The sequence below is a fragment of the Sphingomonas tabacisoli genome, from assembly GCF_042678385.1.
Taxonomy (GTDB): Bacteria; Pseudomonadota; Alphaproteobacteria; order Sphingomonadales; family Sphingomonadaceae; genus Sphingomonas_B; species Sphingomonas_B tabacisoli.
Map to the genome: position 1 here is coordinate 1,429,663 of NZ_JBHUDY010000001.1, position 223,315 is coordinate 1,652,977.

Genomic DNA, 223,315 nt, shown 5'->3' on the forward strand with positions numbered 1-223,315 from the left:
CGCGCCGCGATTGAGAGCGACACCGTCGCGATCGCGCTCACCGACCGCCAGGGCAAGCTCACCTGCGCCAATGCTCTGTACGGCGAGTGGTTTCAGGGCTTCCGCGCGCCGGCCGAGCTGTGGCTCACCAACCCCGCCGCCGGTCAGCTTCGCGAGCTTGAACAGACCGCCTGGCGGAACGGCGGCGCGGCGATCGATCGGCTGCAGCGTGAGGCCGGTCAGTTGCGGGTCGAGGTCGCGCGCTCGGGCGCAGGCGATGATCATCTCGTCTGGCGCTTCAAACCGGTCACCAGCCTCGACGTGCTAAACGAAGCGCGCCGGCTGATCGGTTCTGGCGCAGGCGAGCGGCTGGGCGAAGCCGGCATCATGGGCGTGCTGATCGGCGCCGATGCCCGCATCCGTGCGGGCAACCGCGCCTTCGCGCTGCGCGCTACGGGCTCGGCCGAGGCTGCGATCGAGGGCCGCGATCTCGCGACCATGCTCACGATCGACAAGCGCGGCCTGATCCGATTCGAACGCGAAGGCCCCACTGGCGGTCCGGTGCGTCTCCTTCAGGTGCCGCTCGATCCAGACGATCGCGGCGGTGCGACGCTCATTTTCCTGATCGACGACGACGGCGCGCCGCGGCTGGGCGAGGGCAGCGCCTCCAGCCATATACAGACCCTGCTGGCGATGCTGCCGTTGGGCTTCGCATTGGCCGACCGAGACGGCCGCTTCCTGTTCCTGAACGAAGCCTTCGCGCGCGCCGCGGACCTTCCGCCCGGCGCGCAGCCCGTCTATCCCAGCGACCTCGTCGTGCGCGAGGACAAGGCGACGGTCGCCGACACGGTGCGCCGCTTTGCATCCGGCCCCCCGATGTCGGGCGACATCGCCGTCCGCCTCCAGACCCGGCCGGACGAGCCCGTCGCGCTCTCCATCGCGGGCGCGCGGGGGCTTGGCGAAGCGGCGGTGCTGCTGTCGCTCAAGGACAATGCCGAGGAATCGCGGCTGAAGCGCCAGGTCGCGCAGGCGACCAAGATGCAGGCGGTCGGCCAGCTCGCCGGCGGCGTTGCGCACGACTTCAACAACATCCTGACCGCGATCATCGGCCACTGCGACCTGATGCTGATGCGTCACACGCCGGGCGACACCGACTATGACGACATCCAGCAGATCCGCGCCAATTCGAACCGGGCGGCGAGCCTGACTCGCCAGCTCCTCGCTTTCTCGCGCCAGCAGACGCTGCGTCCGCAGATTCTGCAACTTCCCGATGTCGTCTCCGAAGTCTTCAACCTGCTGAAGCGCCTGCTCGGCGAAACCGTGACGTTGAACGTGAAGCACGGCCGCAACCTGGGCCCCGTGCGCGCCGATCCCGGCCAGCTCGAGCAGGTGATCGTCAACCTGGCGGTCAACGCCCGCGATGCGATGCCCGAGGGCGGCACGCTGACGCTCCAGACCTATGCGGTCACCGCCGCCGAAGTCCGGCGGATGAAAAGCGACATCATGCCGGCAGTCGACTATACGGCGATCACGATCACCGACACCGGCACCGGCATCCCGCCAGACGTGCTGCCGAAGATCTTCGAGCCGTTCTTCACGACCAAGGAAGTCGGCAAGGGCACCGGCCTCGGCCTCTCGACCGTTTACGGCATCGTCAAACAGTCGAACGGCTTCATCTTCGCCGACTCCGTGCAGGGGGAGGGGACGAGCTTCGTCATCTACCTGCCCGTCCACAAAGTGGAGGCGAAGCCGGAGGCCGCGCCGGTCCAGCCCAAGGAGCGGCCTACCGAGCTTTGGGGCACCGGCACGATCCTGCTGGTCGAGGACGAAGCGATGGTCCGCGCCGTCGCCGAGCGGGCGCTCACCCGTCAGGGCTATAAGGTCGTCACCGCCGCGAATGGCGAGGAAGCGCTGGAATGCCTGGAAGCGGGCGAGACGTTCGACCTGCTGATCTCCGACGTGGTGATGCCGACGATGGACGGCCCCACGCTGGTCCGCCACGCGCGCGAGAAATACCCGACGCTGCCGATCCTGTTCATGTCGGGCTACGCCGAGGAACAGCTCCGCAAATCGATCGACATCGAACGCGTTGCGTTCCTGCCCAAACCCTTTTCGGTACAGCAGCTTGCGGAAGCCGCGCGAGCCGTGTTGGCGGCGAAATGATTTAGGCTTTGCATTGAAGTGGTTGGTTCCGTTATCGCACGGCCGCAATGACCGGGGCGCCTTCCATTCTCGTCGTCGAGGACGAGCCGTTGATTTCGATGATGCTCGAGGATTTCCTCGACGCGCTGGGCTATCGTCTGGCGGGCTGCGCCGACGCTGTCTCGGACGCGATGCGCCACGTCGAGGAAGGCGGGTTCGACGCCGCGCTGCTCGACGTGAATTTGCGCGACGGGGAGACGTCCTGGCCGGTGGCCGATGCGCTCAGCGCGCGGGGCCATCCTTTCATTCTCGCGACCGGCGGCGGCAATGAGATCGTGCCCGAGCGCCATGCCGGCGTGCCCGTCCTCACCAAGCCCTATACGCTCGACGGCATTCGTAACGCTTTCGAAACGCTGCTGAAGGGCTAGCGAGCGGCCGGTGAGCGGCCTCGCAGACATTCTCCGCAAACAGCTTGCTGCCGTCGCCGATCCATCGCGGGCGCCCGCGATGCAGGCCTATATGAAATCGGCGATGCCCTATCTCGGCGTCTCCGCCGTGCCGCTGCGCGCGGTGTGCAAGCAGGTACTCGCCGATCTCGATTATCCCAGCCCCGAGGCATGGCGCGACGATGTACTGACGTTGTGGCGAGGCGCCGAATACCGCGAGGAACGCTACGCCGCGACGGAGCTGACCGGCATCCGCGCCGCGCGCCCTTTTCAGCGCATCGAGGCCTTGCCGATGTACGAGGAAATGATCGTCACCGGCGCATGGTGGGATCATGTCGATGCGATCGCGACGCTGAGGCTGTGGACGCTGCTCCAGAACGATCCGGTGCCGATGAAGCGCGCGATGATGGAATGGGCGCAAGGCGACGATATGTGGAAGCGGCGCAGTGCGATTCTCTGCCAGATCAAGGGGAAGGCCGCGACCGATCTCGACTTCCTTTACGCCTGCATCGAACCGTCGGTCGATTCGAAGGAGTTCTTCCTGCGCAAGGCGATCGGATGGGCGTTGCGCCAATATGCCTGGACCGATCCGGCCGAGGTGCGCCGTTACGTTGCCGCGCACGAGGACCGGCTGAGCGGCCTTAGCAAGCGCGAGGCGCTGAAGAACATCAAATAGTTCCCCTCTTGTTCCATTAGAACAAATGGGATACGAAGCTTCCGTTGAACGCGGTTGGCGTTTTCGCTTAGGGAGGCTTTGCATGGCGGCGCAGCTCAAGATCGTCGATTCCGACAAGACGGGGAATATGGACAGGCAAAAGGCTCTCGAAGCGGCTTTGGCGCAGATCGATCGCGCCTTCGGCAAAGGCTCGGCAATGAAGCTGGGCAGCCGCGAGACGATGCAGGTGGAGGCGATCTCGACCGGATCGCTCGGGCTCGACATTGCGCTCGGGGTCGGCGGCCTGCCGCGCGGCCGAGTGATCGAGGTGTACGGGCCGGAATCGTCGGGCAAGACGACGCTGGCGCTGCATGTGATCGCCGAAGCGCAGCGCAATGGCGGCACGGCGGCGTTCGTCGATGCCGAGCACGCGCTCGATCCGGTTTACGCCAAGAAACTGGGCGTCGACATCGACGAACTGATCGTCTCGCAGCCCGATACCGGCGAGCAGGCGCTGGAAATCACCGACACGCTGGTGCGCTCGAACGCGATCGACGTGCTGGTGGTAGACTCGGTCGCAGCTCTTGTGCCGCGCGCCGAGATCGAGGGCGAGATGGGCGACAGCCATGTCGGCCTGCAGGCGCGGCTGATGTCGCAGTCGCTGCGCAAGCTGACCGGCTCGATCAGCCGCTCGCGCTGCATGGTGATCTTTATCAACCAGCTCCGCATGAAAATCGGCGTGATGTACGGCAATCCGGAGACCACGACCGGCGGCAACGCGCTCAAATTCTACGCCTCGGTTCGGCTCGACATCCGCCGCACCGGCCAGATCAAGGACCGCGACGATATCGTCGGCAACACGACGAGGGTTAAGGTCGTGAAGAACAAGGTCGCGCCGCCGTTCAAGCAGGTCGAGTTCGACATCATGTATGGCGAAGGCATCTCGAAGATCGGCGAGATCCTCGATCTCGGCGTCAAGGCGGGCCTGGTCGAGAAATCGGGCGCCTGGTTCAGCTACGACTCGATCCGCATCGGCCAGGGCCGCGAGAACGCCAAACAATATCTCCGCGACAATCCCGAGCTCGCCGCTCGTCTCGAAAAGGCGATCCGCGGCAAGACCGACGACGTTGCCGAAGCTCTGATGGTCGGCCCCGGCGCCGAGGACGACGACGAAATGTGAGTATCCCCCCTCCCGCAAGCGGGAGGGGAGAAGCTTCCGCAGCCCTTTCTGCCGTCCCGCGGCTCCGCTAGCGTCCGGCTATGGACAGTTCCGAATGGACCGGCCGCGTCGGCGACGTGTGGGCCGAGGAATGGCGCCGCACCGATCGCAGTTTCGTGCCGGTCGACGCGGCGCTGATCGCCGCTGCTGTTTCTTGCCTTCAGGGCATAAGCGAACCGCGCATCCTCGACATTGGCTGCGGCGCGGGCACGACCAGCCTGTCGCTTGCGCAGCGTGTGCCGTCAGCCTCGATCACGGGCATCGATCTGTCCGCTGCGTTGCTCGACGTCGCGCGAGCCCGCGCCGCGAACACGCCGCGTTGCAGGTTCGAACAGGGCGACGCTTCCCGATGGAACGGCGAACGGGACTTCGACCTGCTCGTCTCGCGTCACGGCGTGATGTTCTTCGCCGATCCGGTCGCCGCCTTCGCGCATCTTCGCAGTCTCGCACGGCCTGGCGGAGGACTGGTCTTCTCCTGCTTCCAGTCGCCCGCGCTGAACGTCTGGGCGTCGGGCCTGGGCGATCTGATGCCGCAGCCAACGGGCGGCCCTTTCGCACCGGGACCTTTCGCGTTCGCCCACGAACGACATGTGACCGACATCCTCACCCGAGCGGGCTGGCGCAACCCGACCGCCCAGCCGCTTGCCTTCGACTATATCGCGGGGGCAGGCGACGATCCGGTCGCGGACGCGATCGACTATTTCCGCCGCATCGGACCCGTCGCCCGCGCGCTCCGCGATCTCGACGAACCGCGCCGCACCCGCTTGGCGGAAGGTCTCGACGCATTCGTCCGCGCGCATCATGATGGCGACCGCGTCAGCTTTCCCGCCGCCGCCTGGATCTGGAGCGCCACCGCATGATCACGGTCCACCATCTCGAAAACAGCCGCTCGCAGCGCATCCTCTGGATGCTGGAGGAACTCGGGCTGCCGTACGAAGTGAAGCGCTACGAGCGGAACCCGAAGACGATGCTCGCCCCGCCCGAGCTGCGCCAGGTTCATCCGCTCGGCAAGTCGCCGGTGATCCAGGACGGCGACACCGTCGTCGCCGAAACCGGCGCGATTATCGAATATCTGGTGGAGAAGGCGGAGGGCCGGCTGGGCCCGCCGCCGCACCGCGACGCGACCCTGCGCTATCGTTTCTTCCTGCACTATGCCGAAGGCTCGCTGATGCCGCCCTTGCTGGTGAAGCTGGTCCTCAGCCGCGTGCCGCTCTTCGGCAAGGCCGCGCAAAAGCGCATCCAGCCGATGATCGACGTGCACCTCGATTATCTGGAACGCGAGCTTGCCGGCAGCGACTGGTTCGTCGGCGACGATCTCACCGCTGCCGACATCATGCTGAGCTTCCCGCTGGAAGCCGCGCGCAGCCGCGCCGGCCTCGACACCTCACGCCCGAACCTCGTCGCCTGGCTTGCCCGCATTCACGCCCGCCCGGCCTACCAGCGCGCGCTCGAACGCGGTGGCCCTTACGCCTATGCCTGAGGCGGGGGCCGATCCGGCTCTTGTCGCGGCCTGGCTGTCGGCTCGCTCCACCGCTCGCGGTCTGCCGCAGCCGGTGCCCGATCATGGCGGCCTCAGGGTCGACACGAAGGCCCCGACCGAGAAGCGGCGCTACGTGTTCGCGCGGCCCTGCGATGGGCTCGCGGTGCTGGGCGGGACCATCGACGAGGCCCATGTGCCGCTCAAGCTTTGTGCCTCGGCGAACGTCCTGGCCGGGCTGGTCGGCCCGCGTTGGGTTGTCGACGACTCGGCCGCAATGATGATGTGCGAGGCCGCGATGCCGGTGCGCGATACGCCGGGGGGCTATGGCCTGACCATCGATGAGGATGGTGGAGTATTCCGTTGCAATATACGGGCTGTTTCGGGGGAGCATGCCGCATCAGGCTATGCTGTTGAAAATGCAGGCGCTTTTGTGTTCGACCGCATTGTTACCGAACCCGCGCACCAGCGCCGCGGGCTCGGCTCGGCGATGATGGCGGCGCTTGCCGCGCGCCGGCGGAGCAGCGAGAGCCGTTTCGTCCTGGTGGCCACCGTTGCCGGCCGCGCGCTCTATGAAAGCCTGGGCTGGTTGGTCGTCGCCCCCTACGCGACGGCAACGCTGCGCCCTTAGGAAGAGGGCGCTTCCAGCTCGCCGCGGCCGCTCGGCGCCAGCCCGCCTTCCCATTTCGCCACGACCGCGCTCGCAACCGCGTTGCCGACCACGTTCGTTGCGGAACGGCCCATGTCGAGGAAGTGATCGACCGCCAGCACCAGCAGCAACCCGGCTTCCGGAATGTTGAACTGCGACAGGGTGGCGGCGATCACCACCAGGCTGGCGCGAGGCACCCCGGCGATGCCCTTCGACGTGATCATCAGCGTCAGCAGCATCGCGATCTGTGTGCCGAGATCGAGGTGGATGCCATAGGCTTGGGCGATGAACAGCGACGCCGCCGTCATGTACATCATCGACCCGTCGAGATTGAACGAATAGCCGAGCGGCAGCACGAAGCTCGCGATGCGGTTGGGAACGCCGAACCGCTCAAGCCCCTCCAGCGTGCGCGGAAAAGCGGCTTCGGACGAAGCGGTCGAAAAGGCGAGGAGGATCGGTTCGCGGATTTCGCGGGCAAGCTCCACGACGCGCGGCCCGATGATGAAAAAGGCGAACAGCCCCAGCAGCGCCCAGAGCAGGCCGAGCCCGAGATAGACGCTGCCCATGAAATAGGCGAGCTTGCCGATCACGCCCGGGCCTTGTTCGGCCAGCGTCGCGGTCACGGCCGCGAACACCGCGAGCGGGGCGAAGCGCATCACATAATCGGTGATCTTCAGCATCACGGCGGTCAGCGCTTCGGCGGCCGTCACCAGCGGCTTGGCCTTTTCGCCCACCGCCGTGATCGCGACGCCGAAGAAGATCGAAAAGATCACGATCTGCAGGATCTCGTTGGTCGCCATCGCGTCGACGATCGAGGTCGGGAAAATATGAAGGATGATCTTGCCCGCATCGAAGGCGCTGCGGTCGACGCCGCTTGCCGCTGTCGCGGCAGGCAGCGGCAGGTTCAGTGCGGCGCCGGGCTGGAGCAGGTGAGAGATGATGAGGCCCAGGGTCAGCGACGTGAGGCTCGCGAAGATGAACCAGCCGATCGACTTGATGCCGACGCGCCCAAGCGCCGCCGTGTCGCCCATATGCGCGATGCCGACCACCAGCGTGCCGAACACCAGCGGCGCGATGATCATCTTGATCAGGTGAAGGAAAACCTGGGTGACGATCGAGATGTAGCCGGCGATCGCCTTCAATCGCTCGGGGTCGCCGATGCTGGCGTTCAGCGCCCAGCCGACGACGATGCCGAGCACCAGGCCGGCGAGAATGAGATAGGTGAGGCGTTTGGCCACGTGGAAAATCCCCTTTGGGCCGACGTGAAGGCGATTGCCGCGCCGCGGTCAAGCCGTTGCGCCGCCGTGCCGGGCGTGGCAGCGTGGCGGACGGCGAGGGGACAGACAACAACGTGAAACCAGCCGGACTCATTGCCGCTCTGCTGCTCGCGCCAGCCTGCCAGGCGCGCTCGATTGGCCCCGACGATGTCGACCGTATGCCCGCGAGCAACCCGACGGCCGTCATCGCCTATGGCGTCGATCCGTTGCAGAAAGGGGAGCTTCGCCTGCCGCACGGCAAGGGGCCGTTTCCGGTCGCGATCGTCATTCACGGCGGCTGCTGGACTGCGCGTCTCGCGACGCTTCGCAACACCGCGCCAATGGCCTCGGCGCTTGCCGCCAGGGGCATCGCGACCTGGAATATCGAATATCGGGCCTGGGGCAATCCGGGCGCAGGCTGGCCGGGCACTTTCCAGGACTGGGCCGCGGCGGCCGATCATCTGCGCGAGCTGGCGAAGCAATATCCGCTCGACCTGAAGCGCGTCGCCGCGGTCGGCCACTCGGCCGGCGGTCATGCCGCACTCTGGCTTGCCGCGCGCCGCCGATTGCCCGCGGACAGTGAGGTGCGCGGACGCGATCCCTTGCCCTTGAAGGCCGCCGTCGCGATCGACGGTCCGGGCGATCTGAAAGCTGTGGCCGAGGCGACCGAAGAGTTCTGCAGTCGTCGCACCGTCACGCGTCTGATGGGCGGCACGCCTGCCGAGACGCCGCAGACTTACGCGCAAGGCTCGCCAATCGAGCTGCTGCCGCTAGGCGTCCCACAATATTTCGTCGTTTCGCAGTTCGTGCGCGCGGAGGATGCCGCGGCCTATGCAAAGCGCGCAGGCGGCGACCGGGTCGAAACCCTCGCGCCCAAGGATGCCGACCATTTCAACATCATCGCGCCCGGCGAGCCGCAATATCGCCAAGTCGAGGCGCTCATCCTGAAGGCCCTTCAATGAATCTCACCCGCCGCACTCTCCTTGGTTCCGCCGTCGCGCTCGGCGCCCTGTCGGCGCTGCCCGCGCTTGCCGCCGAAATCGATACGTCGGGCCTCAGGCCGATGACCGGCGACGTCGTGCCGATCGGCCGTGAGGAGCGGATGCACCGGCTCGCCCAGGCGCAGGAACTGATGCGCCGTAATGGTCTCTCCGCCATTCTGGTCGAGCCGGGCTCGTCGCTGATCTACTTCACCGGCGTGCGCTGGTGGCGCAGCGAACGGCTGACCGCGGCCGTGATCCCCGTCTCGGGCGAGCCGCTCGTCGTCACGCCTTTCTTCGAACGGCCATCGGTCGAGGAGTCGCTCGGCGTTCCTGCCGAAATCCGCGTCTGGCAGGAAGATGAAAGCCCGACTGCGGTGATCGCCGCCTGGCTCAAGGAACGGAAACTCGATCGCGGCACGATCGGCATCGAGGAAACGGTGCGCTTCTTTGCCAGCGACGGCCTTGCGCACCTGCTGCCCGGCGCGCGGCTCGTCTCCGCCAATCCGGTCGTGCGCGGTTGTCGCATGCACAAGACGCCAGCCGAAATCGCGCTGATGCAGAAGGCGAACGACGTCACCATCGCAGCGATCCGCTGGACGGTGCCGCGCATCAAGGAAGGCATGGGCCGTGAGCCGATCGTGGCGATGATCGTCGCCGCGACCCAGGCGCTGGGCGGGGAGGCGGACGGCGGGCTGGTGCTGCTGGGCGAAGCGGCGGCCTATCCGCACGGCTCGGGCAAGCCGCAGATCGTGCGCGAGGGCGAAGTGGTGCTGATCGACGTCGGCTGCTCCGTGCAGGGCTATCAGTCTGACATCAGCCGCACCTTCGTGCCGGGCCGCGCACCAGACGACGTGCGCCGCGTGTTCGACACGGTCGCGGAGGGCCAGCGCGTCGCGATGCGCACTGCGCAGCTCGGTACGCCGGCGGGGCAAGTCGACGACGCGGTTCGCGCTTTCTACGAACGGCAAGGCTATGGCCCGCGCTACCGATTGCCCGGACTATCGCACCGCACCGGCCACGGCATTGGCATGGACGGGCACGAGCCGGTCAACTTGGTCCATGGCGAGACCACGCCGCTGGAAGTCGGCATGTGCTTCTCGAACGAGCCCGGCCTTTACTTGCCCGGCAAATTCGGCGTCCGCCTCGAGGATTGCTTCCACATGACGCCGACGGGCCCGGTGTTCTTCTCCGAGCCGCCGGCCAGCCTCGACCGTCCCGTCTAAACGCTACGGGCGCAATTTACCTCATCGTCCATCCCGAGCGAAGTCGAGGGACCCAGTGGCCTTCGGCTTATCAAAGAGGAGTGCGTGCCTCGACTTCGCTCGGCATGGACGGAATTGAGCGGGCCGTTCTCTCCTAGCCCTGCTGGCGCGCCAACCATTCTTCCAGCCACTTGATCGTATAGTCGCCGTTCTGGAAATCGGGATCGTCGAGCAGCGCCTGGTGGAGCGGGATCGTCGTCTTCACGCCCTCGATCACGAACTCCTCGAGCGCCCGGCGGAGGCGGCGGAGCGCGCCTTCGCGGGTGTGGCCCCAGACGATCAGCTTGGCGATCATCGAGTCGTAGTAGGGCGGGATACGATAGCCCGAATAAAGCCCGCTATCGACGCGGACGTGCATGCCGCCCGGCGCGTGATAGGTGCGCACCAGCCCCGGCGAAGGCGCAAAAGTCAGCGGGTCCTCGGCGTTGATCCGGCACTCGATCGCATGGCCGCGGAACTCCACGTCCTCCTGACGCAGCGTCAGCGGCAGGCCGCCGGCGATGCGGATCTGTTCGCGCACCAGATCGAGTCCCGTGATCGCTTCGGTCACCGGGTGCTCGACCTGAAGACGGGTGTTCATTTCGATAAAGTAGAATTTCCCATCTTCCCACAGAAACTCGATCGTCCCTGCGCCGCGATAGCCCATGTCGGACATGGCCTTGCTGACGATGCCGCCCATCCGCTCGCGCTCTTCCGGCGTGATGACCGGGGAGGGTGCTTCCTCCAGCACTTTCTGATGCCGGCGCTGCAGCGAGCAGTCGCGCTCGCCGAGATGAATCGCGTTCCCTTGGCCATCGCCGAAAATCTGGAACTCGATGTGGCGCGGATTGCCGAGATATTTCTCGATATAGACGGTGTCGTCGCCGAACGCGGCCTTCGCTTCGCTCCGCGCCTGGCCCATCAGGCTTTCGAGCTTGTCTTCGCTGGGCACGACCTTCATGCCGCGCCCGCCGCCGCCCGAAGCCGCCTTGACGATCACGGGATAGCCGATCTCGGCCGCAATCTTCCGTGCCTCGTCGAACTCGCTGACGCCGCCCGCCGAGCCCGGGACCAAAGGCAGGCCGAGCGCTCCGGCGGTCCGCTTCGCCTCGACCTTGTCGCCCATCGTCCGGATATGCTCCGGCTTAGGGCCGATCCAGATCAGGTTGTGGCTCTCGACGATCTCGGCGAAGCGCGCGTTCTCGGAGAGAAAACCATAGCCCGGATGGATCGCGTCGGCGCCGCTGATCTCGGCCGCCGAGATGATGTTCGGGATGTTCAGGTACGATTCGCTCGCCGGCGGCGGGCCGATGCACACCGCTTCGTCGGCAAGGCGGACGTGCATCGCGTCCGAGTCGGCGGTGGAATGCACCGCGACTGTCTTGATCCCCATCTCATGCGCGGCGCGATGGATGCGCAACGCGATCTCGCCGCGATTGGCGATCAGGATTTTCGAGCTCGCCACCGGGCTTACTCGACGACGATCAGCGGCTGGTCGAACTCGACGGGCGCGCCATTGGCGATCAGGATCGACTTCACGGTGCCGGCGGCGGGCGCGGTGATCGGGTTCATCACCTTCATCGCCTCGATGATCAGCAGCGTGTCGCCCGCATTCACCTTGCCGCCGACCGAGACGAAGTTCGCCGCGCCCGGTTCCGGCGCCAGATAGGCCGTGCCGACCATCGGCGAGCGAATCGCGTTGGCGTTGTCGGCCGCAGGAGCAGCAGGCGCCGCGGCAGCCGCGGGTTGCGCGGCGGGCGCTGCGGCAACGGGCGCGGGAGCGTGCGCGACGGCGACGCCCTGGACCTTGCGCGCGACCTTGATGCGGCGCTCGCCGTCCTGAACTTCGATTTCGGTGAGCTGGGTTGCGTCGAGCAGTTCTGCGAGTTGGCGAACCAGGTTCGTATCGACCTGCATCGACCCCTGTGTCGTATCAGTCATGGGGGTGGCCCTTTTTCAGAGTTTCGCCGCGGCGTCCAGCGCAAGCAGATAGCCGAGCGCGCCGAAGCCCGCGATGGTCCCCTTGGCGGCCCGGCCGACATAGCTCAGATGACGGAAAGACTCGCGGGCGTGCGGGTTCGAAAGATGAACTTCGATCACCGGCACCGCGATCGACTTGATCGCATCGTGCAGCGCGACAGACGTATGCGTATAGCCCCCCGGATTGATGATTACCGCCTTGGCGCCGTCCGCATTCGCCTCGTGAAGCCAGTCGATCAGATGCCCTTCATGATTGGACTGGCGGAACTCGATGTCAAAACCGAGCTCGCGCGCCCGGTCCTCGCAGCGCCCGGCAATGTCGTCGAGCGTGTCGTGCCCGTAGATTTCCGGCTCGCGAAGGCCGAGAAGGTTCAGATTGGGGCCGTTCAGAACGAAGATGGTCGGCATTGATCCCCCGGGGCCGAGACAATATCTGCGCGGGCCTTACACGATTGGATTTGCGATGCACACCGACGGCACCATCACCATCAGCGTCAATGGCGAGCACAAGCGGGTTTCGGCCGGGCTGACGATCGCGCAACTGGCGAGCGAATTGGGGCTGGTGCCGGAGAAAGTGGCGGTGGAGCGCAATCTGGAAGTGGTGCCGCGCTCGACGCTGGCCCAGGTGATGGTCGAGGACGGCGACGAGCTGGAGATCGTGCATTTCGTCGGCGGCGGCGATCATTCCGCGCGAATTGACGAGGATAGCTGGTCGGTCGCCGGCCGCACTTTCCGCTCGCGCCTGATCATCGGCACCGGCAAGTATAAGAACTTCGCGGAGAACGCCGCGGCCGCCGAGGCGTCGGGCGCAGAGATCGTCACCGTGGCGGTCCGGCGCGTGAACATCGCCGATCCCAATCAGCCGATGCTGACCGACTTCATCGATCCGAAGCGCTTCACCTATCTGCCCAACACCGCCGGCTGCTTCGATGCCGAATCGGCGATCCGCACCCTCCGGCTGGCACGCGAGGCGGGCGGCTGGGATCTGGTGAAGCTTGAAGTGCTGGGCGAGGCGAAGACGCTCTATCCGGACATGGTCGAGACGCTGCGCGCAACGGAGATCCTCGCGAAGGAAGGCTTCCTGCCGATGGTCTATTGCGTGGACGACCCGATCGCGGCGAAACGGCTGGAGGACGCCGGCGCTGTCGCGATCATGCCGCTTGGCGCGCCGATCGGCTCGGGCCTCGGCATCCAGAACCAAGTGACGATCCGCCTGATCGTCGAAGGCGCCAAGGTGCCTGTGCTGGTCGACGCGGGCGTCGGCACCGCGTCGGACGCGGCGCTGGCGATGGAGCTCGGCTGCGACGGCGTGCTTATGAACACCGCCATCGCCGAGGCCAAGGACCCGATCATGATGGCCCAGGCGATGAAGCTCGCGGTCGAAAGCGGCCGCCTGGCCTATCGCGCCGGCCGCATGGGCAAGCGCCGCTACGCCGACCCGTCGAGCCCGCTGGCCGGACTGATCTGAGCCAATTGCGTTTCGCGCCGAAAGCGCGGATGGAGCCGGTAAATCGTATTCAGCACATGTGCTGGCCTCCGCCGAACGGCGGTTTCTCACCTGGATGTGTGCGCGCCTGCCCGCCTGGATCAAGCCCGACCACCTGACTGCGCTCGGCCTTGTCGGCGCGCTGATCATCTTCGCCGGCTATTGGGCGAGCGCTATTCACGCGGGGTGGCTGTGGCTCGTGATCGCGGGCCTTATCGTGCATTGGCTCGGCGATTCGCTGGACGGCAGCCTGGCGCGCTTCCGCCACATAGAGCGGCCGAATTTCGGCTATTTCATCGATCATAGCTCGGACGGGCTCGCCAATCTGATGATCATGGGCGGCCTGGGGGCGAGCCCGTTCGTCCGCCTCGACATCGCGCTGTTCACGCTTGCCGGCTATCTGCTGCTGTCGGTCCACGCCTTTCTTGCGGCTCGCGTCGTCGGCGATCTCCGCCTGTCCTATCTCGCGGCGGGGCCGACCGAGCTTCGCCTGCTGCTGGTCGCGATGACGCTCGCGATGCTGATCTTGGGCGGCGAGCCCGTGCTTGGGACGACGCTGTCGGGGTTCGACCTGTTCGTGCTGTGCGTGGGCGTCGTTCTGATAGTGCTGTTCGTGGTCCAGACCCTGTCCACGGCGCGGCAGATCGCCCGCCGCGGCGGCTGAGCCCAAGGAACGGGCGGCAATGCCCGCTCGTTTATCGCCCGCAAGCTTCTTTGAAGGAGAAGAACGATGGGCGAGCTGGTCGACAAGGTGAAAGGCAATCTGAACGAAGCCGCGGGCAAGATGAAGCAGGGCTCGGACAACCCGGCCGTGCGCGACGAAGGCAAGGATCAGGAGCTGGAAGGCAAGGGCCAGCAGCTTAAGGGCAAGATCAAGGGCATCCTTGGCGACGACATCTGACGTCAGAATTGCGTCGAGCTCGGCGGAATCGGCTGGGCGGCGGCGTCCGATTGGGCGGGGAGCGACGCGATCAGCTTGGTTCCCCGCCACAGTTCGCACGCATGCTGGCGGTGCTGGCGGTCGCGCGCCAGCGAGAGGGCAGCGTCATCACCCTCGGCGTGAAAGACGTGCGGGTGCAAAATCTTGCCCTGATCATCGAGGCAAAAAAGCCGATATTGAAACATAGGCGGCGCTCCCAAGTGAGAGTGTCCATCGACCCGCCGCATGGAATCTGTGATTCCTTAGCTCGGCCAGCATAGCACCGAACTGGCTTAATTCCCCCCTTATGGATCAAGATTCGCGCGTCTTTACCATTGCGCGACCTAGCCGGAGTTCGCCTTCACCCAATCGGCGTACGGCTCGTGCGCGTCCTCGATCGGCCAGGCGACCGCCGCCGGCACGTCATAGCTGTGCAGTTCGGCGATGCGGGCGATAAGCGCTTCGGCTCGTGCGGTTTTGAACAACGCCGGCACTTCGCCGGCGCGCTCCACCTTGCCTTGCCAGCGATAGATGGAGCGGCAGGGCGACAGGATATTCGCGCAGGCGGCGAGCCTTTCCTCGATCACGGTCTCGGCGATCCGTTCCGCCTCCGCTTGATCGGCGAACACGGCATAGACCGTCGCGATCATGCCCGGCGGCCGGCTGCGTGCGCGCACCACGTCGCGGTCGCCACGACCAAGGCGCCGACCGCCTGGTGCAGCGCCGCGAGCGTCAGGTTCACGCCCGTCATCACGGTCGCGATGCCGAGGATGATCTGCAGCCCGAACCCCGCGTGCAGCGCAATGCTGGCCGGCCGATCGACGTTCCGCGCCATTCGCGCGAGCATAACGAGAGCCGCGACCGCGACCCAGGCCCACCAGCGGTGCTCCCACTGCACCAGGAACGGGTCGTTCGCCATGTTGTGCGGCCAATCGGGCGAGATTTCCGGAAAGAAGCGCCCGTTCATCAGCGGCCAGTCACTCGCGGCGAGCCCGGCGCGCAGGCCCGCGGTCCAGGCGCCCAGCAGCACCTGGATGGCAAGCACCAGCAGCAGGACGGCCGGCATCAGGCGGAGCCGGGCAGGGGGATGATCGGCGCGACGCAGGTCGAGCGCGGTCCAGATCAGGCCGGCCATGATGAACAAGGCCGTCATCAAGTGAACGGCGAGACGATAGTGGCTCACCTCGGTGCGTCCGATGAGGCCGGACTTCACCATCCACCAGCCGATCGCGCCCTGCAGGCCGCCGAGCGCCAGCAGCGCGACCAGCCGCCAGCCATAGCCTTCGGGGATCTGCCGTTTCACCGCGAACCAGATCAGCGGCAGCGCGAAGGCCATGCCGATCAGCCGCCCGAGCAGCCGGTGGATATATTCCCAGAAGAAAATAAACTGGAACTGCCCGAGCGTCATGCCCTGGTTCAGCGTCTGATACTGGGTCGTGCCCTTGTAGAGCGCGAACGTGCGTTCCCATTGGGCATGGGTGATCGGCGGCAGCGTCCCTGCGACCGGCTTCCATTCGGTGATCGAGAGGCCGGACTCGGTCAGGCGCGTAATCCCGCCGACCACGACCATCAGGAAGACGAGCGCCGCGACAGTCAGCAGCCAGTTGGCAATAGCGAGCGGGCGGGGGGATCGAGCGGTCACGGCGCGCCCTTGCGCCGGGCAAAGCGATGAAACAAGTCCCTCTTGCGATGGATGATATGTTGTAACAGGCCGCACCCGATGCCATAAACGGCGCGAACGGAGTCGTATTTGATCGAGAGGTTGCCAGGAACGGGAACGCTCGACCGGCTGGCCATTGGCCTGTCGGGGCTTTGTCTCGTCCATTGTGTCGCGAGCGTCGTGCTGATCTCGTTGCTCGCCTCGGCGGGCGGCCTGTTGCTGCATCCGGCGGTGCACGAAGTCGGTCTGGCGATGGCGATGGCGATCGGCACGTTCGCGCTAGCGAAGGGATCGATCGAGCACGGCTATGTCCTGCCCGCGGCGGTCGGCGGGCTTGGCCTTGGCGTGATGGCGGGCGCGCTGTCGGTGCCGCATGGCCCCGCCGAGACCGTCTATACGATGCTGGGCGTCGGCATCCTCGCTCTCGGCCACGACCTCAACCGCCGCGCCGGCATCTGAATGGAGGCGGCCCGAAAGCGGCCCCCTCACACATCAAGCGAAAGCGGTGACGTGCCTCGGGATCGAGGCGGGGCGCCGTTAACCATTCGGTGCGGAGCGCAAACGCTTCCGTCGACGAGCCTGCAGCTTGGTGCGACCAAGCGGTCCTTGCCCCTTGGCCCCCATGCGCCTAACTTTCAGCAATGGCCGGCCACCATCATCACGCGCATCATGCAGGCGACGATCTCGTCGTCGCGGCCCAGCACGCGCTCGAGCGGTCGGGCGAGCAGTGGACCGGCATGCGGCAGAGCGTGTTCGAGGCGCTGACCGGGTTCGAGCGCCCGGCCTCCGCCTACGACATTGCCGAGGAAGTCTCGAAGCGCCAGGGGCGCCGCGTCGCCGCCAACAGCGTCTATCGCATCCTCGACCTGTTCGTCGGCGCCAATCTCGTGCGGCGAGTCGAGAGCGCGAACGCCTATGTGGCGAACGAGCATCCCGACTGCCTGCACGACTGCATCTTCCTGGTCTGCGATACCTGCGGGCAGACCACGCACATCGACGACGACTCGATCGCGACGAACGTGCGCAGTGCCGCCAGCAAGACCGGTTTCGCGCCAGAGCGGCCGGTCATCGAAGTGCACGGCCGCTGCCAGGATTGCGCGCACGACGCCTAGGCTGGCGCTCCCAGGAAGCTGGCCGAGGCAGCTTCCGTCCCATTCACCGCCAGGATCGTCCGCGCCTCGCTGATCGAGCCGGTGCCGCCCGCCGCGCGGATGACGCGATCGAGCAATTCCTGGCCTTCTTCCCACCAGCCGAGCCCGCTCGCCGCGTTGATGTGGCCGACGGGGCCTGCGTTGACGAAATGGCTGCCCCAGGACGCCGCGAGGCTCGCCGCGCGGTCGGGATGGATCCAGGGGTCGTCCTCGCTCGCGACCACGATCGAGGGGAAGGGCAGCGCGCGCGCCGGTGCCGGCGCGAAATCGGCAAGCTCAGCCGCGAGGGGGCGAGCGCTGACGTCCGCAGGCGCGACCAGCAGCGCGCCGGCGACCGGCCATCCCCAGGGCTGCCCTGACAGCTCCGCCCACCACGCCACCGCCAGGCAGCCAAGGCTGTGCGCGGCGAGCACGATCGGCGCCTGCGCCCCGCGAATCGCCTGGTCGATCTTCGTCACCCAGGCATTGCGGCGCGGGTTCGACCACAGGCCCAGCTCGATCCGCGACGTGTCCGGCCGCGATTGCTCCCACAGCGTCTGCCAGTGGGACGGCCCCGATCCGTTCAGCCCCGGCACGGTCAGCACGATGGGTTGCTTCCGGTCGCTTTCGTGAATGCCTCGCATCACCAACCTTCTCCTAGCTAGCAGCCCCGCTCTGCCTCCGGGAGAAGTAAGGCCGTGCAGGCGGGAGGACTTTGGGGAGACACCGGGCCCGCACGGCCGCCCTTCTCACGAGGCAGGAGAAAAGTATCTCAACCGATGAGGTAGTAAACAGGTCTGCGCCGCTCCGCCTGCGAATTGCGGCGAGAAGAAGGCGGATGAATCGGGGTAAAGCTAAACTTGATTGCGCTTGCCAGCGGCCGCGTCTGTTAGAGCTTCCGACTCAGCTCCCGCATCGCGTCGTCGAGGCCGTCGAGCGTCAGCGGGTACATGCGGTCGTTCATCAGCTCGCGCATGATCTTGACCGATTGCGAATAGCCCCAATGCTTTTCCGGCACCGGGTTCAGCCAGGCGGCGGCGGGGTAGGTGGTGGCGATGCGGTGCATCCAGACCGCGCCGGCTTCCTCGTTGAAATGCTCGACCGAGCCGCCGGGATGGGTGATCTCATAGGGGCTCATCGACGCGTCGCCGACGAAGATGACCTTATAATCGTGGCCGAATTTGTGGAGCACGTCCCAGGTCGGCGTGCGCTCCGAAAAGCGGCGGCGATTGTCTTTCCACACGCCTTCGTACAGGCAGTTGTGGAAGTAGAAGAACTCCAGGTTCTTGAACTCGGCGGTTGCGGCCGAGAACAGCTCCTCGCAAAGCTTGATGTGGGGATCCATCGATCCGCCGACATCGAGGAACAGCAGCAGCTTGACCGCATTGTGCCGCTCCGGGCGCATATGGATGTCGAGCCAGCCCTGGCGCGCGGTGCCGTCGATCGTCGCGTCGATGTCGAGCTCGTCGGCTGCTCCCTCGCGGGCGAAGCGGCGTAGCCTGCGCAGCGCAATCTTGATGTTGCGGGTGCCGAGCTCCTTGGTCGAATCGAGGTTCTTGAACTCGCGCTTGTCCCAGACCTTTATCGCGCGGCCGTGCCGGCCTTCTTCCTGGCCGATGCGCACACCTTCGGGGTTATAGCCATAGGCGCCGAACGGGGAGGTGCCGCCGGTGCCGATCCACTTGTTGCCGCCCTGGTGGCGTTCCTTCTGCTCCTCGAGCCGCTTCTTCAGCGTCTCCATGATCTCTTCCCAGGAGCCGAGCTTCTCGATCTCTTTCATCTGCTCTTCGGTCAGGTAGAGTTCGGCGACTTTGCGCAGCCAGTCCTCGGGGATCGGCACCGCTTCGGTCCCGTAGCTCGTCTCTATGCCCTTGAAGACCTTGGCGAAGACCTGGTCGAACCGGTCGAGCAGTCCTTCGTCGTGAACAAAGGTGGCGCGGGCGAGATAGTAGAATTCCTCGGGGCTACGCTCGATCACCTCGCGGTCGAGCGCTTCCAGCAGCACCAGATGCTCTTTCAGCGAAGCCGGAATGCCGGCGTGCCGCAGCTCGTCCATGAAGTTGAAGAACATCGGGGGAGCCTAGCCCACGCGTTCGTACAGCGTCCAGTTCTGTCCCGAGGGGCCGCGCGAGCGGGCCGAGGTAATCGCGCGCAGACCCGCGCCGCACAGCCGCGTCGCGAACCGGTCCGGCGCTTCGCCTTCGAACCATTCGGTGAAGACGAATCGCGCGCTTCTACACGCGTTGTCGACGCGGATCGGGTAGCGGCCCTCCGCCGCAGCGACTTCCATCAGCGCCAGCCCGCTTTCGCGTACGACGCCGACATGCGCGCCTTGCGGTGCGCGAACGGCCAGCGCATCCACGGCTGGCGCGACGTCGCCGCGCCCATCGCGGATCAGCGCCAGGTCGCTCGCCAGGCAGGCCGTGCCAAGGACCAGTATCGCGCCTATCGCAGCGGGACGGCTGCGCCGCAGCAGCGCCGGCAGCGCCTCGCCGACCAGCAGCAACAAGGCCATGCCGATCAGCAGGTAATAGCGCGCATGCCCGGCATTGACCGGCCGCAGAACCACGATCGCGAGCGGGAAGGCGATGAGTGCGAGCGCGTAAAAGGCCAGTCGCGGGGTTCGCATCGCCAGGGCCAGCGCGCCAACCAGCGCGAGCAGCAGCGCAGGCAGGCCGAGTGTATAGCCCAGCATGGTGCGCAGGCCGATACCCAGGTCCGAGAAACTGAACGGCGCGATCGAGCCCAGCCGGAACTCTGCGCCTCCCATCAGAACCGGCGCGAAGACAATGCCGACCGCAAGCAACAGCGCGCCGCATGCAGGCCCGAGCAGCCGAGCTGTCCGCCCAATAGCGATTCGCCAACCGTCCCTTCGCCACAGGGCCAGCAGAACCCAGCCGACCAGCGCGCAGGCCATGAAGGCCATGGTGAGCTGGAACAGCGCACCGACGAAGAAACAGATCGCAAGCGTCGCTGGCCGGTCGGCTTCCGGCTCGCCGTCGAGGAAGCGGTCGACATACCAGATAGCGATCAGCACCATCAGCATCATCGGTGCATAGCCCCGCGCCTCGGAGCCAAGGTTCACCATAACCGGCGACACCGCGAAGAGCAGGGCCGTCGCGATTCCGGCCGCCGGACCCCGCCGCGCGCCGATCAGCCCGGCGACGAACACCGCCAGCGTTCCCGCCGCAATCGACAATGCACGCGCGACCAGCGGCGGCGCGCCGAGCCCCACGAACTGCAGCCATAACGAGTTCAGATGGTGATTATTGTCGTGATTGATCTGCACGAACACGCCGAGCGGCGTCTGCACCTGATGCGCGAGCACCGCCGACCACGCCTCGTCCAGCCACAGGCTGCCGCGCGCGGCCGCGATCCGCAGGATCAGTCCGCAAAGGGCGATGATCGCGATCCAGGCGCGCAGGCGCGGGGGCGGCAGGGTTTCTATGCCGGGCACCGCCTCTCCCTGCCAGCTCGCGCTTAAAGCCGCGCTAACGAGGGCAACGCGGTTAAGCGATCCTCAACCCATTCCCCCTACGCCGCTGGCGAACATGCCGAAAGCAAGAGCAGAAGAAGAATGATCGAGGGCGCAATCAAGGCGGCGGATCCGGGTGCGATCGACGCTGTCGCAAAATCCTGTGGGGATCTGGCGGTCGGCTGCACCGAAGCGGCCACCTATGTCACGCAGGTGTCGGCCAGCCTTGGCCGGCAGATGCAGGTGCTTGCCGATCTCGAGCAAGTGACGGCCGCGCTCGAGGCTGACCAAAGGCGCGCGGCGGATTCGACCGACGAAGCGCGGCTGCTTGCCGAAAAGGCGCGCTCCAAGCTCGACGAAGGCACGCGTATCATCTCGCAATCGATGGGCGACTTCACGGCGCTCACCGAACTGGTCGTGCGCCTGGGCGAACAGGTCACCAATTTCGCGGCGGCCATGACGCAGGTCCAGCGCGTGACCTCCGGCATCGACTCGATCGCGCGCACCACCAACATGCTGGCGCTCAATGCCGCGATCGAGGCTGAGCGCGCCGGCGCGGCGGGACGCACATTCGCGGTCGTCGCGGCCGAGGTGAAGAAGCTGGCGCAGGACACGCGCGGCGCGACCGAAGAAATCAGCGCTACCGTCGCCTCGCTCGCCCGGGAAGCCGAGATGTTCGTCGCCGAGATCGGCGAAGGCGTCGCCAAGAGCCGGGCGGCGCAATCGAGCTTCGGCAAGGTCAATGACACGGTGGGCGAAGTCGCCCAGATCGTCGAAATGGTCGAGCAGCAGTCGGACGGCATTGCCCGTTCGACCAGCCTAATCCACGACAATGCGATCCGGGTGAAGGACGAGCTTGCCGGTTTCGTCCGGGAGGCTGGCACCAACGCCAAGCAACTCGTCGACGCGCAGCAGACCATGACCAAGATGGAATTGCTGTCTAACCACATGTTCGATCAACTCGTCCATAGCGGCTTCGCGCATGACGATCAGCGGTTCGTCGAGATGGCGATCGGCGCCTGCGACGAAATCCAGAATCTGATCGAAGGCGCGATCGCGCGCGGAGAGATCGGCATGGCCGATGTCTTCGACACCGACTACCGGCTGATCACCGGCTCCAATCCCGAACGCTTCGACACCCGATTCAACGCCTTTGCCGATCGCTATCTGCAGCCGATCATCGACCGGGTGACCGACAGCGACAGCGCAATCGAGGGCGCGGTCTGCTCTGACGTGAACGGCTATCTGCCGACGCACCAGAGCCGCCGCTCAAAGACGCCTCGCCCCGACGATCCCGAATGGAACGACCGCAACTGCCGCAATCGCCGCATCCTCGACGACGACACGACGATGCGGGCAGTGAAGAGCGACGCGCCCTTTATGATGGCCGTCTATCAGCTCGACCGCGGCAACGAAGTGCTGATGGTCAAGAATGTCTATGTGCCGCTGTGGATCAACGGCAAGCGCTGGGGTAATTTCGAAATCGCCTATGTAAACCGCTGAGGCGGTTGACATTCGGCCGCTTGCCGGGCCCCTTGGAGCATCTTTCCGGGGGGAAACATGCTGAAGCTTGTTGCACTGCTTGCGCTCGCGGCGCCCGCCTTCGCCGCGACCGTGCCCAATGCCGTGGTCGTCGATCCCGCGCCTGATGCCGTGGCGCCCGCCGGCATGGCTGCCTTCGTGCTGCCGGTCGAAGGCGGCGCGGTGAACGCCGTGATGTACACGGCCTCGGGGGCGCGGCCGCATCCGACCTTGCTGTTGCTGCACGGCTTTCCCGGCAACGAGCAGAATCTCGATCTCGCCCAGGCCGCGCGCCGCGCCGGGTGGAACGTGCTGACCTTTCACTATCATGGCTCCTGGGGCAGCCCGGGCGCCTTTTCGTTGGGCGGCGCGACAAGCGATGCGCGAGCGGTAGTCCGCTTTCTGCTCGATCCGAAGACGGTCGCGAAATACCGGATCGATCCCGCGCGGATCGTCGTCGCCGGGCACAGCATGGGCGGCTTCATGGCGGCAGATGCGGCGGCCACCGAACCGCGCGTCGCCGGCCTGGTGCTGATCGATGCCTGGAACATCGCGGAAACCGCGCGCTCGCTCGCCACCGAGCAGGGCCGCCGGGAGTGGCATGAGGAAGCGGTCGGCGACTTGCCGCCGCTTGCCGGCACCAGCGAACAGGCATTGGCCGACGAGATGATCGCTGGCGGCGCACGGTTCGATCTCCCCAAGCGTATCGCAGCTTATGGCAAGCGCCCGCTGCTGGTGCTCGGCGCTGAGCGGGGCGGTGGCCGCGCTGCGGAGCAGACGCTGGAAGCCGCCGCCCGCAGCGCTGGCAATGATCGAGTCGCCGGGCAAGTCATGCCGACCGACCATCCTTTTTCCGATCACCGCATTACGCTCGCCGCCGCGATGATCGACTGGCTGGGCACGATCGGCGCGCGCTGAGCCGGCTTGCCCTCGGCCAATCGATCGCCCATATGCGCGCCGGGAGTCGGGCGGACGGTGCATTCGCCAACCCGGTCAGGTCCGGAAGGAAGCAGCCGCAACGAACTCGCCCCGGGTCGTTCCGGCTCCCACCGCGCAGCCCTCGTCCTGAGCTTGTCGAAGGAGCGGCCGGCCTCGCCTGAGGCGAGGACCGACGACGCGGCTTCGCCGCGGCGCCTCCAAGCAAGAAGAACAGGGCTTCGACAGGCTCAGCCCGAACGGTTAGGGTTGACCCAACATGTCCGAATCCTCCGCTTACCGCGTTCTCGCGCGCAAATACCGGCCGCAGCGTTTTTCCGAGCTGATCGGTCAGGATGCGATGGTCACCACGCTCGGCAACGCGATCCGGCGGGGCCGGCTGGCGCATGCCTTCCTGCTGACCGGCGTGCGCGGGGTCGGCAAGACCTCGACCGCGCGGCTTATTGCCAAGGCGCTGAACTGCATCGGCCCGGACGGGCAGGGCGGACCGACCATCGATCCGTGCGGCGTCTGCGAGCCGTGCCGCGCGATTGCCGAAGGGCGGCATATCGACGTGGTCGAAATGGACGCCGCTTCCCACACCGGCGTCGACGATGTGCGCGAGATCATCGAGGCGGTGCGCTACGCCGCGGTCTCGGCGCGCTACAAAGTTTACATCATCGACGAAGTGCACATGCTGTCGAAGAACGCGTTCAACGCGCTTCTAAAGACATTGGAAGAACCCCCTGCGCACGTGAAGTTTTTGTTCGCGACGACCGAGGTCAACAAGGTGCCGGTGACGGTGCTGTCGCGCTGCCAGCGCTTCGATTTGCGCCGCATTCCGGCCGACAAGCTCGCCGCGCATTTCACGCATGTGATCGAAGCCGAAGGAGCGCGCGCCGAGCCCGAGGCGCTGGCGCTGATCGCCCGCGCGGCCGAAGGCTCCGCGCGCGATGGCCTCTCGATCCTCGACCAGGCGATCGCTCACGCCGATATGGAAGGCGGCGAAGTGACCGCCGCTCAGGTTCGCGACATGCTCGGCCTCTCCGACCGTGGCGCGATCCGGCGGTTGTTCGGGCATCTGCTTGGGGGCGAGGCGAACGAGGCCCTGTCCTCCCTGCATGATCAATATGACCTCGGCGTCGATCCGGTGGGTGTGCTGCGCGGACTGCTCGAGGCCGTGCACGGCGTCACCATGGCCAAGATCGGCGGCGGCGCTGACCCGTCGCAATCGGCCGAGGAACGCGAAGCGCTTGGGGAATGGGCGGCACGGCTGTCCTTCGCCCAGCTTCACCGGCTGTGGCAGCTCCTGCTGAAAGGCCATGACGAGGCGGTGCGCTCGGCGATGCCGCTGGAGGCCGCCGAAATGGCGCTGCTCCGCGTCGTCCACGCGTCCGAGTTGCCGGACCCCGCCGAGCTGCTGAAGCGCATCGGCAATGGCGAAGCGGTCGCGACCGCACCTGCGCCGACGCGCGTTGCGCCGCCCGCTCCGCCGCCTGCGCCCACCGCGCAATATCCCGCGAGCTTTCCGGCGCTTGTCGAATTGCTCGGCAAGAGCGGAAAGCCCCTGCTCGCCCAGCAGCTCCACGATTTCGTCGGGCTGCAGCGCTACGCCCCGCCCGAGCTGGCGGTGAAGCCGCTGAAGCCGATGGGCAGCGATTTCTTCCGCGATCTTACCAGCGCGCTGAAGACGATGACTGCCGCCGTCTGGACGGTCAGCACCGACGAGGGTGACGCCCAGCCGTCGCTGCTCGAACAGGAGCGGGCGGTCGAGGAAGCTGCCAAACAGGCGATTCTCGACACGCCATTGGTCAAGGCGGCGTTCGAAGCGTTTCCGGATGCGGAGCTGATCGACTACAGCGCCGCCGAACAACGGAGTGCCCCATGAAGAACCTCGACGACATCCTCAACATGGCGAAAAACGTCCAGGATGAGCTCACCAAGGCGCAGGCCAATCTCGACAAGATCGAAGTGGAAGGCGCGTCGGGCGGCGGGCTGGTCAAGGTGAAGGCGACCGCCAAGGGCCGCATCATCTCGGTCGATATCGACGAATCGCTGCTTCAGCCGTCCGAGAAGCAGATGCTGGAGGATCTGGTCGCCGCGGCGTTCAACGATGCGCGCGCCAAGGCGGATGCGGCGTCCAGTCAGGAAATGGGCAAGATGACCAGCGGCCTGCCGCTCCCCCCGGGCTTCAAACTGCCCTTCTGAGGGAGGCGGCAGGCGCCGTCAGAATCAGGCCGACTGGGCCTGGACGGTAGCTGGGATGTCGTGCGTGGGCGGCAGCTTCATGCGCAGCCCCTCGGGCAGCCGCTCGACGATCATCGCCCGCGCGGCTTGCCAGAAGGCGGAGAGCAGCAGCAGCGCCGATCCGATCACCAGCGCGGTGAGCGCCACGTTCAGGCCGACCGCGCCCAGCTCCCGGAACAGGGCGCTCAGCGCATACAGCACATAGGCGAGCGACGAGACCATCAGCGCGCGGCGGTCGATCGCCAGCGCGACCAGCGCCAGCAACACGTACAGCAGGACGACGATGACTGCGCTGCCCATCGACACCGCATTGTCGAACACGCCCAACGCCTGGAACACCGGATGCACGATCAGCGGCGCGGCGAGCAGGTGCAGCCAGAAGGCGACGTCGGCGCGGCGCGTCTTGCGCTCGCGGTCCGACGCATCCCACCACATCGCAAAGCCGAACACGCCGATGCCCAGCACGAACGCGCCCGTCAGCATCGCATTGCGGAGAGCAGGGGCGTCGCCGATCGCGGAGGCAATCAGCGCCAGGATCAGGCCCGCGCTTGCCGCCGCTCCCGCCGCGACGGTGATCGGCACGCGGAAGCGCCGCCAATGCAGCCAGGTCGCGCCTGCCGCGACGGCTGCCGCGGCGCCGAGAATCAGCGCGAGCGTGCGTGGATCGGCCTCATGGTTCAGCGTTTCCTTGTCGAGCGTCAGCCCGATGCCGATCCCGACCGTCGCGAACACGCCACCGGTGAAAGCGAGCAGCAGCAGGATGCTGGGCAGCGCCATGCGCCGCTTGCGCGTGAAGAATTCGGCCAGCCCCCAGCTCGCCGCCGCGACCAGCACGCCGGACGTGAAGGACGGGCCTTCGCCGCCCAGACGCGGACCGATGTCCTGCCCGATCCAGGCCAGCGCCACGAGCAGAAGCACGCTCGCGATCGCGACGAAAATATCGTTGAAGCCAGTCAACAGCCGGAATTGCTCTTCGTCGACCACGGATGTCGTGGTCTGTTCCGCCAGAAACCGGCGCAACGCGCCCGCCGCTTCGGGCGTGATCGCCCCCGCGGCGACGGCGCGCTCTAGATCGGTATCGCTATACATCGGCAATCCTCCCAGCGGGAGGAATAGCACAAGTGTGTTAGTGTAGCAATACGGTACGGTCTATCCGCCCTGCAGCAGCGTCAGGATCGCCATCGATTGCTCGGCGCCCGATTGGGGCACGGTCTCGCCGGTGCGGTCGGTGATGCGGTCCCAGGCGGCCGCGACGCCTTCGGGGGTGCGCTCGGCTTCGGGCAGCAACACGCCTTGCGTCATGGTCACATAGGCGGCGTGGAACATGCCAGCGCCTGCGCCGATGATCATGTTCGTGGGCGCATCCTCGCTGACCAGATAGAGCGCAGCCGGCACGACATTCTCCGGCGCGAAGGCCTTGAAGGCCTCGGGCGGGAACAGGTCTTCGGTCATGCGAGTGCCGGCGACCGGCGCGATCGTGTTCACCCGCACATTGTATTTCGCGCCTTCCAGATGAAGCGTCTTGGTGAGGCCAGCCAAGCCCAGCTTCGCCGCGCCGTAATTCGCCTGGCCGAAATTGCCGTACAGCCCGGTCGAGCTCGCCGTCATCAGGATACGGCCATAGGCCTGCTCGCGCATCGTTTCCCACACCGCCTTGGTGCAGTTCGCCGAGCCGTTCAGGTGCACGTCGACGACGAAACGGAAATCCTCCGGCTCCATCTTGGCGAAGCTCTTGTCGCGCAGCACGCCCGCGTTGTTGATGAGGATATGGACGCCGCCCCAGCGCTCTTTCGCGCGGGCGACCATCTCGACCATCTGCGCATATTCGGTGACGCTGCCGCCGTTCGACATTGCCTCGCCGCCGGCCGCCTCGATCTCCTCGACCACTTTCAGCGCCGCGTCGGAATGGCCGGTGCCGTCGCGCGTGCCGCCCAGATCGTTGACGACGACTTTGGCGCCCCGCCGCGCGAGCTCCAGCGCATAGGCGCGGCCCAGGCCGCCGCCCGCGCCGGTGACGATGGCGATGCGGTCCTTGAAGCTGATGGTCATGAAAAAAGAGCCTCCCGAAACTGGTTCGGGAGGCTCTTCGCGAACTCTCAATAAGCCCGCAAGCGCTTTAGCGGCGCGTGCGGCGACGATGCGCCGGCGGTCCGCCCTTCGTGTCCGATTCGCGTGCCGAGCTCTGCTGGCAGTGATCGGTGATGGTGCGGCTGCAGCGCGGATAGGGGCCACCCGCGGTCGCCGGCGGGGCGGTCATGTTGCCGGCTTCCTGAACCGCAACGACGCCCGAGCCGGTGGTGCCGGTCGTGGTCGTCGCCATGCCGGTGTCAGTCGACATCGTGCCGGTCGTCGTGGTGGTCGTGGTCGTCGACGCCGGCGGAACCGCCGCCGTGCCGGGGTTCTTCCCCATCGTATCGCGGTCGCCCATCGTGCTGCCGGGTTGCAGCGTCGCGTTCGACCCGATCGGCTGGCCCGCATCACGCGGGTCGGCCTGCGCATAGGCCACGCCACCGATCAGCAATGCAGACGCCAATAGAATGCTTTTCATAACCATCTCCTCCGTTGCGGGCAGCCTCCCGAACTGCACGCATCAAAGCCCCGTGCCCAAAGCGCGTGTCGCGCGCAGGGGTGTAACGATCCACTTTCGGAGCGGTTTCCGGTCTTTTCGAAGAATCTAGGCGGCCAAGCCTTCGAACTGCAGGCGCGCGAGGCGAGCATAGAGACCGCCCGCGGCGCTGAGGCTGTCGTGATTGCCGGCCTCGACGATCCGGCCTTCGTCCATGACGATGATGCGGTCGGCCGCACGGACGGTGGCGAGCCGGTGCGCGATCACGATTGTCGTTCGATTCTCCATCAGATGCTCCAGCGCGTCCTGCACCAGTCGCTCCGATTCCGCGTCGAGCGCGCTGGTCGCTTCGTCGAGCAGCAAGACAGGCGCGTCGCGCAAGATTGCGCGGGCGATCGCCAGGCGCTGGCGCTGACCGCCTGAGAGGCGCGCGCCGCCTTCGCCCATGAAGGTGTCGAGGCCGTCCGGCAGGCCTTTCAGGAAATTGGCGGCGTTGGCCGCTTCGGCGGCGGCCCAGAGCTCGGCGTCCGACGCTTCCCACCGGCCATAGCGCAAATTGTCGCGTGCGGAGGCGGCGAAGATCACCGTTTCCTGCGGCACCATGGCGAGCCGGGCGCGGACGTCGGCGGGATCGGCCTCGCGCAGATCGACGCCGTCCAGCCGCACCGCGCCGAGCTGCGGGTCGTAGAAGCGCTGGGCGAGCTGCAGCAGCGTCGACTTGCCCGCCCCGGACGGGCCGACCACTGCCACCGTCTCGCCCGGCGCCACGTCCAGCGAGAAATCGTGAAGCGCGCTGGTGTCGGGCCGGGTCGGATAGCGGAACGTCACGTGCTCGAAGCTGAGCCGCCCCTGCGGCGGCTCGGGCAGGCGGACCGGATGCGCGGGCGCCTTGATCTCGGGCCGTTCAGCGAGCAGTTCGGCCAGCCGGCCGGCCGCACCCGCGCCGCGCAGCAAGTCGCCATAGACTTCGGTCAGCGTACCGAACGCGCCGGCGACGAGTCCGCCGGTCAGCACGAAGGCGGCGATCGACCCGCCGCTGATCCGGCCGGCAGCCACGTCGCTGACGCCTTCCTTCAGCACCAGCGTGATCGAGCCGAAGATCAGGGCGATGACCACCGCTGTCATGATCGCGCGAATGAAGATGCGGCGTTTGGCGACGCCGAACGTCGCCTCCACAGCGCTGCCGAAACGGCTCTTTTCCCGCTCTTCCTGGTTGAACGCCTGGACGATCTTCATCGCGCCCAGCGTCTCCGCGACGATGGCGCCGACATCGGCGATGCGATCCTGGCTGGCGCGCGAGAAATTGCGCACGCGCCGGCCGAGCAGCACGATCGGCGCCACGATCAGCGGGATGCCGAGCAACAGCGATCCAGCGAGCTTGGGCGAGAGTACGAACAGATAGACGACGCCGCCGAAGCCGGTGAACAGATTGCGGAGGGCGACCGAGACGGTGGTGCCGACGATCTGCTCGATCACGGCCGTATCCGAAGTCATGCGAGAGGCGATTTCCGAAGGGCGATTCTCCTCGAAAAAGCGCGGCGCGAGGGTCACCAGATTGGCGTGCACGGCCTTGCGGATGTCGCCTACCGTGCGCTCGCCGAGCCACGACACGAAATAGAAGCGAAACGCCGTCGCCAGTGCGAGCACGCCGACGATCATCAGCAGGTAATAAAAGGAAGCGGAGACGGCATGCTGATCGCCGCCGCTCGAAAACCCTCGGTCGATCGCGCGCTTGAACCCATAGGGAATGGCGACCGTGGCGGCCGACGCGACAATGAGGGCGACTGCGGCGCAGGCGATATGGCCCGGGTAGCGGGACGCGTAGCGCCAGACCATCGCCAGATTGCCGAGCTTGCGGGTTTTCGGCTCCGCGTCCGTGTCCTTCGCCATCGCGCGGGGGAGTAGCAGGACGGCGCGACGGCCTCAACCTATCCACAAGCGCGTGAGCGTAACGATTGCGTCACACAGCGATTTGATCCAAATCAGGGACGAAGCGTTCAGGGGTGGGCGCTATATAGGAACGCTTGATGCTGTACGACGCTTATGAATGGCAGCGGTCGCTGCTGGCGGGGGCGAGCGCATTTGCCAATGCCAGCGCCGAACTTCTCCAGAACCCCGCCAACCCATTTGCCTATTTCGGCGGCGGCCCGGTGCTGGCGTCTGCGCTCGAAGTGTTCGCGCATGCGGCCGCGCCGCGCGGCAAGCCCGAATTCGGGCTGCACTCGACAACCGTCGATGGACGCAAAGTCGTGGTCGAAGAGGACATCGTTGTCAGAAAGCCTTTCGGCCAGTTGAAGCGTTTCCGGCGCGAGGGCGTCGAGGGCGGGCAGAAGCTGCTGATCGTGGCGCCGATGTCGGGCCATTATGCGACGCTGCTGCGTGGCACCGTGCAGCGCATGCTGCCGAAGCATGACGTGTACATCACCGATTGGCGCGACGCGAAGCTGGTGCCGCTTGAAGAGGGCAGCTTCGATCTTGAGGATTACGTCGATTATCTGATCGAGTTCCTGGAGGCGATCGGGCCGGGCGCGCACATGCTCGCCGTCTGCCAGCCGTCGGTGCCCAGCTACGCCGCGGCAGCGCTGATGGCCGCCGGCAAGCACCCGTGCCGGCCCAAGACGCTGACCATGATGGGCGGCCCGATCGATACGCGCGAAGAACCGACCGGCGTCAATACGCTCGCGACGCAACGTCCGCACGCCTGGTTCCAGCAAAATGTGATCGCGACCGTGCCCTTCACTTATCCGGGCGCGGGGCGGAAAGTATATCCAGGCTTTCTCCAGCTCGCCGGCTTCATGTCGATGAACCTGGGCGATCACCTGATGAGCCACTGGGAAATGTTCAAGCATCTGGTCCAGGGCGACGGGGAGAGCGCGGACCGCACCAAGGAATTCTACGACGAATATCGCGCCGTCTGCGACATGACGGCGGAATTCTATCTCGAGACCGTCGATCTGGTCTTCCAGCGTCATGCCTTGCCGAAAGGCGAGTGGGTGCACCGGGGCGTCAAGGTCGATCCGGGCGCGATTGCCGACATCGGGCTGTTGGCGATCGAAGGCGAACGCGACGATATTTCGGGCGTCGGCCAGACCAAGGCCGCCCTGAAGCTCGCCACCAACCTGCCGACGGCCGAGAAGAAATACCTGCTGGCCGAAGGCGTAGGCCATTACGGCATCTTCAACGGCAGCAAGTGGCGCGACATGATCGCTCCGGTGGTCGAAGACTGGATCGCCGCCCACGCGGCCTAACGCACCGCGAGACTTTCGGCACTGGCGGCGGCCAGCGCATCGGCGATCCGTTCCGCGGCGCGCCCGTCGCCATAGGGACTGTGCGCGCGGGACATGCGGGCATGCGCCTTGGCGTCGTCCAGCAGGCGGCACACTTCCGTTACGATTCGCCGGCTGTCGGTTCCGACCAACCGCGCTGTGCCCGCGGCGATGCCTTCAGGCCGCTCGGTGGCGTCGCGCATGACAAGCGCGGGCACGCCCATCACCGGCGCTTCCTCCTGCACGCCGCCACTGTCCGTCAGCACAAGATAGGCGGCGGATAGCAGGGCGACGAACGGCGCGAAATCGAGCGGCTCGAGCAGGGCGACGTTCTCCAGGTTCCGCAAGGCCTGCTCCAGCGGACGACGGATGGCCGGGTTCGGGTGCAGCGGCAACGCAATGAGCACGTCTCTGCGCATCGCCAGTGCGCGGATGGCGTCGGCGATGTCGTCGGCCGCCGCAAAGCTCTCGCGGCGGTGGCAGGTGACGAGGACCAACTTGCGCCCGTGGCAGCGGTTCAGCACGTTCAATGCAGCGCCGGCAAGTTCGGGCTGCACCCGCAGGCGAGCGCGGACCTGATGAAGCGCGTCGACGACGGTGTTGCCGGTGACGAGGATTTTCTCGTGTGCGACGCCTTCGTTTCTTAGCGCACGCGCCGCGGCCGTCGTCGGCGCGAAATGCCAATCGGCGATCGTGGAAATCATCCGCCGATTGCCTTCCTCCGGGTGCGGCGTGGACAGGTCGGCGGTCCTGAGACCCGCCTCGACGTGCGCGACCGGAATCCGTCGATAGAATGCCGCCTGGGCAGCGGCGCACGCAGTGGCGGTGTCGCCCTGCACGATGACGCGCTCGGATCGTTCATCGGCGAACACCTTGTCGAGCAACACCATCATCCGCCCGGTCGCGGCGCCGATGGACTGGCCAGGACGCATGAGGTTCAGATCAATGTCCGGCCGTATTCCGTCGAGAGCCAAGGCTTGATCGAGCAATTCGCGGTGCTGCGCCGTCGCGCAGACGCGGACCGGCATTTTCCTGCGCCGCAAGGCCTGAATGACGGGCGCAAGTTTGATAGCCTCGGGACGCGTGCCGAGTACGACCAGAATGCCGCCCAAGAAGCTTTTCCCCTGAATGCCCGGATCGACTAGGCCACAGCTTCAAGGGTTTCGCAAGCGTTTCAACTTCTTAGAGGCCGCTATAGCCGCGGAACCAGCGGACGAATCGCGGAATGCCCTCATCAAGCGTTACCTTGGGCACGAAACCGAGATCGGCTGTCGTGTCGCCGATATCGGCATAGGTGTCCTTGACGTCGCCGGGCTGCATCGGGTGCATTTCGCGGATCGCCGCGCGTCCGCAGGCGGTCTCGATCACCTCGATGAAGCGAGTAAGCTGCTCGGACCGATTGTTGCCGAGATTGTAAATGCGATGCGGCGTGCCGTTGGCCGGGGGGCGGTCGAGAGCGGCGATCACGCCATCGACGATGTCGTCGATGTAAGTGAAGTCGCGGCGCATATCGCCATTGTTGAACACCTTGATCGGCTTGCCGGTGAGGATCGCTTCGGTGAACAGCCACGGCGCCATGTCCGGGCGGCCCCAGGGGCCGTAGACGGTGAAGAAGCGCAGGCCGGTCAGCGGGATGCGATAGAGATGGGCGTACGTCTCGCTCATCAGCTCGTCCGCCTTCTTGGTCGCGGCGTAGAGCGAGACGGGATGGTCGACCCGGTCGTCGACGCTGAACGGCAGGTTCGTGTTGCCGCCATAGACCGAGGATGACGAGGCATAGACCATCGGCAATTGGCGATGTCTCGCCAGTTCCAGCATGTTCAAATGCCCGACTAGATTGGAATGCGCATAGGCGCGGGGGTTCTCGATCGAATAGCGCACGCCGGGCTGGGCGCCGAGATGGGCGATCTGGTCGAATGGGAGGTTTTCGAGCGCGCGCTCCAATGCCTCATGGTCGGCGAAGTCGACGCGGAGCAGCGTGAAAGCATCGCCGTGCCGCCGCTGCAGCTCAGCGATGCGATCTTCCTTGAGCTGCGGCAAATAATAGGGCGTGAAATTGTCGATGCCGATCACGCGTTCGCCGGCCGCGAGCAACCGGTCGGCAACGTGAAAGCCGATGAAGCCGGCTGCGCCTGTGACAAGCGTCGTCATGCAGTCTCCCGATGTGCGGCGCGCCGCAAACGGTCGCGAATGGCGAGGCCCAGACCTTCGGCCGGGATCGGCGCGACGGCAATGGCTTGCGCATCGGACGCGTCGGCCTGGTGCAACAGGTCGAACAACCGCGCCGCCGCCTCGACCAGATCGCCGGTCGTGCTCAGCGATGCATCGCCGCGCACCGGGCCGAAGCCGATCAGATACTCCTGCGACAGCGCTTCGGTCGCGTCGAGCCGTAGCGGCTTGGCCGGCGCATAATGGCGTTCGAGCATGCCCGGCGCCTGCACCTTCTCTCCCGTCGCGAGCGACAGGCCCAGATCGATCGGGCCGGGCCGGAGCAGGCGCAGCTGATCGCCGTCTGCCGCAACGATCGTGGATTCGAGCCCGACCTCGGTCGGGCCCGCATCGATGACGAACGGGATGCGTCCGCCGAGGCTCTTCAGCACATGTTCCGCGCGCGTCGCGCTGATCGTGCCGCTGGCGTTCGCGGACGGCGCGGCGAGCGGGCGGCCGCTCGCGCGAAGCAGGCCCTGCATGGTGGGATGACCCGGCACCCGGATCGCGACGGTCGGGAGGCCGGCCGTCACGATCGAGGGCAGCGGCGCATCATCGCGTTTCGGCAGCACCAATGTCAGCGGACCGGGCCAATACCGCTCCGCCAGCCCCCGAGCATCGGCGTTCAGCTCCGCCAGCCCTTCGGCGGCGGCGATGTCCGAGACATGCACGATCAACGGGTTGAAGCTCGGCCGGCCCTTCGCGGCATAGATACGCGCGACGGCTTCGGCATTGGTCGCATCGGCGGCGAGGCCGTAGACTGTCTCGGTTGGCACCGCGACCGGCTCGCCAGCAAGGATCAGCCGCGCTGCTTCGGCGATGCTCTCGTCGGAAAAGGGCAGGACGCGGGTGTTTGAGGCAGTCACCGGCCCGCGCTATAGCCGCGCGACACGTTTCTCAAGGAGCGCCATGACCTACACCCCGCCCGCCGCCGAGCAGCGCTTCGTGTTGGACCACGTCGTCCGCATCGGCGAACTCGTTGATGATAGCGAGTTGGTCGATGCGATCATCGAGGGGGCGGGGGCTTTTGCCGCCGGGGAATATGCGCCGCTGAACCGGCTGGGCGACCAGGTCGGGGCCAGGTGGGTGGATGGCCAGGTGGTGATGCCGGAGGGGTTCCGCGCGGCCTATCAGGCTTTCGTAGGGGGCGGCTGGGGCAGCATCAATGCGCCCGAGGCATTCGGCGGACAGGGGCTGCCTTACGCTCTGGCCACCGTTGTCATGGAGGATCTCGGCACGGCGAACATGGGCTTTTCGCTGATCAACATGCTGACGCCGGGCGCGATCGAAGCGCTGGTGCATCATGGCAGCCCAGACCAGCAGGCGGCCTATCTGCCGAAGCTGGTGACTGGCGAGTGGAACGGCACGATGAACCTGACCGAGCCGCAGGCGGGCTCCGACGTCGGCGCGCTCCGCACCACCGCCACGCCCGCTGCCGACGGAAGCTGGCGGATCAAGGGCACGAAGATCTTCATCACCTTCGGCGAGCACGACCTGACCGACAACATCGTCCACCTCGTCCTCGCGCGCACGCCTGACGCGCCGGCGGGCACCAAGGGCATTTCGCTGTTCCTCGTTCCCAAATACCGGCTGAACCCGGACGGCACGCCGGGCGAGTTCAACGACGTCCGCTGCGTTTCCATAGAGCACAAGCTGGGCATCAACGCGTCGCCCACATGCACTCTGAGCTTCGGCGACCATGACGATTGCCGCGGCTGGCTGATCGGCGGCGAAATGGGCGGGATGCGCGCGATGTTCACGATGATGAACAATGCGCGGCTGAACGTCGGCCTGCAGGGCGTGCAGATCGCCGAGCGCGCGACCCAGCAGGCGCTCGCCTTCGCGCAGGAGCGCGTGCAGCTTGGCAAGCCGATCGTCGAGCATCCCGACGTGCGGCGGATGCTGCTGCGGATGCGCGCGCTGACTCAAGGGGCGCGGGCGCTGATCTATTACGCAGCGGGGCAGGCCGATCGCGCGCATGGCGGCGATGATGCCGCAAGGGCGCGGCTCGATTTACTGACACCGCTCGCCAAGGCGTGGGGCACGGACGTCGGCTGCGAAGTCGCGTCGCTGGGCGTGCAAGTGCATGGCGGCATGGGCTTTGTCGAGGAGACAGGCGCCGCGCAGCACTATCGCGACATCCGCATCGCGCCGATCTATGAAGGCACCAACGGCATCCAGGCGGCCGATCTCGTCAACCGCAAGCTGCCGATACAGGGCGGCGAGACCGTCGCCGCGCTGATTGCCGACATCCGCACCGAAGCGGGGGACGAGCCCGCGCTGATGGACCTGGTCGGGCGCATCGAAGGCGTGGTGCGCTGGATGCTCGGCAACGAAGTCAGCCCCGAGGACCGGCTCGCCGGCAGCTATCCGCTGACGACGATGCTGTCCGTGGCGGTAGCCGGCTGGCTGCTGGCGCGGCAGGCCAAGGCCGCATCGGGCGGCACGCCGTTCGAGCAGATGAAGCGGACGGTCGCGCGCTTCTTCCTCGACCGGATCGTGCCGGAAGCGGCGGGGTTGGAGGCTTCGGCCAAGGCAGGGGCGGAAGCACTTTATGCGCTGAATGCGGAGACGCTCGCCGCCTGACGCGCTTTGTCTGAAGGCTTGACAGACGCTCCACCACTGTTATTTAAGTAGTTACTTAAATAACAGTGGTTCGGAAACGTGCAGGCTTTTCAATCTCTTCCGCAGACCTTTGCCGCGCTCGGCGATCCGACTCGGCTGGCCATCCTCAGCCAATTGGCGACCGAAGGCGATCTGACGGTGCAGGAGATTGCCGCGCCCTTCGCAATGAGCCTGCCGGCCGTGTCGCAGCATCTGAAGGTGCTCGAGCGGGCTGGACTTATTGCGCGCGGACGCGACGGACGGAAGCGCCCGTGCCGGCTGAACGTCGAGCGCCTTAGCGAGACCGCCCGCTGGTTCGACCACACCCGCGCCGCCTGGGAAGCGCGCTTCGGTAGGCTGGAACGATTCCTCGCAGCGACAGAGACGAAAGGTGACGACCATGACCGCTGACCCCCGCCGAAGCTGGGCGCTCGATCGCGAGATCGTGCTGTGCCGTGTGATCGACGCTCCGCGCGAGCGCGTCTTCGAGGCGTGGACGGACCCGAAGCAGATCGCGCAATGGTTCGGACCTGACGGGTTCACCGTCGAATCGCTGGAGTGCGACATCCGCCCCGGCGGCCGCTGGCGCTTCATCTACACCGGGCCAGACGGCAAGATTTGGGATAACCGGATCGTGTTCCTGACGGTGGAGGCGCCGCGGCTGATCGAAATGGAGCATGGCCACGACAAGGACGACGACCCCACGCGCTTCCACGTCACGGTCATGTTCGATGAGCAGAGCGACGGGAAGACCGTGCTGACCATGCGCCAGCTTCACCCGACCAGGGAGCAGCGCGAGGGGGCAATCGGCTTCGGCGCGGTGGAGTTCGGCTATCAGACCTTGGGCAAGCTGGCGCGCCACGTCGGCACGTCCTGACGGTCACTAGGTGGACAGATACCAGCGCTCGCCGGCTTCTAAGCCCAGCGCGGTCAGGCGGCCGCTGGCGAAGGCGCCGGTGTCGATGCCGATGCGGTTCGGGCGTTCCTCGACGTCGTCGGTGATGGTGTGGCCGTGCACGATCACTGCGCCATGGTCGCCGCGGAAATCGAGGAAATCGGAGCGGATCCAGCGCAGGTCGCCGCCGACCTGCTGGTCGAACGGCACGCGCGGGCGAATGCCGGCATGGACGAACAGGTAATCGCCGATGGCGATCTGGTTCTCCAGACTTTCGAGGAACGCGACATGCTCGGCAGGCACGCGGTCGATCAGTGCGGGCAGCAATTCCTCATAATCGAGCCGCTCATATTCGGACTCGTCGAAGCCGTAGCTGAGGATGGTCGCGCGGCCGCCGATCTTCACGAAGAATTTGAGCGCTTCGAGGCTGCCCTTCAGCGCTTTGAGAAACACTTCCTCGTGATTGCCCATTAGCAGGCGGACCGGGCGGCCGCTCCGCTTCAGCTCAAGCGCGCGCTGGACGACGCCGGCCGAGTTCGGGCCGCGGTCGACCAGGTCGCCCAGAAAAATGATTTCCGACCGGGCCGGCCCGCGCGCACGCTCATCGGCATCGATCCGGAACAGCAATTGGTCGAGCAGGTCGAGCCGCCCGTGGATGTCGCCGATCGCATAGACGCGCACGCCGTCCGGCACCCGTGCAGTGGCCTGGGCGGGTTCGATGGCGCGGCGGAGGAGCTTCAGAACCATGGGAAGCGCGCCATATAGGCGCTTGGCGCCTGAACGCTAGATTGATCGACGGCCCTCAGGCGTTCGGGAAGGCGAAAAGCGCGGTCGAGCGATCGTCGAGCGTTACGGTTGCGGTGCCGCTCACCGCCCAGCATTGGCCGGCCGCGAAGCGTTCACCGTCGATCGTCCCGCCACCGGTCACCGGCACCAGCCAGCCCTTGTCAGCCGAAACGTCATGCTCACCGCTTTGGAGATGCTCGACCGTGAACTTGCGCTCCTGCGCCTCTTCGAACGGCTCGAGCGTCGAAACGGCCATGCCGTCGTCGAGATGCAGCTCGCGCGGGCGGCCATAATCGTAGAGCCGGTAGGTGAGGTCGAGATTCTGCTGGATTTCGATGACGGTCAGGCCCGCGCCGATTGCGTGGACCGTGCCGGCGGGGGAATAGATGAAGTCGCCCGCCTTCACCGGCCGCCAGTCGAGCAGGCCGACGATGCTGCCGTCGAGCGCGGCGGCGCGGAGCTGCTCGGCGGAGAGCGGCTGCTTCGGCCCGAGCGCGATCGTCGAATCGGGCTCCGCCGCCAGCACCAGCCAGGCCTCGTCCTTGCCGCGCGGATAGCCGCGGTCGCGGGCGCCTTCATCGTCGGGATGGACCTGCACCGACAGCTTTTCGCTGGTGAACAGATATTTGATCAGCAGCTCAGGGTCGTCGCCGGCGGGCGAGGGGAACCAGATTTCGCCGATCGGTTCCTCATCCGGCGCCGGATTCTCGAAGCCGGGCCAGAGCTGATGCCGTCCCCAGGGCTTGGCGACGCGTTTGGTGGGGAGAAGGGTGGCAGGCATGTGCGCCCCCTAACGGGTTCAGGCGCGGGCGAACAGTTCGGAGACGTCGATCTGCAGCCGGTCGATCACCTGGCGGATGCGCGGCCATTCCTCGTTGAGGAAAGCGTTGCGTTCCCGCTCCAGCAGGCGGCGGGTGGCGCCATCGGCCACGAACATGCCGACGCCGCGCCGGACCACCACCAGTCCTTCCTCCTGGAAGAGCTGATAAGCCTTGGCGACCGTCAGCGGATTGGCGCCCTGCTCGGCCGCGAACGCCCGCACCGAGGGCAGCATGTCGCCTTCGCGATAGCGTCCTTCTAGGATTGCTTCGGCGATGCGGTCGCGAAGCTGGAGATAGACGGGGCGTTCGGCTGCGGCCATGCTGGATTAGTGCACTAACACAGCCGGTCAGGTCAAGGCCAATGACGCACAATATCGTCGTAAACGGGGCGGGGACGTTCTTCGAGGTCGCGGCCGGGCGAGCCGATGAAGACGAAGCCGGCGATCCGGTCGGATGGGCCGCCGCCCAATGCCTTGATCACATGCGGGTCGTACGCCGCCCAGCCGGTCAGCCAGCCGGCGACGAAACCGTGCGCGGTCGCGGCGGTGACCAGGTTCATGCAGGCGGCGCCCGACGACAATTGCTGTTCCCAGAGCGGGATCTTGCTGGGCTCGACAGGGGCGGAGAGGACGACGACCAGTGTCGGCGCCTGATGCGCGAACTGATTGATCGCGTTGACGTCCTCTGCGTCCGGCTTGCCGCGATCGGCGCGGAAGGCGTTCTGGAGCAGCACCGCGAAGGCTTCGCGATCCTCGATCACCACGAAGCGCCAGGGCGACAGCTTGCCGTGGTCGGGCACGCGCATCGCGGCGGACAGGATCGCGCGGAGCTGTTCGGCGTCGGGGCCGGGGGCGACCATGTCGCGCGGCTTGCCCGAACGGCGGGTGGCGAGAAGCGCGGCGGGCGAGGAAAGATCGTTGAACATCGGCGGCTATCTGGGCGGGTGGCGGCACGCGATCAAGCGGCTATGGAAGGGCGATGCTGTTTGCGTTGCTGCTGGCTGCCGCTGCCCCCGACACCGCCTCGTTCCAGGCCCTTGCTGATGCCGATGCGCGGCTGGTCGCGATCGGGCGGCGGCTGGCGAAGGGCGGCGCGGGGCTTTGTGGCGGCCAGGTGAGCAATCCCGGCTGGACGATCGAGGATGTCGAGCAGTTCGGGCCGGCGCTGCGCGGGCCGGTGCGGGCGTCGCTGGGGCTCGGAGACTTGCCGACGATCGTGTCGGTGGAGCCGGGAAGCGCGGCGGCGCGCGCGGGGGTGCGCAAGGGCGACCAGATCGTGAGCATGAACGACGTTGCGGTCGGCGCGGCATCGGCGAAGGCCAGCCGGAGCCGGCAGGACAGGCTGGAAGCGGCGCGCGCTCCGCTGCGGGTCGAGGTGCGCCGGGGTGGGCAGCCGATCGCCGTGCAGGTCGCGCCGGAGCCGGGCTGTGCAAGCGATTTCCTGATCGGGCGCGGCCAGGGCTTGCGGGCGGCGTCGAGCAACGGAGCGCGGGTCACGGTCTCGGCCCAAATCATCGACTTTTCCGCGGGCGACGACGAGCTCGCGCTGGTGCTGGCGCATGAGCTCGCGCACAACATCCTCGGCCACAACAAGGGCTATGGGCCGCAGCGGATCGCCGGCGCGGACCGCAGCGGGGCGCGCGGGGCGGATCGGGAGCGGGAGGCGGATCGCTGGGCGCTCTATCTGATGGCGCGTGCCGGCTATGATATTTCAAAGGCGCCGAATTTCTGGCGGCGCTGGGGCCCTAAGACCGGCTTCGGCATCCTGAACGACGGCACGCACCCGGACTGGCGCGACCGCGCCGCGCGGGCCGAGGCCGAAGTCGCCGTGATCCGCGCGCAACAGGCGGCGGGACAAGTCCCCATTCCGTAACAACTGGTACTTCACAGCGCGGATTTCGGCGCTAGGGTCTCGCCCCAATCGCGCCTCGGGCGCCGGAATGCCTTGGGAAGAGGAACCCGCATGGTCAATGTGAACGCGGACGAGACGTTCGAGCCGCAATCGCCGCACGTCAGCCGCACCGATCAGGACACCTGGTTCGGCCATCCGCGCCAGCTTGCCCGACTGTTCACCACCGAGATGTGGGAGCGGTTCGGCTATTACGGCATGCGGGCGCTGCTGACGCTGTACCTGACCAAGCATTTCCTGTTTTCGGACCAGACCACCAACGGGCTTTACGGCGGCTTCACCGCACTGGTGTACCTGACGCCCCTCATCGGCGGCCTGCTCGCCGACCGTTATCTGGGTTCCAAGAAGTCGGTGAAATTCGGGGCGATCCTGATGTCGCTCGGATATTTCACGCTCTGCTTCGGCGGCGAGACGGCGAAGCCGATCGCGACCGTGAACGGTCAGGTCTATCAGGTGCAGGTCGAGAATGCCGTCGACCGGCCGACCAGCACCGGGGACGAAAAGCGCTACGTCATTTCGGGCGAGGACCGGCTGCTCATCAAGGGCAATGAGGACGGCAGCGTCGCGCTGCTGAAGCCCGACGGCAGCACCGCGCAGACCTTGCCAAAGGGCGCGTTCGAGGCGAGCGGCGAGCGGTCGCTTTTCTACACAATGCTGATGCTGGTCGGCCTGTCGCTGGTCACCGTCGGCAATGGCTTCTTCAAGCCGAATATCTCCACGATCGTCGGCACGCTCTACGAACAGGGCGACCGGCGACGGGACGCGGGCTTCACGATCTTCTACATGGGCATCAATCTGGGCTCGCTGTTCTCGCAACTGCTGTGCCCGTTCCTGGCCGACCATGTCGGCTGGTGGGCGGGCTTCGGGCTTGCCGCTTTGGGCATGCTGTTCTCGTGGAGCCTGATCCAGTTCGATGGCGGGCGTCTTGCCGGCTATGGCGAGCCGCCGGAAAATGACGGGCGCAGCCGCGACATGATCATTTACGGCTGCGCGCTGGTCGCGATCCCGGTCGTGCTGTTCCTGTTCTACAATCTGATGAGCGCGCCCAAGCCGGAGCCGGGCGCGGGCATTGTCGGCTATCTGCTGACCCTGCCGCTGATGGGCAAGCTGATGTTCGGCACGTTCCTGATCGCGATCCCCTCGATCCTGGTCTGGTCGGCGCGGGTTGGTGACAAGCGCGAGTTCCAGATGATGCTAGCGGCGATCGTGCTGGTCGTGTTCAACACCGTGTTCTGGACGCTGTTCGAGCAGGCCGGCTCCTCGCTGACCCTGTTTGCGGACCGCAACACCAACCTGTCGATCTTCGGCCTGTTCAGCATTTCGGCGGGCCAGACGCAGTTCTTCAACGCCTTCTTCATCGTCGCGCTGGCGCCGTTGTTCAGCATCATGTGGAACGCGATGGCGCGCGCGGGGATCGAGCCGACGATCCCGATCAAGTTCGCGATCGCGCTGATCGGCGTCGGCGCGGGCTTCCTGTTCCTCGTCTGGGGCACGCAGTTCGCCGGCTCCGACTTCAAGGTGGCGGTCTGGTGGCTGGCCGGCCTCTATTTCATCCATTCGGCCGCCGAACTCTGCATTTCGCCGGTCGGGCTTTCGATGATCACCAAACTGTCGATCGCCCGCATCGTCGGGCTGATGATGGGCGTGTGGTTCCTGTCGATCTCGGTCGCGCAGTACGTCGCCGGCATGGTCGCGCAGGTGGCGAGCGTCGAGACGGTCGGCGGCCAGGTCACCAACCTGAAAGTCAGTCTCGACACCTATGCCGGCGTGTTCTGGACGATCGGCCTGGTCGCGGCCGGGATCGGCGTCGTCCTTTTGGTTCTCTCTCCCGTCATCAAGAAGTGGATGCATGGTGTTCAATAAAGGGGTGTTCGCCGCGCTGATGGTCAGCGTGGCATTGGCCGGCTGTGCGTCGACGGGAACGAGGCCGCAGGCCGCATCGGGCCCGAAGGAAAAGCCGGTCACCTATTCGCGGGATCCGTATCCTTCGACCTATCACGCCTATCCGGGCGTGCCGACCCTGGTCACCAACGTCACCATCTATGACGGCGAAGGCGGGCGCATCCAAAACGGCCAGGTGCTGTTCGCGGACGGCAAGATCGTCGCCGTCGGGCAAACGGTCGCAGCGGCGGCGGGCGCGGTGACGATCGACGGCACCGGCAAATGGGTAACGCCGGGGGTGATCGACATCCACAGCCACCTTGGCGACTATCCTTCGCCTTCCGTGCAGGCGCTGTCCGACGGCAACGAAGCGACGGGACCGGTGCGCCCTGAAGTCTGGGCCGAGCACAGCGTCTGGCCGCAGGACCCGGGCTTTACCCGCGCGCTCGCCAATGGCGGCGTGACGTCGCTGCAGATCCTGCCAGGCTCGGCCAACCTGTTCGGCGGGCGCTCGGTGGTGCTGAAGAACGTGCCCGGCCGCACTGTCCAGTCGATGAAGTTCCCGGGCGCGCCCTATGGCCTGAAGATGGCGTGCGGCGAGAATCCGAAGCGCGTCTATGGTTCGAAGAACCAGATGCCGGCGACGCGGATGGGCAACATCGCCGTCGACCGCCAGACCTGGGCGCGCGCGCAGGACTATAAGCGCAAATGGGACAAATATGAGCGGGACGGCGGCGAGCCGCCCGCGCGCGACATCGCGATGGACACGCTGCGCGGCGTGCTGGCCGGCGAAATCCTGGTCCAGAACCACTGCTACCGCGCCGACGAAATGGCCATCGTCATGGATATGGCGAAGGAGTTCGGCTACCACGTCTCCGCGTTCCACCACGCCGTCGAAGCCTATAAGATCGCCGACCTGCTGAAGGAAAATCATGTCTGCGCGGCGGTGTGGGCCGACTGGTGGGGCTTCAAGATGGAAGCCTATGACGCGATCAACGAGAACATGCCGCTGCTGCAAAAGGCCGGCGCCTGCGTCATCACCCATTCGGACGACCCGAACGGCATCCAGCGGCTGAACCAGGAAGCAGCCAAGGCCCTGGCAAACGGCCGCTGCATGGGCATCAACATTCCCGACGAGGTCGCCTGGGAATGGCTGAGCATCAATCCGGCCAGGGCACTCCACATCGACGACAAGACCGGCAGCCTCAAGCCCGGCAAGATGGCGGACGTGGTGCTGTGGAACGGCAATCCGTTCAGCGTTTACACGCGGCCCGAAAAGGTCTGGATCGACGGCGCGCTGATGTACGATGCGCTCGACCCCAAGCGCCGCCCCGTGACCGATTTCGAGCTCGGCCAGCCGGGCGAGGGAGATACCAAGTGATTGCGCGATTCTCGAAAATCCTCCCCGGAACGGGGAGGGGGACCAGCCGCAGGCTGGTGGAGGGGGCCCACCTCTCCGCCGCTCCCGGACAGGGCCCCCTCCACCGGCTTCGCCGGTCCCCCTCCCCGTTCCGGGGAGGATTGCTGGCGTTCGCTGCTCTCCTCGCCACTCCCGCGCTCGCCGAGACCATCGCGATCACCGGTGGCACCGTCGCACTCGGGGATGGGTCGGCCCCGGTCCAGGGCGGCACGGTCGTCATCCGCGACGGCCGGATCGTCGCGGCCGGGCCGGGCGTCGGCGTGCCGGCGGGCGCGCGCACGATCGACGCGACGGGCAAGTGGGTCGCGCCAGGCTTCGTCGCCGGCTTCAGCCGCGTCGGTTTGGTCGAGGTCGACGCCGTCGATCCGACCAACGACACGCAGGCACGCAACTCGCCCTATTCTGCGGCGATCGACGTCGAGCCGGGCATCAACCCGCGCGTTTCCGCGATCGCGGTCAGCCGCTTGGGCGGCGTGACGCGGGCGATCGTGGCGCCAACGGCAACGCACTCGATCTTCGCCGGCCAAGGTGCCGTGATCGACACTGCGGTCCATCCCGACGCAGTGACCGTGCCACGCGCCTTCCAATTCGCGGAGCTCGGCGAGGACGGCGCGCAGGCAGCGGGCGGCAGCCGGCCGGCGGCCTATCTGCAGTTCCGTTCTTCACTTGCGGCGGCGCAGCGCTATGCCCGCAATCCCGCCGGTTACAATGGCGACAGCAAGGATGCGTTGCTCAATCGTGCCGACGCAGCTGCTTTGGTGCCGGTCGTGACGGGCAAGATGCCGCTGCTCGTCCATGTCGAGAGCGGCAACGACATTCGCAACGTCCTGAAGCTGAAGCGCGAGTTTCCGGCGCTGAAGCTGGTGTTGGTCGGTGCGGCCGAGGGCTGGACCGTCGCGCGCGATATCGCCGCCGCCAATGTGCCGGTGATCGCGAACGCACTGACCGATCTGCCGGCGGCGTTCGAAACGCTGGCAGCCACCCAGTCGAATATCGGCCGGATGAAGCAGGCGGGCGTCCGCGTCTCGATCGGCATGAACGGCGACGACGAGGCGCGGCAGGCGCGCTACGCTCCGCAATATGCCGGCAATCTGGTCGCGCTGACCAAGATTCCGGGCGCGGCGGGCCTGAGCTGGGGCGATGCGCTTGCTGCCATCACCTCGGCGCCCGCTGACGCGCTGGGGCTGGCTGGCGAGATCGGTTCGCTGCGCGCCGGCCGCCGGGCCGACGTGGTGCTGTGGGATGGCGATCCGCTCGAGCTGTCGAGCCATGCCGAGCGGGTGTGGATCGACGGCGTCGAGCAGCCGATGGTCGATCGCCAGACCAAGCTCCGCGACCGCTACGCGGTGCCGCAGGAGGGCGAGCTGCCCAAGGCGTACGAGCGGTGAGGCGCTCCTGAATCGTCCATCCCGAGCGAAGTCGAGAGACGCACCTGCCTATCCCCCGGCGAACGAGGTGCGTGTCTCGACTTCGCTCGACATGGACGGGTAGGGTGCTGGCGTGAACCCGCTCACACAAGTCGTCGTCGCGACGATCGCGTTTGTCGGCACGCATTTTCTGATGTCGCATCGGCTCCGTGCGCCGATGGTTGCGCGGTTGGGCGAGCGTGGGTTTCAGGGCGTCTATTCGCTGGTCAGTCTCACCATATTCGCTTGGCTGATCTGGGCGATGTTCCAGGTGGGGCCGGAGCCGATGCTGTGGACGGCGCCGCACTGGGCCTGGCTGGTCGGCGGCGCGGTGATGCTGGTCGCCAGCGTCCTCCTCGTCGGATCGCTGATCGGCAACCCCGCGCTGCCCGGCATGTCGGTGTCGGAGCGGGAGCCGCGTGGCGTGTTCGCGATCACGAGGCATCCGATGATGTGGAGTTTCGCGCTCTGGGCGGCGGTCCATGCCGCGATCTGGCCGCAGCCTTCGGTGCTGGTGCTGTGCGCCGGCATTGCGCTGCTGGCGCTCGCCGGGGCGGCCGGGCAGGACGGGAAGAAATCGCGGCTTCAGCCGGATTTCTGGCCGGTCTGGCGCGCGAAGACCGCATTCGTGCCGTTCACGGGACCGGCGCTGAAACGGAGCTGGTGGCCGGGATGGGGCGTGCTGTTGGGCAGCCTTGCGCTGTGGCTGCTGGCGACTTGGCTGCACCCGGTCTTCGGAGCACCGAGCGTCGGGGTCTGGTCCTGACGGCAATGCTCGCGCTATTGGGCCGGCATGACACGCAGATATTTCGGGACGGACGGCATTCGCGGCCGGGTGAATACGCCGACCATGACCGCTGAGATGGCGATGAAGGTCGGCATGGCGGCCGGGGCCCATTTCGTGCGCGGCGATCACATCCACCGGGTCGTGATCGGCAAGGACACGCGGCTTTCGGGCTATATGCTGGAGCCGGCGCTGGTGGCGGGCTTCACGAGCGTCGGCATGGACGTGGTGCTGGTCGGGCCGATGCCGACGCCGGCGGTCGCCCTGCTCACCCGGTCGATGCGGGCGGATTTGGGCGTGATGATCTCTGCCAGCCACAATCCGTTTGCGGACAATGGCATCAAGCTGTTCGGGCCGGACGGCTACAAGCTTTCGGACGAGGACGAACTGGCGATCGAACGGTTGATCGAGGCGCAGCCTGTGCTCGCGCCCGCCGATCGCACCGGCCGCGCGCGCCGCGTGGACGACGCGCAGGGGCGCTATATCCACGCGGTCAAGTCGAGCTTTCCGGAAGGGCTGCGGCTCGAAGGGCTGAAGATCGTCGTCGATTGCGCGAATGGGGCTGCCTACAAGGTCGCGCCCGAGGCGTTGTGGGAGCTGGGCGCGGAGATCGTGCCCCTGGGCGTGACGCCGAACGGCACCAACATCAATGCCGGCGTCGGATCGACCGCGCCGCAGGTGCTGCAGGAAACGGTGGTCGCGAGCGGGGCGGACATCGGCCTGGCGCTCGATGGCGACGCCGACCGGCTGATCGTGGTCGACGAAACCGGACGGATCGTCGATGGCGACCAGTTGATGGCGCTGATCGCGACGAGCTGGGCGCGGAAGGGCCTGCTGAAAGGCGGCGGGCTGGTCGCGACGGTGATGTCGAACCTCGGGCTGGAGCGGCGGCTGCAGGCGGACGGGCTCAGTCTTGAACGCACCAAGGTCGGCGACCGTTATGTGCTGGAGCGGATGCGCGGCAGCGGTTTCAATGTTGGCGGCGAGCAATCCGGGCATATCATCCTGTCCGACTATGCGACGACGGGCGACGGGCTGATGGCCGGCCTCCAGATCCTCGCCGAGCTGGTCCAGTCGGGGAAGCGCGCGAGCGAGCTTCTGCATCTGTTCGATCCGGTGCCGCAGCTTCTCAAGAACGTCCGCTTCTCCGGCGGCAAGCCGCTCGACGATGCGCGGGTGAAGGCGACGATCGCCGATGCCGAGGCCGAGCTGACCGGCCGTGGGCGGCTCGTCATCCGTCCGTCGGGCACCGAGCCTTTGATCCGCGTCATGGTAGAGGGCGACGACGAGGGGCAAGTAAAGGCCGTTGTCGAGCGCATCTGCGCGGCGGTGGCGGAGGCGGCCTGATGCTGGAAATGCGGCCCGATTGCGAGCGCTGCGGCGCGGACTTGCCCGCCGACCAGCACGGCGCGTTCATCTGCTCGTTCGAGTGCACCTTCTGCGCCGAATGCACCGACGCGCTGGACGAGCGCTGCCCTAATTGCGGCGGCGAGCTGATGGACCGGCCGACGCGCGTCGGAGCCGCGCTCAAGAAGAATCCGGCCAGCACGACACGCAAGTTCAGGGCCGCATGACGGCGGACGATTGGCCGTCGCGGCCCATTCCCCGTGTGCTAATCATTGCCGGGTCGGACAGCGGCGGGGGTGCGGGAATTCAGGCCGACATCAAGAGCGTCACGATGTTGGGTGGCCACGCAATGACGGCAATTACCGCCATTACCGCGCAGAATACCGTGGGTGTGCAAGCGGTGCATGCGATCCCGACGGATATGGTGCTAGCCCAAATCGATAGCGTGCTGACCGACATCGGTGCCGACGCGATCAAGATCGGCATGATCGGTTCGGCCGAAACGGCCGAGGCGGTCGCCGACCGGCTCGACGGCCTTGGCATTCCGATCGTGTTTGATCCGGTGATGGTCGCAACCAGCGGCTCGGTGCTGGCCGACGCGCGCACGGTGGCAGCGTTTGAACGGCTAATGCGGATCGCCTCTGTCGTCACTCCCAACTTGCCGGAGCTGGAAGCACTGGGAGGTGAGGATGCCGTGTTGGCGCATGGCTGCCATTTGCTGGTGAAGGGCGGCCATTCGGGTGACTACTACATCGTCGATCGGATCCTTGCCCCGAACGGAGAGGAAGTGGCGCGGCTGGAAGGCAAGCGCTTCGACACCGACGATACTCACGGTACCGGTTGCACCCTAGCGAGCGCACTCGCGACCGGGCTAGCGGCAGGACTGCCGATCAAGGCCGCTTTTGAGCAGGCCGTCCGCTTCGTGCGGATCGCGATCCTGTCCGCGCCGGGACTGGGTGAGGGACATGGTCCGATCGGCCATACACTAGGTCACAATCCATACGAGCAGCTCGAGGGCTTGGGCGACGAGCGTTGACTTATCCCCAGCTCCGTTCGGGCTGAGCTTGTCGAAGCCTTCCCTTTCTTCTTCTCGGCATCCTAGAAACAGGGAGGGCTTCGACAGGCTCAGCCCGAACGGTGTGAAATGGCGCGTCCCTCTCGAAAACTCGAACAATCTCATCCGGGCCCTGTCGTCGGCGTGGACGAGGCTGGGCGAGGACCGCTGGCGGGGCCGGTTGTTGCTGCTGCCGTGGTGCTGCCGGAAAAGGGCGTGCCGCGCGGGATCGACGATTCGAAGAAGCTGACGGCGTTTGCCCGCGCGGAGCTGCATGCCAAGATCACCCGCATCGCGCTGGTGGGCCTGGGCGTCGCATCCGTCGAGGAGATCGACCAACTCAACATCTATTGGGCGACGATGCTGGCGATGACCCGGGCGGTCGAGGCGCTGGGGATTGCGCCAGGCATGGTGCTGATCGACGGCAATGCGAAGCCGCGCTGGGATCATCCCTGCGTCACCATCGTCGGCGGCGACGCGCTGTGCCTGTCGATCGCGGCGGCCTCGGTGGTCGCCAAGCACCACCGCGACCAATTAATGATCGCCGCCGATGCCGAGCATCCCGGCTATGGCTGGGCCTCGAACAAGGGCTATGGCTGTCCGACGCACCGGGAGGCGTTGAATCGCCTCGGCCCCACGCCACTCCATCGCCGTAGCTTCGCGCCGGTCGCGCAAGCTTTGCTGCCGCTCTGAGTCTTTCGCGCCACACCACAACAGATTGAGTCTCGCCGCGGGCCGACGACTCATCATATTGTGGTCGGCGCGAAACGGACTCGGTTCGTTCTATTTTGTGCCCGAAATGAACTTCTTGACCGCGGACTCCGCCGGACTCACTCTGCCTGTGGATAACGAGCAGGGGCGCAGACTTCATGGGGGTATTGACGAAAATCGAGCGCCGCGCGGCGTCCAGGGGGGCTGCGCTTCCGCTCGACCGGATCCTGATGGACGATTGCGTCGAGGCGATGCGGAGCCTGCCCGACGCCTCGGTCGACATGATCTTCGCCGACCCGCCCTACAACCTTCAGCTCGGCGGCGACCTGTTCCGGCCCGAGGGCGGCCGCGTCGATGCGGTCGACAACGACTGGGACAAATTCGACACCTTCGCTGCCTATGACGAGTTCACCCGCGCCTGGCTCAGCGAAGCGCGCCGCATTCTGAAGGACAGCGGCACGCTGTGGGTGATCGGCAGCTATCACAATATCTTCCGCGTGGGCGCCGCGGTGCAGGACCAGGGCTATTGGATCCTGAACGACATCGTCTGGCGCAAGTCCAACCCGATGCCGAACTTCAAGGGCACGCGCTTCACCAACGCGCACGAAACGCTGATCTGGGCGGCGAAGAGCGAGGACGCGCGCTACACCTTCAACTACCGCGCGATGAAGACCCTGAACGACGAGCTGCAGATGCGCTCCGACTGGCTGTTCCCGATCTGCTCGGGCGCCGAGCGGCTGAAACGCGGCGGCACCAAGGCGCACCCGACGCAGAAGCCGGAAGCGCTGCTCTATCGCGTGCTGCTCGCCTGCACCAATCCCGGCGACGTGGTGCTGGACCCATTCTTCGGCACCGGAACGACGGGCGCGGTCGCGAAACGCCTCGGCCGCCGCTGGATCGGCATCGAGCGCGAGGCCGGCTATTGCGACGTGGCGCGCGAGCGGATCGCGGCGGCGCTGCCGCTGGACGAATCGTCGCTGAAGACGATGCAGTCGCCGACCGCCGCGCCCAAGGTGGCGTTCGGCGTGCTGGTCGAGACCGGCATGCTGGCGCCCGGTGCGGTGCTGATGGACGCGAAGCGGCGCTTTCGCGCGACAGTGCGGGCGGACGGTTCGCTGGAAGCGGGCGGCGCGAGCGGTTCGATCCACAAGCTCGGAGCGACCCTCCAGAGCGCGCCGAGCTGCAATGGCTGGACGTTCTGGCACTATGAGGACGCCGGCACGCTGAAACCGATCGATGCGCTCAGGCAGCAATATCTGCTCGCGAACGAGCCTTAGACGTAAGGCGGCAGCAGAAAAGCGCCGTTCGGGCTGAGCCTGTCGAAGCCCTTCCTTTCCTTTTCTGATCTGCCGAAAGAAGAAGGGAGGGGTTCGACAAGCTCAGCCCGAACGGAGTGAGTGTGGCACGTTTCTATCTGAGACCAACCGCCTTCGTGGATACGCCGATCGGGTTCGACGGCGAGGTCACGCGGCTTGCGGGCGGTCTGCTCTGGCACTCCGCTTATGAGTTGATCGAGCGTCACGAAGGCCGCGCGTCGAAGCGGCTGGTGCCGGTATCGGAGGCGGGCTCTCTGCCAGACGAGGTGCAAGCCATCGTCGCGCGTCTTGCTGCACCCCGCGTGCCGCTCACCCTTGGCACTCGGACGATCCGCTTCGATCAGTCGCAGGTCGCGGCAATCCTGAACGTCACGCCAGACAGCTTCTCGGACGGCGGCGCGACCTACGGCGACCCCGAGGCGGCCGCCGAAGCCGGGGTGCGGATGGCGGGCGAGGGAGCGGCGTTCGTCGATGTCGGCGGCGAATCGACGCGGCCAAAGGGGGAGCCGGTCTGGGCCGGCGACGAGGTCGCGCGCGTCGTGCCGGTCATCGAGCGGCTCGCCCGCGCCGGCGTTGCCATCTCGATCGACACGCGCAAGGCCGAAGTGATGGAAGCGGCGCTCGCCGCCGGTGCGGGCATCGTCAACGACGTGTCCGCTTTGCTCCACGACGATCGCGCGCTCGACATCGTGGTCCGCGCTGGCTGCCCAGTGGTGCTGATGCACGCCGGCGACCCCAACGACCTGCACGAGCGGACGCTCGGCCCTGATCCGCTGTTACAAGTCTATGACTGGCTGGAGGCGCGTGTCGCGACGGTCGAAGCGGCCGGCGTGCCGCGCGCGAAGATCATTGTCGATCCCGGCATCGGCTTCGGGAAAACGATTGCAGACAACCTCGCATTGCTGAACGGCCTCGCGCTGTTCCAGGGGCTCGGCTGCCCGCTGATGCTGGGCGCCAGCCGCAAGCGGATGATTGGCGCGCTCTCGAACGAAGCGCCGGCCGATCAGCGGCTCGGCGGCTCGGTCGCGCTCGCGCTCAATGGCGCGATGCTGGGCGCGCAAATCCTTCGGGTGCACGACGTTCCGGAAACGGTGCAGGCGCTTCGCGTGTGGCGGGGCCTTCGCGATCAGGCGCTGACGTCCGCTTAGGCTTCTCATCCACCCGGAACGAGATCCAGCGAATTGTCATACCGGCGATCGAGGTCAGCACACCCAACAAGAGCACCAACGTCAGCGCAGGATCGTCCTTCGCGCCCTTATAGGCGACTATGGCGAGCAGGATCACGCTAACGGTCGAAACAAGATAACCGGACGTTTTGAGCATGTTGGCGTAACGAAAACGTCACATTGCCGTTCCGCTGATCTAAAGCGTATAGCCGCCATCCGACACCAGCACCGCGCCCGTGATTGTCGCTGCCGCATCCGAGAGCAGGAAGGCGATTTGCTCCGCGATCTCTTCCGCCTTCGCGTAGCGGCCGAGCGGCGTCGCCATTTTCGCCATCGCGTCGAATGCAACGCTCTCGCCCTGTTTCGCCGCCATGTCGGCGAAGAAAGGCACTTCGTGCCAGATCGGCGTCTCGACGCCGCCGGGTGCGATCGCGTTGACGCGGATTCCGCGCGGCGCGCCTTCCTTGGCGGCGACGCGGGCGAGCTGGATCGCGCCGGCCTTGGACGCGGCATAGGCAGCAATGCCGGGTTCCGCTTTCACGCCCGCGGCCGAGGCGGTGACGACGATGGCGCCGCCGTCGCCGATCGCGCGCATCGCAGCGCGCAAGGTGAGGAAAGCGCCGTCGAGATTGACGGACAGCACGCGCCGCCATTCGGCGAAGTCGAGGTCCGGAATCACGCCCGAGCTCGCCACGCCCGCATTCACGGCGGCACGCGTAAGGCCGGACAGGTCCACACCATCCCAGAAACGCTCGTCAGCTACGTCGCCCGCATGGAGCGATGCGTTCGGCCATGTGCCGCAGGCGTCGCGCAGCCGCTCGGCGTCACGATCGACGAGAATCAGGCGCCGCGCGGTCCGCAGGCGCTGAGCCAGGGCCAGGCCGATGCCCGAGGCCGCGCCAGTGATCAGGAGGGTGTCGCCGCTGAAGTCCGCCATGCGGGCGGCCTTAGCAGCGGCAAGGTCAGGCGGCGATATCGCCGATGCCGAGCTCGGCGAGCTTGCGGTAGAGCGTCGAGCGGCCGATGCCGAGGCGGCGGGCGACTTCCGTCATCCGGCCGCGGTAATGGCCGATCGCGAGGCGAATCACGTCGGCCTCGATCTCTTCCAGATTGCGGATGTGGCCGTCGGGCTCGAACAAGGTGACGCCCGCGCCCGCTGTCGGCATCAGGAACGGCGCCACGCTGTCGATGTTCTGCAGCGCGATCTGCGGGAAGTCGGCCGAAGTGAGCGCCTCGCCTTCGCACAGCACCGCCGCGCGGAAGAGCGCGTTCTGAAGCTGGCGGACATTGCCCGGCCAGGGGAAGGACATCAGCAGCGACAAGGCTTCGTCGGTGATGCCGAGGCCGCGCATGCCGGGCTGGGTCGCGATTCGCGCGAGCAGGTGACGGGCGAGCGCGGGAATGTCGGCGGCGCGGTCCCTGAGCGGCGGGATCGTGACCTGCACAACGTTCAGGCGGTAATAAAGGTCTTCGCGGAAGCGGCCGGCGGCGACTTCCTCGATCAGCGACTTGTTGGTGGCGCCGACCACGCGGACGTCGACGTCGCGGGTGACGCGGGCGCCGATAGGATGGATTTCGCCGGACTGGAGAACGCGAAGCAGTTTGACCTGGGCATCCAGCGGCAGTTCGCCCACTTCGTCGAGGAAGATCGTGCCGCCATCGGCTTCCTGGAAGCGGCCGGGCTTGCGCTCGAACGCGCCGGTGAAGGCGCCGCGCTCATGGCCGAACAGCTCCGATTCGACGAGATTCTCGGGGATCGCGCCGCAATTGACGGCGACCCAGGATTTCTTTGCGCGCGGCGAGGCGGCGTGGATCGCTTCTGCGACCACTTCCTTGCCGACGCCGCTTTCGCCTTCGATCAGCACCGGAACGCGGGCGCGCGCGGCTTTTGCGGCGATTGCGAGCGCCGCGCGGAATTGCGGCGCGGCGCCGACGATATCGCCGAAGCCGAGCGGCGCCTTGATCTTTTCCGAAAGCGGCCGAAGCTCGCCGATATTGCTGCGGCTGGAGGCGGCGCCGTCGAGCGCGCCCAGCAGCCGGTCCGGCGCGATCGGCTTGATCAGATAGTCGGATGCGCCCGCGCGCATCGCGCCGACGGCGATGTCGATCGAACCGTGCGCGGTCAGCAGCAGGACGGGCAGGGCGGGGCGCTTGCCGTGCATCGCCTGGATGAGCGCGATGGTGCCTTCGCCCGGTCCATATTGGTCGATCAGCACGGCGTCGAGGAGCAGGCCCTGTTCGGTGTCGAGCGTCGCAAGCGCTTCCTCGCCGGTGTCGGCGAAGATCGTGCGCCATCCCGCACGGGCAGCGATCGCGCCGACCAGCCGCCGCTGGGCAGGCTCGTCGTCGACCAGCATCAGGACCTTGGCATTGGCCTTGGCCATTCCCCTCATTCTCCCGTAACCCGTGGCGGCGTCCAATAGCCGTGGGCCGGTAAAGGCGGTGTTAAGCGCGTCACACTTGGCACTTGAGGTGTGCGGGATGCGCCGATAGAGACCCCCGGGGGGCTCACGGAGATGCAGGGACACAATGGCCAACGAAGGCAATCTCAAGGCGCACGAACAGACTTATTCGGGCTTCACCGCCTTGATGAAGTGGGGCACGGCAGCCGCGTTCATCGTCGGCCTCATCGTCGTCTTCATCATCTCGCGCTGACAAACGCATGAAAATCGCTGTCCTCAAGGAGCTTGCGGACGGCGAAAAGCGCGTTTCCGCAACGCCCGAGACCGTGAAGAAATTCGCGGGGCTCGGCGCCACGATGGCCGTGGAAGCAGGGGCGGGCGCATCCGCTTCCGTATCGGACGCGGACTTTCAGGCTGCCGGCGCGACCACGGGCACGCGCGCCGAGGTGCTGAAGGACGCCGACATCATCCTGGGCGTGCAAGGGCCGTCGCCGGACAGCATCGCCGGCGCAAAACAGGGCGCCTGGCTGGTGGCGGGCCTCAATCCGTTCGGTGAGCGCACGCGGGTCGACGAGTATGCGAAGCTCGGTCTCGAGGCGCTCGCGATGGAGTTCATGCCGCGCATCACCCGCGCGCAATCGATGGACATATTGTCGTCGCAGTCGAACCTCGCCGGCTACAAGGCGGTGCTGGACGCCGCCGCCGAATATGGCCGCGCCTTTCCGATGATGATGACGGCGGCGGGCACGGTTTCGGCCGCCAAGGCGTTCGTGATGGGCGTCGGCGTCGCCGGTCTCCAGGCCATCGCGACCGCCCGGCGACTTGGCGCGCAGGTCTCGGCGACCGACGTGCGTTCGGCGACCAAGGAGCAGATCCTGTCGCTGGGGGCGAAACCGATCTTCGTCGAGAACGTCGCCGGGATCGAAGGCGAAGGCTCGGGCGGCTACGCGACTGAAATGTCCGAAGAATATCAGAAGGCGCAGGCCGAATTGGTCTCCAGCCACATCGCCAAGCAGGACATCGTCATCACCACCGCGCTGATCCCCGGCCGCCCCGCGCCGCGGCTGATCAGCGACGCGCAGGTCGCGACGATGAAGCCCGGCAGCGTGATCGTCGATCTGGCGGTCGAACAGGGCGGAAACGTCGAAGGTGCGGTCGCGGGCCAGGTGGTCGAGCGGCATGGCGTCAAGATCGTCGGGCATCGCAACGTGCCTAGCCGCCTGCCGGCGGACGCCTCGGCCCTGTTCGCCCGCAACCTGTTCAACTTCCTGAGCGCCTTCTGGGACAAGGAAGGCGGCGGACTGCCCAAGGTCGACGATGAAATCGGCGATGCCATTCGCCTGACCAGGGGTGGCAAGGTGGTGAATGCGAGGCTGTTGGGATGAAGCCAATCAGTTCGTACACGTCCATCAGTGACCTAAAAAAACTGATGGCGAATGCGAAGCGAGCAGGCCGGGAAGATGTATATCTTGAGGCTCTTGTGCGACGATGCGACCTTGAGGGCCTTGATTATGACGATCCAGTCGAACGGGAATTTGTTGGCGTATTAGCGGCTTACGAAGAGTTTCTTGCGGAGCGGAATGGCAAGACGACAACGGCCAGCTACACTCGCCGCAAGATGCGCGACAAAGGCATAATTCAATGTTTGGAGGATTGGGCTACCGCCACTCATGAGACGGATGGCTTCCAAGCACTGATGAGCAAGCGTCTAACGCACCTGACTGGGGAGCACATTGTGTTGAAGTATCCAGACAGATTCTCACCAGAAGCTGTTGCGGGCGCGAGACGGCGATTGGCTGCCCACGACGCGCTCCCGGAAGGCGCATGAAATGACCTTCATCTCCATCCTCTCGATTTTCGTGCTTGCGGTATTCGTCGGCTATTATGTCGTATGGTCGGTGACGCCGGCGCTGCACACGCCGCTGATGGCGGTGACCAACGCGATTTCGTCGGTGATCGTTGTCGGCGCGCTGATCGCGGCGGCCGCCGCCCTGGGCGGGTCGGCGGCGAAGTGGCTCGGGCTGCTCGCGGTGTCGCTGGCCAGCGTCAACATCTTCGGCGGCTTCGCCGTCACCGAGCGGATGCTCGCCATGTACAAGAAGAAGGACCGGTCTTGATCCTCCCCGGCACGGGGAGAGGGACCATGCAAAGCATGGTGGAGGGGGCCCCGCGCAACGCGCGGACTGGCCGCCAGTGGCGCGGACGTGGGGCCCCCTCCACCACGCGCCTGTGGCGCGCGGTCCCCCTCCCCGTACCGGGGAGGAACTGACAAATGCACGAAGCAGCACCGGTCAACCCCTGGGTCGCGCTCGCCTATCTGGTCGCGGGGGTGTGCTTCATCCTGGCGCTGCGCGGGCTGTCGAGCCCGGCCTCGTCGCGGCGCGGCAACCGGTTCGGCATGGCCGGCATGGCGCTGGCGGTCGGCACGACCTTGTTCACGCACGAGCTCGCCAGCCTGCCGGAGATTGGCGCGGCGATCCTGATCGGCGGCACGGTCGGCTTCATCATCGCCCGCCGGATCGCGATGACGGCGATGCCGCAGCTCGTCGCTGCTTTCCACTCGCTGGTGGGGCTGGCGGCGGTGCTGGTCGGCATTGCCGCCTATCTGAACCCGCAGGCGTTCCACATCGCCCAGATCATCACGCCGATCGCGGGCCCGTCCTACGCCAACATCTTCCCGGTCAGCCGGATCGAGATGGGTCTGGGCGTCGCGATCGGCGCAATCACGTTTTCGGGCTCGGTGATCGCGTTCCTGAAGCTCAATGGCAACATGTCCGGCGCGCCGATCATGCTGCCCGGCCGGCACGTCATCAACCTGGGCACGATCGTCGCGATCCTGGGCCTGATCGCCTATTTTACGACAGACCAGAGTGGTTGGGTGTTCTGGACGGTCACGGCGCTTTCGTTCCTAATCGGCTTTCTGCTGATCATCCCGATCGGCGGCGCGGACATGCCGGTGGTGATCTCGATGCTGAACAGCTATTCGGGCTGGGCGGCGGCGGCGATGGGCTTCACGCTCGGCAACACGGCGATGATCATCACCGGCGCGCTGGTGGGCTCGTCGGGCGCGATCCTCAGCTACATCATGTGCCGGGCGATGAACCGCAGCTTCATCAGCGTGATCGCCGGCGGCTTCGGCGCGGTTGCGGACACGAGCGGCGGCGCGGCGACGATCGACCGTCCGTGGAAGCGCGGCTCCGCCGAGGACGCGGCGTTCCTGATGGAGCAGGCCGAGCTGGTCATCATCGTGCCCGGCTACGGCATGGCGGTGGCGCAGGCGCAGCACGTGCTCCGCGAAATGGCCGACAAGCTGAAAGAGAAAGGCGTCACCGTCAAATACGCGATCCATCCGGTCGCGGGCCGCATGCCGGGCCACATGAACGTGCTGCTCGCCGAAGCGAACGTGCCCTATGACGAAGTGTTCGAGCTGGAGGACATCAACTCCGAGTTCGCGCAGGCCGATGTCGCGTTCGTGATCGGGGCCAACGACGTCACCAACCCGGCCGCCAAGACCGACAAGTCGTCCCCGATTTACGGCATGCCGGTGCTCGACGTCGAAAAGGCCAAGACCGTGCTGTTCGTGAAGCGCTCGATGGGCGGCGTCGGCTATGCCGGCGTCGATAACGAGCTGTTCTACCGGGACAACACGATGATGCTGCTCGCCGACGCCAAGAAGATGGTCGAAGAGATCGTGAAGTCGATCGACTGATCCAGGGTGCTGACTTCGCTCGATTTTGAAGGCATGATGCCCGCAACAGGGGCATAAGGTAAGCACAGTGTCCGGCGTCGCAGGGGCCTGGGGGGACGAGCCCTCCTTATTGATCGTCGCGGATCGCGCGGAGGAGCAGGCCGCGGCGACGGCGGCTGCGCACGCCGCCGGCGCTCGCGTGATCGGCGTCGAGCGGGTAGATGCCGCGCTCGACCGCTTGAGCCAGGTCAGCGTCGATGCGGTGCTGATCGAGCTGGGAGGCAGCGACGCGGCTGCTCGCGACCGCCTGCTCGACTGGACCAATCGCGCTGTCAGCGAGGGAAGTACGTCGGCGATCGTCTCGATCCCTCATGCCCTGGTCGACGATGTCATGGCCCGGCTCGAGGAGCCGCGCGTGTCGCTGCTGTGCGATGCCGGGCTTCAGGAGCGTGCCACGGAACTGGCGGTCGCCTTCGCCAAAGGACGAAATGCGCTCAACGATCAGGGCGTCGAGGCGGAGGCCGAGCGGCTGCGCCGGCTGAGCGAGGAAGTCGCGCGCATTGCCGGAGCGCTGGCCGAGATATCAAGCACGGCGCGCCCCTACGCGCCGCCCGCGCCCCGCGACGACGTTGAGCTGGCCGCGGAGCCGCAAATGGATGCGAACATGGTGCGCAACCTGATCCGCATCCGGCGCCTCCGGGAGCAATTCTTCTCCAAGGACCTGTTCGCCGATCCGGCCTGGGACATGCTGCTCGATTTGCTGGCGGCGCGGCTGGAGCGGAGCCGGGTTGCGGTCTCCAGCCTGTGCATCGCGGCGGCCGTTCCGGCAACGACGGCGCTCCGCTGGATACGCACGCTGACCGAGCACGGCCTGTTCGTCCGCCGCGACGACCCCGAGGATGGGCGGCGGATCTTCATCGAGCTGTCCGACGCCGCGACGGACGCGATGCACGCCTACTTCCAGACGGCCCACCAGATGGGTCTCCGCCTCTGATCATCGCTAGAGCGGCTTCGCCAGCACGACGAAGCTCAGGTCCTGACGCTTGGGAATGCCGAACCGCGGATCGTCCATTGGGAACGGCCGCTCCTCGCCGGTCCGGGCGTAACCCCGCCGCTCATAATAGGCGACCAGCTCCTCGCGCTGGCGAATGACGGTCATCTCCATCGTGCGCGAGTGGAACAGGCGGCGGGCATGGTCCTCCGCCGCTGCGATCAGCACGCGCCCGAGGCCCTGCGCTTGACGCTGCGGATCGATCGACAGGAGCCCGAGATAGGCCGTGCCGTCGCCCTTGTCGGTGATCTGCACGCAGCCGGCGAGCGCGCCATCCTCCTCGACGACCAGGAGGCGCTGGGCGGGATCGCTCAGGATTGTTTCCAGTGCCGCCGCATCGGTGCGCTGACCGTCGAGCAGGTCTGCCTCGTGCGTCCAGCCGCCGCGAGCGCTGTCGCCGCGATAGGCGCTATGGACGAGGTCGAGCAGGGCGCCGAGGTCGGCGGGCGTGGCTTCGCGAACGACAGGATTCATGAACCTTCTTTGGCCGGGCTCGCCCCTTGACGCCAAGCCCTGTTCTGCCCTTGGAGCAGGCGTGCCCGACGATTTTGCCCTGACCGCGACCGGTTTGCAGAAAAGCTTCGGCCGCAAGCAGGCGGTGAACGGCGTCGATCTCGCCGTGCCGCGCGGCTGCATCTATGGCGTGCTCGGCCCCAACGGCGCAGGCAAGACGACGACGCTGCGCATGTTGCTCGGCATCATCGAGCCGGACGAAGGCGAGCGCGTCGTGCTCGGCGCCCGTCACCCGCGCGACGTCAGCGACCGCATCGGCTATTTGCCGGAAGAGCGCGGGCTCTACCCGTCGATGAAGGCTCGCGAAGCGATCGCGTTCATGGGTGCCTTGCGCGGCCTGGATTGGGCGGAAGGGCGCCGCCGCGGGATGGAGATGCTGGAGGAAGCAGGGCTCGGCGTGGCGGCTGGCGAGAAGATCCGTTCGCTGTCGAAAGGCATGGCGCAGCTTGTCCAATTGCTCGGATCGATGGTGCATCGGCCCGACCTGCTGGTGCTGGACGAGCCGTTCTCCGGCCTGGACCCGGTCAATCAGGAGAAGCTGGAGCAGCTTATCCTGGCCGAGCGCGACCGCGGCGCGACAATCCTGTTTTCGACGCATGTAATGGCCCATGCCCAGCGCCTGTGCGAGCGGCTGACCATTATCGCCGGCGGGAAGCGCCGCTTCGAAGGGACGGTGGACGAGGCTCGCGCTCTGCTGCCGATGCGCGCGCATCTGGTGCCGCGCTCGGGCAACGGCGGTGCGCGGGCGCTGCTTCCCGCCGATGCGGTTGCGGATCGTGACGGGTTTGACTTCAGGGTGCCGGACGAAGGCATCGAGCCGGTGCTGGCGCGGCTGATCGAGTCCGGACATGGCGTCGCCGGCCTGTCGATCGAGCGGCCGAGCCTGCACGAAGTGTTCGTGAAGCTGGTGCGCGACGCGGAGAGCGGCGCATGAAGCGCTTTCTCGCCCAGGCGCTGGTGATCGCGCGCCGCGACTTCAGCGCGATCGTGCTGACGCCGACGTTCCTGATCTTCCTGCTCGCACCGCTGTTCATGATGTCGGTTGCCGCGGTCGGCGGCCTCGGCGCTGCGCACGTCGTCGAAGGGGCGCGGGAACGCGCAATCATCCTGGCCGATGGCGCGCAAAGGGATCGGCTGGGCGATGCCGACGACCGGCTGCGCGGCGTTGTCGGCAGCGATCCCGGGCCGCCGTCGGTCGAGTTCCACGCCCCCGCCGCAAATGCCGATGCGCAAGCGCGCCAGTTTCTGGGAGAGGGCGGAGTGTCCGCCATAATGTCCGGTCCCCCGGAACGGCCGCGCGTGTTGCACGCTCCAAATGGCGCGCGCGATGCCGAGTATCTAGCGCTGCTCGCCGCCACGGCGACCGGAGCTCGCGCCGAGCTCCGCGCCTTCGATCCGGCTACCGCCGGTCCCCGCCCGCGATCGAGCAACCAGACTGCTTTCTATGCCGTGTTCGCGATGTTCTTCCTGTCGCTGCTGCTCGCGAGCCAGACGATCAGCATGCTGGCGGAGGAGCGCAACAACAAGGTGATCGAGATCCTCGCCGCCGCGGTGCCGCTGGAGGCCGTGTTCCTTGGCAAGTTGATCGGCATGCTGGGCGTGGCGTTGCTCTTTTCCGGCTTCTGGTGCAGCATTGCGGGCGTCGCGGCGGCGTCGCATGTCGCGGGACTCAGCCTCGATGCGATCGCGCCAGCGGGCAATCTCTGGTCGTTCGCCTTGCTGTTCCTCGGCTATTTCATGCTGTGCTTCCTGCTGCTGGGCGCGGTGTTCCTCGGCGTCGGCGCGCAGGCGTCGACGATGCGCGAGATCCAGATGCTGTCGCTGCCCGTGACGATCTTCCAGGTCGCGATGTTCGCGCTGGCGAGCGCCGGCGCTTCGGCGCCGAACTCGACGGTCGGCATCACGTCTGCGATCTTCCCGTTCAGCTCGCCCTTCGCGATGGCCGGGCGCGCGGCGAGCGGCGTCCCGCTATGGCAGCACGCCGCTGCCTTCGCCTGGCAGCTCCTGTGGCTCGCGATCACGGTGACGATCGCCGCACGCCTGTTCCGCCGCGGCGTGCTGAAATCGGGCGGGATGCGCCGCTAGGGCAGGCGCCGGCCGCGGCGGGAATCGCGGTCGATCGACATCAGGATGCCCAGGCAGATCATCACCGTCAGCACGGCGGTGCCGCCATAGCTGACCAAAGGCAGCGGAATGCCGACGACCGGCGCCAAGCCCATCACCATCATCAGGTTGATCGCGACGTAGAAGAAGATCGTGGTTGCAAGCCCCGCCGCGACCAGTCGCGCGAACTTGGTTCGGGCGTTGTGCGCGACCATCATGCCCCAGCGGATCAGCAGCAGGAACGCGAAGATCAGGAACAGCCCGCCGACGAGTCCCCATTCCTCGGCCATCGTCGCGAACACGAAGTCGGTATGGCGTTCGGGGAGATAGTCGAGCCGGCTTTGCGTCCCTTGCAGGAAGCCCTTGCCGAACAGGCCGCCCGACCCGATCGCGATCTTCGACTGACTGATATGATAGCCTTTGCCCAGCGGATCGCTTTCGGGATCGAGGAAGATCAGCACGCGGTTGCGCTGATATTCGTGCATCATTCCAAATGCGATCGGGGCCGCGGCGCTGACCGCCGCGACCGCGCCGACGTAAAGCCGCAGCGGCAGGCCGGCGAGGAACGTCACCGTGAAGCCACCGAAGGTGATCATCAGCGCCGTGCCGAGGTCCGGCTGCAGCAGCACCAGCGCCGCCGGCACGCCGATCAATACCGCTGCTGGCCAAATCGCGTTTATCGTCCTGAGCTGGCCAGCCGGCAGCATGCCGTAGAAGCGTGCGACCGCGAGCACGATCCCGACTTTCATCAACTCCGAGGGCTGCAAGCGGATGATGCCGAGATCGAGCCAGCGCTGGCTGCCGCCGCTGATGCCGCCGATCGCCTCGACGCCGATCAGCATCAGTACGAGCACACCGTAGAGCGGGAAGGCAATTTGCTCCCACCCGCGCATCGGCACGCGCGAAAGCGCGATCGCGAGGCCCAGGAACATCATAAACCGCAAACCCTGGCCGAACGCCCAGGGCGTGAAGCTGCCGCCGGCAGCCGAATAAAGCACGACCAGACCGAACCCGCCGATTGCGAGCACGAGAAAAATCGCGCTCCACGGCAGCACCATCAACGGCGCCGGAATGATGCCGCCCTGTTTCAATCGACCGCCGCCGCGGAATTGGCGCCCGGATCGCTGGGCGTCGGTGTGGAAGTCGGCAGGGGGCCGGGCGTCGCCTTGGCCGCCTTCCAGGCTGCTGCCTTGGCGGCCATGCGCGTGGCGATGTCGCCGCCCCAAGTGGGCTCGACTTCCGCCAGGCTCTTCATCGCCCGGTCGGGGTCGAACAGATAGGTCATGATGTCGCGGCCGGTCAGCGGCGTGTCGAGATTGCGCACCGTATGGCCGCCATGTTCCAGCACCACAGCCGCAGCGTAGCGCGGATTGTCGGCGGGCGCGAAGCAGATGAAGTGCGCGTGGTCGCGCATCTTGAACGGCAGCGACGCATTGCTGAGCACGCCGCCGGCGCGTTCCGCCATCGTGATGCGCCGCACCTGCGCGGTGCCCGTCTTGGCGGCGAGCGTCACGCCCGGCACCTGCATCCGCGCCGCGCCGCCGGTGCCCCCTTCGTTGACCACGCCGAACATCGCGTTGCGGACGATTTCGAAATGCTCTGGGCTGAAGGGCAGGGCGCGCGACGGCTTGTCATGGCCGAGGAACAGCGACGGATGAAGCTCGCGCCCCGAAGCGAGGCGCGACGCCATCACCGCCATCTGCAGCGGATTGGCGAGCACATAGCCCTGGCCGATCGACGCGTTCAGCGAATCCGGCACCGTCCAGGGCTGCTTGTATTTCTTCAGCTTCCACGCACTGTCCGGCACCGTGCCGTAGCGCTGCGAGACGATCGGCAAGTCGTACTTCTGCCCGAGCCCCATTGCCCGAGCGACCGGCGCGATCCGGTCATAGCCGAGCCGGCGCGACATCTCGTAGAAATAGATGTCGCAGCTCTGCATGACTGCATTCTTCATATCGAGCGGGCCGTGGCCGCGCTTCTTGTGGCAATGGAACAGACCGTTGCCGACGCGGAGCGCGCCCGAGCAGACGACCCGGTCGCGCGGATCGACCCCGGCTTCCAGCAGCGCCAGCGCGTTCATCGGCTTGACCGTGGAGCCCGGCGGATAAAGACCCAGTACCGCCTTGTTCATCAGCGGCACGTGGTCGTCTTCCGACAGCATCTTCCATTCGTCGCGCCCGATGCCGTCGGAAAAGCTGTTCGGATCGTAGGAGGGCATCGAGACGAACGCGAGTAGGCCGCCGGTTGCCAGATCGATGACGACGACGGAGCCAGAATTGGTCCCCAGCCGCCGCGCCGCATAGGTTTGCAAGCCGCCGTCGATCGTCAGCTTCAGCGTGTGGCCGGGCACGTCGCCGCGCGTGGTCAATTCCTTGACCAGCTTGCCGCGGGCGGTGACCTCGACGCGCTTGGCGCCGGGGGTGCCGCGCAGCATCGGCTCCATCACTTTTTCGAGCCCGTCCTTGCCGATCTTGAAGCCCGGCGTGATCAGCAACGGGTCCTTGTTTTCCTCATAATCCTTGGCGGACGCGGCGCCGACATAGCCGACCAGATGGCCGACCGCGGCGCCGTCGGGATAGAAGCGCGAATAGCCCCGCATCGGCGACACGCCCGGCAGCTCGTTCAGTCGCACGCTGACCGCCGCGAATTTCTCCCAATCGAGATCCTCGGCGACCTGGACCGGCTTGAAACCCTGCGCTTCTTCCAGATCGTCGCGGATGCGCTGCATCTCCTCTTCGGGCAGGTCGAGCAGCTTTTGCAGCTCTGCCAGCTCGCGCTCCTTGTCGACGATGCGATCCGGGATGAGGTCAACGCGGAAATCGGTGCGGTTGATCGCGATCGGCTTGCCCTGCCGGTCGACGATCCAGCCGCGGCGAGGCGGGATCAGCGTCAGGTTGACGCGGTTGCTTTCCGAGAGAAGCGCGTAGCGCTCATTCTCGGCGATCGACAGCCAGGCCATGCGCCCCGCGAGCAGCGCACCGACGCCGCCCTGAACCGCGCCCAGGAACATCGCGCGCCGGGTAAAGGTGAAGCTCTGGCTGGCTTCGGTGACGACTTTCTTCGGTCGCTTCACTTCAGACGCCAGGCATCGAGCCGAGCGCAGAGCCGGGCAACGGCGGGGAAGAACAGCATCGACGCAACGATCTGGGGCACGATCGCAAAGATAGGTGCTGTGCTGCCCGCGAACAGAGCAAAGACATAGCCGGCGAAGATGCAGCCTGCGATTGCGGCAGAGGCGGCGAACCAGTCTTGAAGGTAATCGCGCCAGAGAAGCGAGCGTTCGGAAAACTCGATTGCCAGGAACGCGACCGTCCAGCTCAGCATCGCGCTGCCGACCGGTTGGCCGCTCGCCAGATCGTCGAAGAAGCCGAGTGGCAGCGGCGCCCACACAGCCCAGAGGCCGGGACGCAGCAAGCGCCAGGCGAGTAGCACCATCAGGCCGAAGGGCGGCACGATCGGCGCCTGGGCGATGATAGGCAGCAGCCCCGGCATCAGCGAGCCGAGCATCGTCGAGACGATGGGCACCGCGCGCGCCTTGACGCTCAATGTCGGCGTGTAGCCGCGATAGGCGAGGGTGGCGCTCATTGGCCGGGCGGCGGCGGCAGGGCGCGCCGCTGCTCCTCGACCTGCGGCTGATAGACGGGCTCGACGATGGCGAAATCCAGCCGCGCCGGATCGGCGACGGGCAGCGCCAGGAAAGTCTCGCGCGTGGCCTTCGCGATGATCGCGACCGGCACGTTCGGCGGATAGACGCCGCCCGCGCCCGAGGTCACGAATACGTCGCCGCGCTTGAAGGTGGCATTTTCGGCGCCCAGAGCGCGGATGTCGATGAAGCCGTCGCCGGTGCCGGTCGCGATCGCCGGCGTCCCGTCGGGCACGCGGCGGACGGGGACGACAGTGCCGCCGTCGGTGATCAGCGCGACGCGTGCGCTGGCCGCGCCGGCGCTCGCGATCCGGCCGATCAGCCCGCCCGGCCCGCGCACCGGCATGCCGCCACGCACGCCGTTCAGATAGCCGGCGTTGAGGATGGCATAGCGGCGGATGCTGGACCCGGTCGATCCGACCAGGCGGCCTGCGGCGACCGGCCGCAGCCCTTGCTCGGAGATACCCAGCAGCCGCTTCAGCCGCATGTTCTCGAACGCGAGCGCCCGCGCCTCGATCAGCTTGGTCGCGGACGCCTTTTGCTGCGCTTCGAGTGTGCGGACCTTGCCGGTCGCGTTGATGTAGGAGCCGACGCTGCCGCCGGTATCCATGACGCCCTCGACCACCCAGCGGCCGGCGGACGTGACTGGCAGCGTCGCGTCGCTGACCGCGCCCCGCAGTGCGCCGAAGCCGTTGGGATCCACCGTCGACAAGATGAGAAGCAACAGGGCGACGACTGCGCCGGAGACAGCCGCCACATAGCCGAAGAACAGACCGTATTGCGCGCGTCGGGAATAACCGGGACGGCGATTTGAGGGGCGCGCCACCTGGGGCTGCCTTTCGTCAGGCGGTCAGCAGAACGCCCCGGAACACCGGGTCTTCCAGCGCACGGCCGGTGCCGAGCGCCACGCAGGTCAGCGGATCGTCGGCGACGGTGACCGGCAGGCCGGTCTCGTCGCGCAGCACTTCGTCCAATCCTTCGAGCAACGCGCCGCCGCCGGTGATGACGATGCCCTGATCGACGATATCGGCGGCGAGCTCCGGCGCCGTGTTTTCCAGCGCGATGCGGACGCCTTCGATGATCGTGCCGACCGGCTCGCTCAGTGCCTCGGCGATCTGGCCCTGATTGATCTCGATTTCCTTGGGCACGCCGTTGACCAGGTCGCGGCCCTTGATCTGGATCGTCTTGCCGATGCCGTCCGCCGGCGGCTTGGCGGTGCCGACGTCCTTCTTGATCCGCTCGGCGGTCGCTTCGCCGATCAGCAGGTTATGATTGCGGCGGACATAGGAGGCGATCGCTTCATCCATCTTGTCGCCGCCGACGCGGACGGAGGTGGTGTAGGCGAGGCCGCGCAGCGAGAGCACCGCGACTTCGGTGGTGCCGCCGCCGATATCGACGACCATCGAGCCGATCGGCTCGGTCACCGGCATGTCGGCGCCGATCGCGGCGGCCATCGGTTCCTCGATCAGCCAGACCTGCGAGGCGCCCGCGTTGGAAGCGGCGTCGCGGATCGCGCGGCGCTCGACCGAGGTGGAGCCCGACGGCACGCAGATCACGATTTCCGGCCAACGCGGGAAGCGGCGCTGCCCATGCACCTTGTGGATGAAGTGCTTGATCATCTGTTCGGCGACGTCGATGTCGGCAATAACGCCGTCGCGCAGCGGACGGATCGCCTCGATCGAGCCCGGCGTCTTGCCCATCATCAGCTTGGCGTCGTCGCCGACCGCCTTCACTTTCTTGATGCCGTTGATCGTCTCGATCGCGACCACCGAAGGCTCGTTCAGCACGATGCCGCGGCCGCGGAGATAGACGACGGTGTTGGCGGTGCCGAGATCGATGGCCATGTCGTGGGACATGAATTTGAAGAATCGCGAAAAGAGCATTTCTGTCCCGCAGTGAAACAAAACCCAGGGCGCCTTATACCCGCCCACCGTTTCTACGAAACCAGAGTTTTCTTGATTTTTCGTGGATGGCCGGGTCGCGGGATGCCGTCGCTTGGGCTAGAGCAAAACCCATGTCAATACGGCGGCTCCCCTCGCACCTCGTCAATCGGATCGCCGCCGGTGAAGTGGTGGAAAGGCCCGCCAGCGCGCTGAAGGAGCTGGTCGAAAACGCGATCGATGCCGACGCGACCCGAATCGCGGTCCGCCTGACTGCCGGCGGCACCGAGCTGATCGAAGTGACCGACGACGGCTGCGGCATGACGGCGGACGACATGCGCCTCGCGCTCGAGCGCCACGCGACCTCGAAGCTTCCCGACGAAGCCATCGAGGCAGTGACCACGCTCGGCTTCCGCGGCGAGGCGTTGCCGTCGATCGCGAGCGTCGCGCGGCTGACGCTCGAAAGCCGGGTGCGCCCTTCGACAGGCTCAGGACAGGCGGCGCCGGACGGCTGGTCGGTCACGGTCGACAATGGCGAGGTCGCGGGGGAGGCGCCCGCCGCGCTGCCACCGGGCACGCGGGTGCGGGTCGAAGGGCTGTTCGAGAAAGTGCCCGCGCGGCGCAAGTTCTTGCGCAGCGCACGCGCCGAATATGCCGCCTGCCTCGATATCGTGAAGCGGCTGGCCATGGCGCGGCCGGAGATCGGCTTCGCGCTGGAGCATGACGGCCGCCGCGTGCTGAGCGTGCCGCCGGGCGACAGCGCGCCCGCGCGGGTCGCGGCGCTCACCGACCGCGAGCTGCCCGCCAACAGCGTTGGCGTCGATCTGGTGCGGGAAGGGCTGGTGCTGGGCGGCGTCGCCGGGCTGCCGACCTTCAGCCGCGGCGTCGCCGATCACCAATATCTGTTCGTCAATCGCCGCCCGGTGAAGGACCGGCTGCTCGCCGGCGCGGTGCGCGGCGCCTATGCCGACCTGCTCGCACGCGATCGTCACCCGGTGGTGGCGCTATTCCTCGATCTGCCGACCGACCAAGTCGACGTGAACGTCCATCCCGCCAAGACCGAAGTCCGCTTCCGCGATCCGGCATTGGTGCGCGGACTGATCGTTAGCGGCCTCAGGCGCGCGCTCGACGAGGCCGGTCATGCCAGCGCGCGGCCGGCGGCGGTGGATGTACTGAGCGGGTGGGAAGCGCCCGAGATGCGCTCCGGCGAAGGCCGGAGCCCTGCGTGGCCCACTCCCACGGCTCCGGCCTTCGCCGGAGCACAAGGTGCCGGTGGCGTTTCCGATCACCGCTCCTTCTTCGCCGCACCGCCCTCCGGACGCGCGGAGCCCGCTTACACCCCGCCGCCGGAGCATCGCGCCTTTCCGCTCGGCGTCGCCCGCGGACAGGTCGCCAACACCTATATCGTCGCGGAGGCCGAGGACGGGCTGATCCTTGTCGATCAGCACGCCGCGCATGAGCGGCTGGTGCTCGAGCGGATGAAGCGCGCGGCGGCGAATGGCGGCATTCACGCGCAGGCGCTGCTGCTCCCGGAAGTGATCGAGCTCGACGAGCCGGCGTGCGACCGCCTCGAAGCGCGCATCGCGGAGCTCGCCGGCTTTGGGCTGGAGCTGGAGCGTTTCGGCCCGGCGGCGATGCTGGTCCGCGCGACGCCGGCGGCGCTGGGGAAGGGCGACATCCCGGGGCTCGTCCGCGACCTTGCCGACGAGCTCGCCGCGTTCGATCAGGCGCTGAGCCTCAAGGAGCGGCTGGACGAAGTCGCCGCCACCATGGCCTGCCACGGCAGCGTCCGCGCCGGCCGCGCGCTATCGGTCGCCGAAATGAACGCCCTGCTCCGCGAGATGGAAGCGACGCCGCATAGCGGCCAATGCAACCACGGCCGGCCGACCTGGGTGAAGCTGGCGCGCGCCGATCTGGAGAAGCTGTTCGGCAGGCGGTGAGCCGCCCCTGAGTTACGGTTTCTTCATCGTTCATCCATTAGCAGCCGGGGCATGTCCGCCCTCCGCCAGACCCGGCGATGATCCGGAGGCTTCGCGCCTTGCGCGACGCGCTGCTTTCGCGGCCGCGGCTGCGCATCGTCTTCTGGGCGTTGCTGATCGGCGTCATCGTCGGTGCGATCGAAGGGGGCGAGCCGCTCGACGACATCTTCAAGGCCGCGCGCGACTATGCGCGCGGGCGCCCGGCGAGTGGCGACATCGTCGTCGTCGCGGTCGACGACAAGACCGGCGATCGGTACGGCGGCTTCGCCTTCTCCCGCACCATCGACGCCAGGCTGGTCGACACACTGTTCGCCGCCGGCGCGCGCCGGGTGTTTTTCGACCGCGTCTATGCCGATGCGACCAGCCCGAAAGGCGACGCCGCGTTCGCGGACGCGTTGGCCCGTCATCCCGGCAAGGTATTTCTGGGTGCGATCAGCCCGCCGGATTCGAGCCGCAAGCGCATAGAGACGCTGCCGCGGCCGATGTTCCGGGCTGTTGCACCGTTCCGTTCGCTAAACGGCTTCAACACGCCGTTTTTCTTCTCGGCCAAGGTCACGTTCGGCGACCGGTTTGCGGGGAAATTGGTGCCGTCGGTCGCCTCCGAGATCGCACAACTGCCGCCGGGCCGGGAAGGGTTCTTCCGGCCCGACTGGTCGATCCAGATCGCGACCGTGCCGACCGTCAGCTTCGTCGACGTCGTCGACGGCAAGGTTCCGGCATCGGCGCTGGCGGGCAGAGACGTGATCGTCGGCCCGACCTCGCCAACCCTGCGCGACATCTATCCGATCCTGCTCCAGGGCCAGAGCCCGGGCGTCTATTTCCATGTCGTCGCCGCCGAAACGCTGCGCGAGGGCATTCCTGTGCGCTGGGGCTGGCTGCCGCCGTTCGGCTGCGGGTTGATCCTTTCCGGGCTGTTCCTGCTGACGCGCCGCCGCTCGACGCAGTTCCTGTCGATCGCCGTCGCCGTCGCGACCTTTGCGGCGGTGCCGGCCTGGCTCGCCGAGCGGCTGATCGACGTGGACATCTTCCCGGCGCTGCTGCTGTTTTCGATCATCACCTATCGAGGCTTCAGCCTAGCCCGCGTGGAAGCGACGCGGCGCGTGAACCCCGTTTCCGATCTGCCCAACCTGATGGCGCTGATCGAAAGCGAAAACGCGCATGCCCCGAGCGTCGTCGCGCTGAAGATCCGCAATCAGGCGGAGATCGTGTCCAGCTTCCCGACCGACATCGAACGTGCCTTGATCGGCGAAGTGGAGCGCCGTCTGTCGGCTACAGGCGGCGTCGAGCAGCTTTATCACGGTGAAGACGGGCTCTATTGGACGAGCCGCCAGCCGCCCGACGACGAATTCCTGCAGCATCTGCGGGGCCTGCACAAATTGCTCGCCCAGCCGATCCGGCTCGAGGACCGCAGCGTCGACCTGCTGCTGTCATTCGGCATCGACGGCAGCCTCGACCGGCCGCTCAAAAGCCGCGTGGCGAGCGCGATGCTCTGCGCCGAGGAAGCCGCGCGCGGCAACGAGGTCTGGAAAGTCTATGACGCCCAGCGTTCTCACGCGGCGGCCTGGCAGCTTTCTTTGATGGGCGGTCTCGACCTTGCCCTTGCCAGCGGCGACATCTGGGTTGCCTATCAGCCCAAGGTTTCGCTCGCGACGCGGCGGATCATCGGGACGGAAGCGCTGGTGCGGTGGAAGCATGCCACGGTGGGGCCGCTCACCCCCGACCAGTTCATTCCGGTTGCGGAGGCGCACGGGAAGATCGCGCCGCTCACCTATTTCGTGCTCGAACAATCGCTCAAAGACCTCGCTGCCTTGCGCGCGAGCGGGCATGAACTCGGCGTGTCGGTCAACCTGTCGCCGCAGATGTTGCAGGAAAGCGATCTGGTGGAGCGGGTGTCGTCAGCGCTTGCCCGCCACGACGTTCCGGCCCGGGAGCTTACGCTTGAGATCACCGAGACGGGCGATCTGCTCAGCGTGCCCGGCAATATCGAGCGGATGCAGCAGCTCGTCGCGACCGGCGTCAAGCTGTCGATCGACGATTACGGCACCGGCAAGGCCACGCTCGAATATCTGGCGCGGCTGCCGTCCCATGAAGTGAAGATCGACCGAACCTTCATCACCGATCTGGATCGCAATCAGCAGAACCTGATCCTCGTCCGCGCGACGTTGGACATGGCGCACAAGCTTGGCCGCCATGTCGTTGCCGAGGGGGTCGAGAACGAAGCGGTGATGCAGGTTCTGCGCCGGCTCGGGTGCGACATCGCCCAGGGCTATCTGCTCAGCAAACCCATTCCCTATGCCGATCTCGTCGCCTTGCTGGACGCCGATTCGGCCCAACATCTGGCAAGGGTTGTAATATCGTAAACGTAACGTTAACCTTAAACGTGAAGGGTGCCGAGTCGCGTGTGCCCTGCGTTGAAAGGGGAACGTTATGGCGAAGAAGACGAAGCGGCCCCAAGCTGGGCGTGGCATCTGGGAAGTGATCGGCGGCTTTTTCGGCTGGCGTTAACTCCGGACCATCGAAACGAGATCAGGGGCTCCGCTGGAGCCCCTTTTCAATTCCAGCGGCATCGGTCACCACTGATCCCGTCATGCGCAGCGTGCGTCTTCTGATTTCGGGGCGTGTTCAAGGCGTCGGCTATCGCGATTGGGCGCAGCGCGAAGCTGCGGCGCTGGGCCTGAGCGGCTGGGTGCGCAATCTGCGTGACGGCCGGGTCGAAGCGGTTGCCTCGGGAGACGGCGGCGCGGTCGGCATCTATCTCGAAAGAGTGCGTGAAGGGCCACACATGGCGCGTGTCGACCATGTCGATGTTTCGCCGGCCGAACCGATTTCAGCCGCCGGTTTCGAGGTTCGCTCGACGGTCTAGTCGGGCCGGCCAGTCCTTGGGATCGATCGGACGGAGTGTGTCCAGATCGGCGTCGGTGACGACACGGTCGGGTTCGACGGTCAATCGCCCCCAGGGCAGCGCGTAAAGCGTTTCGCCGAGGCCGCCGACGCCGCCTTTCCCGACCACCAGATAGTCGATCGCTCCGTCGTGGCATCGCGCCATTGCATCCACGGTCGAGCCGATCGTCTCACCGTCGCGCGACAGCAGCGGTGCGCCGCTCAATGTGGAGACGGCGAACAGGGTAGGGGCGTCCTGCCGCTCGCTCTTTTCGGCGGCGGCGCGGGCGCCGTCGTCGAGCCGCGCCTGCCGGCCGAGCCAGCGCCAGACGCCGACCAGATTGACGGCGGTCAGGAACAGGTTCTGCCACAGCAGGTTCGATTGCCCGGTGGTGGCGCCATAGGTCGTCCAGGCGACCGACCCGATCGTGAAGACGACGAAGCCCCAGCCGGTCACCCGGCTGCCAAGGTTCGCCGCGGTCATGCAGGCGGCCAGCGCCGTCGCAATCGGCGCGATCCAGCTCGAAAGCTCTTCCATGCCGCGCGAACCCGCGGGGCCGGCGGATCGTTCCGGACAAGAAAGAGCCCGCGCGATCGTGTCGCGCGGGCCCAGGACGGAACCTCTTTGGCTTAGAACTTGACGCCGGCGGCTATGCCGTAGCGGCGCGGTTCCAGCGTGAAGGCGTTCGTGAACAGGCCCGACGACTGGTCGGTCACGTATAGGCCGGTGATGGCGTTGTTCTTCGTCAGGTTCTGGACGAAGGCGCGGACGAAGTAGCGATCGTCCGGCCCGTTCAGCTGGATCTGGGCATTGACGACTTCATAGCCCTGGATGCGGCTGATCCGCTGGTTGAAAATGCTGCCGTAATAGCCGCCAGTATAGTTCAGATCGATGCGCGGAACGAGGTTCCAGCCATTGTTGAAGTCGATCGTGTACTGCATGCCCGCGGAAAACTTGAAGTGCGGCGACTGGGGCAGGTTGTTGCCCCGGATGTTCACCGGCACGCCGCTGGGGAAATACTGGAACGAGCCCGCCGTCGCCGGATTGCCTGTCACCTGCAGGTTGATGAACTGCTGTGCGGTCAGGCCGCCCAAGGCCGGGTTCGGCGCCCCGAAGGCCGGATTGGCGGCGGCGATGTTCCCGGCGGCTGCCGCTTGCAGGATGCTGCACACGCTAAACGCACCGGTGGTGTTGGTGCCGGGGATCGGCGTGGTCGGGCGCAGCGCCAGCAGCGCGTTGGTCGTGCTGACCAGCGCGTTGGACTGGAGCGCGTTGCCGCTTGCCGAACCGACCGCGCAATTGGCGGCGTTGGTCAGATCCTTGATGATGACGGCGTCGGAACGCCCGCCGGACGGATCCTGCGGGTTGCCGAGCAGCTTGTCGTTCGAGACCTTGGTCTTCAGGAAGCTGGCCGTCAGGTTGATCAGCAGGTTGCGCGTCGGGCGAAGAATACCCTCGGCCTCCAGGCCCAGGATGTTCGCGTTGACGTTGTCGTTAACCGAGGTTCGGGCGACGATCCGGCTGAGCTGCAGGCTCTTATACTGGTAGTAGAAAGCCGTCAGATTGAACCGGAAGGTGCCGTCGAGGAACGTGTTCTTCGAGCCGATCTCGAACGCGTTCACGGTTTCGGGTCCGAAGGTGGTCGGCACCGCGAAGACCGGGGACAAAGGCGGATTGATGCCGCCCGATTTATAGCCCCGCGCGTAGGAGAAATAGAGCAGGTTGCGGTCGGTGATCTGCCAATCGAGCACGGCGCGGCCGGTCACGCGGCCGAAACTGACCTTGCTCCGCGCGAACTCCTGGTTGCCGGGCTGCGTGGCGTCGAAGTCCAGCGAACCGTAATTGAGCGCCTGCGTAAGGTTGGTCGCGTTGAACGGCACCAGCACGCCGGTCCCGTTGGAGTCGTTGAACAGGGTCGTCCGCGCCGTGTAGTTCTTCTGGTCGTGGTTGTAGCGCGCGCCGACCGTCAGCTTCAGATTGTCGGAGATCTGCGCATAGGCCTCGCCGAAGATCCCGTAGGACTTCAGGTGATAGAAGCGGGAGTCGTTGTCGTAGAACGGCGTGCCGCGATAGACGTTCGGGATGGTGCCGCCGGCAGCGCGCGTGCCGATCGCGCTCGCCGCGCCGAGCAGGCCGGCCGCATAGTCGAGCGAGAACGAGTTCACGAAATAGTCGTTGTCGCGGACCTTATAGTCCAGATAGCCGGCGCCCAGCAGGAAGTTGAACGGCCCGTCGAACTTGGAGGTGAAGATGCCCTCCGCGAACCACTGCTTGCCGTAGGCGGTCGACCGGTCGAAATCGAGGCTGGTATTGGCGCAGACGGACTTGCCGCCATAGACGCCGACGCCCTGCTGGTCGGCCAGCGACTGGCAGAAGGGACCGCCCGGACCGCTCGGGATCAGCGCGTTCTTCATGTTCGTGAACGGATTGACGCCGCCCGGGAAGGCAGCGCCCGGCGCTGCGGCCAGCGCGTTCAGCGCGACCAGGCCCGGATTGTTCGCGAGCGAGCGTTCCACGCCGACGTTATAGTCGACAGTCGAATCCGTGCTGCCCTCGGTATAACCGCCATCCAGCTTGAGGTTGAAGCTGCCCAGATTTTGGTTGAGGTTGACGAGAACCTGTTTTTCCTGGGTCTTGAAGTGCGGCAGCGAGTCGATGTTGACCGTGCGCAGATTGGCCGGGTTGGTGAAGTTCGAATAGACGTCGCCGTCGGTGTTGTAGACGCTGCCGAGCGCGAGCGGCCGGAAGGTCGGGGCGAGCGCGCCGAGCGCGATGTTGATGAACTCGGTGGAGGTCAGGATTGCGGCGAGGGTGGAGTCGCCGTTCAGCTGCTCGAAGCCGAGACGGTCGGGCAAGCAGCCCAGCACGCCGGTCGGGTCCCGATGGCACAGCTGTTTCTGGATGCGCGAGCGGTCGTCGTTCTCATGGAAATAATGGCCCACGATGTCGAGCGTCGTGTCGGCAGTCGGTTCCCAACGGATCGAGCCGCGAATGTCATACTGGTCGCGGCCGTCGATGCGCTTGCCGTTGAACAGGTTGCGCGTGAACCCGTCGCGTTTCAGATAATAGCCGGCCGCGCGAACGCCCAGCGTCTCGGTCAGAGGCACGTTGACCATGCCTTTCACGCGGATGCTGTTGTAATTGCCGTACTCGGCTTCGCCCGCGGCGTGGATGCCGGTCAGGTCCGGCTTGGCGGTGATGAAGTTGATCACGCCGCCGGTCGCGTTGCGGCCGAACAGCGTGCCCTGCGGGCCGCGCAGCACCTCGATGCGCTCCACGTCGAAGAACTCGTTCTGGAAGATCGGCGAACCGATCACCGGCACGTCGTTCACGTGCACCGCGGTCGCCGCGTCGCAGGTGACGCCGACGCAAAGGTCGCCGATGCCGCGAATGTTGAACGAGGAGGACGAGGTGAAGTTGCTCTTCGTGTAGGTGATATTCGGCAGCGAGAGCTGAAGGTCGCTGGTCGAATTGATCTGCTGTTGCCGAAGATTGTCGGCGCTGAAGGCGGAGACGGCGATCGGCACCGTCTGCAACGTCTCGGACTGGCGCTGGGCGGTGACGACGATGTCGCCGATGCCCTGATCGGTGTCCGCGGCGGCGGCCGCCGTATCCTGAGCAAAGGCTGGCGTCGCCGCCAACAGAACCAGCGCCGTCGCGCCGAGCAGATCGACTCTCCGCATGAAGTGCATCCTCCCCATGTTCGCGCGGGAATTTCCCGCAGGACGCCTTGTGGCGCCTCTGGATGAAGATCATGCGTAAACTTACGAAAGCGTCAACCTAAGATAAGGGCAAGAATGGCGGTTTTTGGCGGAAGCGTGGCGCAAGTGCCGCACTCCCGACCCTTGCCGTAGCGTCATTTGCACCAAAAAAATCGCCGCCTATATCGTCTTAGACAAGCGAAAGGGACAGGCCGCCCATGGGCGATCATCTGGAAGACGGCGATCTGGTCGAAACTCCGGGCAAGATTCCGGTGCCGCGCGAAGTTGCCGAGGCGGTGAAGACGCTGATCGCCTGGGCCGGCGACGATCCCACCCGCGAGGGGCTGGCCGACACGCCCCTGCGCGTCGCTCGCGCCTGGAAGGAATATTGCCAGGGCTATGAAGACGACCCGTCGGTCCATCTTAGCCGCACGTTCGAGGAAGTCGGCGGCTATGACGAGATCGTGATCCTGCGCGACATTCCGTTCCAGTCGCATTGCGAGCACCACATGGCGCCGATCATCGGCAAGGCGCACATCGCCTATCTGCCGAAGAACCGCGTCGTCGGCATCTCCAAGCTCGCTCGCGTGCTGCACGGCTTTGCGCGCCGGCTGCAGGTGCAGGAACGGCTGACCGCCGAAGTGGCGGACTGCATCTGGGACAATCTCCAGCCGGTCGGCGTCGCGGTGGTGATCGAGGCAAGCCATAGCTGCATGACCGCCCGCGGCGTCCGCACGCCCGGGGTGACGATGACCACCAGCCGCATGATGGGCGTGTTCCGCGACGACGATCGCAGCAGGAAGGAAGTGCTGGCGCTGATGGGGTGCTGATCTTTGACCCTCTCCCCACCGGGGAGAGGGTGGGCGACCCCGGCCCCGAGCCGGGGGAGACCGGGAGAGGGGCAGAATCGGCACGCAGGGTGTCAGCCCCTCTCCCTGGCCGCTGCGCGGCCGTCCCTCTCCCCAGTGGGGAGAGGGTTGATCGGACAAATCGCCACTTTCGTCGTCCTCGCCGTCATTTTTCGCGCCTGTGTCGCACTTCACAGGCGGGTTCCCGCGAATCGTTTATCTCAGGTTCATGCTTAGAAGCCTGATCCCACTCGCCGCTTCGCTCACCGCGCTCTTCTCGACGCTGTATCTCTACACCGTCTGAAGATACCCGGGGGGACGCGCCCGCCCTGTCTCCGCTCCCCATCGAGACGGGCGCGGGCGCGAAAGAAGAAGGGCCCCGCTCCCTGTCGGAGCGAGGCCCTTCTTTGTTTTTGCCGCTCCATCACCGTCATGCCGGACCTTGATCCGGCATCCCGCTTCTTCTTCCTGAAAAGGTAGCGGGACCCCGGCTCAAGGCCGGGGTGACGATGAGAGTTATAGCTTAGGCTTCCGCCGTCTCGCCTTCGGTCGCCGGCGCTGCGGTGGCCGCGGCGATGTCGCCCGGCTCCGCGTTCGGGTCGAAGGCTTCGGTGAAGCCGGCTTCGTCCTTTTCGAACATCTCGGCCATCACGTCGACGCCCTGCGCCTGCAGCTCGGCCTCTTCCGGCGAGCGGGCGACGTTGACGGTGATATTGACCGAGACTTCGGGGTGAAGCGCGATCTTGACCGTGTTCACGCCGATCGCCTTGATCGGCTTGTCGAGCACCACCTGGTTCTTCAGAACCTTGATGTTCTCGGCAGCCAAGGCCTCGACGATGTCGCGCACCGCGACCGAGCCGTAGAGCTGGCCGGTGTTCGATGCCTGGCGGATCAGGGTGATCGACTTGCCGTCGATGCCCTTCGAATCCTTTTCGGCGGTCGAGCGGCGGGCAGCGTTGTCCGCCTCGATCTGCGCGCGGTTCGCTTCGAAGACCTTGCGATTCGACTCGTTGGCGCGCAGCGCCTTCTTGCGCGGCAGGAGGTAGTTGCGTGCGAAGCCCGGCTTGACGGAGACCACGTCCCCGATGCCGCCCAGCTTTTCGACGCGTTCAAGCAGAATGACGTCCATGAGGGCGGTTCCTTACTTCACGATATAGGGCAGGAGGCCAAGGTGCCGCGCGCGCTTGATCGCCTGGGCGAGCTCGCGCTGCTTCTTGGCCGAAACCGCGGTGATGCGGCTGGGGACGATCTTGCCGCGCTCGGACACGAAGCCCTGGAGCAGACGGACGTCCTTGTAATCAATCCGGGGAGCGTCCTTCGCGGAGAAGGGGCAGCTCTTGCGGCGGCGGAAAAAGGGGCGTGCCATGTCTTAAAGTCCCATCTCTTCGCGGTCGTCACGGCGGGGGCGGCGCTCGCCGCGGTCTCCGCGGTCGCCACGCTCACCGCGTTCGCCACGGTCGCGGTCGCTCTTGCGCATCATCACCGACGGGCCGCCTTCATGCGCGTCGACACGGACGGTCATGTAGCGGATCACGTCTTCGTTGATCGACGTCTGGCGCTCCAGCTCGGCGACGGCGCCGGCGGGCGCATCGATGTCGAGCATCACGTAATGCGCCTTGCGGTTCTTCGCGATGCGGTAGGCGAGGTTGCGAAGACCCCAGGTCTCGGTCTTCACGACCTTGCCCTGATTGTCTTCGATGATCTTGGTGGCGGCTTCCGCCAGTGCGTCCACTTGCGCCTGCGCCAGATCCTGGCGCGCAAGGAACACATGCTCGTAAAGAGCCATGTCAGTCCTTCAATGTTGGCCGATCGCTGACGCCGCCCCGTGCGGACGCCCCTCCGGCTGTCGTCTCAAAGCAAGCGGGGCGGGAAGACAGGCTTCCCACCCCGACGTGACGGCCAATGCACGAAATCAGGCTCGAACGCAAGGCCGGTGGGGAGTGGGGCCAGGGCCGTCACGTCCCTCGCGAGTCGGTATAGCATTCCCGCGCCGGTGGCAGAAGAAGGAAACAAGGCGGCGGGCGCGATTTGGCGCGCATGCGAAGCGGCCTGGCGTGACTCGACCTCTCATCATGGGAGGGCTAGGTCAGGCCCATGAGCACCGCGCCTCGCTTCGTCATCGATGCCGATCCCGACGACCATCTGTCGCTGCCGGGCTGGCTGTATCACGATTCCGAATTCTTCGAGGCGGAAGTCGCGCGGTTTCTGCGCGCGGCGCCGCAGGTGGTGTGCCATGTCAACGAGCTGGCGCGGCCGGGCGAATGGCGCAGCTTCGACTATCTGGGCGAAAGCGTGATCGTGGTGCGCGGCGACGATGGCGAAGTGCGCGCCTTCTCGAACGTCTGCCGGCATCGGGGCTCGCGGCTGACCGACGGCACCGGCGGCTGCGCGAAGAAATTGGTCTGCCCCTATCACGCCTGGACCTACGATCTCGACGGGCGGCTGACCGGCGTGCCGATGAAGTCGGAATATCCGGGGCTGGACCAGTCGAAGCTGGGCCTCGTGCCGATCGCGATGGAGATCTGGCGCGGCTTCGTGTTCGTGAAGCTGGAGCCGGGCGCGCCCTCGGTCGCCGAGATGATGGCGCCGTACGAGCACGAGATTGCACCCTACCGTTTCGAGGAGATGCAGGCGATCGGACGGGTGACGCTTCGCCCGCGCGCGCTAAACTGGAAGACGATCGCGGACAATTATTCGGACGGGCTGCATATTCCGGTCGGCCATCCCGGGCTGACGCGGCTGTTTGGGCGGAGCTACGCGATCGAGGCGCGGGAGCATGTCGACCGCATGTCCGGCGAGCTGATCGAGCGGGAGTCCGCCAATCCGAGCGAACGGGCGTACCAGAAGCTCCTGCCGCGGGTGCCGCACCTGCCCGACGCGCAGCAGCGGCTGTGGCTGTATTACAAGCTGTGGCCGAACGTGGCGTTCGACATCTATCCCGACCAGATCGACTTCATGCAGTTCCTGCCGACCTCCGCGACGACAACGGTGATCCGCGAGATCAGCTACGCGTTGCCCGACGACCGGCGCGAGATGCGGGCGGCGCGGTATCTCAACTGGCGGATCAACCGGCAGGTCAATGCCGAGGATACCAAGCTGATCGCGCGCGTTCAGGCGGGCATGACGTCACCCAGCTATGTTGCAGGGCCGCTCGGCGAGAGCGAGGTCTGCCTGCGCAGCTTCGCGCGGAAGCTGAGGCGGCTGATCCCCGAGGCGCGGCTGCCCCGCGCGCCTGCGCCGGGCTGGAGCCGGCGGCCGGCCGTCCAGCCCGTTTGAAAGTCGCGGTCCTTCTCAATCGTGCCGGCGGCACGCTGCAGCGCCGGCCGGAGCTGATCGAAGAGACCGAAGCGGCGTTCCGCGCGGCGGGGGTCAATGCGAGTGTCGAGGCGTTGGAGCCCGATGCGCTCCGCGACCGCGCCGAGGCTCTGGCGAAGCGCGGTGGCATAGACGCCTTGGTCGTCGGCGGCGGCGACGGAACGGTGGGATCGGTCGCGGCGCTGCTGGCCGGGAGCGACTTGCCAATGGGCATATTGCCGTTCGGGACGCTCAACCATTTCGCGAAGGACGCCGGGCTTCCGGCGGAGCTGGACGAGGCCGTGAAGGTGATCGCGGCGGGGCATGCCCGCGCCGTCGATCTCGCCGAGGTGAACGGCCGCGTGTTCGTCAACAACAGCTCCGTCGGGCTCTATCCGCTGATGGTGCGCGACCGGGAGCGGCAGCAGGAATATCTCGGCCGCGGCAAATGGCCAGCCATGGCGCGCGCGGCCGGCCGGGCACTGTGGCGCTTGTCGAAGTGGCGGCTGCGGATTTCGGTCGAGGGCGAGACCGAGCATATCGAGACGCCCATCCTGTTCGTGGGCAACAATCGCTACGAGACGGGCTTGTTCGGGCTTGGCAAGCGAGCCGCGCTCGATGAAGGCAAGCTCTATCTGTATGCGATCAAGGCGCGGTCGCGGCTGAAACTCGCAAAAGCCATGACGCAGGCCTTGCTCGGCCGTTTGGATGAGAATGATTTCGTCGTCCTCTCGGGCAGCTCGGCGCAGGTGGATAGTCGCAAAGACGGCCTCCATGTCGCCGCCGACGGCGAGGCCTTCGTTGCCGAGACGCCGCTTCGCTACCGGATCCGGCCCGGCGCGCTGAAGCTGATCGTGCCGCTTGCATCCGACGCCCCGGCTTCCTAACCCGCGCCCTTTCCTTTTCAAAGGGTCGAACGATGCGCGCATTCATCTTTCCGGGGCAGGGCAGCCAGGCGGTCGGCATGGGCAAGGCGCTGGCCGACGCGAGCGGCGCCGCGCGTGAGGTGTTCCAGGAAGTCGACGATGCCCTCGGCCAGAGCCTGTTCCGGCTGATGTGCGACGGGCCGGGCGATGAGCTGACGCTCACCGAAAATGCCCAGCCGGCGATCATGGCGAACGCGATCGCAACGCTCCGCGTGCTGGAGCGCGAAGGTGGCGTGCGGCTGGCCGACAAGGCCGAGTTCGTGGCGGGCCATTCGCTCGGCGAATACACCGCCCTGTGCGCCGCCGAGGCGCTGGACCTGTCGACGACCGCGAAACTGCTGAAGCTCCGCGGCCAGGCCATGCAGGCGGCAGTGCCGGTCGGCCAGGGCGCGATGGCCGCGATCCTGAAGCTGGAGTTCGACCAGGTCGCCGAGATCGCTGGCCACGCGGCGCAAGGTGACGTTTGCACCGTCGCCAACGACAATGCGCCGGGGCAGGTCGTGATCTCCGGCCACAAGGCCGCAATCGAGCGCGCGTCCGAGCACGTCAAAGCGGCCGGCGGTCGCGCAATGCCGCTGCCGGTTTCCGCGCCGTTCCACTGCCCGCTGATGCAACCCGCCGCCGACGCGATGGCCGAAGCGCTCGGCAAGGCCGATCTCCGTGCGCCGCTGGTGCCGGTCTACGCGAATGTCACCGCCGCGCCGGTTGCCGATCCGGCCGAGATCAAGCGGCTGCTCGTCGAGCAGGTCACCGGCACCGTCCGCTGGCGCGAAAGCGTGCTCGCGATGCAGGCGGCGGGTGTGCACCATCTCGTCGAGTTCGGCGGCAAGGTGCTCGCCCCCATGATCAAACGCATCGCGCCCGATGCCGAAGCGGTGAGTGTTGCAAGTATGGAAGAGATCGAGGCTGTGTCGAAGACTTTGTAGGTTCGCGCAGAGACGCGGAGACGCAGAGATGCCGAGCGGGCTGTCAGATATTGATCAGGTTAGCGGGGACGTTGTCGATGCAGCCTTCCGGCTGCATCAGCAGCTTGGGCCAGGCTTGCTCGAGAGCGTTTATGAGACGGTGTTGGCCGCTTGGCTTGTGCGACGTGGCTATTCTGTCGAGCGGCAGCGGTCGATCGACATAGAATTCGACGGCATGCGCTTCGATGGCGCGTTCAGGGTCGACTTGCTGGTTGACGGCCGTTTGCTGGTCGAAATCAAGTCGGTCGAGCGACTTAATGCCGCTCACGCGAAACAGCTCCTCACCTACCTGCGCCTCACAAGGCAACCCGTAGGGCTGCTGATCAACTTTGGCGGAGCGATGCTCAAAGACAATATCCGAAGGCTGGTGAATGAGCACGGCCTCTCTGCGTCTCCGCGACTCTGCGCGAACCCAATACAGGAGTAAGGACATGTTCGATCTTTCGGGAATGAATGCTCTCGTGACCGGTGCGTCGGGCGGGATCGGTTCGGCGATCGTTGAGGCGCTGGCGGGGCAGGGCGCTCGGGTGGCGCTTTCGGGAACGCGGGAGGATGCGTTGAAAGGGGTCGCCGGGCGCATCGGCGGCGATCCGGTGATCCTGCCGTGCAACCTGTCGGATGGCGCTGCCGTGGACGGCCTGGTGCCGCGGGCGGTCGAGGCGCTGGGGGGCAAACTCGACATCCTGGTCAACAATGCCGGCGTGACTCGCGACAACCTCATCATGCGGATGAAGGATGAGGAGTGGGAGCAGGTAATCCGGGTGAACCTGGAGGCCGCATTCCGCCTCTGCCGCGCGGCGGCCAAGCCGATGATGAAGGCGCGGTTCGGGCGCATCGTGTCGATCACATCGGTGGTCGGCGCGACCGGCAATCCGGGTCAGGCGAATTATGCGGCATCGAAGGGCGCGTTGACGGCCATGTCGAAAGCGCTGGGTCAGGAACTGGCGAGCCGCAACATCACGGTGAATTGCGTCGCGCCGGGCTTCATTACCTCGCCGATGACCGACGCGCTGCCTGATGCGCAAAAGGAAGCGCTGACGGGCCGCATCCCGGCCGGCCGCCTTGGCGAAGGCGCGGACGTGGGCGCGGCCGTGGCCTATCTCGCGAGCAAGGAAGCGAGCTACGTCACTGGCCAGACGCTGCATGTGAACGGCGGCATGGCGATGATCTGACCGATTGCCCGATCGCCGCTTCGGGTGCAGACTGCGCCCGGGCTGATCTGCGGGGGCAGGCGGGCGATGGGCATCGGAAAGGCATGGGTGGTCGCGGGGCTCGCGATGTTGAGCCCGGCTGCTCTTTTTGCAGCGGATCGCGCAATTCCAGCGCTGGAGCAGGCCGCCGGTTCGGGCGATGCCGAAGCCGCTTACCAACTGGGAAGAGCCTACAAGCTTGGCGACGGCGTGCCCGCTGATGCTAAGCAGGCGGAGCGCTGGTTCTCCAAGGCGCTGCAGCTGGGCCATGCCAAGGCCGGCGCGGAATTGGGACTGGTGCTGGCCCAGAGCGGCCGGCCGGTGGACGCGCTGCCCTTGCTGCGCAAGGCTGCCGAGCAGGGCGACCCGCGTGCGCAATATGCGCTCGGCACTTTCTATTTCAGCGGCACGGCGGTGCCGGCGGACACAGAGCAGGCGAAATTCTGGGTGCGTCGCGCCGCCGCGGCCGGACTGCCGGCTGCGGCTGAGGCGTTGGCGATCATGGACAAGCCATCGTCCGCCACGGAAGAGCCGGTCCGGATCGTCTCTGTCCCGCCGCAAAAAGCGCAAGAACCGGTTCGCAAGATGGCGCTCGCCGAGACGAAGCTCGCACCTGTCAGGCGTGCGGTGATGGCACCGCCTGTGGGCGACGCCTGGCTTGTCCAGCTCGGTGCGTTCGCGCAGCAGGGCAATGCCCGCCGTTACTGGCAGAGCGTGCAGATGAGGATGCCGGGAGAGGTCCGGCCCGCGTTCGTCGACAATGGCGGTGTGACCAAGCTGCGCCTCGGGCCGTTCGCGACCAAGGCGGAAGCGGCGCGCTTCTGCGCGCTCCAGCGTCAGGAAGGACGCGCTTGCTTCGAAGTCAGGTGACGGGACCGCATAGGCCGTTGGCCAGGAATATCCTCTGACGCCCAAACGTCAGGTGGGGACCATGTGGATCGGGCCAGGGCCCGGCCAGGGACAGCCCCCTAGGATCCGAAATCGGCTCAGGGATAATGCTGAGGCTCGCACCAAGCAGTACCCGTCGCCTACAATCTAGGCGGCGCGTGCATCGCGTTCAATCCGTCCATTTCGAGCGAAGTCGAGACACGCACTTTCTGCGCCCGGTGCGTCCCTCGACTTCGCTCGGGATGGACGGATCAGGGCAGCTCAGGCGGCGGAGGCGCGGGTCTCAAGATGCTCGGCAAGCGTCTCGACGCGTTCGGCCAATTGTTCGACCGCATCGGCAAGCGCCACGTCGGTGCCTTCGGGAAGCGGCGGAACGTTGCCCTGCCGCAAATCCTGGACTTCGTCCGCCAGCAGAAGAGCGGCGAGCAGCAGCAGCCGGCTTTCATTGGCATTGCCGACGGCAGACCGGGCCTGTTCGGCCTTTTGGTCTACCACCATCGCCAGGCGGCGGAGCTGCGGCTCCTCGCCATCGCGGCACGTCACATCATAGCGGCGGCCGCCGACTTCTATCGTTACTTCGGCCATTGTTCCCCCTTGGCCCCGATGCTGTGACTAGGCGCCGATCAGCCGATCGAGCGAAGCGATCGCCTCTTTCGTGCGGTCGCGAAGCCGCTCGTGCCGCTGCATCAGCCGGGCCAGCTCCGGATCGGGTTTCGCAGCGGCGCGTGCCGATGCCGCCTCGACCCGGGCCAAAGCCCGATCCAGCCGTCTGATCGCAAAGGCCAGTCGCTCATCTGTCACAAAATCTTAACTAGCACGCTTAAGCGCCAGTGCAAACGCTGCTCCCTTTGCCGCGGTTGACCTCCGGCCGCCAAGACAGCAAAGCACCCCCGCCCGGACGCGACTCAGCGTCCGATCCTCAGCACCGGGACCGCGCATGACCGTTCGCCACGACCAGCTTGCCAATGCCATTCGCGCACTGGCGATGGATGCGGTGGAGGCGGCCAACTCCGGCCATCCAGGCATGCCGATGGGCATGGCCGACGTCGCGACGGTGCTGTTCACCAAATATCTGAAGTTCGATCCCGCCGACCCCAAATGGCCGGACCGCGACCGTTTCGTGCTGTCCGCGGGGCACGGATCGATGCTGATCTACGCGCTGCTGTACCTGACCGGCTATGCGCGGCCGACGATCGACGACATCAAGCGCTTTCGCCAGCTCGGGTCCCCTTGCGCGGGGCATCCGGAGAATTTCGAGCTGCCGGGTGTCGAGTGCACGACCGGCCCGTTGGGGCAGGGCTTTGCGATGGCTTCTGGCATGGCCATCGCCGAGCGGCATTTGAACGCGGCCTATGGCGACGACCTCGTCGATCACCGCACCTGGGTGATCGCCGGCGACGGGTGTCTGATGGAAGGCATCAACCACGAAGCGGTCGGCCTAGCGGGGCATCTGCAGCTTGGGCGGATGATCGTGCTGTGGGACGATAACCGCATCACCATCGACGGCGCCACCTCGCTTTCAACGAGCGAGGACATTCCGGCGCGCTATGCGGCTTCGGGCTGGCACGTCACGCGCTGCGACGGGCACGATCCGGCCGACATCGCCCGTGCGTTCGACGAGGCGCTGGCCGATCCGCGTCCGTCGCTGGTCGCGTGCCGGACGATCATCGGCAAGGGCGCGCCCAACAAGCAGGGCACGTCCGCGACCCACGGCGCCGCCCTGGGCGCAGCTGAAGTGGCCGCGGCGCGCGAGGCGCTCGGCTGGACGTCGCCGCCGTTCATGATCCCCGACGACATCGCGAGCGAGTGGAAGCGCTATGGCGCGCGCGGCGGTGCGGATCGCAAGGCCTGGACCGATCGGCTGGCGTCCAGCGCACGCAAGGTGGAGTTCGAAGCGCAACAGTCGGGCAAGGTCTCGTCCGACTGGCTGAAGCCCTATGTCGACGGCCTACTCGCCAGCCCGCAGAAGGTCGCGACCCGCAAGGCGAGCGAGATGGCGCTGGAGGCGATCAACGCCGCCGTCCCCTCGACCATCGGCGGCTCGGCCGACCTGACGGGTTCGAACAACACCAAAACAAAGGCGCAGAAGCCTTTGACTGCGGACGATTATTCCGGCCGCTACGTCTATTACGGTATCCGCGAATTCGGCATGGCCGCCGCGATGAACGGCATGGCGCTGCATGGCGGCGTGGTGCCTTATGGCGGCACCTTCCTCGTCTTCTCCGATTATTGCCGCAACGCGATCCGGATGTCCGCACTGCAAGGCGCGCGCGTCGTCTATGTGATGACGCACGATTCGATCGGGCTGGGCGAGGATGGCCCGACCCACCAGCCGGTCGAGCATCTGACGTCGCTGCGGCTGATCCCGAACCTCGACGTGTTCCGGCCGTGCGACACGATCGAAACCGCGGAATGCTGGGCGCTGGCGCTGGAGAATGCGGATCGGCCGGCCGTGCTCGCGCTCTCGCGCCAGAACCTGCCGCAGCTTCGCGACGAGGCCGCGGAGAACCGCTCGGCCAAGGGCGCCTATCGGCTCCGCGCCGCGACCGCGCCGCGCAAGGTGGTGCTGATCGCCACTGGCTCGGAAGTCGAGGTCGCCGCCGGCGTCCGCGACCTGTTGGAAGCACAAGGCATAGGGGCCGACCTGGTCTCGATGCCGAGCTGGGAGCGTTTCGACGCGCAGCCGGCCGCCTACCGCGCCGATGTGCTGCCGGCGGACGCGCTCAAGGTCTCGATCGAGGCGGGCACCACACTCGGCTGGGAACGCTATACCGGGCCCGACGGCCTCAACATCGGCCTCGACCGGTTCGGCGCCTCCGCGCCTGCCCCCGATCTCTACAAGCATTTCGAGATCACCCCCGACGCGATCGCGCCCAAGATCCTTGCGGCGCTGAAGAACTAAGGAGCAAAAATGACCAAAGTCGCCATCAACGGATTTGGCCGCATCGGCCGCCTCGTCGCGCGCGCCATGCTGGAGCGCAAGGACTCGGGGCTGGAGCTGGTCACGATCAACGACCTGGCGGACGCCAAGTCCAACGCCTGGCTGTTCAAGCGCGACTCGGTCCACGGCAAATATCCGGGCGAGGTCCATGCCGAGGGCAACGACCTGGTGATCGACGGCAAGCACATCCGGGTGACGGCCGAGAAGGATCCGGCCAACCTGATCCACGGCGAGCTGGGCGTCGACCTTGTGCTGGAATGCACCGGCTTCTTCACCGACCGGGCGAGCGCCGAGAAGCACATCGCCGCCGGCGCGAAGAAGGTGCTGATCTCGGCACCAGGCAAGAATGTCGACCTGACCGTCGTGTTCGGCGTCAACGACGACAAGCTGACCGCCGAGCACAAGATCGTCTCCAACGCGTCGTGCACCACCAACTGCCTGGCGCCGGTCGCCAAGGTGCTGAACGACACGATCGGCATCGAGCGCGGGCTGATGACCACCGTTCACGCCTACACCAATGATCAGAAGATCCTCGACCAGATCCATTCCGACCTGCGCCGTGCGCGGGCCGCCGCGATGTCGATCATCCCGACGACCACCGGCGCGGCGCGGGCGGTGGGCGAGGTGCTGCCCGAACTGAAAGGCAAGCTCGACGGCTCGGCTATCCGCGTGCCGGTGCCGGACGTGAGCCTGGTCGACCTGACCTTCACGCCGAAGCGCGACACGACCAAGGACGAGGTCAACGCGCTGCTGAAGGCAGCGGCGGACAGCGGCCGTCTGGCGGGCATCCTCGATTACACGGACGAGCCGCTCGTCTCGATCGACCTGATGCACTCGCCGGCTTCGTCGACCGTCGACAGCCTGGAGACTGCCGTGATCGACGGCAAGCTGGTCCGCGTCGTCTCCTGGTACGACAATGAATGGGGCTTCTCGAACCGCATGGTCGACACGGCCTCGGTCATGGCGAGGCTCGGCTGACGGCGGGCGTCCTTCGCGGAATAGCGCGGCACGCGTTCCCGCGCGCGCCGATGGAGGTGCTGGACCATGTCCACATCTCCCGCGAAGGAGGGCTGCAGCGCGATTTTCGCGGCGCGATCCGGCCCGGCGGCAAGGACAAAAGGCAGGTCTCCCTGATCGAAGCGGGCGACTGGCTCGCCGCGATCGAAGAATTGGGCACGGTCGTCGAATGGCAGGAACGGCGCGCCAACTTGCTGGTCGATGGCGTCGACCTGCCGCAACGGCCCGGCGCCGTGGTGCGGATCGGCAGCGACGTGCGGTTGGAAATTACCTGTGAATGCGATCCATGCAGCCGCATGGATGCGATCGTGCCGGGGCTGAAGGCCGTATTGATGCACGACTGGCGCGGCGGTGCGTTGGCGCGGGTGCTTCAGGGCGGCGATATCCGGGTCGGCGACCCCGTTTCAATCGAAGGTGAGGAATGACGTTCAAGACGCTCGACGATATGGGGAATGTGCAGGGCAAGCGCGTGCTGGTCCGCGAGGACCTGAACGTGCCCACCCAGGAAGCCAAGGTTACGGACGACACGCGGCTGCGCGCCGCGGTGCCGACCATCGCGGAACTGTCGGACAAGGGCGCGATCCTTCTCGTCCTCGCCCATTTCGGACGGCCCAAAGGCCAGCCCAATCCGGAAATGTCGCTGGCGCTGGTGACCAAGCCGCTGTCGGACCTCCTCGGTCGGCCCGTGCAGTTCGTACCCGATTGCCAGGGCGAAGGAGCCGAGCGCGCGGTTGCGGACCTGAAGCCCGGCGACATCGCCGTGCTGGAGAACACCCGTTTCCATGCCGGCGAGGAGAAGAACGACCCGGCGCTGGTCGATGCAATGGCTCGGCTGGGCGATCTCTACGTCAACGACGCCTTCTCCGCTGCGCACCGCGCCCATGCTTCGACGGAAGGGTTGGCGCACAGATTGCCTGCCTATGCCGGCCGCCAGATGGAAGCGGAGCTGCGCGCGCTGGAAAAGGCGCTCGGCAGTCCCGAGCATCCGGTTGCGGCCGTCGTCGGCGGCGCGAAGGTGTCCACCAAGCTCGACGTGCTGAAGCACCTCGTCGCCAAGGTGGATCACCTGATCATCGGCGGCGGCATGGCCAACACTTTCCTCGCTGCGCGCGGCGTCAATGTCGGCAAGTCGTTGTGCGAGCACGACCTGACCGGCACGGCCGAGCAGATTCTCGACGCCGCCGACAAGGCGAACTGCACCGTACATCTGCCCTATGACGTGGTGGTGGCGAAGGAATTCAGGCCGAACCCGCCGATGCGCACCGTCAACGTCCACGAAGTCGGCGCGGACGAGATGATCCTCGATATCGGCCCCGCCGCGACCGAGGCGCTGGCCGACGTGCTGAAGACCTGCCGCACGCTGGTCTGGAACGGGCCGCTCGGTGCATTCGAGACGCCGCCGTTCGACACCGCGACCGTCAGCCTCGCCCGCACCGCCGCCGCGCTCACCCGCGAAGGCTCGCTGGTCTCGGTCGCCGGCGGCGGCGACACCGTGGCCGCGCTCAATCAGGCCGGGGTCTCCGACGACTTCACCTTCGTCTCGACCGCCGGCGGCGCGTTCCTCGAATGGATGGAAGGCAAGGAACTGCCGGGCGTGGCTGCGTTGGAAGCTTGAGAACTTAACCGATTGCGTCTATGTTTAACGTGTTAAACGGAGGCGCCCGTGCTTGGAATCAGACTCTCGCCTGAAGCGGAAAAGGAACTTGCGCGGCACGCCCGCGCCTTGGGGCGCGGCAAGAGCGTCGTCGCGCGCGAATGGATTCTGGAGCGATTGGAGCGCGAATCGATCGACGCGCAGATGCGCCGCGCGGCCCAGATACTCGCCCAACACGATCGGGAAGAGGACTATACCGAGAGCGATCTCGATGATTGAGCTGCGGCGCGGCAGCGTAGTCTATTACGGCGAGCGAGGAGAATTTACCGGCAAGCTTCGTCCCGGGGTGGTTGTACAGCGAGATTCGACGCTGGCTGATGCTCCATCGGTCACTTTGTGCGGCCTGACCAGTAATGCCATGCCGAGCCACATTGCGCGCGTGCCCCTTGTCGCCAACGACACCAACGGGCTCGATCAGCTTTCTTTCGTGATGGTCGACAAGGTCGTTTCGATCGGGCGGGCGCGAATCCGTAGACTGTTCGGGCAACTCAGCATGGACGAGATGGCCCAGGTGGACAGAGCGCTGCGGCTGTGGCTCGACCTTTGACGCGCCGTTGAGATTCTGCGCGCCTCAAGCTAGGCGCTGCGACAGCTCACCAAACACATCAGGGATTCTCATGAACGCCTCCGACATGACTGCCAAGATTGCCGAAGGAAATGGGTTTATCGCCGCGCTCGACCAGAGCGGAGGCTCGACGCCGAAGGCGTTGAAGGGGTACGGGATCGAGGAAGGCACCTGGTCGTCGGACGAGGAAATGTTCGGCCTGATCCACGCGATGCGCAGCCGGATCATCACCTCGCCCTGCTTCAACGGGCAGAAAGTCATCGGCGCGATCCTGTTCGAGCGGACGATGGACGGGCAGGTGGACGGCAAGCCTGTCCCGCAGGCGCTGATCGAAAAGGGTGTCGTGCCCTTCATCAAGATCGACAAGGGCCTTGAGGCCGAAGCGAACGGCGTGCAGCTGATGAAGCCGATGCCGGAGCTGGATGCGCTGCTGTCGCGGGCGAAGGCGCTGGGCGTGTTCGGCACCAAGGAGCGCTCGGTCGTCAACCTCGCCAACCGCGAAGGCATCGCGGCAATCGTCAAACAGCAGTTCGCGGTGGCGCAGCAGGTGCTGTCGCACGGGTTGGTGCCGATCATCGAACCGGAAGTGAACATCAAGAGCGCCGAGCGCGCCGAGGCCGACCAGATCCTCCTCGAAGAGCTCACCAAGGCGCTGGACGCGATGCCGGGCAGCGACAAGGTGATGCTGAAGCTGTCGATCCCGGCCAAGCCCGGCCTTTTCGACGCGTTGGTCGATCATCCGCGCGTGCTCCGCGTCGTGGCACTCTCGGGCGGCTATGCACGTCCCGAGGCCTGCGCCGAGCTGGCCAAGAACCGCGGCATGATCGCGAGCTTCAGCCGCGCGCTGCTTGAAGACCTGCGCCACCAGATGAGCGACGACGAGTTCAACGGCTCGCTCGGCGATGCCATCGACGAAATCCATCAGGCTTCGACGCAGAAGACGCTGGTCGACGCCTGATCCTGCATGGGCAGCGCGGCTCGGATGACCTAAGGTCGGCCGAACCGCGCGGAGCCTTGCATGGTCGACACGCCACCCATTCTGATCGTCGGCGCCGGGCCGACCGGCCTGGTGCTGGCGCTTAGTCTCGCGAGGCGCGGCGCCGCCTTCCGGATCATCGACCAGCATGACGGGCCGGGCGAGGCGTCGCGAGCGCTGGCGATGCACGCGCGGACGTTGGAGTTCTACGCGCAGTTCGGTTTCGCCGATGCGGTGGTTGCGGCCGGCAATCGCATTGAGACGCTCCACTTCCGTCGGCTGGGGCGCGAACTCGCGACCATCCGGTTCAGCAACATCGGCGCGGGGTTGAGCCCATTCCCGTTCGTGCTCGACTTTCCCCAGGACGAGCATGAACGCTTTCTGGTCGATCGGCTGCGCGAACTCGGTGTCGAGATCGAGTGGCAAACCACGCTCAAGTCGTTTGTGCACGATGCCGACGGTGTGACGGCCACGATCGATCATGGTGGACGCGAGGAGCAGGCGCGTTTCTCCTATGTCTGCGGATGCGACGGCGTGCACAGCCGGGTGCGCGAAATGCTGGCGGTCGGTTTCCCGGGCGGGACTTACGAGAATCTCTATTACGTCGCCGATGTGAAGCTGGCCGAAGGGCAAAGCGGGGACCTCCATGCCGCGCTCGGGCCGGACAATTTCGCGCTCCGCATGCCGGCGCGCAAAGGCGCGATGGAGCGGTTGATCGGCATCGCGCCCGAACATGCCGACGGAAGCCCGGTGACGTTCGAGGACGTGCGCCCGACCGCCGAGCCGCTGCTCGGCGTGCGGGTCGCCTCTCTCAATTGGTTCTCGACCTACCGCGTGCACCACCGGGTCGCCTCGCATTTCCGGGTCGGCCGCTGCTTCCTGCTTGGCGATGCCGGCCATGTGCACAGTCCGGCGGGCGGGCAGGGCATGAACACCGGGGTCGGCGACGCGGTGAACCTCGGCTGGAAGCTCGCCCATGTGCTGCACGGCCGCGCCGCACCGGAACTGCTCGACAGTTACGAAGCGGAGCGCATGCCGTTCGCCCGGCAGCTCGTCGCGACCACCGATCGGGCGTTCAAGGCCGTCGTGTCGCGTGGCCTGACCGGCAAGCTCATCCGCTCCGTGGCGATGCCGCGCCTGATGCCCCTGATGTCGCGATTTGCCGCGGGGCGGCGGATGTTCTTCCGCCTGGTCTCGCAAATCGAGATCCACTATCCGGACAGCCCGATAAGCGGGGGCAAAGCAGGAAAGGTCGCGGGCGGCGACCGGCTGCCCTGGGTTGCCGACAGCCACAACTTCGATCCGCTCCGCAGCCTCGACTGGCAGTTGCACGTCTATGGCGAGCCCCGGCCTGATCTGACGGCTGCCGCCGGCGAGCTCGGTTTGCCGCTGCATGCGTTCGGCTGGAGCGGGGCCGCCGAAAAGGCTGGGCTGGCGCTCGATGCCGCTTATCTGATCCGGCCGGACGGCTATGTCGCACTGGCCGGATGCGATGCGGACGGCCTGCGGACATTCGTCGAGCGCCATGCGCTCCGCTTCACGGGAGAATAGGATGCAGGCGGACGATTGGCGCGCTGTCGACGATTATATCGCGGAGCGGCTGCTGGGCGACGATTCCGTGCTCGACGCGGCGCTGGCGGCGAACGCAGCCGGCGGCCTCCCTGCGATCGACGTCTCGCCGGTGCAGGGCAAGATGCTCCATCTGCTCGCTCGCGGCATGGGCGCGCGGCGCATCCTCGAGATCGGCACGCTCGGCGGCTATTCGACGATCTGGCTGGCGCGGGCACTGCCGGCGGATGGGCGTCTCGTGACGCTGGAACTGGAGCCGCGCCATGCCGATGTCGCACGCGGCAACATCGCCCGCGCCGGCTTGAGCGACAGGGTCGAGGTGCGGGTCGGCGCCGCAAACGACACGCTGCAGCAGATGATCGCGAACAAGGAGGAGCCGTTCGACTTCATCTTCGTAGACGCGGACAAGGAAGGCTATCCCGCCTATCTCCGTGCCGCCCTCCAGCTTTCGCGTCCGGGCACGATGCTGGTGTTCGACAATGTCGTGCGCGAAGGCGGCGTGATCGATCCCGATCATGCCGATCCGCGCGTGCATGGCGTCCGGGCATTGTTCGAAGCGCTGGCGGCCGAACCCCGGCTCAGCGCCACCGCTGTCCAAACCGTGGGTGCGAAGAAATGGGACGGGTTCGCGCTCGCGATCGTCGCATAACCGGCGCAGGCTTGACGTCGCCCGGTTCCGCCCTGATGATCGCGCCATGTCGACGCCCGATCCCGGCGCCTTCTTTCGCGAGATGCTCGGCCAGTGGGAGAGCATCGCGAACCAGTTCGGCTCTGAAATGGTGAAGTCGGGCGAGTTCGCGCGGACGATGCACGGCGCCACCTCTGCCGGCCTCCGCGCCAAGGAAGCCGCGAAGGAAGCGATGAGCCGCGCGCTCGAGGCCGCCAACATGCCGAACCGGGAGGAGATTATCGGCTTGGCCGATCGGATGCGTGCGGTGGAGGAACGATTGGGTCGGATCGAGACGCTATTGATCCGTCTCGCGGGCGATGGGGTTCCCGCCCAGCCCGCTGCGCCGCAGCCTGCCCGGACCAAGAAACCGCCCAAGAAGAACGGATGAGCGAAGCGGACGCGCCCGGTCTCGTCGAGCAGGCGCGTATTGCCTTCGATCGCGCCCTTCAGCGCAACATCAAGGGATTGAGCTACTTCGCCTCGCCGGCGCCGGTGCTCGGCGCCAGCCCCAAGGACGTGCTGATCCAGCGCGGCACGATGAACCTTTATCGCTATCGGGCGCAGACGGACGAAGTCTATCGCGTGCCGCTGCTGCTGGTGATGGCGACAACCAATCGCGGCTATATCTTCGACATGGTGCCGGGGCAGAGCCTGGTCGAGTTCCTGCTGAAGCGCGGCTACGACGTGTTCATGCTCGACTGGTCGCCGCCGCGGCCGGATGAGCGCAATCTTTCTCTCGAAGATTACGTGCTGGATTTCATCCCGTCCGCGATCGAGCGGATCGCCGAGGAAACCGGCGAGCCTGATTTCACGCTCGTCGGCTATTGCTTCGGCGGCGTGCTGTCGGTGCTGTGGGCGGCGCTTCATCCCGATGGGCCGATGAAGAACCTCGTCACGTTCACGACGCCGGTCGACTTCAAGGCGATGGAGATGTTCCAGGCCTGGGCCGACCGGCGGTTCTTCGACGTCGACCGGCTGGTCGACACCTTCGGCCAATGCCCCGCGGACATGCTCTACACGTCGTTCGACATGCTACGCCCGGCGCAGCGCATCGCCGGCCAGATCCGGCTCTACGACAATATGTGGAACGACGAGTTCGTGAAGAGCCACCGCATGTTCGACCGCTGGGCGACCGACATGCTGCCGCTGGCCGGCGAATATTTCCGGCAGACGACAAAGATGCTGATGTGGGATAACCGGCTTTACCAAGGCACGATGGAGGTGGGCGGCAAGTCCGTGGACCTGAAAAACATCGCCGCACCCTTCCTCCACGTCGTCGCGGAGCATGACCATATCGTGCCGCGGGCGGCTTCCGCGCCGCTGATCGACATGGTCGGCTCGACCGACAAGGAGGAAGTGGTGCTGAAAGGCGGGCATGTCAGCCTGGTTGCCGGCGGCAATGCGATCCGGCGGCTGTGGCCCCGGCTCGATGACTGGCTGCAGGAGCGTTCGTTGTGACCGATCTGCCCGTTACGATCCGGCGCTTCAGGAGCGACGACCTCGACGCGATGCTCAGTTTCTCGCGCTCGCTGCCGGAGCACGACCTGCTGTTCCTCAGCCGCGACCTGAAGCACCGAAAGGTCGTCGAGGCCTGGCAGGAAGCGGTGGAGAACGGCTTCATCGACAGCTTTCTCGCCGAGGACGGCGATGTAATTGTCGGGACCTGTGCGCTGGTGCGTGAGCCGCTGGGCTGGTCGGCGCATGTCGGTGAGGTGCGGTTGCTGGTCTCTCCGCAGTTGCGCGGGCAGGGCGTCGGGCGCCGTCTGCTCGCGGAAATGTTCAAGGCTGCGGAAGCGCGCGAGCTCAGGAAGCTCATCGCGCAAATGACGCCCGACCAGCGTGGCGCAATCCAGTTGTTCGAGGAACATGGTTTCCGGGGGGAAGCGATGCTCCGCGATCATGTGATGGACCGGCAAGGATCGGTCCATGATCTTGTGATACTCAGTCTGGATGTCGCGCGGTCCGCCGCGCAGCACGAGGCTTTCGGTTTGGGAGGGGCGTAAGCGCCGGAAAGATACGCGGTTACAAGCGTTGGGCGGCTTACGAAAACGGAAAGGCGTTGATTTGACTGCTACTTATGGTGAGGGGCGTATTCCTGCGCCCTCAAAAATTCTGGCCCTGTCGGAGTTGCCGCGCGCGCTCGGAGAACTTGGCGCGCTGCCCTGGTTCGCGCCGTTGCTGTTAAGCGCGCCGCGCGGCGACGGCCATCCCGTGCTGGTGCTGCCGGGGTTCGTGACGACGGATGCCTCCACCACGCTGATCCGCCGCTATCTGGAGCTGCTCGGCTACACGCCGTTCGGTTGGGAGTTGGGCCGCAATCTCGGGCCCAAGGCGATCGGCCGTCAGGGCGAGAAGCTGATCGAGCGGCTGGACGCGATTTACGAGGAGACTGGCCGCAAGGTGTCGATCATCGGCTGGTCGCTGGGCGGCGTGATGGCGCGTCAGGTCGCGCGCCGGCGGCCGGACAAGGTGCGGCAGCTTATCTCGCTGGGTTCGCCCTTCACCGGGAATCCGTGGGCGACCAATGTGCTCGGCGCTTATGAGGCGCTGACCGGCCAGCGCATCGACGATGCGGACACGCAGTCGCAGCTGAAAGAGAGCTCGGCGCCGCCGCCGGTGCCGTCGACTGCGATCTACACCAAGGCGGACGGCATCGTCGCCTGGCAGAATTGCTGCGAGCCCGCGGATGCGGCGACCGACAATATCGAGGTTTATGGCAGCCATTGCGGCCTGGGCGTCAATGCGTCGGTGCTCTACGCCGTCGCCGACCGGCTGGCGCAGCCCGAAGGCGAATGGGCGCCCTTCAAGCGCAACGGTCTCAGGGCATTGATCTACCCGCAGACCGGGAACGCGTAATCGCTCAGCAATAGCCTCTGGCGGCGCCGAATTTCGGCGTGCGCCGGATGGCCGCGTGCAACCGGCCATAGTCGACGGTATCCGCCGTTTCGGCGGCATTGGCTTCGGTTTCCTCGCGCGACTCGGCCTCGAACAGCTTTACAAGCGAAGGATGTAGAGGGGCAGGGCCTGCGGGCTGCTGCTGTTTCGGGAACATGGAATTGGCGATGAGCGCCATGCCGGCGCCCTGTTTCGTTTCGTAAAGCGCGCCCAGCATCGAAAGGCCGCGTCCGAGATCGCCGCCCAGCTGCCAGCCGAAGCCGTCGAAAGAGCATCCGCACAGGCTGACCGGGCCGCCGGAATAGTCGAACAGCACATTGGTGAAGCGGCAGGATTCGAACTCGTTGCCGTCGAGCTGCACGCGCTGGTCGCGGAAATGTTCGCCTACATATCGCATCGCCGGTTCCTCGAAATCGGGCGGCGCGATGGTGAACAACAACGGCTAAGATCGGGTTAACCGGCCGCTGCAGCCTCGACCAGGTCGCGGAGAGTCCCGCTCGCTTCGCCGTTAGCCGCTCTGCCGGGGCGGAGCAGGCCGCGCACGATGCGGGCCTCGGGCCAGCGGCGGCGGGCGTCGGCTTCCATCGCCCGCCAGCGCGGCGAGGCGGCGCGGTATTCGGCGCCGATCAGGCAGACCACGTCCGGAGTGTCGGCATCGCCCAATGACGGGCGCTGCCCGTGCTTGGCGAGCAACTGGGCGAGCATTTCCGCAACTGCGGCGTCGGCCGGACCATTGCCGGCGAGGCACAGAACGGACAGCCCCGTGCGCGCGGCGGGGGCTGGCGGCGGCGGGTCGGGCAGCGCCTTTTCGGCCAGTGAGGGAGATGCGGGCTCGGCCGGTTCCTCCTCGTCTTCGGGCTCGACGTCTTCGTGATCGGCCAGGCTGTCGATCAGTTCGCGCGTCGTTTCGATGATCCCTTCCAGCCCGGAGCGGGTGAGGGCGCCTCGTCGGCGATCCGCAAGCGCCAGCCGCAGGCCGCCGACCACGACCTCGTCGTAATAGGCGGACAGCGGCCGCTCCTTGAGCAGCAGCTCGGCCTGATCGTGAACCTCGTCGGCATCGCCGGCCAGCATCCGCTGGTAGAAGCTTTCGACGGGCGTGAGCGCGGGCCGGTCGCCGAACAGCACGTCGATGAACTCGAGCTGCGGGACGTGCCGGCCAAGCACCACCAGACAGAGCGTCATCGGCGTCGACAGCAGCAGCCCGATCGGCCCCCACAGCCAGGTCCAGAAGATCGCGGCGACGATGACGGCCAGCGGCGAGAGGCCGGTCGAGTGGCCATAGACCAAAGGCTCGATGACATAGCCCATGATCGGCTCTGCGCCGAGGAACAGCAGCCCGGTCAGGATCGCAAAGGTCCAGCCCGGCTCGGCGCCGATAGCCAGCAGCAGCGGCGGGATCGCCGCCAGGAATGCGCCGACATAGGGCACGAACCGCATGATCCCGGCGAGCAGTCCCCAGAGCAGCGGCGAGGGAATGCCGATCCAGTAAAGGCCGAGCGCGATCACGCCACCGAAGAGCGAGTTCAACAGCAACTGCGTGAGGAAATAGCGCGACAATCGCCCCGCCGCCTCGTCGATCGCCTGGGTGGTGCGATGAAGATCGGACGATCCGAACAGACGGATCACCCGGTCGCGCAGATCCTCGCGCTGCATCAGAACGAAGATCGCAACCACCAGCACGATGATGAACGTCTCGAACGGTCCCAACACCGGGGCAAGCAGCCTGCGCGCGACTTGCCAGGCGCTCTCCGGCGGCTGGTGCACCTCGACCGGGATCGGCTGGGCCGCCCGTCGCGAAAGGCGCGGCGCCGGGCGAGTCGAGGGCGGCGCCTCGAACCGGCGCGCGAGTCGGCTCACCGAATCGGAAAACTTGCCGACGCTCGTTTCGCCGAGCGTGCTGACCTTGCTCTGGATCGTTGCGGCGTAGTCCGGAACATCGGGGGCAAGCGTCGCGACCTGTTGACCGATGATCGCCCCCGTCAGCCCGAGCACGCCAAGCGCGATCAAGACGGATACGATCACGGACAGGGTCCGGCCGAACCGCAGCCGTCGGAACAGTCCAACCAGAGGCGCCAGCACAAAGGCGAGCAGCACCGCGAGCACGATCGGCACCAGCACGGCCTTGGCGAAATAAAGTGCGCCGACCACGACCACCGCGGTCGCGAGCGGCACGAGGTTCATGGGCGCGGGCGCCTGGACCGAGGGAACCGCCGCGGGCGCCGGTGCGCCGGTCTGATCCTGCCCGCTTCGCTTCAAATCCGCCCTCGCGCGTTCGTGACGAAGGCAGAACGATGGGATCGGCGGGCTGTTCCCGGCCTCTCTGGTCAGCTTTGATGAACGCTGCGATAGGGCGGCATGGCCAGCGCTCTCGTCTCTCAAGCCCTGCGACTTGCGGCGGAAGATCGGCAGGCCGAGGGGGCCGCATTGCTGGGGCAAGCCGCAGGCGAGGGCGACGCCGAAGCCTCCTACGCATTGGGATTATGGCGGCTGGAGGGCCGGCATTTGCCGCGCGATCTGGTCGAAGCGCGGCGGCACGTCGCCCAAGCCGAAGCCCGGGGCCTGGTCGCGGCGGCCCGCACGCTGTCGGCGTTAATGGTGCTCGGCCTGGGCGGCATCCCGGAGTGGAGCGAAGCACTGGCGCTGTTGCAACGGTGGCGCGAACGCGATCCCGCTGCGGGCAGGCAGCTCGATCTGATCGGCAAGATGCGCGTCGACAGCCAGGGCGCCCCCCTCGAGCCGGCGCTCGCCGAGCCCGTGAGCGAGGCCCCGCTGATCCGGCGCTTTCCCGCATTCTTCACCCCAGACGAGGCGCAGTTTCTCTGCGACCTGGCCGAGCCGCGCTTCAAGCCCGCGCTGGCGTTCGACGAGCGCGCCGGGCGCTTCGTCAGCCACCCATTTCGTGACGCAACCGTCGCCGCCTTTCCCGCCGTGTTCGAATGGCCGGCCGTGCACGCGCTCAACCGGCGGATCGCAGCGGCAAGCGGCACCGACGTGGCGCAGGGCGAGTCGCTGCAAGTGCTGCGCTATGGGCCCGGCCAGCAATACCGTCCGCATCTGGATGCGGTGCCCGGCCTCGACAACCAGCGCGCCTGGACCATGCTCGTGACCTTGAATGAGGGATATGAGGGCGGCGAGACGGTCTTTCCGGACTCGGAAATCCGTCTGCGCGGCCGGCGCGGCGACGCCTTCCTGTTCCGTAATATCGATTCCGATGGACGACCGGACCGCACATCGCTCCACGCCGGTGCGCCCGTGACGGAAGGCGTCAAGCTGATCGCCAGCCGCTGGATCCGACAGACACCCCCGCCAGCGGGCGAAGCCTTCGGCCAGCACGAGGTGCTTTCCCGCCCCGACGATCTGGGCCAATAGGCGCCTATGGGGGAGCTCGACCCGATCTACCGCAACCGTCCCACGCCTGCGGCGGCCGACCTGTTCGGCGACCTGCTGGAAGTGGACGCGACATCGGCCACGAAACGTGCGCGGCCGCAGCTCCTTACCTATCTTCCCGGCCTGGGCATCACTGGCATCGCGGCGCTCGCTGCGGCTTGGCTCGGCGATCATTATCATGCGCCGCTGATGCTGATGGGCCTGCTGATCGGACTCGCGTTCAACTTCCTGAATGCCGATGCGCGGCTGCACGCGGGACTCGGCTTCGCGTCCAAGACGCTGCTGCGTTGGGGCATCGTGCTGGTTGGGCTCCAAGTGACGATCTGGGAAATCGCGGCGCTCGGCTGGCCGAGCTTCGTTGCGATCGCCGTGATGATCGTCGCCGTGATGACGGTGGGGACGCTGGTCTCGCGAGCGCTCGGCCTCGGCGCGGCATTCGGCACGCTGGCCGGGGGCTCGGTCGCGATCTGCGGGGCGTCGGCGGCGCTGGCGCTGTCGAGCGTGCTCGGCGAAAAGCGGGTGAACCAGGCACAGTTGACGCTCGTGCTGGTCGCGGTCTCGGCGGCGAGCGCGCTGGCCATGTCCACCTATCCGATCCTGTCGAACCTGCTCGGCCTCAGCCCCCATGCCGCCGGTTTCCTGCTGGGCGCATCGATCCACGACGTCGCGCAAGCCCTGGGCGCCGGCTACTCGCTGGGCGAAGTGCAGGGCCAGACGGCGGCGATCGTCAAGCTCACACGTGTGGCGCTGCTTGCACCGACGCTGCTTCTGGTGACGCTCACTCTGCCAAAGGATGGTCATGCGAAAACCGGCGCGCCGCCGGTGCCGTGGTTCATCGTCGCGTTTCTGGCGCTGACCGCCTTCAACTCGGTCGTGACGCTGCCGCCCCAGGTGGCCGCGGCGGCCAAGATCGGCACGAGCGCATTGCTGCTGCTCGCCGTCGTCGCGACCGGCATTCGTTCGCCAATGCATCTGCTGCTGCAACAGGGCTGGCGTGCGTCCATGCCCGTCGTCGCCGCAACCGTGACGAGCTTCCTGCTCGCGCTGGCGGCGGCCGAACTCTTGTTCTAGGGCGCGTCATGGCTGGACGATTTTTCGAAGACTGGGTGGTCGGCGACCGGATCGAGCATGAGATCCGCAGGACCGTCACCGTCACCGACAATTTGCTGATCTCGACGCTCACCCACAATCCGCAGCCGCTGCATCTCGACCTCGAGGCGGCGCGGGCTAGCGAGTTCGGACAGATCCTCGTCAACGGCACTTTCACTTTCGCGCTGATGGTGGGCGTGTCGGTCGGCGACACGACGCTCGGCACGCTCGTCGCCAATCTGGGCTACGACAAGGTGACGATGCCGGCGCCGGTGTTCATTGGCGACACGCTGCGCGGGGAGTCCGAAGTTCTGGAGCTGCGCGAGAGCCTGTCGCGCCCGGCAGCCGGCATCGTGACCTTCGAGCACACGATGTACAACCAGCGCAATCAGCTTGTCTGCCGGGCGCTGCGCACGGCGCTGATCAAGCGCCGCAATCCCAAGCCGCAAAAATGAGATTGCGTTCGCTGCTGTTCGTGCCTGGCGACCGGCCCGAGCGCATGGAGAAAGCGCTGGGGCTGGGCGCCGATGCGCTGATCCTCGACCTGGAGGATTCGGTCGCCCCCGCGAACAAAGCCGCCGCGCGCCTTGCGATCGCCGACTTTCTCGGATCGGCGGAGCGGGCCTGCAAACTGTTCGTGCGGATCAACCCGCTCGACAGCGATTTCGTCGCCGACGATCTGGCTGGCGTGGTGCAGAGCCGACCCGACGGGCTGATGCTGCCGAAAGCCGAAGGTGCGAACTCGGTCCGCGAGCTCGCGAATCGCGCTGGCCTCCCCATCCTGCCGATCGCGACCGAGACGCCGGCCGCCGTGTTCAGGCTCGGCGAATATGCCGAGGTCGCCAAGCATCTGATCGGCCTCACCTGGGGCGCGGAAGACCTGCCGGCCGCCATCGGCGCGTCGGCCTCGCGCGACGAAAGCGGCGCCTATCTGCCGCCTTACCAAATGGCGCGCACGCTCACTCTGTTCGGCGCCTCGGCGGCGGGCGTGAACCCGATCGAGACTGTCTATCCCAACATCAAGGACCTGGACGGCCTGCAGCGCGTCGCCGAGACCGCCGCGCGCGACGGCTTCACGGGCATGATGGCGATCCACCCCGCCCAGGTGCCGGTGATCAACGCCGCCTTCACGCCGTCGCCAGATCAGATCGCGCATGCGCGTGCCATCGTGGCGGCGTTCGAAGCGAACCCGAACGCCGGAGCATTGCAGCTCGACGGCAAGATGATCGACGCGCCGCATTTGAAACAGGCCAGGCGCATCCTCGATAGCGCCGTCAGCCCAGGCGACGCATGACGGCCAGAACGGGCGACTCTCTCCGGCGCTGCTGATCCAGCCCGGCCGCATAGCAAAGGCCGATGGTTCGGCGCTGATCGAAGCCCGCAAGCCTTGGCCGAACGACACCGGGCGCGTTGAAACTGTCCGGCATCACGGTGATGCCAAGTCCCCCCTGGACGAGCGCCAGGGCGCGGCTGTCGTCGAAGGTGCGCAGCGCGAAAAAGGGCCGCACGCCGCGGCTCGTGAAATACCGGCTGGTGGCGGGAAGCGCTTCGCAATGCCGGCGGACGATCATGGTTTCGGCGACGAGGTCTTCGGCCGCGATCTCTTCGCGCGCTGCCAGCGGATGTTCGGCGGACAAGGCGAGCGCATAGCCCTCCTCGACAAGGGCCTCGCTGTCGAACCGGCGCTCGCCGGAGCGGATTAGCGTGAGCGCGGCGTCGATACGCCCGCGCAGGAGCGCCTCGCTCAACTCCCGCTCGCGCCCTTCGAAGAACTCGACCTGCTCGGTCGCGGCGCAAAGCGCGCATTCGCGGGCCATGTCTCGCAGCCACTGGACGGGGATCGATGCGAGCAAACCGACGCGGATCAGCGGACGTGCAGCCGTGGCCGTCGTCTCCCGTTCGGCAGCAAGAAATTCGGACTCGATCCGGCGCGCTCGCGCCGCCAGCTCGGCCCCGGCAGCGGTCAGCGCGACGCGACGATTGGTGCGGTCGAACAGCTTGCGGCCGATCAGCCCTTCCAGCTTGGCGATCCCGATGGAGAGCGTCGGCTGCGACACGTTGCACCGCGCGGCCGCCCGCGAGAAATTGCCTTCGTCGATGACGGCAAGGAAATAACGCAGCAGATAGCGGTCTATCATAGACACAGTCTATGATATGCCTGTTGTTCATTCAAATTTCCTGTGGGCCGTGGTTGCGCTAAAGGGGGGGGCAGGAGACGCTCCGGCGTAGAACGGACAATGCGGAAACGATGAGCACAGCCACGCCCGATTTCGATTTCCAGCTTGGCGAGCATGCCGAGATGATCCGCGACACCACGCGGCGCTTTGCCGATGAGCGGATCGCGCCGCTTGCCGCGAAGATCGACGCCGAGGACTGGTTCCCGAAAGAGCTGTGGCCCGAAATGGGCGAGCTCGGCCTGCACGGCATCACCGTCGACGAGGCCGATGGGGGGCTGGGCCTCGGCTATCTGGAGCATGTGATCGCGGTCGAGGAAGTCAGCCGCGCGTCCGCCTCGATCGGGCTCAGCTATGGCGCGCATTCGAACCTGTGCGTCAACCAGGTCCGCCGCTGGGCGAATGAGGAGCAAAAGGCGAAGTATCTGCCGAAGCTCATTTCCGGCGAGCATGTCGGGTCCTTGGCCATGTCCGAGGCCGGCGCTGGCTCCGACGTGGTCGGCATGAAGCTGCGAGCGGACGCGGTGCAGGGCGGATACGTGCTGAACGGCACCAAATTCTGGATCACCAACGCCGCCTATGCCGACACGCTCGTCGTCTATGCGAAGACTGGCGAGGGGAGCCGCGGCATCACCGCGTTCCTGATCGAGAAGGACATGCCCGGCTTCTCGATCGGTCAGAAAATCGACAAGATGGGCATGCGCGGCTCGCCCACGGCCGAATTGGTCTTCAACGACTGCGAAGTGTCCGAAGAGAATATCATGGGGCCGCTGAACGGCGGCGTCGGCGTGCTGATGTCGGGCCTTGATTACGAGCGCGCTGTGCTGTCTGGCGTCCAGCTCGGCATCATGCAGGCCTGCCTTGACGTGGTCATTCCCTATGTCCGCGAGCGCAAGCAGTTCGGCAAGCCGATCGGCACCTTTCAGCTCATGCAGGCCAAGGTGGCGGACATGTACGTCGCGCTGCAATCGGCGCGGGCCTATGTCTATGCGGTGGCTAAGTCCTGCGACGCCGGCCACACGACGCGCTTCGATGCAGCGGGCGCGATCCTCTATGCGTCCGAAAACGCCGTGCGCGTGTCGCTGGAGGCGATCCAGGCGCTGGGCGGCGCCGGCTATACCAAGGACTGGCCGGTGGAGCGCTATGCCCGCGACGCCAAGCTGCTCGACATCGGCGCGGGGACCAATGAGGTGCGCCGCATGCTGATCGGCAGAGAGCTGATCGGAGGTGCATCTTGATCCTCCCCGGAACGGGGAGGGGGACCATGCGAAGCATGGTGGAGGGGGCCCGTCGCCTCGTCCGAGCCCGGGTCCCCCTCCACCACGCCGCTACGCGTCGCGGTCCCCCTCCCCGTGCCGGGGAGGATTTTTGATGTCCGCACCCATTCTCTCCACCGCGATCCAGCCCGACTCCGAGCAGGTCCGCGCCCGCGCCGCGCACAACCGCGCGCTGGCCGACGACCTGCGCGCCCGCGTTGCCACTGCCGCGCTCGGCGGCAATGAAAAGGCGCGGGCGAAGCATACCGAGCGCGGCAAGCTGCTTCCCCGCGACCGCGTCGAGCGCCTCCTGGATCCCGGCTCGCCGTTCCTCGAGATCGGTCAGCTTGCGGCTTGCGACATGTATCATGGCGAGGTGCCCGGCGCCGGCATGATCGCCGGCATCGGCCGCGTCTCGGGCCGTCAGGTGATGATCGTCTGCAACGACGCGACGGTCAAAGGCGGCACCTATTATCCGATGACGGTCAAGAAGCATCTCCGCGCGCAGGAGATCGCCGAGCAGAACCGCCTGCCGTGCGTCTATCTGGTCGATTCGGGCGGCGCGAACCTGCCGCACCAGGCCGAGGTCTTCCCCGACCGCGACCATTTCGGCCGCATCTTCTTCAATCAGGCGAACATGAGCGCGAAGGGCATCCCCCAGGTCGCCTGCGTCATGGGAAGCTGCACCGCGGGCGGCGCCTATGTCCCCGCCATGTCGGACGAGACGGTGATCGTCCGCAACCAGGGCACCATCTTCCTCGCCGGCCCGCCGCTGGTGAAGGCCGCAACCGGCGAAGTCATCTCGGCCGAGGATTTGGGCGGCGGCGACCTGCACGGGCGCAAGTCCGGCGTCGTCGACCATGTCGCCGAGAATGACGAACATGCGCTGACGATCGTCAGGGATATTGTCAGCCACCTTGGCAGTCCGTTCTTACCCGGCGAAGTCGAGACACGCGAGCCACGCCCTCCCAAATACGACCCCGACGAACTCTACGGCGTCATCCCGGAGGACGTCCGCGCGCCTTACGACGTCCACGAAATCATCGCCCGCATCGTCGACGGCTCCGAGTTCCACGAGTTCAAATCGCTCTACGGCTCGACGCTTGTCTGCGGCTTCGCCCACATCTGGGGAATGCCCGTCGCGATCCTCGCCAATAACGGCATTCTGTTCTCCGAAAGCGCGCAGAAGGGCGCGCATTTCATCGAGCTCGCCTGCCAGCGCCGCATTCCCTTGCTGTTCCTCCAGAACATCTCGGGCTTCATGGTGGGCGGCAAATATGAGGCGGAAGGCATTGCGAAACATGGCGCAAAGCTGGTCACCGCCGTCGCCACCGCGACCATGCCCAAAATCACCGTGCTGATCGGCGGCAGCTTCGGCGCCGGCAATTACGGCATGTGCGGCCGCGCCTATTCGCCGCGCTTCCTGTTTACCTGGCCCAACGCCCGCATCAGCGTGATGGGCGGCGAACAGGCGGCGAGTGTGCTCGCCACCGTCCACCGCGACGCCGACAAATGGACGCCGGAAGAAGCCGAAGCCTTCAAGGCCCCGATCCGCCAGCGCTACGAAGACGAAGGCAACCCCTACCACGCCACCGCCCGCCTCTGGGACGACGGCGTGATCGACCCCGCCCAGACGCGGGACGTTCTCGGCCTAGCGTTCGCTGCGACCCTCAACGCCCCGATTCCCGAACGCCCGGCGTTCGGCGTGTTCCGGATGTGATGATGGACGGTGCGCCCAATCCTCCCCGGCACGGGGAGGGGGACCGCCGGGCTATGCCCGGTGGTGGAGGGGGCCCAAGCATCCTCCGTCAACCGATCAGGCAAGTGAAGCGCGCGCGTCGGCTTCGTAAGGAGATGAGCCTGCCGGAAGTGCTTCTCTGGATCGAGCTGCGGAAGCGTCCAGGCGATTACAAATGGCGCAAGCAGTTTGCGCTCGATCCTTATACTCTCGACTTCACCTGTCTCTCAGTGCGGCTAACGATCGAGGTTGATGGCGAAGCTCACGATCGCGGCGACCAGGCTCGACGCGATGATGTGCGCGATCGATTTGTAACTGAACACGGATTCGCCATCATTCGAATACCTGCCGTCGAGGTGCTGAAGAACATGGAAGGTTGCATCATGGGCGTCGTCGCGGCTTGCGCCGAGCGCGGGCCCCCTCCACCATCGCTTCGCGATGGTCCCCCTCCCCGTGCCGGGGAGGATTTCTGATGCTGAAATCCCTCCTCATCGCCAATCGCGGCGAGATTGCGTGCCGGATCATCCGTACCGCGCGGCGGCTCGGCATTCGCACAGTCGCGGTCTATTCTGACGCCGACGCCAAAGCGCTGCATGTGCGCGACGCCGACGAGGCCGTGCATATCGGGCCGTCGCCGGCGCGTGAATCCTATCTGGTCGGCGACAAGATCATTGCTGCCGCCACGGCGACCGGCGCCGAGGCAATCCACCCCGGTTACGGCTTCCTCTCCGAGAATGCCGACTTCGCTCAGGCCGTGATCGATGCCGGCCTGATCTGGGTCGGGCCGAAGCCGCATAGCATCCGTGCGATGGGGCTGAAGGACGCCGCCAAGAAGCTGATGCAGGAAGCGGGCGTGCCGACCACGCCGGGCTATCTGGGCGAGGACCAGTCGCCCGATCGGCTCAAGGCCGAGGCGGACGCGATCGGCTATCCGGTGTTGATCAAGGCGGTCGCGGGCGGCGGCGGCAAGGGCATGCGGCGGGTCGATGCGCCGCAGGACTTCGCCGACGCGCTCGTCTCGTGCCAGCGCGAGGCCGCTTCGTCGTTCGGCAACACCCAAGTGCTGATCGAGAAATACATCCTCTCGCCGCGCCACATCGAAGTGCAGGTGTTTGGCGACAGCCACGGCCACATCGTCCACCTTTTCGAACGCGACTGCTCGCTCCAGCGCCGCCACCAGAAAGTGATCGAGGAAGCGCCGGCGCCGGGCATGGACCAGGCGACGCGCGAAGCCGTGTGCGGCGCCGCCGTGAAAGCCGCCAAAGCCGTCGATTACGAAGGCGCCGGCACGATCGAGTTCATCGCCGATGCCTCGGAAGGCCTGCGCGCCGACCGCATCTGGTTCATGGAAATGAACACGCGGCTGCAGGTCGAACATCCGGTGACGGAGGAGATCACCGGCCAGGACCTCGTCGAATGGCAGCTCCGCGTCGCCTCGGGCGAAAAGCTGCCGAAGACGCAGGACGAACTGAGCATCAACGGCTGGGCGATGGAGGCACGGCTTTATGCCGAAGACCCCGCCAAGGGCTTCCTGCCATCGATCGGAAAGCTCGAAGCGTTCATGCTGGGCGAGGGCGTTCGCATCGACACCGGCGTGCAGGAAGGCGCCGAGGTCTCGCCCTTCTACGACCCAATGATCGCCAAGCTGATCGCGCATGGGCCCACCCGCGATGACGCCCGGCTGGCGCTCGCCGAGGCGCTCGATGAAAGCATTGTCTGGCCGGTGCGCAGCAACGCCGGCTTCCTGGTGCGCGCGCTCGAACATCCCGACTTTGCCGCCGGCACGGTCGATACCGGCCTGATCGCGCGCGAAGGCGAGGCGCTGATCCCGGCCGCTCTGCCGTCCGACGAAGCCCTGGCCGATGCCGCCGCCGCGTTCGCCGAGCAATCGCTCGCCGGCTTCCGCCTGAACGCCCCACCGCAGCGCAAGGTGCTGCTCGCGGTCAATGACGAGTTGGTCGCGGTCGAACTACCGGACGACGCGGCGGATCAATCGCTCGCGCTCGATGACCACGCCGAGCCCGAGCCGATCCTGCTCAGCGAGGATGGCCAGACCTGGCTGGTCCAGCCTTATCGCGCCACCGGAGCCGCGGCCGGGATCGCCGGCGACGGCGCGATCATCTCGCCCATGCCCGGCCGCATCATCGCGGTGGAGGTCGCGGCAGGGCAGGCGGTCGCCAAGGGGCAGAAACTGGTCACGCTCGAGGCGATGAAGATGGAGCACACGCTCACCGCACCCTTCGACGGCACGGTCGCGGAACTGAACGCCGCAGCCGGCGCTCAGGTGAGCGAAGGTACGCTGCTGGTGCGGGTGGAGGCGAGCCCGGAATAGCTTCTACCGTCACCCCGGCCTTGAGCCGGGGTCCCGCTTCCTATTCGAAAGAGGTAGAAGCGGGATGCCGGATCAAGTCCGGCATGACGAGGGCTAGGAACGAAAATCGCTGTCCTACACCCCCGCCGGTCTGCCATGCCGCACCGTATGGGATCAGTCCCGACTCCCGATCGCTTCGGCCAGCGCAATCATCCGCTCCGCCTCGTCGACGTGCAGCTGCTCGACCATCGCGCCGCCGATCCGCGCGACGCCCTTGCCCTGGGCGCGCGCCTCGCCCCAGGCTGCGACGATCGCGCGGGCCTTGGCGACTTCCTCGGGCGCAGGCGAGAAGATGCGGTTGGCCGTGTCGATCGTGCTCGGATGCACCACCGTCTTGCCGTCGAAGCCCAGTTCGACGCCCTGCCGGCACGCCGCTTCGAATCCCTCCGGGTCGTCCAGTCCCAGATGCACCCCGTCGATCGCCGCCAGCCCGTGCGCACGCGCCGCCAGCAGCATCAGCGACAGGCTGGTCAGCAGCGGCGTGCGGTCGGGTGTATGGCGCGCGCGGAGTTCCTTGGTCAGATCGTTCGTCCCGGCGACGAACCCCGCGAGCCGGTCGCTCGCGGCGGCAATCTCGGCAGCCCGCAGCACGCCCAGCGGCGTCTCGATCATGCACCAGATCGGATGCCGCGTGGCGCGCGCTGCACGCTCCACGACTTCCACTTTCTCAACTTTGGGTATCAAGATACCGTCGAGCGGCAACGCCTCGGCAAGCGCATAGTCCTCGGCGCAGTCCGCCGCGCTAACCCGCAGGATCAGCTCCCGATGCCCATAGCCCCCGGCCCGCACCGCGTCGGCGACAGTCTGCCGCGCGATCTCCTTCGCTTCAGGCGCGACCGCATCCTCCAGGTCGAACAATATGGCGTCGCAGGGCAGGGTGCGCGCCTTTTCGATCGCGCGCGGCTTGTCGCCGGGCACATAGAGCATCGACCGGCGCGGACGGATATGCTTTGGCATCGGGGAGCCTTAGCGGGGAGAATGCATGCCTGAAAAGCTGTCCATTGTCGGAATCGGCGGCACGACGTCGCCTGGGTCGTCGACCGAGCAGGCCCTGCAGATCGCGTTGCGCGCCGCTGAGGCAGAAGGCGCGCAGGTCACTTTGTTCGACGGCGCGTTCCTCGCGGCGCTTCCGCATTATGGAACGGGCGCGGTCGAACAGTCGGAAGAGGGGCGCAAGCTCGTGGCGGCGGTGCGCGGCGCGCACGGTCTCATGTTCGCCAGCCCGGGTTATCACGGGTCGATCTCCGGTCTGGTCAAAAACGCGATCGACTATGTCGAGGAGACCTCAAAGGACGATCGCGTCTATCTCGACGGGCTGCCGGTGGGGCTGATCGTCACCGCCTATGGCTGGCAGGCGACCGGCTCGACGCTGGCGACGATGCGATCGATCGTCCATGCGCTGCGCGGATGGCCGACGCCGCTGGGCGCCGCGATCCGCAGCGTCTCGGGCATGTTCAAAGGCGGCGAATGCTCGGACGATGCCGCGCGTGGCCAGCTCGAATTGGTCGGCAAGCAGGTCGTCGAGTTCGCCCGGTTGCGCAATTCGGCCCCCGCGATCTTGCACACGGGGCCGGTCGAGGAATGACCGCGCTGCAGCCCTGACGGCGCTTGACAGGCCGTCGTGCTCTCCCTAGATCGCGCGTCTTCCGACACTCATTGTCTCCGGCGGCGATCTGTTCGCACGCCGGTGTTGTGCGTTTCGGTAACCAAGCGCTGAGATAGGCCGGTCGCCAGCCGGCCTGTGGAGCAGGAGAAAGACTGAGCATGGCACGTATCGCGGGGGTGAACATCCCCACCAACAAGCGCGTCGAGATCGCGCTGACCTATATCCACGGCATCGGGCCCACCACGGCCAAGAAGCTGACCGCCCAGCTCGGCATCGCGCCGGAGCGTCGGGTGCAGGACCTGAGCGATCAGGAAGTGCTGCAGATCCGCGAGGCGATCGACGCCGACCTGACGGTCGAGGGCGATCTTCGCCGCCAGACCGCGATGAACATCAAGCGTCTGATGGACCTCGCTTGCTATCGCGGCCTGCGCCACCGCAAGGGACTTCCCGTTCGCGGCCAGCGCACCCACACCAACGCCCGCACCCGCAAGGGCAAGGCCAAGCCGATCGCCGGTAAGAAGAAGTAAGATCAGAAAACAGTCCGGGGGACTGTTTTCCTTACTTCTCCGCCGGATGGCGGCATCCGCCGCACCGGCCTTTTGAAGAGATAAGGTCAGGAAGTCTAAACAATGGCACGTGAACCGCAGCGCCTTCGCCGCCGCGAACGCAAGAACATCACCGCCGGCGTCGCGCATGTGAACGCCAGCTTCAACAACACGATGATCACCATCACCGACGCGCAGGGGAACGCGATTTCCTGGTCGTCGGCCGGCATGATGGGCTTCAAGGGCAGCCGCAAGTCGACGCCCTATGCCGCCCAGGTCGCCGCCGAAGACGCGGGCCGCAAGGCTGCAGAACACGGCGTCCGCACGCTCGAGGTCGAAGTGAAGGGTCCGGGTTCGGGCCGCGAGAGCGCGCTTCGTGCGCTCCAGGCGGTCGGTTTCCAGATCACGTCGATCCGCGACGTGACCTCGATCCCGCACAACGGCGTTCGTCCTTCGAAGCGCCGCCGCGTCTGATTGAACTTTTGCGCGGGCGAAACGCTTTCGCCTGCGCCGCTTTTTCCGGCGAAGAGCGTGCACCTCTTCGCCCTTACCCCGAGGGGAACACAGTGGCTGTCAACGCAAAGAACTGGCAGGAACTCAAGAAACCCACCGCGCTCGAAAAGCGCCCCGGCGGCGATACCCGCCGCAAGGGTACTTTCGTCGCCGAACCGCTGGAGCGGGGCTTCGGCCTGACGCTCGGCAACGCGCTGCGGCGCGTGCTGCTGTCGTCGCTGCAAGGTGCGGCGGTGACCTCGATCAAGATCGAGAACGTGCTTCATGAATTCTCGTCGCTGGCGGGCGTTCGCGAGGACGTGACCGACATTGTGCTGAACGTGAAGCAGATCGCACTGCGCATGCAGGGCGAAGGCTCCAAGCGTCTTCAGCTCTCGGCGACCGGCCCGGCTGAAGTTACCGCGGGCATGATCAACGTGTCCGGCGACATCGAGGTGATGAACCCCGATCTGGTCATTTGCCACCTCGATGAAGGCGCGACGCTCAACATGGAGCTGACCGCCGAAGCCGGGAAGGGCTATGTGCCGGCGGCGAACAACCGCCCGGCCGATGCGCCAATCGGCTTGATCCCGGTCGACGCTCTGTTCTCCCCGGTCCGCCAGGTCGCGTACAAGGTGGAAAACACCCGCGTCGGCCAGGAACTGGACTATGACAAGCTGACGATCACCGTCGAAACCGACGGCACGATCACGCCCGACGATGCGCTCGCCTATGCCGCGCGCATCCTGCAGGACCAGCTCCAGCTCTTCGTCCATTTCGACGAGGGCATGCCGGTCGCGCAGCCGGGCGCCATGATCGGCGTGGGCGCGTTGGCGCCGGCCGAGGCGGAGACCGACTCGAACCAGCTCAACCGCTACCTGCTCAAGAAGGTGGACGAGCTGGAGCTGTCGGTGCGCAGCGCCAACTGCCTGAAGAACGACAACATCATCTATATCGGCGATCTCGTTCAGAAGACCGAAGCCGAGATGCTCCGCACGCCGAACTTCGGCCGCAAGAGCCTCAACGAGATCAAGGAAGTCCTCAGCTCGATGGGCCTCCGTCTGGGCATGGAAATCCCCGGCTGGCCGCCCGAGAATATCGAGGAAATGGCCAAGAAGCTCGAACAGGATATTATGGGCTGAGGCCCAGGATACCGGATTATGGAAAGGCCGCCTTCGGGCGGCCTTTTTATTGGGCGTGTCGCCCGCGCGGGATCAGGGAAGACCCGACACGCTCAAAGCCGATGCCATAAGCCTGTTCCAGCAGCTCCGGCTGAAGAACCGTCTCGGCGGCGCCGGCGGCAAGGAGACGGCCTTCCTTCAGCAACAGCACATCGTCCGCGATGCGGGCGGCGTGGCCGAGATCATGCAGCACGACGATGACGCCGCGCCCGCCTTGGGCAAATCCGTGCAGCCGCTCAAGCATGTCGACCTGATGCGCCGGATCGAGGCTGGAGAGCGGCTCGTCCGCCAGCAGCCAGTCGGGCTCGCCGGCCAGCACCCGGGCGAGCAGCACCCGCGCCCGTTCGCCGCCCGAAAGTTCGCCGGTCAGGCGGTCGGCAAAGGTGGTCGTGTCGGTCAGCGCCATTGCCAGCTCGACGGCGTCATGATCGGCTGCCGTCATGCCGGAAAAAGGCGAGCGGTGCGGCGCCCGGCCGAGTTCCACGACGGAACGGGCCGGGATGTTCCACGCAAGCTCGGCCGATTGCGGCAGATAGCCAAGCCGGCGGGCGCGAATGCGCGGATCCAGCTCTGTGATGTCTGTTCCATCCAGCGTCGCGCAGCCGCCGTCCGCCGGGATGAGCGCCAGAATGGCGCGGAGCAGGCTCGACTTGCCTGCCCCGTTGGGACCGAGAAGGGCGGTGACACGCCCCGACCTCAGTTCGGCGCTCACCCCGTCCAGAACCTTTCGCTTGCCGAGCCGCACTGTCAGATCGTCGATGGTCAGGCCCATGCGTGGTGCCTCCGGAACCGCAGCAGCAGCGCGAAGAAGAACGGCGTGCCGAGCACGGCCATAGCGATCCCGAGCCGTATTTCCTCGGCGCCCGGCGCCAGGCGGACCAGGCTATCCGCGAATAGCACCAGCGCCGCGCCGCCGAGCGAGGACGGAAGCAGCACGTCCGAGGGGCGCTGCCCGACCAGCGGGCGCACGAGATGCGGCACGATCAGTCCAACGAAGCCCACCACACCGGACACCGCGACGGCGCTGCCGACCGCGAGGCCAGTGCCCAGCGCGATCGCCGCCTGCAGTCGCCCCGCGCGGACGCCCAGGCTCCGCGCCGTTTCCTCGCCGAGGCTCAGCAGGTCGAGCGAGCGGCCAGTGGTCGCCAGCACCGCGCAGCCGACCGCCATGAAGGGAAGGGAGCGCATAGCGTCGTCCAGGCTGCGGTCGGTCAGCGCGCCCATCATCCAGTTCATCACTTCGTTCATCGCAAACGGGTTGGGCGCGATGCTGATCAAGAAGGCGGTGAGAGACCCGGCAAGGCTCTGCAGCACGGTGCCTGCAAGGATGAAGGCCAGCGCGCTTCCCGATCGCCCGACCAGAAGCGCCAGCAGCAGCACTGATGCCGCCGCACCCGCCATCGCGCTGCCGAACAGGATCAGTGGCGCTCCGCCCAGGCCCAGCAGGATCGCGATCACTGCGCCGAGCCCCGCGCTCGACGAGACGCCGATCAGCGCCGGGTCGGCGAGCGGATTGCGCAGATACCCTTGCAACACTGCCCCCGACAGGCCGAGCACCGCGCCGATTGCGAGGCCGAGGATGGCGCGCGGCAGTCGCAGTTCGACGATGATCCACCAGCGCGGGTCGCCGCTGCTGCAGGCGGAGAGCGGCACCCAGACCTTCCCCGCGGCAAGCGACAGCGCAAAGCCGATCGCAACCAGCACCATCAGGCCGATAAGCACAGATGCGCGCCTCATGACGCCACCTGCCGCCGGATCGCCGCCAGCCGCTGCATGGCCGGGACGATCGCGGGCCCGCCGCAATAGAAAAGCCGTTCCGGAAAACGGCCAATTGTAACCTTTGCCTTCGAGGCTGCCAGCGCGCGGACGCGCAGCGCAACGCGGCGCCCTTCCTCGCCCGCACCCCGTTCGGGCGTCAGCACGACGCGCGGCGGGTGCGCGACGACATATTCGAGCGGCAGCACGCCGGTCTGGCGCACGCCATAGTCTGCGCTGGCGTTACGGAAACCGGCCCGGCCCAGCATGTCGTCGATCAGCGTGCCGCGGCCGTTCACCAGATTGCTGCCGCCGAGCCACAGCAAAGCCGATGGCTGCGTTGCGTCGGGCGGGGCGGCGTCGGCCACGGCGTGGTCGATCCGGCCGACCAATGCCTCGCCACGCTCCGGTGCGCCGACCGCCTTTGCGATGGCTCGAATCTGCGCCCGGTTTTCCTCGACGCTGGAAACGATGCCAAAGCTCGCGACGGGCAAGCCGAGCCGGCGATAGGCCGCCAGTGTCGCCGGGGCGGTGAAGCTGCTCGCCAACACTAGCCCCGGCTTCAGCGCGATCACCTCCTCAGCCGTTCCGCTTGTCGCCGGCAGGCGTCGGGCGAGATCAAGCGGCATCGAGGTGGAGCGCGGGTCTTGCGAATAGGCGCTGATCGCCGCGATCCGTTCCGGCGGCACGAGCTCGACCAAGATCGCGTCGAGACAGGGATTGGTGGAGACGATCCGATCGGATCGCCGGACGGGGGCCGGGCCGGCGCATCCGCAGGCAAGTGCGCATAGTGCCAGCCCCGCCACCCACAGCCTCATTGATACCGGAACCTCAGCCCAGCATAGGCCGCTCGGCCCTGCGTGCCATAGCCGAGCACCGTCTGATACTTCTCGTCGAACAGATTCTCGACTCGCCCGTACAGCTCGAACCGGTCCGAAACCGGATAGCTCGCGCGCAGGTCGGCAAGCGCATAGCCGTCCAGCCGCACCCGCTGACCGAAATCGTTGCGGTCGATGCTGTCGGAGACCTGGCGCAACGTGCCTCCCAGCGAAAGCCCGACCGGCGTCTGCCAATCGGCGTTAAGCGCAAGGCTGCTCTTTGGGCGCCGCAGCAGGGTCTTGCCGAAATCGGCGCTGCCCGGCGTGCGGTTCTCGGCATCGACATAGGTGTAGGCGACGGCAAAGGTCAGCGTCTGCGTCGGCTTGATGCCGAGCGCGGCTTCGACGCCGCTGGCCCGCGCTCGCGCGATATTGTCGTAGGTGCCGAACGGCCGGGCGCCGCCCGCACAAATCGCGATGTCGGCGCGGCACGGCGTGAAGTCGATCTGGTTGCGCGTGCGACGATGGAAATAGGTCGCGGACGCAGTGAAGACGTCGCCGATCAGCCGCTGCTCGGCGCCCAAATCGAAGCTGCGGGCAGTCTCCGGCTTCAGTGCGGGATTGCCGAAGTCGGAGCGGAGCTGGAACAGCGTCGGGGCCTTGAACCCTTCCGCATAGCTCGCGCGCACGATGGTGCGGCCCAGGTCCAGCGCCGCGTTGCCGCCGAAGCTGGTATGGCCGCCGAAATCGCGATGATCGTCGTAACGCACCCCGCCGGTCAGCGTGAGCCGCGCGAACGACTTCACGATCAGCTCGCCCCAGCCGCTGTCGATGCCGGTGCGGAAAGTGGAGAAGCCATCGTTGAAGCGCGACCGTTCGCTTTCGGCGCCGAAAACGATCCGCGCCCAGTCGGTCGCCTTCAGATCCCCCTGATATTCGAATCGCTGCACGCGTCCTTTCGCCACGAAGCTCGGCGCGTCGCCGAACGTCGGATCGAAATTGTCCCGGTGGACGTCGCCGATCGTAAAGGCTGCGCGATTGGACAGCGCGCCGAAAGTCGCGCGAATGCCGGCATAGCCGAACAGTTCGCGGATTTTCGAAAATTCGGGCGTGTCAGCGAAAGTGAAATTGGGCGCGGGGAAGCCGTCGAGATCGGTGCGGCCGTGATCGTAATAGCCGCGCAGGTCGATCGCGATATCGTCGGTCAGCGAGATTTCGACGCGGCCGTTCGCAGCATAGCGCTCATAGCCGTCGCGCTCGGTGCCGACCGCCGCGGCCGAAATGCCGTCGGTGCGGAAATAGCCGCCGCCGAGCGACGCCGCGACCGGGCCGGCCGTGAAGCTGCCGTTCGCGACCGTCTCGGCTGTTCCGAACGAACCGCCTTCCGCGCGCGCGACGAGCGTCGGGTCCGAAGTGGGCCGCGCAGTGACGATGTTGACCACGCCGCCGATCGCCTGGCTGCCCCACGGCACCGAGTTCGGCCCGCGCAACACTTCGATACGCTCGATATTGTCTGCGAGCAGGTTCGCAAAATCGAAGCCGCCGCCGGGCGAGGAGGGGTCGTTCAACTTGACGCCGTCGATCAGCACCAGCGTCTGCTCGGCCTCGGCGCCGCGGATGCGCAGGCCGGTGAAGCCGCCGACGCCTCCGTTGCGGGTGCCGGTGACGCCCGGCGTCTGGGCGAGCAGGTCGGAGACGATCACCGTCTGGCGCTGTTCGATCAGATCGCGGTTCAGCACGGTCACCGCCTGACCGATCTCGGCCGCCGATTGCGGCGCGCGGGTTGCCGTCACGACGATTTCGTCCGTCGGAGCCGCGGCAAGAAGAGCAAGAATAAGAGGCATTTGTAGTCGTCCTTTCGCACAACGGTTGATGCCGTTCATGCGAAGGGAGCCCTTCGTCCGCCCGGTGCACCCCGCCCGGCCAGAGAACAGCGGCGACAGGCAGGTCTCCTGGCTCCCGGGTCAGGGCCGGACGCGCCGCCTTCCCAAAGCCCTAATGGCTTCAGTGGCACAGTGGCGCGCCGGCTCGCCGGCTACAGTTGCGGGGGCAGCCGCGGCGTTAAACCGCGTTCCCTTTCAAATCCCCTCTCGGGGAACCCGTCACAGGCGTGCGTTTAGGCCGCGTCCGTAATGACGGCAAGAGCGTCGTGCGGAAGGCATCAGGAGCGCTTCTTGCTCGCGGCCTTCTTTTTCTGCGCCGGCGACTGCTTGTTGGACGCGCCGGCTTCGGAGAGGCCGATCGCCACCGCCTGCTTGCGGCTCGTCACTTTCTTGCCGGAGCTGCTTTTCAGATCGCCTTCCTTGAACTCGTGCATCACGCGTTCGACCTTGGCCTGCTGCGCCTTGGTTTCCCTTGCCATTGCCGATCCTCCTCGAAGCGGGAATGGCGGAGCCGAAGCGAAGTTCCACAGGGACGATTATGAGGGGAGAGGGGCCGCTGGTCGGTGGGTCGATCGTCGAGATGGAAGCGATCGGGCCGGTGCCGCTCGTCGCGATGATCCTGGCGGATATGGGCGCGGACGTGGTCCGGCTGGTTCGGCCCCGCGCGCAGGCGACGGGCGGATCGGCGCTGAACCACAGCCGCGCGACGGTCGAGGCGCGGACAGGGGTGGGGGATGCTGAGGTGCTGGGGGCGGCGGAGGCGGTAGGGCGGTGGAATTGATTCCCCTCCTCTGAGGGGCTTGAGAATGTTCTTCATTTGTTCTAATCTTCACGAATGAACCCGAGTCTCCGTCCTGCGCGCGGCGCGACGCTCAATCGGGAGAGCGGGCGCTTCAATCTGCCCGAGCGGGAGGCGGACGGGGACTGGCTGGACGCGCGCGCGCAGGTGGATGACGAGCCGCCGCCGTTACGCACTACGGTGACGGTCGAGCACCCCAAGACGATCATCAACAAGAACGCCTCGCCCGACGTGCCGTTCGACCGCTCGATCAACGCCTATCGAGGGTGCGAGCATGGGTGCATCTATTGCTTTGCGCGGCCGACGCATGCGTTTCACGACCTGTCGCCGGGTCTGGACTTCGAAAGCCGGCTGTTCGCCAAGCCCGACGCGCCGGCGCTGCTGCGCGCGGAGCTGATGAAGCCGGGCTATTCGCCACGCCCGATCGCTATGGGCACGAACACCGATCCCTATCAGCCGATCGAGGCGAAATGGCGGATCACGCGTGCCATCGTCGAAGTGCTGAGCGAATGCGATCATCCGTTTTCGATCACGACGAAGTCCGATCGGGTGACCCGGGACATCGACCTGCTCGGGCCGATGGCGGCAAAGGGCCTCACTGCGGTGGCGCTGTCGATCACCTCGCTCGATCCGAAGATCGCGCGCACGCTGGAGCCGCGCGCGCCGCATCCGGAGCGAAGGCTGGCCGCCGTGAAGAAGCTGTCCGAGGCTGGAATCCCAACGTTCGTGTCACTGGCGCCGGTGATCCCCGCCGTCACCGACCATGAGATGGAGCATATCCTGGAACGCGCGGCCGAGGCGGGGGCGCGGGCGGCCTTTTTCCTGCCCGTGCGGCTTCCCTATGAGGTGGCGCCCCTGTTCAAGGCCTGGCTGGAGGAGCATTTTCCCAATCGCGCCGGCAAGGTGATGTCCATCATCCACTCGATCCGCGGCGGCCGCGACAACGATCCGAATTTCTACACCCGCATGCAGGGGCAGGGTCCCTGGGCCGACCTGCTGCGCACGCGCTTCCACAAGACGTGCAGAAAGCTGGGGCTGAACAACGAGCGGTGGGAACTCAGGACGGACCTGTTCCGGCCGCCCGAAGGCGCGCAGATGCGGCTGTTGTGAGAGTTCGGCCGCTTGCGTCTGTACCGTCACCCCGGCCCTGAGCCGGGGTCCCGCTTTCTCTACCTTCGATAAGCGCGGCCCCGTCTGTCCATTAGCAAGAGGGAAGAAGCGGGACCCGGCTCAAGGCCGGGGAGACGAAGAAGAAGAGAGCTAATTTCGCAATGTCCGCTTTCGACCCTTTGCGGACGTCAGGCAGGGCGCTAGTTGCTGCCATATGAGAGCAGTATCGCGGATATTCGGTGCGTTCTTTCTGGGGCTGGGCGGTGGGCTTGCCATCCTTTCCGCGACGATGATCCCGCAGCTATCTCACGCGCTTTATGACGAAAGCGTCGGCGGCCAACGAACGATCCTACTGTTGACGCCGCTTCTCCTCGCAGCGGCAGTCGGATGCATTTGGGTGTCGCTTAGGCTGTTCGATCGACGAGACTGAACGACTGCTTCCCACCCAAAGCGGGCATTCGATCAGACCCTTTCGACTTGGCCCTGTCCGCGTAGCAGGTTGTCGCGCAGGCGGGTGACGCTTTGCTGCACCTCCTCGAAATCGTCGCCGAGGCCGGTGGCTTCGACGAGGGTCGCGCCGATGTCCTTGTCCAGCACGCGGCGGCCGGCGGGCGTCAGCGTGACGCGGACCTGGCGTTCGTCGGCCGGGTCGCGGCGGCGAGTGATGAGGTCGGAGGATTCCAGCTTTTTCAGGATCGGGGTGAGCGTGTTCGATTCCAGGAACATCTTTTCGCCCAGCGCGCCGACGGTCTGGTCGTCCTGCTCGCCCAGCGCCACCAAGGCGATATATTGGGTGTAAGTGAGGCCGAGCTCGTCGAGCAGCGGCTTATAGGCGCGGCCGAACGCGAGGTTCGCCGAATAGACGGCGAAGCACAGGAATTTTGACAGCGGCGGGGTGGGCCGTTCGCGCTTGGCAGGGGGCATAGTCATGCTCCGGATTTTTTCCGTCTCCTGTAATATAAATCGTATGCGATAAGATCGGAAGGGCTTGAAGCTCGAAACTTGGCACCTAGATAGATCGCGTCCGATGTAATCGGGCACGATATAGATAGGAAGGAATGACATCATGGCCTACAAGACTCTCTTCACCGGCAAGACCCACACTGTCGGCGGCAGCAACGGCGCGGCGCGGAGCGCAGACGGCTTCATCGACTTCACGCTGCCCGAAGCGCACCCAGCGGCCGAGAACCTGTTCGGCGTCGCCTGGTCGGCCTGCTTCATGGGCGCGATCGGCGTTGCCGCCCAGCAGCGCAAGATCAAGCTGCCCGAAACTCCGTCCGTCGATGCGCAGATCGACCTGAACCATGCCGGCGGCGCGAACTTCTTCCTCGCCGCGAAGCTGGACGTGAGCATCCCCGGCATCGACCGCGCGGTTGCCCAGGAACTGGTCGAGGCGGCGCACGAAATCTGCCCCTATTCGAAAGCGACCCGCGGCAACGTGGAGGTCGAGGTCAATCTGATCTGATCCCGCCCGACGGAACGCCCTCTCTCCGAACTCCGGGGAGAGGGCAGTGGGCTATCCGGCGTTCATCGCGGTCAGCAGGCCGTAGAAGGACCCGGCCGAGACCGCGGCGATGCCGTAGAGCAGCGGCAGGCGCACCAGCGCGGCGGCGCGCGACAGTCGATAGGCGTCGCGCATCTGCGCATACATGTGCCACAGCGCATAACCCATCAGCATGACCAGCAGCACGCCGGACGCGCCGAGCGCCGATCCCGCGATCCACAGCGAGAACAGCAGCGACATGAACGCGATCGAATAGGTGACGAAAGTCGCGTGGTCGTAAAGGCCATAGTCGCGGCGCCAGGCGAACAGCAGCCAGACCAGCGGCGTGCTGATCAGGATCAGCACCCAGGAGAATTTGTACGCGTTCGCCTTCAGCCGATAGGCGACGAATTCGCGGTTGGTCTGCATCTGGTCCATCAGTGAGCGGCCGCGCGCCGCCTCCGGCGTGGCCTTGCCGACATCGGCGGCGATGGCGCCGGCGGCGGCGAGCGCGGCGCGGTCGTTCTTCGCTTGCGCGAGGCGTTGGCTGAGCTTCGTTTTGCGGGCGGCGCTGAGGTCCGGCGCGCGCAGCTCGCTTTCGGTGTCGGCGATGCGGTCGTCGAGCCGTTCGACCTGATGCTGGAGCGACTGCGCGCTGGCCCGCGCGTCGGACTGGCTCTCATGATGGCCGAACAGCGAATAGACCGCGTACATCAAGAGCGCGCTGAACAGGAACAAGGCGAGCGGCGAGACGAACTTGGCGCGCTCGCCGGCGATGTAGCGGCGGGTGAGGATGCCGGGGCGGAGCGCCAGCTCGGGCAGGGTGCGCCAGATCTTGCCGTCGAAATGCAGCACGCCGTGCATCAGCTCGTGCCAGATCGCGCGCAATGTGCGGTGGACGTGCGCGGACTGGCCGCATTCAGCGCAATAGGCACCGGTAAGCGGCGCGCCGCAATTGAGGCAGTCGCCGCCATGCGTCTGGTCGCTATGCCGCCCGTGCGCCGGTTCGACTGCCGTCGCCAGCATGCCGCCGGTGACAATGTCGCCTACTTCGCTGATCCCCGTCATGGCGCGCGTGATAGCAACCGCGGCGGCCTCACGCAGCCGTTTTCAGGCGGTAATCCCGATATTGGTCGCGCAGCGCCGTCTTCAGCAGCTTGCCGGTGGCGGTGTGGGGGAGGGAGCCTACGAACAGGACCTCGTCGGGAAGCCACCACTTGGCGACCTTGTCGGCAAGGTGCCCGATGACGTCCGACGCCGTGACGTCTGCTCCGGGCTTCCGCACGACCAGCAGCAGCGGGCGTTCGTCCCATTTCGGGTGATAGACGCCGATCGCGGCGGCCTCGGCGACGCCCGGGCAGCCGACGGCGGCGTTCTCCAGCTCGACCGAGCTGATCCACTCGCCGCCCGACTTGATCACATCCTTGGAGCGGTCGGTGATCTGCATCGTGCCGTCGGGGTGAAGCACGGCGACGTCGCCGGTGTCGAACCATTGCTCCTCGCAGGCGCAGTCGGCTTCGGCCTTGAAATAGCGCTTGATGACCCAGGGGCCGCGAATCTGGAGGCGGCCGGAGCTCTGGCCGTCGCGGGGCTGGACGCGGCCTTCGTCGTCGACGATGCGAAGTTCGACGCCGAACGGCACGCGGCCCTGCTTGCAGACCAGGTCTACCTGCTCGTCAAACGAGAGATCGTCCCAATTGGCGGGCGGCGCGCCCATCGTTCCGATCGGCGAGGTCTCGGTCATACCCCAGGCATGGCCGACGCGGACGCCCATCTTCATCAGCCGCTCGATCATCGCGCGCGGCGCCGCCGATCCGCCGATGGTGACCTGTTTCAGATGCGCGGGCGTGTCGCCGGTCTCGTCCATATGCTGGAACATGGCGAGCCACACCGTCGGCACGCCGGCCGAGTGCGTGACCTTCTCCTGATTCATCAGGCGGCAGAGCACCTTGGCGTCGTTGGTCGCCGCATAGACGAACTTCACCCCCGCAGCGGCGCCGGCGAACGGCAGCCCCCAAGACGCGGCGTGGAACATCGGCACGATGGGCAGGCACACCGATTGCGGCGATAGGTTGAACACCGATGGCGACACCTCGGTCATCGCGTGCAGCATGGTCGAGCGATGCTCGTAGAGCACGCCCTTGGGATTCCCGGTCGTGCCGCTGGTATAGCAGAGCATGCACGGATCGCGCTCGTCGCCGTCATGCCAAGCATAGTTGCCGTCCTGCGCGTCCAGCAGTGCGTCCCATTCGGGGCCGTCGAAGGCGACATAATGCTCGACGCTGGTCAGCTGGGGCTTCAGCCGGTCGATCAGCGGCTGGAACATGGTGTCGTAGAACAGCACCCGATCTTCGGCGTGGTTGACGATATAGACGAGCTGCTCGTCGAACAGGCGCGGATTGATGGTGTGGATCACGCAGCCCACGCCGATCGCGCCATACCAAGCGACCAGGTGCCGCGCATGGTTCATGGCAAGCGTCGCGATCCGGTCGCCCGGCCCAACGCCCCAGGCCTTCAGCGCCTGGGCGAGCCGGCGCGCGTCGCGCGCGATGCCTGCCCAATTGGTGCGCGTCTCGGTCCCGTCGGCCCAGTGCGTGACGATCTCCTGCCCGCCGTGCTCGCGCGCGGCATGATCGAGAAGCTGCATCACGCGCAGCTTATGGTCCTGCATCCCGCCCAGCATCGCTCTCTCCGTATTTTCTTGGGCCGCATAGTGTCGGGCGCGCACGGCGCTTGCAAGCCGGTGATTCGAATGCTAGCGGGCGCGCCTCTTGACGAGGCGGATGCGATCGACCATCTGCCGCGCTCTCGTGGACGCATAGCTCAGTTGGTAGAGCAGCTGACTCTTAATCAGCGGGTCCTAGGTTCGAGCCCTAGTGCGTCCACCACTTTCTTTCCCCCGGAATGGAATGGCTTGGCCGACGAGCGATGCGGCCGGCGCAGGGCCTCGTTTGATGCTGAAGGCACAAGGCCGAAGCGCACGGCCGGCAGCGGGACGCCGATGTTCGAGATGGGTGGAGAGCCGACTTGGCAAGAGGTCTCGGCATCGCGCATGTTCGGCATCGGTTGGCGGGGGAGCGCATGCGATCACGGTGGGCAAGGATGCTGGCTTGCGGAGCGGCGGCGGTGCTCGCCCTTTCTCCGGCGCTCGCGCAGGAGGCGGCGACAACCCGCGAACGTGAAGCACTACCTCCGCGCGCCGCGAACCGGTCCGTCCAACGCGATCTGCTCTCGGTGCTGGAACCGATTAAGCGCATAGACTCAGGCATGTTCCGGCAACTTCGCGGCGTCGGCCTCACCACTAAACCGTTCGGAACGGAGTTTGATGGGCTTTGTCGACGTGACGCGGTGACCCTATGGTATGCCGCAACCGAAACGACGGCGAAGCCGGAGGATGCGCCGCTGCGCCCCTACAGTGTCGAAGCGCAGGCGTGGTTCCACATCGTCCGCCTACCGCGCCAGGCATTGCAAGATGCGCGAACGGGTGAGGGTGTCTGGCAGGCGGAGTGCGCGTCGGTGGGCAACAGCGAGGAAACGGATTGGTTCGCGGCGAAGGACGCGCAAACTGCCGTTCAAGGTGCGCTGATGCTGAAGGAAGCAGTCGAGGCCGTGCGTTCAGGGAAGCTGAAAGCCGAGCCGTGCCTAAACATCATCGACGCGAAGAAATCGACCTGCGAAGCGGCGATCCTCGCAGATGCCGATATCTCGAAGATCGACAGTGTGGAGGCTTGCTCAGCGGATGCGAAGATGCTGTGCTATGTTGTGGACCTTGGATCATCGACAAAGCTGACGATCAAAGGACGAGCGTCAGAAGGCTCGCTCGTTCCAAGCGCGATAACGTCCATTGCCATCGAACAATATATAATCGTCACCTAGCATCCGGCAGATGACCACTGGGATCGAAAGCCGACATTCCGCTGTCCTACACGGGTGCGCTTCTGATACGTCCGAATCGGCCGCGCGCCGGCTTCCTTGAACCGTCGAGACATCCGGCATTTCGCAGCGGAATCTCCCCGACCAAAGGTGACAGATAGAGCGCGGTGCCGTGCACCTTTGTTACCTTTGGGGTTGCGGACATACGGAGCCGCGTCTCCCGCCGCCACTTTATCGCCCCGAACATGCGACTCGCGTTTGCCCGGCTTTTGCGTATCCTCGCGATCAGGGGGTGCCGATGTGGACGAGCGAGACGCGCGGGGGCGCTTTGGTCGGGCGGGCCAGTGGCCGCATCGACGAGCTGCATTGGGAGGCGTTCGCTGAGGCACTGAAGACGGCAGTCGAAACCGCGCGCGCCGGCGGCCTCGGCCGGCTGGTGGTCGATCTGTCGCAGGTCGACTATATGTCTTCGCGCGGGCTGAGAGCGCTGACGCTCGGCAAGCGGGAGGCGGATGGGGCCGGGGTGCCGGTGGTGCTCGCCGCGCCCAATGAGCTGGTTCGCGAGATTCTAGCGATCAGCCGCTACGACAAGATTTTCGCGGTCGCCGATACGGTCGACGGGGCGCTGGAGAGCTGAACGTGCTGGCGCGCTTCTGGGGAACCCGCGGCTCGCTGCCGGTAGCGCTGAAGGCCGATGCGTTGGCGGACAAGCTCGCTCGGGCGTTGGTGGTGGCGGACGGTCGCCGGTTCGGCGACGAGGCGGAGGCGCGGGCGTTCCTCGATGCCGAAGTGTCGTTTTCGGGGCGCGCGACCTATGGCGGCGCAACGAGCTGCGTCGAGCTGGAGACGGGCGCGGCGGCTTTCTTCGTCTGCGACATGGGCAGCGGTCTGCGGGAGTTCGGGCTGGACGCGATGAAGCGTTGCGGCGGTGGCCATCCCCGCAAATACAATATCTTCCTGTCCCATCTCCATTGGGACCATATCATGGGCTTTCCATTCTTCGTGCCGGCGTTCGACCCCGGCGCGGAGATCGTGATCCATGCCTGCCATGCCGATGCCGAAGAGGCGATCCGGCGGCAGCAGGAGGAGATTTCCTTCCCGGTCGCGTTCGACTGGCTGCGCGCGCAAATCCGCTTCGAGACGATGGAGCCGGGCCGCAGCTATGACGTCGACGGCGTGCAGGTGGTGGCGATGGCGCAGCACCACAGCCACACCAGCTATGGCTATCGCTTCACGGACGGGCACGGCCGCAGCATCGTGTACAGCACCGACAGCGAGCACAAGACCGACCAGATGGACGCGGAGGACGCGTTCGTCGCGTTCTTCCGGGGCAGCGACCTGGTCATTTGCGACACCATGTATTCGCTGGCCGACACCGTGTCGCTGAAAGAGGATTGGGGGCATTCGAGCAACGTCGTCGCGGTCGATCTTTGCCACGCGGCGGAAGCGCGGCGGCTGGTGCTGTTCCACCACGAGCCGACCTATCGCGACGAGGATATCGAGCGGATGCACCGCGAGACGATCCGTTACGAGGAGCTGACCCGCGAGGGAGCGGCGCTCGACGTGCTGTGCGCCTATGACGGGCTCGAAATCCGCGTCTGAGCCGATGGACCGTCGCCGGATGCGGCGGGGCGGGCTGGTGGCGGCGGTGATCGCGGCGGTGCTGCTGCTGGCGATGGGCGACGCGCTCAGGCGGCCGCTGTTCGACGGCTGGCAGAGGCTCAGCCCGCGCGATCTCTCCGATACCAAGGTGCGCGTGGTGCTGATCGACGCCGAGAGCCTCAAGGCGCTGGGGCCGTGGCCCTGGTCGCGCTTTCACTTGGCCAAGCTAACGCAGGAGATCGCCGGGCGAGGCGCGGTCGCGATCGGGTACGACGTGCTGTTCGCGGAACCGGACCGGCTGGGGCCGAAGCAGATCGCCGGCCTTTATCCCGAGCTGCCCGCTGCCGCAGTGCAGGGGCTGCCGTCGCCGGACCAGGCATTCGCGCAGATCATCGGGGAAGCACCGGTGGTGCTCGCACGCACCGGCACGGCCGAGGCGGGCGGCACGGCGGCGCTTCCGGTCGATGCGTCGCTGCCGCGCAGGCTGCCGGACGGGTTCCTCCATTTTCCGCGCGTGATCGGCGCGATCCCGGAGCTCGATGACGTCGCGGCTGGGCACGGGCTGATCAACGCCGAGCCGGGCGGTGACGGCATCTATCGCGGCCTGCCGCTGCTGGCGACGGTCGGGGCGCACACGGCGCCGGGGCTGGCGATCGAAGTGGCGCGGGTAGCGATGGGAGCGAGCGCGATCGGGTTCGATGGGCGGGCGGTGCGGCTGGGCGACTGGAGCTTGCCGGTCGACCGCCACGGCGAGATGCGGCTGCGCTTCGGGCATTTCCCCGAAAGCCGGATGATCTCGGCAGTCGATCTGATCCGGCGCAACCCGGCACTGTCGCTCAGGGGCACGGCGGTGCTGATCGGCTTGTCCTCGGCAGGCACGGTCGATGTCGCGGCGACGCCGATCGATCGCAAAATCTATGGCGTGCTGGTCCAGGCGCAGGCGGTGGACGCGATCCTGCGCGGATCGGGCTGGCTGGAACGGCCGCGCTGGGCCTGGGCGGCGGAATGGGGCGCGGCGGCGCTGATCGTGGTGTTGGCGCTGTGGCTGGTGCCTCGGCGTGGCGCTGCGAGCTTGCTGGTGCCGTTCGCGTCGGGCGCGATGCTCGGCGCGGCGTGGCTGGCGTTCGATCGCTGGTCGCTGTTGCTCGATCCGATCCCGCAAGTCGCGCTTTCGTCCGCCGCGGCCATCGGCATCGGGCTTTCGGCCGCGGCGCAGACAAGGCGGGAGCGCGAACGGCTGCGCGAGGCTTTGGTCGAGGAGCGGGTGAGCGCCGCCGCGAATGAAGCGGAGCTGGAAGCGGCGCGGTCGATCCAGCAGGCGATGCTGCCACGCGCCGAGGCGCTGGCGAAGCTCGACCCGCGCGTGGAGATCGCGGCGCTGTTGGAGCCGGCACGCTCGGTGGGCGGCGACTTTTTCGATGTTGTTCGGCTCGATGCCGACCGGGTCGCCTTCGCGATTGCCGACGTGACAGGCAAGGGCGTGCCCGCATCGCTGTTCATGGCGCTGTCCAAGGCGCTCGCCAAAAGCGCGATGCTGCGCGAGCCGCTGCCGGCGCTGGCGCCGACGATCCAGGCGGAGCTGTCGCGCGACGCGCCGGACGAAATGGGCCTGACGATGCTGATCGGCGTGCTCGACTGCGCATCGGGCGAGGTGCGGCTTATCAATGCAGGGCATGAAAACCCGTTCGTGCTGCGCGCGGGCGACGCCGAGGACGTCGCGATGGAAGGCGGGCCCCCTTTCTGCGTGGTTGATTTCCCCTGGCCGGTCGAGCGGCTGCAGCTTGCGCCCGGTGAGACGCTGCTGCTGCTGACCGACGGCGTCACCGAGGCGCAGGATGCGGAGGGGCGCATCTTCGGTCGCGGGCGCTTGGCTAAGGCGATCGCGGGGAGCGCTGCGCCGCACGACCTAGTCGCCGGAGTGTTGGCGCAGGTCCGCGCCTTCGAAGCGGGAACGGAAGCGAGCGACGATCTGACGCTGCTCGCGATCCGCTATCTCGGCTAGCGGACGGTCACCACCACGCGGCGGTTGCGCGGTTCTTCGACATTGTCGTCGGTCGGGACAAGCGGATCGCGCTCGCCCCGGCCGACCGCAACGAGGTTCTCGCGGGCCACACCGCGATCGATAAATTGGGCCAGGACCGTATCCGCCCGCTTCTGCGACAGCGCGTCGTTATCGTCGTCGGTGCCTTTGCGATCGGTATAGCCGGTGATCTGGATCTCGGCCCCCGGCCTTTTCGCCACCTCTGCGAGCAGGCTGTCCAGCGCGGCTTGCGAATCCGGCATGATCCGGGTCTCCGCTTCGTCATAGTAAAGCGTCACTTCGAACGGCTTGGGCGGCAGGCTGCCGACCAGCGCGACGGAGCGTTTGGGGAGGCGCTTTTCAGAGAGCACGCGCGAGGCCGGACGGTATGCGAGCCGCGTCCGGCTGTTGGCCTGGTCGATCACATAATCCTGCGGTTTGCCCTTGCGCTCCAGCACGGCAACCTTGCCCTGGCTCGGATGTGGGTCTTCGTCTGGCAGGAGCAGCACCGACGGGCCCGCACAGGCGCCCAGCATCAGCAATGCGGCGGCGGCGACGCCCCTCAAGGGACGTTCACCACGAAGCGGGTGCCGCGTACGCCCAGCACCGTTGTTGGCGTGCGGACCTTCATCGCATCCTGGCCGGATTTGGCGATCTGTCCGGAAACGATGGCCAGCGAGCCGCGATTCACCTGCGCCTCGAACTGGCCCCGCTGCGTCTTGCGGTCGAACAGGAACTGCCGGACCGAGACGTTGCTGTTGGGCCCAAGGGCAAAGCGCGTGTTGTCGATGAACGTCATCGCCATGCGGCCGTCGCGCTTGGTGAGCAGCACGTCCTGCGGTTCGAGCGGGAGGCCGGGCTTGGCCGGCGTCTGCGTCTTCCCGCGCACGACGAACGCGGCGCCGGTGCTGCTTTTCACCCGCCCGATCTCGGCGAGCGCGGGGGCGCTGGCCGCTATGCACATCAGCAGGATCGCCGAGCCGAATCTCATGCGTAGCTCCCCCTTTGCCGATTCTGGTGCATAGACCAAAGAATGGCAGCGCGCGACTCCGCTCCAGTGACGCTACGCTTTGCACCGCCGCTCGTGCTGCGCGAAGTGTTGGCGCTGACCATCGAAGCTTGCCGCCAACTGCCCCTGCAGCCGTTTGACGAGGGGCGGCTGGCGATCGTCGTGGAGGAACTTCTCGCCAATTTATTCGAGCATGGCGGGCTGGGGGCCAATGGACGGCTGGAGCTGTCGCTGGAGCTTCGACCAGACTCTGTGCACGTCATGATTTACGACAGCGCACGGGCGTTCGATCCGGCCGATGCGCCCGAGCACGGCAAAATGCCGGAGCGGGGCGGCGGCGCAGGTCTCGCTATCGTCCGGCGCTGGGCCAATATTCTGTCCTATGAGCCGGGGCCGCCGCTCAACCGGTTGATTTTGGCGCTGCCGCTGAGCTCCGGCCCCCTCACCTAACACTCTGCACTCAGGCCGCTATCTCACCCTTCTGCAACGACACGTTTTGAGCCGTTCCCTCGTGAAAACCCCAAGGTGAACAGAAGTTTAGGATTGCGTAACCATCCCCGATCGGGTGATATGGGATCAAGCGCCACAAGGCGCATGTGACTCCGGGACGGGCGCTCCGGGATCCGAGAATAAAATAGGGGGAACTCGGGTGGGCGCCACGCTTCATCTCGCGCGTGCGGGATTCGTCAGTCTATTTCTATCTGCGTCGGCTGCGGCGCTGGCGCAGACCAGTCCGGTCGCGCCACCGACCCGCGAGGAAATGACGCCGCCGGCGCCGAGCGCGCCGCCTGCCACCCGCGTCCAAGTCGAAGGCGGCATTGAACGTTCTCCCTGTCCGCTCGACGATCCCGCCTACAAGGATGTGAAGGTCACGGTCCGGGAGGCGGTGTTCAACAACCTGAAGGGCGTGTCGGCGGAGGAGCTTGAGCCCTATTACCGCGACTATCTCGGCCAGGAGCGGCCGATCAGCGTGGTGTGCGAAATCCGCGACGCCGCCGCCACAGTGCTTCGCCGCAAGGGGTATCTGGCCGCCGTCCAGGTGCCGACGCAGAAGATCGAGAGTGGCCAGGTCCGCTTCGAGGTGCTCTACGCGAAGCTGGTCGCGGTGCGCGTGCGCGGCGATGCGGGGCATGCCGAAGGGCTGATCCAGTCGTACCTGGAGCCGCTGACCAGGCAGGAAGTGTTCAACCGGATCGAAGCCGAGCGCTATCTGCTGCTGGTCCGCGACCTGCCGGGATACGAAGTGCGGCTGACGCTCCGCCCTGCCGGCACCGGCGCGGGCGAACTGGTCGGCGACGTGACCGTGGTGCGCACGCCTTATCTGATCGACCTCAACATCCAGAATCTTGCGGCGCACGACACCGGCCCCTGGGGCGGACAGCTTCGCGCGCAGTTCTTCGGCCTGACCGGGCTTGGCGACCGCACGAGCATCGCATTCTACTCGACAGCCGATTTCAAGGAGCAGCAGATCCTGCAGCTCGCCCATGATTTCCGGCTGGGCGGCGAAGGGCTGACGCTCGGCGGGCGGTTCAATTACGCCTGGACGCGGCCCGACATTGCTCCGTTGACCGCCGGCGGGCCAAAGCCCGACGTCAGCGCGCGCACGCTCTTCGCCAATGCCGAGGCGAGCTATCCGTTCATCCGGCGCCAGGCGAGCAACATCCGCGGCGCGGTGGGACTCGATTTCGTCAACCAGAATGTCCGCTTTGCCGGCGCTCCACTGACGCGCGACCGGCTGCGCGTCGGGTATCTGCGCCTGGACCTGGACGCGACCGATCCGACGATCGGCGCGGTGCCGTCCTGGCGGCTGGGCGGCAGCATCGAGCTGCGCCACGGCTTCGACATCTTCGATGCGTCGGAGCGCGGTATCGTCGCCGGGCGCACGCCGCAGAGCCGGGCGAGCGGCGATGCGACCGGCACCGTCCTCCGCGCGCAGGCGACCGGCGAAGTGCAGGTCGCGCCGAATGTCGGCTTCTCGCTCAGCCCGCGCGCGCAATATGCGTTCGATCCGATGCTGAGCTTCGAGCAGTTTTCGGGCGGCAACTATACGGTCGGGCGCGGCTACGATCCCGGCACGATCATCGGCGATAGCGGCGTCGGCCTGTCCGCCGAGCTGAAGATCAACCAATGGGCGCCGTTCACCGGCAAGGAGATCGCGCTCCAGCCCTTCGTGTTCGTCGACACCGCCTGGGTGTGGCTGAAGAACCAGCCCGACACGCGCAACAATCTGACCTCGGTCGGCGGCGGCGTGCGTGCGAGCCTGTTCAACCGCGCCCGGCTGGACATGACGCTGGCCGTGCCGACCAAGGCCGCAGGCTTCCAGACCGGCCGCGGCGACGTCCGCTTTCTCGTCACTCTCACCACCAAGCTGCTGCCGTGAGGAGCGCTGTCATGCTCATTCGTCCCAAGAGCCATCTGCTCCGTCGGTGCATCACCGGCACCTCCGCGATCGCGCTGGCGACGGCGCTGGCGACGCCCGCCCATGCGCAGCTTTCGTACAACGCGCCCGATCCCGTGGTGCGATCGGGCAACGTGACGTTCAGCCGCGGCGTCACGCCTGGCGTCGAAACGTACAACGTGAACTCTTCGACCGCCGTCCTAGACTTCACGCCCAATGACGCGGCCATCGGCGGAGGGCCGATCGGCTTCCAGAACGCCGGCACCACGGCGACCTATCAGTCCAATTCCAATTTCACCGTCCTGAACCGCATCGTCGCGGCCGATCAAAGCCGCCCGATCCAGTTCGACGGCACGGTCAAGAGTCAGATCGTCAATCCCGCGACCGGGCTGGGGACGCCCGGTGGTGCGGTGTGGTTCTTCAGCCCCGGGGGCGTGATCCTGGGTCCAAACGCGTCTTTCGACGTGGGCAGCCTGTTGCTGTCGACCGGCGATCCGACCGGCGGCACGGGCACGATCGGCTCGACGACCAGCTTCACGCTGAACAGCGCGGCGGGCAGCAATGCGGCGGTCACGCTCAATCCGGGCGCGCGGATCACAGCGTCGCCGGAAGGCAGTTACGTCGCGCTCGTCGCGCCGGTCATCAATCAGGGCGGCAACGTGCGGGTGAACGGCTCGGCCGCCTATGTCGCGGCAGAGCAGGCGACACTGTCGATCAACCAGGGCCTGTTCGACATCAGTGTGGCGGTCGGGTCGGACGGCGGCGGCACGCCGCTGACGCACAATGGTTCGACCGGCGGTCCGTCGAGCACGGGCCCGGGCGACAATCACGGCATCTACATGGTCGCCGTGCCGAAGAACACGGCGATCACGATGTTGATTTCGCCGAACGATCAGCTCGGCTTCGACACCGCCGCGTCGGCGTCGATAGAGAATGGCGTGATCTATCTGCAGTCCGGCAGCGGGATCAGTACGCCTGCGACGACCGGGCCGCTGGCGGCGCGCATCCCGCAACTGCCGGTCGCGCCGTTCGACTCGAACATCAGGATCATGGCCGGCAACGTGACCTCGCGGCTGATCGCGCAGGCAGCATCCGACGTGACCTTGCTGCCTGATGTGAACACACGTTCGCTCACGCTGGCGCAGGACGCGCTGCTGTTTGGCGGACGGACTGCGTCGCTCGAATCCTTCGGCAACGACACGATCAATGCGGCCGGCAACCTCACCTTCTTCTCGGTCGGGCCGACGACGCCCGGAACGGTCCAGATGACCATCGCCGGCGGCGACACGGTGACGGTCGCCGGTGCGCTCGAAGCCTATACCGACCGGTTCGCGGGCCGCACGCTTCCGGCCAACTATCCGTCGGACGGCGGGCTTTCGAACATCGTGATCGGGGGCGGCACGCTGAACGCAGGCAGCGTGCGGGTCTCGGCCGATGAATCGTATCTCGCGGGCTCTCCGCAGGCGTCGAACAAGGGCGGGCAGGCACAGATCATCGTGCAGAGTGGCGGCACGCTGAACGTCACCAGCAATCTCGACATTTCCGCGCGCGGGCTGAGCGAAGGCCAGGCGACAGGCGGAAGCGCCGGCATTTTCGTCGATGGCGGTACGGTCAAGGTGGGCGGCGCTTACAGCGCTACCGCCGACGCCGTGGGCGCGCAGGTTACGGCGGGGTCTGCCAACTTCACGCACCAGTCAAAGGGCGGCAGCGCCTTCCTGTCGATCGGCGCGAACGGCTCGGACGTTCAGGTCACGGGCGCCATCTCGCTTTCTACAAAGGCGACGGGCAGCACGGTCGATCCGCTCGTCGGCGGCTTGGGAGGGGCGGCAAACGGCGGCAACTCCTCCATCATCGCCGGTCCCGTCTCTGCCGGAACCAGCAGTATCAAGGCCGGCTCCGTGTCGCTCGTCTCGGGCGCGACCGCGGGCAGCGCGGGGGCGACGGCGCAGCTTGCGACCGGTGGCAATGCGGTTGGCGGGACGTCCGCCATAGCATTGGTGACGAACTCGTCCCTGACCGTCAGCGGCGCGATGACGGTCGACTCGCGCGCGGTCGGCGGCAATGGCGGCAACGGCGGTGGTGGCGGCTCCGCGACGGGTGGCGCCGTTTCGACCATCCTGCAGGGCGGCAATATCAGCTTCGGCGCAGGCACTCTTTCGCTCGCGGTGACCGGCGGCCGCGGCAGCACGGGGCCCGCCGGGACAGCGGCGGGCGCGGGCGGCGCGGCGCTGCTGGGCGGAGGAGCCGGCTTCAACGTCACCAGCAGCGGCGTCGCCACGGGCACGTCGCTCACCATCTTCAACGAAGCTTTCGGCGGCAACGGTGGCCTGATTGGACCCGGGACAGCACCTGGCGCGGGCGGCGTTGCGGCAACGACCTTCGTCGGCGTTTTCATTGATACCGGCGGCCAGCTGACGCTCACGCAAAACCTCAGCGGCGACACCGAAAGCTTCGGGGGCGACGCGGGCGGCGGGACCAATGCGGCGAGCCAGAGCGGCGGGGCCAGCCAGTCAGGCTCGCTGACGATCAACGTCCAGAACGGCAGCCTGACGGCTTCGCGCTTGTCCTTGGACACCGAATCCTTTGGCGGCGACGGGTTCACCGGCGGCAATGCGATCGGCGGCAACCTGAACATCCAGACCGGCGCCAGCGGGACGATCACTGCGGCCAATGGCTATTCGCTCGACACGGAAACGTTCGGCGGCTCGGGCGCCAACATTGGCGGAACCGGCGGCCAAAGCCTCAGCGGCGCGATCTCGATCGACAGCAGCGGCGTCATGACGCTGGGCGGCATTACGGCCGACACCGAGTCCTTCGGCGGCGACGGCTTCACCGCGGGCGACGCGGTCTCGAGCAATCTCACATTGTCGACCGCGGCGACTGGCCGCATCGTCATTTCGTCGGGATCGATCTCGCTCGACACGCTGTCCTTCGGCGGCAACGCGAATGCGGGCGGCTCGGGCGGCAAGGCCACTTCGGCATTGGCCAGCATCTTCAATCAGGGCACATTCGATTCTTCCGCGACGTCTGTCAGCATCGACTCCAGCGCCTTTGGCGGCGACGTCAATGGCGGCGCCAGCGGCATCGGTGGCGCGGCGCTTCCCGGCACGGCCAGCATCGTCCAGAGCGGCGGCACGATGATCTTCCGCAGCGCGGTCCAGCTTACGGCGACCGGCCATGGCGGCAACGGATCGGGCGCGATCGGCGGCGGCGGCGGCGCGGCCAATGGCGGCACAGCGCAAGTCTTCGCGAACTCCGGTGCGCTCACGATCGGCGATCTGGACATGGAAGCGCGCGCGGTCGGCGGCACCGCGGGCTCGGGCGACGCGAATAGTGCAGGCGGCAATGGCGGGGCGGCGCTCAGCGGCGGCGGCATTGACGTCAGCGCCAACGGCGCCGGCGTGCTGACGATCGCGTCGCTATTTGCCGATGCCTCGGCGACGGGAGGCATAGGCGGTTCCGGATTCAACAACACCGGCCTTGCCGGATCGGGCGGCGCCGCGTTCTCGTCGCGGATCGGGTTCGGCGCCAACAATGGCGGTCAACTCAACTCGACGGGCCTGGTCAATCTCGTCAACACCGCACGGGGCGGTGTGACGGGCATCGGCATCGGCCAGGCGGGCACGACCGGCGGCGCCGCAACGTCCGGCAGGATTGACGTCTTCGCCAACGGCGGCGGCAAGGTTCAGGCGCTGACGCTCCTGGCTCGCACCGAAGCAGATGGCGGCGATGGAATCGCGACAGGTTCGGATGGCGGCGACGCGACGGGCGGCACTGTAAATTTCGGTCCCGACACGAACAGCACGCTCACGCTGACGAGCACCAGCGGCAACGCGATCAGCATCATCACTACCTCATTCGGCGGCGACAATAGCGGCGGGGGCGACAAGGTTGCCGGGTTCGGCAAGGCCGGCGACGTCAACATGTTCGCCAACGGATCGCTCCAGGCCGGGGCCGGGGGAAGCGCCTTGATCGAAGCCCGGGGCGTGGGCGGCGACTATACGGCGCTGGACGCTGCAGGCGTCGCCGGCGCCGGGTTTGGCGGCAATGCGCAGCTGAACGTCAACAGGGGCGATGCGAGCTTCGGCGCATTCAGCATGGACGCCGGCGGCTTCGGCGGCAGCGCGGCAGGCGCCGGCACAGGCGCACTGGGCCGCGGCGGCCATGCGAGACTTTCGACGAACGGCGTGTTTGCCGGCGGGGGCAATGGCGGCAACACGCTGAGCTTTGCAAGCACGGTCAGTCTGAACGTCGATGGGTTCGGCGGATCGTCGAACACCGGACTTGGCGGGCTTGGCCAAGGCGGCGCCTCGACGCTCGGCGGCGGCATTGAAATCCATTCGCTTGGCGGCACGATCACCTTCAAGCAAAGCGTAGATCTGGAGACGCGCGGATCGGGCGGTTCGGGCAGCGGCGCGGGCGGTGGCAACGGCTTCGGCGGCACGGCCAATGTGATCGCGTTCGGCGGGAAGATCGACCTGCAACAGTCGCTGCTGGGAAGCGCATCCGGCTTTGGCGGCGATGCGACGGAAGTCGGCGTGACCGGCGTGGGCGGCGTCGGTACCGGTGGAACGATCGGCGTCTTCACGCAGCGGGGCGCCGCCGGCGTGCCGGCGGCCACGCCGACGAGCCTTTCGCTCAACAGCGTCCAATTTCAGGCGGACGGTTTCGGCGGCTCCGGCGTGGCCGCAGGCGGAGGCGGGGTTGGGGGAACCGCGCAGGTCACCGCGCAGGGCGCACCCATTTCTGTGGTCGACAGCATATTCGTGCAGGCGAACGGAACGGGCGGCAGCTATTCGGGAACCGGCACGGCCAATGCAGGGCGTGGCCAGGGCGGCCTGGCGCTTGTGTCCGCTCAAACCGGCGGCGCGCTCAGCATCGCGGACCGGGTCGAGGCGCGGGCGACAGGCACGGGCGGGTCGGCGAGCGCCGCCAATGGCGGCAGCGCCGGCGACGGTTTCGGCGGAACGGCGCAATTCGCGAGCTTCGGTCCGGCGGGTTCCAGTCGGAACACAGTCAACATCGTCGGCAACCTGCTGCTTGATGCAAGCGGCGAGGGTGGATCGGGCGGCGACAAGTCGACCGTGGGAGGCCGGGGGGCGGGCGGCGGCGCGGTCGACCGCAATGGCAACGCGATCGGGACCGGAACGGGCGCTTTGGTCATCGGCAATTTTGGCGACGTCACTCTCGGCAACTCAGTCGAGATCGAGGTCTCGGGCCGGGGAGGCGCCGGCTCGGCGGCGGGCGGTGACGGCTTTGGCGGTCTCGGCCTCATCGATTCCGTGGCCGGCACGATCACGATGGCCGCAACCAGCCCCACATTCATCGACGCGGCTGGCGAGGGGGGTGACGCGTTCAACGCCTCGATCGGCGGCCGCGGCGGCAATGGCTATGGCGGCTCGGGCGGCATTCACAGCCGGTCCGGAGCGGCGACCGTCAACCCGTCGAGCACGCCGTCCCGGATCACGCTCGGCGCCGTGAGCATCAGCATGACTGGCCAAGGCGGAGCGGCAGGCACGGGCGCCCCGGGCCAAGTGGGCGGCATCGGTGGCGACGGCTTTGGTGGCAATTCCGCAGTCTATGCAGAGGCTGGGCGCGGCCACCTCGTGCTGGGCGACCTCAACGTTCTCATGGCCGGCGTTGGCGGCGCGGGCGGCACCGGCGGCGCGGCGGACGTGAATGGCGTCGGCGGCGCGGGTGGTGTCGGCGGCATCGGCACCGGCGGCTTCGCAGCCAACACTGGTACGATCAGCGGACCTGACACGCCCGAAAACAGCGGCAACACGATCTTCGGCAACGTGACGCTGAGCGCCTTCGGCTTCGGCGGCGTCGGTGGCGACGGCACGGCGGGCGGCGTCGGCGGCGCGGGCGGAGCCGGTGTCGGCGGCCAGGCGAACTTGCTCGTGCGCGGCTCGCCGGTCACTGCCGGCAACGTCAATGCGATGGCGAGCGCGGCGGGCGGAAGCGGCGGCGCGGGCTCGACCCAGGGAGCGGCCGGCGGCTCAACGGGCGGCGTGGCGGGGCTGCTCGTCACCAATCGCTTTCAGCGCACGGAACGGGGCGCGCTCACGGCAACGAATGTCAGCGGATCGGCCTTTGCGTTCGGCGATCCCACCAACAAGGCGGTCCCAAACGTCGCTGGCGCTGTCGATATCGAATTCGTCAACTCCGACGCGACGCTCGACACCTTGTCATTCGCCGCCAGTGGCCGCGACAAGCCGACCGTCATTCCCGCCTCGATCGTCTCGCTCGACAACAGCAACGTGACAGTGCGCAATGGAACCGAGCTGTCGATCGTGGGCGACCTTTCGCTCAACGCATTCAACAATGCGGTCTTCCGCACCAACAGCCTGTTCCTCGACGTGACCGGCTCTCTGGTGCCGCCGGCCGCCGGGGCGGCGACGCCGGGCCTGCTCGACATCGCCACCGATTTCAACGCGAACTTCGGCGGCGATTTCGTGACCCTCGCCAGCTTCAACGTGAACGGCTCGGTGTCGATCGAAGCCGGCGGCGCGCTTCAGACCGGCGACATCACCGCGGGTGACGCCGTATCGCTGCAAGGCGGCAAGAGCATCACGGTCGGCAAGGTCGCGGCGGCGCACGACGTCTCGCTTCAGTCGGGCGGCGCGATCACGGCGGGCGACATTGCTGGCGGCAATGGTCAGCCGTTCGGAAACATCGCGCTGACGGCGGGCGGCAACATAGCCGTCGGCAATATGACAGCGGCGGACAGCATCGTCGCGAGCGCAGGCGGCAGCTTGACCGCCGGCAAAGTGACGGCTGCTCTCGGAGATCCGTCCGAGGTCTCGGGCGAGGTTAGTCTCTCCGCGGCAGGCGCGATTAGCCTCGGCGACATCCAGGCCGCGTCCGTCGATATTTTCGTGTTCGATTCGCTGACGCTGAACCTCGACAAGAGTTTCAACGTCGCCGCCGGATCGCCCGCCTTTTACGTCATTGGCGACGATTTCGTCCTGCCTGCCGATTTCACCAACGCGGTGCTGACGATCTCCGATCTCAACTTCGATGATCGCGGCACGGTGCTGCTGAACGGGAAGCTCGTCGACAGTGCCGGCATCTTCGCGCCGGGCAGCGGCAGTTTCGTCTTTTCCCCGACCGGGCCGAACGACCCGTTCAACTTCCCTGTGGCTAACGGGCCCCGGAACACGGTCATTTCCACGGGATTCGTGCCGGGCGCGAACTCACTGAAACTGCTCGTGAACGACACCAACAACGGCATCTTCGGCAACATCCTCCCAGCCGTGAATATTTCGGGCGGCAGCATTGCGGCCACGGTCACCTTCAGCCGCGGTTCGGTAACGCCAGCGCCGATCCAGACCGGCGCGATCTCGGCCGAGCGGGTAACGATCACCGGCAAGGCCGACATCACGACCGGCAATCTGAAGGCCGCCGATCTTTACGCCGGCATCTCCACGGACGACGATTTCCTCGTCGGCATCGCCACGAACGGCAATATCCGGACCGGCAGCATCTCCAGCCTCGAATATGTTGGGCTCGAATCGGTGATGGGAAGCATCACGACCGGCGCCATCGACATGGGCAAGAGCGCGCTGCTGCTCGCCAAGACGAACGTCTCCACCGGAGCGATCACGGGAGGGATGGGCGCGAACAACGACGTCTTCGTCTCCAATAGCAGCATCGTGGACAGCAATCCGGCGTTCGCAGATCTGAAGCTGGACACGATCTTCAGCGACCTGGGCAATTTCGATCCGGCAGTCCTGAGCACCGCGACCCCGGTAAGGCTGGACGGCAGGTTCGTCGCTTCCGGCGCGATCACGACCGGGGGCTTCGCGGGCGCTGCGACCGGCGGGTTCCAGACCGGTAGCATCACGGCGCCGAATCGCCTGTTGCTCGACAGCGGCGCAGGATTGTCGCTCGGCGACCTTGCGACAAACGGAGCACTGAGCTTGAACGCCAGCGGAGCGCTGACGACCGGCAATCTGACGGCGAACACGGTCAATCTGAAAGCAACGCAGGGTGTCACGACCCGGGCAATCACGGCGGCAGGTGCAGTGACGGTCACGGCAGGCACACTTGCGAGCTTTGGCGGCGTGGTGAGCGCGCCGCAGATCACGGTGAGCTCGGCCGACCTGCAGCTCGATGCCGCGGGCGCTCCTGGAACCCTGGGCACCGCCAGCACCAGCCAGCTTACCCTGAACGTCACCAACACGCTTCCAGTGACGTTCGGCGGCAGCGCGGCGGGGGCCGGCTACACGATCACTGGCACCGAAGCGCAGGGGCTGCGTGCGCAGAATGTCTCGCTCGTCACATCGGACCCGATCACGCCGATCTTCATGGACAGCGTCAATCTGAGTGGAGCGGACATCGGTGCGCTCAGGATCAAGGGCGGTTCGATCACCGTGAATGGCGCCTTCACGCTCGCCAACGCGGCCGCAAGCAATCGGGTGACGTTGGACTCCAACGACACGATCAGCGTGGTGACGGATCGCGGCGGCGCGTTGGCGCTGACCGGCAGCTCGTCCAATCCGGGCACGCTGACCCTCATCGGCAACACGATCGTCGTCGGCACCCGGACCGTGCTGAGCCAGCTCGGCGCCACCAACCGCGCCGATTTGCTCGCTGCGCCGTCGGGCCCCACGCCGGTGCCGGAGGGTTTTGTCCGCGCGGGTCGTCTGGAGTTCCAGGCGTCGAGTCTGCTTGCGATCCAGAACAGCGGCTCGGCGACGCAGTACGCCGGGTTCAGCGCGGGCTCGGGCGGGATGCAGGTGAGCAACCGCCAGGACACGACCCCGCTTGCCGTGCTGATCTTCGGGCGGGCGGCCGACGCTTCTGGCAATTTCAAGACGAACAACGACACACTCGCGCTCGTCAACTTCGGATCGGCAACTCCTGGTGGCACGAAGAATCTCACCGCCGACTCTGCAGTAAACACTTGTCTGGTCTCGACCGGTTGCGGCACGGTTTCACCGCCGCCAGCCGGCGAAGGGCCGCTTCCGCCACCACAGGAGATCGTGATCGACCGTATCCCGGCGGCGATCGCGGACACGGTGGAAGGAGCGCTCTCCAGCGCGGCCGATCCTGAAAAAGTCGCGGCGCTGCCGACCGTCACGCTGATCACGACGATCGACGCCGGACAGCTTCGCACCGAGCCGGTGATTTCGGACCCGGTCTCCGGCGGCGGCAACCCGAGCCTGTGGGAAAGCCCCGAAGATCAGGACGAACGGCAACGCGACCGCCCCGCGCCCTCGAAGGGAGGCGACCAATGAGCAAGGCATCCCTCGTCGCCATCGCCGCAACGGCTGCCGCTCTCGCCCAGCCGGCCTCGGCTGCCGCGCCTGAACGGCTGAGCATTCAGGAAAGCTTCCGCATCGGCAACGCCGGGGTGCGCTGCACGGCGCAGCTTCGCCCGCTCGACCCGAAGCTGAAAAGCATGTTCGACCGCGGCTATGCGATCGTGTGCCGCGACGCGGCGGCTCCGGTCGGGTTCCTCTACGAACTGAAGGGCGGCGACCAGGCGCGATTGGCGGAAGCGGACCGGCGCTGCGACGCGCCCACGGCAGCCGACGTGCCGGGCGTGACCGGAGCCAAAGTTCAGGAGTGCGAGGGGAGCGATATGCTCCGCTACCGCACTTACACCGTGGCGCGGGGCGATGCGCTCTACGCCTCCCAAGGGCTGTCGGGCTATGATTCCGCCCTGAAACTCGGGCTGGCGAGCATCGTGACCGACCGGCCAGTTGCGGGCGAAGTCCAGGTCGCGGTGACGGCTGCGGGCGATCCAGCGGCTTTCGCACGCGTCCAGGCCGGCGCGCTGGACCCGGACGGCGCGCTCTCCGAAGCCTATGCGCGCAACAATGCCGGCAACTACGCCGAGGCGGCCGAATTCTTCCAGACGCTGTACGACCGTACCGTCGGCGGCACCGATTCGAGCAAGGCCACGGAATATCTGGTCAACCAGGGCCTGCAGCAGTCCAATCTCGGCAATATGCCGGCGGCCGACGATGCCTTCACCCAGGCGGAGGCGCGGGGCGCTGGGGACAGCCCCATCGCCGGCCGATTGCTGCGCAATTACCGCGCGATCCACCAGATGAACCAGCGCCGGCCGCGGCAGGCGCTGCAAGAGCTCGACCGCAAGGTCGCCGCCGTCGATCGCTACGCGACGGAGTCGGTCGTCGGCGCCGAGATCACGCCGCGCCTTGCCGAAGAGATCAATCGCGCGAACGCGTCGCTCAATCGTACCCAGGGGCTGGATTCGCGGCTGACGCAGTATGAGCGCGCGCAGATCCTCGACGCGCAGGCCGAGCAATTGCGCGGCGTCGCGCTGCGCATGCAGCGGCGTTATCCGGAAGCGCTGCAGGCGCTCGAGCGGGCCGACCAGGCACTGGCGTCGGTGCGGCAGGGCCGTGTCGTCTCGACGGCGTTCATGCGGTCCGAGGCAATCGGCGAAGCGGCGCTGATCCGGGAGACCACCGGCAATCCCGGCGCGGCGGAAGCGTCGTTCAAGAATGCGATCGGGCTGCTGGAAATCAGCTATCCCGACTCCGCCTCGCTGCTGCAGGCGCGGAGCCGACTAGCTGCGTTCTACGCGCGGCAGGGGCGGGCCGACGAGGCCATGAAGCTCTACCAGCAGGTGGTGGCCGATAGCGAGCAGGTGTCCGGCGCCGCGGCGGCGGTGCGCCAGGCGCTGGCGCCGTATTTCGCGCTGCTCGCCCAGCGTTCGGCATCCGATCCCGCCGCGGCATCGGCGATGTTCGCGGCGAACCAGGTCTTCGTCCGTCCCGGCGTCGCGCAAACTCAGGCCGTGCTCGCTCGTGAGCTGTCGGAAGGCGACGACGAAGCCGCGATGCTGTTTCGCGAGGCGGTCAACCAGTCGCGCGAAGTCGTGCGTCAGACGGGCGAGATTTCGATGCTCGCCGCAGCCAATCCGGCGGACGGATCGGACGCCGCCAAGATGCTCGCTGCCGCGCGCACCCGGCTTGCGGATCTGGAGAAGGAGCAGACGGCGCTTCAGGCCAAGCTCAGCAAATATCCGCGCTACAAGGTACTGTCGCCGCAGACGCTGACCTTGGCCGACCTTCAGAAGACGCTGAAGCCCGGCGAGGCCTATTACCAGCTCCGGCTTGTCGGCGAGGACGCCTATGCGGTGTTCGCGACGCCGCAGCGGACGCAAGCGATCAAGCTCACCACGACCGCGGCGCAGCTCGGCGAAGCGGTCGCCAAGCTGCGCGACACGATCGTCAGCGTGGACAATGGCCAGCTTGTCACCTTGCCGTTCGACGTGGTGCGGGCGCGCCAGCTTTACCGGACGATGTTCGATCCGCTCGGGCCCGATGCGCTGAAGGGCGTCACGCATCTGGTCGTCGAGCCGGACGGGCCGCTACTCCAGCTTCCGCCCACTCTCCTCGTCACCGATCAGACCGGCGTCGACGCCTATCTGGCGCGGACCGCAAAGAAAGACGCCGACAAATTCGATATGCGCGGCATCGCCTGGCTCGGCCGCGATCGCGAAGTGACGACGGCCGTGTCGGCGCGGTCGTTCACCGATGTGCGCCAGATCGCGCCGTCGAACGGCAAGCGCGCCTATCTCGGCCTGGGCGAGAATGCGCCGCCGTTCACCGCTGCGAGCTTCCTGTCGACGGGCGGCCCCGCGCGCGGCGATTGCGACTGGCCACTCGAAACCTGGAGTCATCCGATCTCCTCGGCCGAGCTGCAGTTTGCGCGAACCGCGATGGGCGGCCGGCAATCGACGGTGCTCACGGGTTCCGATTTCTCGGACACCGCTATCGAGAAATTGCCGGACCTGCGGGATTATCGCGTGCTGCACTTTGCGACCCACGGCCTGGTGACGGCGCCGCGGCCGCAATGCCCGGCGCGTCCGGCGCTGCTCACCTCCTTCGGCGGCCCCAATTCGGACGGGCTGCTGAGCTTCAAGGAAGTTTTCGATCTGAAGCTGGATGCCGATTATGTGATCCTGTCCGCCTGCGACACGGCGGGGATGGCGACGGTCAAGGCGACGCGCGAGGCCGGCGTCGAGACGGGCGGCAATTACGCATTGGACGGTCTGGTCCGCGCCTTTGTCGGTGCCGGGGCACGCGGCGTGATCGCGAGCCATTGGCCGGTGCCCGACGATTACGACGCCACCAAGCGGCTGATCACCGGCCTGTTCAGCGCGCCGCCGGGGACGCCCGCCGGTCAGGCGCTTCGGGAAGCGCAGGTGAAGCTGATGGACGATGCGAACACCTCGCACCCCTATTATTGGGCGGCGTTCGCGATCGTCGGCGATGCGGAGCGGCCGTTGCTGCAGAAATAGCGGCAGCGGCGTTCGCTCAGTCCGCTTCGCTCATACCGAGGCTATCGCGCACGGCCGATTCGAGCTCGTGCGGGCGGAAGGGCTTCGGCAGATAGATCGTGTCGGGCAGTCGCTTTCCGGTGCTTGGAAAGCCAGAGATGTAGATGACGGGAAGGTCGGGCTTGAGCGCCCGCGCCAGCTCCGCGACTTCCCAGCCGCTGATCCCGCCCAATCGGATATCGGTGATCAGCAGATCGATGGCCGAAGGGGAAAAGGCATCGAGCGCCTCTTCCCCGCTCGCCGCTTCGACCGGTTCCAGTCCCAGGCCATCGACGCAATCCGCCATCACCATTCGGATGAACGGCTCGTCGTCCACACACAACACGCGCCCCTTCGCCACGCCTCGCGCCCCTTTTCGGCTGGCTTCGATACTCTTTTCTAGTGCAACACCACAGGAGCAGGATCGTTCCGAGGTCGTTTCGACATTGTTGAAATCAGTGCTCGCGCAGGCGCGGCATCAGCTCGACGAAGTTGCAGGGCGCGTGGCGGCTGTCGAGCTGGGGGGCGAGAATGCCGTCCCAACCATCCTTGACCGCACCGGTCGAGCCGGGGAGGGCGAAGATATAGGTGCCGCGCACCACCACCGCGCATGCGCGCGATTGGATCGTCGAAGTGCCGATCGTCTGGTAGCTCAGCCAGCGGAACAGCTCGCCGAAACCGGGAATGTCCTTGCCGCCCAGAGCCTGCAACGCTTCGGGCGTGACGTCGCGACCGGTGACGCCGGTGCCGCCGGTGGAAATCACGCAGTCGATGTCGGGATCGTCGACCCAATTGTGAAAGCGCGCCGCCAGATCGTCGAGCTCATCGCGGCAGATCGTGCGAGCGGCGAGGATATGCCCGGCCTGGGTGAGCCGTTCGACAAGCACGTCGCCGGATTTGTCTTCCGCCGGTCCGCGCGTATCCGAGATTGTCAGGACGGCAATCCGGACAGGCTTGAACGGGCGGCTTTCGTCAATTGGCACCGGTGCTCTGCACCTCCGCCCGTGCGACCTCGACAGGGGCGTGATGCTCGATCCGCACGGCCTGCGCGCCCGGCAGGCCGGGGAAGCGCGGCCACATGCCCTGCGCCATGGCCTTGAGGCTGGGCGCCGGCTTGCCGGCATTGCGCTGATACATCCAGTAGTTGCGGAGCACCGTCACCGCATAGCCGCGCGTTTCCCAGAAGGGGATCGACTCCATGTAGAGCAGCGGGTCTTCGCCGCCCTTTACCCGCGCATTCCACAGGTCGAGCATGCCGGGGCCGGCATTGTACGCCATGACCACTTTCGGCAGCAGGCCGCCGGTTGCGCCATAGTCGCGGACCTGTTCGATTCGCGCTTGGCCGAAGTCGAGATTGACCGACGGGTTCAGCAACAGGCTGCGATCGGGGGCCGTGATGCCGCGCCGCTTGGCAATGAGCTGCGCGGTGCCGGGCAGCACCTGCATGACGCCATAGGCGCCGGCGGGGCTGACCGCATCGGGCCGGAACCGGCTTTCCTGCAGAGCGTGCGCGTAGACGAGAGACTTGTCGACGCGCCAGCCACCCTGGGGCGACCAGTCCGGCGTCGGATAGCGGGCGGAGGCGCTTGCCTGCGCGCCGCTCGGCCCGTTGTGCGCCAGATAGAGTTGCGTCTCGGGCAGAGTCAGCCGCGCCGCCAGCGAGGCGAGAAATGCGTGGTCCTCGGGCCGGCCGATCCTCGCCTGGAATTTCAGCAGCTCGGCCGCGCGGTTGCGCTCGCCGATTTCCGCCAGGGCCTTGGCGAGACGGACGTTCGGAATCGTCGACAGGCGCGCCCAATTGGTGGTGAGGCCGTCCTGCTCGGATGGTGGGAGTTGCTTGAGCCCGAGCGCCTGGGCAGCGAGGATGCCGTAGAAGGTCTCGCCATACCGCGCCGCCGCGCGCAAGCGAGGCTGGATCTTTTCAGGCTGGCCCGCGGCCATCAGCGCGCGCGCGGCCCAATATTGGCCCGCAGCGAGAATGTCCGGATCGCCGCCGCGCTGGGCGACGGACGCGAACGCCTCGGCAGCGGCGGCGTAATCGTGCTGCCGCCAGGCGGCGAGGCCGACCGTCCAGTCTGCCTGCACGCGCCAATCGCCTTCGCCGGTCCGGGCGAGCGAGGCGAGGCGGCGCGCATTGCCGTCGTCGCCGTTCAGATAATAGGACCAGGCGACGCGCTGCCGCCATTCGGTCAGCGCCGCGCCGGACAGGTTCGGCTCCTGCGCCGCCAGGATCGCCTCGCAGCCCGCGGGATCGTCGATCTTGATCAGCGGCAGGATCTTCGGTGCGAGCTGAGCGGCGACCGGGTCGTTCTTCACCGAGTCGGTGCGCTCGCGGGCCGGCGCAGCGCCGAGCCAGATCATGCGTTGCTGCGAGGGCAGGGCAGGGACCGCGACCGCGCCGCGGGCCCTCGCCAATGCGGCAAGCTGGGGCGCCTGTGGGAGCCAGGGCGCCGCATTCAGCAACGCGACCAGCGCGTCGGCATTGTCGACCTTCGGCGAGCCTTTCAGCGTGTAGAGCTCGGCGCGCGCGTAGGATTTGAGGGGGCCGTCGGGCAGCGCCTCAATCTTCGCGGCGCCGTCGGTCCAGAGTTGCGCCTTCAAGTCGGCAAAGACGGCGAGGAAAGCGATGCGCTCCGCTTCGGTCAGCGCGGCAGGCAGTTGACCGATGCCCTGCGTTGCGGCGGCGTCGGGCGCGTTCGCCAGCGCGGGAGCCGCGATGGCGGCAGTCATCAGCGCGAGGGAAGAGATCCCGCGCACGATCAAAGGCCCTTCATCAGCAATTGAAGGTCCTTCCACGCCTGCGCCTTGAACGCGGGGCGTTCGTCGAGCAGGCGCGGATGAAACGTCGCGACGGCCTCGACCGTGGCGTTGCCGTGGTCCAGCGACCGCAGCTCGCCACGGGCCTGCATGACTTCGGTGCCGAGCAAGGCGCGGCTGGGCAGATCGCCCATGATCAGCAGCCTTTTGGGGGCGACCAGACCGATATGATGGCGCGCGATCGCGGTCAGCCGCTTCAGCGCATCCTCCGGCACGCGCCCGACGGGGCGAACCGTCGCGAACGATGCCAGCCAGATCGAGCTGCGGTCACGGCCGATCGCGCCGAGCATCTTGTCGAACAGGGCGCCCAGCGATCCGGACAATAACGTGCCGGTCTCGGCGTCGCCGCGATCAGGCGCGTCGATCAGGATCATCAGGTCCGCCTGGGCATTGCCAGCGGGAAGCAGGCGCGTGCGGCCCCAGCGCGCCTCCGGCACGTCCGCGCTCTCGCGCATCCAGGCGACGAACGCGGTGAGGTCGGCGGGAAGCTCAACCCTCTCCCCGCCGGGGAGAGGGACGGCCGCGGAGCGGCCAGGGAGAGGGGCCGACACCCTGCGTGCTGACTCTGCCCCTCTCCCGGCGTCGCTTTCGCCCACCCTCTCCCCGGTGGGGAGAGGGTTGGAGGTTGCGAGCCAATCGCGCGGCTCGTCGTCCACCAAGGTGTCGACGCCGGCGTCGCGCCACCAGCGGATCAGGCTGGCGGCAGCCTCGTGGCCAGAGAACGCAGTTACCCCTTCCATCGGCGATACTAAGGTCTGCGGTTGACGGTCGGGTCAACCGACTGCATCGGTTAACGGCTACAAGTCGTGGCCAAGGCGCGACGAAGCGGGGCCGTAACGAGGAAGTGTGATGAGCGAACGCGAAGCGATGCCGTATGACGTGGTGATCGTCGGTGCCGGGCCCGCGGGACTGGCGGCGGCCATCCGGCTGAAACAGCTCGCGGAAGCGAACGGGCAGGAATTGTCCGTGTGCATCCTCGAAAAGGGCTCGGAAGTGGGCGCGCACATCCTGTCGGGCGCGGTGGTCGATCCGGCCGGACTCGACGAATTGCTCCCGAGCTGGCGCGAGAGCTGTTCGCTGGCGCAGACGCCGGTCACCGAAAACCACCATTGGGTGCTGACCGAGCACAAGAAATACGAATTCCCTCACGCGCTGATGCCGCCCTTCATGAACAACAAGGGCACCTACACCGGCTCGCTCGGCAATCTCTGCCGCTGGCTGGCCGAGCAGGCGGAAGGGCTGGGCATTGAAATCTTCCCCGGCTTCGCGGCAGCGGAGATCCTGTTCAACGACGACGGGTCGGTCAAAGGCGTCGCCACAGGCGACATGGGCGTGGCGCGCGATGGCACCCGCAAGCCCGATTATCAGCCGGGGCTGGAGCTCCACGCCAAATACACTTTCTTCGCCGAAGGTGCGCGCGGGCACCTGACCAAAGAGCTGAAGCGAATCTTCGAGCTCGACTCGAACTGCGAGCCGCAAGTCTATGGGATCGGACTGAAAGAGCTGTGGGACATCGACCCGGCCAAGCATGTGCCGGGCAAGGTGGTCCACACTCAGGGTTGGCCGCTGAGCGACGCCTGGGGCGGCGGGTTCCTATATCACCAGGCAAACGGGCAGGTCGCGCTCGGCTTTGTCGTGGCGCTCTCCTACAAGAACCCGCACCTCTCTCCCTTCCACGAATTCCAGCGCTGGAAGCATCATCCGGCCATCCGCGAAGTGCTGGAAGGCGGCAAGCGCGTCTCCTACGGCGCGCGCGCAATCAACGAAGGCGGCTGGCAGTCGGTGCCGAAGCTGGTCTTCAAGGGCGGCGCGCTGATCGGCTGCTCGGCCGGCTTCGTGAACGTGCCGCGCATCAAGGGCAGCCATACCGCGATGAAATCGGGCATGCTGGCGGCCGAAGCGGCGTTCGACGCCATCCGGGCGGAGCGCTCGGCGGACGAACTGACCGCCTATCCGGAAGCGCTCGAAAAGAGCTGGGTCGCCAAGGAGCTGAAGAAGGTCCGCAACGCCGAGCCGGCAATCGCCAAGTTCGGCGGCACCGTCGGCACGCTCGTCGCCGGCGTCGACATGTGGATGCGGCAGCTCGGCATCGGCTTGCCGTTCACGTTCAAGCACAAGCCCGACCACACCAAGCTGTGGGAAGCGAGCCAGTGCAGGAAGATCGATTATCCGAAGCCCGACGGCGTCATCAGCTTCGACCGGCTGTCCTCCGTGTTCCTGTCGAACACCAATCATGAAGAGGATCAGCCGATCCACCTGACGCTGAAAGACCCGGACATCCCGATCAGCTACAACCTGCCGCATTTCGACGAGCCGGCGCAGCGTTACTGCCCGGCGGGCGTTTACGAAGTTGTGGGACAGGATGAGGGAAATCCGCGTTTTGTCATCAACGCGCAGAATTGCGTTCATTGCAAAACCTGCGACATCAAGGATCCGACCCAGAACATCAATTGGGTCGTGCCGGAGGGCGGCGGTGGACCGAATTACCCGAACATGTAGCGTTGTGTTGGCTGCGGCTCTGCTGATCCCGGCGGGCGCGCAAGCAAAGAAGACGACGGCCGCCGTGCAGCCCTCGATGCTCGCCGCTTATGCGCGAGCGCGGCTCGCGGGCTCCGACGGCGCGCTGGACAAGGCGTCTCAGGCCTATTCGGCGGTTCTGGCTGTGCGGCCGGATGATGCATCGATCGCGGCGCGCGCGTATCGCCAGGCGCTGGTGGCGGGCGATATCGCGCTTGCGCTGAAAGCGGCCGCCGCACTCGACAAAGCGGGCGCGCTGCCTGCCGACGGCCAGCTCCTTTATCTGTCGCAGGCCCTCAAGACGAAGAACTGGGCTGCGGCCAACGCCGCCGTCGAGGTGCTGGGCAAGGACGGCAGCTTCGATTTCATGGTGCCGGTGCTCCGCGCCTGGGTGGCGCAGGCAAGCAGACAAAGCGATCCGTTCGCGATCCTCGACGCGCCGAACGGCAGCGCGTTGACGGCTGCGTTGGCCTCCGAGCAGCGCCCGCTGCTGCTGATCGCGTCGGGCAAGCTGGATGAGGCCGCGACGGTCGCCCAGGCTCAGGCGTTGGCGGCTGGTGGCGGCTCGCCGGCGCTGAAGCTCGCGGTCGCTTCCCGGCTGCTCGCGGCCGGGCGAAAGGACGCTGCGCTCACCCTGTTGCGCGGCGACGATGCGGTCATCGCCAGCGCGCGCGCGCTTGCGGAGGCCGGCAAACCGCTTCGTGCCGGCTCGCCCGACGCGGCTGGCGGTGTTGCGGCGATCTTCGTTCGGGTGGGCGAGGCGATCCAGTCCGATCCGCGCTCGCCGGTTGGCCTGACCCTGGCCCGCCTGGCCGTGTATCTCGATCCGAGCAACGACGGTGCGACAGTGATGCTCGCGCGGTTGCTTGCCAATGCCGGACAGCAAGAGTCTGCCTTGTCGCTGCTCGCCAAAGTCGCGCCGGATAGTCTTTATGCCGGTCCCGCGACCGACTCGCGCGTCGGCATCCTGACCGAGCAGGGGCGGCGCGAGGAAGCGCTGGCGCTGGCGCAGGCCAAGGCGGAAGGTGCGGGTGCCACGCTCGCCGACTTGGTGCGGACCGGCGACCTGCTCGACGCGCTCGACCGTCATGCGGAGGCCGCGAAGGCCTATGACCGCGCGATCGCGGTGGCCGAACGCACGCCCGACATGGCCGACAAGGCGTGGAGCATCTGGCTGCTGAAGGGCGGTGCGCTCGAAAAGGGCGGCGATTGGGCAGCGGCCAAACCGGCGCTCGAAAAGGCTGTCCAGCTTTCGCCGCTGCAGCCGGTTGCGCTCAATTATCTAGGCTATGCACAGCTCGAGCGGCGCGAGAATGTGAAGAACGCGCTGGCGCTAATCGAGCGCGCAAGCCAGCTCAAGCCGGACGATCCGGCCATTACCGACTCGCTCGGCTGGGCGCATTATCTGGTCGGCGACGTCGCCAAGGCGATCCCGACACTCGAAAAAGCGGTGCAGGGGCAGCCCAGCGATCCGACGATCAACGAGCATCTGGGCGATGCCTATTGGGCGGTCGGCCGCAAATACGAGGCCCGCTACGCGTGGAGCGCCGCGGCTGTGTTCGCCGATTCGGCCGATGTCGCAGCGCGCGCCAAGGCAAAGGCGGAAGGCGGGTTCACGCCGGCACTCGCGGCGCGCTGACGCAACGACATAGGTTGCCCACAGCGCTCATGCAGGAACTGGCTCCGGCGAAGATCAATCTGGCGCTGCATGTGCGCGAGCGCATGGCGGACGGCTATCATCGCCTTGAGACGCTGTTCGCCTTTGCGCGGGACGGAGACGGGCTTTCGGTTGCTCCCAGCGAGGAGGTGACTCTGGTGATCGAGGGGCCGTTCGCCGCGGGATTGGACGCGGGAGCCGACAATCTGGTCCTCAAGGCGGCCCATGCTCTCCGGGATGCGGCGGGAATGGGGCTAGGAGCTGCGTTACGGCTAGAGAAGAATCTGCCGATTGCCTCCGGAATCGGCGGCGGGTCTGCTGATGCGGCGGCGGCCCTGCGGCTGCTGGCGCGATTCTGGGGCACCGATGTGCCGCTGGAGCCCATCGCCCGGTCGCTCGGCGCCGATGTGCCGGCGTGCCTGCTCGGCCGAACCGTGCGCGGCGAACTTAGGGGCGAGGTGCTGACCCCCGTTTCCGATGACCGCTTGCGCGGGATGCCGCTGTTGCTGATCAATCCGGGCGTCGCGATGCCGACGCGGCCCGTCTTCGCTGCCTGGGACGGGGTCGATCGGGGGGCTTTGGGGGGTGATGACCCGCTCGAAGCGGCGCTTAAGGGTCGCAATGATCTCGAGGCGCCCGCGATCGGATTATGCCCGGTGATCGGAGAACTGCTCGACTGGCTCAGTGCGCGACCCGGCGTCACGTTGGCGCGGATGTCCGGCTCGGGTGCGACCTGTTTCGCGCTGTTCGACGACCGGCGCGCATGCGTGACCGCGGCCGACGGGGCGCGCCGCGACTGGCGCTGGTGTCTAGAAACGGAACTGGCCTGACCCGCGCGTCCGGTATCGGGACAAGGGTGCCGGCGGCACATGACGTAATTTCAATGGCTTACGCAATGGCACGCAGCTTGCGGATCGGGGAGGCACGGATCGGCTTGCCCGCCAGCATCGCCCGTCCGTCCATGGTCCGTGTGCCGCGTATTCAGGCACATGCATCGGGCATGGGGAGCGGCGCCTGTTGCGCCGTTCCCCAAACCGGCGTGACAAGCGCGCCCGAACGGCTAAGCGCAGCCGCGTGACCGAAGCCTATCATTTCCTTCCCGGCACGCCAGATTCCGGCATTCTCGTCGTCGTCGACCACGCCTCGCGCGACGTGCCGGACGATATCGACCTCGGCATTGATCCGGCGCTGATCGACAGACATATCGGCTGGGATATCGGTGCCGCCGATCTTGGGCAGGCGCTCTGCCGGCGTTTCGGCTGCCCCGGTCTGTTCGGCGATGTTTCGCGGCTGGTCCTCGACCTGCACCGTGAGGAGGACAGCGCCGCCCTTATCCCGGAGAGCAGCGACGGCCATGCCATTCCGGGCAACCATGCACTGACCGACAGCGAGCGGCGGGGGCGGATCGAGCGTTTCTGGCGGCCCTATCATGGGAAGCTGGCCGAGCTGGTTGCCGAGACTCGCCCGGCGCTGATCGCCGCGGTGCATAGTTTTACGCCGCGGCTGGAAACCTCCGTGGGGCCCGACCGGCCCTGGCAGGTGGGGATCCTCTACAATCAGGATGATCGCGCGGCGCGGCTTGCGATTGCCGAGCTCCGTGCGGTGGGGATCGAAACCGGCGACAACGAACCCTATTCGGGCAAGCTGCTGAATGCGACGATGAACATGCACGCCGAAGCGAACGGTATTCCCTATCTGGCGATCGAGGTGCGCAACGACCTGATCCGCGAGACGGCGGAAATTGAGCATTGGGTTGATACTCTGGAGCGTGTGATTGTGCATTGCCGCAACAAGCTTGCGCCTGAGCGGTCCTTTCGGACATAGGCGTGCGCGATGAGCAGCCGTTTCGACAAAAACAAACTCCCGTCGCGCCATGTCTCGGTCGGACCCGAGCGGGCCCCGCACCGCAGCTACTACTATGCGATGGGGCTGACGGAGGAGGAGATTGCGCGTCCCTTCGTCGGCATCGCCTCTGCGGGCAACGACAGCGCGCCCTGCAACACCACGCTCGACGCCCAGGCTGACGCGGCCCGGCGCGGCGTGGAGCAGGGCGGGGGCATGCCGCGCCGGTTCAACACCATTACCGTCACCGACGGTATTGCGATGGGCCATCAGGGCATGAAGTCTTCGCTGGTCAGCCGCGAAGTCATTGCCGATTCGATCGAGCTCAGTGTGCGCGGTCACTGCTATGACGCGCTGGTCGGCTTTGCCGGCTGCGACAAGTCGCTGCCCGGCATGATGATGGCGATGCTGCGGCTGAACGTGCCCAGCATCTTCGTCTATGGCGGCTCGATCCTGCCGGGGCGCTTTCATGGTCGTGATGTGACCGTGGTCGACGTGTTCGAAGTCGTCGGCCGCTATGCTGCCGGCGCCTGCCCGATCGCCGAAGTGCACGAGCTGGAAAAAGTCGCTTGTCCTGGACACGGCGCATGCGGCGGACAATTTACTGCCAACACTATGGCCTGTGTCGGCGAGGCGATCGGTTTATCATTGCCGAACAGCAACATGGTGCCAGCTCCTTACACGAGCCGAGAGCAAGTCGCGGTCGCCGCCGGGGCGCAGGTGATGGAGCTGGTCGCGCGGAACATCCGCCCGCGCGACATCTGCACGCGCGAGGCCTTCGAGAATGCTGCGCGGATCGTTGCGGCGACCGGCGGCTCGACCAACGGCGCATTGCACTTGCCCGCGATGGCGCACGAAGCGGGGATCGAATTCGATCTGTTCGATGTCGCGGAGCTCTTCAAATCAACGCCTTATTGCGCGGACTTGAAGCCTGGCGGAAAGTATGTCGCCAAGGACATGTATGAAGCGGGCGGCGTCTACATGCTGATGAAGACGATGCTCGCCGAGGGCCTGCTTCACGGCGAGTGCCTGACCGTTACCGGCCGCACGCTTGCCGAGAACATCGACGAAGTGACGTGGAACCCGGACCAGAAAGTCATCTACGATGCGCGCACCCCAATCACGCCGACAGGCGGCGTCGTGGGCCTGCGCGGATCGCTCGCCCCTGACGGCGCGATCGTGAAGGTCGCCGGCATGCACCGGCTGCAGTTTGAGGGGCCGGCGCGGGTGTTCGACTGCGAGGAGGACGCCTTCGCCGCCGTCGAGGGTCGCACGATCAACGAAGGCGAGGTTATCGTCATCCGCTACGAAGGGCCCAAGGGCGGCCCCGGCATGCGCGAGATGCTGGCGACGACGGCTGCACTCTACGGCTTAGGCTTGGGCGAAAAGGTCGCGCTGATCACGGACGGGCGTTTCTCGGGCGGCACCCGCGGCTTCTGCATTGGCCATGTCGGTCCGGAGGCGGCAGAGGGCGGTCCGATCGCGCTGGTGGAGAATGGCGATACGATCCGCATCGATGCCGAGGCGGGCACGATCGACCTGCTTGTGGCAGACGATGTGCTCGCCGAGCGCCGAAGCCGCTGGACACCGCGCCGCAACGACTATCAAGCGGGCGCCCTGTGGCGTTACGCGCAGAACGTCGGGCCTGCGTACCAAGGCGCGGTCACGCATCCCGGCGCTCAGGCCGAGACGCACATTTACGCGGACATCTGATCTCCGATAGAGGCCGGTTGATGACTGGCCGTCCGATCCTGACTGCAGCCGAGATGCGCGCCGCCGAGGAACGGGCGATCGCGGCCGGCACGCCGGTCGAACTGCTGATGGAGCGCGCCGGTCTGGGCGTCGCGGAAGCGGCCTGGCGCTTTGCCGGGCCCTTGCCGACCCTGGTGCTGTGCGGGCCGGGCAACAACGGTGGCGACGGCCATGTCGCGGCCCGTTATCTGCGCGCACGCGGCATGGATGTGCGAGTCGCGGCGCTTGGTGAGCCGAAGGCTGGGGCCGCCGCGGCAGCCCGCGCGGCGTGGGGCGGCCCGGTCGAGAGCCTCAGTGAAGCGCGGCCTGCGCCCTTGCTGATCGACGCACTGTTTGGGACGGGGCTTTCGCGCGGGCTGGACGACGAGGTTTCGGCGCAACTGAACGCGTTGGCCGATGCGGCCCGCGTAAGGGTCGCGGTCGATCTGCCGAGCGGCGTGCACACGGATACCGGCGCGGTGCTGAGCCAAACGCCCGAGTTCGACCTGACCGTTACCTTCGCGACGCTGAAACCGGCACATCTCCTCCAGCCGGCAGCGGCCTTATGCGGCCGCATCGTCACGGCCGATATCGGCATCGCGGCTGAGGCCAGCCTGACGGAACTCGCTCGGCCCGCGCTGCCTATGCCGGGGCCAAAGGATCATAAATACTCACGGGGCCTCGTCGTCGTGCTGGCGGGCGAGATGCATGGCGCCGCGGCGCTCGCCGCCGAAGCGGCCGCGCACAGCGGCGCGGGCTATGTGCGCTTGATCGCGAACGAGCCGCTGCCTGTCTCCCACGCGATCGTGCAGACGCGCGACCCGGAGCTGATCTGCCATGACGAACGGATCGGCTGCGTCGTGGTTGGGCCGGGGTTAGGGCGCAGCCAGGACGCGCATGCGCGGCTTGGCGTCGCGCGGCGATCGGGGAGGCCGCTGGTGATCGATGGCGACGGGCTGTTCTGTCTGGGCGAGCGGCCTGACGGTCTGGAAGGGCACATTCTCACCCCGCATGAGAGCGAGTTCCGTCGGCTGTTTCCCGATCTGGAGCAGCCGTCCAAAGTCGAGCGCGCTCGAGAGGCTGCGCGGCGAAGCGGGGCAGTGCTGGTGTACAAGGGGGCCGATACCGTGGTTGCGGCGCCTGACGGGCGGGCCGCGATCGGAAGCAGCGCTTCGCCCTGGCTATCGACGGCGGGGACGGGCGACGTGCTGGCTGGCACCATCGGAGCGATGCGCGCGCGCGGTTTGCCGCCGTTCGAAGCCGCCAAGGCGGGCGTCTGGCTGCATGCGCAGGCTGCGGCGCGCGCGGGCAAGGGGTTCGTGGCCGACGATCTGGCGCGGCATTTGCCGGACGGTCTGTGAGCGATGCCGATCTGATCGTGCGCGTCGTGGCGCGAGGCGACGGGGTGACCGCGGACGGCCGCTTCGCGCCTTTCGCCGCGCCCGGCGATCGACTGCGCGCCGATGGCTCGGTCGAGCACGGTCCGCACCACCCGATGCCGCCATGCCGCCATTTTCCTGAGTGCGGCGGGTGCCAGCTCCAGCACCTCGACGACGAGAGCTATGCCGGTTTCCTGCGCCATCGGATCGAGGCTGCGCTGCAGGCGCAAGGCCTGCCGTTACCGGAGTTCGCTCCCGTGCACCTGTCGCCGCCGATGACCCGGCGCCGCGCCAGCCTCGGCGCTCAGCGGATCGGCAGGCGCGTGCTGATCGGGTTCAAGCAGGAGCGCAGCCACCGGATCGAGGACATGCACGAATGCCATGTGCTTCGGCCCGAATTGTTCGCGCTGGTCTCGCCGCTTCGCGAGCTGTTGGCCAAGCTGCTGCCGGACAAGCGCAGCGCGACGATCAAGCTGACGCTTGCCGAGCAGGGGACGGATGTGCTGCTCGAAGGCCTCTCGGCAGACTCGCTGGCGGCGGCCGAGGCGCTGACCGACTTCGCCCAGCGCTACGGCTTGGCGCGCCTGTCATTGGACGATGGCCTGGGTCCGCAAACGCGCTGGGAGCCGCAGCCCGTCACGATCGCGCTGGGCAGCGCATCGGTGCCACTGCCGCACGATGCGTTCCTGCAAGCGACTGCCGACGGGGAAGCAGCATTGATTGCGGCCGTGCGCGAATCTGTCGGGGACGCGCGCATCATCGCGGATCTTTTCGCCGGCCTTGGCACCTTCGCGCTGAACCTGTCCGGCAAAGTCTATGCCGCCGAAGCGTCCCGTGATGCTGTTCTGGCGCTGAAAGCTGCGCGGCCTGCGATCTTCGCCGATCACCGAGACCTTTATCGCCGCCCGCTCGCCACCGCCGAGCTCAACCGGTTCGAAGCGATCGTGCTCGATCCGCCCAGAGCGGGCGCCGAAGCGCAAGCGCAGCAGCTCGCCGGGTCATCCGCGCCGCGTATCGCCTATGTCTCATGCAATCCGGCAAGCTTTGCGCGGGACGCGAAGCTTCTGGATGCGGGCGGCTACCGGCTCGAGCGGGTCGTCCCTGTCGGCCAGTTCCGCTGGTCGACGCATGTCGAGCTGGCAGCCGCCTTTCGGAAATAGTTGCAGTCAGCCGCCGTGGTACAGCAGGTGCAGCCCGGCATGCAGCGTCAGCGCGAGCAAGCACAGGCTGGCCAGCATGAACACCGAGAAACGCACGACGATCTTGTTGACCGTTGCCTGCACAAGGCTGTGGACGATCCTGAGGGCGACATAGGCCCAGGCGATCATTAGGTTCAGGCCGCCGCCGAAATCCATCAGCGCGAGCGCCAGCGCGACCGCGTAGAAGATGGTCGGCTGCTCCATCAGGTGATTGTAATTGTCGGCTTTCCAGCGGACGTTCGGCGGCAGCGTGGCCATCAGCTCGCCCGGCGGGCGAGTGGGATCGAGCGGCGTCTTGGCCGCGCGCATTGCCGGGATGCGGGTCGCGTACAGCCACACCTGCATGACCAGCGACCATGCGACGAGCGCCACGATCGGCGCGAGGATCGGGCTACGCATCAGCCGAGCGTCCGAATGAGCGCCATGATCGCGAGCGACAGCAGCACGAGGCTGGACGCGACGAACAGCGGAAAGCGGATCGCGATCTTGTTCGACGTCGCCTGCACCAGGCTGTGCGCGATGCGAAGCGCGACATAGGTCCAGGCCAGCATCACCGCGGCCTGGCTGACCTGCCCCAGGATCGCCAGGATGCCGACGACGGCGTAGAACAGCGTCGGCTGCTCGACCAGATGCGCGTAATTGTGCGACTTCCAGTTGACGGTAGCGGGCAGCACGGCTTCCAGGTCCTGGCCGCGCCCCCCGACGGCCTTGGACATATCGATACCGGCAGTCTTCAACGCCGGCAGTCGCGTGGCCGCCATCCACACCAGCATGACGAGCGTCCACAAGACCAGCACCGCAGCCGGCGCCAGAAGATCGGCTTTCATGATTTGACCCTCCCCGTTTATTTCGTGCACGGAACGTGCGCGAGCAGACAGGAAGGGTCAAGACGGCGTTAAGCGAACAGCTTCGCCCAGCCGCGGACGGGGCGGTCTTTCCAGTAGCCGCGGTGATAGGCGTCGGACGCCAGCAGCGGCATGACCGAACCCGCTTCCGCGAACACCATCTGCTCGATGCCGGTGTTCACCTTGCCCCAGCTTGCCGCTTCCTGCAGCGTGGAGGACGAACAGGCGCCATCGCGCACGTCGGCGACGGTGATCTGGACGGCGTATTTGTGCACTTCCACATCCTCATGGCCGAGGATCTCGGCGCAGACGACCGTGTCCTGGATGAAGTTCTTCGGCACGCCGCCGCCGATCATCAGCAGGCCGGTGGTGCCGGCCTCGATCTTGATCTGCGTCAGCTCGCGGAAGTCCGCAATCGCATCGAGCACCATGTACGGACGGCCTTCCTTGGCCGCATCCACCTGATGCTTGACGAGGCCGAAGCCGGCGGACGAGTCCACGAACGCCGGGCAGAAGATCGGCACGTCATGCTCATATGCAAGCTTGACGAGGCTGTTCTCCTTCTTGCCATGCTCGACGAGATACTTGCCCATCTCGCGGATGAAGGCGCGCGAGGAATAGGGCTTGGGATCCAGGCTTTCCGCGATCTTGTTGATCGTGTGGTCGCAATCCTGGAGCTGCTCTTCGTCGATATAGGTGTCGTAGATGCGGTCGATATACAGCGATCGCAGCGTGTCATCGTCAGGAATCTCAAGCGCTTGATAGTGCTTGTGACCAAGGCCTTCGAAGAAATCCATGTCGACGATCGAAGCACCGGTGGCGACGATCACGTCGACCATGTTGTTGCGCACCAGCTCGGCATAGAGATCCATGCAACCACCGGCCGAGGTCGAGCCCGCGATCACCAGGCAGACCGTGCAGTCCTTATCGGCCAGCATCTGATTGTAAATCTTCGTGGCGCGGCCGAGGTCGCGGCTGGTGAAGCTCATGTCGCTCATCGCATCGACGATCGGGCGCGCGTCGAACGATTTGATGTCGATGTGCTTCACCTGCTTCGACAGCAATTCCGCCTTGCGGGTGTCGTTGATCGGCGCGTTCGCGGCTGCCGTCTTGGTCAGGGTGTCGGTCATTGATTATCCTATAGGCTCAAGAACCGCCGTCATTAAGGGGACGCGGAAACCCGAGAGGCGGCGGCGCGCCGGTAGCACGCCGCCGCCGAGTTCGTGCCGGCTAATGATCCGCCGTTACAGCTTGACGACGTTCGAGGCGACCTCGCGCTCCGTGGGCATGTACAACGAGACCATCGGCTCGTCTTCCACCTCGACCGTCTCGGCGCGGCCGAAGCCGTTGAAGCCGGTCCGCATCGCGCAGCCATAGGCGCCGAGCATCCCGATCTCGAGATAGTCGCCCGCCTGCACGTCCGCCGGCAGCATGAACGGTCCCGTCATATGATCGAGATCGTCGCAGGTCGGCCCGTAGAAGCTGAAGCCCATTGGCTTGGCGCGGCTGTCCGGCTCGCGCAGCAGCGTGACCGGAAAGCGCCAGCCGACATGTGCCGCATCGAACAGCGCACCATAGGCGCCGTCGTTGATGTACAGCTCATCGCCGCGACGCCGTTCGACGCGCACGACCAGCGAGCTATATTCGGCGCAGAGCGCTCGGCCCGGCTCGGACCACAGCTCCGCCGAATAGCTGATCGGCAGACTCTCGAACGCGCGGTGGATCGTCTCGAAATACAGCTCGAGCGGCGGCGGCTCCATGCCGGGATAGGAGGAGGGAAAGCCTCCGCCGACATCGATCACGTCGACCGTCACGGCCGCCTCGACAATCGCCTGGCGGACCCGCTCCATCGCCTGCGCATAGGCGTCGGGCGTCATTGCCTGGCTTCCGACATGGAAGCAGATGCCGAGCGTGTCGGCCGCCTGGCGAGCCGCGAACAGCAGCGCCTTCGCTTCCGAGGGCGCCGTGCCGAACTTCGACGCGAGGCTTAGCTTCGAATGCTCGGACGACACGCGCAGCCGGACGCAAAGCGTCAGGTCGGTCGCGTCGTTCGTGGCGCGCGTGATCTTTTCCAGCTCGTCGATCGAATCGAGCGAGAAGGTGCGGACGCCGAACGAGAAATACGCCTCGGCGATCGCTTCCTCGGCCTTCACCGGGTGCATGAAGCACAGCACGGCCTCGGGCAGCGTCTCGCGCACCAGCCGCACCTCGGCGATCGAGGCGACGTCGTAATGCGTGACACCGCTGTCCCACAGGATGCGGAGCAGATCGGGGGACGGATTCGCCTTCACCGCATAGAGCGTCTTGCCCGGAAACTTCTCGACGAAGAATCGGGCAGCGCGCCGGGCGGCGTGCGGACGAATGAGCGTGACCGGATTGATCGGTCGAAGGGCGGCAGCTAGCCCCAGCGCGCTATGGTGCTTGTGCAACTCAAGGGACCTCCATGTGCCCGGCAACCGGGCGTCGTTGGCAACAAGCTGCCTTGCGGTGGAAGTCCCATGGGGCAGCGGACGCGCGATATATGTTTGGGGCTCCCCCCTGTAAAGCATGGAATTGAGCCATGTTTCATTTTGGAGGCAAAGCGTGATTTCAGGGCGGCAGCCTGATCCTTCCGGTATCGTCAAGGCGTTGAGAAAGCTGGAAACTATCGTGACCCCGACGCCGCTGCTGCAAGCGGAGATCGGCGGGCGCACGGTGTATCTGAAGGCCGAATCGCTGCAGCCGATGGGCGCGTTCAAGCTGCGCGGCGCCTGGCATCGACTCACCGACCTGGACGAAGAGGAGCGCGGGCGCGGAGTCGTGGCTTTCTCTTCGGGCAATCATGCCCAAGGTGTGGCCTGGGCGGCGCGGCGCCTGGGCATCCGCGCCACGATCGTGATGCCGGCCGATTCGCCAGCGAAGAAGCTGGACAACACAAGGGCCTTAGGCGCCGACGTCGTGCTCTACAATCGCATGGCCGAGAGCCGCGAAGCGATCGCGGCGCGGATTGCGCAGGAGCGCGGATCGGTCGTGGTGCCGAGTTTCGACGATCCCTGGGTGGTGGAAGGACAGGCAACTGCGGGACTGGAGGCGTGCAACCAGATGGCCGCGCTGGGGCTCGATCCGCCCGACCGGATCGTGACGCCCTGCGGTGGCGGCGGACTGGCCGCGGGCCTCGCTTTGGCCGTGCCCGAAGCCGAGATGGTCGTCGTCGAGCCGGAGGGCTGGGACGATATGACACGCTCGCTTGAGGGCGGCGAGATCGTGCCGGTCGGCCCGAACCCGCCGGCGACCGCCTGCGACGCCATCCAGACGCTGAAAGTCGCGCCGCTGACCTTCGACATCCTGAAAGGCCGGGACGCGCGCGGGGTGGCGGTCAGCGATGCCGAGGTCGGCGCGGCGATGCGCTGGGCGTTCGAAAACCTGCGGCTGGTGCTGGAGCCGGGGGGAAGCGCAGCGCTGGCGGCCCTGCTCGCCGGCAAGGTCGCGCCTTCGGACCGTACGCTTGTGCTGCTGTCCGGCGGCAATGTCGACGCGGCGACGTTTGTCCGCATGACGGGGCTGGCGTGACCGGTCCTTCTGCGCTGATCCTGTCAGTAGCGATGCTGGCGGCGATCGCGCTGGTCATCGGCGGCGTCGCACAGCTTCGGCGCAGCGAGAAACGCGGCTGGCTGATGCTGATCGCCGCCGCCGTGCTGGTCGGAAACGTGCTGATCTGGGCGGTCTAGGCCGAGGCCGCGGCGCGCTCGGGCAGATTGTCGAAAATGCGGCGGATTTCCTGGAGCACCGCGACGGTTTTCTCCAGATCTTCGTCCGCGAACTCGGACATCAGCGGCTCGATCTCCGGCGCCATGGCGCGGACCGAATCGGCATGCGCCGAGCGGCCGGCGGCGGTGATGCCGATAATCTGGTCGTCGCCTTCGCCGATCCGCCCAATATAGCCGTGCTCCTCGAGCGCGCTCAGATGCGTTTCGATGTCCGGGATGCTCACCTGGAACACCCAGGCGAGCACCGACTTGCGCTCCTGCTCGCGATTGTTGCGGACGAAGTAGTTGAGCGCGCCGAACTGGCCTGCGGTCAGCCCGGTCACCTCGATCGTGCCGAGATGGTTGCGGACGAGATGCTCGACCACGGCGATCTCGGTGAACAGGTCCAGCAGCAGCTTCTCGCGAACGGCCATATCTCCAGCCTTTTCAGATCACTTGATCGGGCAGCTCGGGTCCAGTCTGAAGTCGAGATACTTGTCCACGCTTGCCATCAATTGCGGCATTTCATGCTCGAAGAAGTGGTTCGCGCCCGGGATCGTGTCGTGATGGACAGTGATGTGGCGCTGGGTCCGCAGCTTGTCGACCAGCTTCTGGACCGCGGGCGGGGTCACCACCTCATCCGCTTCGCCCTGGATCACGATGCCGGAGGCCGGGCACGGCGCGAGGAAGCTGAAGTCGTACATGTTCGCCGGCGGTGCGATCGAGATCCAGCCGCGCACTTCGGGGCGGCGCATCAAAAGCTGCATGCCGATCCAGGCGCCGAAGCTGACGCCCGCGACCCAGGTCTGCTGGGCTTCCGGGTGAAAGCTCTGCACCCAGTCGAGCGCGGAAGCGGCGTCGGACAGCTCGCCCACGCCATTGTCGAACACGCCCTGGCTCTTGCCGACGCCCCTGAAGTTGAAGCGCAGGGTCGCAAACCCGCGGCGCGCGAAGGTCTGATAGAGCGCCTGGACGATGCGGTTGTTCATCGTCCCCATCGCTTGCGGATGCGGATGCAGGATCATCGCAACGGGCGCGCGTGGACGCGGCGGGGGAGCGAACCGACCCTCGAGACGGCCCTCGGGGCCGGGAAAAATCACTTCGGGCATAGCACCTTGATGTAAAAACCGGCCGGGAAGCTGGCGCTGAGTTGCGGCGCTATATAGGATCGACCACGAATTTCGCAAACGGATGCGTACCGACTTGAGCCAGCGCCTGTATCTTGATCATGCCGCGACCACGCCGATGCTGCTTGGCGCCCGCGAAGCGATGCGCGCGGCGATCGCGCGCTGGGCCAACCCGTCGTCCCCGCACGCGGAGGGACGCGCGGCCCGCGCGATGCTGGAGGATGCGCGCAAACGGATCGCGGTGGCCCTCGGCTGGGACGGCGAAGTGATCCTCACCAGCGGCGCGACCGAGGCGATCCGCGTCGCAATGACTCGTGCCAAATGCGATGCGCGCATCGTCTCCGCGGTCGAGCACGAGGCGGTCCACCGCGTTGCGAGCGATGCCTTCTTCCTGCCGGTGCAGAAGGACGGGACCGTTTTGCCGGACGCCCTAACCGGGCGGCTCGGCGCGCTTGGCGCCAAAGCGCCGCTGGTCGCAATTCAGGCGGTGAACAACGAAACCGGGGTGTGTCAGTCGCTCGACACGCTCTCGCCGATCGTCCGGAAGGCGGGCGGCTTGCTGCTCGCCGATTGCGCGCAGAGCGCGGGCAAGGCGGCGCTGCCCGATGCCGACCTGATCGCGATCTCCGCGCACAAATTCGGCGGCCCGCCGGGTGTGGGCGCGCTGCTGGTCAAGGATCTGGGCGTGCTGGAACCGAGCGGTGGCCAAGAGAAGGGCTATCGCGCCGGCACCGAGAATTTGCCGGGCGTATTCGCGATGGCGGCGGCGCTGGAGAACGGCCGCGGCTGGGTCGACCGCGCGGCGGACCTGCGCGCGCATTTGGATGGCGCGATCGAAGCAGCTGGCGGCGAGGTGGTCGCCAAGCGTTCGCCGCGGCTCGCGACCATCGCTGCTTATCGGATGCCGGGCGTGTCCGGCTCGGCGCAGCTCATCCAGTTCGACATGGCGGGGATCGCGGTATCCGCCGGCAGCGCCTGCTCCTCGGGTACGCTCAAGACCAGCCATGTGCTGTCGGCGATGGGCTGGGACGACAAGGGAGCGACGGAAGTGATCCGTGCCAGCTTCGGGCCGGAGACCAGTCGCGCCGACATCTACCGCTTCGTCGAGGCCTGGAAACGCATCGCGGACGGCGCACGCAGTCGCGCAGCCTGATGCCCCCGATCTATCTCGACTACCAGGCGACCACGCCGCTCGCCCCGGAGGCGCGCGCGGCGATGGAGCCGTGGCTGGGCGAGAAATTCGGGAACCCCCATTCGCCGCACCGGATGGGCCGGGAGGCGAAGGCGGCGGTGGAGCTGGCGCGAGACCATGTCGCGTCCTGCCTGGGCTGGGCGGGAGGTAGCATCGTCTTCACTTCCGGGGCGACCGAAGCGGCCAATCTGGCAATCAAGGGCGCCGCCTGGGCTGCACCTGCCGAGCGCCGCAAGATCGTAACGCTCGCGACCGAACATGCGTGCGTGCTGGATACGGTGCTTTGGCTCGGCCGAAACGGCTTCGAGGCCGTGGTGCTGCTTGTCGGAAACGACGGGCTGGTCGATCTCGACACTGTGCGTGAGGCGGTGGACGAGCGCACGGCCCTCGTGGCCGCGATGCTGGTGAACAACGAAATCGGAGTCATTCAGCCGGTGGCGGAGATCGGACGGATCGCGCGCGACGCCGGCGCGCCGTTCCTGTGCGATGCGGTGCAAGGGCTCGCGCGCGTGGAACTGCCCCAGGCGGACCTCATCGCCGTTTCGGCGCACAAGTTGTTCGGGCCGAAGGGGATCGGAGCTTTGTGGGTTCGTGATGGTATTGCCCTGGAGCCTCTCATGCACGGTGGCGCGCAAGAGGCGGGTATTCGCTCCGGCACGCTCAGCCCGGCGCTGTGCGCGGGGTTCGGAGCCGCCGCCGCACTGGCGGAAACGCGGCGTCATGAAGATGCCGCGCATGTCGATGCGCTTTGGCGACGTGCGACCGACAAGCTCAGTGGTTGGGCGATCAACGGCAGCACGGAGTGTCGCTATCGCGGCAACATAAATGCCTGCTTCGAGGGTCTCGACGCGGCGCGCCTGATCGCCGACGTCCGCGGCGTTGCCTTCTCCGCCGGTTCAGCGTGCGCGAGCGGATCGGGCCGCCCCAGCCATGTGCTGAAGGCGATCGGGCTCAGCGATGCTCAGGCGCGCGGCAGCATCCGTCTCGGGTTCGGCCGCTATACGACCGAAGAAGAGCTGGAAACTGCGCTCGACCTGATCCTGGAAGCCGCCGAGCGGCAGCGGGCGTTCGCATGACGCGTGTGCGGTTCATATCCGCTGACGGCAACCAGGTGAGCGAGGTCGAAGGAGCGTCCGGCGACCGCCTGCTCGACCTCGCCCAGGCCAATGGCCAGCCGCTGGAAGGAACATGCGAAGGCCAGATGGCGTGCTCGACTTGCCACGTCATCGTCGATGCGGCCGATTTCGCCCGTCTTCCACCCGCGAGCGAGCCGGAGGAAGACATGCTCGACCTCGCCGCTGGCGCGACGCGCTACAGCCGCCTGGCCTGCCAGATTTTTCTGTCTGACGATCTGGACGAACTGACGGTCCGTATCCCGCCGGAAGCCCGGAACATGCAGGGCTAAAGCGCGATGAGCTGCGCGAGCTCGTCTTCCTTGAACGGCTTGGCGAGGCGCGGAAAATCGGGCGCGATCTCGTCGAGATCGGAATAGCCGGAAATGATGACGACGCGCTGGTCGGGCCGGCCGCGCTTTACCTCGGCGGCAAGCTCGGTACCAGTCATGCCGGGCATCAAGTGATCGGTGACGATCACATCGAAGTCCTTCGCGCTTTCGATCAGCCGCAATGCTTCCGGCGCGCTTTCAGCCTCGGTCACAGTATAGCCCAACGAGTCCAGCATGGCGGCGACACTCATGCGCACCAGCGGCTCGTCGTCGACCAGCAACGCGGTGCCCGCTGACCGGGAGCTCTCCGCAGGTTTCGGCTGCAGCTTCGGATCGGGCCTGGATGCTTCCGCCGCGGGGAACCACAGGTGGACGCGTGTGCCTTCACCGGGCGCGCTCTCTACGCGAAGCGCGCCGCCGAGCTGTCCCATCAGCCCATGCACCATCGACAGGCCAAGGCCGGTTCCGCGCCCTACCCCCTTGGTGGAATAGAAAGGCTCGACCGCGCGCTCCAGGATCTGGGGGCTCATCCCGATGCCGGTATCGGACACGGTCAGCCGCACCCATTGGCCCGCGGGCAGTCCGTCGCCTTCTCCGGTCAGCCGTACGGACGTGGCGGCGATGCTGAGCGTGCCGCCGTCGGGCATGGCGTCAGCCGCATTCACCGCTAGGTTGAGCAGCGCCATTTCGAGCTGCGCCGGATCGGCCTGAACGGAAGGCAGGGAATGGGGCAAGTCGATGCGGAGCGTGATCCGCGGCCCGATCGTGCTCTCGATCAACTCCTCCAGCGAGTTGACGAGCTCGGCCAGGTCCACCGGCATCACCTGCAACGGCTGGCGGCGCGCAAAGGCGAGCAGGCGCTGCACCAGCGTGCGGGCGCGTTCCGCGGCTTGCAGCGCGCCATCGACCAGCCGCTCCATGCGCGGATCGGGCAGCCCGCGGCGCTTCAGCAGATCGAGGCCGCCCAGGATTGGCGTCAGCAAGTTGTTGAAGTCATGGGCGACGCCGCCGGTCACCTTGCCCATCGCTTCGATCTTCTGGCTCTGGATCAGAGCTTCCTGCGTCTGTTCCAGCTGGCGCGCGGTTTCACGGACATCCGTCACGTCGCGCGCGATCCCGTACATCCGATCGCCCTCCGCAACCGCATTCCAGGAAAACCAGCGATATTGACCGTCCTTGGTGCGGTAGCGGTTCTGGAAGCGCACCGAGGTCCCGCCGCCGAAAAGAAACTCGCGCTCGCGCCGGGTCGTCTCGATATCGTCCGGATGCATGATGCCGGTCGAACTTTGGCCCAGCAGCTCCTCGAGCGGCCAGCCAAGGATGCGTTCCCAGGCAGGGCTCGCCGTCAGCCAGGTGCCATCGCGATCGGCGATCATCAGCGGGTCCTGAGACAGCGACCAAAGGCGATCGCGTTCGCTGGTCCGGGAAGCGACTTGCTCTTCGAGTTCCGCGCGGCGCTCCGCCTCGATCTGCTCCAGCCGGAGATAGGCGCGGATGGCGTAGCTGATGCTGGTCGAGACGATGACACAGACCGCGCCATAGAGGATCATCGAAACCAGCGGGTCACGTTCGACGAACAGCGATTGCGCCAGCACACCGCCGATGGTCGCGCAGACGAGCGCCGGCCCCACCCCGCCAAGAAAGGCCGTGAGCGCAACCGCCGGAAAGAAGGTTATGAAGGGAATTCCGCGGACATGGGGAAACAGCGCTTCGCGGAGCGCGAGACCGGCAAGCGCCAGCAACACGCCCAATGAATAGGCAAGGACCGGCCGCTGCCGTACCCCCTGCGCGATCCCCATCGCGTTCATGTCATCTGCATATCAGAGTCCGGGCCGTCCGCCAGACCCGGCATCGATCTCAAAGCTTTTCGAATGCGGTAAGGATCGGACACGGCCCCGATTCGCCCGCGCCGCATTGATCGGCCAGGCGGCTGAGCGCGTTCCGGGCGGCCTGGAGCTGTTCGATCTGGGAAGCGAGCGCTTCGACGCGAGCCTTGGCCAGTTCGCGGACGCGCGGGCGATCGTCGGTCGCGTCGAGCGCGAGCAGCTCGCCGATCTGCTGCAACGTGAAGCCGGCCGCCTGTGCCGACTTGATGAAACGCAGCCGCCGGACATCGGCCAAGCCATACCGTCGGATGCCGCCTGCGCGCGGCGGTTCCGGCATGAGGCCCCGCCGCTGGTAAAAGCGCACGGTCTCGACGCCGACGCCGCCTTCCGCGGCCAATTTCGCAATGGTCAGCACGACTATTGACTCCGTACCACGGTACGCATGCCATCTAGGTGTGGCTCGATTCGCGAGCAAGGAGAAATGAGATGACCCCATCCGCTCAAATCGAACAGCAGGTCCAGGCTGCGAAGCTGGAAACCCGTAGCGGCTGCAAGTGCCGTCCGTGCACCTGTAAGAACTGCGCTTGCTAAATGTGGTTGGCCGCGCTCCTTCCCGGGCGCGGCCAATTCGATTTCGTTTCAAATACAAGGAACTGTCTTGCGTCTCTCCCGCCTCCTCGCCGCCGGCATATGCTTCATGCCGGCTCCTGCCCTCGCGCAGGACATGAACATGGACATGCCGGGTATGGAGCATGCCCATGCCGGCCATGATATGCCCGCCGAACACACCATGACCGGTGCGCTCGGGCGCTATTCGATGATGCGCGATGCGTCGGGGACGGCGTGGCAGCCGGATTCGGCGCCGATGCAGGCGGTCATGGGTCAGGCCGGCGGGTGGTCGACGATGCTGCACGGCTTTGCGACGCTCACTTACGACAATCAGGGCGGTCCGCGCGGCGACGAGAAGGTCTTCGTCGCGTCGATGATCGGCGCGATGGCCCAGCGGCCGGCGGGAGAGGGGACGCTGACCCTGAAAGCGATGGGCAGCCTCGACCCGCTGATGGGCAAGCGTGGTTATCCATTGCTGCTCGCGACCGGCGAGACGGCCGACGGCAAGACCGAGCTGGTCGACCGCCAGCATCCGCACGACCTCTTCATGGAGTTGTCCGCGACTTACAGCCGGCCGCTGGGCGAGAAGCTGTCGGGCTTCCTCTATTTCGGCCTGCCCGGCGAGCCCGCGCTGGGCCCTGCGACCTACATGCACCGCTTCTCCGGCCTCGCGAATCCAGAAGCGCCGATCGCTCATCACTGGCTCGACAGCACGCATGTGACCTTCGGCGTAGCGACGGCGGGGCTGGTCTATGACCGGCTGAAGCTGGAGGGCTCGGTCTTCACCGGCCGCGAGCCGGACGAGAATCGCTATGATATCGAGCGGCCGCGCTTCGATAGCTGGTCGGTGCGGGCGACCTGGAACCCGACCGACAATCTGTCGATGCAGGTCAGCCACGGCCGGCTGAACAGCCCGGAACAGCTCCACCCCGAGGAGGATGTGCGGCGCACGTCCGCGTCGGTGACCTGGAATCTGCCGATCGGGGGCAAGGGCAATTGGCAATCGACCTTCGCCTGGGGCCGCAATGATCCGTCCGGGGGGCATCACACTCACACGACCGACGCCTTCCTGCTCGACAGCGCGGTCCAGCTCGGCCGCTGGACGCTGTTCGGTCGTGCCGAGAATGTCGACAAGGACGAGCTGTTCGCGGAAGGAGACCCGCTGGAAGGCCGCGTGTTCAACGTCTCGAAGCTCAGCCTTGGCGGCTATCACAGCGTGCCGGTCGGCAAGGTCTCGCTCGATCTGGGCGGGCTGGTCAGCACCTATGATCTGCCGAAGGCGATACAGCCGGACTATGGCAAGAGCCCGACCAGCTTCATGCTGTTCACGCGGCTGCGGATCACCGGATAGTCGCTTGCCCTGAGAGCGGGAGTCGCTAGAGCCGCGGCCATGTCCGCGCTCCGGCACCTGCCGGCCCGTCATTTGCCTGTCGCCTTGCTGCTGGCGTTTGCGCTGCTGGCGCGGATGCTGGTGCCTGCCGGCTGGATGCCTGTCTTCGACGGCAACACCGTCCGGCTGGAGCTGTGCACCGGCTATGCGCTGCCTCCGCCTCCAGCGGTCCATGACATGCACGCCATGCACGGCGGCAAGCACGACGCGCATGCGGGGCATGGGAAGAAGGCGGAGCAGCCGTGCCCGTTCGGCGCGCTTGCCTTCGGCGCGACGGATACGACCGCTCCGTCGATTGCTCCGCCGTTGGCCTATGCCGAGCCGGCAATTGCCCTGCTTGCCCGCGTCAGCATCGGTCAGGGACTTGCCGCACCGCCGCCGCCCGCGACGGGACCACCGGCCCTGACCTGATCCGTTCCGCCTGCGGGCGGCCGTTCAGTTCAGGGATTCCGACATGAAAAGAATATTTGCCGCGGGCGCGCTTGGCGTGCTCGCCGTTCCCGCATTTGCGGAAGGCGCGCCCGCGCCCGGCACGATTGTCGTCACGGGCGAACGTGAGGCCGAGCAGGCCGAAGTTCTGGCGCGCCCCGGCGGCGCCGATCTGGTGACCGCCGACGACTATCGCAGCAAAGCGGCCGTCTCGCTGCGCGACGCGCTGGCCTTTTCGCCCGGCGTCTATGCGCAGCCGCGCTTCGGACAGGAAGTGCGGCTGTCGATCCGTGGTTCCGGCATCAGCCGCGGCTTTCACATGCGCGGGATCACGCTGCTGCAGGACGGCATCCCGATCAATCTGGCCGATGACAATGGCGACTTCCAGGAATTGGATCCGACGATCTTCGAGCAGATCCAGGTTTTCCGCGGAGCCAGCGCCTTGCGCTTCGGCGGCTCGACATTGGGGGGAGCAATCAATGGGGTGACGCCGACCGGTCGCACCGCACCGGGCATCGATCTTCGCGCTGACGGCGGCAGCTTCGACACCTTCCGCGGCAAGATCGCGGCGGGTTTCGAGAACGGCGTCGGCGACGGCTGGCTGGCCCTGAACGGCGACACCTCGGACGGCGACCGCGAGCACGCCCATCGGGACGCGCTCCGCCTCAACGCCAACGTTGGGCTCAAGCTGAGCGACGTGATCGAAACACGCTTTTATGCGAGCGGGCAAACGCTTCGGCAGCAACTCCCCGGCGCGATCGACATCGCGACCGTGCTGACGCGACCGGAGACCGGCGTGACGTTCGGCAACCAGCAGCGGAACATCGACTCGCTGCGGGTGCAGAACCGCACCACCGTCGCGTTGGGCGACGCACGCCTGGAGTTCGGGGCCCTCCTCAACGCCAAGGAGCTGAACCACCCCATCTTCCAATATGTCGATCAGGTCTCGACCGATTACGGCGCTTTTGCTCGGTTGAACTACCAAGCCGGTCCGCTGTCGCTGATGCTGGGATCGACGGGTCGGTTCGGGGCGGTCGAATCGAAGCGGTTCGTGAACCTGAGCGGCCACAGGGGCGCACTGACGTTCCGCGCGGGGCAGCGAGCGGAGACCGTCGATGTCTATGGCGAGGCGCGCTACGCGGTCGGCACGCTGAGCCTGATCGGAGGCGGCATCTACACGCACGCCGAACGGCGTCAGACCCAGACGGTGCCGTCGCCTGCGCTTGGCGAGGCGGATTACGATCAATTCTCGCCGAAGATCGGCCTGCTGTGGCAGCCGCGCGAGCTGCTCCAGGTCTATGCGAACTACAGCCGCAGCCACGAGCTTCCGGGCTTCATCGAGCTGGCGCAAGTGGCGAGCTTCGTGCCGCTGAAGGCACAGCGTGCATGGACGGCGGAAGTCGGCGCGCGCGGGACGCTGGGGCCGGCGAAGTTCGACGTCTCTTTCTACCGGGCAACGGTCCGCGGTGAGCTGCTGCAGTTCAACGTCGATGCCGCGGGCGGCATTCCGGCCTCGACGTTCAACGCGAATCGGACGCTGCATCAGGGGATCGAAGCGGGGCTGGACCTGGACTTGGCCCCCTGGGCGCGGCTGCGGCAGGTCTATCAGTATAACGACTTCCGCTTCCGGGACGACCGGCAGTTCGGCGACAACCTGCTGCCGGTCGTCCCGAAGCACCTTTACCGCGCCGAGCTTCGGCTGGGCGGCGAGGGGCTGAACGTGGCGCCGAGCCTCGAATGGCTGCCGCAGGGGGCGTGGGCCGATTACGCCAACACCTTCCGTCCGGGCGGCTATGTGCTGATCGGCGCGACGGCGGAGGCGCAGCTTCGCCCTGGGCTCAGCCTGTTCGTCGATGCGCGGAACCTGACCAATCGCAAGGCGGCCGGCGATGTCTCGGCGGTGGTGAACTATGCGGCGCTGCCGGTGACGCAACGCGCGATCTTCTATCCCGTCGAGCGGCGCGCCCTGTTCGGCGGCGTGCGCGCGCATTTCTGAGAGAGCCGGTATGACGTCGCTCTATCGGATCGTGTGGCGCTGGCATTTCTATGCCGGGCTGATCGTGCTGCCGGTGCTGGCCTGGCTGGCGGTGACCGGCGGGCTCTATCTCTACAAGCCGGAGATCGAGCGGGTCGTCTATCGCGAATGGCTGGCGCGGCCGAGCAGCAGGGCGATGCTCCCCACCGATCGGATCATCGCCGTGGTTGAAGACGCTACCCGCGCACGTGTCAACCAGATCGCGATTCCTACGGACCGAAGTGAGAGCTGGCGGCTCACGATTGAGGACGGGTCCGGGCGACACACGGCCTTTGTCGATCCGGGAACAGGACAGGTGCTGGGCGTCTCCGCGCGAGAAGGCGGGGTGATGAAGCTCGATCGCGACCTGCACAGCCTCGTCATCACCGGGCCGGTCGGCAACGCGCTGATCGAGATCGTCGCCGGATGGGCGATCATTCTGGTGCTGACGGGTTTGTACCTCTGGTGGCCTCGCAGCGGGATGCCGGCGCTGGCACTGCGGGGTGCACCGCCCAATCGCCTGTTCTGGCGCGACCTGCACGCCAGTGGCGGCGCGCTGGTGGGCGCCGTGATCCTGTTTCTGGCGGTGACGGGCATGCCGTGGTCGGTGTTCTGGGGAAAGCAGGTGCAGGCGACGGTGGCAGCGCAAGGCCTCGGCCGACCCAAGGCGCCGGGCCCGCAGCCTTGGGAGCATAGCGCGCACGACAGGGCCGGGCTTCCCTGGGCGCTGCAGGCCGCTTCGGAGCCGCACGCGCATGGGATGGGAAATGTCGGCGCGGATCGCATCCTCGCGATTGCCGCCAGCCGCGGGCTGGGCGCGCCGCTGACCTTGACCCGGCCAATGGCGATGGGCGCGCCCTATATCGTGGCCGCGACGGTCGACCGTTCGGAAGACGCGCATGTGCTGTACGTCGAGCCCGCCACCGGCCGCGTGCTGCAGGATGCGCGGCATGCGGACTTCGGCGCGGGCGCGAAGGCGATCGAATGGGGCATCGCCGTTCACCAAGGTCAGGAATATGGCGAGGCCAATTGCCTCGTGATGCTGGCCGGCTGCGTGGGTGCGTTGCTGCTGAGTCTGACGGCGCCGGTGCTCTGGTGGAAGCGCCGCTTCGCGCCGCCGCCCGCGTCGGACGATCCAAGCCGCACGCGGGGCGTCGCCGTAATCATGCTGGCGATCGGCGCGTTCTATCCGCTTACCGGCGCGACGATGGTCGCCGCATTGGTTGGGGACAAGCTTTGGGCGCGCTACGTCCGCGCCGCCGCTTAAGGAAACGGGGCTGCTCCCCCTGTTCGAGCAGCCCCGGACAGCCTCAGCCGACGCTCACGCCGTAATTGCGGGCGAGAGGGGCGAGGCCGCCTTTGAAGCCCTGGCCAACGGCGCGGAACTTCCATTCGCTGTTGTGGCGATAGACTTCGCCGAAGATCATCGCGGTCTCCACCGACGCGTCTTCGTTCAGGTCGTAGCGGGTGATCTCGCGCCCGCTGGTCTCGTCGACAACGCGGATGAAGGCGTTCGCGACCATACCGAAATTCTGGCGGCGGCTCTCGCCTTCATGGATGGTGACGGTGACGGCGACCTTCTGCACATCGGCGGGCACGCGGTTCAGGTCGACCTTGATCTGCTCGTCGTCGCCATCGCCGCCGCCGGTGCGGTTGTCGCCGGCATGCTCGACCGAGCCGTCGGTCGAGCGCAGATTGTTGTAGAAGATGAAGTCGCTGTCCGAGCGGACCTTGTCGTTGCCGCCGAGAATGAAGGCGCTGGCGTCGAGATCGAACTCGGCGCCGTCGGTGGTGCGCTCGTCCCAGCCGAGACCGATCATGATCTTAGAGAGGCCGGGCGCTTCCTTGCTGAGGCTGACATTGCCGCCCTTGGCGAGACTGATGGACATGGTTTTCCCCTTTCGTTGACGTGAGTTCAGAGTTTCTCGCCGGACGGCGTAACCGCCCCGGCGAAGGCGGGTTCGCCGGGCTCTTCGTCCTTGCCGAACAGCGACGAGACGAAGGCGAGGCCGATAAGGCCGGCGCCGATCAGGCCGGTGATCGTTTCCGGGATCTCGTAGCAGGCGGAGAGCAGCATGATCGCGGCGAGCGCCGTGATTGCGTAGAAGGCGCCGTGCTCGAGGAAGCGATATTCGGCGAGTGTGCCTTTCTCAACCAGCATCACCGTCATCGAGCGGACGAACATCGCGCCGATGCCGAGGCCGAGGGCGATGATGAACAGGTTGTTCGAGAGCGCGAACGCGCCGATCACGCCGTCGAACGAGAAGGAGGCGTCGAGCAGTTCGAGATAGAGAAAGCCGGCGAGCCCGGCCCGCGCGATCGCCGCCCCGTCGCCATCGCCGCCGCCGATCACGTCGCCCACGCCGTCGACCGCGACATAGGCGATCAATCCGAACAGCCCGGCGACGATGAAGGTCACGACGTCCTGCGCGTCCAGCAATTGCGACACGCCGATCAGCGCCAGCAGCACCAGGGCAAGCGACAGGCCGGAAACGCCGGACAATCGGCCAATCGGCGCTTCTAGGATGCCGATCCAGTGCGTGTCTTTCTCCTCGTCGAGGAAGAAAGTGAGGCCGACCATGCCGAGGAATGCGCCGCCGAAGCCGGCGATGCCGATATGCGCGCCGGTCAGGATGCGCTCATATTCCGCGGGCTGCTCGACCGCGAGGGTGAGGGCGGAAAGCGGGTCCAATCCGGCGGCGATCGCGACGATGGCGAGCGGGAATACGATCCGCATCCCGAACACCGCGACCAATATGCCCCAGGTCAGGAAGCGCTTGCGCCAGACCGGCGTCATCCCGCCCAGCACGCTCGCATTGACCACCGCATTGTCGAAGGACAGCGAGGTCTCCAGCACGCCCAGCACCAGGATGATCCAGAGGATGCCGAGCGTGCCGACCAGGGTGCCGGTGGTGGTCCAGCCGAGCCAGGCGCCGATGCCGAGGCACAGGATCGTGAAAAGGAACGACGATCGAAAATACTGCACTGGATTCTCCCCCGTTAGTCCTTGCGGCCCGCGACCCAGCGCAGGCCCCAGCCGTGCAGCCGGTCCAGCTCTTCCTGATCGCGGACATATTCGACGAGGCGCGTGGCCTTCAGGCGGCCGCCGTCATTCTCAAGCATCACCACGCCGCACAGGCGCTTGTCGTTGCGGCCGTCGGTCATGCGGACTTCGATCGGCGGCTGGTCGGGCATGGTGACGAGCACGACGCCGTCGGTCTTTTGCCAGTTGGGCGCGCCGTCATAGATGTTGGCGAACACGCAGAGGCGGCGGATCGCGGGCCAGCGCGCGCCGTTGATGCGCAGCGTCTCGCCGTCCGCGACGTCGCCGGTGCGGTCGTCACCCGACAGCTCGATCCAGGGTGCGGCGCCGAAGCTTCCGAAGCTGTTGCCGAGCGCCTGGACCACGCCCTTGCGCCTGTCCGCCAGCTCGAACAGACAGCCAAGGTCGAGATCGACCGCGCCGCCCGACAGCCAGCCACGCGCCCGCGACCAGTTCAGGTTGACCGTCATCTCGCCGAACGTAGCGCCGCGCTTTTCCAGGCTGACCGTCTGGCCGCGCTTTTCGAGCGTGACCTTGCTGAGCCGGACGGGCGGCGGAGCGGGCTTGGTTTCGGGCGCCGGCGCCGGCGCGGGCGCCCGCGGGCCCTCGGCGACATCGATGCCGAACGACCGGGCGAGCGGGGCAAGGCCGCCGTTGAATCCCTGGCCCACCGCGCGGAACTTCCACGCGCCATTCCGCCGATAGAGTTCGCCGAACACCATCGCCGCCTCGCGCGCGTCCGACAGCGCCGGCGCGAAGCGCAGGCCGCCGCCCACTGCGATGCTCGCGTCCTTCAGCAGCGCGAGCGTCTGGCCCCGGCTGTTGGCGTCGTGGATTGTCGCGCAGAAGACGATCTTGTCGATCTCGCCTGGCACGGCCGCCAGATCGACGTCGAAGCTGCCCGCACCGCCGTTCGGCGCGAAGCGGATCGCGCCGCCAGCACCTGCCGGCTGGTTGTAGAAGATCATGTCCTGATCGCCACGAACCTTGCCGGCGGCCGTCAGCAGATAGGCGGACGCATCGGCCTCCACGCCCGACGACGCCTGCCAGTCGAAGCGCACCGACGCACGCGCGCCACTGAGCGGCGCATTGGCCCCCTGTTGAAGGTCCATTCCCCCTTGCCCCTGTTTGGCCGCACCCTTGCGCCTGACGAGGCCATCGGGACCGCGACTCTTTCCTGTTCGTGGCGAACATGGCGCGAACATCCGCGCCCCGTCACGGCCAACTTGATCCATTTCGGATGCAACCCTTGCGCCGCCCGACTCCCCGGAAGGGCCTGAAAAGGCTTATGCAATCGCGTTCGTGTTCAGGGGGATCGGCCGGCATCATGGACGACACCGCGGCGCTCGCGCGCCTCAAGCAATTGATCGACTATGTCGCCGCCACCGAGCGCGACAAGCTCGCGATTCCGACCGATGTCGCGGCCGAACGCGGCTTCCGCGCATCGGGCGCCGAGCTCGCCAAATTGCCGGGGGTGCTGCTGAACGGAGGCGGGGAAGGCGACCCGCTATGGATCAGCGTCGATCGGCTCGCCCGTTCCAAGCCGCCGCGCGCGAGCGACCCCGAGCTGGCGGTGTGGGCAGACATTAGCGACGACGCCGACCGCAAGCCCGCGTTGAAAAGCGAGGCGCCCGTCGCGGCCATCGTCGCCGAAGAGCTGATCGCGGAAACGGAGCTGACGGGTGACGCGCTCACCATCAGGCTGGCGGACTATCCGCACCGCGAGCGCGTGCTTGCCAGCCTCGACGCGTTCACTCGCGAAGTGTGGACGCCCTGGGCGGACGAGGAAGGGCCGCGGCGGCGGGCGATCAAGCTCTACACCGAGCTGTTCGCATTGCGGCAGACGCTCCACGGCGCGGGCGACGTGCCGCTGGAACTGGTCTGCGGCATCGGGCCGGCCGAGTGGACGCGTCCGCTGGGGCGTCTCAACTATCCGCTGCTGACCCTCCAGCTCGAAATCGCGATCAACGAGGACAGCCACGCGATCGAGCTGCGCCCACGCTCCGAAGCGCCGCCGGGCATCGAGAGCGATCCCCTCGACAAGCTCGATATCGCCAATGTGGACGAATGGCGGCGCTTCACGTTCGGTTTTCTCGACGGGCTGGCAAGCGGGTTGTCGCCATTCGAGCCGGACACGTTCGAACAAATATTACGCCGGGCAGTCGCGCTGCTCGACCCGAACGGCCACTACCGCCCCGATCTTAGACCCGAGCAGCATCCGACCTCCGACTCTCTGCTGGTTGGCGAAGGCTGGCTGATCTTCGCCCGCGCGAGGCGTGCGACCCAGGTCATGGCGGACCTGCAGCGGCTCGGCGAAACGGTGCTCGCCTGCGAGGACCCTGGCACGCTGCCCGATGCCGTCCGCGCGATCGTGATCGGCCCCAGCGAATCGGTGCCGGACGACACACCCAAGGCGTTTCGCGGCGTCTCGACCGTCCCCGGCGTCACGACGTCGGACGGCACCGGCGCGGACCTTTATTTCCCCAAGCCGTTCAATGCCGAGCAGGTCGAGGTCATCCAGCGGCTGGAAAGCCGGCCCGGCGTGGTCGTGCAGGGGCCGCCGGGCACCGGCAAGACGCACACCATCGCCAACATCGTTAGCCACTATCTGGCGATGGGGAAGCGCGTGCTGGTCACGTCGCAGAAAGCGCCGGCGCTCAAGGTGTTGCGCGACAAGCTGCCAAAAGGCGTGCGGCCATTGGCGGTCAGCCTGCTGGAGAGTGATCGCGAAGGGCTGCAACAATTCCAGGATTCGGTGGACGAGATCGCGTCGCGGCTGCAACGGATCAAACCGCGCGAAGCGAGGGCGCAGATCGCCGATCTCAACCGGCGGATCGAACATATTCACGCCGAGCTGGCGGGTCTGGACCAGCAAGTCGATCAGCTCGGACGCGCCGGGCTGACGCCGGTCGAGCTCGACGGTAAGCGGACCGAGCCGGTGCAGGCAGCGCGCGAAGTCGTAGCCCGGATCGCGCTTGCCGACTGGCTGCCGGACCGCATCGATGCGATCCGCTCGCACGATCCCGGCTTTTCGGACGATGACATCGCCGCGCTGCGCGAGGCTCGAAAGCGGGTGGGCTATAAGCTTGCCTATCTAAGCGCGACGTTGCCTGCGCCGGAGGCGCTGCCGGACGCAGATGCGATCGAGAGGCTGCATCGGGACTTGAGCGAAGCGGAGCTGCTCGATCGTTCCATCACGCCGGAGGAAAGGCTTGCGGACGGTGCCACCGCCGAGGCTCTGGCGTTGGCGAAAGCGCGATTGGATGAGTTGGCCGCAGCGCGGCGGACTGCGGAGGAAACCGGCTTCACATGGATCGGCGAGGCATCCGCGCTGATCCGGCGAAACCCGCGCGATCCGGCGCTACGGGCGATCGAGGGCTTGGGCGAACGGGTCGAAGCCGCGTGCGCCGAAGCGCTTCATTTCCTGACGATGCCGGTGACGGTGCCGGCCGGATCGGACGAACGGGATTTCCGTGATCCGATCGCCAATCTTGCCGCGCGGGGCGAGCTCGGCATCTTCACCGCGCTGTTCGCTCGGCAAGTGAAAGCGCGCATCGCCGCTGTCCGGGTCGCCGGGCGCGCGCCGAAGAGCGCGGCCGAATGGGCCGAAGTGAAGCGATTCCTGGACGCGGGCGACGCGGCAGCCGCGCTCTGTCAGGTCTGGAACCATGCGGTGCAAGCGTCGGTGCTGGAGCCGGTCGTGGAGACCGACTTGCGCGCGCTTGAGGGGATGAAAGCGCAGCTCGATGCCTTGGCCGCGGTTCGCTCGGCGGTCGCATTGGAGGCGCAGACGCAGAAGGCCGTCGCTTCTGTCTTGCCGGACTGGCGCGGCGCCGTTGCGGAACGCCTGGACGAGCTCAGTGCGCTGGCCGAGCGCCATCTGCGGCGGCTGCGGCTGGAGCAAGGCAAGCGGACGCTGGCCGAACTGCGGGCAGCGGTGGCGTCGGCGCCGGGCGAGCTCGGATCGAGACTGCGCGGCTTTGCCGCGGACCGGCTTGGCGATGGCGCCGAGGATGCGGATGCGCTGGCGCATGACTGGCGGCTGCTGGTCGAGGAAGTAGCCGAAATCCGCGCACTCGCGCCGGCCTTTGCGACAATCAGGGGCGTTACGGATGATATCGCCGAAAGTGGCGCGGCGATCTGGGCGAAGAAACTGCGCGAGGAGCCGGTTGCTGGCGTCGAAGACCCGCTAACGCCGGGCGACTGGCGCGAGCGCTGGCACTTGCGGCGGCTCGCGACCTGGCTCGATCGGATCGATGCGCACGATCGGATCAGAGAACTCACTCGCCGCCGGAGCGAGCTCGAAGCACAGCTCGCCCGGGGTTACGAAGATGTGATCGAGCTGCGCACCTGGTGCGCGCTGGCGGAAAAAGCGACCGATCAGGTCCGTTCGGCGCTCGGCGCCTATGCGCAGGCGATGCGCAAGATTGGCCGAGGGACCGGCGTGCGCGCCGCCCGCTATCGGCAGGACGCGCGATCCGCCGCCGACCGGGCCAAGAACGCGCTGCCGTGCTGGATCATGCCGCATTATCGCGTGTCGGAATCATTGCCTCCGGAACTGGGCCTGTTCGATCTGGTGATCGTCGACGAGGCGTCGCAATCGACGATCTCGGCGCTCCCGGCGCTGCTTCGGGCCAGGCAAGTGCTGATCGTCGGCGACGACAAGCAGGTGAGCCCCGATGCCGGCTTTCGCGCCGAGGATAAATTGGTCGAGCTGTCGCGGCGTTATCTGGGCGAGCAGGTCGAGGATTTCCGTGCTGCGCTCCGCGAGGACAAGTCGCTCTACGATCTCGGCTCGGTGGTGTTCGCGGGCGGCGCGATCATGCTGAAGGAGCATTTCCGTTGCGTCGCGCCGGTCATCGAGTTCTCGAAGGCGCAATTCTACGACCACAAGCTCCAGCCGCTCCGGCTTCCGTCCGCGTCGGAGCGGCTGGACCCGCCGCTCGTCGACATCTTCGTCGAGGACGGGTTCCGCAGCGGTGACGTCAACCGGCCCGAAGTCGCGTGCATCCTCGACGAGATCGCGAAAATCGCCGCCGATCCGGCGATGGCGAAACGGACGATCGGGGTCACGACCCTGCTCGGCCAGAAGCAGGCGATGCTGATCCAGGAAGCGCTAGAGCAGGAGCTGGGTCCGGAGACGATACTGCGCCACGACATCCGCGTCGGGGATCCATCCGCCTTTCAGGGCGACGAGCGTGACATCATGTTCCTGTCCATGGTCGCCTCCGCGCCAAAACCGGGCGCGCTGTCCGGCCTCGGCTTCGAGCAGCGCTTCAACGTCGCCGCATCTCGGGCGCGCGATCGGATGGTGCTGGTCCGCTCGGTGCAGCCCGAAGAGTTGAGCCAGGCCGACAAGCTCCGCCGTGCGCTGATCCAGCATTTCCGCGCGCCTTTCGCCGCCGATACCAAGTTGGTCGAAGACCGGCGGAAGCGCTGCGAGTCGCCGTTCGAGGAAGAGATGTTCGATCTGCTCGTCGAGCGCGGATACCGCGTCGATACGCAAGTGGCCGTTGGTCACAAACGAATCGACCTGATCGTCGAAGGCGGTGAGGACCGGCGGCTCGCGATCGAATGCGACGGCGACGCCTATCACGGCCCCGATCGCTGGCCCGAGGACATGGCGCGGCAGCGGATGCTGGAGCGCGCCGGCTGGACCGTGTGGCGCTGCTTCGCCTCGCGCTTCATCCGCGAGCGCGACGCCGTGCTGAACGAGCTGATCGAGACGCTTACCAGTCTTGGGATCGAACCCAGTGCGGCGGATCAGGCGCCGCCGAGCCGCTTCACCGAGCAGCGCACCTGGCGCGCTGCCTATGACGAGGCGCCGGGCGATCCGGTGCCCTATGCCTGGCTCGTTCCGGCGGACGCGTTCGACGCGGCGCTGCCGGTCGCGGCGGAATAGCTCAGCCGGCGAGGAGGCTGTTCGAGACCCAGCAATCGCCGCCGGGATGGACCAGCTTCGTCCATTCCGGAGCCTGCGCGAGCACCGAGAGTTGATCGCCTTTCGATAGCTTTGCCACGACCGCGCCCGCTTTGGACGGCGCGGCGCGGCAATTTACGTCATTTCCAGTGACTGTGCGGAGCGTTGCGGTCGTCGAGGGAACGGCAGCCGGTTCGGGCGACGGGAATGGCGTTCCGCTTCGCCCGGAGGCGCACATTGCCAGCATCAGCAACAGGACGCCGATGACGATCCAACCTGCGACCGGAGAGATTGCTGGCCGTGCCGAACTGGCGAGGCTTGGCCGCCTGACCGGACGCGACAATAGCGTCGAATAGGAAAGCCCGCTGCCGGGGATGCCCACCGTCGCCCTTGTGCCGCGGCGGCTGAGGTTCACCGTCGCGCCGCGGCCGCCCAAACTGGTGCTGACTCCGCGCGAACTGAAGTTGAGCCTGACGCCGGGCATCAGGCGGACCGAACGGCGGAAACGGAACCCCATCAGGCCAGTCTGGCGTCATGGCCGAGGTGGCGCCAGCGCGATTGGGTCCGCTTTGGAGGTTCAGGCTGGCTTGGTCAGCGTCACTTGTGCGACCCAGATGCCGCTGCCGCGGAAGCCGCCTTCGCAATACATCAAATAATAGCGCCAGAGCTCGATGAAGCGCTGGTCGAAGCCCGCGGGCAGCCGGCCTTGCGCCGCGGCCTCGTCGAAGCGCTCGCGCCAGCGTTTCAGGGTCTCGGCATAATGGAGGCCGAAATTGCGCTGGTCGGCCCATTCGAGGCCGGCCTTCTCCGCCTCGCGCCGGAACCGGCTTTCCGAGATCAGCATGCCGCCGGGGAAGATGTAGGTCTGGATGAAATCGGCGCTGGCGGCATAGGCTTCGAACAGGTCGTCGTCGATGGCGATATACTGGATCGCCGCGCGGCCGCCCGCCTTCAGGGCGCGGGCGATGGTTTGGAGATAGGTGGGCCACCAGCGCTGGCCGACCGCCTCGACCATCTCGACGCTGGCGACCGCATCATATTGCTCGGCGACGTCGCGATAGTCCCTGAGCTCGATCCGCACCCGGCCAGCGGCGGCGTTGCAGCGATTGAGCTCCAGCGCATGCGCCTGCTGCTCCTGCGACAGGGTCAGCGCGGTGACGTTCGCGCCATATTCGTCGGCGGCGATGTCGGCGAGCGTGCCCCAGCCGCAGCCGATCTCCAGCAGATGCTGGTCGGGCTTCAGCTCTAGCCGGTCGAGCAGCGCCCGCACCTTGTTCAGCTGGGCATAGGCCAGTTCCTCGTCGGGCCGGATCGGCTCCTGGAACAGCGCCGACGAGTAGGTCATCGTCTCATCCAGCCACTCGGCATAGAAGGCGTTGCCGAGATCGTAGTGGAAGGCGATGTTGCGGCGTGCGCGTCGCGGCGAATTGTCGCGCAGCCAATGGCCGATGCGCTTGGCGAGGCGGCTGAGGCCCCGAGCACGAGCGGTTTTGCCGAGCGTGCGGCCATTGCGCATGAACAAATCGAACAGCGGCACCGGATCCGGACTGGTCCAGTCGTGCGCCGCCCAGCCTTCGTACCAGCCGACGGACCCGGAACGCGCCAGCCGAACGAGCGCGCGCCAGTTGCGAATCTCGACTTCTGCGACAGGCCCCGCGCCGCGACCGCCAAGGATGCGGTAGCTGCCGTCGGGCAGCCAGGCCTCGATCGCACCCATCTCCAGCCGCGCGTCGATCCGGTCGAGCATGCGGTGGAAGGGCGCGGCCGCGATGGCGCTCCACAGGCCCTTGGCGGGCTGGCCGGAACGGAATTGCCGGCCGCGATCAGGCGGGTGCGCGGTCACCTCGATAACATGCCCACGCCTGATCCGACCCGCAAGCGGCAGGGCAGCAAATCAAATCTCGTGCGGTTGTTTGTCGACTTGCCAGGTCTGGCCCTTGGCGACGAGCTTTTGCAGGTCGGGTTTCTTGCCTTCGGCCGCGGCGCGGTTCTGTTCGACGACGGCGCGTTCGAAGGTCGGGCGGGGGTGGTTGTAGATGACGCCCAGCGCGACGGGGAAGCCTTGCTCCACTTCCATCTCGATCAGCATCTGGGCGATGCCCTTGTTGGTCTGATCGTGGACGATCACGCCCGCCGCCTGCCAGTCGCCATTCTCGACATTGACGATCTCGAGCCGCAGGTCCGTGACATTGAGCTTGAGGCCGAGCGTGCCGTTCGCGAACAGCATCGGCTGACCGTTTTCCAGCCAGATCTGATTGACCGCCGCCTTCGCCTTTTCGGTGAAGTTGGCGAACACCTCGTCATTATAGACGATGCAGTTCTGGTAGATTTCGACGAAGCTCGCGCCCTGGTGCGCGTGCGCTGCCTTCAGCACCGCGGGCAGATTCTTGTGCACGTCGATTCCGCGGGCGATGAACCGCGCGCCCGATCCGAGCGCAAAGCTACAGGGCGAGGCGGGACGGTCGACCGAGCCGAACGGCGTGGATGGCGAACGCGTGCCGACGCGCGACGTGGGCGAGTATTGGCCCTTGGTCAGCCCGTAGATCTCATTGTTGAACAGCAGGATCTGGCAGTCGAGATTCCGGCGGAGGATGTGCATCGTGTGGTTGCCGCCGATCGACAGCGCGTCGCCGTCGCCGGTGATGATCCACACGTCGAGCTCCGGATTGGCGAGCTTCACCCCCGTCGCGATCGCCGGCGCGCGGCCGTGGATCGTGTGGAAGCCATAGGTTTCCATGTAATAGGGGAACCGGCTGGAGCAGCCGATGCCGGAGACGAACACGGTCTTCGCCGGATCGACGCCCAGCTCCGGCATCGTCCGCTGCACGGCTTTCAAGATCGCATAGTCGCCGCAGCCGGGACACCAGCGGACCTCCTGATCGGACTCCCAGTCCTTGATCGTTGTCTTCGCGATGGGGGTCATGTCGTTCATTGCAGCACCACGAAGTTGAGGAAATTGAGTTGGTGAAACGTGGTTCGGGTCATGCCAGCGCTGCCTCGATCGCCGCTTCGATCTCGCTGATGCGGAACGGCTGGCCGGAGACCTTGTTGAGGGGCTTCGCATCGACCAGATACTGGTCGCGCAGCACGGTCTTGAGCTGGCCGGTATTCATCTCGGGTACGAGGATACGCTCGTAAGAGCGAAGTAGGACACCCAAATTCTTCGGCAGCGGCCAGATGTGGCGGATGTGGATATGGTGGACGTCGCGGCCGCGCATCCGCTGGCGCCGGACCGCCTGGTGGATCGGGCCGTAGGTCGAGCCCCAGCCGACGACAACCAATTTACCCTTGGCCTCGCCGAGCGTGACGTCCTGCTCCGGAATATGATCGGCGATTCCGAGCACCTTGTCGGCGCGGATGTCCGTCATCGCCTGGTGGTTGGCCGGCGAATAGTCGATGTTGCCGGTGCCCTGCTGCTTCTCGATGCCGCCGATGCGGTGGAGCAGGCCTGGCGTGCCGGGCTTCACCCAGGGGCGGGCGAGCTTTTCGTCGCGGCTGTAAGGCTGGAACCCGCCTTCCGGCACCTGCTCGAGGAACTGGACGGGGAAGGGCGCATAGCCGCTCATGTCCGGCACGCGCCACGGCTCGGCGGCGTTCGCGATATAGCCGTCGGTCAGCAGCATGACGGGCGTCATGAATTGGGTCGCGAGCCGCACCGCCTCGATCGCGCAGTCGAACGCGTCGGCGGGCGAGCGGGCGGCGATCACCGGCATCGGCGCGTCGCCGTTGCGGCCATAGACGGCCTGGTAGAGATCGGACTGCTCGGTCTTGGTCGGCAGGCCCGTCGACGGGCCGCCGCGCTGCGAGTTGACGATGACCAGCGGCAGCTCGGTCATGATCGCGAGGCCCATCGCCTCGCCTTTCAGCGCGATGCCCGGCCCGGAGGACGAAGTGACGCCCAGCGATCCGGCATAGGAGGCGCCGATCGCGCTCGCGATCGCGGCGATCTCATCCTCTGCCTGGAAGGTCGTGACGTCATATTCCTTGAGGCGGCTCAGGTGATGCAGGATCGCCGAGGCGGGCGTGATCGGGTAGCCGCCGAAGAACATCGGCAACCCGGCGAGCTGCGCGCCCGCGACCAGGCCCAGCGAGATCGACTCAGCGCCGGTGACGGTGCGGTACAGGCCCGGCGCAGCAGGCGCGGCGGCGATGTGATGCTGCTTCAGCGGACCCGACAGCTCCGCCGTCTCGCCATAGGCGTGGCCGGCGTTCAGCGCGGCGATGTTCGCTTCCGCGAGCGTGGGGGCCTTGGCGAACTTCGCTTTCAGCCAGTCGACGATCGGCTGGCGGTCGCGGTCGAACATCCAGAGCGCCAGCCCGAGCGTCCACATGTTCTTGCAGCGCAGCGCTTCCTTGTTGCCGAGCCCGAAGGGCTTCACCGACTCCAGGGTGAGCTGCGAGATGTTGAACTTCAGCAATTGCCAACGGGCGAGGCTGTCATCTTCCAGCGGATTGGTGTCGTAGCCGGCCTTGGCGAGGTTGCGCGCGCCGAACTCGCCTTCGTCGGCGATGACCAGGCCGCCGTCCTTGAGCTGCGAGACATTCACCTTCAGCGCGGCCGGGTTCATCGCGACCAGCACGTCGGGCGCGTCGCCCGCGGTCTCGACCTCGGTCGAGCCGAAATTGATCTGGAAAGCGGAGACGCCAAAGGTCGTGCCTTGCGGCGCGCGGATTTCGGCGGGGAAGTCCGGGAAAGTCGCCAGGTCGTTGCCCGCAAGCGCGGTGGAAAGCGTGAACTGGCCGCCGGTCAACTGCATGCCGTCGCCGGAATCCCCGGCGAAGCGCACGACGACGCTTTCGGCGGGCGGACGCGCGCTCGCCTCCTCGGGAGTGAGCTGATGGGCGGCTGTGGCCATGGAAATCCTGTCCTGCGATGTCAGAGCGGCCGCGCTAAGCGGCTCTGTCGTGTGAGCCAATGTAGAAAATCTGGCGCCGGAAGCAATCAAGCTTCGATCAAAGCGCGATATAATGTCTCGATGCTGCGCGCGTGGCGCTGCGCGATCGGCGCCTTGTCCGCGCCATAGCCGCCGCCGGGCGTGCTCGCGAGCGGAATGCCGCGGCGGCGGGCCTGCTCCGCGACGAAGCGGTCGCGGGCGGCGAGGCCGTCGTCGGTAAGCGCGAGGCGGCCGAGCTTGTCGTCGGCATGGGGGTCGACGCCGGCCTGGTAGAGCAGGAGGTCCGGCCGGATGCGGTCGATCAGCGCGGGCAGGGTGGCGGCCAGCGCGTCGAGATAGGCGGCGTCGCCTATGCCGTCGGGAAGCGGCACATCGAGCGTCGAGCGGGCCTTGCGCGCCGGGAAGTTCTTGTCTGCGTGGATCGAGTAGGTCGCGACGTCAGAGCGGCCGGCGAGCAGTGACGCCGTGCCGTCGCCCTGATGCACGTCGCAATCGACGATCAGGATGCGTCGGGCGTCACCTTCTGCGAGCAGACGATGCGCGGCGATGGCCAGATCGTTGAACACGCAATAGCCCGCGCCCGTGTCGTGCAGCGCGTGGTGGCTGCCGCCGGCGGTGTTCGCGGCATAGCCGTGCTGCAGCGCCAGCTTCGCCGCGAGCCAGGTGCCGCCGGGGGTGAGCTTGGCGCGTTGGCTGAGCAGTGGCGTGACGGGGAAGCCGATGCGGCGTTCCTTTTCGCGCGGCACGGCGGCGGCGAGGACTTCGGCGACATAGGCCGGGTCGTGCATGGCTTCGAGCCAGGCGCGCGGCATTGGCTCGGGAATGTGACGGGTCTGGGGGATTTCGAGCCGGTCGAGGGCCTCGATCAGCAGGTTGTATTTGCTTGCCGGAAACCCGCCGGAGGGCGGCGGCGGGGTGAGGTAGCCGGGATGGTGGATGAGGTGGAGCATCAATCCACGACGTCAGGGTTTCTCGATCCGCTCCCGATGTCCGGTCTCGAACCCTTCGGCCAAAAGCGCGGCGATGCGTTCGCCCACCACTTCAGGCGCTTTCACCGTGGTGGGGTCCTCGCCCGGATAGGCCTTTTCGCGCATTTTGGTGCGCGTGGCACCAGGGTCGATCGTCGCGACTTTCACTTTGCCGAGATTGCGCTGTTCCTCACCATAGGCCGCCACCAAAGTTTCAAGCGCGGCCTTGGACGCACCATAGGCGCCCCAATAGGCCCGCGGCGTGGCTGCGACGCTGGAGGTGATCGCGATCAGCTTGCCGGGCTCGGCGCGGCGGAGCAGGGGATCGAACGCTGCGATCAGCGCCTGCTGCGCGCCGACGTTGAGGGTGAGGAGCTTCGAAAACTCCTTGGCGTCGATCGACTGAACGGGCGTCAGCGTGCCGAGCATCGCGGCGTTGAGGATCAGCGCGTCGAGCTTCTGCCAGCGCTCCGCGATCGCGGTGGCGAGGCGGCCGATGCTGTCACCGTCGACCAAGTCGAGCGGCGCGATCGTGGCGCTGCCGCCAGCCTGGTGGATGCGTTCCTCGACCGCTTCCAGGTCCTTCGCGGTGCGGGCGACGAGGACGACATGCGCGCCGGCCCTGGCGAGCGCTTCGGCGGTGGCGGCGCCGATCCCGCGGCTGGCGCCGGTGACGAGCACGAGTTGGTCGGTGAGGGGCTTCGTTTCCATGTCATTCCCGCGAAAGCGGGAATCCACCTGCCTTGCAAGCCTGCCCGCAAAGAGAAGGTGGATCCCCGCTTTCGCGGGGATGACGAAAGGGGACTAAACCACTCGCTCCGCCAGCAGGCTGAGCTGGTCCGCCGGCGCCAGTTCGTCCTGGTCGGTCAGCGTAGTCGGATAGTCGCCGGTGAAGCAGGCGTCGCAATGCTGGGGGCGGACATCGGCGCGGCGGTCATGGCCGAGTGCCTTGTAGAGCCCCTCGATCGAGACGAACGACAGGCTGTCGGCGTGGATGTAGTCGGACATGCCGGGCACATCGAGCTTGGCGGCAAGCAGCTTGGCGCGCTCCGGCGTGTCGACGCCGTAGAAGCAGCTATGCCGCGTCGGCGGGCTGGCGATCCGCATATGCACTTCGGCCGCGCCCGCATCGCGCATCATCTGCACGATCTTCAGGGAGGTCGTGCCGCGCACGATCGAATCGTCGATCAGCACGACGCGCTTGCCGCCGATCAGCGCGCGATTGGCATTGTGCTTCAGCTTGACGCCCAAGTGCCGGACTTGGTCGCCCGGCTGGATGAACGTCCGCCCCACATAGTGCGAGCGGATGATGCCGAGCTCGAACGGGATGCCCGATTGCTGGGCATAGCCAATCGCCGCCGGCACGCCCGAATCAGGGACGGGAATGACCAGATCGGCCTCGACCGGCGCCTCGATCGCGAGCTGCGCGCCGATCGCCTTGCGGACGTCGTACACGGACGTGCCGTCCACGATCGAATCGGGGCGCGAGAAATAGACATGCTCGAAGATGCACGGCCGCGGATTGATCGCGCCGAACGGCTGGATCGAGCGCACCCCCGCATCGGTCACGATGACGATCTCGCCGGGCTCGACCTGGCGAATGAACTCGGCGCCGATCACGTCGAGCGCCACCGTCTCTGATGCGAAGATCGTCGAATCGCCAAGCTTGCCCATCACCAGCGGGCGGATGCCGAGCGGATCGCGGCAGGCAAGCATGCCCTCGGGCGTCATGCAGATAAGGCTGTAGGCGCCCTCGACATGCTTCAGCGCGTCGATGAACCGGTCGAGCAGCGTCCGGTAGGTCGAGGTCGCGACCAGGTGGATGATCACCTCGGTGTCCGAGGTCGACTGGAAGATCGAGCCGCGGCGCACCAGCTCGCGGCGGAGCTTCATCGCGTTCGAGATGTTGCCGTTATGCGCGACCGCGAACCCGCCCGACGACAGCTCGGCGAACAAAGGCTGGACGTTGCGCAGCGCCGTCTCGCCGGTCGTCGAATAGCGGACATGGCCGCAAGCAGCCCTGCCGGGCAGGCCGCGGATGATGTCGTCCCGGTCGAAATTGCCGGCGACATGGCCCATCGCGCGGTGGGAATGGAAATGCTCCCCGTCCCAGCTCGTGATGCCGGCCGCTTCCTGGCCGCGATGCTGGAGCGCGTGAAGGCCAAGGGCCACGACGGCCGCAGCGGTTTCGGCGTCATAGATGCCGAAAACCCCGCATTCCTCGCGAAGCTTGTCGTCGTCGAACGGATGTGTGCTGAGCATTAGAGACCCGGACCCTTGGCTCGTTGGCGCGCCATATAGGAAGCGAGGGGCGGTTTGTCTCCCCATTGTCATATTATTTGTCGGCCGGCTGCCATTTGTAGCCGCCGCCATTGGCCACGATCCGCCCCGTGCCTGGGAAAGGAAAGTGCGGTGCGTAGACCAGCTCATGCGTCTGGGCGAGCCGGGCGAGGACCGTGCGGCGCATTGCCTTGCCGAGCTTCTTGTCGGTGTCGAACGCGATTCCCCATTCGGGCTCGGCAAGCGAAACGACCGCGCTATGAGCGGTGTCGCCGATATCGAGCAGATGCGCGCGGCCGGAGCTGATGCGATAACCCGAATGGCCGGGCGTGTGCCCCACGATCGGCACGGCCTGGATGCCCGGCAGCAGCGTCGCGCCCGGCTCGAACGGGCGCACCTGGCCGCGGATCGCATTCACGATTGCTCGGGAGCCGGCCTGTCCCTGCATCCACGCCCATTCCTGCCGCGACATGCGCACAACCGCGTTCGGGAAGGCAGGGCGACCGTTCGATCCGACCACGCCACCGACATGATCGCCGTGCGAATGGGTGATCAGCACGTCGGTCACCTGTGCCGGCAGCACGCCCGCGGCGGCGAGGCTCGCGAGCAGCTTGCCGCCCATCTTGGGGCCGAGCCCCGTGTCGATCAGCACGATCCGCCCGGTGATCCCGCGGACCAGCAGCACGTCGACACTGAGCGGCACCGAATCACCCGGCAGTCCGGCTTCCATCAGCACGCGCGCGACGGCGTTGGGGCTCGCGTCGATGCCGAACGTCTTGCCGTCATTGGCCGCATTGAAGTCGGCATCGCGCAGCGTCGTGAGCCGCAGCGCGCCGAACGGGATCGTTCGCGCTTCGGGCTGGACCGGAACCGGGCCGGGCGCCGCGTGGCCGGCAGTGGCGAGGGCAAGGGCGGCGAAGGCGGGAAAGGCTTTGCGCATGCCGCTTTCAATCACAGTCCGGCTCGGGCATCCAGCCGCCATGAACGACGATCGCGAGCAGGGAACGACGCTTGACCCCAAATGGGGGGCGGACGGCCTCATCACCGGCGTCGTGACCGACGCGGCGACGGGCGAGTTGCTGATGGTCGCGCACCTGAACGAAGAAGCGCTGAGGCTCACGCTGGAGACCGGCGAAGCGCATTTCTGGTCGCGCAGCCGCGGGCGGCTTTGGAAAAAGGGCGAGACCTCCGGCAACGTGCTGCGCGTCGTCGAGGCGCGGATCGACTGCGACCAGGATTCGCTGTGGCTGCGCGTGGAGCCGGCCGGGCCGGCGTGCCACACGGGTGCGCGGAGCTGTTTCTATCGGAAAGTGGATGCCGAAGGTACATTGAGCCGTTCGGCCTGAGCTTGTCGAAGGCCTCTCTTTTCTTTTCTGAGGTTTGGAAGAAGAAGGGAGGGCTTCGACAAGCTCAGCCCGAACGGAATTGATAGTGCTCAACCTTCTCCTGCTCTCCGCCGCCGCCGCTGCCCAACCCGATCCCGCCCAACTGAAAGCCACGATCACCAGGCTGGTCGGCTTCGGCACCCGGCATACGCTGTCCACCACGACCGATCCCAAGCGCGGCATTGGCGCCGCGCGGCGCTGGGCGGCCGGGCAGTTCGGGGAGTATTCCAAAGCGTGCGGCGGCTGCCTCGCGGTTGAAACGATCGGCGACCAGTTCACCGGCCCGCGCGCGCCGAACGGCGTGCGTGTCGAGGATGTCATCGCCATCCAGAAGGGCACCTCCGATCCGAATCGCGTGGTGATCGTGCAGGGTCATATCGACAGCCGCGTCTCCGACCCGATGGACGCGACCTCCGATGCGCCGGGCGCGAACGACGACGGGTCGGGAACGGCGCTGGTGATCGAAGCGGCTCGGCTTCTCTCCAAGGAGAAGTTCCCGGCGACGATCGTCTATGCGGCGCTCTCGGGCGAGGAGCAGGGCCTGTGGGGCGGCAAGCTGCTGGCGGCGACCGCCAAGGCGCGCGGCTGGAAGATCGCTGCGGTGCTCAACAACGATATCGTCGGGAACACCACCGGCGTCGGCGGCGCGCGCGACGACAAGCATGTCCGTGTGTTCAGCGAAGGCATTCGCGCCGCGGCGACGCTGGATGAGGACAAGGCACAGCGCGCCAATGGCGGCGAAGACGATTCGCCGTCGCGCGCGCTCGCCAAGGCGATCAAGCGCGTCGCGGACCGCGAGCATGGCCTTGGCGCGATGGCAGTGCGGCGCCCAGACCGCTTCCAGCGCGGCGGCGATCACACGCCGTTCCTTGAAGCCGGCTATCCGGCGGTTCGCTTCACCGAAGTAACCGAGAATTACGACCACCAGCACCAGACGCTGCGCACCGAGAACGGCAAATTCTACGGCGATACGATCGAAGGCGTCGACTTCCCCTATCTGGCGAAAGTCACCGCCTTGAACATGGCGGTGATCCGCGAGCTGGCGAGCGCGCCGGCCGCGCCCGAGGGCGTGACGATCGAAGGGGCATTGAGCGCCGACACGACAGTCGCATGGCAGCCGGTGCCGGGCGCGGCAGGCTATCGCGTCCGCTGGCGGCTTGCCGACGGGACTGAGTGGACCGATCACAAGGACGTGCCGGGCAACGCCACGTCGCTGAAGCTGCCGGGCGTCAACATCGATTATCACTTCTTCGGCGTCGCGGCGCTTTCGACGAGCGGCGCGGAAAGCCTGGTCACGTTCGCCGGTCCGGCTCCCCGCAAATGATCCGCGCTCTGCTCGGCGTCCTGTTGATGGCGCTGGCGGCTCCCGCCTGGGCGGAGAGCGTTTACCTGCTCCGCCCCGCACGCGTGTTCGACGGCGTCGACCGCCAGGCGCACGAAGGCTGGGCGGTGCTCGTCCGTGGCGAGCGGATCGAAGCGGCGGGGCCGAATCTGGCAGCGCCGGCCGACGCCACTGTAATCGACCTGCCGGGCACGACCTTGATGCCCGGCATGATCGAGGGCCACTCGCATCTGTTCCTGCATCCGTACAACGAAACGCCGTGGGACGATCAGGTGCTGCACGAGCCGCTGGCGCTGCGGACCGCTCGCGCCACGATCGCGGCGCGTAACACCCTGATGGCCGGCTTCACGACGGTGCGCGATCTCGGCACCGAGGGCGCGGGCTATGCCGATGTCGGTCTAAAGCAGGCGATCGATCAGGGCATCGTGCCCGGGCCGCGGATGCTGGTCGCGACGCGGGCGCTGGTGGCGACGGGCAGCTACGGGCCGAAGGGTTTCGACGGCGGCGTCGCGGTGCCGCAAGGCGCCGAGGAAGCGGACGGCCCGAACCTCGTTCACGCCGTGCGCCGGCAGATCGGCGCCGGCGCCGACGTCGTGAAGTTCTACGCCGACTATCGCTGGGGCAAGGGCGAGCCGAGCCGTCCCACCTTCAGCCTCGACGAACTGAAAGCCGGCGTCGAAGCCGCGCATTCCGCAGGCCGGATCGTTGCTGCCCACGCCGGCACCGCCGAAGGCATGCGCCGCGCGGTCCTCGCGGGCGTCGATACGATCGAGCATGGCGACGAAGGCACGCCCGAAATCTTCCGGCTGATGAAGGAGCGCGGCGTCGCCCTCTGCCCAACGCTGGCCGCGCGCGATGCGATCGCCCGCTATCGCGGCTGGAGCGGGCAGGAGCCTGCACCCGACGCCGTGATCGAAAGCCGCAAGAGCTTCGCCGCCGCCCGGGCCGCCGGCGTCACGATGTGCATGGGCGGCGATGTCGGCGTGTTCGCCCACGGCGAGAATGCGCGCGAGATGGAGCTGATGGCCGCCGCCGGCATGCCCGCCGCCGACGTTCTGATCGCGGCGACTTCGGGCAACGCGCGTATTTTCCGCATCGCCGACAAGCTCGGCGCGGTGAAGCCGGGGTTGCTCGCCGATCTGGTCGCGGTGGAAGGTGATCCGACCCGCGACATCGGCGCGGTTCGGCGCGTGCGGTTTGTGATGAAGGGTGGGGTGGTGTTTCGATCTGATGACCCTCTCCCCACCGGGGAGAGGGTGGGCGAGCGCAGCGAGACCGGGAGAGGGGCTGTGCGGTAAGACTCTGCCCCTCTCCCTGGCCGCTTCGCGGCCTGTCCCTCTCCCCAATGGGGAGAGGGTTTAGAGATGCTCCGCAAACTCGCTGAGCACTGCGCGGTAGAGCTCCTGTTTGAACGGCACGATCATCGCCGGCAGCTCGCTCGGCTCCGCCCATTTCCAGGCACGGAATTCTGGCTCCGCCGTGTCGATGCGCACGTCGGCGTCGGTGCCGAGGAAGCGGCACAGGAACCATGTCTGACGCTGGCCGCGATATTTGCCGCCCCAGACCTTGCCCTGCAGATCCTCGGGCAAGTCATAGTCGAGCTGGCGCGAGGCGCAGGCGACGATCTCGACCAGATCGCGGACGATCCCCGTCTCTTCCTCCAGCTCGCGCAGCGCGCCTTCTTCCGCGCTCTCGCCCGGATCGAGCCCGCCCTGCGGCATCTGCCAGGCGTCGAGCGCGTTATCGAGCCGCTGGCCGACGAACACCTTGCCCTCGGCATTGAGCAACATCACGCCGACGGCGGCGCGATAGGGAAGGTCGCTCATTCCGCCGCCGCAGCCACCGTGTCCGCGCCTTGCGCCGCCTCGGCCATCACGCGCTCCGCTTCGGCCTCGTTGATCATGTACTTCAGGATCCGGAAGCAGGCAGCGACGTCGCTCGCGCTCGACGGAATGGCCTTCCGAAGCGTGATGAAGCCGTGGATGTTCCCCACCGCTTCCCGATACACCGTCGGCACGCCCGCGCGGATCAGCTCGCCCGCATAGACGCGGCCCTGGTCGCGCAGGGGATCGAGGCCGGCGGTGATGAGCAAAGTCGGCGGCAATCCGGTCTGCTTGTGCAGGATTGGCGTGTTGCGGACGTCGCCCTCAGCAGCGCGATAGGCGTCGGAAAAATACTTCATCGACGGCTGATCGAGCAGGAAGCCCTGGCCGAAATCGCTGAACGACTGATATTTCTGCACATCGTCGACGACCGGATAGATCGGCCATTGCGCGATCACCGGCGCCTTGGCGGGCTTGTCGCGGAGCTGCTGCGCAGTGACGATCGTCAGGTTCCCGCCCGCGCTATCGCCGGCAAGCACCAGGCTGGCGACGCGCCCGCCAAGCTCCGCCGGGTTGGTCGCGACCCAGCGCGCGGCCGCCTCGCAATCGTCGGGCGCGGCCGGGAAAGCATGCTCCGGCGCGAGGCGGTAATCGACCGCCACCACCGGGATGTCGAGCGCGCGCGCCGCCTCGGCGCAGAAGCTGTCGTGCGTCTCCAGGTCGCCGATGACGAATCCGCCGCCATGAAAGAAGACGAGCACCGGGCCGGGTTCGCGCCGCTCGCGCGCGTCGTACAGCCGCAGCGGAATGTCACCCGCCGATCCCGGCGCCGTCAGGTTGCGCTTGACCGCAAGCTCGCCGGCGGGGAGGTCGGCCACGTCCTTCATCATCGCATAGGCCGCACGCGCCTCGGGCGCGCTCATCTGCCAAGTGCGCGGGCCGGGCAGGTTGTTCAGAAAGCCAAGGAACGCCTGAACGTCGGGGCGAACATAGGGCTGGGACATGGGCGGCTCCTCTCGGTTCTGATTCGAAACCTTTCTAGCCCCGTTCGATCATCGGGTCAGCAGCCCGTGATTCTTCTTACCCGCCGACACCCGCACCGGCGCGTCGCCGATGCTGACGCTCAACCCTTCATCCTCGACCTTTTCGCCATCCACCCGCGCGCCGCCCTGCTTGATCAGGCGCCGGGCTTCGTTCTTCGAAGCCGCGAGACCGAGGTTCACCAGCGCGTCGACGATGCCAATGCTGCCGCCTGCAACCGCGAACGTCGGCAGCGCCTCGCCGGCGGTGCCTTCCTCGAAGGTCTTGCGCGCGGTCTCGGCCGCTTCCTCGGCCGCGACCCGGCCACGGCACATGGCGGTCGCTTCGTTGGCGAGCGTCTTCTTCGCCTCGTTAATCTCCGCGCCTTCGAGCGCCTCAAGCCGTGCGATCTCGTCCAGCGGCAAATCGGTGAACAGGCGCAGGAATCGGCCGACGTCGCGGTCGTCGGTGTTCCGCCAGAACTGCCAATAGTCGTATGCGGAGAGCTGGTCCTCGTTCAGCCAGACCGCGCCCGACATGGTCTTGCCCATCTTGCCGCCATCGGCCGTGGTGATCAGCGGCGTCGTGACGCCGAACACCTCGGTGCCGTCGACACGGCGGGCGAGCTCGACACCGTTGACGATGTTCCCCCATTGGTCGGAGCCGCCCATCTGCAGCCGGCATTCGGCGCGGCGCGACAACTCCAGGAAGTCATAGGCCTGGAGGATCATATAGTTGAACTCGAGGAACGACAGCGACTGCTCGCGGTCCAGCCGCAGCTTCACCGAATCGAAGCTCAGCATCCGGTTGACCGAGAAATGCTGACCGATGTCCCGCAGGAACGGGATATATTCGAGCTTGTCGAGCCATTCGGCATTGTCGACCATGATCGCATCGGTCGGGCCGTCGCCGAAGGTCAGGAAACGCTCGAACACGGTCTTGATCGAGGCGATGTTCGACTGGATCGTGCCGACCGTCATCAGCTTGCGCGCTTCGTCCTTGAAGCTCGGATCGCCGATCTTGCCGGTGCCGCCGCCCATCAGCACGATCGGCTTGTGCCCGGCCTGCTGCATCCGGCGCAGCAGCATGATCTGCACCAGGCTGCCGACATGCAGCGACGGCGCGGTCGGATCGAAGCCGATATAGCCGGGGACGATCTGCTTCGCGGCGAGGGCATCGAGCGCCTCGGCGTCGGTGACTTGATGAATATAGCCGCGCTCCGAGAGCAGGCGGAGGAGGGAGGAACGGTATTCGGTCATCGCGGCGGCGTGTTAGCGAGGTTGGACGGAAGAAAGAAGGGAGGGCTTTCGACACGCTCAGCCCGAACCAAGTTTGAAAGAGAACGCTGACCCTTAAACCGGTTTGGGCTGAGCTTGTCGAAGCGCTCCCTTTCTTCTTTACAGGGGAGATGACGTTCTGGACCTACATGATCCAATGCGGCGATCGGCATCTTTACGTCGGCCACACAAACGATCTGGAAAAACGGATGGGCGAACATCAGGCTGGTGTGTTCGCAGGCTATACGAGCACCAGGCATCCGCTGCATCTGGTCTGGTCGCAGGAATTCCCGTCGCGATACGAGGCGGTGGAAGCCGAACGGCGTCTCAAAGGCTGGAGCAAGGCGAAGAAGCTGGCGCTGATCCGCGGCGACTGGGCGCTGATTTCGGCGCTGGCCAAAAACAAGAGAGAAGGGAGGGCTTCGACAAGCTCAGCCCAAACCGAGAAGGTGGTGAGGATGTCCCATTTCCTGCACCCGCATCCAGTGCAAATCCCTTCCGAACCGTTTAGCCTCGAAGCGACTGCAAGGTTTTCCGCCGATCGCATTCGTGCCCGCTTTCGCCTGACCGGCCCCGTCAAGCTCCTGCAACTACCGCCGCGGGCAGAACCAACCCGCCGCGACAATCTTTGGCAGCACACCTGCTTCGAAGCGTTCCTCGCCATCGAAGGCGGCTATCTGGAGTTCAACTTGTCACCCTCCACCGAATGGGCGGCGTATCGCTTCAGCGGTTATCGTGAGGGCATGGCCCCCCTCGACGTCGAGCCCCCCGGCATCTCGGTCTCCCGGACGGATCATACGCTCGAACTGACGGCCGACATCGCCTTGCCGCCGGGCCTCTCTCCCACGCGCCTCGGCCTTTCCGCCGTGATCGAGGAAGTTTCGGGCCGCAAATCCTATTGGGCGCTCAACCATCCGCCCGGCGACAAGCCCGATTTCCATCATGCCGATTGCTTTGCGATCGAACTCCCGGCACCCAGCGGCTCATGAAATTCGGCATCGATCGGCTGCTCGCCGACCCAGAACTCCGCAAACCCCTTGAGGGCCGTCGCGTCGCCTTGCTGGCGCACCCGGCGTCCGTCACCGAGCATCTGACGCACAGCCTGGACGCCCTCGTCGCGGCGGGGGTGAACGTGTCGGCGATGTTCGGGCCGCAGCATGGCGTGCGCGGCGACTTGCAGGACAATATGATGGAGTCGCCGGACTTCACCGATCCGACCTACGGCATCCCGGTGTTCAGCCTGTACGGCGAGGTGCGTCGGCCGAGCGGGCAGTCGATGCACACGTTCGACGTGATCCTCGTCGATCTGCAGGATCTGGGCTGCCGCATCTACACCTATGTGACCACCTTGCTCTACGTGCTCGAAGCCGCGGCGGAGCATGGCAAGGAAGTCTGGGTGCTCGATCGGCCCAACCCTGCGGGGCGGCCGATCGAAGGCCTGACGCTCCGGCCCGGCTGGGAAAGCTTTGTGGGCGCGGGGCCGATGCCGATGCGGCACGGGCTGACCTTGGGGGAGCTTGGCGCCTGGTTCATCAAGCTGAAGAAGCTCGACGTCGCGTATCGCGTGATCGAAATGGAGGGCTATGCCCCGGATGCCGGCCCCGGCTTCGGCTGGCCCGTCGAGCGTGTGTGGGTCAATCCCAGCCCCAATGCCGCCAACCTCAATATGGCACGCGCTTATGCCGGCACGGTGATGCTGGAAGGCACGACGCTGTCGGAAGGGCGGGGCACGACGCGGCCGCTCGAGCTGTTCGGCGCGCCCGACATCGACGCGAAAGCGCTCATGGCCGAAATGCATCGGATCGCGCCCGGCTGGCTGGAAGGCTGTACTCTGCGCGACATCTGGTTCGAGCCGACTTTCCACAAGCATATGAAGACGCTGAACAACGGCGTTCACATCCATGCCGAGGGGCGTTTCTACGATCACCAGGCGTTCAGGCCGTGGCGGCTGCAGGCGCTCGCGTTCAAGGCTATCCGGCGCCTGTACCAGGACTATCCGCTGTGGCGCGATTTTCCGTACGAATATGAATTCGACAAGTTGGCGATCGACGTCATCAACGGCTCGCCTCTGTTGAGGGAATGGGTGGATGACGCCGGCTCCCAGCCCGGCGATTTGGATGCGATCACGCTTGTGGATGAGCGGGCCTGGGACGAGGAACGCCGGCCGCTTCTTATCTACTGAATTGCTTCTCGTAACTCGCGCGAAACGTGCCGGAATCCGGACGAACGGAGGGTGAAAAATATTCGCGAATCCGCGTGTGGGTATTAACCATCATTTTACGATTGCGGGGCAGTTTTAAAGGCCGGGGACGGTTGGGGAATCGTCCGATGAGCGCCGGGGAGAAGGTCGCTATGGAATCGAACGTCCGTTACTACGCACGTCGCGCTGCATACGAAGCCAATGCCGCTGCCAAGGCAATCACGCCGGAAGCCGCGATGCGCCGCCGTGCGCTGGCGGAAATGTTCTCGCGCAAGGCGCAGGAACTCTGCATCTGATCTGACCGGCGCAGTTGGCGGCGCGCGATCGTGCCGCTAAGTCCGCACCCATGGCCAAGCAGCGCGCCGACCAGCTCCTCGTGGATCGTGCGCTCGCCGAAAGCCGCACCCGCGCACAAGCGCTGATCCTTGCCGGCCTCGTCTTTTCCAACGGCCGGCGCATCGACAAACCCGGACAGACTCTCCCCGATGACGCGCCGCTCGACGTGCGCGGCCGCGACCATCCCTGGGTCTCTCGCGGCGGCGTGAAACTCGCGCACGGGCTCGACCATTTCGGCTGGGACGTGACCGGCGCCGTCGCGATCGACGTCGGCTCCTCGACCGGCGGCTTCACCGATGTGCTGCTGACCCGCGGCGCTGCGCGCGTCTATGCGGTCGACAGCGGCACCAACCAGCTTGCGTGGAAGCTGCGGCAGGACGCGCGCGTCGTCGTCCTCGAGCAACTGAGCGCGCGGCTGCTGACGCCCGAGCATATTCCCGAGCCGGTCGACCTGATCGTCTGCGACGCCAGCTTCATCTCGCTCGCCAAGGTGCTGGACGTGCCGCTGAGCTTCGCCAAGCCGCGGGCCAGGCTGATGGCGCTGATCAAGCCTCAATTCGAAGCGGGACGCGACGAAGTGGGGAAGGGAGGCGTGGTGCGCGATCCTGCGATCCATGCGCGCGTTTGCGACGAGGTGCGAAGCTGGATCCAAGGGCAGGGCTGGCGCGTCGCGGGCATCGCGCAAAGCCCGATCACCGGTCCCGAAGGAAACATCGAATTCCTGATCGCAGCCGAGCGCGGCTGAGCAATTTCGTCGAAACGCCAAGTCGTTGATCGAAACGACCGCGCACGCGAGTCGCGGTTGATTACAGATGTGAACATGCGCTTTTTCGCCTGCTCCGCCGCCGTCGCGGCCCTGCTTTCGTCCGGATCGGCGCTCGCCCAGCGCACCACCGACAATGCCACGACGCAATCGAAGGACGCGTTCGGCAAGAAGGTCGGCGACGAGCAGATCGGCATCTACAATCCGTTCGACGTGCGCGGGTTTTCAGCGGTCGATGCCGGCAACACCCGGATCGAGGGGCTCTATTTCCAGCAGCAGGCAGGCCCGACCGATCGGCTGATCGAGGGATCGACGATGCGGGTCGGCATCTCGGCCCAGGGCTATCCGTTTCCGGCGCCGACCGGCATCGCCGACTATGCAATCCGCAAGCCCGGCGACAAGACCTTGGCGAGTGTCGTGCTCCGCTACGGCCCGTTCGACGCGCAGGTCGGCCAACTCGACCTCTCGGTGCCGATCGTCGACAAGCAACTCGGGGTGCAGGCGGGCATCGGCTATTTCAACGAGAACCAGCATTTTGGCGGTACCCCGCAATATCTGTCGATGAGCGTCGCGCCCGTCTGGCGCCCGGCCGAAGGCGTGGAGGTCATTCCGTTCTGGAGCTCGATCCACACCAACTCGCAGGAAGCGCAGACCCTGGTCTTCACCGCCGGCGATTATCTGCCGCCGCGGGTCAAGCGCGGCGTGTATGCGGGACAGCCCTGGGCGACATACGAGGGGATCAACTGGAACACCGGGCTGATCGTGAAGGCGCCGGTCGCGGGATTCGACGTTGCGGCAGGCATCTTCCGGTCCGTCAGCCACGACCAGCAGAACGCGATCGACCTGCTGATCGGCGTCACGCCCGACGGGAAGGCTGCCGATCGGTTGGTCATCATCGACCAGGGCAATCGCTTCGGCGCGACATCCGGCGAGTTCCGCGTCTCCCGCAATTTCGACGAAGGCGATCGGCGCCACACATTCATCGCAACTGCGCGCGGCCGCGATCAGCGGCGGCTCTATGGGGGCTCGGACCAGATCGACCTGGGCCCGACCGTCTGGGGTGCGGTGGACTATAAGCCGCGCCCCGATCTGGTGTTTGGCGCGAAGAGCCGGGACCATGTCCGGCAGACCACGTTCGGGCTCGGCTATCAGCTGAAGTGGCTCAAGGTCGGCGAATTCGGGATCGGCGTGCAAAAGACTGACTATAAGAAGGACGTCACGACGCCGAACGGCGCGCTGCCCGAGTCCAAATCCTCGCCCTGGCTGCTGAACGCCAATGCCGCGATCGAGCTGACCGATCGCTTCGTCGTCTATGGCAGCTATGCGCGCGGGCTGGAGGAGAGCCCGGTCGCGCCGGACCGCGCCGTCAATCGCGACGAAGCGCCGCCGGCGTTCAAGACCGAGCAGAAGGATGCCGGCGTCCGCTGGGCGATCACGCCGTCGCTCTCGGCCATCGCGGGCGTGTTCGAGATCACCAAGCCCTATTTCAACCTCGACGCGCAGAGCCGCTTCCGCCAGCTCGGCCAGCTTCGGCATCGGGGCGTGGAGCTCTCGATCGCGGGCCAGGTGCTCGACGGATTGAACGTCGTTGCCGGCACCGTCTTCCTCGACGCGCAAGTGACGGGCGAGCTGGTCGATGCGGGCACGATCGGCAAGAAGCCGGTCGGCGCGATCGAGCGGCACAGCATCGCGAGCATCGACTATCGTTTCCCCGACAGCCCCTTCTCGGTGGATGCCTTTTTCGAGGAAACGGGCGACCGGATCGCCAACATCCAGAACACTTTGGTCGTGCCGCCGCGTGCGGTGCTGGCGCTCGGCGGACGCTACCGGTTCAAGATCGGCAAGTCGAACGCCCTGATCCGCGCGCAGGTCGGCAACGTGTTCAACAATTACGGCTATGGCGTCGGCGGTAGCGGTTTCTTCGTCTACAACCTGCCGCGGCGGCTGAGCGTCACCCTGACGACGGATATCTAAGCCCTCCCCCTTGTGGGGAGGGTTGGGTGGGGGCGCGGGTTCGGCGACAGCCGAGCACGCCAACGCAGACTCTTCTCGGCTCGCGGACGCGAGCCGGCCCCCTCCCTTTCCCTCCCCACAAGGGGGAGGGCTATTTATGCGGCTTTGACTCTCGCGTCCGCGCCGTTAACGAACCCCGCAAAACGGACGGAGGAACGAGTGGGGGAAATCGCGTCGCGTTCTCAGATCGGCTTCTCGCTTTTCAGGCGAGCGGTGGTGACTGTGCCGCTGGTGCTGTTGCTTGGCCTCGCTTCGGGCCGGCTGGCCAACTCCGGCTACGACAATGCCTGGTTCGCGGTGCTGCAAAAGCCCGGTGCGATGCCGCCCGGCCCGGCATTCGCGCTGGCCTGGACGATCCTCTATATCTGCCAGGGTCTGGCGCTCGCGATCGTGCTGAATGCGCGCGGCAATAGGCTGCGGGGCCTCGCGGTCGTCCTGTTCGTGCTGCAGTTCGCGCTGAACCTCGCCTGGTCGCCGCTGTTTTTCGGCCTGCATCAGATCGGTGCGGCCTTCTGGCTGATTATCGGCATCTTCGCCGCCGCGCTCGCCACGACGATCGTTTTCGGCCAGGTCCGGCCGCCCGCGGCGTGGCTGATGGTGCCGTATCTCGCCTGGCTGTGCTTCGCGGCGGCCCTCAATCACGATATCGGTAAACTGAACCCGAACGGGGAGCGGCTTGCTCCGGGGGCCACAAGCACCCACATCAATCTCTGAACAGGAGACGACATGCAGACCGAGAACCGCTTTTTCGACGATTTCGCCAAGATGCTGAACGGCGTCGCCGGCACCTTTGCCGGTATGGGCCGCGAAGCCGAGGCGTCGGTGAAAGAGCGGATGCGCGAGTGGGTCGGCGGGATGGATTTCGTGTCCCGCGAGGAATTCGAGGCCGTGAAAGCGATGGCAGCGGCGGCGCGCGACGAGGTCGATGCCCTGAAAGCGCGGATTGCCGACCTTGAAGCGGCTCGTCCCGGCGCCCAGCAGCCGCCGCAGATCTGAACAGGTTTCCAACACCCTGTCCCATTTCAATCCACAGCTTTATAGACTCACCCACAGCGGCTGGCTTGTGGCTCAGCCGCGGCGCTGCGATCATGCGGCTGTTACCGGGGAACGGCCATGATGACGCTTGAAGATTTCGAAGAAGCCGAAGGCGAATCCGCCGCCCCGATCGAAATGCTCGAAAACTATTTCGCAGCGCATGGCTGGTCGTACGAGCGTGGCGCCGACGACGAGATCGTCGCCAATGTGAAAGGCAGCTGGACCGAATACGAGCTTCGCGGCGTGTGGCGCGACGAAGATCATGTGCTGCAGTTTCTTGCGCTGCCGGACATCAAGGTGCCGGAAGACAAGCGCGCCGCGATCTACGAAGCGATCGGGCTGGTCAACGAACAGCTCTGGCTCGGCCATTTCGAGCTGTGGTCGGCAAGCGGCATCCTGCTGTTCCGCCATGCCGCGCTGATCGAAGGCGAGGAGCCGATCATGTCGCTGCCGCAGACCGAGACGCTGATCGAATCGGCGATCGACGAGTGCGAGCGCTATTACCCAGTGTTCCAGTTCGTGCTGTGGGGCGGCAAGTCTCCGCGCGAAGCGATCGCCGCGGCGTTAATCGAGACGCAGGGCGAGGCCTAGGCCGCCGCCCGGGAGATTAATCTCCCAGCACCACCACGCGGTTCCGGCCTTCTTTCTTGGCCTTGTAGAGCGCCTGGTCCGCCGCGCGCAGCATCTGGCGGCCGTTTTCCTTCGGCGCCAATGAGGCCACGCCGGCCGAGAAGCTGACCTGTCCGATCGGTTCGCCCGATTGCTTGGCGACGAGGCGGCGTTCCTCCAGGTCGACACGCACTTCATTGACGATACGGCCGGCCTGCTCGGCGCTGTATCCTTCGAACAGCATCACAAATTCCTCGCCGCCATGGCGGGCGACGAAGCAATTGTTGCCGGATGCGGATGCGAGCCGCTGGGCGACGAACTTCAGGATGCGGTCGCCCACATCATGGCCGTGAGTGTCGTTGATCTTCTTGAAGTGGTCGATGTCGCAAAAGGCAAGGGCCAGCGGCTTGCCGCTTTCCCGCGCATAGAGGACCGCCCGGCGCAATTTGTTCTCGAAAGCCCGACGGTTGGCGAGACCGGTGAGGGCGTCGCTCTCGGCGATCCGGCGGGCTTCGGCCAGGCTGCCCCGCAGCTGGGTCATCTGCTTGCCGGCTTCGCGGAGCTGGTGCTCGGCGGCCTGGGTGCGCTCGATCATCGAGCTGGTGAGCTGGACGAGCGATTTGACCACTTCGTCCGATGCGCCGGTTTCAAGGTCGGCAACCTTGCTTTCGAGCGCCTGGCCATAGGCTTTCGCGTCGGCGCCCGATTGCTTGGCGAGGCCGGCGATATGCCCCAGGGTCGCCTGCGCCTTGTCGACGAGATTGGCGAGCAGCTCTGCCGACATGTCGGTGCGGACTTCGGCGAGGATCAGGTCGGCCGCTTCGGCGGTGAGCAGGCCTTCGCGCATGATCGCGCGATCGACGGCCTCGACCAGCCGGCGATCCGACTCGGTGATATAGCCATAGACCAGCTCGTAATGGGCGGGCGTCGGCTCGAGCAGGTTCTGCTGCAGGAAAGCGCCGATCTTGTGGAACACCGTCGGCTCCGGCTGCTCCTCTGTCGCCTCGTCCCCCTCGTCGCGGCCGAACCAGTTCCTGACTGCCTTGGCGAGGCGGTTGCCGCGCTGCCGTGCGTCATCGTCCGGCCCGACCCGGCGCTCCGCGCCAGGCTGTCCATCGATCGCGGTCGCGCGGGCGGAAGAAGTCGCTTCGCTCATACGCTTAAGAACGGCAGCCGCGCTCGGTTCTTGACGGCTGCGCGCGAAAAAAGTTGAGGTCGCTCCATGAACGAGCTTTCGGGACTTGGGGCCATCTGGCTGGTCGGGTGCGGCAACATGGCCGGCGCCATGCTGCGGCGCTGGCTGGAGGCGGGACTTCCGCCGGAACCAGTGACGGTGATCCGGCCCAGCGGCGTCGCGCCCGCGCCTGGGGTTCGGACCTTGACAGCTATGCCGCAAGGAGAGACGCCGCCGCGTGTGCTGATGCTCGGCGTGAAGCCGCAAAAGCTGGGCGATGTGGCGGATGCCGTCGCCAACGTAGTTGGGCCAGACACGCTGCTGATCTCGATTCTCGCCGGCACCGAACTGGCCACGCTAAAGCAGCGGTTTTCTAAAGCCCGCGCCGTTGTGCGGGCGATGCCGAACACGCCGGTCGCAATGGGTCGCGGGGTGGTGGCGTTGCACGGCGATGCCGGCGCGCGCCGCGGCGATGTCGAAACTCTGATGCGGCCGCTGGGCCTGGTCGAATGGATCGCGGACGAAGCGCAGTTCGGGTTGGCGACGGCGCTGGCGGGAAGCGGGCCGGCTTTTCTGTTCCGGTTCATCGACGCAATGGCATCCGCGGGGGCTGCGCTGGGCTTGCCCGCCCAGCAGGCGCTGCGCCTTGCCGTGGCGACAGTCGATGGCGCGGCGGGACTAGCGGCCGGATCGGACGAAACACCCGCGACGCTCGCCGATCGCGTGGCCAGTTCCGGCGGAATGACGCGCAAGGGGCTTGATGTGCTGGATGAGGGCAGGGCGCTCGAAACCCTGCTCGTGCACACCTTGGAGGCCGCCGAGCGGCGCGGCCGCGAGATGGCCGCCGAAACGCGCTAGCTCAGGCCCTCGAGCACAGCCCAGAAGCCGCCGACCGCCTGCTGCCCCGCTTGCGCATAGGCGGCCGCCATCTGCGCGCGCATTGCCTCGAAGAGCTCGGCCTCAAGCACCTTGCCGGTTTCGGTGAGGCGCAGCAGGCGCTGGCGGCGATCGTCGCGGCCGACACGCGCCTCGACCAGCGCGCGCTCGGTCAGCTCGTTCAGCACGCGGTTGAGCGACTGCTTGGTGATGCCGAGATTGGAGATCAGCGCGCCGACGGTCAGGTCGGGAAAGCGGCCGATGAAGTAGAGCGCACGCTGATGAGCGCGGCCAAGGTCGGCCCGGGCGAGAATCGGCTCAACCGAGCGCGCAAGGGCGGCCTGGCCCGCGAACATCAGCTCGAGCCCGCGCCTGACCTCGGCTTCGCGCAGGAACAGGGCGGATGGGAAGCTTGCCATTGCGCGCGCCATGCCATTGCACTTATGCGCGGCGCAAGCGAGGGATCCATGAGCCTGACGTTCGATTTCAAACCCAACCCGGCGCCACTCGCGACCGAAGAGCGCGAAGGCCTGCTTGCCGATCCGGGCTTTGGCCGCGTGTTCACCGATCATATGGCCGTGGTGCAATATACCGAGGGCAAGGGCTGGCACAGCGCGCGCATTCAGCCGCGCGAGGCGATCGCGACCGACCCGGCCTCGTCCGTGCTCCACTATGCGCAGGAAATCTTCGAGGGGCTGAAGGCCTACCGCCATCCGGACGGCAGCATCGCGCTGTTCCGGCCCGACGCTAATGCCCGCCGCCTGCAGAACTCGGCGGAGCGCATGGCGATGCCGGCGCTTCCGGAAGACATTTTCGTCGAATCGGTGCGCGCGCTGGTCCGCACCGACAAGGATTGGGTGCCGAGCATCCCCGAAGGCGCGCTCTACCTCCGCCCGTTCGTGTTCGCGAGCGAGGTGTTCCTGGGCGTGAAGCCGTCGGCGGAATATATCTACGCCGTCATTGCCTCGTCCGTCGGGTCCTATTGGAAAGGCGGAGTCAAGGCGATCTCGCTCTGGGCGACGAAGACCTACACGCGCGCCGCTCCCGGCGGCACGGGCGCGGCCAAGTGCGGCGGCAATTATGCGGCCAGCCTGATCGCGCTGGCCGAGGCGAGCCGCCAGGGCTGCGACCAGGTCGTGTTTCTCGATGCGGTCGAGCGCCGCTACGTCGAGGAACTGGGCGGCATGAACGTGTTCTTCGTCTTTGCCGACGGCACGGTTCGCACGCCGCCGCTGGGCGGGACGATCCTGCCTGGCATTACGCGCGACTCGCTGATCCGGCTCGCCCGCGACCAGGGGCTGACGGTTGAGGAGGCACCCTATTCGATCGAGGATTGGCAGGCCGATGCGGAAAGCGGACGGCTGGTCGAGGCGTTCGCCTGCGGCACCGCAGCGGTGGTCACGCCGATCGGCCGGGTGAAGGGCGACGGCTTCGATTTCACCGTCGGTAGCGGCGGTCCCGGCCAGCTCACCGAGAGGCTGCACCGGCAGTTGACCGACATCCAGTTCGGCCGCGCGGCCGATCCTTATGGATGGGTGCAGAGGGTCGTTTAGGGGCTTCTCAGCCGATCTTCGGCCGCTATAGAGGCGGCCCGCTGCTGGGGCGTCGCCAAGCGGTAAGGCACCGGTTTTTGGTACCGGCATTCGGAGGTTCGAATCCTCCCGCCCCAGCCAACCGAATCAGCAGGTTGGGTCAAGTTCAGAAGCTCGGACCGGCTGGCGCTTTAGCGATCAGATAGGAGTCGCTGCGGGCCAGCGAGATGAGCGCAACGCCGGCTTCGCGCGCGCGCTCCAGCGCCAATGTCGTCGGCGCGGAAACGGTGACCAGTGCGGTGCAGCCGGCGAGCGCCGCTTTCTCGACCAGCTCATAGGAGCAGCGTGAGGAGAGAAGAGCGAAACGGTCGCCCCATGGTTCGCTTTGCCGCAACATCGCGCCGATCAATTTGTCGAAAGCATTGTGCCGGCCGACATCCTCGCGCGCGACAAGGATCGCGCCGTCGGGCTCGCAGGCCAGTGCCGCGTGGACGGCGCCGGTCGCGCGGTTCAGCGGCTGGTGCGCGCGCATCTGTTCCAGCGCGCGAAACACGCTTGCCGGCGGAACGGGCGCGGCGCGAGCGGCAAGGCGGGGCAGGGTGCGCAGCGCCTGCTCCAGATTCTCGATTCCGCAAATCCCGCAGGAACTGTCGGAAACCCGGTGACGCACCCGCTCCAGCACGCGGTCGCGCAAGGCCGGCAGCGTCGTCACGCGCAGTACCGTGCCGCGGTCGGTCTCGTGCGCGTCGACGTCCTGGATGTCGTCGGCCGCATCGATCAGCCGCTCGGACAGGCAGAAACCATAGCCGAAATCTTCCAGATCGGCCGGCGTCAGCATCATCACCGCATAGCCGAGCCCGTTCACCTCGACCGCGCAGGGATGCTCGACAGCGATCTCGCGCGCGACGGGCTCGTCGCCGCCGCCAGCCAGCGTTTCGGTGAAATGTCGTCGCTCGGACGCGCTCATCCCGCGTCGGACCCGCCGGCTTCGTGGACAGCGTTGAACACGGTCGCCTGGCTTTGCGGCTTGGGCGCACCCTTGTGCTGCAGCCCCTTCAATGCCGCCGCTGCGATCGGCTCCAGTCCCTCGCCGCCGGCCGACAGGTGATCGAACACCAGCGCCTTCATCCGCAGGTCCCAAAATTTGGCGATATGGTCGGCGGTCGCGGCTTCCGGATCGTGCTGCAAGGCAAGGTTCCGCGCGATCTGGTTGGCCATGTAGATCAGCCGGTCGAGGGTGTGGCTCACTCGGCGGCCTCGACATGGGCGATCCGGCGGGAGCGTTCGCTCAGCGCCTCGTAATCCTCCTGCCAGTCGGTCGGACCGTTGGAGGGGGCGACCTGCACCGCCGTCACTTTGTATTCGGGGCAATTGGTCGCCCAGTCGGAATATTCCGTGGTGACGACGTTGGCCTGCGTCGCCGGATGGTGGAAGGTCGTATAGGTCACACCCGGCGCCACACGGTCGGTGACCAGCACGCGGAGTGTCGTCTCGCCCGAGCGGCTGGCGAGCTTCGCCCAGTCGCCGGTTTTCAGCCCGCGCTCCTCGGCGTCGTGCGGGTGCATTTCCAGCAAATCCTCGGGATGCCAGACGGTGTTGGCCGTCCGCCGTGTCTGCGCGCCGACATTATACTGGCTGAGGATCCGACCGGTGGTGAGCAGCAGCGGATAACGTGGGCCGGTCTTCTCGTCGGTCGGCACATAGTCGGTGACGACGAAATGCCCCTTGCCGCGCACGAAGCCGCCGATGTGCATCACCGGCGATCCCTCGGGCGCCGCGTCGTTGCAGGGCCATTGGATCGAGCCCAGCTCGTCGAGCTTCGCAAACGACACGCCGGCAAAGGTCGGCGTCAGCCGCGCAATCTCGTCCATGATCTCGGACGGGTGCGTGTAGGACCAGCCAAGCCCCAGCGCGTTGGCGAGGCCCTGGGTCACTTCCCAATCCTCCAGCCCGTTCATCGGCGCCATCACCTTGCGCACCGGCTGGATGCGCCGCTCGGCATTGGTGAAGGTGCCGTTCTTCTCGAGGAAGGTAGAGCCCGGCAAGAAGATATGCGCGTAGTTGGCGGTCTCGTTCAGGAACAGGTCGTGGACGATCACGCATTCCATCGCGGCCAGACCCGCCGCGACATGCCTGGTGTTCGGGTCGGACTGAAGAATGTCCTCACCCTGGATGTAGAGCGCCTTGAACACGCCATCGACGGCGGCGTCGAGCATGTTGGGGATGCGCAGGCCCGGCTCTGGATCGAGCGCAACGCCCCAGTCCGTCTCGAACAGCCGCCGCGTCGCATCGTCGGAAACGTGGCGATAGCCCGAATATTCGTGCGGAAAGCTGCCCATGTCGCAGCTCCCTTGCACATTGTTCTGGCCCCTGAGCGGGTTCACGCCGACGCCCTCGCGGCCGATATTGCCGGTCGCCATTGCCAGGTTCGCGATCGCCATCACGGTCGAGCTGCCCTGGCTATGCTCGGTCACCCCAAGGCCATAATAGATCGCGCCATTGCCGCCGGTCGCATACAGCCGCGCCGCGGCGCGCAGCTCCTGCGGGTCGACCAGGGTCACAGGCGCCAGCGTCTCCGGCGAGTGCTTCGGGTCGCCGACGAACGCCGCCCATTCGCGATACTCGTCCCAGTCGCAGCGCTCGCGGATGAACGCCTCGTCGGCGAGACCCTCGGTCACCACCACATGCGCCATCGCGGTCAGCACGGCGACATTGGTGCCGGGGCGAAGCGGCAGGTGGTGCGCCGCGTCGATGTGCGGCGTGTGGACGATATCGATGCGGCGCGGATCGACGACGATCAGCTTCGCGCCTTGCCGCAGCCGCTGCTTCATCCGGCTGGCGAAGACCGGGTGCCCGTCGGTCGGGTTAGCGCCGATCACCATGATGACGTCGGCCTGCTCGACCGATTCGAAATCCTGCGTCCCCGCCGAGGTGCCGAACGTCGTCTTCAGCCCATAGCCCGTCGGCGAGCGACAGACACGCGCGCAGGTATCGACATTGTTGTTGCCGAAGCCGGCGCGGACCAGTTTCTGCACAAGGAACGTCTCTTCGTTGGTGCAGCGCGACGAGGTGATGCCGCCAATCGAGAGCCGTCCGTATTTCGCCTGAATGCGCTTCAGCTCGGACGCGGCGTGGGTGAGGGCTTCGTCCCAGCTCACTTCGCGCCACGGCTCGTCGATCGAGGCGCGGATCATCGGGTTCAGGATGCGCTCCTGATGATTGGCATAGCCCCAGGCGAACCGCCCCTTCACGCAGCTATGCCCGCGATTGGCCTTGCCGTCCTTCCACGGCACCATGCGGACGAGCTGCTCGCCCTTCATCTCCGCGCGGAAGGTGCAGCCGACCCCGCAATAGGCGCAGGTGGTGACGGTCGCGCTCTCGGGCATGCCGAGTTCCTTGACCGCCCGTTCCTGCAGCGCCCCCGTCGGGCAAGCCTGCACGCAAGCCCCGCACGACACGCACTCCGAACTCAGAAACTCCTCCGACGGCAGCCCCGCCGAGACCTTCGACGCAAATCCCCGCCCGTCGATCGTCAGCGCGAATGTTCCCTGGATCTCGTCGCACGCCCGCACGCAGCGCGAGCAGACGATGCACTTGGCCGGATCGAAGTCGAAATAGGGATTGGAGGCATCGACCGCCTCGCCCAAATGATTGTCGCCCGGCGCGTAGCGAACCGTGGTCAGCCCCACCGCCTCGGCCTGCGCCCGCATTTCGCAATCGCCTTGCGCACAAGCGCTGCAGTCCGCCGGATGATCGGTGAGGTAAAGCTCCATCACCCCCCGCCGCAGCCGCGCGAGCGTGTCGCTCTCCGTCCGCACCACCATGCCCTGGGCCGCGGGCGTGGTGCACGAAGCCGGCGTGCCCCGCGCGCCGTCGATCTCGACCAGGCACAGCCGGCACGAGCCGAATTGCTTCAGGCTGTCGGTCGCGCAGAGCTTCGGGATCGCGAGGCCCGCTTCCGCTGCCGCCCGCATCACCGTCGTGCCCGCCGGCACCGTGACCCCACGCCCGTCGATCGTCAGCGTGACCGTCTCGTCCGCGCGCGAGGCGGGGGTGCCAAAATCGGGCTGGAATTCATAGCCCATGACGTTGCTCCAATCGCGCCAGATCCTCCGGCGTGTTCACATTAGCAGGTTCGTGCCGAAGCTTCACCGGTCGCGCGCCAATCGCTTCGGCAAATGCCAGCATCGAATGCCTGCCGCTGCCGGTCAGGATTTCTTCGAGCGCGTCGGCGGCTGAGACCGGCCACAACCCCAGCACCGGCTGGCTCGCGACATAAGCCGGCGCGGGCATCAGAGACATGCGCAGGTCGGCCGGCACGCCGGGCGCATCGACACCGCAGCTCAGCACCGCGTCGAACAAGTTTGCGCGGGCGTGGCGCAACGCGCCCGCCAGCCCACCGAGCGGCCCGCAGCCCGGTTCCGGCCAGTCCGCGATCCCGCCGTAGCGCCCAACCATCACCACCGCATCGCACTGCGCTGCGAGGGCCGCAACCGCATGCTCGATCAGCGGAACGCCGCGATATTCAGCCAGCGCCTTGTCGGAACCGAAGCGGCTGGACCGCCCGCCAGCCAGCACTGCGCCGAGCACTTTCACCGCGCGAAATCCTCGGGAAAATGCGTGATCGCGCTCATCACCGGATAAGGGGTGAAACCGCCGAGCGCACAGAGCGAGCCGAACTTCATCGTCTCGCACAGCTCGGTTACCAGCGCGAGATTGGCATCGCGCGCCTCGCCCGCGATCACCCGCTCCATCGTCTCGCGCCCGCGCACCGCGCCCAAGCGGCACGGCGTGCATTTCCCGCAGCTTTCCGCCGCGCAGAACTCGAATGCGAACCGCGCTTGGCGCGCCATGTCGACGCTGTCGTCGAACACGACAATGCCGGCATGGCCGATCAACCCATCGCGCGCGGTAAATTCCTCATAGTCGAACACGGTGTCGAACAGGCTCGGCGGAAAATAGGCGCCCAGCGGTCCGCCCACCTGCACGGCCTTGACCGGCCGTCCCGAGGCAGTGCCGCCGCCGATCTCGTTCACCAGCTCGCCTAGCGTGAGCCCGAACGCCGTCTCAAACAGCCCGGCATGCTTCACATTGCCGGCAAGCTGGACCGGCATGGTGCCGCGCGAGCGGCCGGTCCCGTAATCGGCATAGGCCTGCCCCCCATGCGCCAGCACCCACGGCACGGCCGCGAGCGTCAGCACATTATTGACCACGGTCGGGCAGCCGAACAGACCTTCGATCGCCGGCAGCGGCGGCTTGGCGCGCACCTCGCCGCGCTTGCCTTCCAACGAGTTGAGAAGCGAAGTCTCCTCGCCACAGACATAGGCGCCGGCGCCGGTCCGAATCTCGATCCCAAATGGCGCGATCAGGTGGGCGGACAGCCGAACCGCCGCTTCCATTTTGGCAATCGCATGCGGATATTCGGAGCGGATATAGACAAAGCCCTTTTGCGCCCCGACCGCGAGCGCGGCGATCGCCATGCCCTCGATCAGGCAGAACGGGTCGCCTTCCATCAGCATCCGGTCGGCGAACGTGCCACTGTCGCCTTCGTCGGCGTTGCACACCACGTATTTGCGCGCACCCGCCGCCTGCCGGACGGTGTTCCACTTGATGCCCGCCGGAAAGCCCGCGCCGCCGCGCCCACGCACGCCCGATATCGTCACTTCATCGACGATCGCTTCCGGCGCCATCGCCCGCGCGCGCTCCAGGCCCTCCCATCCGCCAGTCGCTGCATAGTCGTCCAGGCTCAGCGGCCGTGTTCGCCCAGCGCGCGCGAACGTCAGCCGCTGCTGCCGCGCGATAAACGGATGCGCCGCGACATCGCCGATCCGCTTGTGCTCCAGCGCGCCCGAAAGCAGCGCCTCGACCTCTCCGGCCAGCACCGGGCCGTAGCCGATCCGCCCCTCTTCCGCCTCGACTTCGACCAGCGGCTCCAGCCAGTGCATGCCCCAGCTACTCGTGCGGACGACTTCGTGTCCCATCGCCTCGGCCCGGGCGGCGACGGCGTCCGCGCCGCAGGCCAGTGCCGCGGCATCGTCGGAAACGAACAGCCTCACGCCGCCGCGATCCGCTCGATCAGCGCGCTCAGCGAAGCCTCGTCAAGCCGCGCGTGCACCTCGCTCCCGACCAGCGCCGCCGGTCCCACTGAGCAAAGGCCAAGACAATAAACGGTCTCAAGCTCCACGCGCGCATCCTCGCCCACCGCTGCGACCAGCGCCTCGACTCCGCGCGACTGGCACGCTTCCGCCCGGCATAATTTGATCGCCGGCCTTACGCGCGGCGTGCGGCGGAAATCGTGATAGAAGGAAACGACGCCCGACACTTCCGCCCGGCTCAGATTCAGCGCCGCCGCGATCTCGACGATGTGCGCTTCGGAAATGCAGCCGAACCCATCCTGCACGTCATGCAGAATCGGCAGCAGCGGCCCCTCGCGGCCGATATGCCGATCGATGATCTCACGCAGGTCGTATTTTTCATTCACGAAAGTCAGCGCAGGGTCGCCATAGCTCCGGGCGGTTTTCCCGAGGCCGATTTCCTATCCTCTACCAAGTGCCGGAGCGCATGCAAGGCGGCGGTGTCGGCTGTCGGCGCACCGGGCTCGCTTCCTGCCGCCCCAGCCCGATATCACATAACCGTAGATGTTGCCGGCTTGATCGTGTCAAAGCCGGCGTCGTTGCCGTTCCGCGGAGCGTCTCCGACAGCGGGCGGTCCGATCATCGAGGAGGAAAGCGCGCTATGACCGAAGCCTTTATCTGCGGCGGCGCCCGTACGCCGATCGGCCGATTTGGCGGGGTGTTGGCCGGTGTCCGTGCGGACGATCTGGCGGCCGTCCCCTTGGCTGCTCTCAAGGCGCGTTATCCGCATGTCGATTGGGCAAAGGTGGATGATGTCGTCCTCGGCTGCGCCAACCAGGCCGGCGAGGACAATCGCAACGTCGCGCGCATGGCGGCGCTGTTGGCCGGTCTCGGCGAAACGGTGCCGGGCACGACCATTAACCGGCTGTGCGGATCGGGCCTGGACGCGACCGCCTATGCCGCGCGCGCCATTCGCGCGGGCGAGGCCGATTTCATGATCGCCGGCGGCGTCGAGAGCATGACCCGCGCGCCCTTCGTCATGCCGAAAGCCGAAAGCGCCTTTTCGCGCAGCAACGCCGTTTACGACACGACCATCGGCTGGCGCTTCGTCAACCCGAAGCTGAAGGCGGAATTCGGTGTCGATTCGATGCCAGAGACAGCCGAAAACGTGGCGCAGGACTGGCAGATTAGCCGCGAAGACCAGGATGCCTTCGCGCTCCGCAGCCAGAACCGGGCCGCCGCCGCGCAAGCCAATGGGCGGCTGGCCAAGGAGATCGTGCCCGTCACCATCCCGCAGCGCAAAGGCGATCCCGTCACGGTCGAGAAGGACGAGCATCCCCGCGCGACGACGATCGAAGCGCTCGCGAAGCTGAAGCCCATCGTCCGCCCTGACGGCAGCGTCACTGCCGGCAATGCAAGCGGCGTCAACGACGGTGCCGCAGCCCTGTTGATCGCCAGTGAAGAGGCAGCCGCCACGCACGGTCTGACGCCGATTGCGCGGATTCTCGGCTGCGCGACGGCGGGCGTGGCGCCGCGAGTAATGGGCATTGGTCCGGCGCCTGCCAGCCGCAAGCTGATGGAGCGGCTCGGTTTGGCGATAGGCGATTTCGACGTGATCGAGCTCAACGAGGCCTTTGCGGCCCAGGGCTTGGCCGTCATGCGCGAACTCGGCCTCCCCGATGACGCCGACCATGTGAACCCGAATGGCGGCGCAATCGCGCTCGGTCATCCCCTCGGCATGTCAGGCGCACGGCTCGCCCTCACTGCGGCGATCGAGCTTCAGGAACGCGGCACCAAACGCGCGCTTTGCACGATGTGCATCGGTGTCGGGCAGGGGATCGCGTTGGCGATCGAACGGGTCTGACCATTCGTTGACCGCTCGGTCGGCTAATGATATGGCGGGGCTAGGAGTCCAGCCATGTACACCACCGAACTGCAGAAAAGCGCCAAGCCGGTGTCGCTCTCCAACGAGCCGCAGGAGTTGGTCGACGCGTTCGAGGCGCGGGTCGCGGCCGACGAATTCATCGAGCCGAAGGACTGGATGCCGGAAGCGTACCGCAAGACGCTGATCCGCCAGATTTCCCAGCACGCGCACAGCGAAGTCGTAGGGATGCTCCCGGAAGGCAATTGGATTACGCGCGCGCCGTCGCTGCGCCGCAAGGCGGTGCTGCTCGCCAAGGTGCAGGACGAGGGCGGGCACGGGCTCTATCTCTACTGCGCGGCCGAGACGCTGGGCGCCAGCCGCGAGGAGATGATCGACGCGCTGCATTCGGGCCGCGCCAAATATTCGACGATCTTCAACTATCCGACGCTCACCTGGGCGGACATCGGCGCGATCGGCTGGCTGGTCGACGGCGCAGCGATCATGAACCAGGTGCCGCTTCAGCGCACCAGCTATGGTCCCTATGCCCGCGCGATGGTCCGCGTGTGCAAGGAGGAAAGCTTCCACCAGCGCCAAGGCTATGAGATCATGATGGTGCTGGCGAACGGCACGCCCGAGCAGCGCGAAATGGCGCAGGACGCGCTCAACCGCTGGTGGTGGCCGAGCCTGATGATGTTCGGCCCGTCCGACGAGAATTCGCCCAACACCGCGCAGTCGATGCGCTGGCGGATCAAGCGGGACACGAACGACGAGCTCCGCCAGAAGTTCGTCGATGTGACCGTGCCGCAGGCCGAGTTCCTCGGCCTCACGGTTCCCGACCCCGATCTGAAATGGAATGCCGAGCGCGGCGCCTATGATTTCGGCGCGGTCGATTGGGAGGAATTCTACGCCGTGGTCCGTGGCGAAGGGCCGGTCGCCAGGGAACGGATGCTCGCCCGTCGCAAAGCCTGGGACGACAATCGCTGGGTGCGCGAAGCCGCCGCCGCCCATGAGGCGAAGCGCGCAGCGAAAAAGGCCGCCTGAACGATGGCGAACGACTGGCCGCTCTGGGAAGTGTTCGTCCGCGCGCGCGGCGGATTGTCGCACCGCCACGTCGGCAGCGTGCATGCGCCGGATGCGGACATGGCGCTGATGCACGCGCGCGACACCTATACCCGCCGGATGGAAGGCGTCAGCATCTGGGTCGCGAAATCGGCCGATATCGCCGCCAGCGATCCGGCCGGGCAGGGGCCCTTGTTCGAGCCGGCGGCGGACAAGGTCTATCGCCACCCGACCTTCTATCAGATCCCAGACGCGGTGAAGAACATCTGATGACGGCGCTTGGCGATCCACGCTTCGAATATCTGCTGCGCCTGGGCGACGATGCGCTGGTTCTCGGTCAGCGCCTGTCCGAATGGTGCGGCCATGCGCCGACGCTTGAGGTTGACCTCAGCCTCGCCAATATCGGGCTCGACCTGATCGGGCAGGCGACGTTCTTCCTCGGTTACGCGGGCGAGCTGGAAGGGAAGGGACGCGATGCCGACGCGCTCGCCTTCCATCGCGACGTGCTGGCCTATCGCAATTGCCTCATGGTCGAGCAGCCGAACGGCGACTTCGTGCGGACCATCGCCCGGCAATTCCTCTATTCCTCGATGCATGAGCTGCTGCTGGGCGCGCTGATCCGATCGAACGACGCGCGCATCGCCGAAGTCGCCGCCAAAGGCGTCAAGGAAGTGCGCTACCACCGCGAGCTTGCGGGAGACTGGGTGATCCGGCTCGGCGACGGCACGGACGAAAGCCGGCAGCGCATGATCGACGGGCTCGACTGGCATTGGCGTTTCGTCGACGAGCTGTTCCAGATGGACGCGATCGAGCAAGCCCTGGCGGCCGAAGGCGTCGCCGCTGATCGTTCCACTCTGAGGCCGGCCTTCGATGCGGGCGTGGCGGCTGTGCTGAACGACGCCACGCTCGAAATGCCCGAGCTGCCGCGCGCAACCGTGGGCGGCCGGGTCGGCCACCATAGCGAGCATCTCGGACACCTGCTCGCCGTGATGCAGCATCTGCCCCGCAGCTATCCCGACGCGCGATGGTAGCCATTGAGGACGTAAGCGATACGATCCGCGGCATTCTCGCCGAGGTTCCGGATCCCGAAATCCCGGCGCTGTCCGTCGTCGATCTCGGCATCGTTCGGGATGTGAGCGACGAAGCCGTGACGATCACGCCCACCTATTCGGGTTGCCCCGCAACGCTCGCCATCGAGCAATCGATCCGTGCGGCGCTGGACCATGCCGGGTTGCAGAACGTCGCCGTCCGCACTGTGCTGTCGCCGCCCTGGTCCACCGACTGGATCACGCCGGAAGGCCATGAAAAGCTGCGCGCCTACGGCATCACGCCGCCGACCTCCGGCGGGACCGTCGAATGCCCCCGCTGCGGCTCGACCCATACGCAGGAAGTCAGCCGCTTCGGCTCGACGCCGTGCAAGGCACAATGGCGATGCCGCGACTGTCTCGAGCCCTTCGACCGCTTCAAGTGCCATTGAGATGAACGAACATTTTCACGAACTGACGATCGCCGAAGTGCGGCGCGAGACCGACGACGCCGTGTCGCTGCGCTTCGATTTGCCCGACGAGCTGCGGGAGCACTTCGCCTTCCGCGCCGGCCAGCATGTGACGCTGCGCGCCGAAATCGATGGCGAGGAGCTGCGCCGGAACTACTCCGTTTGCGTCAGCCCGCATGACGGCGAGCTTCGCATCGCGATCAAGCAGATTACCGACGGACGCTTCTCGTCCTGGGCCAACCGCATGCTCGCTTCGGGGCACGCGATCGAGCTGATGCCGCCGCACGGCAGTTTCACCTGGGTCTTCGATCCGGATGCGGCACGGTCCTATCTCGGCATCGCCGGCGGATCGGGCATCACGCCGGTTCTGTCGCTGCTCAAGACCGCTCTGATCGAGGAACCGAACAGCCGCTTCACCTTGCTCTACGGCAATCGGCACTCGGGCTCGATCATGTTCCTGGAAGAACTGGCGGGGTTGAAGAACCGCTTCATGGACCGGCTGGCGGTCTATCACTTCCTCGAGGACGAGTTCGACGAGGAAGCGCCGCTGTTCAACGGCCGCCTCGATCGGGGGAAGCTGGCCGAGGTGCTCGGCAGGCTGGTCGATCCGAGAGGGCTGGACGCGGCTTTCATCTGCGGCCCCGGCCCCATGATGGACGCCGCCGAAACCGCGTTGCTGGAGGCGGGCACGTCGGCGGACCGGATTCTGATCGAGCGGTTCACGGTCGATCGTCCGACCGGCGCGGCAGCGGAGGCGCAGGAAGCGGAGCGCCGCGCCGCCGCAGGGCGCCAGCTCATGCTGACGCTCGACGGGCGCACTCGCCGCCTGACCTTCGACAGCGAGCATGGCAGCATTCTGGACAATGCCCGTGCGGCAGGCCTGCCTGCGCCCTATGCGTGCAAGGCGGGCGTATGCGCCACCTGCCGCGCAAAGGTGGTGTTGGGCGAAGTCACGATGGCAGCCAATTACGGCCTGTCCGCCGAAGAAGTCGCCAGCGGCTATGTGCTGACCTGCCAGGCGGTTCCGAAAACCAACGAGGTCGTGCTCGATTACGACGCCTGAGAGGTAGGCCGAGCCGCTCCGCTCCAGGCGGCGCTCAGAACTCCCTGATCCCAAGCAGTTTGCGCGGGGCGACCAGCTTCCAGCTGAGCTCGATCCGGGCGGCGACATGATCCCAATCGGTGTCGCCGCTATCCAGCCGCACGCCGACCCATCCGCTGGTGCCGAAATAGGCAGGGCGGTAATAGGTTTCCGGGTCTTGATCGATGAGCTGCGCCTGCTCGTCCGGGCCGCTGGTCTTCACGATCATCGCGATGATGCCGTCGCCATGATGATCGTGCGTGAAATAGCAGAACATCTTGCCGCCCTCGATGCGGAAGCAGGGCATGCCGTGCGACACGGTTTCCTCGGCTCCGGGCAGCGCCATCGCCGCTTGCCGGACGCGCGCGAGCTTAGCTTCGGGCGTGCGCTCGCGCATCACGAAAGCGGCGAGGGTGCGCGGGTAAAGCTGGTGCTCGGCGATAAGCACTCGCGCCGCGAGCGACTCAGGCGTGTCACCGGGAAGAACCGCAACCTCGATCTGGCCAAGCACCGGCCCGTCATCAAGCTCGGCTGTCACCTCGTGGACGGAGCAGCCGACGACGGCATCTCCGGCCTCCAGCGCCCGCTCGTGCGTGTCGAGGCCCTTGTATTTGGGCAGCAGCGAGGGATGGATGTTGACGATGCGCCCGGCCCAGCGGTCGATGAAATCCGCCGGCAATATACGCATGAAGCCGGCCAGCGCGATGCAATCGACGCGGGCTCTGTCCAGCGCTTCGCTCAATGCCGCGTAGAAATCCGTTTTGTCCTTGGGCTTGTAGGCGGGAAGGCGCACGACCGGGACGCCTTCGGCCTCGGCAAGCGCCAACCCCGGCGCGTCGGGCTTGTCACCCGTCACAAGCGTAAGTTCGTAAGGGCAATCGGGCAAGCGCGCCGCATAGAGGAGCGCCGCCATATTCGACCCGCGCCCCGACAGCAGGACGGCGACACGGGCCTTCATTTCTCCCCTCCCGCTTGCGGGAGGGGCCGGGGGTGGGCCCTTCGCCCCGGGCAAGAGCTAGAGGCCTTTCCCACCCCTAACCCCTCCCGCAAGCGGGAGGGGAATCTAGCCAAGATGCACCGCCTGCCATGCCTCGCGCGCACTCCACGCGTCCGCCGATCCGACGACCGTGCAGCCGCGCGGGCCCTGTTCGACGCGGCCGATTACGAACACGGTTTCGCCGGCCGCTTCCAGCGCTGCCTTCACCGCTTCCTCCTGTTCGGGGGCGACCACCACGGCCATGCCGATGCCGCAGTTGAAAGTGCGCGCCATTTCTTCCGGCTCGATCGCGCCCTGCGCCTGCAGGAACGCCATCAGCCGGGGCTGCGGCCAGGCGTCGGCATCAATTCGGGCGTGAAGATCGTCCGGCAGCACGCGCGGGACATTCTCCAGCAGTCCGCCGCCGGTGATGTGCGCCAACGCCGCGATCTTGCCTTCACGCACCAGCGGCAGCAGCGACTTCACGTAAATGCGCGTCGGCGCCATCAGCGCATCGATCAGGATCACGTCCTGATCGAACAGGGCAGGGCGGTTCAGCTTCCAGTCCTTGTCCGCGGCAAGGCGGCGCACCAGGGAATAGCCGTTCGAGTGCACGCCCGAGGAAGCGAGGCCGAGGATCATGTCGCCGGCTTTCACTCGGGTGCCGGTCAGCGCCTGGTCGCGTTCCACGGCCCCCACGCAGAAGCCGGCAAGGTCATAATCGCCATCCGCATACATGCCCGGCATCTCGGCGGTCTCCCCGCCGATCAGCGCGCAGCCCGCCTGGCGGCACCCTTCCGCGATTCCCGCGATCACGCGCTCGGCGACTCCGGCCTCGAGCTTTCCGGTGGCGTAGTAATCGAGAAAGAACAAAGGCTCGGCGCCCTGCACGATCAGGTCGTTGGCGCACATGGCGACCAGGTCGATGCCGACGCCGTCGTGCCGGTCGTGCTCGATGGCGAGCTTCAGCTTGGTGCCGACGCCGTCGTTCGCGGCGACCAGCAGCGGATCGCGATAGCCCGCCGCCTTCAGGTCGAAAAAGCCGCCGAACCCGCCCAGTTCTGCATCCGCGCCGGGACGGCGCGTGCTTTTCGCAAGGGGGCCGATCGCCTTTACCAGCGCGTTGCCGGCCGCGATCGAAACGCCCGCCCGGGCATAGGTATAGGGTTGGCTGTCGCTCATATGGCCGCCGCCTAGCGACAAGACGCTTGGATTTCCACCGGGGACGCGCCAGAAGGGCGCCGTGATCGCCCTGCGCCGTTTCTCCGTCCCTGTTCCGTTCGTCCTGCTTTTCGCGTTGGCGCTTGGCGTCGCGGCGATGCTGCGCGCCCAGATCGAGGGCGGCGAGCGCGGCGTGCCGCCAATCGACAGCTCGTCGAGCTTCGAGGTGTCGGGCATCGACGTCGATGTTTACGCCGCGAATCCGAATGGGGCGCGACTGGAAGGCTGGCGGCAGGCTCAGCGTAAGGGCTGGGACGCGCTCTGGGGCCGCACGCATGGCGGCGAGAAGGGGCCGCAGCTTTCCGATTCGGCGCTCGACGGCATCGTCGCCGGCGTCGTCGTCGAGGACGAGCAAATCGGCCCGCACCGCTATATCGCGCGGCTGGGCGTGCTGTTCGACCGCGCGCGTGCCGGCACGATTCTCGGCACGTCGGAGAATATGCTGCGCTCCGCGCCGATGCTGATCATTCCGGTGCAATTCTCCGGCGGCGTCCCGCAAGCGTTCGAGACGCGCACCGAATGGCAAAAGGCCTGGGCGCGATTCCGCACCGGCAACAGCCCGGTCGATTATGTCCGGCCGACGGGCACGGGCCCCGATTCGCTGATCCTGACGCCGTCGCAGACCTGGCGGACGGGACGGACCTGGTGGCGCTTGCTGATCGACGGCTATGGCGCGGCCGACGTGCTGGTCCCGCAAGTGCAGATCGAGCGGCAATGGCCGGGCGGTCCCGTGATCGGCCGTTTCCAGGCGTTCCACGGCCCCGATCGCCAATTGCTCGGCGGCTTCGTGCTGCGAGTCGATTCGGCGGACGGCCTGCCCAAGCTGATGGACGAAGGCGTAAAGCGCATGGACGCTCTGTTCACCCGCGCGCTGCAGGAAGGCCGCCTGACGCCCGACCCGTCGCTGATAGCCGAGCCGGCGGTGCCGGAAGAAGATTTGGAAGCGACGGACGATACGATCCCCGAGGAAACCGCCGCGGTCGAAAGCGACACGCCGACGGCGGGCGTCACGAGCTTCAACGTCCAGTTCGATACGCCCGACGTCGGTTCGGTCAGCGCGGGCGAGGCGGCGCTGCGGGGCATCCCCGGCGTGCGCTCGGCGCAGACGGCGAGCCTTGCGCTCGGCGGCGTGTCGGTGATGCGCGTGACCTATGAAGGCGAGCTTGCAGATCTGGCGGCGGCGCTGCAGGCGCGCGGCTGGCAAGTGCAGCAGGGCGCCGGCACGCTCCGCATCCGGCGCGGAGCGGCGCCGGCTCCGTCTCCAAGCGGGACAGCCGCGCCCAAATGAGCCAAATGGGACTGCCGCTCGGTTGGCCCGCCGACGAGCGTCAGGAAGATTTCATCGTGAGCGAAAGCAACGCGCGTGCGATGAGGCATCTCGACCATTGGAGCACCTGGCCGGTGATGGCCACGATCCTGACCGGACCCCGCAAATCGGGCCGCAGCCTGCTCGGCCGGCTGTTCGCGCGCAACTCGGGCGGGCGCTTGATCGACGACGCGGAACGGCGGCCGGAAGAAGAGCTCTTCCACGCATGGAACGCCGCGCAGGAAACGCACCGCCCGCTGCTGATCGTGGCCGACGAGGCGCCGCCGGCGTGGAAGATCAGGCTTCCCGATCTCAAGACGCGGCTGTCCGCGACACCCGTCATCAGCCTCGGCGATCCTGACGACGTGCTGGTCGCCGGCCTCATCGAAAAGCTGCTGCTGCAACGCAACCTGCAGGTGCCGCCGGGGTTGGTGCCCTGGCTGATGCCGCGGATCGAGCGCACCCATGTCGGCATCATCCAGGCCGTCGACGCGCTCGATGAAGCGGCACTGGCGCGCAAGGTGCGGTTGTCGTTAAAGCTGGCCCGCGATACGTTCGGCGCCCGGCAGGAGGATTTGTTCTGATGGCTCGCCCGGAGCCGATCATCCGCGATGACGCGCCGCCGGTTGACGGCCAGCGCTATTTCAATCGCGAATTGAGCTGGCTCGCCTTCAACCGGCGCGTGCTGGAAGAAGCGTGCAACGCCAACCACCCGTTGTTGGAGCGGCTGCGCTTCCTGTCGATCTCCGGCAACAATCTCGACGAATTCTTCATGGTCCGCGTCGCCGGCCTGAAAGGGCAGCAGCTCCAGGAGGTCGAGGAGCGCTCGCCCGAGGGCATGACCGTCGCGCAGCAGCTCGCCGCCGTCACCGAAGAAGCTGAGCGGCTGATGCAGAGCCAGCAGCGCGTCTGGGCCGACCTGCGCGCAGCGCTCTCCGACGTCGACATCGACGTGGTCCGTGAACATGATCTCGACGCTGCAGAGACCGAATGGCTGCAGGCGCATTTCCGCGCGCACATTTTCCCGATCATCACGCCCCAGGCGCTGGACCCCGCGCACCCGTTCCCGTTCATCCCGAACAAGGGACTGAGCCTGATTTTCGACCTCGTCCGCCTGTCGGACAAGGAGCCGATTCGCGAGCTGGTGATGCTGCCGGCGACCTTGCCGCCGTTCGTCCGCCTTCCCGGCGAGCGCGCGCGCTACATCCCGATGGAATCGGTGCTGCGCTGCTTCACCGGGCTCCTCTTCCCCGGTTACCAGGTGAACGGCTCGGGCACGTTCCGGATCATCCGCGACAGCGACATCGAGATCGAGGAGGAAGCGGAGGATTTGGTCCGTTACTTCCGCAGCGCCATCAAACGCCGCCGCCGCGGACGCGTGATCCGGCTGGAGCTTGAGGAAGGCATTCCCGAAGCGCTGGAACGGCAGGTGCGCGGCGAGCTTGGCGGCGCCGACGTGATCGAGACCGTCTCGGGCGGCCTGCTCGGCATCGGCGATCTGGAAGCGCTGGTCGAGGAAGACCGTCCCGACCTCAAATGGCACCCGTTCAGCCCGCGCTTCCCGGAGCGTATCCGCGAATATGGCGGCGACTGCTTCGCGGCGATCAAGGCGAAAGACATCGTCGTCCATCACCCGTACGAGACCTTCGACGTGGTGCTCGCTTTTCTGAACCAGGCGGCCGCAGACCCCGACGTGGTCGCGATCAAGCAGACGCTCTACCGCGCCGGCAAGCAATCGGCCGTGATCCGCGCCCTGATTGACGCCGCAGAAGCCGGCAAGTCGGTGACGGCCGTGGTCGAGCTGAAGGCGCGCTTCGACGAGGAGCAGAACCTGCTCTGGGCGTCCGCGCTGGAGCGCGCCGGCGTGCAGGTCGTCTATGGCTTCATCGAATGGAAGACGCACGCCAAGGTGTCGATGGTCGTCCGGCGTGAGGAAGGCGGCTATCGCACCTATTGCCACTTCGGCACCGGCAATTATCACCCGATTACTGCGCGGGTTTATACGGACCTGAGTTTCTTCACCGCTGATCCGCGCATAGGCCGCGATGCGGCGCAGCTCTTCAACTACATCACCGGCTATGTCGAGCCGACCAGCCTCGAGATGTTGACCATGTCGCCGCTCGATTTGCGCGACAAGCTCTGTGCGTTGATCGACGGCGAGATCGAGCATGCGAAGGCCGGCCGCCCTTCCGGCATCTGGGCGAAAATGAATTCGCTCGTCGATCCGGCGATGATCGAGAAGCTCTACGCCGCCAGCCAGGCGGGCGTGCCGGTCGACCTGGTCGTGCGCGGCATCTGCTGCCTGCGGCCTGGCGTGCCCGGCCTGTCCGAACATATCCGTGTCAAGTCGATCGTCGGCCGCTTCCTTGAGCACAGCCGCATCTTCGCTTTCGGCAACGGGCGGGCGCTGCCCAACGACAAGGCCAAGGTCTTCATCTCTTCGGCGGACTGGATGCCCCGGAATTTCGACCGGCGCGTCGAATATATGCTGCCGATCGTGAACCCGACCGTGCACGATCAGGTTCTGGACCAGGTGATGGTCGCCAATCTGATCGACAATGAGCAAAGCTGGGAGCTGCTGCCCGACGGCACGTACGAGCGCGATGAACCCGGCGAGACGCCCTTCAACCTGCACCGCTATTTCATGACAAACCCGTCGCTGAGCGGCCGCGGCAAGTCGCTCGCCAACAGCGACGCGGTGCCCAAGCTGAGGCTGAGGCGCCGGTGACCGATATCGCCGTGCTGGAACGCCCGAGAGCCGAAACCATGCCCGCGCGGGAAGCGCGGCAGGCGATCATCGACATCGGCTCCAACTCGATCCGCCTGGTCGTCTATGGCGGCCCGCCGCGCATTCCGGCGACCTTGTTCAACGAAAAGGTGATGGCCGGCCTCGGCAGAAGCCTCGATGCGACGGGGGCGATCGCGCCGGCCTCGCTCGACATGGCGGTGCGGGCGCTCGCGCGGTTTCGCCGCCTCACCGACACTATGGGCGTCGAACACGTCCGCACGGTCGCCACCGCCGCGGTGCGCGATGCGAGCAACGGCAACGAATTGCTCGCCCAGGCTGCCGATCTGGGCCTCGACGTCGAACTGCTTTCCGGCGAGCAGGAAGCGGAAGCGGCGGCGCTCGGCGTGCTCTCGGCCATCCCGGACGCCAACGGCATTGTCGGCGATTTGGGCGGAGGCAGCCTCGAGCTGACCCGAGTCGCGAACGGGCAGGTGCTCGACCGGGCATCCTTCCCCCTCGGGGTCCTCCGCATCGCCGCGACCAAGGGCGCACGCGGCGCGCTCGAGAAAATGGTGGCGCAGCAGCTTGCCCGCGCCCCGTGGCTGAAGCAGGCCAAGGGCTTG

General features: G+C 66.5%; 213 protein-coding genes, 2 tRNA genes, 1 other RNA gene and 1 riboswitch (2 of these 217 running past the window's edge). Of the genes, 130 read left to right on the plus strand and 86 right to left on the minus strand.

Annotated features, from left to right (window positions below):
- The 7 genes from ACFSCW_RS07530 to ACFSCW_RS07560 form a co-directional block, all read left to right on the plus strand.
- Window positions 1–2,142: the 3' portion of a hybrid sensor histidine kinase/response regulator gene (locus ACFSCW_RS07530; RefSeq protein WP_380888231.1), read on the plus strand. It extends 252 nt beyond the left edge of the window; 2,142 of the gene's 2,394 nt are visible here — the last part of the coding sequence; its start codon lies beyond the left edge, outside the window; its stop codon occupies window positions 2,140–2,142.
- Window positions 2,143–2,189: 47 nt separating this feature from the next.
- The gene (locus ACFSCW_RS07535) at window positions 2,190–2,549 is read left to right on the plus strand and encodes a response regulator (protein WP_380888232.1); all 360 of its coding nucleotides are present in this window, start codon (window positions 2,190–2,192) and stop codon (window positions 2,547–2,549) included.
- Window positions 2,550–2,559: 10 nt separating this feature from the next.
- Window positions 2,560–3,243: a DNA alkylation repair protein gene (locus ACFSCW_RS07540; RefSeq protein ID WP_380888233.1), complete on the plus strand. Its 684-nt coding sequence runs from the start codon at window positions 2,560–2,562 to the stop codon at window positions 3,241–3,243.
- 82 nt (window positions 3,244–3,325) lie between these two features.
- Window positions 3,326–4,402, plus strand: a complete 1,077-nt coding sequence (gene recA, locus ACFSCW_RS07545; RefSeq protein ID WP_380888234.1) for a recombinase RecA — start codon at window positions 3,326–3,328, stop codon at window positions 4,400–4,402.
- An 80-nt stretch (window positions 4,403–4,482) separates the two neighbouring features.
- Window positions 4,483–5,301 carry a class I SAM-dependent methyltransferase gene (locus ACFSCW_RS07550; protein WP_380888235.1) on the plus strand — a complete coding sequence of 273 codons (819 nt, stop codon included), beginning with the start codon at window positions 4,483–4,485 and terminating at the stop codon, window positions 5,299–5,301.
- Complete coding sequence (locus ACFSCW_RS07555) at window positions 5,298–5,921, plus strand: glutathione S-transferase family protein (RefSeq protein WP_380888236.1); 624 nt, start codon at window positions 5,298–5,300, stop codon at window positions 5,919–5,921. The genes ACFSCW_RS07550 and ACFSCW_RS07555 overlap by 4 nt, the downstream gene beginning before the upstream one ends.
- Window positions 5,914–6,549: a GNAT family N-acetyltransferase gene (locus ACFSCW_RS07560; RefSeq protein WP_380888237.1), complete on the plus strand. Its 636-nt coding sequence runs from the start codon at window positions 5,914–5,916 to the stop codon at window positions 6,547–6,549. The genes ACFSCW_RS07555 and ACFSCW_RS07560 overlap by 8 nt, the downstream gene beginning before the upstream one ends.
- On the opposite strand, the gene ACFSCW_RS07565 is transcribed toward ACFSCW_RS07560, so the two are convergent.
- A complete protein-coding gene (locus ACFSCW_RS07565; RefSeq protein WP_380888238.1) occupies window positions 6,546–7,805 on the minus strand; it encodes a dicarboxylate/amino acid:cation symporter in 1,260 nt (419 codons plus the stop codon). The genes ACFSCW_RS07560 and ACFSCW_RS07565 overlap by 4 nt on opposite strands.
- A gap of 14 nt (window positions 7,806–7,819) precedes the next feature.
- On the opposite strand from ACFSCW_RS07565, the gene ACFSCW_RS07570 reads away from it, so the two are divergent.
- The gene (locus ACFSCW_RS07570) at window positions 7,820–8,785 is read left to right on the plus strand and encodes an alpha/beta hydrolase family protein (protein ID WP_380888239.1); all 966 of its coding nucleotides are present in this window, start codon (window positions 7,820–7,822) and stop codon (window positions 8,783–8,785) included.
- Window positions 8,782–10,029 carry a M24 family metallopeptidase gene (locus tag ACFSCW_RS07575; RefSeq protein WP_380888240.1) on the plus strand — a complete coding sequence of 416 codons (1,248 nt, stop codon included), beginning with the start codon at window positions 8,782–8,784 and terminating at the stop codon, window positions 10,027–10,029. The genes ACFSCW_RS07570 and ACFSCW_RS07575 overlap by 4 nt, the downstream gene beginning before the upstream one ends.
- A gap of 133 nt (window positions 10,030–10,162) precedes the next feature.
- Here ACFSCW_RS07575 and accC read toward each other — a convergent pair whose 3' ends face one another.
- The 3 genes from accC to aroQ are packed head-to-tail and all read right to left on the minus strand — an operon-like array spanning window position 10,163 to window position 12,435.
- On the minus strand, window positions 10,163–11,512 hold the full coding sequence (gene accC, locus ACFSCW_RS07580) for an acetyl-CoA carboxylase biotin carboxylase subunit (protein ID WP_380888241.1): 1,350 nt from the start codon (window positions 11,510–11,512) through the stop codon (window positions 10,163–10,165).
- Between the two features lie 5 nt (window positions 11,513–11,517).
- The gene (gene accB / locus ACFSCW_RS07585; RefSeq protein ID WP_380888242.1) at window positions 11,518–11,988 is read right to left on the minus strand and encodes an acetyl-CoA carboxylase biotin carboxyl carrier protein; all 471 of its coding nucleotides are present in this window, start codon (window positions 11,986–11,988) and stop codon (window positions 11,518–11,520) included.
- Between the two features lie 15 nt (window positions 11,989–12,003).
- On the minus strand, window positions 12,004–12,435 hold the full coding sequence (gene aroQ, locus ACFSCW_RS07590) for a type II 3-dehydroquinate dehydratase (RefSeq protein ID WP_380888243.1): 432 nt from the start codon (window positions 12,433–12,435) through the stop codon (window positions 12,004–12,006).
- Window positions 12,436–12,490: 55 nt separating this feature from the next.
- On the opposite strand from aroQ, the gene thiS reads away from it, so the two are divergent.
- From thiS to ACFSCW_RS07605, 3 genes are all read left to right on the plus strand, one after another.
- Window positions 12,491–13,495, plus strand: a complete 1,005-nt coding sequence (thiS, locus tag ACFSCW_RS07595) for a sulfur carrier protein ThiS (RefSeq protein ID WP_380888244.1) — start codon at window positions 12,491–12,493, stop codon at window positions 13,493–13,495.
- Between the two features lie 94 nt (window positions 13,496–13,589).
- The gene (locus ACFSCW_RS07600; protein WP_380888245.1) at window positions 13,590–14,177 is read left to right on the plus strand and encodes a CDP-alcohol phosphatidyltransferase family protein; all 588 of its coding nucleotides are present in this window, start codon (window positions 13,590–13,592) and stop codon (window positions 14,175–14,177) included.
- A 66-nt stretch (window positions 14,178–14,243) separates the two neighbouring features.
- Window positions 14,244–14,414 (plus strand): CsbD family protein, encoded by a 171-nt coding sequence (locus tag ACFSCW_RS07605; protein WP_380888246.1) that lies wholly within the window; start codon window positions 14,244–14,246, stop codon window positions 14,412–14,414.
- Between the two features lie 2 nt (window positions 14,415–14,416).
- Here the strand turns inward: ACFSCW_RS07605 and ACFSCW_RS07610 are convergent, their stop codons facing one another.
- The 3 genes from ACFSCW_RS07610 to ACFSCW_RS07620 all read right to left on the minus strand — a co-directional run bounded on the left by ACFSCW_RS07610 (window position 14,417) and on the right by ACFSCW_RS07620 (window position 16,074).
- Window positions 14,417–14,638 (minus strand): hypothetical protein, encoded by a 222-nt coding sequence (locus ACFSCW_RS07610; protein WP_380888247.1) that lies wholly within the window; start codon window positions 14,636–14,638, stop codon window positions 14,417–14,419.
- A gap of 138 nt (window positions 14,639–14,776) precedes the next feature.
- Window positions 14,777–15,109, minus strand: a complete 333-nt coding sequence (gene cutA, locus ACFSCW_RS07615; protein ID WP_380888248.1) for a divalent-cation tolerance protein CutA — start codon at window positions 15,107–15,109, stop codon at window positions 14,777–14,779.
- A complete protein-coding gene (locus ACFSCW_RS07620) occupies window positions 15,079–16,074 on the minus strand; it encodes a COX15/CtaA family protein (RefSeq protein ID WP_380888249.1) in 996 nt (331 codons plus the stop codon). The genes cutA and ACFSCW_RS07620 overlap by 31 nt, the downstream gene beginning before the upstream one ends.
- A gap of 108 nt (window positions 16,075–16,182) precedes the next feature.
- Here ACFSCW_RS07620 and ACFSCW_RS07625 point away from each other — a divergent pair, with 108 nt between their 5' ends.
- Together ACFSCW_RS07625 and ACFSCW_RS07630 are read left to right on the plus strand one after the other, a co-directional pair.
- A complete protein-coding gene (locus ACFSCW_RS07625) occupies window positions 16,183–16,551 on the plus strand; it encodes a MerC domain-containing protein (RefSeq protein WP_380888250.1) in 369 nt (122 codons plus the stop codon).
- Window positions 16,552–16,733: 182 nt separating this feature from the next.
- A complete protein-coding gene (locus tag ACFSCW_RS07630; protein ID WP_380888251.1) occupies window positions 16,734–17,204 on the plus strand; it encodes a Fur family transcriptional regulator in 471 nt (156 codons plus the stop codon).
- On the opposite strand, the gene ACFSCW_RS07635 is transcribed toward ACFSCW_RS07630, so the two are convergent.
- From ACFSCW_RS07635 to ACFSCW_RS07645, 3 genes are all read right to left on the minus strand, one after another.
- Window positions 17,201–17,866 carry an RBBP9/YdeN family alpha/beta hydrolase gene (locus tag ACFSCW_RS07635; RefSeq protein ID WP_380888252.1) on the minus strand — a complete coding sequence of 222 codons (666 nt, stop codon included), beginning with the start codon at window positions 17,864–17,866 and terminating at the stop codon, window positions 17,201–17,203. The genes ACFSCW_RS07630 and ACFSCW_RS07635 overlap by 4 nt on opposite strands.
- Before the next feature lie 245 nt (window positions 17,867–18,111).
- The gene (locus ACFSCW_RS07640; protein WP_380888253.1) at window positions 18,112–19,293 is read right to left on the minus strand and encodes a vWA domain-containing protein; all 1,182 of its coding nucleotides are present in this window, start codon (window positions 19,291–19,293) and stop codon (window positions 18,112–18,114) included.
- 9 nt (window positions 19,294–19,302) lie between these two features.
- Window positions 19,303–20,679 (minus strand): hypothetical protein, encoded by a 1,377-nt coding sequence (locus tag ACFSCW_RS07645; RefSeq protein WP_380888254.1) that lies wholly within the window; start codon window positions 20,677–20,679, stop codon window positions 19,303–19,305.
- Between the two features lie 120 nt (window positions 20,680–20,799).
- Between ACFSCW_RS07645 and ACFSCW_RS07650 the strand changes: the two genes are divergently transcribed.
- From ACFSCW_RS07650 to ACFSCW_RS07670, 5 genes are all read left to right on the plus strand, one after another.
- Window positions 20,800–22,200 (plus strand): methyl-accepting chemotaxis protein, encoded by a 1,401-nt coding sequence (locus ACFSCW_RS07650; protein WP_380888255.1) that lies wholly within the window; start codon window positions 20,800–20,802, stop codon window positions 22,198–22,200.
- 57 nt (window positions 22,201–22,257) lie between these two features.
- Window positions 22,258–23,136 (plus strand): alpha/beta hydrolase, encoded by an 879-nt coding sequence (locus ACFSCW_RS07655; RefSeq protein WP_380888256.1) that lies wholly within the window; start codon window positions 22,258–22,260, stop codon window positions 23,134–23,136.
- Between the two features lie 38 nt (window positions 23,137–23,174).
- An RNA gene (ffs, locus tag ACFSCW_RS07660) (signal recognition particle sRNA small type) lies at window positions 23,175–23,272 on the plus strand.
- Window positions 23,273–23,413: 141 nt separating this feature from the next.
- Entirely contained in the window at window positions 23,414–25,021 is a 1,608-nt protein-coding gene (locus tag ACFSCW_RS07665) for a DNA polymerase III subunit gamma/tau (RefSeq protein WP_380888257.1), read from the plus strand.
- Window positions 25,018–25,341 carry a YbaB/EbfC family nucleoid-associated protein gene (locus ACFSCW_RS07670; protein WP_380888258.1) on the plus strand — a complete coding sequence of 108 codons (324 nt, stop codon included), beginning with the start codon at window positions 25,018–25,020 and terminating at the stop codon, window positions 25,339–25,341. The genes ACFSCW_RS07665 and ACFSCW_RS07670 overlap by 4 nt, the downstream gene beginning before the upstream one ends.
- A gap of 24 nt (window positions 25,342–25,365) precedes the next feature.
- On the opposite strand, the gene ACFSCW_RS07675 is transcribed toward ACFSCW_RS07670, so the two are convergent.
- From ACFSCW_RS07675 to ACFSCW_RS07690, 4 genes are all read right to left on the minus strand, one after another.
- Window positions 25,366–26,469 carry a hypothetical protein gene (locus ACFSCW_RS07675; protein WP_380888259.1) on the minus strand — a complete coding sequence of 368 codons (1,104 nt, stop codon included), beginning with the start codon at window positions 26,467–26,469 and terminating at the stop codon, window positions 25,366–25,368.
- A gap of 60 nt (window positions 26,470–26,529) precedes the next feature.
- A complete protein-coding gene (locus ACFSCW_RS07680; protein ID WP_380888260.1) occupies window positions 26,530–27,429 on the minus strand; it encodes an SDR family NAD(P)-dependent oxidoreductase in 900 nt (299 codons plus the stop codon).
- A 67-nt stretch (window positions 27,430–27,496) separates the two neighbouring features.
- Window positions 27,497–27,928, minus strand: coding sequence for a hypothetical protein (locus ACFSCW_RS07685; RefSeq protein ID WP_380888261.1), 432 nt, complete (start codon window positions 27,926–27,928; stop codon window positions 27,497–27,499).
- 126 nt (window positions 27,929–28,054) lie between these two features.
- Window positions 28,055–29,836 (minus strand): ABC transporter transmembrane domain-containing protein, encoded by a 1,782-nt coding sequence (locus tag ACFSCW_RS07690; RefSeq protein ID WP_380888262.1) that lies wholly within the window; start codon window positions 29,834–29,836, stop codon window positions 28,055–28,057.
- Window positions 29,837–29,973: 137 nt separating this feature from the next.
- Here ACFSCW_RS07690 and ACFSCW_RS07695 point away from each other — a divergent pair, with 137 nt between their 5' ends.
- Window positions 29,974–31,194: a polyhydroxyalkanoate depolymerase gene (locus ACFSCW_RS07695; protein ID WP_380888263.1), complete on the plus strand. Its 1,221-nt coding sequence runs from the start codon at window positions 29,974–29,976 to the stop codon at window positions 31,192–31,194.
- On the opposite strand, the gene wecB is transcribed toward ACFSCW_RS07695, so the two are convergent.
- From wecB to ACFSCW_RS07710, 3 genes are all read right to left on the minus strand, one after another.
- Window positions 31,191–32,324 carry a non-hydrolyzing UDP-N-acetylglucosamine 2-epimerase gene (wecB, locus tag ACFSCW_RS07700; RefSeq protein ID WP_380888264.1) on the minus strand — a complete coding sequence of 378 codons (1,134 nt, stop codon included), beginning with the start codon at window positions 32,322–32,324 and terminating at the stop codon, window positions 31,191–31,193. The two genes, ACFSCW_RS07695 and wecB, sit on opposite strands and share 4 nt — an antisense overlap.
- A gap of 70 nt (window positions 32,325–32,394) precedes the next feature.
- Window positions 32,395–33,363, minus strand: coding sequence for an NAD-dependent epimerase/dehydratase family protein (locus tag ACFSCW_RS07705; RefSeq protein ID WP_380888265.1), 969 nt, complete (start codon window positions 33,361–33,363; stop codon window positions 32,395–32,397).
- A complete protein-coding gene (locus ACFSCW_RS07710) occupies window positions 33,360–34,286 on the minus strand; it encodes an L-threonylcarbamoyladenylate synthase (RefSeq protein WP_380888266.1) in 927 nt (308 codons plus the stop codon). The genes ACFSCW_RS07705 and ACFSCW_RS07710 overlap by 4 nt, the downstream gene beginning before the upstream one ends.
- Before the next feature lie 43 nt (window positions 34,287–34,329).
- Here ACFSCW_RS07710 and ACFSCW_RS07715 point away from each other — a divergent pair, with 43 nt between their 5' ends.
- From ACFSCW_RS07715 to ACFSCW_RS07725, 3 genes are all read left to right on the plus strand, one after another.
- Window positions 34,330–36,006 carry an acyl-CoA dehydrogenase gene (locus tag ACFSCW_RS07715; RefSeq protein ID WP_380888267.1) on the plus strand — a complete coding sequence of 559 codons (1,677 nt, stop codon included), beginning with the start codon at window positions 34,330–34,332 and terminating at the stop codon, window positions 36,004–36,006.
- Between the two features lie 78 nt (window positions 36,007–36,084).
- Window positions 36,085–36,435, plus strand: a complete 351-nt coding sequence (locus tag ACFSCW_RS07720; RefSeq protein WP_380888268.1) for an ArsR/SmtB family transcription factor — start codon at window positions 36,085–36,087, stop codon at window positions 36,433–36,435.
- Window positions 36,425–36,901, plus strand: a complete 477-nt coding sequence (locus ACFSCW_RS07725; RefSeq protein ID WP_380888269.1) for an SRPBCC family protein — start codon at window positions 36,425–36,427, stop codon at window positions 36,899–36,901. Before ACFSCW_RS07720 ends, ACFSCW_RS07725 begins: the two co-directional genes overlap by 11 nt.
- Before the next feature lie 6 nt (window positions 36,902–36,907).
- Here the strand turns inward: ACFSCW_RS07725 and ACFSCW_RS07730 are convergent, their stop codons facing one another.
- Genes ACFSCW_RS07730 through ACFSCW_RS07745 form a run of 4 tightly spaced genes read right to left on the minus strand, consistent with a single transcriptional unit; the run spans window position 36,908 to window position 39,451 of the window.
- The gene (locus ACFSCW_RS07730; RefSeq protein ID WP_380888270.1) at window positions 36,908–37,666 is read right to left on the minus strand and encodes a metallophosphoesterase family protein; all 759 of its coding nucleotides are present in this window, start codon (window positions 37,664–37,666) and stop codon (window positions 36,908–36,910) included.
- A gap of 55 nt (window positions 37,667–37,721) precedes the next feature.
- The gene (locus tag ACFSCW_RS07735) at window positions 37,722–38,486 is read right to left on the minus strand and encodes a class I mannose-6-phosphate isomerase (RefSeq protein WP_380888271.1); all 765 of its coding nucleotides are present in this window, start codon (window positions 38,484–38,486) and stop codon (window positions 37,722–37,724) included.
- Between the two features lie 18 nt (window positions 38,487–38,504).
- On the minus strand, window positions 38,505–38,846 hold the full coding sequence (locus tag ACFSCW_RS07740) for a GntR family transcriptional regulator (protein ID WP_380888272.1): 342 nt from the start codon (window positions 38,844–38,846) through the stop codon (window positions 38,505–38,507).
- Window positions 38,847–38,878: 32 nt separating this feature from the next.
- The gene (locus tag ACFSCW_RS07745) at window positions 38,879–39,451 is read right to left on the minus strand and encodes a nitroreductase family protein (protein ID WP_380888273.1); all 573 of its coding nucleotides are present in this window, start codon (window positions 39,449–39,451) and stop codon (window positions 38,879–38,881) included.
- Window positions 39,452–39,504: 53 nt separating this feature from the next.
- Here ACFSCW_RS07745 and ACFSCW_RS07750 point away from each other — a divergent pair, with 53 nt between their 5' ends.
- The 11 genes from ACFSCW_RS07750 (at window position 39,505) to folP (ending at window position 51,501) form a co-directional block, all read left to right on the plus strand.
- Window positions 39,505–40,398 carry a M48 family metallopeptidase gene (locus ACFSCW_RS07750; protein ID WP_380888274.1) on the plus strand — a complete coding sequence of 298 codons (894 nt, stop codon included), beginning with the start codon at window positions 39,505–39,507 and terminating at the stop codon, window positions 40,396–40,398.
- A 90-nt stretch (window positions 40,399–40,488) separates the two neighbouring features.
- A complete protein-coding gene (locus tag ACFSCW_RS07755) occupies window positions 40,489–42,297 on the plus strand; it encodes a peptide MFS transporter (protein ID WP_380888275.1) in 1,809 nt (602 codons plus the stop codon).
- A complete protein-coding gene (locus ACFSCW_RS07760) occupies window positions 42,284–43,696 on the plus strand; it encodes an amidohydrolase (RefSeq protein ID WP_380888276.1) in 1,413 nt (470 codons plus the stop codon). Before ACFSCW_RS07755 ends, ACFSCW_RS07760 begins: the two co-directional genes overlap by 14 nt.
- Before the next feature lie 140 nt (window positions 43,697–43,836).
- Window positions 43,837–45,123, plus strand: coding sequence for an amidohydrolase family protein (locus ACFSCW_RS07765; protein WP_380888277.1), 1,287 nt, complete (start codon window positions 43,837–43,839; stop codon window positions 45,121–45,123).
- 112 nt (window positions 45,124–45,235) lie between these two features.
- Window positions 45,236–45,907, plus strand: a complete 672-nt coding sequence (locus ACFSCW_RS07770) for an NnrU family protein (protein ID WP_380888278.1) — start codon at window positions 45,236–45,238, stop codon at window positions 45,905–45,907.
- A 27-nt stretch (window positions 45,908–45,934) separates the two neighbouring features.
- Window positions 45,935–47,272, plus strand: coding sequence for a phosphoglucosamine mutase (gene glmM / locus ACFSCW_RS07775; RefSeq protein ID WP_380888279.1), 1,338 nt, complete (start codon window positions 45,935–45,937; stop codon window positions 47,270–47,272).
- Complete coding sequence (locus tag ACFSCW_RS07780; protein WP_380888280.1) at window positions 47,272–47,499, plus strand: DUF1272 domain-containing protein; 228 nt, start codon at window positions 47,272–47,274, stop codon at window positions 47,497–47,499. The genes glmM and ACFSCW_RS07780 overlap by 1 nt, the downstream gene beginning before the upstream one ends.
- The gene (gene thiD / locus ACFSCW_RS07785; RefSeq protein WP_380888281.1) at window positions 47,496–48,308 is read left to right on the plus strand and encodes a bifunctional hydroxymethylpyrimidine kinase/phosphomethylpyrimidine kinase; all 813 of its coding nucleotides are present in this window, start codon (window positions 47,496–47,498) and stop codon (window positions 48,306–48,308) included. The genes ACFSCW_RS07780 and thiD overlap by 4 nt, the downstream gene beginning before the upstream one ends.
- Before the next feature lie 108 nt (window positions 48,309–48,416).
- Window positions 48,417–49,019, plus strand: coding sequence for a ribonuclease HII (locus tag ACFSCW_RS07790; RefSeq protein ID WP_380888282.1), 603 nt, complete (start codon window positions 48,417–48,419; stop codon window positions 49,017–49,019).
- Between the two features lie 176 nt (window positions 49,020–49,195).
- Window positions 49,196–50,314 (plus strand): site-specific DNA-methyltransferase, encoded by a 1,119-nt coding sequence (locus ACFSCW_RS07795; protein ID WP_380888283.1) that lies wholly within the window; start codon window positions 49,196–49,198, stop codon window positions 50,312–50,314.
- Window positions 50,315–50,436: 122 nt separating this feature from the next.
- Window positions 50,437–51,501 (plus strand): dihydropteroate synthase, encoded by a 1,065-nt coding sequence (folP, locus tag ACFSCW_RS07800; protein WP_380888284.1) that lies wholly within the window; start codon window positions 50,437–50,439, stop codon window positions 51,499–51,501.
- 214 nt (window positions 51,502–51,715) lie between these two features.
- On the opposite strand, the gene ACFSCW_RS07805 is transcribed toward folP, so the two are convergent.
- Window positions 51,716–52,456 carry an SDR family NAD(P)-dependent oxidoreductase gene (locus ACFSCW_RS07805; protein WP_380888285.1) on the minus strand — a complete coding sequence of 247 codons (741 nt, stop codon included), beginning with the start codon at window positions 52,454–52,456 and terminating at the stop codon, window positions 51,716–51,718.
- A 25-nt stretch (window positions 52,457–52,481) separates the two neighbouring features.
- Window positions 52,482–53,903 (minus strand): sigma-54-dependent transcriptional regulator, encoded by a 1,422-nt coding sequence (locus ACFSCW_RS07810; RefSeq protein ID WP_380888286.1) that lies wholly within the window; start codon window positions 53,901–53,903, stop codon window positions 52,482–52,484.
- A 145-nt stretch (window positions 53,904–54,048) separates the two neighbouring features.
- Between ACFSCW_RS07810 and ACFSCW_RS07815 the strand changes: the two genes are divergently transcribed.
- The 6 genes from ACFSCW_RS07815 to ACFSCW_RS07840 all read left to right on the plus strand — a co-directional run bounded on the left by ACFSCW_RS07815 (window position 54,049) and on the right by ACFSCW_RS07840 (window position 58,603).
- Window positions 54,049–54,174, plus strand: coding sequence for an aa3-type cytochrome c oxidase subunit IV (locus ACFSCW_RS07815; RefSeq protein WP_380888287.1), 126 nt, complete (start codon window positions 54,049–54,051; stop codon window positions 54,172–54,174).
- A gap of 7 nt (window positions 54,175–54,181) precedes the next feature.
- The gene (locus ACFSCW_RS07820; RefSeq protein ID WP_380888288.1) at window positions 54,182–55,306 is read left to right on the plus strand and encodes an NAD(P) transhydrogenase subunit alpha; all 1,125 of its coding nucleotides are present in this window, start codon (window positions 54,182–54,184) and stop codon (window positions 55,304–55,306) included.
- Window positions 55,303–55,749 carry a hypothetical protein gene (locus ACFSCW_RS07825; RefSeq protein ID WP_380888289.1) on the plus strand — a complete coding sequence of 149 codons (447 nt, stop codon included), beginning with the start codon at window positions 55,303–55,305 and terminating at the stop codon, window positions 55,747–55,749. Before ACFSCW_RS07820 ends, ACFSCW_RS07825 begins: the two co-directional genes overlap by 4 nt.
- A gap of 1 nt (window position 55,750) precedes the next feature.
- Window positions 55,751–56,038 carry a proton-translocating transhydrogenase family protein gene (locus ACFSCW_RS07830; protein WP_380888290.1) on the plus strand — a complete coding sequence of 96 codons (288 nt, stop codon included), beginning with the start codon at window positions 55,751–55,753 and terminating at the stop codon, window positions 56,036–56,038.
- 155 nt (window positions 56,039–56,193) lie between these two features.
- Window positions 56,194–57,630, plus strand: a complete 1,437-nt coding sequence (locus ACFSCW_RS07835; RefSeq protein WP_380888291.1) for an NAD(P)(+) transhydrogenase (Re/Si-specific) subunit beta — start codon at window positions 56,194–56,196, stop codon at window positions 57,628–57,630.
- 109 nt (window positions 57,631–57,739) lie between these two features.
- The gene (locus tag ACFSCW_RS07840) at window positions 57,740–58,603 is read left to right on the plus strand and encodes a winged helix DNA-binding protein (protein WP_380888292.1); all 864 of its coding nucleotides are present in this window, start codon (window positions 57,740–57,742) and stop codon (window positions 58,601–58,603) included.
- A gap of 6 nt (window positions 58,604–58,609) precedes the next feature.
- Here the strand turns inward: ACFSCW_RS07840 and ACFSCW_RS07845 are convergent, their stop codons facing one another.
- Window positions 58,610–59,134, minus strand: a complete 525-nt coding sequence (locus tag ACFSCW_RS07845; RefSeq protein WP_380888293.1) for a GNAT family N-acetyltransferase — start codon at window positions 59,132–59,134, stop codon at window positions 58,610–58,612.
- A gap of 61 nt (window positions 59,135–59,195) precedes the next feature.
- Here ACFSCW_RS07845 and ACFSCW_RS07850 point away from each other — a divergent pair, with 61 nt between their 5' ends.
- Both ACFSCW_RS07850 and ACFSCW_RS07855 read left to right on the plus strand, forming a co-directional pair.
- Complete coding sequence (locus ACFSCW_RS07850; RefSeq protein ID WP_380888294.1) at window positions 59,196–60,107, plus strand: ABC transporter ATP-binding protein; 912 nt, start codon at window positions 59,196–59,198, stop codon at window positions 60,105–60,107.
- A complete protein-coding gene (locus tag ACFSCW_RS07855; protein WP_380888295.1) occupies window positions 60,104–61,258 on the plus strand; it encodes an ABC transporter permease in 1,155 nt (384 codons plus the stop codon). The genes ACFSCW_RS07850 and ACFSCW_RS07855 overlap by 4 nt, the downstream gene beginning before the upstream one ends.
- On the opposite strand, the gene rodA is transcribed toward ACFSCW_RS07855, so the two are convergent.
- Genes rodA through ACFSCW_RS07880 form a run of 5 tightly spaced genes read right to left on the minus strand, consistent with a single transcriptional unit; the run spans window position 61,255 to window position 66,802 of the window.
- Window positions 61,255–62,334 (minus strand): rod shape-determining protein RodA, encoded by a 1,080-nt coding sequence (gene rodA, locus ACFSCW_RS07860; protein WP_380890051.1) that lies wholly within the window; start codon window positions 62,332–62,334, stop codon window positions 61,255–61,257. The two genes, ACFSCW_RS07855 and rodA, sit on opposite strands and share 4 nt — an antisense overlap.
- A gap of 29 nt (window positions 62,335–62,363) precedes the next feature.
- Window positions 62,364–64,286 carry a penicillin-binding protein 2 gene (mrdA, locus tag ACFSCW_RS07865; RefSeq protein ID WP_380890054.1) on the minus strand — a complete coding sequence of 641 codons (1,923 nt, stop codon included), beginning with the start codon at window positions 64,284–64,286 and terminating at the stop codon, window positions 62,364–62,366.
- Window positions 64,287–64,345: 59 nt separating this feature from the next.
- Window positions 64,346–64,861, minus strand: coding sequence for a rod shape-determining protein MreD (locus ACFSCW_RS07870; RefSeq protein ID WP_380888296.1), 516 nt, complete (start codon window positions 64,859–64,861; stop codon window positions 64,346–64,348).
- Window positions 64,858–65,745 carry a rod shape-determining protein MreC gene (locus tag ACFSCW_RS07875; RefSeq protein WP_380888297.1) on the minus strand — a complete coding sequence of 296 codons (888 nt, stop codon included), beginning with the start codon at window positions 65,743–65,745 and terminating at the stop codon, window positions 64,858–64,860. Before ACFSCW_RS07875 ends, ACFSCW_RS07870 begins: the two co-directional genes overlap by 4 nt.
- A 16-nt stretch (window positions 65,746–65,761) precedes the next feature.
- Complete coding sequence (locus ACFSCW_RS07880) at window positions 65,762–66,802, minus strand: rod shape-determining protein (RefSeq protein WP_380888298.1); 1,041 nt, start codon at window positions 66,800–66,802, stop codon at window positions 65,762–65,764.
- 131 nt (window positions 66,803–66,933) lie between these two features.
- Here ACFSCW_RS07880 and mutL point away from each other — a divergent pair, with 131 nt between their 5' ends.
- From mutL to ACFSCW_RS07895, 3 genes are all read left to right on the plus strand, one after another.
- Window positions 66,934–68,739, plus strand: a complete 1,806-nt coding sequence (gene mutL, locus ACFSCW_RS07885; protein WP_380888299.1) for a DNA mismatch repair endonuclease MutL — start codon at window positions 66,934–66,936, stop codon at window positions 68,737–68,739.
- Between the two features lie 77 nt (window positions 68,740–68,816).
- The gene (locus tag ACFSCW_RS07890; protein WP_380888300.1) at window positions 68,817–71,138 is read left to right on the plus strand and encodes an EAL domain-containing protein; all 2,322 of its coding nucleotides are present in this window, start codon (window positions 68,817–68,819) and stop codon (window positions 71,136–71,138) included.
- Window positions 71,139–71,365: 227 nt separating this feature from the next.
- A complete protein-coding gene (locus tag ACFSCW_RS07895) occupies window positions 71,366–71,641 on the plus strand; it encodes an acylphosphatase (RefSeq protein ID WP_380888301.1) in 276 nt (91 codons plus the stop codon).
- Here ACFSCW_RS07895 and ACFSCW_RS07900 read toward each other — a convergent pair.
- Complete coding sequence (locus tag ACFSCW_RS07900; protein ID WP_380888302.1) at window positions 71,606–72,196, minus strand: PRC-barrel domain-containing protein; 591 nt, start codon at window positions 72,194–72,196, stop codon at window positions 71,606–71,608. The genes ACFSCW_RS07895 and ACFSCW_RS07900 overlap by 36 nt on opposite strands.
- A 92-nt stretch (window positions 72,197–72,288) precedes the next feature.
- A complete protein-coding gene (locus ACFSCW_RS07905; protein WP_380888303.1) occupies window positions 72,289–75,342 on the minus strand; it encodes a TonB-dependent receptor in 3,054 nt (1,017 codons plus the stop codon).
- A 236-nt stretch (window positions 75,343–75,578) separates the two neighbouring features.
- On the opposite strand from ACFSCW_RS07905, the gene folE reads away from it, so the two are divergent.
- Window positions 75,579–76,190, plus strand: a complete 612-nt coding sequence (folE, locus tag ACFSCW_RS07910; protein ID WP_380888304.1) for a GTP cyclohydrolase I FolE — start codon at window positions 75,579–75,581, stop codon at window positions 76,188–76,190.
- A 541-nt stretch (window positions 76,191–76,731) separates the two neighbouring features.
- Here the strand turns inward: folE and rplI are convergent.
- From rplI to rpsF, 3 genes are read right to left on the minus strand one after another with little or no spacing between them, the layout of a single operon-like run.
- Window positions 76,732–77,337, minus strand: a complete 606-nt coding sequence (gene rplI, locus ACFSCW_RS07915) for a 50S ribosomal protein L9 (protein ID WP_380888305.1) — start codon at window positions 77,335–77,337, stop codon at window positions 76,732–76,734.
- Between the two features lie 12 nt (window positions 77,338–77,349).
- Window positions 77,350–77,574, minus strand: coding sequence for a 30S ribosomal protein S18 (gene rpsR, locus ACFSCW_RS07920; RefSeq protein ID WP_046347832.1), 225 nt, complete (start codon window positions 77,572–77,574; stop codon window positions 77,350–77,352).
- A 3-nt stretch (window positions 77,575–77,577) separates the two neighbouring features.
- Window positions 77,578–77,994 (minus strand): 30S ribosomal protein S6, encoded by a 417-nt coding sequence (rpsF, locus tag ACFSCW_RS07925; protein WP_380888306.1) that lies wholly within the window; start codon window positions 77,992–77,994, stop codon window positions 77,578–77,580.
- A 308-nt stretch (window positions 77,995–78,302) separates the two neighbouring features.
- Between rpsF and ACFSCW_RS07930 the strand changes: the two genes are divergently transcribed.
- From ACFSCW_RS07930 to ACFSCW_RS07955, 6 genes are read left to right on the plus strand one after another with little or no spacing between them, the layout of a single operon-like run.
- Window positions 78,303–79,484 (plus strand): aromatic ring-hydroxylating oxygenase subunit alpha, encoded by a 1,182-nt coding sequence (locus tag ACFSCW_RS07930; protein WP_380888307.1) that lies wholly within the window; start codon window positions 78,303–78,305, stop codon window positions 79,482–79,484.
- Window positions 79,481–80,389, plus strand: coding sequence for a diacylglycerol/lipid kinase family protein (locus tag ACFSCW_RS07935; RefSeq protein WP_380888308.1), 909 nt, complete (start codon window positions 79,481–79,483; stop codon window positions 80,387–80,389). The genes ACFSCW_RS07930 and ACFSCW_RS07935 overlap by 4 nt, the downstream gene beginning before the upstream one ends.
- A 32-nt stretch (window positions 80,390–80,421) precedes the next feature.
- On the plus strand, window positions 80,422–81,354 hold the full coding sequence (gene fabD, locus ACFSCW_RS07940; RefSeq protein WP_380888309.1) for an ACP S-malonyltransferase: 933 nt from the start codon (window positions 80,422–80,424) through the stop codon (window positions 81,352–81,354).
- A 28-nt stretch (window positions 81,355–81,382) separates the two neighbouring features.
- Complete coding sequence (locus tag ACFSCW_RS07945) at window positions 81,383–81,820, plus strand: GxxExxY protein (protein WP_380888310.1); 438 nt, start codon at window positions 81,383–81,385, stop codon at window positions 81,818–81,820.
- A gap of 4 nt (window positions 81,821–81,824) precedes the next feature.
- Window positions 81,825–82,565, plus strand: coding sequence for a 3-oxoacyl-[acyl-carrier-protein] reductase (fabG, locus tag ACFSCW_RS07950; protein WP_380888311.1), 741 nt, complete (start codon window positions 81,825–81,827; stop codon window positions 82,563–82,565).
- Between the two features lie 24 nt (window positions 82,566–82,589).
- The gene (locus ACFSCW_RS07955) at window positions 82,590–83,453 is read left to right on the plus strand and encodes an SPOR domain-containing protein (protein WP_380888312.1); all 864 of its coding nucleotides are present in this window, start codon (window positions 82,590–82,592) and stop codon (window positions 83,451–83,453) included.
- A gap of 279 nt (window positions 83,454–83,732) precedes the next feature.
- Here the strand turns inward: ACFSCW_RS07955 and ACFSCW_RS07960 are convergent, their stop codons facing one another.
- Window positions 83,733–84,056, minus strand: a complete 324-nt coding sequence (locus ACFSCW_RS07960; RefSeq protein ID WP_380888313.1) for a cell division protein ZapA — start codon at window positions 84,054–84,056, stop codon at window positions 83,733–83,735.
- 27 nt (window positions 84,057–84,083) lie between these two features.
- Entirely contained in the window at window positions 84,084–84,272 is a 189-nt protein-coding gene (locus ACFSCW_RS07965; protein WP_380888314.1) for a hypothetical protein, read from the minus strand.
- Between the two features lie 136 nt (window positions 84,273–84,408).
- Between ACFSCW_RS07965 and tkt the strand changes: the two genes are divergently transcribed.
- The 13 genes from tkt to ACFSCW_RS08030 all read left to right on the plus strand — a co-directional run bounded on the left by tkt (window position 84,409) and on the right by ACFSCW_RS08030 (window position 95,719).
- A complete protein-coding gene (gene tkt / locus ACFSCW_RS07970) occupies window positions 84,409–86,373 on the plus strand; it encodes a transketolase (protein ID WP_380888315.1) in 1,965 nt (654 codons plus the stop codon).
- Between the two features lie 9 nt (window positions 86,374–86,382).
- Window positions 86,383–87,390 carry a type I glyceraldehyde-3-phosphate dehydrogenase gene (gene gap, locus ACFSCW_RS07975; protein WP_380888316.1) on the plus strand — a complete coding sequence of 336 codons (1,008 nt, stop codon included), beginning with the start codon at window positions 86,383–86,385 and terminating at the stop codon, window positions 87,388–87,390.
- A gap of 50 nt (window positions 87,391–87,440) precedes the next feature.
- Window positions 87,441–87,854, plus strand: a complete 414-nt coding sequence (locus tag ACFSCW_RS07980; protein ID WP_380888317.1) for an MOSC domain-containing protein — start codon at window positions 87,441–87,443, stop codon at window positions 87,852–87,854.
- Window positions 87,851–89,044: a phosphoglycerate kinase gene (locus ACFSCW_RS07985; protein WP_380888318.1), complete on the plus strand. Its 1,194-nt coding sequence runs from the start codon at window positions 87,851–87,853 to the stop codon at window positions 89,042–89,044. The genes ACFSCW_RS07980 and ACFSCW_RS07985 overlap by 4 nt, the downstream gene beginning before the upstream one ends.
- A gap of 48 nt (window positions 89,045–89,092) precedes the next feature.
- Window positions 89,093–89,302, plus strand: a complete 210-nt coding sequence (locus ACFSCW_RS07990) for a hypothetical protein (protein ID WP_380888319.1) — start codon at window positions 89,093–89,095, stop codon at window positions 89,300–89,302.
- Window positions 89,295–89,630 (plus strand): type II toxin-antitoxin system PemK/MazF family toxin, encoded by a 336-nt coding sequence (locus ACFSCW_RS07995; protein WP_380888320.1) that lies wholly within the window; start codon window positions 89,295–89,297, stop codon window positions 89,628–89,630. The genes ACFSCW_RS07990 and ACFSCW_RS07995 overlap by 8 nt, the downstream gene beginning before the upstream one ends.
- Window positions 89,631–89,700: 70 nt before the next feature.
- Window positions 89,701–90,606, plus strand: coding sequence for a fructose bisphosphate aldolase (locus tag ACFSCW_RS08000; RefSeq protein WP_380888321.1), 906 nt, complete (start codon window positions 89,701–89,703; stop codon window positions 90,604–90,606).
- Window positions 90,607–90,666: 60 nt separating this feature from the next.
- Entirely contained in the window at window positions 90,667–92,175 is a 1,509-nt protein-coding gene (locus ACFSCW_RS08005; protein WP_380888322.1) for an FAD-dependent monooxygenase, read from the plus strand.
- A 1-nt stretch (window position 92,176) separates the two neighbouring features.
- A complete protein-coding gene (locus ACFSCW_RS08010; RefSeq protein ID WP_380888323.1) occupies window positions 92,177–92,842 on the plus strand; it encodes an O-methyltransferase in 666 nt (221 codons plus the stop codon).
- 46 nt (window positions 92,843–92,888) lie between these two features.
- Window positions 92,889–93,251 (plus strand): hypothetical protein, encoded by a 363-nt coding sequence (locus ACFSCW_RS08015; protein WP_380888324.1) that lies wholly within the window; start codon window positions 92,889–92,891, stop codon window positions 93,249–93,251.
- The gene (locus tag ACFSCW_RS08020; protein ID WP_380888325.1) at window positions 93,248–94,321 is read left to right on the plus strand and encodes an alpha/beta fold hydrolase; all 1,074 of its coding nucleotides are present in this window, start codon (window positions 93,248–93,250) and stop codon (window positions 94,319–94,321) included. Before ACFSCW_RS08015 ends, ACFSCW_RS08020 begins: the two co-directional genes overlap by 4 nt.
- Window positions 94,318–94,866: a GNAT family N-acetyltransferase gene (locus ACFSCW_RS08025; protein WP_380888326.1), complete on the plus strand. Its 549-nt coding sequence runs from the start codon at window positions 94,318–94,320 to the stop codon at window positions 94,864–94,866. The genes ACFSCW_RS08020 and ACFSCW_RS08025 overlap by 4 nt, the downstream gene beginning before the upstream one ends.
- Before the next feature lie 124 nt (window positions 94,867–94,990).
- Window positions 94,991–95,719: an esterase/lipase family protein gene (locus tag ACFSCW_RS08030; protein WP_380888327.1), complete on the plus strand. Its 729-nt coding sequence runs from the start codon at window positions 94,991–94,993 to the stop codon at window positions 95,717–95,719.
- A gap of 4 nt (window positions 95,720–95,723) precedes the next feature.
- Here the strand turns inward: ACFSCW_RS08030 and ACFSCW_RS08035 are convergent, their stop codons facing one another.
- Window positions 95,724–96,119, minus strand: a complete 396-nt coding sequence (locus tag ACFSCW_RS08035; RefSeq protein ID WP_380888328.1) for a hypothetical protein — start codon at window positions 96,117–96,119, stop codon at window positions 95,724–95,726.
- A 92-nt stretch (window positions 96,120–96,211) separates the two neighbouring features.
- Window positions 96,212–97,942, minus strand: coding sequence for an AI-2E family transporter (locus ACFSCW_RS08040; RefSeq protein WP_380888329.1), 1,731 nt, complete (start codon window positions 97,940–97,942; stop codon window positions 96,212–96,214).
- A gap of 174 nt (window positions 97,943–98,116) precedes the next feature.
- Between ACFSCW_RS08040 and ACFSCW_RS08045 the strand changes: the two genes are divergently transcribed.
- The 4 genes from ACFSCW_RS08045 to ACFSCW_RS08060 are packed head-to-tail and all read left to right on the plus strand — an operon-like array spanning window position 98,117 to window position 101,531.
- A complete protein-coding gene (locus tag ACFSCW_RS08045) occupies window positions 98,117–99,130 on the plus strand; it encodes a 2OG-Fe(II) oxygenase (protein ID WP_380888330.1) in 1,014 nt (337 codons plus the stop codon).
- Between the two features lie 6 nt (window positions 99,131–99,136).
- The gene (locus tag ACFSCW_RS08050; RefSeq protein ID WP_380888331.1) at window positions 99,137–100,219 is read left to right on the plus strand and encodes a YeiH family protein; all 1,083 of its coding nucleotides are present in this window, start codon (window positions 99,137–99,139) and stop codon (window positions 100,217–100,219) included.
- 8 nt (window positions 100,220–100,227) lie between these two features.
- Complete coding sequence (locus tag ACFSCW_RS08055) at window positions 100,228–100,692, plus strand: MaoC family dehydratase (RefSeq protein ID WP_380888332.1); 465 nt, start codon at window positions 100,228–100,230, stop codon at window positions 100,690–100,692.
- Window positions 100,689–101,531, plus strand: coding sequence for an HpcH/HpaI aldolase/citrate lyase family protein (locus ACFSCW_RS08060; protein WP_380888333.1), 843 nt, complete (start codon window positions 100,689–100,691; stop codon window positions 101,529–101,531). Before ACFSCW_RS08055 ends, ACFSCW_RS08060 begins: the two co-directional genes overlap by 4 nt.
- On the opposite strand, the gene ACFSCW_RS08065 is transcribed toward ACFSCW_RS08060, so the two are convergent.
- A complete protein-coding gene (locus ACFSCW_RS08065) occupies window positions 101,512–102,375 on the minus strand; it encodes a LysR family transcriptional regulator (RefSeq protein WP_380888334.1) in 864 nt (287 codons plus the stop codon). The two genes, ACFSCW_RS08060 and ACFSCW_RS08065, sit on opposite strands and share 20 nt — an antisense overlap.
- Window positions 102,376–102,485: 110 nt before the next feature.
- Here ACFSCW_RS08065 and ACFSCW_RS08070 point away from each other — a divergent pair, with 110 nt between their 5' ends.
- The 4 genes from ACFSCW_RS08070 (at window position 102,486) to ACFSCW_RS08085 (ending at window position 107,737) form a co-directional block, all read left to right on the plus strand.
- Window positions 102,486–103,649, plus strand: coding sequence for an isovaleryl-CoA dehydrogenase (locus tag ACFSCW_RS08070; protein ID WP_380888335.1), 1,164 nt, complete (start codon window positions 102,486–102,488; stop codon window positions 103,647–103,649).
- Window positions 103,650–103,782: 133 nt separating this feature from the next.
- On the plus strand, window positions 103,783–105,387 hold the full coding sequence (locus ACFSCW_RS08075; protein WP_380888336.1) for a carboxyl transferase domain-containing protein: 1,605 nt from the start codon (window positions 103,783–103,785) through the stop codon (window positions 105,385–105,387).
- A 53-nt stretch (window positions 105,388–105,440) separates the two neighbouring features.
- Window positions 105,441–105,878: an endonuclease domain-containing protein gene (locus ACFSCW_RS08080; protein ID WP_380890056.1), complete on the plus strand. Its 438-nt coding sequence runs from the start codon at window positions 105,441–105,443 to the stop codon at window positions 105,876–105,878.
- Window positions 105,878–107,737, plus strand: a complete 1,860-nt coding sequence (locus ACFSCW_RS08085; protein ID WP_380888337.1) for an acetyl/propionyl/methylcrotonyl-CoA carboxylase subunit alpha — start codon at window positions 105,878–105,880, stop codon at window positions 107,735–107,737. Before ACFSCW_RS08080 ends, ACFSCW_RS08085 begins: the two co-directional genes overlap by 1 nt.
- A 153-nt stretch (window positions 107,738–107,890) precedes the next feature.
- Here the strand turns inward: ACFSCW_RS08085 and ACFSCW_RS08090 are convergent, their stop codons facing one another.
- Window positions 107,891–108,733: an HpcH/HpaI aldolase/citrate lyase family protein gene (locus ACFSCW_RS08090; protein WP_380888338.1), complete on the minus strand. Its 843-nt coding sequence runs from the start codon at window positions 108,731–108,733 to the stop codon at window positions 107,891–107,893.
- A gap of 25 nt (window positions 108,734–108,758) precedes the next feature.
- On the opposite strand from ACFSCW_RS08090, the gene ACFSCW_RS08095 reads away from it, so the two are divergent.
- The 4 genes from ACFSCW_RS08095 to ACFSCW_RS08110 all read left to right on the plus strand — a co-directional run bounded on the left by ACFSCW_RS08095 (window position 108,759) and on the right by ACFSCW_RS08110 (window position 111,561).
- The gene (locus ACFSCW_RS08095; protein WP_380888339.1) at window positions 108,759–109,361 is read left to right on the plus strand and encodes an NADPH-dependent FMN reductase; all 603 of its coding nucleotides are present in this window, start codon (window positions 108,759–108,761) and stop codon (window positions 109,359–109,361) included.
- A gap of 179 nt (window positions 109,362–109,540) precedes the next feature.
- Entirely contained in the window at window positions 109,541–109,909 is a 369-nt protein-coding gene (gene rpsM / locus ACFSCW_RS08100) for a 30S ribosomal protein S13 (protein WP_380888340.1), read from the plus strand.
- A gap of 102 nt (window positions 109,910–110,011) precedes the next feature.
- Complete coding sequence (rpsK, locus tag ACFSCW_RS08105) at window positions 110,012–110,401, plus strand: 30S ribosomal protein S11 (RefSeq protein WP_066583941.1); 390 nt, start codon at window positions 110,012–110,014, stop codon at window positions 110,399–110,401.
- A gap of 92 nt (window positions 110,402–110,493) precedes the next feature.
- The gene (locus ACFSCW_RS08110) at window positions 110,494–111,561 is read left to right on the plus strand and encodes a DNA-directed RNA polymerase subunit alpha (protein WP_380888341.1); all 1,068 of its coding nucleotides are present in this window, start codon (window positions 110,494–110,496) and stop codon (window positions 111,559–111,561) included.
- Between the two features lie 46 nt (window positions 111,562–111,607).
- On the opposite strand, the gene ACFSCW_RS08115 is transcribed toward ACFSCW_RS08110, so the two are convergent.
- The 5 genes from ACFSCW_RS08115 to ACFSCW_RS08135 form a co-directional block, all read right to left on the minus strand.
- A complete protein-coding gene (locus tag ACFSCW_RS08115) occupies window positions 111,608–112,372 on the minus strand; it encodes an ABC transporter ATP-binding protein (RefSeq protein ID WP_380888342.1) in 765 nt (254 codons plus the stop codon).
- Window positions 112,363–113,337, minus strand: a complete 975-nt coding sequence (locus ACFSCW_RS08120; protein WP_380888343.1) for a FecCD family ABC transporter permease — start codon at window positions 113,335–113,337, stop codon at window positions 112,363–112,365. The genes ACFSCW_RS08115 and ACFSCW_RS08120 overlap by 10 nt, the downstream gene beginning before the upstream one ends.
- Window positions 113,334–114,173, minus strand: coding sequence for an ABC transporter substrate-binding protein (locus ACFSCW_RS08125; protein ID WP_380888344.1), 840 nt, complete (start codon window positions 114,171–114,173; stop codon window positions 113,334–113,336). The genes ACFSCW_RS08120 and ACFSCW_RS08125 overlap by 4 nt, the downstream gene beginning before the upstream one ends.
- Window positions 114,170–116,017, minus strand: coding sequence for a TonB-dependent receptor plug domain-containing protein (locus ACFSCW_RS08130; protein ID WP_380888345.1), 1,848 nt, complete (start codon window positions 116,015–116,017; stop codon window positions 114,170–114,172). Before ACFSCW_RS08130 ends, ACFSCW_RS08125 begins: the two co-directional genes overlap by 4 nt.
- An 81-nt stretch (window positions 116,018–116,098) precedes the next feature.
- Window positions 116,099–116,291, minus strand: a riboswitch (cobalamin riboswitch).
- Between the two features lie 43 nt (window positions 116,292–116,334).
- Window positions 116,335–116,535 carry a DUF6496 domain-containing protein gene (locus ACFSCW_RS08135; RefSeq protein ID WP_380888346.1) on the minus strand — a complete coding sequence of 67 codons (201 nt, stop codon included), beginning with the start codon at window positions 116,533–116,535 and terminating at the stop codon, window positions 116,335–116,337.
- Window positions 116,536–116,558: 23 nt separating this feature from the next.
- Here ACFSCW_RS08135 and ACFSCW_RS08140 point away from each other — a divergent pair, with 23 nt between their 5' ends.
- Window positions 116,559–116,837 carry a hypothetical protein gene (locus tag ACFSCW_RS08140; RefSeq protein WP_380888347.1) on the plus strand — a complete coding sequence of 93 codons (279 nt, stop codon included), beginning with the start codon at window positions 116,559–116,561 and terminating at the stop codon, window positions 116,835–116,837.
- Window positions 116,838–116,891: 54 nt separating this feature from the next.
- Complete coding sequence (locus tag ACFSCW_RS08145; protein ID WP_380888348.1) at window positions 116,892–117,965, plus strand: PA0069 family radical SAM protein; 1,074 nt, start codon at window positions 116,892–116,894, stop codon at window positions 117,963–117,965.
- A gap of 462 nt (window positions 117,966–118,427) precedes the next feature.
- Here ACFSCW_RS08145 and ACFSCW_RS08150 read toward each other — a convergent pair whose 3' ends face one another.
- Window positions 118,428–118,895, minus strand: coding sequence for a MarR family winged helix-turn-helix transcriptional regulator (locus tag ACFSCW_RS08150; protein ID WP_380888349.1), 468 nt, complete (start codon window positions 118,893–118,895; stop codon window positions 118,428–118,430).
- A 136-nt stretch (window positions 118,896–119,031) separates the two neighbouring features.
- Here ACFSCW_RS08150 and ACFSCW_RS08155 point away from each other — a divergent pair, with 136 nt between their 5' ends.
- Window positions 119,032–119,430 carry an Ohr family peroxiredoxin gene (locus tag ACFSCW_RS08155; protein WP_380888350.1) on the plus strand — a complete coding sequence of 133 codons (399 nt, stop codon included), beginning with the start codon at window positions 119,032–119,034 and terminating at the stop codon, window positions 119,428–119,430.
- A gap of 51 nt (window positions 119,431–119,481) precedes the next feature.
- Here the strand turns inward: ACFSCW_RS08155 and ACFSCW_RS08160 are convergent, their stop codons facing one another.
- Both ACFSCW_RS08160 and ACFSCW_RS08165 read right to left on the minus strand, forming a co-directional pair.
- Complete coding sequence (locus tag ACFSCW_RS08160; RefSeq protein WP_380888351.1) at window positions 119,482–120,516, minus strand: DUF3667 domain-containing protein; 1,035 nt, start codon at window positions 120,514–120,516, stop codon at window positions 119,482–119,484.
- A gap of 28 nt (window positions 120,517–120,544) precedes the next feature.
- Complete coding sequence (locus ACFSCW_RS08165; RefSeq protein ID WP_380888352.1) at window positions 120,545–122,131, minus strand: long-chain fatty acid--CoA ligase; 1,587 nt, start codon at window positions 122,129–122,131, stop codon at window positions 120,545–120,547.
- Between the two features lie 129 nt (window positions 122,132–122,260).
- Here ACFSCW_RS08165 and ACFSCW_RS08170 point away from each other — a divergent pair.
- The 5 genes from ACFSCW_RS08170 to ACFSCW_RS08190 all read left to right on the plus strand — a co-directional run bounded on the left by ACFSCW_RS08170 (window position 122,261) and on the right by ACFSCW_RS08190 (window position 126,925).
- Window positions 122,261–122,336 (plus strand) — tRNA-Lys (locus tag ACFSCW_RS08170).
- Window positions 122,337–122,574: 238 nt separating this feature from the next.
- Window positions 122,575–123,324, plus strand: a complete 750-nt coding sequence (locus tag ACFSCW_RS08175; protein WP_380888353.1) for a hypothetical protein — start codon at window positions 122,575–122,577, stop codon at window positions 123,322–123,324.
- Window positions 123,325–123,619: 295 nt separating this feature from the next.
- Window positions 123,620–123,958, plus strand: coding sequence for an STAS domain-containing protein (locus ACFSCW_RS08180; protein WP_380888354.1), 339 nt, complete (start codon window positions 123,620–123,622; stop codon window positions 123,956–123,958).
- Window positions 123,959–123,960: 2 nt separating this feature from the next.
- Window positions 123,961–124,923, plus strand: a complete 963-nt coding sequence (locus ACFSCW_RS08185; protein WP_380888355.1) for an MBL fold metallo-hydrolase — start codon at window positions 123,961–123,963, stop codon at window positions 124,921–124,923.
- Window positions 124,924–124,927: 4 nt separating this feature from the next.
- On the plus strand, window positions 124,928–126,925 hold the full coding sequence (locus ACFSCW_RS08190; protein ID WP_380888356.1) for a CHASE2 domain-containing protein: 1,998 nt from the start codon (window positions 124,928–124,930) through the stop codon (window positions 126,923–126,925).
- On the opposite strand, the gene ACFSCW_RS08195 is transcribed toward ACFSCW_RS08190, so the two are convergent.
- Together ACFSCW_RS08195 and ACFSCW_RS08200 are read right to left on the minus strand one after the other, a co-directional pair.
- On the minus strand, window positions 126,922–127,509 hold the full coding sequence (locus tag ACFSCW_RS08195) for an OmpA family protein (protein ID WP_380888357.1): 588 nt from the start codon (window positions 127,507–127,509) through the stop codon (window positions 126,922–126,924). The two genes, ACFSCW_RS08190 and ACFSCW_RS08195, sit on opposite strands and share 4 nt — an antisense overlap.
- Window positions 127,506–127,934 carry a FecR family protein gene (locus tag ACFSCW_RS08200; RefSeq protein WP_380888358.1) on the minus strand — a complete coding sequence of 143 codons (429 nt, stop codon included), beginning with the start codon at window positions 127,932–127,934 and terminating at the stop codon, window positions 127,506–127,508. Before ACFSCW_RS08200 ends, ACFSCW_RS08195 begins: the two co-directional genes overlap by 4 nt.
- Window positions 127,935–127,976: 42 nt before the next feature.
- Between ACFSCW_RS08200 and ACFSCW_RS08205 the strand changes: the two genes are divergently transcribed.
- From ACFSCW_RS08205 to ACFSCW_RS08220, 4 genes are all read left to right on the plus strand, one after another.
- A complete protein-coding gene (locus ACFSCW_RS08205; protein ID WP_380888359.1) occupies window positions 127,977–128,402 on the plus strand; it encodes an ATP-binding protein in 426 nt (141 codons plus the stop codon).
- Window positions 128,403–128,601: 199 nt separating this feature from the next.
- On the plus strand, window positions 128,602–130,332 hold the full coding sequence (locus ACFSCW_RS08210) for a ShlB/FhaC/HecB family hemolysin secretion/activation protein (protein ID WP_380888360.1): 1,731 nt from the start codon (window positions 128,602–128,604) through the stop codon (window positions 130,330–130,332).
- A gap of 11 nt (window positions 130,333–130,343) precedes the next feature.
- A complete protein-coding gene (locus ACFSCW_RS08215; protein WP_380888361.1) occupies window positions 130,344–139,595 on the plus strand; it encodes a beta strand repeat-containing protein in 9,252 nt (3,083 codons plus the stop codon).
- The gene (locus ACFSCW_RS08220; protein WP_380888362.1) at window positions 139,592–142,636 is read left to right on the plus strand and encodes a CHAT domain-containing protein; all 3,045 of its coding nucleotides are present in this window, start codon (window positions 139,592–139,594) and stop codon (window positions 142,634–142,636) included. Before ACFSCW_RS08215 ends, ACFSCW_RS08220 begins: the two co-directional genes overlap by 4 nt.
- Window positions 142,637–142,652: 16 nt before the next feature.
- Here ACFSCW_RS08220 and ACFSCW_RS08225 read toward each other — a convergent pair whose 3' ends face one another.
- From ACFSCW_RS08225 to ACFSCW_RS08240, 4 genes are all read right to left on the minus strand, one after another.
- A complete protein-coding gene (locus ACFSCW_RS08225) occupies window positions 142,653–143,015 on the minus strand; it encodes a response regulator (protein WP_380888363.1) in 363 nt (120 codons plus the stop codon).
- 94 nt (window positions 143,016–143,109) lie between these two features.
- Complete coding sequence (gene moaB / locus ACFSCW_RS08230) at window positions 143,110–143,637, minus strand: molybdenum cofactor biosynthesis protein B (protein WP_380888364.1); 528 nt, start codon at window positions 143,635–143,637, stop codon at window positions 143,110–143,112.
- Window positions 143,627–145,384 carry a lytic transglycosylase domain-containing protein gene (locus ACFSCW_RS08235; protein ID WP_380888365.1) on the minus strand — a complete coding sequence of 586 codons (1,758 nt, stop codon included), beginning with the start codon at window positions 145,382–145,384 and terminating at the stop codon, window positions 143,627–143,629. The genes moaB and ACFSCW_RS08235 overlap by 11 nt, the downstream gene beginning before the upstream one ends.
- 29 nt (window positions 145,385–145,413) lie before the next feature.
- Window positions 145,414–146,211, minus strand: coding sequence for a uracil-DNA glycosylase family protein (locus ACFSCW_RS08240; RefSeq protein WP_380888366.1), 798 nt, complete (start codon window positions 146,209–146,211; stop codon window positions 145,414–145,416).
- A 109-nt stretch (window positions 146,212–146,320) separates the two neighbouring features.
- Between ACFSCW_RS08240 and ACFSCW_RS08245 the strand changes: the two genes are divergently transcribed.
- The 7 genes from ACFSCW_RS08245 (at window position 146,321) to ACFSCW_RS08275 (ending at window position 155,757) form a co-directional block, all read left to right on the plus strand.
- A complete protein-coding gene (locus ACFSCW_RS08245) occupies window positions 146,321–147,970 on the plus strand; it encodes an electron transfer flavoprotein-ubiquinone oxidoreductase (protein ID WP_380888367.1) in 1,650 nt (549 codons plus the stop codon).
- Window positions 147,971–147,977: 7 nt separating this feature from the next.
- The gene (locus tag ACFSCW_RS08250; RefSeq protein WP_380888368.1) at window positions 147,978–149,627 is read left to right on the plus strand and encodes a tetratricopeptide repeat protein; all 1,650 of its coding nucleotides are present in this window, start codon (window positions 147,978–147,980) and stop codon (window positions 149,625–149,627) included.
- 29 nt (window positions 149,628–149,656) lie between these two features.
- Window positions 149,657–150,475, plus strand: coding sequence for a 4-(cytidine 5'-diphospho)-2-C-methyl-D-erythritol kinase (locus ACFSCW_RS08255; RefSeq protein WP_380890058.1), 819 nt, complete (start codon window positions 149,657–149,659; stop codon window positions 150,473–150,475).
- A gap of 244 nt (window positions 150,476–150,719) precedes the next feature.
- Entirely contained in the window at window positions 150,720–151,469 is a 750-nt protein-coding gene (locus ACFSCW_RS08260; RefSeq protein ID WP_380888369.1) for an N-formylglutamate amidohydrolase, read from the plus strand.
- A 9-nt stretch (window positions 151,470–151,478) separates the two neighbouring features.
- Complete coding sequence (gene ilvD / locus ACFSCW_RS08265; protein WP_380888370.1) at window positions 151,479–153,200, plus strand: dihydroxy-acid dehydratase; 1,722 nt, start codon at window positions 151,479–151,481, stop codon at window positions 153,198–153,200.
- 20 nt (window positions 153,201–153,220) lie between these two features.
- Complete coding sequence (locus tag ACFSCW_RS08270) at window positions 153,221–154,579, plus strand: NAD(P)H-hydrate dehydratase (protein WP_380888371.1); 1,359 nt, start codon at window positions 153,221–153,223, stop codon at window positions 154,577–154,579.
- Window positions 154,576–155,757 carry a class I SAM-dependent RNA methyltransferase gene (locus ACFSCW_RS08275; protein WP_380888372.1) on the plus strand — a complete coding sequence of 394 codons (1,182 nt, stop codon included), beginning with the start codon at window positions 154,576–154,578 and terminating at the stop codon, window positions 155,755–155,757. Before ACFSCW_RS08270 ends, ACFSCW_RS08275 begins: the two co-directional genes overlap by 4 nt.
- Before the next feature lie 6 nt (window positions 155,758–155,763).
- Here ACFSCW_RS08275 and ACFSCW_RS08280 read toward each other — a convergent pair whose 3' ends face one another.
- The 4 genes from ACFSCW_RS08280 to ACFSCW_RS08295 all read right to left on the minus strand — a co-directional run bounded on the left by ACFSCW_RS08280 (window position 155,764) and on the right by ACFSCW_RS08295 (window position 159,070).
- Window positions 155,764–156,195: an MAPEG family protein gene (locus ACFSCW_RS08280; protein WP_380888373.1), complete on the minus strand. Its 432-nt coding sequence runs from the start codon at window positions 156,193–156,195 to the stop codon at window positions 155,764–155,766.
- Complete coding sequence (locus ACFSCW_RS08285; protein ID WP_380888374.1) at window positions 156,195–156,623, minus strand: MAPEG family protein; 429 nt, start codon at window positions 156,621–156,623, stop codon at window positions 156,195–156,197. The genes ACFSCW_RS08280 and ACFSCW_RS08285 overlap by 1 nt, the downstream gene beginning before the upstream one ends.
- Window positions 156,624–156,691: 68 nt before the next feature.
- Window positions 156,692–157,771, minus strand: coding sequence for a 1,9-bis(guanidino)-5-aza-nonane synthase (locus ACFSCW_RS08290; RefSeq protein WP_380888375.1), 1,080 nt, complete (start codon window positions 157,769–157,771; stop codon window positions 156,692–156,694).
- Window positions 157,772–157,885: 114 nt separating this feature from the next.
- Complete coding sequence (locus ACFSCW_RS08295; RefSeq protein WP_380888376.1) at window positions 157,886–159,070, minus strand: type III PLP-dependent enzyme; 1,185 nt, start codon at window positions 159,068–159,070, stop codon at window positions 157,886–157,888.
- Between the two features lie 217 nt (window positions 159,071–159,287).
- On the opposite strand from ACFSCW_RS08295, the gene ACFSCW_RS08300 reads away from it, so the two are divergent.
- Both ACFSCW_RS08300 and ACFSCW_RS08305 read left to right on the plus strand, forming a co-directional pair.
- Window positions 159,288–160,190, plus strand: coding sequence for a threonine ammonia-lyase (locus ACFSCW_RS08300; protein ID WP_380890059.1), 903 nt, complete (start codon window positions 159,288–159,290; stop codon window positions 160,188–160,190).
- The gene (locus tag ACFSCW_RS08305; RefSeq protein ID WP_380888377.1) at window positions 160,187–160,348 is read left to right on the plus strand and encodes a hypothetical protein; all 162 of its coding nucleotides are present in this window, start codon (window positions 160,187–160,189) and stop codon (window positions 160,346–160,348) included. The genes ACFSCW_RS08300 and ACFSCW_RS08305 overlap by 4 nt, the downstream gene beginning before the upstream one ends.
- On the opposite strand, the gene ACFSCW_RS08310 is transcribed toward ACFSCW_RS08305, so the two are convergent.
- A complete protein-coding gene (locus tag ACFSCW_RS08310) occupies window positions 160,345–160,800 on the minus strand; it encodes a hypothetical protein (protein WP_380888378.1) in 456 nt (151 codons plus the stop codon). The two genes, ACFSCW_RS08305 and ACFSCW_RS08310, sit on opposite strands and share 4 nt — an antisense overlap.
- Before the next feature lie 18 nt (window positions 160,801–160,818).
- Window positions 160,819–161,475, minus strand: a complete 657-nt coding sequence (locus ACFSCW_RS08315) for an alpha/beta hydrolase (RefSeq protein ID WP_380888379.1) — start codon at window positions 161,473–161,475, stop codon at window positions 160,819–160,821.
- Between the two features lie 82 nt (window positions 161,476–161,557).
- Here ACFSCW_RS08315 and ACFSCW_RS08320 point away from each other — a divergent pair, with 82 nt between their 5' ends.
- From ACFSCW_RS08320 to ACFSCW_RS08330, 3 genes are read left to right on the plus strand one after another with little or no spacing between them, the layout of a single operon-like run.
- Window positions 161,558–162,646, plus strand: coding sequence for a cysteine desulfurase family protein (locus ACFSCW_RS08320; RefSeq protein ID WP_380888380.1), 1,089 nt, complete (start codon window positions 161,558–161,560; stop codon window positions 162,644–162,646).
- Window positions 162,646–163,761 (plus strand): cysteine desulfurase family protein, encoded by a 1,116-nt coding sequence (locus ACFSCW_RS08325; protein ID WP_380888381.1) that lies wholly within the window; start codon window positions 162,646–162,648, stop codon window positions 163,759–163,761. Before ACFSCW_RS08320 ends, ACFSCW_RS08325 begins: the two co-directional genes overlap by 1 nt.
- Window positions 163,758–164,090 (plus strand): 2Fe-2S iron-sulfur cluster-binding protein, encoded by a 333-nt coding sequence (locus ACFSCW_RS08330; RefSeq protein ID WP_380888382.1) that lies wholly within the window; start codon window positions 163,758–163,760, stop codon window positions 164,088–164,090. Before ACFSCW_RS08325 ends, ACFSCW_RS08330 begins: the two co-directional genes overlap by 4 nt.
- Here ACFSCW_RS08330 and ACFSCW_RS08335 read toward each other — a convergent pair.
- Window positions 164,087–165,937, minus strand: coding sequence for an ATP-binding protein (locus tag ACFSCW_RS08335; RefSeq protein ID WP_380888383.1), 1,851 nt, complete (start codon window positions 165,935–165,937; stop codon window positions 164,087–164,089). The genes ACFSCW_RS08330 and ACFSCW_RS08335 overlap by 4 nt on opposite strands.
- 49 nt (window positions 165,938–165,986) lie before the next feature.
- The gene (locus ACFSCW_RS08340; RefSeq protein WP_380890062.1) at window positions 165,987–166,367 is read right to left on the minus strand and encodes a MerR family transcriptional regulator; all 381 of its coding nucleotides are present in this window, start codon (window positions 166,365–166,367) and stop codon (window positions 165,987–165,989) included.
- 285 nt (window positions 166,368–166,652) lie between these two features.
- Here ACFSCW_RS08340 and ACFSCW_RS08345 point away from each other — a divergent pair, with 285 nt between their 5' ends.
- From ACFSCW_RS08345 to ACFSCW_RS08360, 4 genes are read left to right on the plus strand one after another with little or no spacing between them, the layout of a single operon-like run.
- Window positions 166,653–167,915 carry a hypothetical protein gene (locus ACFSCW_RS08345; protein WP_380888384.1) on the plus strand — a complete coding sequence of 421 codons (1,263 nt, stop codon included), beginning with the start codon at window positions 166,653–166,655 and terminating at the stop codon, window positions 167,913–167,915.
- 39 nt (window positions 167,916–167,954) lie between these two features.
- Window positions 167,955–168,365: a hypothetical protein gene (locus ACFSCW_RS08350; protein WP_380888385.1), complete on the plus strand. Its 411-nt coding sequence runs from the start codon at window positions 167,955–167,957 to the stop codon at window positions 168,363–168,365.
- 43 nt (window positions 168,366–168,408) lie between these two features.
- On the plus strand, window positions 168,409–170,379 hold the full coding sequence (locus ACFSCW_RS08355) for a TonB-dependent receptor family protein (RefSeq protein WP_380888386.1): 1,971 nt from the start codon (window positions 168,409–168,411) through the stop codon (window positions 170,377–170,379).
- Between the two features lie 10 nt (window positions 170,380–170,389).
- Window positions 170,390–171,664 carry a PepSY-associated TM helix domain-containing protein gene (locus ACFSCW_RS08360; RefSeq protein ID WP_380888387.1) on the plus strand — a complete coding sequence of 425 codons (1,275 nt, stop codon included), beginning with the start codon at window positions 170,390–170,392 and terminating at the stop codon, window positions 171,662–171,664.
- 43 nt (window positions 171,665–171,707) lie between these two features.
- Here ACFSCW_RS08360 and ACFSCW_RS08365 read toward each other — a convergent pair whose 3' ends face one another.
- Genes ACFSCW_RS08365 through ACFSCW_RS08375 form a run of 3 tightly spaced genes read right to left on the minus strand, consistent with a single transcriptional unit; the run spans window position 171,708 to window position 174,552 of the window.
- Window positions 171,708–172,286, minus strand: a complete 579-nt coding sequence (locus ACFSCW_RS08365) for a TerD family protein (protein WP_380888388.1) — start codon at window positions 172,284–172,286, stop codon at window positions 171,708–171,710.
- A 26-nt stretch (window positions 172,287–172,312) separates the two neighbouring features.
- Entirely contained in the window at window positions 172,313–173,383 is a 1,071-nt protein-coding gene (locus tag ACFSCW_RS08370) for a DUF475 domain-containing protein (RefSeq protein ID WP_380888389.1), read from the minus strand.
- 14 nt (window positions 173,384–173,397) lie between these two features.
- Window positions 173,398–174,552: a TerD family protein gene (locus tag ACFSCW_RS08375; RefSeq protein WP_380888390.1), complete on the minus strand. Its 1,155-nt coding sequence runs from the start codon at window positions 174,550–174,552 to the stop codon at window positions 173,398–173,400.
- Between the two features lie 215 nt (window positions 174,553–174,767).
- Between ACFSCW_RS08375 and ACFSCW_RS08380 the strand changes: the two genes are divergently transcribed.
- Window positions 174,768–179,342, plus strand: a complete 4,575-nt coding sequence (locus ACFSCW_RS08380) for an AAA domain-containing protein (protein ID WP_380888391.1) — start codon at window positions 174,768–174,770, stop codon at window positions 179,340–179,342.
- Window position 179,343: 1 nt separating this feature from the next.
- Here ACFSCW_RS08380 and ACFSCW_RS08385 read toward each other — a convergent pair whose 3' ends face one another.
- From ACFSCW_RS08385 to ACFSCW_RS08420, 8 genes are all read right to left on the minus strand, one after another.
- Window positions 179,344–179,877 carry a DUF4236 domain-containing protein gene (locus ACFSCW_RS08385; protein ID WP_380888392.1) on the minus strand — a complete coding sequence of 178 codons (534 nt, stop codon included), beginning with the start codon at window positions 179,875–179,877 and terminating at the stop codon, window positions 179,344–179,346.
- 60 nt (window positions 179,878–179,937) lie between these two features.
- Entirely contained in the window at window positions 179,938–181,203 is a 1,266-nt protein-coding gene (locus ACFSCW_RS08390) for a class I SAM-dependent methyltransferase (protein WP_380888393.1), read from the minus strand.
- Between the two features lie 51 nt (window positions 181,204–181,254).
- Window positions 181,255–182,292, minus strand: coding sequence for a 2-oxoacid:ferredoxin oxidoreductase subunit beta (locus ACFSCW_RS08395; RefSeq protein ID WP_380888394.1), 1,038 nt, complete (start codon window positions 182,290–182,292; stop codon window positions 181,255–181,257).
- Between the two features lie 49 nt (window positions 182,293–182,341).
- A complete protein-coding gene (locus tag ACFSCW_RS08400; RefSeq protein ID WP_380888395.1) occupies window positions 182,342–184,216 on the minus strand; it encodes a 2-oxoacid:acceptor oxidoreductase subunit alpha in 1,875 nt (624 codons plus the stop codon).
- Window positions 184,217–184,302: 86 nt separating this feature from the next.
- Window positions 184,303–185,205: a histone deacetylase family protein gene (locus ACFSCW_RS08405; protein WP_380888396.1), complete on the minus strand. Its 903-nt coding sequence runs from the start codon at window positions 185,203–185,205 to the stop codon at window positions 184,303–184,305.
- A gap of 12 nt (window positions 185,206–185,217) precedes the next feature.
- Window positions 185,218–185,934, minus strand: coding sequence for an SDR family NAD(P)-dependent oxidoreductase (locus tag ACFSCW_RS08410; protein WP_380888397.1), 717 nt, complete (start codon window positions 185,932–185,934; stop codon window positions 185,218–185,220).
- 93 nt (window positions 185,935–186,027) lie between these two features.
- Window positions 186,028–187,485, minus strand: coding sequence for an amidophosphoribosyltransferase (gene purF, locus ACFSCW_RS08415; protein ID WP_380888398.1), 1,458 nt, complete (start codon window positions 187,483–187,485; stop codon window positions 186,028–186,030).
- 73 nt (window positions 187,486–187,558) lie between these two features.
- Window positions 187,559–188,443, minus strand: a complete 885-nt coding sequence (locus tag ACFSCW_RS08420) for an MBL fold metallo-hydrolase (protein WP_380888399.1) — start codon at window positions 188,441–188,443, stop codon at window positions 187,559–187,561.
- A 40-nt stretch (window positions 188,444–188,483) separates the two neighbouring features.
- On the opposite strand from ACFSCW_RS08420, the gene hisI reads away from it, so the two are divergent.
- From hisI to ACFSCW_RS08435, 3 genes are all read left to right on the plus strand, one after another.
- Window positions 188,484–188,849, plus strand: a complete 366-nt coding sequence (hisI, locus tag ACFSCW_RS08425; RefSeq protein WP_380888400.1) for a phosphoribosyl-AMP cyclohydrolase — start codon at window positions 188,484–188,486, stop codon at window positions 188,847–188,849.
- Between the two features lie 82 nt (window positions 188,850–188,931).
- Window positions 188,932–190,212 carry a M28 family metallopeptidase gene (locus ACFSCW_RS08430; RefSeq protein WP_380890063.1) on the plus strand — a complete coding sequence of 427 codons (1,281 nt, stop codon included), beginning with the start codon at window positions 188,932–188,934 and terminating at the stop codon, window positions 190,210–190,212.
- A complete protein-coding gene (locus ACFSCW_RS08435; protein ID WP_380888401.1) occupies window positions 190,209–191,528 on the plus strand; it encodes a metal-dependent hydrolase family protein in 1,320 nt (439 codons plus the stop codon). The genes ACFSCW_RS08430 and ACFSCW_RS08435 overlap by 4 nt, the downstream gene beginning before the upstream one ends.
- 60 nt (window positions 191,529–191,588) lie before the next feature.
- Here the strand turns inward: ACFSCW_RS08435 and ACFSCW_RS08440 are convergent, their stop codons facing one another.
- From ACFSCW_RS08440 to tyrS, 3 genes are read right to left on the minus strand one after another with little or no spacing between them, the layout of a single operon-like run.
- Window positions 191,589–192,056, minus strand: a complete 468-nt coding sequence (locus ACFSCW_RS08440) for an RNA pyrophosphohydrolase (RefSeq protein WP_380888402.1) — start codon at window positions 192,054–192,056, stop codon at window positions 191,589–191,591.
- A complete protein-coding gene (locus tag ACFSCW_RS08445) occupies window positions 192,053–193,057 on the minus strand; it encodes an alpha/beta hydrolase (protein ID WP_380888403.1) in 1,005 nt (334 codons plus the stop codon). The genes ACFSCW_RS08440 and ACFSCW_RS08445 overlap by 4 nt, the downstream gene beginning before the upstream one ends.
- A gap of 48 nt (window positions 193,058–193,105) precedes the next feature.
- On the minus strand, window positions 193,106–194,332 hold the full coding sequence (tyrS, locus tag ACFSCW_RS08450) for a tyrosine--tRNA ligase (protein ID WP_380888404.1): 1,227 nt from the start codon (window positions 194,330–194,332) through the stop codon (window positions 193,106–193,108).
- 149 nt (window positions 194,333–194,481) lie between these two features.
- Here tyrS and ACFSCW_RS08455 point away from each other — a divergent pair, with 149 nt between their 5' ends.
- From ACFSCW_RS08455 to ACFSCW_RS08490, 8 genes are all read left to right on the plus strand, one after another.
- A complete protein-coding gene (locus tag ACFSCW_RS08455; RefSeq protein ID WP_380888405.1) occupies window positions 194,482–195,339 on the plus strand; it encodes a GIY-YIG nuclease family protein in 858 nt (285 codons plus the stop codon).
- A complete protein-coding gene (locus tag ACFSCW_RS08460) occupies window positions 195,336–196,532 on the plus strand; it encodes an exo-beta-N-acetylmuramidase NamZ family protein (RefSeq protein WP_380888406.1) in 1,197 nt (398 codons plus the stop codon). Before ACFSCW_RS08455 ends, ACFSCW_RS08460 begins: the two co-directional genes overlap by 4 nt.
- A 146-nt stretch (window positions 196,533–196,678) precedes the next feature.
- Complete coding sequence (locus ACFSCW_RS08465) at window positions 196,679–196,846, plus strand: hypothetical protein (RefSeq protein ID WP_380888407.1); 168 nt, start codon at window positions 196,679–196,681, stop codon at window positions 196,844–196,846.
- 50 nt (window positions 196,847–196,896) lie between these two features.
- Window positions 196,897–197,631, plus strand: a complete 735-nt coding sequence (locus ACFSCW_RS08470; protein ID WP_380888408.1) for a TlyA family RNA methyltransferase — start codon at window positions 196,897–196,899, stop codon at window positions 197,629–197,631.
- Between the two features lie 75 nt (window positions 197,632–197,706).
- Window positions 197,707–199,623, plus strand: coding sequence for a TonB-dependent receptor domain-containing protein (locus ACFSCW_RS08475; protein WP_380888409.1), 1,917 nt, complete (start codon window positions 197,707–197,709; stop codon window positions 199,621–199,623).
- A 198-nt stretch (window positions 199,624–199,821) separates the two neighbouring features.
- A complete protein-coding gene (locus ACFSCW_RS08480) occupies window positions 199,822–200,376 on the plus strand; it encodes a TspO/MBR family protein (RefSeq protein ID WP_380888410.1) in 555 nt (184 codons plus the stop codon).
- A gap of 12 nt (window positions 200,377–200,388) precedes the next feature.
- Window positions 200,389–200,658: an accessory factor UbiK family protein gene (locus tag ACFSCW_RS08485; protein WP_380888411.1), complete on the plus strand. Its 270-nt coding sequence runs from the start codon at window positions 200,389–200,391 to the stop codon at window positions 200,656–200,658.
- Window positions 200,659–200,775: 117 nt separating this feature from the next.
- Window positions 200,776–201,288 carry a type III secretion system chaperone family protein gene (locus ACFSCW_RS08490; RefSeq protein WP_380888412.1) on the plus strand — a complete coding sequence of 171 codons (513 nt, stop codon included), beginning with the start codon at window positions 200,776–200,778 and terminating at the stop codon, window positions 201,286–201,288.
- 16 nt (window positions 201,289–201,304) lie between these two features.
- Here the strand turns inward: ACFSCW_RS08490 and ACFSCW_RS08495 are convergent, their stop codons facing one another.
- Complete coding sequence (locus ACFSCW_RS08495; RefSeq protein WP_380888413.1) at window positions 201,305–202,462, minus strand: GGDEF domain-containing protein; 1,158 nt, start codon at window positions 202,460–202,462, stop codon at window positions 201,305–201,307.
- A 66-nt stretch (window positions 202,463–202,528) separates the two neighbouring features.
- Between ACFSCW_RS08495 and proC the strand changes: the two genes are divergently transcribed.
- Complete coding sequence (gene proC, locus ACFSCW_RS08500) at window positions 202,529–203,338, plus strand: pyrroline-5-carboxylate reductase (RefSeq protein WP_380888414.1); 810 nt, start codon at window positions 202,529–202,531, stop codon at window positions 203,336–203,338.
- Here the strand turns inward: proC and ACFSCW_RS08505 are convergent.
- The gene (locus tag ACFSCW_RS08505) at window positions 203,335–203,775 is read right to left on the minus strand and encodes a MarR family transcriptional regulator (RefSeq protein ID WP_380888415.1); all 441 of its coding nucleotides are present in this window, start codon (window positions 203,773–203,775) and stop codon (window positions 203,335–203,337) included. The genes proC and ACFSCW_RS08505 overlap by 4 nt on opposite strands.
- 48 nt (window positions 203,776–203,823) lie before the next feature.
- Between ACFSCW_RS08505 and ACFSCW_RS08510 the strand changes: the two genes are divergently transcribed.
- Together ACFSCW_RS08510 and ACFSCW_RS08515 are read left to right on the plus strand one after the other, a co-directional pair.
- On the plus strand, window positions 203,824–204,909 hold the full coding sequence (locus ACFSCW_RS08510; RefSeq protein ID WP_380888416.1) for a branched-chain amino acid aminotransferase: 1,086 nt from the start codon (window positions 203,824–203,826) through the stop codon (window positions 204,907–204,909).
- 45 nt (window positions 204,910–204,954) lie between these two features.
- A tRNA-Gln gene (locus ACFSCW_RS08515) sits at window positions 204,955–205,029 on the plus strand.
- 25 nt (window positions 205,030–205,054) lie between these two features.
- Here the strand turns inward: ACFSCW_RS08515 and fdhD are convergent.
- From fdhD to ACFSCW_RS08545, 6 genes are read right to left on the minus strand one after another with little or no spacing between them, the layout of a single operon-like run.
- Entirely contained in the window at window positions 205,055–205,855 is an 801-nt protein-coding gene (gene fdhD / locus ACFSCW_RS08520) for a formate dehydrogenase accessory sulfurtransferase FdhD (protein ID WP_380888417.1), read from the minus strand.
- Window positions 205,852–206,136, minus strand: a complete 285-nt coding sequence (locus tag ACFSCW_RS08525; protein WP_380888418.1) for a formate dehydrogenase subunit delta — start codon at window positions 206,134–206,136, stop codon at window positions 205,852–205,854. The genes fdhD and ACFSCW_RS08525 overlap by 4 nt, the downstream gene beginning before the upstream one ends.
- Window positions 206,133–208,973 carry a formate dehydrogenase subunit alpha gene (gene fdhF / locus ACFSCW_RS08530; protein WP_380888419.1) on the minus strand — a complete coding sequence of 947 codons (2,841 nt, stop codon included), beginning with the start codon at window positions 208,971–208,973 and terminating at the stop codon, window positions 206,133–206,135. The genes ACFSCW_RS08525 and fdhF overlap by 4 nt, the downstream gene beginning before the upstream one ends.
- Window positions 208,963–209,484 carry a molybdenum cofactor guanylyltransferase gene (gene mobA / locus ACFSCW_RS08535; RefSeq protein WP_380888420.1) on the minus strand — a complete coding sequence of 174 codons (522 nt, stop codon included), beginning with the start codon at window positions 209,482–209,484 and terminating at the stop codon, window positions 208,963–208,965. The genes fdhF and mobA overlap by 11 nt, the downstream gene beginning before the upstream one ends.
- Complete coding sequence (locus tag ACFSCW_RS08540) at window positions 209,481–210,944, minus strand: NADH-ubiquinone oxidoreductase-F iron-sulfur binding region domain-containing protein (RefSeq protein WP_380888421.1); 1,464 nt, start codon at window positions 210,942–210,944, stop codon at window positions 209,481–209,483. Before ACFSCW_RS08540 ends, mobA begins: the two co-directional genes overlap by 4 nt.
- Window positions 210,941–211,369 (minus strand): NAD(P)H-dependent oxidoreductase subunit E, encoded by a 429-nt coding sequence (locus ACFSCW_RS08545; RefSeq protein WP_380888422.1) that lies wholly within the window; start codon window positions 211,367–211,369, stop codon window positions 210,941–210,943. The genes ACFSCW_RS08540 and ACFSCW_RS08545 overlap by 4 nt, the downstream gene beginning before the upstream one ends.
- Before the next feature lie 254 nt (window positions 211,370–211,623).
- On the opposite strand from ACFSCW_RS08545, the gene pcaF reads away from it, so the two are divergent.
- The 6 genes from pcaF to ACFSCW_RS08575 are packed head-to-tail and all read left to right on the plus strand — an operon-like array spanning window position 211,624 to window position 216,443.
- A complete protein-coding gene (pcaF, locus tag ACFSCW_RS08550; protein WP_380888423.1) occupies window positions 211,624–212,826 on the plus strand; it encodes a 3-oxoadipyl-CoA thiolase in 1,203 nt (400 codons plus the stop codon).
- A 54-nt stretch (window positions 212,827–212,880) separates the two neighbouring features.
- Window positions 212,881–213,867, plus strand: coding sequence for a 1,2-phenylacetyl-CoA epoxidase subunit PaaA (gene paaA / locus ACFSCW_RS08555; RefSeq protein ID WP_380888424.1), 987 nt, complete (start codon window positions 212,881–212,883; stop codon window positions 213,865–213,867).
- A 3-nt stretch (window positions 213,868–213,870) separates the two neighbouring features.
- Window positions 213,871–214,155, plus strand: coding sequence for a 1,2-phenylacetyl-CoA epoxidase subunit PaaB (gene paaB / locus ACFSCW_RS08560; protein WP_380888425.1), 285 nt, complete (start codon window positions 213,871–213,873; stop codon window positions 214,153–214,155).
- Window positions 214,155–214,916 (plus strand): 1,2-phenylacetyl-CoA epoxidase subunit PaaC, encoded by a 762-nt coding sequence (gene paaC / locus ACFSCW_RS08565; protein WP_380888426.1) that lies wholly within the window; start codon window positions 214,155–214,157, stop codon window positions 214,914–214,916. Before paaB ends, paaC begins: the two co-directional genes overlap by 1 nt.
- On the plus strand, window positions 214,910–215,362 hold the full coding sequence (gene paaD / locus ACFSCW_RS08570) for a 1,2-phenylacetyl-CoA epoxidase subunit PaaD (protein WP_380888427.1): 453 nt from the start codon (window positions 214,910–214,912) through the stop codon (window positions 215,360–215,362). The genes paaC and paaD overlap by 7 nt, the downstream gene beginning before the upstream one ends.
- Before the next feature lies 1 nt (window position 215,363).
- Entirely contained in the window at window positions 215,364–216,443 is a 1,080-nt protein-coding gene (locus tag ACFSCW_RS08575; RefSeq protein WP_380888428.1) for a 2Fe-2S iron-sulfur cluster-binding protein, read from the plus strand.
- A gap of 34 nt (window positions 216,444–216,477) precedes the next feature.
- Here ACFSCW_RS08575 and purN read toward each other — a convergent pair whose 3' ends face one another.
- Window positions 216,478–217,419, minus strand: coding sequence for a phosphoribosylglycinamide formyltransferase (gene purN / locus ACFSCW_RS08580; RefSeq protein WP_380888429.1), 942 nt, complete (start codon window positions 217,417–217,419; stop codon window positions 216,478–216,480).
- A 105-nt stretch (window positions 217,420–217,524) separates the two neighbouring features.
- Window positions 217,525–218,619: a phosphoribosylformylglycinamidine cyclo-ligase gene (gene purM / locus ACFSCW_RS08585; RefSeq protein ID WP_380888430.1), complete on the minus strand. Its 1,095-nt coding sequence runs from the start codon at window positions 218,617–218,619 to the stop codon at window positions 217,525–217,527.
- 61 nt (window positions 218,620–218,680) lie between these two features.
- On the opposite strand from purM, the gene ACFSCW_RS08590 reads away from it, so the two are divergent.
- The 4 genes in view from ACFSCW_RS08590 to ACFSCW_RS08605 are tightly spaced (each overlapping or abutting the next) and all read left to right on the plus strand, a layout consistent with a single transcriptional unit that may run on beyond the window.
- On the plus strand, window positions 218,681–219,946 hold the full coding sequence (locus tag ACFSCW_RS08590; protein ID WP_380888431.1) for a heavy-metal-associated domain-containing protein: 1,266 nt from the start codon (window positions 218,681–218,683) through the stop codon (window positions 219,944–219,946).
- Window positions 219,943–220,548 (plus strand): P-loop NTPase family protein, encoded by a 606-nt coding sequence (locus ACFSCW_RS08595; protein WP_380888432.1) that lies wholly within the window; start codon window positions 219,943–219,945, stop codon window positions 220,546–220,548. Before ACFSCW_RS08590 ends, ACFSCW_RS08595 begins: the two co-directional genes overlap by 4 nt.
- Window positions 220,548–222,692 (plus strand): RNA degradosome polyphosphate kinase, encoded by a 2,145-nt coding sequence (locus tag ACFSCW_RS08600; RefSeq protein WP_380888433.1) that lies wholly within the window; start codon window positions 220,548–220,550, stop codon window positions 222,690–222,692. The genes ACFSCW_RS08595 and ACFSCW_RS08600 overlap by 1 nt, the downstream gene beginning before the upstream one ends.
- On the plus strand, window positions 222,689–223,315 hold the 5' end (the start) of the coding sequence (locus ACFSCW_RS08605) for a Ppx/GppA phosphatase family protein (RefSeq protein ID WP_380888434.1). It continues 867 nt past the right edge of the window; the window shows 627 of its 1,494 coding nt (coding positions 1–627); the start codon lies at window positions 222,689–222,691; its stop codon lies off the right edge, out of view. Before ACFSCW_RS08600 ends, ACFSCW_RS08605 begins: the two co-directional genes overlap by 4 nt.

What these genes read in the sequence shown, in the direction of transcription:
- ACFSCW_RS07535 (WP_380888232.1), top strand. Translation starts at nt 2,190, where the DNA reads ATGACCGGGGCGCCTTCCATTCTCGTCGTCGAGGACGAGCCGTTGATT.
- recA (WP_380888234.1), top strand. Translation starts at nt 3,326, where the DNA reads ATGGCGGCGCAGCTCAAGATCGTCGATTCCGACAAGACGGGGAATATG.
- ACFSCW_RS07550 (WP_380888235.1), top strand. Translation starts at nt 4,483, where the DNA reads ATGGACAGTTCCGAATGGACCGGCCGCGTCGGCGACGTGTGGGCCGAG.
- ACFSCW_RS07555 (WP_380888236.1), top strand. Translation starts at nt 5,298, where the DNA reads ATGATCACGGTCCACCATCTCGAAAACAGCCGCTCGCAGCGCATCCTC.
- ACFSCW_RS07560 (WP_380888237.1), top strand. Translation starts at nt 5,914, where the DNA reads ATGCCTGAGGCGGGGGCCGATCCGGCTCTTGTCGCGGCCTGGCTGTCG.
- ACFSCW_RS07575 (WP_380888240.1), top strand. Translation starts at nt 8,782, where the DNA reads ATGAATCTCACCCGCCGCACTCTCCTTGGTTCCGCCGTCGCGCTCGGC.
- accB (WP_380888242.1), bottom strand. Translation starts at nt 11,988, where the DNA reads ATGACTGATACGACACAGGGGTCGATGCAGGTCGATACGAACCTGGTT.
- aroQ (WP_380888243.1), bottom strand. Translation starts at nt 12,435, where the DNA reads ATGCCGACCATCTTCGTTCTGAACGGCCCCAATCTGAACCTTCTCGGC.
- thiS (WP_380888244.1), top strand. Translation starts at nt 12,491, where the DNA reads ATGCACACCGACGGCACCATCACCATCAGCGTCAATGGCGAGCACAAG.
- ACFSCW_RS07600 (WP_380888245.1), top strand. Translation starts at nt 13,590, where the DNA reads ATGTGTGCGCGCCTGCCCGCCTGGATCAAGCCCGACCACCTGACTGCG.
- ACFSCW_RS07605 (WP_380888246.1), top strand. Translation starts at nt 14,244, where the DNA reads ATGGGCGAGCTGGTCGACAAGGTGAAAGGCAATCTGAACGAAGCCGCG.
- ACFSCW_RS07610 (WP_380888247.1), bottom strand. Translation starts at nt 14,638, where the DNA reads ATGTTTCAATATCGGCTTTTTTGCCTCGATGATCAGGGCAAGATTTTG.
- ACFSCW_RS07630 (WP_380888251.1), top strand. Translation starts at nt 16,734, where the DNA reads ATGGCCGGCCACCATCATCACGCGCATCATGCAGGCGACGATCTCGTC.
- ACFSCW_RS07635 (WP_380888252.1), bottom strand. Translation starts at nt 17,866, where the DNA reads ATGCGAGGCATTCACGAAAGCGACCGGAAGCAACCCATCGTGCTGACC.
- ACFSCW_RS07640 (WP_380888253.1), bottom strand. Translation starts at nt 19,293, where the DNA reads ATGTTCTTCAACTTCATGGACGAGCTGCGGCACGCCGGCATTCCGGCT.
- ACFSCW_RS07650 (WP_380888255.1), top strand. Translation starts at nt 20,800, where the DNA reads ATGATCGAGGGCGCAATCAAGGCGGCGGATCCGGGTGCGATCGACGCT.
- ACFSCW_RS07655 (WP_380888256.1), top strand. Translation starts at nt 22,258, where the DNA reads ATGCTGAAGCTTGTTGCACTGCTTGCGCTCGCGGCGCCCGCCTTCGCC.
- ACFSCW_RS07665 (WP_380888257.1), top strand. Translation starts at nt 23,414, where the DNA reads ATGTCCGAATCCTCCGCTTACCGCGTTCTCGCGCGCAAATACCGGCCG.
- ACFSCW_RS07670 (WP_380888258.1), top strand. Translation starts at nt 25,018, where the DNA reads ATGAAGAACCTCGACGACATCCTCAACATGGCGAAAAACGTCCAGGAT.
- ACFSCW_RS07675 (WP_380888259.1), bottom strand. Translation starts at nt 26,469, where the DNA reads ATGTATAGCGATACCGATCTAGAGCGCGCCGTCGCCGCGGGGGCGATC.
- ACFSCW_RS07680 (WP_380888260.1), bottom strand. Translation starts at nt 27,429, where the DNA reads ATGACCATCAGCTTCAAGGACCGCATCGCCATCGTCACCGGCGCGGGC.
- ACFSCW_RS07685 (WP_380888261.1), bottom strand. Translation starts at nt 27,928, where the DNA reads ATGAAAAGCATTCTATTGGCGTCTGCATTGCTGATCGGTGGCGTGGCC.
- ACFSCW_RS07690 (WP_380888262.1), bottom strand. Translation starts at nt 29,836, where the DNA reads ATGGCGAAGGACACGGACGCGGAGCCGAAAACCCGCAAGCTCGGCAAT.
- ACFSCW_RS07695 (WP_380888263.1), top strand. Translation starts at nt 29,974, where the DNA reads ATGCTGTACGACGCTTATGAATGGCAGCGGTCGCTGCTGGCGGGGGCG.
- ACFSCW_RS07705 (WP_380888265.1), bottom strand. Translation starts at nt 33,363, where the DNA reads ATGACGACGCTTGTCACAGGCGCAGCCGGCTTCATCGGCTTTCACGTT.
- ACFSCW_RS07715 (WP_380888267.1), top strand. Translation starts at nt 34,330, where the DNA reads ATGACCTACACCCCGCCCGCCGCCGAGCAGCGCTTCGTGTTGGACCAC.
- ACFSCW_RS07725 (WP_380888269.1), top strand. Translation starts at nt 36,425, where the DNA reads ATGACCGCTGACCCCCGCCGAAGCTGGGCGCTCGATCGCGAGATCGTG.
- ACFSCW_RS07730 (WP_380888270.1), bottom strand. Translation starts at nt 37,666, where the DNA reads ATGGTTCTGAAGCTCCTCCGCCGCGCCATCGAACCCGCCCAGGCCACT.
- ACFSCW_RS07735 (WP_380888271.1), bottom strand. Translation starts at nt 38,486, where the DNA reads ATGCCTGCCACCCTTCTCCCCACCAAACGCGTCGCCAAGCCCTGGGGA.
- ACFSCW_RS07740 (WP_380888272.1), bottom strand. Translation starts at nt 38,846, where the DNA reads ATGGCCGCAGCCGAACGCCCCGTCTATCTCCAGCTTCGCGACCGCATC.
- ACFSCW_RS07745 (WP_380888273.1), bottom strand. Translation starts at nt 39,451, where the DNA reads ATGTTCAACGATCTTTCCTCGCCCGCCGCGCTTCTCGCCACCCGCCGT.
- ACFSCW_RS07750 (WP_380888274.1), top strand. Translation starts at nt 39,505, where the DNA reads ATGCTGTTTGCGTTGCTGCTGGCTGCCGCTGCCCCCGACACCGCCTCG.
- ACFSCW_RS07755 (WP_380888275.1), top strand. Translation starts at nt 40,489, where the DNA reads ATGGTCAATGTGAACGCGGACGAGACGTTCGAGCCGCAATCGCCGCAC.
- ACFSCW_RS07760 (WP_380888276.1), top strand. Translation starts at nt 42,284, where the DNA reads ATGGTGTTCAATAAAGGGGTGTTCGCCGCGCTGATGGTCAGCGTGGCA.
- glmM (WP_380888279.1), top strand. Translation starts at nt 45,935, where the DNA reads ATGACACGCAGATATTTCGGGACGGACGGCATTCGCGGCCGGGTGAAT.
- ACFSCW_RS07780 (WP_380888280.1), top strand. Translation starts at nt 47,272, where the DNA reads ATGCTGGAAATGCGGCCCGATTGCGAGCGCTGCGGCGCGGACTTGCCC.
- thiD (WP_380888281.1), top strand. Translation starts at nt 47,496, where the DNA reads ATGACGGCGGACGATTGGCCGTCGCGGCCCATTCCCCGTGTGCTAATC.
- ACFSCW_RS07790 (WP_380888282.1), top strand. Translation starts at nt 48,417, where the DNA reads ATGGCGCGTCCCTCTCGAAAACTCGAACAATCTCATCCGGGCCCTGTC.
- ACFSCW_RS07795 (WP_380888283.1), top strand. Translation starts at nt 49,196, where the DNA reads ATGGGGGTATTGACGAAAATCGAGCGCCGCGCGGCGTCCAGGGGGGCT.
- ACFSCW_RS07805 (WP_380888285.1), bottom strand. Translation starts at nt 52,456, where the DNA reads ATGGCGGACTTCAGCGGCGACACCCTCCTGATCACTGGCGCGGCCTCG.
- ACFSCW_RS07810 (WP_380888286.1), bottom strand. Translation starts at nt 53,903, where the DNA reads ATGGCCAAGGCCAATGCCAAGGTCCTGATGCTGGTCGACGACGAGCCT.
- ACFSCW_RS07815 (WP_380888287.1), top strand. Translation starts at nt 54,049, where the DNA reads ATGGCCAACGAAGGCAATCTCAAGGCGCACGAACAGACTTATTCGGGC.
- ACFSCW_RS07820 (WP_380888288.1), top strand. Translation starts at nt 54,182, where the DNA reads ATGAAAATCGCTGTCCTCAAGGAGCTTGCGGACGGCGAAAAGCGCGTT.
- ACFSCW_RS07825 (WP_380888289.1), top strand. Translation starts at nt 55,303, where the DNA reads ATGAAGCCAATCAGTTCGTACACGTCCATCAGTGACCTAAAAAAACTG.
- ACFSCW_RS07830 (WP_380888290.1), top strand. Translation starts at nt 55,751, where the DNA reads ATGACCTTCATCTCCATCCTCTCGATTTTCGTGCTTGCGGTATTCGTC.
- ACFSCW_RS07835 (WP_380888291.1), top strand. Translation starts at nt 56,194, where the DNA reads ATGCACGAAGCAGCACCGGTCAACCCCTGGGTCGCGCTCGCCTATCTG.
- ACFSCW_RS07845 (WP_380888293.1), bottom strand. Translation starts at nt 59,134, where the DNA reads ATGAATCCTGTCGTTCGCGAAGCCACGCCCGCCGACCTCGGCGCCCTG.
- ACFSCW_RS07855 (WP_380888295.1), top strand. Translation starts at nt 60,104, where the DNA reads ATGAAGCGCTTTCTCGCCCAGGCGCTGGTGATCGCGCGCCGCGACTTC.
- rodA (WP_380890051.1), bottom strand. Translation starts at nt 62,334, where the DNA reads ATGGTGCTGCCGTGGAGCGCGATTTTTCTCGTGCTCGCAATCGGCGGG.
- mrdA (WP_380890054.1), bottom strand. Translation starts at nt 64,286, where the DNA reads ATGTTCCTGGGCGCGGTTCAGGGCGGCGTCGGTGCGCTGCTCGCGGGG.
- ACFSCW_RS07870 (WP_380888296.1), bottom strand. Translation starts at nt 64,861, where the DNA reads ATGAGCGCCACCCTCGCCTATCGCGGCTACACGCCGACATTGAGCGTC.
- ACFSCW_RS07880 (WP_380888298.1), bottom strand. Translation starts at nt 66,802, where the DNA reads ATGCTCTTTTCGCGATTCTTCAAATTCATGTCCCACGACATGGCCATC.
- mutL (WP_380888299.1), top strand. Translation starts at nt 66,934, where the DNA reads ATGTCAATACGGCGGCTCCCCTCGCACCTCGTCAATCGGATCGCCGCC.
- ACFSCW_RS07890 (WP_380888300.1), top strand. Translation starts at nt 68,817, where the DNA reads ATGATCCGGAGGCTTCGCGCCTTGCGCGACGCGCTGCTTTCGCGGCCG.
- ACFSCW_RS07895 (WP_380888301.1), top strand. Translation starts at nt 71,366, where the DNA reads ATGCGCAGCGTGCGTCTTCTGATTTCGGGGCGTGTTCAAGGCGTCGGC.
- ACFSCW_RS07900 (WP_380888302.1), bottom strand. Translation starts at nt 72,196, where the DNA reads ATGGAAGAGCTTTCGAGCTGGATCGCGCCGATTGCGACGGCGCTGGCC.
- ACFSCW_RS07905 (WP_380888303.1), bottom strand. Translation starts at nt 75,342, where the DNA reads ATGCGGAGAGTCGATCTGCTCGGCGCGACGGCGCTGGTTCTGTTGGCG.
- folE (WP_380888304.1), top strand. Translation starts at nt 75,579, where the DNA reads ATGGGCGATCATCTGGAAGACGGCGATCTGGTCGAAACTCCGGGCAAG.
- rplI (WP_380888305.1), bottom strand. Translation starts at nt 77,337, where the DNA reads ATGGACGTCATTCTGCTTGAACGCGTCGAAAAGCTGGGCGGCATCGGG.
- rpsR (WP_046347832.1), bottom strand. Translation starts at nt 77,574, where the DNA reads ATGGCACGCCCCTTTTTCCGCCGCCGCAAGAGCTGCCCCTTCTCCGCG.
- rpsF (WP_380888306.1), bottom strand. Translation starts at nt 77,994, where the DNA reads ATGGCTCTTTACGAGCATGTGTTCCTTGCGCGCCAGGATCTGGCGCAG.
- ACFSCW_RS07930 (WP_380888307.1), top strand. Translation starts at nt 78,303, where the DNA reads ATGAGCACCGCGCCTCGCTTCGTCATCGATGCCGATCCCGACGACCAT.
- fabD (WP_380888309.1), top strand. Translation starts at nt 80,422, where the DNA reads ATGCGCGCATTCATCTTTCCGGGGCAGGGCAGCCAGGCGGTCGGCATG.
- ACFSCW_RS07945 (WP_380888310.1), top strand. Translation starts at nt 81,383, where the DNA reads ATGCCGAGCGGGCTGTCAGATATTGATCAGGTTAGCGGGGACGTTGTC.
- fabG (WP_380888311.1), top strand. Translation starts at nt 81,825, where the DNA reads ATGTTCGATCTTTCGGGAATGAATGCTCTCGTGACCGGTGCGTCGGGC.
- ACFSCW_RS07960 (WP_380888313.1), bottom strand. Translation starts at nt 84,056, where the DNA reads ATGGCCGAAGTAACGATAGAAGTCGGCGGCCGCCGCTATGATGTGACG.
- tkt (WP_380888315.1), top strand. Translation starts at nt 84,409, where the DNA reads ATGACCGTTCGCCACGACCAGCTTGCCAATGCCATTCGCGCACTGGCG.
- gap (WP_380888316.1), top strand. Translation starts at nt 86,383, where the DNA reads ATGACCAAAGTCGCCATCAACGGATTTGGCCGCATCGGCCGCCTCGTC.
- ACFSCW_RS07980 (WP_380888317.1), top strand. Translation starts at nt 87,441, where the DNA reads ATGGAGGTGCTGGACCATGTCCACATCTCCCGCGAAGGAGGGCTGCAG.
- ACFSCW_RS07985 (WP_380888318.1), top strand. Translation starts at nt 87,851, where the DNA reads ATGACGTTCAAGACGCTCGACGATATGGGGAATGTGCAGGGCAAGCGC.
- ACFSCW_RS07995 (WP_380888320.1), top strand. Translation starts at nt 89,295, where the DNA reads ATGATTGAGCTGCGGCGCGGCAGCGTAGTCTATTACGGCGAGCGAGGA.
- ACFSCW_RS08000 (WP_380888321.1), top strand. Translation starts at nt 89,701, where the DNA reads ATGAACGCCTCCGACATGACTGCCAAGATTGCCGAAGGAAATGGGTTT.
- ACFSCW_RS08005 (WP_380888322.1), top strand. Translation starts at nt 90,667, where the DNA reads ATGGTCGACACGCCACCCATTCTGATCGTCGGCGCCGGGCCGACCGGC.
- ACFSCW_RS08010 (WP_380888323.1), top strand. Translation starts at nt 92,177, where the DNA reads ATGCAGGCGGACGATTGGCGCGCTGTCGACGATTATATCGCGGAGCGG.
- ACFSCW_RS08015 (WP_380888324.1), top strand. Translation starts at nt 92,889, where the DNA reads ATGTCGACGCCCGATCCCGGCGCCTTCTTTCGCGAGATGCTCGGCCAG.
- ACFSCW_RS08020 (WP_380888325.1), top strand. Translation starts at nt 93,248, where the DNA reads ATGAGCGAAGCGGACGCGCCCGGTCTCGTCGAGCAGGCGCGTATTGCC.
- ACFSCW_RS08040 (WP_380888329.1), bottom strand. Translation starts at nt 97,942, where the DNA reads ATGAACCTCGTGCCGCTCGCGACCGCGGTGGTCGTGGTCGGCGCACTT.
- ACFSCW_RS08045 (WP_380888330.1), top strand. Translation starts at nt 98,117, where the DNA reads ATGGCCAGCGCTCTCGTCTCTCAAGCCCTGCGACTTGCGGCGGAAGAT.
- ACFSCW_RS08050 (WP_380888331.1), top strand. Translation starts at nt 99,137, where the DNA reads ATGGGGGAGCTCGACCCGATCTACCGCAACCGTCCCACGCCTGCGGCG.
- ACFSCW_RS08055 (WP_380888332.1), top strand. Translation starts at nt 100,228, where the DNA reads ATGGCTGGACGATTTTTCGAAGACTGGGTGGTCGGCGACCGGATCGAG.
- ACFSCW_RS08060 (WP_380888333.1), top strand. Translation starts at nt 100,689, where the DNA reads ATGAGATTGCGTTCGCTGCTGTTCGTGCCTGGCGACCGGCCCGAGCGC.
- ACFSCW_RS08065 (WP_380888334.1), bottom strand. Translation starts at nt 102,375, where the DNA reads ATGATAGACCGCTATCTGCTGCGTTATTTCCTTGCCGTCATCGACGAA.
- ACFSCW_RS08070 (WP_380888335.1), top strand. Translation starts at nt 102,486, where the DNA reads ATGAGCACAGCCACGCCCGATTTCGATTTCCAGCTTGGCGAGCATGCC.
- ACFSCW_RS08075 (WP_380888336.1), top strand. Translation starts at nt 103,783, where the DNA reads ATGTCCGCACCCATTCTCTCCACCGCGATCCAGCCCGACTCCGAGCAG.
- ACFSCW_RS08080 (WP_380890056.1), top strand. Translation starts at nt 105,441, where the DNA reads ATGCCCGGTGGTGGAGGGGGCCCAAGCATCCTCCGTCAACCGATCAGG.
- ACFSCW_RS08085 (WP_380888337.1), top strand. Translation starts at nt 105,878, where the DNA reads ATGCTGAAATCCCTCCTCATCGCCAATCGCGGCGAGATTGCGTGCCGG.
- ACFSCW_RS08090 (WP_380888338.1), bottom strand. Translation starts at nt 108,733, where the DNA reads ATGCCAAAGCATATCCGTCCGCGCCGGTCGATGCTCTATGTGCCCGGC.
- ACFSCW_RS08095 (WP_380888339.1), top strand. Translation starts at nt 108,759, where the DNA reads ATGCCTGAAAAGCTGTCCATTGTCGGAATCGGCGGCACGACGTCGCCT.
- rpsM (WP_380888340.1), top strand. Translation starts at nt 109,541, where the DNA reads ATGGCACGTATCGCGGGGGTGAACATCCCCACCAACAAGCGCGTCGAG.
- rpsK (WP_066583941.1), top strand. Translation starts at nt 110,012, where the DNA reads ATGGCACGTGAACCGCAGCGCCTTCGCCGCCGCGAACGCAAGAACATC.
- ACFSCW_RS08115 (WP_380888342.1), bottom strand. Translation starts at nt 112,372, where the DNA reads ATGGGCCTGACCATCGACGATCTGACAGTGCGGCTCGGCAAGCGAAAG.
- ACFSCW_RS08120 (WP_380888343.1), bottom strand. Translation starts at nt 113,337, where the DNA reads ATGAGGCGCGCATCTGTGCTTATCGGCCTGATGGTGCTGGTTGCGATC.
- ACFSCW_RS08125 (WP_380888344.1), bottom strand. Translation starts at nt 114,173, where the DNA reads ATGAGGCTGTGGGTGGCGGGGCTGGCACTATGCGCACTTGCCTGCGGA.
- ACFSCW_RS08130 (WP_380888345.1), bottom strand. Translation starts at nt 116,017, where the DNA reads ATGCCTCTTATTCTTGCTCTTCTTGCCGCGGCTCCGACGGACGAAATC.
- ACFSCW_RS08135 (WP_380888346.1), bottom strand. Translation starts at nt 116,535, where the DNA reads ATGGCAAGGGAAACCAAGGCGCAGCAGGCCAAGGTCGAACGCGTGATG.
- ACFSCW_RS08140 (WP_380888347.1), top strand. Translation starts at nt 116,559, where the DNA reads ATGGCGGAGCCGAAGCGAAGTTCCACAGGGACGATTATGAGGGGAGAG.
- ACFSCW_RS08145 (WP_380888348.1), top strand. Translation starts at nt 116,892, where the DNA reads ATGAACCCGAGTCTCCGTCCTGCGCGCGGCGCGACGCTCAATCGGGAG.
- ACFSCW_RS08150 (WP_380888349.1), bottom strand. Translation starts at nt 118,895, where the DNA reads ATGACTATGCCCCCTGCCAAGCGCGAACGGCCCACCCCGCCGCTGTCA.
- ACFSCW_RS08155 (WP_380888350.1), top strand. Translation starts at nt 119,032, where the DNA reads ATGGCCTACAAGACTCTCTTCACCGGCAAGACCCACACTGTCGGCGGC.
- ACFSCW_RS08160 (WP_380888351.1), bottom strand. Translation starts at nt 120,516, where the DNA reads ATGACGGGGATCAGCGAAGTAGGCGACATTGTCACCGGCGGCATGCTG.
- ACFSCW_RS08165 (WP_380888352.1), bottom strand. Translation starts at nt 122,131, where the DNA reads ATGCTGGGCGGGATGCAGGACCATAAGCTGCGCGTGATGCAGCTTCTC.
- ACFSCW_RS08180 (WP_380888354.1), top strand. Translation starts at nt 123,620, where the DNA reads ATGTGGACGAGCGAGACGCGCGGGGGCGCTTTGGTCGGGCGGGCCAGT.
- ACFSCW_RS08190 (WP_380888356.1), top strand. Translation starts at nt 124,928, where the DNA reads ATGGACCGTCGCCGGATGCGGCGGGGCGGGCTGGTGGCGGCGGTGATC.
- ACFSCW_RS08200 (WP_380888358.1), bottom strand. Translation starts at nt 127,934, where the DNA reads ATGAGATTCGGCTCGGCGATCCTGCTGATGTGCATAGCGGCCAGCGCC.
- ACFSCW_RS08205 (WP_380888359.1), top strand. Translation starts at nt 127,977, where the DNA reads ATGGCAGCGCGCGACTCCGCTCCAGTGACGCTACGCTTTGCACCGCCG.
- ACFSCW_RS08215 (WP_380888361.1), top strand. Translation starts at nt 130,344, where the DNA reads ATGCTCATTCGTCCCAAGAGCCATCTGCTCCGTCGGTGCATCACCGGC.
- ACFSCW_RS08220 (WP_380888362.1), top strand. Translation starts at nt 139,592, where the DNA reads ATGAGCAAGGCATCCCTCGTCGCCATCGCCGCAACGGCTGCCGCTCTC.
- ACFSCW_RS08235 (WP_380888365.1), bottom strand. Translation starts at nt 145,384, where the DNA reads ATGACTGCCGCCATCGCGGCTCCCGCGCTGGCGAACGCGCCCGACGCC.
- ACFSCW_RS08240 (WP_380888366.1), bottom strand. Translation starts at nt 146,211, where the DNA reads ATGGAAGGGGTAACTGCGTTCTCTGGCCACGAGGCTGCCGCCAGCCTG.
- ACFSCW_RS08245 (WP_380888367.1), top strand. Translation starts at nt 146,321, where the DNA reads ATGAGCGAACGCGAAGCGATGCCGTATGACGTGGTGATCGTCGGTGCC.
- ACFSCW_RS08255 (WP_380890058.1), top strand. Translation starts at nt 149,657, where the DNA reads ATGCAGGAACTGGCTCCGGCGAAGATCAATCTGGCGCTGCATGTGCGC.
- ilvD (WP_380888370.1), top strand. Translation starts at nt 151,479, where the DNA reads ATGAGCAGCCGTTTCGACAAAAACAAACTCCCGTCGCGCCATGTCTCG.
- ACFSCW_RS08270 (WP_380888371.1), top strand. Translation starts at nt 153,221, where the DNA reads ATGACTGGCCGTCCGATCCTGACTGCAGCCGAGATGCGCGCCGCCGAG.
- ACFSCW_RS08280 (WP_380888373.1), bottom strand. Translation starts at nt 156,195, where the DNA reads ATGCGTAGCCCGATCCTCGCGCCGATCGTGGCGCTCGTCGCATGGTCG.
- ACFSCW_RS08285 (WP_380888374.1), bottom strand. Translation starts at nt 156,623, where the DNA reads ATGAAAGCCGATCTTCTGGCGCCGGCTGCGGTGCTGGTCTTGTGGACG.
- ACFSCW_RS08290 (WP_380888375.1), bottom strand. Translation starts at nt 157,771, where the DNA reads ATGACCGACACCCTGACCAAGACGGCAGCCGCGAACGCGCCGATCAAC.
- ACFSCW_RS08310 (WP_380888378.1), bottom strand. Translation starts at nt 160,800, where the DNA reads ATGGCCGTTCGCGAGAAGCTGCTGCTGGACCTGTTCACCGAGATCGCC.
- ACFSCW_RS08315 (WP_380888379.1), bottom strand. Translation starts at nt 161,475, where the DNA reads ATGCCCGAAGTGATTTTTCCCGGCCCCGAGGGCCGTCTCGAGGGTCGG.
- ACFSCW_RS08320 (WP_380888380.1), top strand. Translation starts at nt 161,558, where the DNA reads ATGCGTACCGACTTGAGCCAGCGCCTGTATCTTGATCATGCCGCGACC.
- ACFSCW_RS08325 (WP_380888381.1), top strand. Translation starts at nt 162,646, where the DNA reads ATGCCCCCGATCTATCTCGACTACCAGGCGACCACGCCGCTCGCCCCG.
- ACFSCW_RS08330 (WP_380888382.1), top strand. Translation starts at nt 163,758, where the DNA reads ATGACGCGTGTGCGGTTCATATCCGCTGACGGCAACCAGGTGAGCGAG.
- ACFSCW_RS08335 (WP_380888383.1), bottom strand. Translation starts at nt 165,937, where the DNA reads ATGAACGCGATGGGGATCGCGCAGGGGGTACGGCAGCGGCCGGTCCTT.
- ACFSCW_RS08345 (WP_380888384.1), top strand. Translation starts at nt 166,653, where the DNA reads ATGCCGGCTCCTGCCCTCGCGCAGGACATGAACATGGACATGCCGGGT.
- ACFSCW_RS08350 (WP_380888385.1), top strand. Translation starts at nt 167,955, where the DNA reads ATGTCCGCGCTCCGGCACCTGCCGGCCCGTCATTTGCCTGTCGCCTTG.
- ACFSCW_RS08355 (WP_380888386.1), top strand. Translation starts at nt 168,409, where the DNA reads ATGAAAAGAATATTTGCCGCGGGCGCGCTTGGCGTGCTCGCCGTTCCC.
- ACFSCW_RS08360 (WP_380888387.1), top strand. Translation starts at nt 170,390, where the DNA reads ATGACGTCGCTCTATCGGATCGTGTGGCGCTGGCATTTCTATGCCGGG.
- ACFSCW_RS08365 (WP_380888388.1), bottom strand. Translation starts at nt 172,286, where the DNA reads ATGTCCATCAGTCTCGCCAAGGGCGGCAATGTCAGCCTCAGCAAGGAA.
- ACFSCW_RS08375 (WP_380888390.1), bottom strand. Translation starts at nt 174,552, where the DNA reads ATGGACCTTCAACAGGGGGCCAATGCGCCGCTCAGTGGCGCGCGTGCG.
- ACFSCW_RS08380 (WP_380888391.1), top strand. Translation starts at nt 174,768, where the DNA reads ATGGACGACACCGCGGCGCTCGCGCGCCTCAAGCAATTGATCGACTAT.
- ACFSCW_RS08385 (WP_380888392.1), bottom strand. Translation starts at nt 179,877, where the DNA reads ATGGGGTTCCGTTTCCGCCGTTCGGTCCGCCTGATGCCCGGCGTCAGG.
- ACFSCW_RS08395 (WP_380888394.1), bottom strand. Translation starts at nt 182,292, where the DNA reads ATGAACGACATGACCCCCATCGCGAAGACAACGATCAAGGACTGGGAG.
- ACFSCW_RS08400 (WP_380888395.1), bottom strand. Translation starts at nt 184,216, where the DNA reads ATGGCCACAGCCGCCCATCAGCTCACTCCCGAGGAGGCGAGCGCGCGT.
- ACFSCW_RS08405 (WP_380888396.1), bottom strand. Translation starts at nt 185,205, where the DNA reads ATGCTCCACCTCATCCACCATCCCGGCTACCTCACCCCGCCGCCGCCC.
- ACFSCW_RS08410 (WP_380888397.1), bottom strand. Translation starts at nt 185,934, where the DNA reads ATGGAAACGAAGCCCCTCACCGACCAACTCGTGCTCGTCACCGGCGCC.
- purF (WP_380888398.1), bottom strand. Translation starts at nt 187,485, where the DNA reads ATGCTCAGCACACATCCGTTCGACGACGACAAGCTTCGCGAGGAATGC.
- ACFSCW_RS08420 (WP_380888399.1), bottom strand. Translation starts at nt 188,443, where the DNA reads ATGCGCAAAGCCTTTCCCGCCTTCGCCGCCCTTGCCCTCGCCACTGCC.
- hisI (WP_380888400.1), top strand. Translation starts at nt 188,484, where the DNA reads ATGAACGACGATCGCGAGCAGGGAACGACGCTTGACCCCAAATGGGGG.
- ACFSCW_RS08435 (WP_380888401.1), top strand. Translation starts at nt 190,209, where the DNA reads ATGATCCGCGCTCTGCTCGGCGTCCTGTTGATGGCGCTGGCGGCTCCC.
- ACFSCW_RS08440 (WP_380888402.1), bottom strand. Translation starts at nt 192,056, where the DNA reads ATGAGCGACCTTCCCTATCGCGCCGCCGTCGGCGTGATGTTGCTCAAT.
- ACFSCW_RS08445 (WP_380888403.1), bottom strand. Translation starts at nt 193,057, where the DNA reads ATGTCCCAGCCCTATGTTCGCCCCGACGTTCAGGCGTTCCTTGGCTTT.
- tyrS (WP_380888404.1), bottom strand. Translation starts at nt 194,332, where the DNA reads ATGACCGAATACCGTTCCTCCCTCCTCCGCCTGCTCTCGGAGCGCGGC.
- ACFSCW_RS08455 (WP_380888405.1), top strand. Translation starts at nt 194,482, where the DNA reads ATGACGTTCTGGACCTACATGATCCAATGCGGCGATCGGCATCTTTAC.
- ACFSCW_RS08460 (WP_380888406.1), top strand. Translation starts at nt 195,336, where the DNA reads ATGAAATTCGGCATCGATCGGCTGCTCGCCGACCCAGAACTCCGCAAA.
- ACFSCW_RS08465 (WP_380888407.1), top strand. Translation starts at nt 196,679, where the DNA reads ATGAGCGCCGGGGAGAAGGTCGCTATGGAATCGAACGTCCGTTACTAC.
- ACFSCW_RS08470 (WP_380888408.1), top strand. Translation starts at nt 196,897, where the DNA reads ATGGCCAAGCAGCGCGCCGACCAGCTCCTCGTGGATCGTGCGCTCGCC.
- ACFSCW_RS08475 (WP_380888409.1), top strand. Translation starts at nt 197,707, where the DNA reads ATGCGCTTTTTCGCCTGCTCCGCCGCCGTCGCGGCCCTGCTTTCGTCC.
- ACFSCW_RS08485 (WP_380888411.1), top strand. Translation starts at nt 200,389, where the DNA reads ATGCAGACCGAGAACCGCTTTTTCGACGATTTCGCCAAGATGCTGAAC.
- ACFSCW_RS08490 (WP_380888412.1), top strand. Translation starts at nt 200,776, where the DNA reads ATGATGACGCTTGAAGATTTCGAAGAAGCCGAAGGCGAATCCGCCGCC.
- ACFSCW_RS08495 (WP_380888413.1), bottom strand. Translation starts at nt 202,462, where the DNA reads ATGAGCGAAGCGACTTCTTCCGCCCGCGCGACCGCGATCGATGGACAG.
- proC (WP_380888414.1), top strand. Translation starts at nt 202,529, where the DNA reads ATGAACGAGCTTTCGGGACTTGGGGCCATCTGGCTGGTCGGGTGCGGC.
- ACFSCW_RS08505 (WP_380888415.1), bottom strand. Translation starts at nt 203,775, where the DNA reads ATGGCAAGCTTCCCATCCGCCCTGTTCCTGCGCGAAGCCGAGGTCAGG.
- ACFSCW_RS08510 (WP_380888416.1), top strand. Translation starts at nt 203,824, where the DNA reads ATGAGCCTGACGTTCGATTTCAAACCCAACCCGGCGCCACTCGCGACC.
- fdhD (WP_380888417.1), bottom strand. Translation starts at nt 205,855, where the DNA reads ATGAGCGCGTCCGAGCGACGACATTTCACCGAAACGCTGGCTGGCGGC.
- fdhF (WP_380888419.1), bottom strand. Translation starts at nt 208,973, where the DNA reads ATGGGCTATGAATTCCAGCCCGATTTTGGCACCCCCGCCTCGCGCGCG.
- pcaF (WP_380888423.1), top strand. Translation starts at nt 211,624, where the DNA reads ATGACCGAAGCCTTTATCTGCGGCGGCGCCCGTACGCCGATCGGCCGA.
- paaA (WP_380888424.1), top strand. Translation starts at nt 212,881, where the DNA reads ATGTACACCACCGAACTGCAGAAAAGCGCCAAGCCGGTGTCGCTCTCC.
- paaB (WP_380888425.1), top strand. Translation starts at nt 213,871, where the DNA reads ATGGCGAACGACTGGCCGCTCTGGGAAGTGTTCGTCCGCGCGCGCGGC.
- paaC (WP_380888426.1), top strand. Translation starts at nt 214,155, where the DNA reads ATGACGGCGCTTGGCGATCCACGCTTCGAATATCTGCTGCGCCTGGGC.
- paaD (WP_380888427.1), top strand. Translation starts at nt 214,910, where the DNA reads ATGGTAGCCATTGAGGACGTAAGCGATACGATCCGCGGCATTCTCGCC.
- ACFSCW_RS08575 (WP_380888428.1), top strand. Translation starts at nt 215,364, where the DNA reads ATGAACGAACATTTTCACGAACTGACGATCGCCGAAGTGCGGCGCGAG.
- purN (WP_380888429.1), bottom strand. Translation starts at nt 217,419, where the DNA reads ATGAAGGCCCGTGTCGCCGTCCTGCTGTCGGGGCGCGGGTCGAATATG.
- purM (WP_380888430.1), bottom strand. Translation starts at nt 218,619, where the DNA reads ATGAGCGACAGCCAACCCTATACCTATGCCCGGGCGGGCGTTTCGATC.
- ACFSCW_RS08595 (WP_380888432.1), top strand. Translation starts at nt 219,943, where the DNA reads ATGAGCCAAATGGGACTGCCGCTCGGTTGGCCCGCCGACGAGCGTCAG.
- ACFSCW_RS08600 (WP_380888433.1), top strand. Translation starts at nt 220,548, where the DNA reads ATGGCTCGCCCGGAGCCGATCATCCGCGATGACGCGCCGCCGGTTGAC.